Origin of the sequence: Metabacillus crassostreae (assembly GCF_016908395.1) — a bacterium.
In the GTDB taxonomy this organism is placed as follows: Bacteria; Bacillota; Bacilli; order Bacillales; family Bacillaceae; genus Metabacillus; species Metabacillus crassostreae.
The window spans coordinates 806,866-1,037,551 of record NZ_JAFBDU010000001.1; the positions used below are offsets into that span (position 1 = coordinate 806,866).

The window sequence follows — 230,686 nt, forward strand, 5'->3', positions numbered from 1 at the left end:
AGAAAATAAAATAAGTAATTTAGTAAAAGATATACAATTGTTATTAGATTAAGTATGTCCCTGCAGAAGAAAGACAAAATCAATTAAAACAAAAACCATGCGAGCTCTTCAATGCCAACCAAAAAATAATTTATTAAATAATAATAATAATTTATTGAATATCAATAAATAACGATTTATACTAAAGGTAAGATTACATTAGTGAGGTGCTTTTTTATGAAACTTCAAACAACAACTTTGATGAAAATAGTAATTTACACGATAGGGTTATCGATACTTTGCTTATGTTCATTTTGGTTGCCTTGGCAATCAAGAGTTTTGGCAGAAATGTATCCCGAATTTGCGCATTTACAGTATCCACTTTTAATTGGAATTTACTTAACAGCACTGCCTTTTTTCTTCGCCCTTTATAAAATATTAGAGCTATTAAGGTATATTGATAAAAACATCGCCTTCTCAGACTCTTCTGAAGTAGCTTTAAAGTACATAAAATACTGCGCTATAACAATCAGTTTGTTATACGTTATTGGCTTTATTATTTTAAATTATAATCAAGCTGGAAATCCCGGTATTTTATTACTTGGTATCATTATTACCTTTACTTCTTTTGTAATAGCTGTTTTTGCTGCTCTTCTGCAAATGTTATTAAAAAATGCCCTCAATGTTAAATCCGAGAATGATCTAACCATATAACTTACATGATGAAGAGCTGACAGTATTCAATGTCAGCTTTTTTGTTATGTCAAAATCAACATCTTTGCAGAATTAATTTTTTAACTATTCTATAAACTTAAGTTCTTAATATCCACATAAGATCATATGTTGAGAATGTAGTTTAGTGCAAACGCTTCCACCATAACGTGCAATCGTTTGTACAAAAAAAAGAAAAAGGGGGATCACAATGAAAAAGTATTTAACAATGTTTATGATCTTTATCCTCGTACTAGGCGCTCTTGCTGCCTGTGGACCGCAGGATGAAACAGAAGATGAAACGACTAAGAATGATAGTGATGAAACAGTAGCAACAACAGAGGATGAAAATAAGCCTGAAAAGCTTGTTGTTTGGGAAGATAAAGACAAGTCTCCTTGGTTAAAGGATGTTGCGAAAGCGTTTACTGAAGAACACGGTATTGAAATTGAGATTAAAGAGGTTTTAATGGCAAGCGATATGCGTGAGCAATTGCGTTTAGATGGACCTGCTGGAACAGGACCCGATGTATTGACACTACCTCATGATCAAATTGGAGAATTAGCTGTGCAAGGGCATCTAGCAGAAATAACTGTCGATTCAGCAGTTAAAGACCGTTTCTCTCAATCTTCAATCTCTGCTCAAACATATGATGGAAAACTTTACGGACTTCCAAAATCATCTGAAACACCTGTATTTATTTATAACAAATCATTGATGGAAGCTCCTCCAGAGACAATGGATGAAGTGTATAGCTTTTCTAAAGATTTCACAAAAGATGGTAAATTTGGATTTTTAGCAGTATGGGACGACTTTTATATGGCTCATGGTGTTATTGCTGGTAATGGTGGCTATGTATTTGGGAATGAAAACGATATTCCAAATCCACAGGATCTTGGTTTAAATAATGAAGGAGCCATTGAAGGTGTGTCATACATTAAACAATGGTATGACGAAGGTTTATTTCCTAAAGGACTTATCGGAGAAAATGGCGGCTCAACACGTGATGGTTTATTTGGCGAAGGTAAGGTAGCAGCGGTTATGAATGGACCATGGCAATTCCAGCCATATAAAGATGCAGGTGTTGATATTGGAATAGCTCCAATGCCTGAGCTTCCTAATGGAGAATATATGAAAACATTTATGGGTGTAAAAGGTTATCATGTATCAAGTCATTCAAAAAACCAAGAATGGGCAACAAAATTTGTTGAATTTATTACAAATGATGAAAACTCATTAATTCGTTTTGAGCAAACACAGGAAGTGCCTACTAATCTTGCATTAGCTGAAAATCCAGCTATAACAGAGAATGAAGGAGCAAAAGCTGTTGCATTACAATCACAAAATGCCATTCCTATGCCTAATATTCCTGAAATGGGAACAGTCTGGGAACCGATGGCGAATAACTTACAAACCATTGTAACAGGTAAGTCTGAACCAAAAAAAGCACTTGATGCTGCCGTAAAACAAATTAGTCAAAGTATTGAAGCAAGTCATTCTAACTAAATAAAGAAATAGCAGTATGTCCAATCGGAGGTACTGCTATAAATTTATTTAAAAATGGAAAGGAGGATGTAAAAGTGGCGCACAATAGGGTTGGTCAAACTAATCACCGAAAAACAGCTGTTGTTCTTTCGATTCTTCCTGGTCTAGGACAATTGTATAATAAGCAGTTTGTTAAGGGTGGTTTATTTTTACTATTAACAGCTGCATTTTTTGGTGTTTTTCGTGATTTACTTAATATGGGACTATGGGGAATTGTTACGCTTGGTGAAAAAACACCCAGAGATAACTCTATTTTTCTATTAGCTGAAGGGATTTTAGCTCTGATCATCGTTGGCTTCGGCTTGATATTTTTAATGTTTAATTTATTTGATGCATACAAAAATGGAGAGAAGAGGGACAAAGGTCAGCCACTTCATACACTATGGGAGCAATATAAAAACTTAATAGAATCTGGATTTCCTTATTTAATCATGACACCTGGATTTTTATTGATGGTCTTTGTTGTTGTTTTTCCAATTATTTTTGTTATACTACTAGGATTTACAAACTATGACTTATATCATTCACCACCAGCTAAACTTGTAGATTGGGTGTTTCTGCAAACATTTATAGATATCTTCAAAATAGATATTTGGCGTGAGACCTTTTTAGGTGTTTTATCTTGGACACTTGTTTGGACGTTTGTTGCAACCACTTTTCAAGTCGCACTTGGTATTATTCTCGCTGTTATTGTTAACCAGAAAGACTTAAAAGGTAAAGCAATGATAAGAACTGTCTTAATTCTACCTTGGGCAATTCCTGGATTTGTTTCCATATTAATTTTTGCCGGAATGTTTAATGAATCCTTTGGTGCCATAAATCAAGATATTTTAGCTCTTATTGGATTAGGTGATATTCCTTGGATGACAGAATCATTTTATACAAGAATGGCGTTAATATTTATTCAAACCTGGCTAGGTTTTCCGTTTGTTTTTGCGATGACAACAGGTGTACTTCAATCAATTCCTGATGAATTGTATGAAGCAGCAACAGTGGATGGAGCAAATAGCTTACAGAAGTTCAAAAACATTACTTTACCACTTGTGTTATTTGCAACAGCACCAATAATCATCACGCAATACACATTTAATTTTAATAATTTTAATGTGATTTATCTATTTAATGGCGGGGGTCCTGCTGTACCAGGACATAATGCTGGAGGCACAGATATCTTAATTTCATGGATTTATAGTTTAACAATGACATCAGCTGAATATTCGAAGGCAGCTGCTATCACATTATTATTATCAATTTTTGTTATCACGATTGCCATCTGGCAATTTAGAAAAACGAAATCATTCCAAGAAGAGGATATGATGTAATGAATATAAAATCTCACAAATTCGTTAGACTAGGTTTGTCGTATTTAATCATTGGGATTATGTTTTTAATTATCTTGTATCCAGTTGCATGGATTATTGGGTCTTCCTTTAATCCTGGACAAAGCTTATCAGGTTCTTCGATTATTCCAAAAAATGCGTCATTAATGCATTATCAACATTTATTCAATTTAGAAGAAACGTATTATTTAAAATGGTATCAAAATTCATTAATAGTCAGCTGCTTAACGATGATCTTCACGGTAATTTCTGTAAGTCTTATTGCTTATGCTTTTTCAAGATATCGTTTCTTTGGAAGAAAATATGGATTAATGACATTTTTGATTTTACAAATGATTCCGAATTTCGCGGCGTTAATTGCAATCTATGTTTTAGCATTTAGATTTCAATTACTAGATACATTAAGCGGATTAATTCTCATTTATATTGGGGGTCAAATTCCCCTTAACACATGGTTAATGAAGGGATATTTAGATACCATCCCTAGGGAGCTTGATGAATCAGCAAAAATTGATGGAGCAGGTCATTTTCGAATTTTCTTTCAAATTGTCATGCCTTTAGCTAAACCGATTCTTGCTGTTGTTGCATTATTCTCTTTTATCGCACCTTTTGCAGACTTTATTATCGCAAGTATCCTCCTTCGCTCTGAAGAAAAATACACTTTACCAGTTGGCTTATTCAATTTGATTGATGATCAGTTCGGTGCAGAATTTACAACCTTTGCAGCAGGCTCCGTATTAATTGCCATTCCAATTGCCATATTGTTTTTGTTTTTCCAAAAATATTTCGTCTCTGGCTTAACTGCAGGAGGAACAAAAGGATGATAGAAGAGGAAGGGACAAAATTATAATGAAGGTAATCCATAAAGACCAAAATTATCCTAAGCTGTTCAAAATAATGTTTTTTCTAGTAATCAGTTAAGCAGGTAAAACTAGTTTGTATTATAAGCAAAAAAGGCGTAAAGAAAATTACGCCTTTTTATCATTTTTTTTTAGTTTGTTTAAAAAAGGACACTTTGAAAGTGATTTATCATCATCACGGATAAAGTATTGTCGCCATTCGAAGTTATCGTCTTCTCCGTAGCCTTTTAAGTCGGGGTGGATATCAACAGAATCATAATTACCTAACCGTTTTCTAATTATTTCTTTCGTTTTATCAGCTCTTTTTGGTTTTGCATTAAATGTATCTAACACCCATCTAGGTGTTATGGCAAACATAAGAGTTGGAAAGCTGCGACTTTGACGATTTACATGCTTTGGTGTGGCACAATACATAAAATATTGTTCACCTTCAAAGCAGTATTCCCATAAATGATGTCCTGGATCAAAAGGGATATTTTCAGGCCATTCTGATTGATCAAGCTCACTAACATTAGTTAAGATATTCCAGTAGAGTTCTTCAAATTCCTCAACTGTGTTGTTCTCAATTATGTCTTCGGGTGTTTCAAATAATATGATTAAAGACGTGTAAGGTCCATAGCTTCGGGAATTTTCTCCATATTCTTTTAATAGCTCAGCCAATTCTGTAATAGCTTCTTTTTTTCTAGGATCAGACACAAAGCCGTATCGTAATTGGTTCGTACTAAATCCATGTGTTGCAGGTACACAAGGAAAAGGCGTGTCTTTATTAGAAAGCTTCTCAGAAAATGCATGATACGAAAGTCGACGCCAATCGTTAGCTGTAAAATTAGCTGAATCCAAATCGGTTTTTGAAAACAGAAGATTCATTACCTATTCCTCCTTCCAATGTTACAGTATTAATGGAAGAAGAAATAGGTGACTGCTCAATGTGCTATTATCAAACTAAATTGCAGCAAGGAAACTTTTTTAAGAACCTAAAACAAAACATGATAAGCTTGTAATCCAAAATAAACACCAAATCCTATCAAAGTTAAACCTGATATAACGGAGATAAAAGCGATTAAACCTGGTGTTAAAATTTTTCTAAATGTACTTGATATGATTGCCATCGTAAAATCCCATAATAAAAGACCAATCAATATTGCTCCACTATAAATGAAAAGCTGTAGGTTTTCGTATGTAGCAGCAGTTTTAGCTAGCACAGATCCGTAAATACCTAACCAAAATAAAATAGTGAGCGGATTTGATAAGGACATAAAGAAGCCTGTCATAAATGTTTTAAAATAAGATTCATACTCACTTCGATTATGTTTAATTTCTTTTCTTGCAGAAAAAATCGTTTCAATTCCCGTATAAATTAGCACAAAAAAACCAAACAACCATAGAAAGGTTTGCATGAAGGGACTATCAAGAAAATTAACAACACCCATATAGACCATAATCATATAGATTATATCTGCTGTTACTGACCCTAAGCCAATTACCCACGAATGATAAAACCCAAAACGAAATCCCCGGTCAATCTGCGCAGCATTTACTGGTCCAATTGGAGCTGCAAGTGATAATCCTAATAAAACATAACTAAGAAGAATACTCAAAAATGTCACGCCCTTTTAAATAGTACTTTTACAATCTATTCAAGAGTTGTAGCTTGTACGACATTTTTTAGTAATTTAATGAAATTTACCTTTTATAAAATTCTTCTTAATTAAGGCTATTTTCATAAAATACTATTTCTTAGTTAAGATAGTATTTTGACTTCGGTTATTAATATTAAGCTCACATAAAGAGAAAGTCGTTAAAAATTAGGGTTAAACATTCAATCAAACCTTACATAATTGACTAGAAAAATACACATATTAAAACCACAAATTGAAGTAGGAGTGTATAACATTGACCTCAAATAACAATCTATTATCGATCTTCGCTCTTGGTGGTTTAAATGAAGTTGGGAAAAATATGTATGCTATTCAATATAATAATGACATCATTGTTATTGATTGTGGAAACAAGTTTCCAGATGAAAGCTTATTAGGGATAGATCTCATTATTCCAGATGTTTCTTATTTAGAGGAAAACAAAGACAAAGTAAAGGCACTAATCGTTACACATGGACATGAAGACCATATTGGTGGCATTCCTTATTTTCTAAAAAAACTAAATGTACCTGTTTATGCGACTAGATTTACGTTAGGCTTAATTGAACTAAAATTAAGTGAACATAAAATTTTGCGTGAAACTGAGTTAAATGAAATTAATTCAAATTCTGAAATTACTTTAGGTGAAATGACAGCTAGTTTTTTTAGGGTAAATCATAGTATTCCAGATTGTCTCGGGATTGCTTTTGAAACTCCACAGGGAACAATCGTACATAGTGGTGATTTTAAATTTGATTTAACGCCTGTAAATAATGAACATTCTGATATCCATAAGATGGCTGAGATTGGTAAGAAAGGTGTGTTACTTCTTTTATCAGAAAGTACAAATGCAGAGCGTTCAGGATCTACACCGTCAGAGCTAATTGTTGGTCAGCACATCGAAGAGGCTTTTCGTAAGGCGAAAGGAAAGATTTTTCTATCAACCTTTGCATCAAACATTAATCGTGTACAGCAGGTGGTTGATGCTGCGATTAAAACAAACAGAAAAATCGCTTTGTTAGGTAGAAGTATGGTTAATGTTGTTGATGTAGCAATGAAACGTGGATATCTAAATGCCCCTGAGGGAATGATCATTGAACAAGATCAAATTGAAGAGCTTTCCCCAGAAAAAGTATGTATCCTATGTACTGGTAGCCAAGGAGAACCAATGGCTGCGCTTGCCCGCTTATCTACTGGGAATTTTCGGGGTACTGAGGTTCTGCGTGGAGATACCGTGATTTTAGCAGCAGGGCCAATACCAGGAAATGAAAAAAATGTTTCGCAAATTGTTGATAATTTGTACTCACTTGGTGCTAATGTTATTTACGGCTCAGGTAAAGGTATGCACGTATCAGGTCATGGTTACCAAGAAGATCTGAAGTTAATGCTAACTTTAATGAAGCCAAAATATTTCATCCCAATCCACGGTGAATACAGAATGCTTCATCATCACCGTTTACTAGCAGAAACAGTTGGTGTTGAAGAAGAAAACACATTTATTCTTAAAAATGGTGAGGTAGTTGATCTGGAGAACTCTATTGCCCGACAAACACGATCCATTCCAGCAGGAAACACATATGTTGATGGCATTGGATTAGATGATGTTGGTGATATCGTATTACGAGACCGCAAACAGCTTTCAGAGGATGGTATGCTTGTTATTGTTTTAACAATGAGCAAATCAGAAAGAAAGCTTATCACAAGACCTGACACAATATCTCGTGGATTCGTAGACAACAGAGACTCAAGTGACTTGTTAAACGACATAAATGGATTAATCAAAAAAACAGTTCATGACCTAAAAGAATCAGACAAAGCACAATGGAATGTTCTCAAACAAAAAATCAGAAAATCAGTAGGACAATACGTCTTCTCTCACACAAAGAAACGACCAATGATTTTACCGATCATCATTGAAGTTTAATTCGGTGCCTGTCACCACCCGACTTTTGTCGAGTGGTGACAGGCATCTTTATTCTTTTTATCAGTTCAGGCTCTTAACACCTAACTAGCATAAAGAAGATAAACATCTAATTTCAAACATTATTTCGTCATAGAGGTAGTCAATATATTCAAGGTAATAATTATTTTTATAGATTAGTAGATTATAGTAGAATACTTAATAACAACTCGAAAAAATAAAATAATGAAATCTAAGAAAATTTATAAAAAAGCAGGTGAGAAAATATGAAGCAAACTAAGCAATATGTTTGGTATGCAAGCTATGGTTCTAACATAAATAACGATCGTTTTTTATGTTATATAAAAGGTGGAAAACCTAATGGATCTAGTAAGATAGAAGAAGGTTGTCGAGATCGATCACTACCTATTAAAGAATCAATTCATATATTGAAGCATCCGTTATATTTTGCGAAGAACTCTGGAAGGTGGAATAATCAAGGTGTTGCCTTTATCGGCTTAAACCAAGAACCTACATGTGTTAGTTACAGCAAAAAATATTTAATCACTACTGAACAATTTATGGATATCGTAAAGCAAGAAAATGATGGAATTGAATTCGAGCTTAATCTTCAGAGTATACAAGAGAGAAATTCTTATGTTTTTAACGAACATTCTTGGTATGGAAATATTCTCTATCTTGGTAGTGACAACGATTATCCAATTTATACATTTACAGCACCATGGGATATAAATGAAGTTGAATGGAACAAGCCATCACATTCATATCTATCTACAATTATTAAAGGATTAAAGAAGGATTATTCAAATACAGATGTGTTTGATTATTTTTTAACTAAACCTGGAATTAAAGAAAACTATCAAGCAGATGAATTGTTTAAACTCATTGAAGAGGATTAATATTTATACTTACGGTGAGCATCCAGCAAAACTAGGATACCCACCGTTTACCCACATAGTAAGTTAGCTTATTTAATAGAAATTTCATCTTTGTTGATTTTTCTAATAATAGCTATGATGGAGCGACATAAAAGAAGTTTAATGACTAAACTAATAAACGAATGATACCAATCCCAACCCTTTTTCCATGTAATTAAGTCTGTTGTCTTTGCTGCAATAGTCTCAGTGATAACTTGTGGAATGACAAATGGGAAAAGTTTTAAAATAATGCCCAGTGGTTTACTATTTAATGTCCATTGATTGTAATAAAGTAAAGAAAGCGGGTAGTGAACAAAGTCAAAAGGCAAATGAATCGAAAACTTTTTAGGTAAAGGTCTGATCTTATATTTTAAATACCCGTTAGAAACAAGGTAACGATCTGCAAGAGAATTCCCCATAATACTAACTAAATATACAATTATCCAATCCTTAAACGGTCGTTTAACAATTGCAAAAGGCAATAAAAATAAACCAAATAATGTTGAAGAAGCCAAAAATATAACGGGAAAAGTTTTTTTCATAATAAACACCTCATGTTAGAGTTTGTCAATTGTTTGTTTCTTATACGGTGCCTGTCACCACCCGTTTTTTCTTGTTTCACAACTTTGTTCCACGAACAAGAATGTTTCGCTTATGACAAACGGTTAATTATTTTGCTATGATAGAGAAAAGTGGGATGAGGTGATGATTTTGGAATTAAGTGATATCCTCAATAAGGTACAATTACATACACCCTCTTTTCTTGGAAATGAGAGGTTTTCGAAATATGCTGTACTTTTACCATTAGTGAAAGTAGATAATGACATACATGTTCTTTTTGAGGTACGTTCTCAAGAGTTAAGAAGACAACCTGGGGAAATTTGTTTTCCTGGTGGTAGAATGGATGAGCAGGATCAATCATCTTTAGATACGGCTGTAAGGGAAACAACAGAGGAACTTGGGATCACAAAACAGCAAATTACAAATATTAACCCAATTGATTTTCTAGTTTCACCATATGGGATGATTGTTTATCCATTTATTGGGCTTATTGATGATTTTAACAAGATAATACCTAATAAATCCGAAGTGCAGGAAACTTTTACTGTTCCATTGTCATTTTTCTTAGATGTGAAACCAGACATATATCATGTACATACAAAGTTAGAGCCAGAAGATGATTTTCCTTTTGATTTAATACCTAATGGCAAAAACTATAATTGGCAAACTCGAAAAATGGAAGAACTTTTTTTTCAATATGAAAACAAAGTGATTTGGGGGTTAACCGCTAGGATCCTTTCTCATTTTATTGAAATCTTAAAAAAGTAAAGCGAATTATAATACCTCAGCTTCTTATATCATGCATAAGATTTTGAGGTTTTTTCTTTCACTTTTCTTAGCTAAAAATGACATACATGATTCATTGTATTTAAAAGAAACTAAATCATAACAAAACCTCTTTTCTGAAGGTTATTTCTACGGTTTATAGCCTTTTTTTATTAAAGGGCTCTGTTTCACAAAATACTGTATCCTTTCTAGTAAAAAGTTACCACGATCAACAATAAACAATTCACAGTAAGATAGATTAACAAATAATCGGAAATTATCTATCATGAGGGGTTTTAGAATGAAAGAAATTTTACAAAATCACTATTTAAAAGCGGTCGAACGAACTAAATCATTAGTTCTAGATGATATTTACAAATATTTAGAATCTCAAGAAGACTATGTTTCCTATGAGCAGTATTTACGAGAGCGTACACAATATATAGATCAGTTATGGTTAAATTCTTGGCTTAACACAGCAGCAAGTCATGCTTCAAATGCTGAGAAAAAGCAATATTTAGATGAACAAGGCTATGAGATAGAAGGGATGAGTAAAAAGCTCCTTAACCAAATGTTCAGAAATGACATAAGAGATATAGAAGTTTTTGATGTAGTAGGGTGGCTTGATTCTCTTTATGCTGGTAAAGCTTCTGACTGGGAGCAAAAGCATAAGGATGCAAGACAAGCATATGTAGATAGAATGAAATTACAGAATCAACGAGAATTAAGGAAAAAATTTATTGCAAAACTTGAGTATTATATTGATCAACTACTTGGTGCTAACTATGAAGAGCTTTATCTATACGTACGTTATTTAGTTGGTTCACAGCTTGCTATTGAAATTGAGAAAAAGGGTATTATTTTACCTTCTGAGCATGCTGTCTTTTCGGACTATTTATCAGATGAAGCAGAATCAGCTTATCGTAGATACAATTATGAAGAACATATTGCTGAGAAATATGAAGGAGTTATTTCAAGCTATTTAGTTGATTTGGGACCAAATTGGTTAATGGAGCATTTATCACCACATGTTTTTGATGATTATTATCAAACCTATCATGAAACATTACCAATTTCATTAATTAAGGAAATTGCTTTTCAGCCCTTCGATGATCTTAGTGAAGAATTTTTTGCTGACTTAATGGAAGAACATGTTTCTGATTTAATCAAGTTAATTGATATTCCTTTCGATCTAACTGTTCATCAAGAGATTTTTGATAAGAATCTAGCGGATAGAGAGAAAAGGGTTGTTGAAGAACTAGAGACACTGAAGCGTCGAAAAGAAGAAGAAACACGAATGATCGAGGATATATTTGGAAGAGAGTACTACCCACCTGCTGGAAGAAACGTACAATATATTCTTCATGTTGGTGAAACAAATACAGGGAAAACATATCAAGCGATACAAAAAATGAAGGAAGCAGCAAGTGGTATTTATTTAGCTCCACTGCGTTTACTGGCTTTTGAGATTTACGAACGGTTAAATGAAGAAGGAATACCTTGCTCACTTAAAACAGGTGAAGAGGAAAAGCTTGTACAAGACGCTAGGCATATTGCTTGTACTGTCGAAATGTTTCATGAAAAAGATCCTTACGAAGTAATCGTAATCGATGAATCACAAATGATTGCCGATAAAGACCGCGGATTTTCGTGGTATAAAGCCATTACGAAAGCTAATGCAAAAGAAGTGCATATCATATGCAGCTTTAACGCAAGACCTATGATTTTAGAGGTGCTGGGAAATTCTCATATTGAAATTCATGAGTACCATCGAGATATACCTTTAGAGGTTGAACCTAATTTATTTAAGCTAAACCAAACTCGTAAAGGAGATGCAATTGTTTGTTTTTCAAGAAAAAGAGTTTTAGAAACAGCATCTGAATTACAACGATCAGGACGTCAAGTTAGCATGATTTACGGCAGTATGCCTCCAGAAACGAGAAAAAAACAAATGCTAAGGTTCATAGATGGTGAAACAACGGTAATTGTTGCAACTGATGCCATTGGAATGGGCTTAAATTTACCGATTAGACGTATAATTTTTTTAGAAAATGATAAATTTGATGGAACGAGAAGAAGGTATTTAACTTCACAAGAAATAAAACAAATAGCGGGTAGAGCTGGGCGAAAGGGCATTTATAACGTCGGTAAAGTTGCTTTTACACATAATGTTCGCACAATGACTCGCCTTCTAGAACAAGAAGATACACCACTTCAAGGATTTGCTATTGCTCCAACCACATCTGTTTTAGAACGATTTCAAAAGTATTCACGGAAATTAGGGTTGTTTTTCTACCTATGGGATCAATTTAAAAGTCCTACGGGAACGAAAAAAGCATCTTTATCAGAAGAAAAATTATTATATGATATGGTTGAAGATACAATCATTGAAGCTAAGCTTTCTGTTGCTGACTTATATGGATTTTTACATTTGCCATTTTCATCAAACGAACCTTCATTAAGACTTCAGTGGAAGAATAAGCTTGAAGCCATTATAGATGGCCAAGATTTACCTGACCCACAAATAAAAGAATCCAGTCTTGAAGAGATGGAATTATCTTACAAATCAGTTGGTCTTCATTTATTATTTCTGTATAAGCTAGGCAAAAGTACAGAAGCTCATTATTGGGAACGAATTCGTGAAGAAATAAGTGATAACATTCATGAAAACCTAAAATCAGGCATACAAGTAACCAAAAAAGGCTGTAAAATTTGTGGCAAAAGTCTTCACCCACGATTTAAATTTTCCGTATGTAACGAATGCCATTTAGAACGGCATGATCGAAGAAAATAATAATACGAGACAGATCATATAACATTATTGGTCTGTCTCCTTAATTTTTCTTTAATCGTATTAGAGAAAGCAACCAGAAAAATATGAAATGAAATTCTTACTAATGTATGCTGAAAATTGGTTCTAAGGATCTTCATGTAGCATAATAAAGAATCAGACATCAACATAAACAAAATAACTTTTATCTTTTGTTTTATACCTGAGTTTTTTGAGTTTATAAAAACTACAAATGAAAGGTACAAACCATAAAGTGGCGCTAAGATAAAATGCTCTCTCCATGAATGGTAGAAACCAATTCCAAACCGAATTTTGCGCATTGAAGCAGGAATATACAATGTTGTTACACTAATAACGGAGAGTGCAAGATAATGAACTAACTTTTTAGCCCATTTTTTATTTCCTTCTAGTGCAGTTTTCATTCCATCACTTATAGAAAATGCAACTGGTAATAATAAAAAAGTATACCTTGGTCTCCACCAATTTACTTTATATACTTTTAGCTTGATAAAAAGATGCTCAATTAAATAGAAGTAGGTAGTAAAGACTAATTTCCAAAGCCAATTTGCACCTGTTGCTGTTAAGAATGTTGCTGTTATTGGAATAAATATTCCTTGAGACAATATCGCACCAAAAATATTATCAACAGCTTTTTTTTTGAAAATAGCAGGTTTATATTTATAACCACGAAAAATGTTTAACACAAAGTATTCTAAAACATAAGCAAAACCAATATTAGCTAGTAAAACAAACCAATTTATTTTCTCTTTCTTTTTAGCAAGTAAATACATAATCATTCCAAGATGAATGATTATCAGGATGAAAAACGGGATAGAGTTTCGATTTATTATTTTCTTTCTTAACATGAAGAACCTCCGAATAAAGGGATATATAACGGATAATAACTTTATACTTCTAATTAAATATGTTCCTCAATTTGATGTTATTTTATTCACAACAGTAGTTAACATAATATTATTATGTTAACTACTGTTTTTTTTCCTATAAGTGATAAATATCACCGATTTCATCTCTTTTACACGTTAAGATTAAGTCATAGGTAAAAGTTACCTATATTTGGATCTTAAAGGAGAGATGATCATGAATATGGTCTATGAAAAAATCCTTGTTGCAATTGACGGTTCCGAAGAGGCGGAATGGGCATTTAAGAAGGCAATAAATATTGCAAAGAGAAATTCAGCTCAACTTATTCTTTGTAACATCATTGATTCTCGTGAAGTAACTGTTTCAACTTACGGATTATATGCTGATTCAACATTTATTGAACATGCAGAAAAAGCAGCAAAAGAGCTATTAGAAACCTATCAGCAAACCGCTAAAGAACAAGGAATAGAACAGGTGAAAGCAATCATAAAATTCGGTTCACCTAAAACGAAGATATCGAAAGAAGTAGCTCCATATTGCCAAGCAGATTTAATCGTTTGTGGTGCAACAGGTATGAATGCCGTAGAACGTATTTTAGTTGGAAGTGTATCTGAAAACATATTAAGGTATGCTTCATGTGATGTCTTAGTTGTTAGAACTCCTAAAGAAGAATAACATTAACTTCAACGATATTTTTATACGGTCGAGTGCTGTATACAGAACTATTTATTTTGTTTTTTTTAGTCTCTATGTTTTAAGAAGACAGCTTTCAACAAACATCAGTATTGGAGGAACTCAAAATGAACTTGATTATTCACAGTAAAAATTTACAAATCACTGATGCGTTAAAAGTTTATGTTAATCAAAAAATTGGCCTTGCGGTCGAGCATTATTTTCCTGAAACTACTTTTCATGTTCATATAAACTTATCAGTATTTAAAAACAATCATTGTATTGAAGTAACTGTTCCAATTGGAGATATTACGATTAGAGCAGAGGAACAAACTGCAGATATGTATAAATCTATTGATCTTGTAGAGGAAAAATTAAAGCGTCAATTTAGAAAATACAAAACAAGATTAAATCGGAAAGCACGAAAAGAAAAAATGCTAGTATCTTCAAATCAACCTCAAAATTTTGACGACAAATCTGACGGGGATGAAGATAAGGTTGTTCGACTAAAGCAATTTCAATTAAAACCGATGAGTGCAGAAGAAGCAATTCTACAAATGAATTTACTAGATCATCAATTCTTTGTTTTTCAAAATGCTGAAAATGATTTGATGAGTGTTGTATACAAACGTAAAAATGGCCAGTATGGTTTAATAGCTTCTGATATTGTTGAAAATGGAAATAAAGCAATATAATCTTCTAAATCGAAAAAAGAATCATCATTTTATACGAAAAAATGATGATTCTTTTGTTTTTACTTTTAGCTTTCTTCAGCTTTACTATGATGTAAAGGTGGAGGAATAAGCCATCCTTTTTCTTTATTAAGTCTTAGTACCTTTCCACCCATTGTTGCTTTTTCCATATGAAATTGTCCAAACATCATCGCAACATCTTCTCTTATTGATTGACCAATTATTTGGCTGCATAATACTAATCCTGCTGCAATATCCATTGATAAACCAGCTGCAATTTCTTGATCAGTTAATCTAGCACCAACTGGAATTTCTTCAAGATTAGCTTTTGGTTTTTCAGGGGGTGAAGGTGGTAAACCAACACCATTATCTTTAAGAAGAGCATCAACTTGCTTTAATTCTTGTTGGCACTGATTGATGATATCTTCTAAAAGCTTATGTAAATCTTTATCTCCCACATGATTTAGAAATGCTTGTGACCCTGATATCATTCCTTTTGACGATTGTGAAAAAGACCAAAGTGAAAAAACTTCTCCATAATGCAGTGGTTCATTCTTTGGATTACCGCTTAAAATACCCATAAAAGCACTCCTTATTGTTGTTTTAATGTCCATTTTTATCTCCTTAACTTGAAAAATAGAGGAGGAGAATACCTCCATGAAAGTATTTGTTTAGAAATGGAAATTATACTTTAAAATTTATTAACAAACTGAAACACTAATAACTTTTAAAGATAAGGAGCTAGGAAAGGAAATCAACACTAAGTTTAAAAAAGCCTAGTTATAAAGATCAAAGATGATTCTAAATAATACCTTCATGCCTTAACCACTTCTGAAAAAGTTTTATTGCTTCATCATAATCAAGGTCTATACATTGAACTGAGAAGATTTTCATGCCTAGGTTATCAATATTCTTCTCTTGATTTATACAGTGGTTATGTAAGTTATAATAAGTGAAATCAAAAAAGATATCCCATACATCCTGATCCAGCACTTTATAAGCTATTGACTCAAAGTCATGATGGTCTTCATAATATCCGATATGTAAATGGTATCTTGGGTCGTATTTAACACTCATGATATCCCTCTTTTCTAAGAAGCTTCATTCTGATTATATTTCTTCGATTTAACTCATTATAATATTTAAATTTAATTTGACACCTACTTTAAACCATAAAAATTCCACTTTTAAAAATAAACATTCTAATTATTATAACAAGGTTTATTAGAAAAAAAGATCACTGTTTGCTCCAAATTTAATATTTTCATAGTTCTGGAAATAGCTTTATAGTATTATTGTCTATATATTCCAAGAAAAGGGTGTTTTCATGTTTAAAAATGTTATTTCCTCTAAAGAAGAATTTGAAGAATTTCGTAAAGAGATAGGTAGCCCAAGTGAAAGAGCAGTTAATAAAGTGATCTCAAAAATTGATGATCATTGTAGGAAGTTCATTTCGAAATCTCCATTTTTAACTTTATCTACATCAAATTCACAAGGACAATGTGATGTTTCACCACGTGGAGATTACCCTGGATTTGTCACAATTATTGATGATCAACATTTATTTATCCCAGAAAGACCAGGTAATAAACGGATGGATTCGCTTCATAATTTAATTTCAAATCCACATGTAGGGCTTTTGTTCTTTATTCCAACATTAGGTGAAACTTTAAGAATTAATGGAAAAGCTTATATCACGCGCGATCCTGTATTACTCGAAAAAAGTGTAGTAAATGGAAAGGTACCACTTTTCGGAATAGGGGTTAAAGTAGAAGAATGTTATGTTCATTGTGCAAAAGCCTTTATTCGCTCTGGTTTATGGAATCCTGAAACTTGGAATGAGAAAGAAACCTTGCCATCAATGCCAGAAATGCTTATTACCCATGCAAATATTCCAAATGTAACAGCTAGAGAAGTATCGGAGGATTTACAAGTGAGTTATAAGGAGAGACTTTATTAATTAAAGAGCTTTCTAAAAGCATAATGATCGACCAGTGTTTATAAATAGATCCATGCCCTGAGGAGAGTATAATTATAATTTAGAAGGACGTTCAATGATGATCATACTAAATAAACAAGATTACTCCGTAGTAAAGAAAAAAATAACTGTAAAAGAAAATAGTCCCCCAACTTTTGCGCTTTCTGTTTTAGATGAATATATTAACGGAACTGTTTATGCAGACTCAGTTAACCTACAAACGATCTTAATAGGAACAAATTCAGGTATTTATTATGTTTTTGGAAATGAAAGCAATGATCAATTTAATAAAGATTTTATTGAGTTCTATAGAAAAAGGAGTAATGACAATTTACGTTTTACGTTATTTTCAGCCAATACCAATTGGGATCAAGCACTAATAAAGCACTTAAAAAATGAATTAAAACAAATAAGGCGCCTTGCATTCACACATAAAAATAATGTCCGATTACATACCACTAATACATCATCCGAAAATTTCTCAATTAAGAAAATAGATGAAAAAACGATAACTAATAGTGTGGAATTTAATAATGATTACTATAAAGAATATTGGGGCAGCGTTACAAATTTTATTGAAAATGGTTTTGGTTTTTGTATATTACATCAAGGAAAAGTAGTGAGTGAATGCACCTCCATTTTCTCCTCTAAATCATTGATAGAAATCGATATTGCTACACAAAGTGATTTTCAAGGTTTTGGTTTAGCTACAAAAATCGGAAAAGAATTTATTAATTATAGTTCACAAAAAAATTTGATTCCTCGTTGGGATTGTGATGTTTCAAATAGATCTTCTATAAATTTAGCAGAGAAATTAGGATTTACAAATCCTAAAGAATACACAGTATTTGTAAACAATTTTCATGATGAATAAACTCAAAAAAAACACTAATTTTTGATAAATATAAAGGGAGCTCTATTGATGAATGAAGAAGATATTATCTCAATTATTAGAAAAGATGAATGGATGATGGAGGCATTAAGAGCTGCAAAGTCATTAGAGCTCCAAGATTGGTGGATTTGTGCAGGATTTATTCGTTCGAAAATCTGGGATACTTTGCATAACTTCAGTGTAAGAACAAAACTTCCTGATGTTGATTTGATTTATTTTAACCCTTCTAGGATTGATGAAGTAGAGGAGAAAGAATTAGAGAAGAGACTTAAAACTATAATGCCATTTATACCTTGGTCAGTAAAAAACCAAGCAAGAATGCACATCCAAAATAACTTTCCACCTTATTCCTCTACTATTGACGCAATATCAAAATTCCCAGAAACAGCAACAGCATTAGGCGTGAAATTGGATCATACGAACAATGTTATATTAACATATCCTTGTGGTCTAAATGATGTGGTTAATTTAGTCGTTAGACCGACCGCTTTCTTTACAAAATCAACAGAAAGAATGGAAATATATGAACAAAGGATTGCAACAAAGAACTGGCAATATACCTGGAATCATTTAAAGGTATACCATATTGATCATCTAATAAAGTAGAAAGATTTTTTAGTAGATTTTAAATTAATATAAAGTTAGGAGGTTATTCTCTTGCCACAAATTGAAACAGAACGCTTATTAATGATCACCTTCACCGCAGAGATGATGAAGGCTTTATTAAAAAGTAAAGAAGATCTTGAAGCTATTATTCCCTACAGTGTAGCAGCTGAATACCCACTAGATGTGTATAAACAATTTTTCACCTATAAGATTGAAAGATTTACTATGTATCCCCCAGAAAATGAATGGGAGGGATGTATCATTCATAAAGCTACTAATGTCATTATGGGGGATATGGGTTTTAAAGGAGGCCCAAATGAAGCTGGCGAAATTGACTTGGGTTATAGTATAGTGCCAAGCTATCAAGGAAAAGGCTTTGCAACGGAAATGGGGAAAGCAATGGTTAAATGGGGAATATCACAAAGAAATGTAAAATGCGTGAAAGCAACTTGTGATACTGATAACATTCCATCTAAACGAGTACTAGAGAAAATTGGTTTTCAAGCTACAAAAAAAGATGAAAATAAAATTTATTGGCATTATTAGTAATACATTTTTCTTAGTTATCAGCAACTTTATGATTGAAATGAAAGGTGAAATTAAATAGTTAAAACTGTTATAATTCACTTAGATATTTTGGATAGACATTCTATATTTAAATAAAGTATGTATCATTAGATTGAGGTGACTATATTGTCTGTTAAATTCATTACTCATCTAGCATCGGTTATTCTGTTACTTTTATTTTTTTCAATTGCTTCTTGGTATGAAGGTAGTGAACTATTAGATAATCCATGGGAATGGAAGTATACAGCTATTTTCTCACAGTTGGTAAATGATGAAGTACTAAATAAAAGTGAAATTTTACAATTAGACTTCTTTATTTATGCGATAAAATTTAAACCTTTATATCCAATGCTTATGATAATGGCTATTATCTATATGATTTTATTCTTAGGTTATTTTATATATAAAACAAAACCTAAGAAATTTGCTCAATTTTTAATTGCTCTTGGATTTTCCATTGCATTTATAGGTAATTTAATTTTTCATACACCAACAGTAGGAGGATCTATTTTTAAGGTTTCTTTAATTGTTACTGGATCTGTATGTTTATGTTTTGGGGTTTTTTATTATTTCCAACAATTTAAGCTACGAAATAAAAGGCTTAACTGAATTCTTAGCTCGTTTTCTCCCATATATATTTATCTGACAGACATATATAACCTTAGTTGGTTCGACACAGCTGCTTTTGTCACTATTTTTGTTTACTATTTACTTTAATATGAAGAATGTAATACAAAGTAGAAATAAATCTGTATATATTTAGGATATTCAACTATAATGAAATTGTAAGTTTTTAGTAGAGATGAGACTAGTATAGCTAGAAAAGGGGAGCTTAGAATGAGTGAAATTAAGTATTATGAGCAAATAGGTGTTGCAATGACGTGCAGATCTTATCAGGAATATAAAGATATGTTTATGCTTGATGAGCAGATTTTACAAAAAGGAAGTATTCTTGATGTTGCATCAGGAGCTTCTTCATTTATTACAGACGTTAATAAAAATGGAAATGTTGGAATAGCGATTGATCCACTTTATCAGTTATCAGCTTACGAGATGGAGAAGCTTGGTAAAAGAGAAATTCAACTTTCAAGTGATAAACTAGCGAATGTCCAGGATTCCTTTTTATGGGATTATTATACAAGTCTAGATCAACATATTGAGATAAGACAAAAATCTTTTAAGAAATTTATTGAAAGTTACACGCATGAAAAGGGAGAATCCTATATATCGGGTTCTTTGCCAATTCTTCCTTTTGCAGATGAAAGTTTTTCTTTGATACTTTGTAATCACTTTCTATTTTTATATCAAGACCAATTTGATTTCACATTTCATGTCAACGCATTAAATGAAATGATTAGAGTTCTTGAAAATGGTGGTGAAATAAGAATTTATCCGATAGTTGGCTTTAAGAATGAACTTTATCCGTATCTAGATGAATTGAAACTAGAAATAAAAAAGAATGAGGTAGAATTTGATCTTATTCCAACACACTTTAGCTTTTTACCCAACGCAACTCATTATTTACAGATAAAGAAATAACGCCAAACGTCAGATCAACCTATTGATCTGACTTATTTACTTTATAAACATGATGTCATTCAAACATCTTTATTTAGGAGGTCAAAGCTAGTGGAATGGTATATGATTTTAACTGGACTTTCGTTAGTGGCTACTGTACTTGCTTTAATTCAGATATTTCAATTATGGAGTCGATTTAAAATAATCAAAATTGGAGAAAAACTCTCACAAGACTGGGTAGATGAAAATAGCAATAAAATCAAAATTGCCATATCAATAATAGGTATTAGCTGTATTTTAGGTACAATTGGTATCTTAATTAGATCATATTGATCTCCGGTTTATTAAGAAACTTAGCTTGTGGAAAAAAGACAAGTCATTACAAAATGGAATTTATGTATAAGCATCTTAGTTCATTAAGTTGTTTAAATATACTATAATTAGTATCTGGTATAATAGCTAGATATATATAGACTTAAAATTTAGATAACTTAAAGAATTGAGGTTAAACAAATGTTTGATGTTAAGAACAATTTAATTGCACCAAAAAACTATAATATTACACATGAAATTGAGAAGCATGCTTCTGATAAACTAGCACTTATTCATCAGAACGAAGCTGGAGATATACATACTCTTTCGTATAATGAGCTAATCAAACAATCAAATAAACTGGCTAATGGTTTATATAAACTAGGATTACAAAAAGGTGATCGTGTTCTTATAGTGACAACTAGATTAATAGAATCTTATATGATCTATATGGCCTGTTTAAAAGCTGGCTTAGTGATTATTCCTTCTTCTGAATTACTTAGGGCTAAGGATATTGCATTTCGTTTAAATCATTCTGAAGCAAAAGCTGTTATCTCGTATTCAGAATTCACAAATGAAATTGAAGCCATCGAAGAAGAAACTCCATATCTACATCATAAAATCGTATTTGGAAATGAGAAAGAAGGGTGGGAAAATCTTTATCAGCTAATGCAAACAGCTCAAGAGGATTTTAACAATAACATAACAAAAAGTGATGATCTTGCTTTTCTTGCTTATACTTCAGGAACAACAGGAAATCCAAAGGGAGTTGCACACACACATAGCTGGGGATATGCTCATATCCGAATTGCAGCAAAACAGTGGCTTAATATAGAAAAACCTGATACTGTTTGGGCAACAGCAGCACCAGGCTGGCAAAAATGGGTTTGGACACCATTTCTATCTATTTTAGGCTCTGGAGCTACAGGCTTTGTTTATCAAGGTAAATTTTCTTCTGAAAAATACTTAGAGCTTTTACAAGAGCAAAAAATAAATGTTTTATGCTGCACACCGACTGAGTATCGAATGATGGTGAAAACAGAAGGTTTACATAAATTTGATCTTTCAAGCTTAAGAAGTGCAGTTTCCGCTGGAGAAGCACTGAATAGGGAAGTTATTGATGTGTTTAAACATACGTTTAATATACAAATTAGAGATGGGTATGGACAAACAGAAAGTACACTTCTAATTGGTACTTTACAAGGTGCTGAACATAAAATAGGATCAATGGGTAAACCGATTTTAGACGGTACTGTAGAAATTGTCGATGAAGAAGGTGTTCCTGTTAAAACAGGAGAAATTGGTATTATAGCAATAAGAAAAGAATTACCAGCTCTTTTCAACATGTATTATAAAGCACCAGAAAAAACAAATCGTTCATACAAAGGTGATTATTTTTTCACAGGTGATCGTGCTAGTAAAGATGAAGATGGATTTTACTGGTTCCAAGGTAGAAGTGATGATGTGATCATTAGCTCTGGTTACACAATTGGTCCCTTTGAAATTGAAGATGCCTTAATGAAACATCCAGCAGTAGTAGAATGTGCTGCGGTGGCAAGTCCAGATGAAGTCAGAGGAAATGTCGTAAAAGCTTTCATTGTTTTACAAAAAGGATTTGAAGAGTCAGATAATCTTGTAAAAGAGCTACAGACTTTTGTTAAACAAATAACAGCTCCCTATAAATATCCAAGAATAATTGAGTTCGTGAAAAGCTTACCAAAAACTGATTCTGGGAAAATCAGACGTGTTGAATTAAGAAATAATGAAACAGCTAATAGTATTTAATAACGGCTCTTTTCTGAGAAATTGTTGTTATGTAACCAAAATTTGCATTAGAAACAGTGTATTTTCTCATAAAGGCTACTATTTTATGAAGAAAAGATGCCTCTATACTTAATACAATGCTGATTTCTTCCGGTATTTATAAGTAACAAAGTTTGCGAAAAGAGCCTTAATTATAGAACTGCACCCATTCGCACAACAATCTGGGTGCAGTTTTTGATACTTCCAACAAAGAGTAAATGATAGTATCAATAATCTCTTCTTTAACAAAAGGAATGATTATTTGTCAGCATTTGAAACCATTCATTATATTCATGCTGTGGAAAAAATAATAGCTTTCTTATCTCTTGTGTTTGTAGTTATGAGAAAATAAGGATAGTCAGGTTTGGCTATCCTTTTAGAACGTATTATTTAAATTTTAATTGTAAGGATTGAATGAAAATGTCAAAAAAGAACGTTCGTATCTATATCTGCTCTTTTCTATTATTATTTATCACATTTACTTTTTATTCAGCTTATAGTATATGGTCGTTTAGCAAAGAAAATCAATTAGTAACAACAGATGCAGCGATTGTTCTCGGTGCTGCTGTATGGAATAACGAGCCGTCACCTGTCTTTAAAGAAAGAATCAACCACTCAATTTGGCTTTATGAAAATGAATATGTAGAGAAACTAATTTTTACTGGCGGAAGTGAAGATAGTAGTGATCCAGCAGAATCAGAAGTAGCAAGAGATTATGCAATAAAAAATAATTTTAAAAAAGAAGATATATTGATAGAAAATGAATCTAGAGTTACAGAAGAAAATCTAAAATATGCTTATAAAATTGCTTCAGAAAAAAATCTGAAAACCTTCACAATTGTAAGTGATCCACTCCATATGAAACGAGCTATTTTTTTAGCTAAAGAAAATGGGATGGAGGAGGTGTATTCATCTCCAACACCTAGTTCAGTCTATAAATCTTATAAAAGTAAGTTTCCTTTTTTCTTAAGAGAGCTGTGTTTATATGTAGCATATATTATTAGTTCTCCATTTAGATAATTGCGAAAAGAATCATGATCTAGAGAAAATTAGTCTGTTCAATCAATTTATTACAGGGAGACAAGACAGTGTTAGCACACAACTGGAAAATTCCCCCAGGAAAAGCCATGACAGTAACAGTCTCGACGATATGTAAGTCAGTAATTTCAAAAAACAGTTATAGTTCAAATTAATCAATTGTGATGTGAATTTCGTAAGTATTCGTCATATTACAGTACATTAAAACTAATTTAACATATTACTTTTTAACTGTTTTCGTAATTTCATTAATTAACTTAGTTTGTTGTATGGATAAACTAAGTTAATGTTGTTATAATCAAAATCAGTTAGGAATATCAAATACATACACAAAAATGTAAGCCCTTACTTATTATTCCTGATTAGACATGAAATAGTAGGCGAAGGAGGTAAGTCAGCATTTTTTCAGTTATGAGTTTCTTTAAGTGTCTTTCCAAAAATTAAAACAAAAAGGAGATTAGAACATGTTAAATGTATTACGAAAACCAATTATATCTGGATTAGCTTTGGCCTTAATGTTACCTGTAGGAATGAATACAGCATCTGCTGCTAATTCAAATAAACCAAATATAAGTGCATTAACAGCACCACAATTAGATCAAAGATATAAAAAGTCTTTCACAATTGGTGCAGCAGTAGAGCCTTATCAATTAGAAGGCAAAGACGCACAAATGTTAAAGCGTCATTATAATAGTATTGTTGCTGAAAATGTGATGAAGCCAGTTAATATTCAACCAGAAGAAGGTAAATTCAACTTTGAAGAAGCTGATAAAATTGTCAACTTTGCTAAAAAGAATAATATGGAAATACGCTTTCATGCACTAATTTGGCATAGCCAAATACCACAATGGTTCTTTCAAGATCAACAAGGTAATCCGATGATTAATGAAACAGACCCATTAAAACGTGAAGCAAATAAACAGCTTCTGCTAGAACGTATTAAAACTCATGTAAAAACAATAGTCGAACGTTACAAAGATGATGTAAAATCATGGGATGTTGTAAATGAAGTAATTGATGACGGCAATCCGCCAAACGGTAAAGGGTTACGTGAGTCAGAATGGTACAAACTATCTGGCACTGACTATATTAAGGTTGCTTTTGAAACGGCTAAAAAATATGGTGGAAAAGATGTTAAGCTCTATATCAATGATTACAATACAGAAGTAGAATCAAAAAGAGATAACCTATACAACTTGGTGAAAGAACTATTATATCAAGGTGTTCCAATTGATGGTGTTGGTCATCAATCACATATACAAATCGGGTGGCCTACTCTTCAACAAACAGAGGATTCTATTAATCTATTTGCAAGTCTTGGCTTAGATAACCAAATTACTGAACTTGATGTTAGTCTTTATGGCTGGCCACCAAAACCTGCATATAAGTCTTATGACGAAATTCCAGGAGAGGTTTTTAAAGACCAAGCTGATCGCTATGATGCATTATTCAAATTATATGAGAAATTAGATGACAAAATTAGCAATGTTACTTTCTGGGGAATTACAGATAATCATACTTGGTTAGATGATCGTGCAGAGGAATATAATGATGGAGTTGGAAAAGATGCACCATTTTTATTTGATCCCGATTATAAAGTTAAGCCTGCATACTGGGCAATCATTGATCATAAATAACTAATTAAAATGAACTTAGAAATATAGGTTATAAAATAAGTTTTCTATTCCCGAGGCTAAGGATAAACCCAAAATATTAGGAGATAATTTATTTAATCTTACACCTAATATTTCGGGTTTTTTTGTTGTGTTCAATTGATTTTGCAAACTATTAAAAACTAGATGGATGGAGAGGAAGGCACTATCCTACAAACTTCAAAAGAAAGAAATTATCATATTTGCAGGAAATTATTAACAAATGCAGAACTCCTATTAGACTAGTAAAAAAGCAAAATTAGGAGGTATACCTATTCTATGAAGTACCAAAACCAAGAAAAATTCGTTGAACGAATTGATGCTGTTTTCCTTCCTGTCAGAAATCTAGAGGAGTCAATAAAATGGTATCAGGAAATATTCAGTTTTGATTTACGCTGGAAAAATGAAAGAATGTGCGGTCTTTTTATAGCCACAAATTGTGGATTTCACCTAGTCGAGACACAGGATTTTAAACCAATTACTACATATACACCTTTTAATTATGTTGTAAAAGATGTGGAAAAAACACGAGAAAAGCTACTTGAAAAAGGAGTTGTGGTTTCACAATTAAGAACAGGAGAACCAAAACGTTTTGATATAACTGATCTGAATGGAAATATGATAAGTATTATACAACTATAAAATAAATTACAAATAACAGCATCAGATCATGAAATGAGGGAAAAATATGCAACACATTTTACTTGTTATCATTATAGGAGTAATTATTCTTAGTATTTTTAGAATGATTAGAAAAAAATCGTATATACCAAATAATAAGTATACTCCATTAGATGACATAAATAATGGATTAATGGAATCTAATAAATCTGATCCTCTAAGTATTGAATCTAAATCAGAAATAAAATATGAATAAGCAGAAAAATAAAATCATTTAATGTTAAATGGTGATTTATTATTATTGGAGAGCAAAAAGAATTACATATACCAACATTCAATTTCCTCTCCTTAATAGTAGATTCCTTATTTTGAAGTATCTCTTTCTAATAACTCTATAATTCTATCAAGCTTTTCTTCAATACTACTGTCACTAGATGGTTTTTTTGAAAGAAGAAAACGAACAAGTAAAAATACAACTGCAAAGATTCCTATCAAAAAAATAAACATTATAATCTGAAAAATCATGTCACCAATATTCATAGTAGCCCCTTATTTACATATTTTTGATAATTATATCATATTTCCCAAACCACATTATAAAGAAAATTGTTGAACTAAATTAAGGTGAGAAATCTCAAGAAGAAAATCAGTTCCATTAATGAGAAACAATCAATAGTGCGAAACTTTAGCTTTTGTTGTTCGTAATATTATGTAGACTCTTGGAGGTGTAAAAATGGACTTAAATCCACAATCAACACATACTGTTAACATCGTTACAAAGAAAAAATTCACTATAAGAAAAGTATTAAATTTATATGGTATTTTCACCTTTGTGGGATTAATAGTATCAATTTTTACTATTCCTTTGACATTTAATGTAGAAATGGGATTTTCCCGTTATGAAATGGAATTAAAAGATATAAAGAAATTTATAACATTCATTTTCGCAAGTGGGTTCATCTATTTCTTTTTAGTGAATGTCTACCATATAAAAAAAATTGGGAGAAGGATATTTTTTCTCACTTTAATCCTTGTCTTAAGTTTTAGTATATTCATGATTTTTTATCTATTGTCTCATCAAGCAGTACACTAAAGTCATATGTACATAAAATATGTTATTAGGTGCGTGAATTCTAGGATTTAAGCACTTTGGATTTATTCTTTCTTCTTATTAGCATTATAATCCATAAACCAACAGTATATCTTGTTGGTTTTTTCCTATTAAATAATTTATTGTAATATTAAGAGACTCTTCTTATAATGCCTTTTTCATAATAAGATATAAAGAATTCGATGATGTATTTAAGCTGTAGATAAACACGAATTATTAGGTGGTCGTTCAATTAATGTTTCGCCCAATAGTTTTGACCTTCATTTTTAGATTTTGCATCCTATTTTTAAGAATGGGTGATATGAAGCGAAAGGCACACAGCTCCTTCCGTAATAGAGGATGGCTGAGATCTTAGCAGTAGTAGCCAAAAAACTTATTGATCCAGCTTAATCGGAAATTTGAAAAAAGTATTCTGATGTCTTAGCCCTCAATGATTAAGTTAGGTGTATCTGACTTTAGAAAAAATAGAAAACAATATACGTAAATCCTTATTTCTACAAGCGAGAAAACAAAAAGGGGGATAAAAAATGAGATGTGGCTCAAAGTGCTTTTATGTTGAGTTGGAATTAAATGAAGAAAAAATGATTAAGTCTATCACTGCAAGAACACCAGCTGAAGCCAGAAAAACAATTCGGTTAGAATACGGAGCTGAAGCTACTATTTTATTTATTCAAGAAGAAAGGAAAGATAAAGGGATTTAGCGATGGTCTACTTGTATTGAGAAACTTATTTAAATACATAATGGTATAAACTGGAGGATTGAACTTGAAGGGTAGGCTAAGAAGAACAGTACTGCTGTTAATTCTATGTATTTTTTTTATATACTTGGTTGATATTTTTACAATCAATCCGAATGTTTATTCAGGAAACGGTAACTTAGGACTTTTGTTTTTGTTTCCAGCACTTATTATTTTTATATTTTTTGCACACAGCTTTTGGGTAACCCTTGGAAATTTACATTTATCATCAAAATCATGGAAGGTTATTTTTCTCGGATCATTATTTCTACTGCTGCTTTTTTGCTTTTTAGAATATACGTTTGTGCTACAGCTGATTGACACTTTAGGTGGCACACCGAAAATAGAAACCTCAAAAATCTATCGATATCCATGGGTAAATCAATATACAAATACTTTTTTTGTTAACTATTTTACTTTTATTATGATGATAACTGGAGTGACCCTTTTAAGATCAATTATGAGGATGAAATAAGTAGAGGGTGGGAATACCCTCTTTTTTTGATAAATAGGTTGTCAGGCTTTTAAAACACTCATAGCTAAAGCAAAACTTCATTTTTGATTACACAATTTCTGCCTAACTTCTTTGCTTCATATAGAGCTAGATCAGCCCGCTTAAGTAGCGAATCTATAGTATCTCCCTTACAATAACTAGCTACGCCCACACTAGCAGTAACACTGTTAACAGCGGTAAACCTATTCAATTCTATAGAGCTACGAATATTATCTGCATGATTAACTGTATCTTGTATGGAGAGAGATGTAATAACAATAAACTCTTCTCCACCCATCTCCCTAAAAACTCTTCTTTAGAAAGCTTTTGTGCGATAAGTGCAGCAAACTCTTTTAAAATAATATCTCCAACATCATGTCCAAAGTTGTCGTTTATCACTTTAAAGTGGTCAATATCGATAAATAATACAGAAAATGAAGTATTTTTCTTATTAGTTACTTCAATCATTTCATTAAAAACTGCTGTACTCTTCCTTCGATTTGGAATTTCTGTTAAATCATCATAATAAGCATTTTTTTTCAATGCTTGATACTCTGCATGGATTGAAACGATATATTGAAAAGAATAAATAACTAAAATATAAATTAAGTTTGCAATATAATAGCGGATAACAGAGTCTAGCTGTTGTCCTGTTAAATCTGTGAAATACGGTAGACCGATCAATAAATTAACGACTAAAACGAAAGAAGAAACTATTAATCCAAACTTCTTTCCTAGAACAAGAAACAAATAAATGATATATATCGGCATCCAGATAATAAAATCACCAAGAGACTGACTATTATTATTTAAAAAGTCTACAGATATATTCTCGAAAAATTCCTCAAACAAATAAATGCTAATAAAGACAAGATTCATTATTTCATGAAAGCGAACAAACACAGCATGCTTTAGTAAAAACAAACTAGCTATAAAGTAAATAATCAAGAAAATCGATAAAGTATCAGTTACTATTGAATTCTCTAGTAAAAATAAATTACCAATAATATAGATTAAAATGAAAATGCTTGAATAGAAGTAAATTGTTTTCTTTATATTGGCTAATGTATCAATATTAACTTTCATACTTATGTTCCTTCCACTAAGCTTAGTTTTAACAGAAGTATCAAACGACATTTTTCTACATTTTATCATTATATAGTCCTAATTAAAAACACTAAAACAACTACACCAGGAACTAATTTAAAACGGATAAAAAATATTTTTTTACCTTTGTAACAAAAGGAGAACCTTTTGCTTGAGTTATTATTTATTTGAAATAAAATAGATAATATACAGATTTATGTTGAAATGATAAATGGTCAAGAAGATTTCTTTTTATGTCACGGTATATCCAGTATTAGGTTTAAAAAAACTGCGTCCTTTAAGGAGAATGATAAATATGAAATACAGAAAACTAGGTAATAGCGGACTCAAGGTTAGTGAAATTGGTTTGGGAAGCTGGTTAACGTACGGTAAGGCAGTAAATGATCAGACAGCACATGATTGTATACATAAGGCATATGAACTAGGAATTAATTTTTTTGATACAGCAAATGCATATGAAGAGGGAAAAGCAGAGATCGTTTTAGGAGAAGCCTTGCAAAGATATGTAAGAAGCAGTTATGTTGTGGCAACTAAGTTATTTTTCCCAATGGGTCAAGATCCAAATGAGCGGGGTTTGTCCAGAAAGCATATTATCGAACAGTGTGATGCTAGCTTAAAACGGTTAGGATTAGATTATATTGATTTATATCAATGTCATCGTTTTGATCCAGAGGTCCCAATGGAAGAAACACTTTATGCATTAGATGATTTGGTTAGACAAGGAAAGATATTATATGCTGGAGTAAGTGAATGGAGTGCAGCTCAAATAGAAAAAGCAGTAGGCATAAGAAAAGATCACCGTTTAAGACCAATTATTTCAAATCAGCCTATATATAATATGCTAGAAAGATATATTGAGAAAGATGTATTACCAGTATCTAACGAAAATGGAATGGGACAAATTGTGTTTTCTCCATTAGCACAAGGTGTTCTAACAGGTAAGTATAAGCCAAATGCAGAGAAGCCTAGTGATAGTCGTGCTGCAAATGATTCTACTAATTTTGTTATAAATAGCTATCTTCGCAATGATGTATTGAAGTGTGTTGAAAAATTGAACACACTCGCACAAGAATTGGATTTATCTCTAAGTCAATTATCACTTTCATGGATCTTAAGTCATGAAGGAATTAGTTCAGCAATAATAGGAGCAAGCAGGCCACAGCAGATTGAGGAAAATGTAAAAGCTGTTGATGTTGAACTTACGAAAGACACTCTAGAAAGAATTGATAACATTCTTGAAGAAATAAAAGGATTTGCACCGCTAAGATAAATTAATTTTAGAGGCATTTTTATATAAGAATATTAGAAATGGTGTATTCCGTAATAGCTTAATAAAATAAAATGGTACATTCCTAAAAGAAAGGAATGTGCCATTTTGTGTATTAACCCATAATATCTATCATGTAATTAATTCATTTATGTTATTATTTATATATACATATTTTAACAGTGTCTAAAAGAACATTAAAAATATGATTAAATTCTACTGTCCAATCTCCTTATGACATGCTTCAGTAGTTTAATATATCCTAAATCAACCTCTCATCATATTTCAATTACACATTAATATATTATCTGTTATTTATATTCTGCAGCAAGGAAAATAAAGGAGGGTGAGGAACTTTGTCGAATCATTATTAATTTTCGTATTGTTTATCTCTATTATTCTCCCTTTTACAACTTTTGTGCATGAACTTGGTCATGCCATAGTAGCAGCTCATTTGTTAAAAGTGCCGGTTGAAATTAAACTAGGGACAAAATTTAATGGGAAGGGAATAACACTTGGAAAAATTCATATAAACATACAGCTTTTAAGTGGATGGGTAGGCTTTTTCAATTTTAAAGCTACGACAGAAAAGGTGAGTAAAAGTAAGTATATCTTGATCTTTCTTGCCGGTCCATTATTTTCCTTCTTATTAAGTACTGTTTGTTTCACTTTACTTACATATAGTAACGTACCAATGATCCTAAACGATTTAGTAAGATTTATAATGAATGCAGCACTAGTTCAATTTCTAATAACAATTATTCCATTTAAATATCCAGCTTTTTTGGGTTCATATAGCGGACTCTCTAGTGATGGTTATAATATAATAAAGGTAATGCGTCAAAGATAAACTTTCATTAACTTGTTACCCATTTACAAGGTTTTCTATCTCACATATAATATCATTAGGCATTTTTACAATTTATACACAAGTAGGTTCTTAATAATTTTTAAGAATAATAGGGAAGTTGGTGTAAATCCAACGCGGTCCCGCCACTGTAAACACTGAGCAAACAGATAATAATCCACTGTAAGTTTTCTTATGGGAAGGATATGTTATGCATGGAAGTGTAAGCCAGGAGACCTGCCTATTTGGGTGATCAAAAATCCTTCGCGGAAAGGAGATTTGAAAGAATAAGAGTATATATTTATCTAAAAAGCTCTTTCACTTTTGAATTTCCGTCTTTCCATATGGATAGGCGTTTTTTGTTGTTGTAGAATATTTTCATAATTTCTTTCTGAAAATTGATAAATATAGCGCCGTAACAGTCTAGTGGCATCGTTTCATCTAAAGGTAATACTTTTATACAAATCAAAACACTAATTTCAACATGCAATTTTCTCAAATAGCAAAAACTATCAGAAAGACCTAGTTGTAAAAAGAAATGGAGAGAGTCAATATGACCGAAAAACAAAAAGGGTTAACACTTGTTTATACAGGAGAGGGAAAAGGAAAAACAACAGCATCAATAGGATTAACAGTTCGCGCTGTAGGTCAGGGACTTTCAGTAAAGGTTTTACAATTTATTAAATCAAATAAACGTACATATGGTGAGAAGATTTCTTTAGAAAAATTAGGAGTTGAAATGATTCAGCTTGGAGAAGGTTTTACTTGGACGAAAACACCTGAAATTCACCGAACAGCCCTAAAATCAGCGTGGAAAATCGCGAAAGAAACAGTAATGTCTGGGGAATATGATGTGGTTGTTTTAGATGAACTAAATAATGCCTTGGCAATTGATTCGTTTCCAATCGATGATGTTTTACCATTAGAAGAAGTGAAAGAACTAATTCGCACAAAACCTAGTCATGTAAATTTAGTCATTACCGGAAGACATGCTAAAGATGAAATTAAAGACTTGGCAGATCTTGTGTCAGTTGTTAATGTGGAAAAGCATTATTATGATGAAGGAATCCCTGCAGTTAAGGGCATTGAATTTTAATAGAAAGTGAGATTATATAGATGACTTTTTCAAAAGCAGTTAAGGAGAACTTACAACGAATAGAAAAAATAAACGAAGAGTCAATGAATACTGCGAAAGCACATATTAATTCTTTAACGAAGCCCATCGGAAGCTTAGGGAAAATTGAAGAGCTTGCAATCCAACTAGCTGGTATTACAAATAATCCCTTTCCAGAAGTCTCGCCACCAGGAATTGCTGTGTTTGCAGCAGATCATGGTGTAACAGAGATGGGTGTTTCTGCTTATCCAAAGGATGTAACAGCACAAATGGTTTATAATTTTTTAAACGGTGGAGCGGCAATCAATGCTTTTGCAAAACAAATAGAGGCTGTGTTAAAAGTTGTTGATATAGGGGTTGAAGAAGAACTACAGCATGAACAACTAGAGGCGAAGAAAGTAAGGAACGGAACAAGAAATTTTGCCTTTGAAAATGCGATGAATAGTGATGAAGTTAATCAAGCATTACAAGTTGGAATGGAAACAGCAATGAAGCTTATAAATGAAGGAGCAAAAACGATTATTGTTGGTGAAATGGGTATTGGAAATACAACATCAGCAAGTGCGATCACTGCTCTCATTACTAATTGTTCAGTGGAAGATGCTGTTGGCTATGGAACTGGTATTTCTGAGAAGATCAAGAAAAACAAAATCAACATTATTACGAATGCACTACGTGATCGTAATCCTCAACAAAATGATCCCTTTGATATCTTATCAAAAATAGGCGGTCTAGAAATTGCTGGTATGACTGGTGCTATTCTAAAAGCTGCAGAACAAAAAGTACCTGTTATTATCGACGGTTTTATAAGTACAGCTTCTGCATTGTTAGCTGTACTAATGGAGGATAAAGTAAGAAATTACTTGATTGCTGGGCATCAATCACAGGAAAAAGGTCATGTCCATGCTTTGTCATTTTTACAAAAACAACCATTATTACAGTTGGATTTAAGATTAGGGGAAGGTACTGGAGCGGCTCTTGCGTTTCCACTTATTGAAGCTGCAACGAATATGATGAATGAGATGGCAACCTTCGAATCAGCAGGTGTATCAGAAAAAAGTTAAACTAGAAAATTAAAACTATTCTTTATTTACACACTATATAACTTCATTTATAATTGTCACTGTCACAAAAAACAAATATTTCGACAATAGGTCCTAATTCACGAAGCTTTTCTACTAGTGTTGTTACTTTAAACCGCAGTAAAACCATCTTTAAGCGCAAAAATGGTAGCATTCATTATACAAAGAAAAAAATTTCGTTAACCTTTAGGATAATAGGGAAGTTTGGTTTATAATCCAACGCGGTCCCGCCACTGTAATTGCTGAGTAATTTTCCAAATAACCACTGTACATTTCGTATGGGAAGGGGAAAATTTTATAATGACGCATGAGCCAGGAGACCTGCCTATTGTATAAGTAAGTATTCTTCGAGGAAAAGAATGGCTTTAAAATGCGGTGCTTTCATTAGAAGCTTTTGTAAACAAAAATGGTAGAAAGGGATTCCTTTTCCTTTTGATCTAACAAGGCCTAATAAAAATCACAATTTTCCTGCATTTATCGCCTTTTCCTATGGAATAGGCGTTTTTTGTTGCAAAAAAATAACAAGGAGTGATCACATTGACAACAAGTAGAAAAAAGTGGACATTACTTAGCTTATTCTTTGTACTTCTAATGATGTTCACAATCGGATGTGGATCTGATTCTGGCCAATCAGAAACAGATTCTACAACAGCAGAAGAAAATACTGAGGATCCTAACACATCAGAAAAGAGTGCTCCTTTTCCTATTACAGTAACAGATGGTACTGGTGAGGAAATAACGATTGAAACAGAACCGAAAACAATTGTATCGGTTATCCCAAGTAATACAGAAATTACATATGCAATTGGACAAGGTGATAAACTAGTTGCGGTTGATGATTATAGTAATTACCCGGAAGAAACTGCCGAGCTTGAAAAAATCGGTGATCAGCAGTTAAATGTTGAAAAAATACTAGCATTACAACCAGATTTGGCATTGGTTACAGAATATCAACATCAAAACAATCCAGATGTGTTAACACAATTTAAAGAAGCTGGAACAGACGTTGTTGTGATTAATAGTGCTGAATCATTTGATCAAGTTTATGAATCCATCACTTTGATTGGTGAAGTAACTGGTGCATCAGATGAGGCGGAACAGGTTGTTAGTGAAATGAAGGAAAGTCTTGAGGTAATTAAAGAAAAAGCGAAAGCAGTAACAGAAAAGAAAAAAGTATGGGTAGAGGTTTCGCCTTCCCCAGATATTTTTACAACAGGTAAAAACACGTTTATGCATGAAATGCTAGAGTCGATAAATGCTATTAATACAGCAGGCGATCAAACAGGCTGGGTGAAAATGACAGAAGAAGAAATCGTCACTTTAAATCCAGATGTTATTATTACTACGTATGGTTATTATGTAGATAATCCAACAGATGCTGTATTAAGCCGTTCTGGTTGGGATGAGGTTCCAGCAATAAAAAAGCAGCAGGTATTTGATGTGAACAATGATACTGTTACAAGACCTGGTCCTAGATTAATTGATGGAGTTGAGACTCTTGCGAAGCTCATATATCCAGATGTTTTTGAAAAATAAACTACTTTGGATGTACTTACTAACAGGAGTGTTTGTCATTTTGGCAGCACTCCTTGGTTTGTTTATTAGTAGTGTTCATTATCCAATAACTGTAATTTTGGACATACTATCAAACAAAATAATCGGTACATCATTATTTGGTGAACACATTCCAAAAGTGGCAGAACGCATTATTTGGGAAATTCGCTTTCCACGAGTATTATTAGCTTTCTTTGTTGGTGCAGCATTAGCATTAGCGGGAGCAGCTTTTCAAGGACTGTTACGTAATCCACTTGCAGATCCTTTCACAATTGGTGTATCATCTGGTGCCTCTTTAGGTGCAGTTATTGTTTTATATTTTCAACTATCAATTTCCTTTTTAGGTGTTTATACGTTACCAATCGTGTCTATAATATCAGGATTTATTGCTATGTTTATTGTATTTAGCGTTACCGCTTTAGCAAACAAAACACTATCGATTGAAACGATTATATTAGCAGGCATTATCGTGAGTTCATTTATAAGTGCAATTGTTTCTCTAATTATTTCGTTAAGTCCACAAGAAGATGCACGTTCAATTTTATATTGGTTAATGGGCAATATCGGAATGAGAGGATGGAGTCATGTAAAATTACTCGTCCCATTTTTTGTAATTGGAACATGCTTTTTACTTTTCCGTTCACGTGAGTTAAATGCCTTTGCATTAGGAGAAGAAGCAGCAGAGCATTTAGGTGTTAATGTGCAAAAAGGTAAGATCATCATAATTGTAGGCGCATCTTTATTAACTGGAGCTGCTGTATCAGTTTCTGGTTCTATTGGTTTTGTTGGCTTAGTTATTCCTCATTTTACAAGATTATTAATCGGACCTAATCATAAACATGTTCTTCCTTTATCATTGTTCATAGGAGGAGGATATCTCGTTCTTGCAGATTTGTTTGCTCGTACAATTATTGCACCTAGCGAGTTACCTATAGGTGTTATTACAGCTTTAATTGGTGCTCCAGTTTTTGCGTTATTACTTATTAGAGAGCGACTAGGAAGGGGGTAGAGAGTTATGATCACACTTCAAAATGTATCAGGTGGCTATTTGAATAAAAGCATTGTTAAAAATATCAGCTTTACAATTGAAAAAGGTCATTTTTATGCATTAATTGGTCCAAATGGAAGCGGAAAAACAACCTTAAGTAAATTAATTACCGGTGTTTTGCCTCTACAATCCGGCTCAATCTTGATTTTGGACAAATCCTTGAAACAGTACTCCTCTATACAAAGAGCAGAAATGATGGCTGTTTTATCTCAAGAAGCTTCTGTAGAATTTGATTTTTCTGTTGAAGAAATTGTCATGCTAGGTAGATATCCTCATCAAAAGGGATTTTTCAAAACCATTTCAAATCAAGATAAACAGATTGTCAAAGATGTTATGGAAAAAACGTATGTTTATCAGTATAGAAAAAAGCTATTTAAACAGTTAAGTGGTGGTGAAAAGCAACGAGTGTTGCTTGCAAAAGCATTAGCACAAGAGCCTAAGATTTTGATATTAGATGAACCGACTAATCATTTAGATATGCGACATACCCTTGAGATGCTTCAGCATTTAAAGGATTATCAAAAGCAACATGATTTAACGATCCTTGCGATTTTACATGATTTAAATATTGCTTCTCTTTTCTCAGACAAAATAGGTTTATTACATCATGGACATTTAGTTGAAACAGGTGATTTATCTTTATTACAAAAAGAAGAAAAATTACAAGAAGTATACGAAGTAGCCATTAAAACAAGCTTCCACCCTGTGATAGCAAAACCACAAATTTCTTTAATACCAAAGAAACAGAAGCCATTACATACAAGTCTTGACCACACAATGAACACAACAAAAAATTATATTCATATCTATTTTCCGAAGCCTTTACGCACTATCTCAAATGCTGTATTAGGTGAGGGGCTTTATTGGAGCAGAAATTTTTGTAATTTTCATGTTCCCTACAATTATAATTGTTCAAACCCCAAGCAAGATATCCAAAATTGGCTACAACAAGCAAATATTTCTAGCTATGATACTGTCGGAATGATGACAGCCGTTATTTTAAAGGATAAAAGTGTAATTAGAGAGAATATTGAAGGTGTTGAAATTTTATCAATTATTACTGCAGGTGTTGGAAATGCAGTTGATATTACACATGATCACAGAGATTCTAGCAATAAAATTGGAACTGTAAATATCATGGTATTTCTTGATGCACATTTAACAGATGGAGCCCTAGTTAATAGCATTCAATCTGTAACTGAAGCTAAAACAAAAGCATTCTATGATTTAAATATAAAGGATCACAACACACAGACAATTGCTACAGGGACATCAACAGATTCAACATTAATAGCATCAACACAACATGGTGAGTTAACACCATATGCCGGCTCAGGAACATCACTTGGAAAAGCGATTGGAAAAGTTGTCTACAATGGATTGATCGAGGCAATAAAAAACTATGAAAAACGGAAGAAAATATAATGATAGATTTATTTGATATTCATGTTTATCTGATTTTACTCGCTATTTTACTAGATTTCTTAATTGGTGATCCTAAATGGATTCCACATCCTGTTATTATCATAGGAAAAGGAATTAGCATTCTTGAAGGAGTGTGGAATAAGGGTACCAATCGTAAAATTAAGGGTTTGTTCTTACTGATTAGTATTGTTGGTGGAACCTATCTTTTTGTTTATTTCGTTTTAGAATTACTAGCACTAATTCATCCTATTCTATCACTATTATTTGAGATTTACTTTATTTCTTCAACAGTTGCGATAAAAGGCTTGCAGCAGGCAGCAACAGATGTTCTAAAGCCTTTAAAGAACAATGATTTAATAAAAGCTAGAAAAAAGCTCGGGTATATTGTTGGACGTGATACTCATGATTTACCACCACCCGAAATTGTCCGTGGAACTGTAGAAACTGTTGCTGAAAACACAGTTGATGGAGTCATTTCTCCATTATTTTGGGCCCTACTTGGCGGTGCACCTTTAGCGATGGCTTATCGTGCAATCAATACACTAGATTCTATGGTCGGTTACAGAAATGAAAAATTCATAGATTTCGGTTGGGCATCTGCTCGATGTGATGATCTAGCCAACTATGTACCAGCACGTTTTACTGCTTTATTTATGTGGATCTTTTCATTATTTGTCCCAAAATTAAAACGTTGGAATGCTCTAAAAGTTACATTTCGTGACGCGAAAAAACACCCTAGTCCAAACGGCGGCTGGCCTGAAGCAATGACAGCAGGCTTACTAGGTGTTGTTTTAGGCGGAGAAAACAAGTATGAAGGAATTGTTTCCTATCGAGCCGAGATGGGGCATTTTTATCGAAAGCTACATGTATGGGATATAAGGAGTACGGTTTTATTTATGCATGGAGCTTGGATTGTGTTTGTGCTCATTCTCGTTTGTCTTACCCTGATTTAAGTCAGGACTAATTTCACCATGTTTGCCTTAAACTAAATCTAGAAAGGCTTGATGTATATGAAGTGGCCAGCACACGGTGGTCAACCCTCTAAAATATATGAATTAACTGGTATAAATCAAAACGATAAAATCTATGATTTTAGTGCAAATCTTAATCCTTTAGGACCGCCAGAAAAAGTGAAACAGCATTATTTGCAATCACTTGAGCTAATCCAAAACTACCCTGATCCTGATTATCGTGAAGCAACAAAGCTAGTTTCTAAACATGAGAATATACCCAAAAATCATCTTCTTCTTACAAATGGAGGAGCCGAAGCTATCTTTCTTATTGCTCATCTTTTTTTAGGACAAAAGGCCTTAATAATCGAACCAACTTTTTCTGAATATAAACGAGCTTGTGAGGTTTATAACATTGATGTTTCAACACTTTCCCTTTCTGTTGACAATTCTTTCACATTACCACTTGAAACAATCGTAGCAAAGCTTCATGAAGTAGATGTTGTTTTTATATGTCGACCAAATAACCCAACTGGGACGATAGCATCAATAAATGAGATGAAAATAATCATCGAAAATGCTTCAAAGTGTGGAACAAAAATTATAGTTGATGAAGCTTTTATTCATTTTGCTCCAAGTGAGTATGAAGATTTAACTTCTTTACTATCAACCTACAGCAATTTAATATTGCTACGCTCTTTAACAAAAATCTTCTCAATACCTGGGTTAAGGCTTGGATACATTATCGCTGATGAACAGAAAATTACTAGTTTGCGATCAAAACAAATTCCTTGGAGTATTAATGGAGTTGTTACTAATTTATTGCCTAGTTTATTCGAGGATGAAATGTTTATCGAACAGACAAAAATCTGGCTTCAAAAACAATTAACTTTTTTGAAAGCAGAACTGACTAGCCTTGGATTCTATGTTTCTCCAACAGTTGTCAATTTCTATTTACTTCAAGATGATCATAACAACACGGAAGAATTATTTCGCTTTTTACTAGCTCACCACCTCATCCCTCGTCATACTCAAACATTTAAGAATCTAGAAGGTCGTTATTTAAGACTTGCTGTTCGAAATGAAGAGGAAAACAACTATTTACTTAAGGTGTTACGTTTGTGGAGGGAGCAACAATGATTACATTTATATCAGGTGGAGCAAGATCTGGTAAAAGCTCGTTTGCAGAAAAGCTTGCTACCGAAGCATATCAACAAAATAACGAGAACAAGCTAGGTAATAGCAAGCTATATTATGTGGCAACAGCTGAGCGTTCTGATGGAGAAATGAATGAACGTATTAACCGGCATATTAATGAACGGTCAGGCACTTGGTATACGCTTGAAGTACCAATAAACATATCATCTCAGCTAGAAAATCTACATAATCATGATGTACTATTAATCGATTGTTTAACAATTTGGTTAAATAATATGATGTACAAAAAACAAGCAGACTTACCTCAATTATTAGAAGAAGTGACGAATTGGATTGATATTAGCATACGTAAACAGCTGCAGCTTTTTATCGTATCAAATGATTTAAATGAAGGAATGCTTCACAAAGATTATTTTACACATCAATATATGTACGCATTAGAAAATGTACATCACTTTCTGATCAGTGAAAGTGATGCTGCTTATCAGGTTGTTGCAGGCATACCGATTCAGTGGAAGGGGGAAAGAGAGTGATTTCCTTTTTCAAAGGTTTTCTACTAGCTCTACAATTTTTAACGAGAATACCCATTCCGCTTGCTCTTCCTTGGGAGAAAAGTACAATTAGAGGGGCACTTACTTCATTTGCGCTTGTTGGGTTTGTCATTGGTGGATTACTAATTTCCTTTCTCTATTTTGCTTATCCGCTGTTACCTCTTTGGATGACTGCTTTTGCCTTATTATCATTATGGGTATTTTTAACAGGTGGTTTACATCTTGATGGATTAATGGATGTAGCTGATGCTTTAGGCTCAAATGGTTCTCTTGAGAAGCAACGGGTCATTATGAAAGATCCTCATGTTGGCAGCTTTTCAGTTCTTGTGGTTATCTTTCATTTAGGCTGGAAAACTTTGTTTATATATGGTTTGCTTACATCTGAAACACTAGAATTTTATCAGCTCTCTTTTATTTTATTATCAATTCCTGCATCTAGTCGTTTACTTGCGCTTTTCCTTTTATATGATGTACCAGTGATGAAAAGAGAAGGACTTGCATTTGAATGGAAGAAATACCTTACTGTTAAAGAGATAATTTTTGCTTGTTTACCAATCATTATCATATTGTTTTTTGCTCCGATCTTGGTGCTTCTTTTAACAGCTTATTTCTTCCTTTTTCTGATAGGACGAATATGGATAAAAAGGACCTTTCATGGAATTAATGGTGATTTAGTTGGTGCTTCTATAGAGGGAGGAGAGCTATGGGGACTAGCAATTGTTTGGATTTATATTTCATTCGTCATGGTGTAACACAGTACAATTTAGAAAAGAAATACTTAGGACATACGAATGAACCTTTATTACATAATCATGAAGATCAATTTACTGCCTTAAAAAAGGCATTAGCACCAATAAAATTCCACTATTGCTACACAAGTGACCTTAAACGTTGTGTTCAAACAACTCAACACCTAATAAAGAATCAACCTATTTGTGTAGATAATAGATTAAGAGAATTGAATTTTGGTGACTGGGAAGGTAAAACATATAACGAATTAAAAAATGATGATCATTACCGTGTATGGCTTGATGACATGCAAAGCATCACCCCTCCAAACGGCGAGAAGCTAACTCAATTACAAGCACGAGTTGATGTATTTTTCGAGGATCTTCTGTCCCTACATGACCTTGAAAACAAAAGCATGTTAATTGTCACACATGGAGGGACAATACGTGCTTGTTTATTAAAGTTTCATATTTCAAAAAGTCTATGGGACATGCCAGTACCTCACGGAAGTGGCTATAAGCTATCATTAAAAAGAAGTAAGGGGGAATGGATATGCAACTCGTGGTCGGTGGTGCCTATTCAGGAAAAAGAAAAACAGTGAAAAATAGTGGTGAAAACTTAATATGGCATAGTGCCTACAATGAAGATCCATTTGACACGTGGCAAAAGTCCTGCCAAACAAGTTCTATTGTCGTTATGGAAGGATGGGAGAAATGGGTTGAAGAACAATTAATCCTTGGAAAAACAATTGACGAAGTTAGAAGCTTTTTTATAGATGAAATTGAGAAGCTATGTGAAGCCGAAAAATCATCACAATTTTCCTTTTATTTTATTATGTTAGAAATGGGAAGAGGAATTGTCCCGATGCTAGAAAAAAATAGAAATATACGTGATGTATGTGGGTGGATCTTACAATATGCTGCAAATAAGGCAGAAGAAGTTTATTATTGCTGGCATGGACTATCTCAAAAAATCAAGTGAATAGATATTTTAATATAACATCATATCAATAGCGAAATTTTGCATGTAGAGATAATTTTCAGCAAATTCAATTAACTAATTGCTGTTATATTTACATCATCTACTCGATAGAAGTAAAAATGTTATTGAAAAACATCGAATATTCATATATTATAGCAAATAGACAATCATACATAATTAAATAGAAGCAATAAACTAAGATGCCTAACGGCTTAATAGGGAATCTGGTGAAACTCCAGAGCTGTTCCCGCAACTGTAAGTGTGGACGAAATAAGTAAACCACTGTTTAAAATCCTTTTCTAGTATAAAGGTTTTAGATGGGAAGGTCTTAAAGTAGAATGAAGCACAAGTCAGGAGACCTGTCTTAATTTATCAAGTTTCAGTTTCTTCGGGAGGTGAGAAGGTGAAACGATCGCAATACATATAACAAGAATGACTCTTGTTTCATGCTGCTATCGTTTTCATCCGCTCACAATCGTGTGCGGATTTTTTATGTTGATTTGTAATAAAACTAAAATCAGCAGAAACCAATATTAAACGAATAAAATGCAACTACATCTAAGATACATGTCAAAAAGAGAGCCAATATTCATGATGAAGAGAAAGTATAGTATGAAAAATCAATGCAAACACTTGAAGCTTTATAGACAAAGTCAACGTCTTACTTTTTTAGATGAAAAAAAGTTTTATTATCACATGGCATTTGGACATATTCTCTACTAAATTGTAATAACTATTAAACTAGTTAAATGAAAAAATCAAATTAGGTGCCATAGCATTTTTATGCATGGTTAAAAGGGAAGTACGGTGAAAAACCGTCACGGTACCCGCCACTGTTATGGGGAGCTTGCATGTTAATTGTCACTGATTTAATAAAATCGGGAAGACACTTGTAATCTATAATCCTAAGTCAGGAAACCTGCCTAATTTATTGTATACACATACCTACGGGAAAATAGGTAGATGTGTTATAAATATTGCATTTGTATTATTATGCGTATTTGTACACCTCTACCTAAGTAGAGGTTTTTTTAGTTGGTTTCTACTAATATCCAAAAATATAGATCAATTTTTTAAAAAAGGACGTGTCAAAGCATGACGACTTGGAATTTATCAGAAACAAAGCATCATGTACTTATTTGTAATGGCAGTAGCTGTATGAGAAAAAACGGAGAAGAAGTAACACAGGCTATTCGCGATGAAATTACAAAATTAGATTTAGAAGCAAAAATTCACACAACACGCACGCGTTGTAATGGAAGATGTAAGGATGCATGTGTTGCTATTGTTTATCCAGAAGGAACTTGGTACAAGGCCCTATCAGCAGATCTAGGTAGAAAAATTGTCCAAACACACTTGGCAGGTGGAAAAGTTTTAGAGGAAGCAGTGATCTATCATTATGAAAATGAATCATTTGTTGCACCTGAAACAAGTAAATCTATTAAAGGAATCACAAAACCGATTAAAGAAAGTGTGTAATTCTCATTTGGTAGTTTGTAGAGCTAGTAACCTATGAAAGGATGATCATATTTTGCGAGGAAAGTTACTTGTCATTGGCTTTGGTCCAGGAAGCTTTGAACATATGACAAATCGAGCAATGGATGCAATAAAAGAAAGTGACTATATTATTGGTTATAAAACATATGTAGATTTAATTAAAGATCTACTCACAAATCAAGAAATCATTAGTACAGGAATGTCTGAGGAAGTAAGTCGTGCCCAAGCAGCAGTTCGTTACGCAGAAGAAGGGAAAACAGTTGCAGTGATTTCTAGTGGTGATGCTGGAGTTTACGGGATGGCAGGTCTTGTTTATGAGGTACTCATTGAAAAGGGCTGGAAAGAAGCAACAGGTGTGTCAGTAGAGGTGATTCCAGGAATATCTGCGATCAATTCTTGCGCATCCTTACTTGGTGCACCAGTTATGCATGATGCCTGCACAATTAGTTTAAGTGATCATTTAACACCATGGGATTTAATTGAAAAACGACTAGAAGCTGCAGCACTAGCCGATTTTGTCGTCACTTTATATAATCCGAAAAGTGGTCGTCGCACAAGACAAATTCAAGAGGCACAAAGAATTTTACTGAAATATCGTTCACCACGTACACCTGTAGGACTTGTCAAAAGCGCTTACCGTGATCGACAGCATATTGAAATTACTGATCTTGAGCATATGCTAGATTTTGATATTGGCATGTTAACAACCGTTGTTATTGGAAATTCCTCAACCTTTTTATATGACAATAAAATTATCACACCAAGAGGATATCAACGAAAATATACGTTAAACACAACAGAGCAGAGATTGAGACCACATGAACGTTTACGCCATGAAAATGAGCCATGGGCCCTTCATCAAGGGAAAAATGATTCTGTAACAAATGTTGCAGTAAAAGAAAAAAAGGGACTAGCTACAGAATCAACAATTTCCTCCTTAGAATTAGCCATTGAAGCGCTTAGTAAAGTAGAAAGAAATCAGACTTTTGAGAGCACTCCTCCTGCAGCTGTTCATCATCCTGTAGAGTCTATCTTCGAATTTGCTGTTAGCCCTGGTATTGCTAACAAAAAATTCACACCATCACAGCTTATTACATTAGCAGAAGTTGTTGGTGAAGAAGGTTCAATGGAGTATACTCCACATCATCAAATTTATGTAAAAGTTCCTACAGCCGACCCAGAAAGGGTAACGCAAAAATTAGAGGATGTTGGGTTTATTTTAGAGCCAATTGGAGATGTTTTTCAAATAAAAGCGTGTGACTTTTGTGAGGGTGAGAAAAAAGATTCCATACCTCACGCAGAAGAAATCCATCAAAGATTAAGTGGTCTTGATTTACCAAAGGAATTAAAGCTAGGGTTTAATGGTTGTGGAATGGCATGCTTTGGTGCTGTTAACGAAGATATTGGTATTGTGTTTAGAAAAGGCAAATTTGATTTATTTTTAGGAGCCAAAACTGTTGGTAGAACCGCACATGCAGGACAGCCTGTTGCAGAGGGAATTGAGCCTGGTGAAATTGTCGGATTAATTGAAAAAATTGTTTTAGAGTACAAAGAAAAAGGCCATCCAAATGAGCGTTTTTTCAAATATTTCAAACGTGTGGGTAAAATTCAACACTATCAATATAAGGACATGACACCAAAGATTGAAATAGAACCAGCTCCATGTGGAGATTAAGAAAGTTTTACGAAAACATCCTTAAAAAGAGATCGGAGAGATGAATATGAAAGCAGTATTATTAGTTGGCCATGGTAGTCGTGATCCCCAGGGTAATGAGCAAGTTCGTCAAACAATTGAGGAATTAGTGCCTTATCTTGATAGTGACTTACTGATTGAAACATGCTTCTTAGAATTTGAAAGACCTACAATTAACCAAGGAATTCAGGCATGTGTAGAAAAAGGAGCAACAAGTATTTTTGTGATTCCTCTTATGCTTTTAGCAGCAGGACATTCCAAAATTCATATTCCAGCAGCGATTGATGAAGCAAAGGAAAAGTACCCTCATGTTAGCTTTACATATGGTAGACCATTCGGTATTCATGAAGAGACATTAGAAATTTGTAAAAGTCGATTAGAAGAAGTTGGCGAAGAAATTAATGAACATGATCCAGATACAGCGGTGATTTTATTAGGCCGTGGTGGTAGTGATCCTGATGCAAATAGTGATTTATATAAGATTACTAGATTATTATGGGAGAAGCTTTCTTATAAATTTGTAGAGCCTGCTTTTATGGGGGTAACTGATCCACTTATAAAAGAGGGTGTTGATCGCTGTGTAAAATTAGGCGCAAAGAAAATCGTCATACTACCTTATTTCTTGTTTACAGGTGTATTAATTAAACGACTAGAACTTTTAATCGAAGAATTTCAGCAAAGCTATCCAGAAGTTGAATTTAAGCTAGCAGGTTATTTCGGGTTTCATGAACGTCTAAAGAAGATTATTTCTGATCGAATTGAAGAAGCAATACAAGGCGAAGTCAAAATGAATTGTGATACATGTGTTTACCGAATTGATGCCATGCAGCATATTGATCACCATCACCACCATGACCATGACCATGACCATGACCATGACCATGATCATGACCACGACCATCATCACGAACACGATCACCATCATAACCATGATCACAAACATGAACATCATCATGAGGTTCAAAAAATATGATTTTGTTTTTGGCCGGAACTAGTGATGCAAGAGAGCTAGCACTTCAAATACAAGCGCTAGGATACAATATTGTCACAACAGTTGTAACTGAAAATGCAGGAAGTGAAATGGAAAAAGTAGGACTGAAAGTGATCGTTGGAAGACTTACAAGTGAAGATTTTACTAGAATTATTACTCAGCAAGAATTCACATTAGTTGTTGATGCATCCCATCCGTTTGCAGAGGAAGCAAGTATTCAAGCAAGAAAGGGTGCACAAGATGCGAATGTCCCGTATATTCGCTATGAAAGAGAATCACAGGATTTTCTTCATCCTTTAATTACACTTGTTGATAGCTATGCGGATGCAGCTGAAAAAGCAGCCGAAAAACAAGGTGTCATTATGTTAACAACTGGAAGTAAGACACTACAGGTTTTCACAGAAAAGCTACTTCCACTTTACAACACACGTGTGATTGCAAGAATGCTACCACGAAAAGATAATATGGAGAAATGCGCGGAATTAGGTTTCCCCCAAAAAGATATTGTGGCGATTCAAGGACCTTTTACTAAGGATTTTAACACCGCTCTTTATAAACAATATGGGGTAACAACAATGATTACAAAAGAAAGCGGAAAAGCAGGCTCTGTTGACGAGAAGCTTGATGCAGCAATTGAGTTAGGAATTGAAGTCATTATGATTAAACGACCAAAAGTAGATTATGGTCAATCTTTTTCAACGTTTTCAGATGTTTTACATAAAATCGATGAACTATTACCAAAACCAATATCTATTTAGGAGGAAAATAAAATGGATTTTTTAACAGATTTTAAACCTTTAACAGTCCAACCACAAGAGATTGAAGGAATTAGCTTTGAGATGATTGACTCTGAATTTGGAGAGCACTCATTTACAGAGGAACAATATAAAGTTGTTCAACGTGTTGTTCACGCATCAGCTGATTTTGAATTAGGTCATAGTATGATTATCCATGAAAAAGCCATTCAAGCTGGAATTGATGCAATACGTAACGGAGAACAAGTTTATGCTGATGTACAAATGATTTTAGCTGGAGTAAGCAAAGCTCGTATTGAAAAGCATGGCGGTAGTGTAAATGTGTATATTTCTGATCCTGATGTGATGAAGGAAGCTAAAAGCTTAAACACCACTCGAGCCATTATTTCGGTTAGAAAAGCCATTCAACAGTTTGATGGAGGAATTTTCGCGATTGGTAATGCTCCTACAGCTTTATTAGAGCTTATACGCCTTGTTAAAGCCGGAATAGCTAAACCTAGTCTTGTTATTGGACTTCCGGTGGGCTTTGTTTCAGCACCGGAATCTAAAGAGGAATTAGCAAAATTAGATATTCCTTTTATTACAAATGTAGGTAGAAAAGGTGGTAGTACCGTAACGGTTGCAGCGTTAAATGCAATCTCTCTTTTAGCTGAAAAGGAATAAAAAATGAAAGAAAAAACGAAAAAGAAAGATAAAAAAGAAATGCGTTCAGGCTATACCACAGGAGCCTGTGCGACAGCGACGACAAAAGCCGCTCTAATTGCCTTAATTACAGGTGAACCTCAATTTGAAGCAACGATTTATTTGCCTGTTGGAAAATTTGTCACATTTGAGATGGAAAGCTGTTTGGTTGAGCATACAGTTGCTGAAGCTGGCACAATAAAAGATGCTGGTGATGATCCTGATGCTACACACGGTGCCCTTATTAAGGCAGCTGTTTCTTGGCAAAATGAATCTGGTATCTCACTTGATGGTGGAATTGGTGTTGGTCGTGTCACAAAAGAGGGCTTACCAGTTCCTGTTGGTGAAGCTGCAATTAACCCAGTTCCACGAAAAATGATACTTGAAACAGCTGAAGGCGTTCTTTCTGAGTATGGTATTACAAAAGGAATTTCGATCGTTATTTCTGTACCAGACGGAGAAAAAATGGCTGAAAAGACGCTTAATAAACGACTTGGTATTATCGGTGGGATATCGATCTTAGGAACACGAGGGACTGTTATTCCTTTTTCTAGCTCTGCTTATATGGCGAGTATTGTACAAGCAATAAGTGTAGCAAGAGCTAGTAATTGTGAGCATGTGGTGATTACCACTGGTGGACGAAGTGAAAAATACGCCATGAAGCAATACCCTGAGCTCCCAGAGGAAGCATTTATTGAAATGGGAGATTTTGTAGGTTTTACATTAAAGCAATGCAAACGTCAAGGAATCAAAAGGGTTTCATTAGTCGGAATGATGGGGAAATTTTCAAAAGTTGCTCAAGGAGTTATGATGGTTCATTCAAAAAGTGCACCTGTTGACTTTGGCTTTTTAGCTGAAGTTGCCAAGGAAATTGGTGTGACTGATGAGCAACTCATTGAAAAGATAGAACAAGCCAATACAGCCTCTCAAGTTGGTGACATCCTTTATGAACATGGCTATTACTCTTTTTTCACACAATTATGTACATATTGCTGTGAATCAGGCTTAAAGGAAATAAAAGGTGGACTATCAATAGAAACAAATCTGTATACAATGAAAGGCTTGTTGCTTGGAAAGGCAGGAAAAGATGACAACTAACATTAAAGTAATTGGCATTGGTGATGATGGAAAACACAGTCTTCTACCAATCTATGAATCATGGATTTCTGATAGCGAAATCTTAGTTGGTGGGGAAAGGCAATTAGCATTTTTCCCGGACTATGATGGAGATAAAATTGTCATCAAAGGAGCTCTATCTACACTTGTCACATCACTTCAACAGCATCAAGAAAGTAACAAAGAAATTGTAGTTTTAGCTTCTGGTGATCCATTATTTTATGGCATTGGACGATATTTAGCCACAAAGCTCGATGTTGAAATTTATCCTTACATAAGCTCGATTCAGCAGGCCTTTGCAAAAATGAATGAAAGCTGGCAAGAGGCATATGTTGTTAGTGTTCATGGTCGCAGCATGAAGGGTCTTGCGCAAAAAATAAATGGCAAAAAAAAGATTGCTATTTTGACAGATGCAGAAAACACACCAGCTAAGATTGCTCGTTATTTACGCTCATTTCAGATAAATGAATATAGAGCATTTGTAGCAGAGAATCTCGGTGGGGAAAACGAAAGATGTCAATATTTTGAGTTAGAAGAATTGGAGAACGCTGAGTTTTCTCCGCTTAATGTTGTGATTTTAAAACAAACTTCACAGCCAATCACCTACTCATTTGGAATAGATGATGAAGAATTTCACCAAAGAAAGCCTGAAAAAGGTTTATTAACAAAAAAAGAAATTCGTACCCTTAGTCTTAGTGAATTAAAGCTAAAAGAAAATAGCATTGTGTGGGATATTGGCACATGTACGGGCTCTGTAGCGATTGAAGCTTGCTTAATTGCAAAGGAAGGTCAAGTATTTGCGATTGAAAAAAATGATCATGATCTTGAAAATTGTCACGCAAATATGGTGAAATTCAGAACCGATTTTACAGTTGTTCAAGGAAAAGCACCTGAACGATTAGATGAATTTCCAAATCCAGATGCAATATTTATTGGTGGGACGGCAGGTAGTATGGCAGATATCTTATCTGTTTGTTGTCATCGGTTAAATGAAAACGGACGAATAGTACTAAACGCTGTGACAATTGAAAATCTTGCACAAGCTGTTGAACTATTTAAAGAGAATGGTCTTGAAACGACTATTACTCTAGCTCAAGTTTCTAGAAGTAAGCCAATATTAAACTTAACAAGATTTGAGGCATTAAATCCGATTTATATCATTACAGCAAAGCATCCGAAAGGAGAAAGAACATGATTGGAACTTTATACGGATTAGGGGTTGGACCAGGAGATCCTGAACTTCTTACGGTGAAGGCTTTTCGTAAACTAAAGGAATCACCTGTTATTGCCTACCCAAAGAAAAGAAAAGGTAGTAAAAGCTATGCTCATCGAATTATTGATGTGTACATCACACCAGGTGAAAAGGAAATGCTTGGACTTGTTTTTCCAATGACAAAAGATCCTGATATTTTGGAACGAGAGTGGTCACAAACTGTTGAGCTTGTGTGGGAAAAATTAAAGCTTGGGAAAGATGTTGCGTTTGTAACAGAGGGAGATCCTCTTTTATATAGCACATTTATTCATATGATGAACTTAATGAAGGAACGTTATCCTGAAGTGACTATCCAAACTGTACCTGGGATTTCTTCAATAAATGGAGCTGCATCAAGACTAGGAATTGCTCTAGCTGAGGGTGATGATCATGTTGCGATTATTCCTGCACAAGATGATTATGAAGCTATGAAAAAAGCTTTAGTAGATCATGATTGTGTTATTTTTATCAAAGTAGCAAAGGTGATTGATTTAATGCTTCACGTTCTAAGAGATTTAGATTTACTTGATAAAGCATCGGTAGTAACAAAAGTGACTTCAGATGAAGAAATCATCTGGGATATTCATGAACTAGATCGTGTCGAATTAGAATATTTAACATTAATGGTGGTGAGAAAATAATGAAAATCACAATTATAGGTGCTGGTCCTGGAGATCCAGATTTAATCACAGTAAAAGGCTTAACTTTATTACAGCAAGCAGATGTTGTGTTATATGCAGATTCATTAGTAAGTGCTGAGTTAATTGCTAAAGCAAAGCCAGAAGCGGAAATCATTAAAACAGCTGGAATGCATTTAGAGGAAATGGTCGAGCTTATGGTTGATCGTGTTACATCTGGGAAAAAAGTTGTACGTGTTCATACTGGAGATCCAGCTGTTTACGGAGCGATAATGGAGCAAATCGCTATTTTGAATAAACAAGATGTAACTGTGGAAATTATTCCAGGTGTTAGCTCTGTTTTTGCTTCGGCCGCAGCTTTAGGTGCTGAACTTACGATTCCAGATTTAACACAAACCGTTATTTTAACACGTGCTGAAGGTCGTACACCTGTTCCTGATAAAGAAAAGCTAAGAGATCTTGCAAAGCATCATTGTACTGTTGCTCTATTTTTAAGTGCAACACTTACAAAAAAAATAGTAAAAGAATTTCTTGATGCTGGCTGGAGCAAGGATACTCCTGTAGGTGTTGTCTATAAAGCGACATGGCCAGATCAAAAAATTGTTCGTTCAACATTAGAAAATCTTGATGAAGATATGCGTGTAAATGGTATTCGTAAACAAGCAATGATTTTAGCTGGTTGGGCATTGGACAAGGATATTCATGAAAAAGATTTTCGCTCTAAGCTTTATGATAAAGAATTTACACATGGATTTCGTAAAGGAGTGAAATCATGACACTCCTTTTAGCTGAAGGGAAACAGCTCACTTTGCAACCGACTGGAAGCTACGCAGTTGTCGCGATTACAAAGCATGGTGTTGAGCTAGCTCGGGAATTGCATTCAACATTCCTTCAAACAGATTTATTTTATATGAGCAAATTTGAACGTGGAGATGAAACTGAACGCAATATTACTCTTTTTGAGGGGAATGTTAGGATGTTATTGCCTTCACTATTTTCATCTTATAAAGGTATTGTGATGATCATTTCACTTGGGGCTGTTGTTCGAATGATTGCTCCTTTGCTAAAAGATAAAAAAACAGACCCAGCAGTTGTTGTAATTGATGATAAAGGTAACCATGTGATTAGTGTTTTATCAGGACATCTAGGTGGAGCAAATGAATTAACAAAAGAGCTTGCTGATCATCTTGATGCAACACCTGTAATCACAACAGCTTCTGATGTTCAAAAAACAATACCTGTTGATTTATTCGGTCGCAAATTTGGTTGGGTGTGGGATAGTGCTGAAAAGTTAACACCTGTTAGCGCGTCTGTAGTCAACGAGGAACCTGTAGCGATTGTCCAAGAATCCGGCGAAAAAAACTGGTGGAATTATGACAAACCACTTCCTTCTCATTTAACAGTTTATGAAACGATGGAAGAAGCGATACATGCGAAACCAAAAGCGGCTCTCCTTGTAACACATCGTCTTTTATCAAATGAAGAACAACAGCTTTTACAAAACGGTGTCCTGTATCGTCCTAAAGTTATCGCTCTAGGAATCGGCTGTAATCGCGGAACTTCTTTAGATGAGATTGAACAAGTGATACAGCAAACCTTAGAGGAACTTAAATTCTCAATCAAAAGCGTTAAAGCCATTTGTTCAATTGATCTTAAAAAAGATGAGGAAGGCTTATTAGCTGTTGCAAAAAAATATCAATGGGACTTTACATATTACACACCTGAACAATTAAATTCAGTTAAAATCGATACTCCTTCAGACACCGTTTTCAAATATACTGGTGCATATGCTGTAAGTGAACCTGCAGCTCGCCTTTATAGTGGTGCTGATTCTTTAGTCATCACGAAGAAAAAATCAGGTAATGTGACATTGTCAGTCGCACTTATTTCTCATTAGAAAGGAGGAATTCATTTGTCTCATAAACGACTCGTTATTGCTGGTACAGGAAGTGGTGTTGGTAAAACAACACTAACAATCGGTTTAATGTCCGCTTTTATGAAAAAAGGCTTAACAGTTCAAGGATTTAAATGTGGTCCTGACTATATTGACCCTTCCTATCACACTGCTGTAACAAAGAGACCATCTCGTAATTTAGATAGCTGGATGCTGCCTAAAGAAACGGTACTTGATATTTTTTCTCATGGAAGTAAAGGAGCAGATCTTTCAATTATCGAGGGTGTAATGGGCTTTTTTGATGGGAAAAACCCTAAAAATAATGAAGGTAGTACAGCGGATATTAGTATGATCACACAAAGCCACGTATTACTTGTTGTAAACTGCGCAAGTATGGCGCGCAGTGCTGCAGCCATTGTCAAAGGATTTCAGATTTTAGCAGAAGGCCCAAATATTGTTGGTGTGATTGCTAACAGAGTAGGAAGTGAAGGTCATTATAAAATTGTCAAAACAGCAATTGAGCAGGAATGTGGTATTCCCGTTGTAGGCTATATGAAACGAGAGCTGGATATTGAAATACCTGAACGCCACCTAGGACTAATCCCTTCTATTGAAAGAGGAGAGCTTGATCACTTTTTTGACAAATTAGGAGAATTAGTACTAGACACGATTGATCTTGATAAGTTGTTAGCCTTAGCAGTTGCCCCTGATCTTCCAGAAGAAAGCAACCATTCTATCTTCCGTAAGAAAAAGGAATCTTCAGTAAAAATTGCCGTTGCAAAGGATGCCGCATTCAACTTTTATTATCCAGAAAATCTCGAAATCTTAGAATCTTATGGTGCTGAGCTTGTTTATTTTTCTCCATTAACAGATAAGCATCTACCCGAAGATATTGATGGACTTTATCTTGGTGGAGGATTTCCTGAGGAGTATGCGAAGGATCTTTCCGAAAACAAGACGATGCTTGACTCATTTCAACAAAAAATTAATGAAAACATGCCAACACTTGCGGAATGTGGTGGGTTTATGTATTTGACGGATTCTATCTCCACAACAGAAGATAATACTTATAAAATGGTTGGAATTATTCCTGGAATGGTGAAAATGCAATCAAAGCTTGCAGCATTAGGTTATCGAGAAATAACAGGAAATAAGGGAAATTTCCTACTTAGCGATCAACAACAAGCAAGAGGTCATGAATTTCACTATAGTACGTTTCACTCTGAAAATAATTTTGATTATGCTTATGAAACAAAGGGAATGCGCGGTATGAAACAAGAGGGGTATTTAAAGGATAACCTTGTGGCTGGTTATACTCACTTTCATTTTGCATCATGTGTCGAAATGGTTGAAAAGTGGATCACCACATGTCAGGAACGAAAAGCCCATGTCTAAAGCACTTCCAATTATGTTTCAAGGAACACACTCTGATGCTGGTAAAAGTGTGATTGTCACTGCTTTTTGTCGCATTTTTGTTCAAGATGGCTATAAAACAGCTCCATTTAAATCGCAAAACATGGCGCTGAATTCTTATATTACTTTTGATGGAAAAGAAATTGGCAGGGCGCAAGGTGTTCAAGCAGAGGCTGCGAATATACAAGCCACAACAAATATGAATCCGATTTTAATCAAACCCAATCGCTTGAATGAGTCCCAAATTGTTGTTCATGGTAAGCCTTATAGAAACATGGAAGCTGGTGCTTATCGAAGAGAATTCTTTCATACAGGGTTATCGTTAATTCAAGAATCACTTGCCGTTTTAAAGGAAACCTATGAACGAATTGTTATCGAGGGTGCTGGTAGCCCAGCAGAAGTGAACTTAAATGATCGTGAGTTAGTTAATATGCGGGTCGCAAAAATGGCAAATGCACCAGTAGTGTTAATAGGAGATATTGAAAAAGGCGGTGTATTTGCTAGTTTGGTAGGTACTCTCCAATTACTAGAAAAAGAAGATCGTGATCGTGTTGTTGGTGTGATCATCAATAAATTCAGGGGAGACATTCGTCTTTTGAAGCCTGGACTTGATTGGTTTGAGAACTATACAGGTAAAAAAGTGTTAGGAGTTATCCCATATCTTCAACATCTAAATATCGATGCTGAGGATTCAGTTATATTAAATTCATATACAGCTCTTTCTGATGAAGATAAAGAAATTGATATTGCTGTTATTCAATATCCTAAAATCTCTAATTTTACTGATGTTGATCCTTTTACAATTGAACCTGATTGTCATGTTCGCTTTATAACAAAAGTAGATCAATTAAAAAATCCGGATATCGTGATTTTACCAGGAAGTAAAAATACAATTGAAGATTTACAGTTTTTAAAAAACAGTGGAATTGCTCAGAAGCTAGCTCAACTTCAGCAAAAAGGGAAAACACTTTTCTTTGGCATTTGTGGTGGCTATCAAATGCTCGGCATACAGGTTAATGATCCCTTTGCCATTGAATCACCACATTATTCAACAGAAGGACTAGGCTTATTACCTTTACACACAACAATCACTCAAGAAAAAACCACCACATTATCTGAGGGCGTTTTAACGTATCAGAAGCAAAACTATCTCGTAAAAGGCTATGAAATTCATATGGGTGAAACTAAGCTAGAGAATTACAATGCTCCACTTATAAAGCTAGCTTCAAGCTTGGATGGATGCAAAGCTTTCGATGAAAAAGTAATTGGTACGTATTTTCATGGAATTTTCCATAATGATGCTTTTCGTGAAGCAATGCTAAACAATGTTCGTCAACAAAAAGGGTTACCTCCTATTATGAATAGAAGCTCATTTAACCAAATTCGAGAAGAAGCATATGACAATTTAGCTGATCATGTAAGGAAGCATGTTGATGTAGAGTACATCGAGAACAAAATGGCAGAATTTCAACAAAAATCAGTAACTACTTAAAAGAAAGAGAGGGATGGACATGACAAAAGGACAAGTTTATTTAGTTGGTGCAGGACCTGGAGATCCAAAATTAATCACTGTCTATGGATTAGAATGTATCCAAGAAGCAGATGTCATATTATATGATCGTTTAGTAAATGAACAATTATTAACACATGCAAAATCTGATGCCGAGCTAATTTTTTGTGGAAAACTTCCAGGTAAGCATGAATTAATTCAAGAACAAATTCACGAGCTATTAATCTGTAAAGCTATGGAAGGAAAAGTAGTCACACGGTTAAAAGGAGGAGATCCTTGTGTATTCGGTCGTGTAGGTGAAGAGGCTGAAGTACTTGCTGAAAGAAATATTCCTTTTGAAATTGTACCAGGTATTACATCAGGAATTGCAGCTCCCGCTTATGCAGGTATTACCGTTACACATCGAGATCATGCCTCATCATTTGCAATTGTAACAGGTCATGGTCGCGCAGATAAAAAACAAGATACATTAAATTGGTCTGCTCTTGCTCAAGGAATCGATACATTGGCCTTTTACATGGGTGTAGGTAATATTCATTATATATGTACAAAGCTAATCGAAAATGGCCGAAAATCTCAAACTCCAGTTGCTGTTATTCAATGGGGAACAACTACTAAACAACGAACAGTTACTGGAACACTTGAAACAATTGAACAAATCGTGATTGATGAAAAAATTGAGCATCCTTCAATAATCATTGTCGGAGAAGTTGTTTCATTACGCGAAAAAATAAAATGGTTTCAAGAGAGAAATGAACGTGAGGTGCAGGAAGTATGTCAATTATAAACGAGCTTAAAAGTCGTAGAGCTATTCGAGATTACCGTAAACAAGATGTAGAGGATGAAAAAATCAACATTTTACTTGATGCTGCAACATGGGCTCCAAATGATAAAATGAGAGAGCCTTGGAGTTTTTATGTATTAAAGGATGAAGCAAAACAGCGCTATGAAAAGCTTGCAGAAGAATATTTACTAGAGCGATTTCCAACAAAACCGCATTTAGTAGAAAGCTCACTAAAGGTTTTAACAACAACACCTGTACATATTATTGTTACTTCAGATATTGTACCTGATGATCCAGAAGCAACAAAAGACAATGAATACGCCGTTTGCTGTGCAATCCATTCGATGTGGCTAGCTGCTAAAGAGCAAGGACTTGGATTTGTTTGGCGAACAAGAGGTGTAGGTCTAGTACATGATGAAAGACTATTTCTATTCATCGGTTCACCAGAAAATAAACAGGTTGTTGGCAATCTATTTATTGGATATCCAGATGAAGAAAAACTAAGTAAAATGAAAGATCCTAAACGAACATCTTATGAAGAAAAAACAACGTGGTTATAGGTTGACCAGTAGAAATTGAGGGATAAGTGATGAAAGTTGGCTATGGAGATTGCAATGGGACATTTGGTGAATTAGTTCAAGGAATACTTGAAAACAAACCTTTTTTACTAACATTTCCAATATCCGAACTAAAAACAAAGGCAGTCTTTATCCCTCAATTTAGCGAAAATAAAATAATTGGACATGAACTGTTTTCAAAAGCGATATTAGCTTGTCAAAAGCTATTAACAAGGTTTAATTTACCAAGTGGTGGCTATTTACGATTGTATTCGTCAATACCAAGAGGAAAAGGGATGGCCAGTAGCTCTGCTGATATAGTTGCAAGCATTGTAGCAGTTGCGGATAGCTATTCTTTATCACTTTCAGAAGAATTGATTTCAGAAATTGCTAGTGATATTGAACCAACTGATGGTGTGATGTACAAAGATATTGTTGCGTATGATTATCTCAATGGAACACTTATTGAAAAGCTCGGTAAACTTCCACCTTACCACTTAATAGGCTTTGACCTAGGAGGAACAGTTGATACGGTATTATATAATCAGCAAAAAATTCACTACACATCTCAACAGCTTCAAGATCTAAAAAGTGCTTATGATCTCGTTAAAATTGGTATTAAACATCAATATTTACCTTCGATAATGAGCGCATCAACGATTAGTGCAAGAATAAATGAACAATACCTTCCAAAGCCTTTGTTCCATCAAATCGATTACCTTTCTTCATTATGTCAAGGTGGTATTGTTACTGCACATAGTGGAACAATTTTGGGAATTTTGTATGACCCGAAGGAAGTGGAAGGGACAAGCCTACAGCAGTTCTATGAAAAGCTAAATACCTTTGCTGTGAGAAATCAATTAATTCCTAGATTTTACTCAAATACATCTAGTAAGCTAAAAAATCTTTCAACACCTATTAGATAGGAGACATGATGAATGTTTAGCAAAGATGAAAAAGAAGCAGTTCATCGAGTAATTAAAACAAGAAGAGATATAAGAAGCTTTTTAAGAACCCCAGTACCTGAAAAAATCCTTTTTCAACTAATAGAGGCAGCACATCATGCACCTTCTGTTGGTTTTATGCAGCCTTGGAATTTTATTATTATTTCATCTGACAAGGTAAAAGAAAAGTTAGCATGGGCAGCTGATAAGGAACGAAGAGCACTTAGTATTCATTATGAAAATGATGGACGAGCAGAAAAATTCTTAGCATTAAAAATTGAGGGACTTAAAGAAGCACCATACACCATTTGTGTGACATGTGATCCTACAAGAGGTGGTTCACATGTTCTTGGACGGAACTCAATACCTGAAACAGATCTTATGTCTACAGCTTGTGCCATTCAAAATATGATGTTAGCTGCATGTGCTGAAGGTGTGGCTATGGGGTGGGTAAGCTTTTATAAAAAAGCAGATATACGAGATATTTTGGTCATTCCACCACATATTGATCCTGTAGCATTACTTTCTGTTGGATATACAGATAACTATCCAAAAGCTCCCATCTTAGAAACAGAAAATTGGGAAAAAAGACGCAACCTTTCTGAATTGATTTCATATGAAAAATGGGGAGAGATCGAACAGAATACGGAGGATTAAAATGAAAAAAAGAACATTTCAAACATCAACACTACTTTTGCTCTTAGGGTTAACAGGATATTTTTGGCTTAATTCATACGAAGAAGCTGCTGCAATGCATATTATGGAAGGCTTTTTACCAATAGGCTGGGCCATTTTTTGGTGGTGTTTAACTCTTCCGTTTATTCTTTTTGGTTTACGAAATATCAAAAAGAAGCTAAAAGAAAATCCTGAATTAAAAATTATGCTTGGATTATCAGCAGCTTTTGCTTTTGTGTTATCTGCATTAAAAATCCCTTCTGTTACAGGTAGCTCATCACATCCTACAGGAGTCGGGTTAGGAACCATTTTATTTGGTCCAACAGTAATGACTGTTATCGGAACGATCGTGCTGTTATTTCAATCCTTGCTATTAGCACACGGAGGTATTACAACCTTAGGTGCAAATGCATTTTCAATGGCTGTTATCGGTCCATTTATTGTATTTGGTGTATTTATCATAACTCGCAAGCTCGGTGTTTCTTTTTCTATTGCTGTCTTTCTCGCTGCAATGTTAGGCGATTTAGGAACCTATTTAGTAACATCAATCCAGTTAGCTTTAGCTTTTCCTGCTGAAGTAGGTGGATTTCTAGGATCATTTACGAAATTCTCTAGTATCTTTGCCTTAACACAAATTCCAATCGCTATTAGTGAAGGCTTATTAACTGTTATTGTCATGAATTTATTAACAAAATATAATTCACCTGAATTACATCAGCTCAAGATGATGAAAGGAGCTAGTTAACATGAAAAATTTGATTTTATTTTTATTTGTCATTCTCTTAGCAGTTTTTCCATTTTTCATTCAAAAGAACACTGAATTTGGTGGTGCAGATGGACAAGCAGAGGAAGCGATTACTGAACTTGCACCGAACTATAAACCATGGTTTGAACCTTTCTGGTCACCTCCAGGTGGCGAAACAGAAAGCTTACTTTTTTCTTTACAAGCTGCAATTGGGGCAATCATTATTGGCTATGTTATTGGCTTTGGACGTGCTAGAACAAAATATACGTCTAAGCAATGAGCAATTCTATACTAAGGATTGATCAGTACGCCAATACTAATGCTCTAAAAAATGTTCATCCTGCAGAAAAATGTTTATTAACAATTAGCTTCTTATGTTTCTCGATTTTAACTGAAAATCTTTTGATTACAATTTTTTCATTTTGTACAATGAGCTTGTTAATTATTTTTACTGCTAAAATACCATTTTGGCAATATATAAAGTTATTACTGATTCCAGCAATCTTTTTACTGACTAGTATTTTTACACTACTTATTTCAATTGCACCATCTACAGATTTACCAAATACCTTCATTTGGAGTATGAACATCTCCTCGTGGGTTGTTTATATAAGTCCCTATAGTCTAAGTCAAGCCTATCAACTGATAACAACCGTTTTATCCAGTGTTAGCTGCTTATATTTTTTAATAATAACAACCCCTTTACATCAACTAATTTGGGTATTAAGAAAACTGAGACTACCGGTACTTTTCATCGAATTAATAGGGCTTACTTATCAGTTTATTTTTGTATTATTAGCAAATCTCCAAGAAATCTATATCGCGCAATCAAGTCGGTTGGGCTATCATACCTACCGTTCGTCACTTTCTTCAATTAGTATGCTCGTAGTGACTTTATTAATAAAGTCACTTCGTTATGCAAGAGAAACTCAAATTGCTATTGATAGTCGAGGTGGAGATGAAGGGTTGTATGATGTTGATCACAACTTAGTTTACAGAAAAAAACATATCCTCTTTATTGTTTTTTGCTTAACATCACTTACTTCACTTGCGTTTTTCACAAGGTAACACATAATGGAGGGACAGATGAAAACACCAATTGTTTCAATGAAAAACGTAACTTATGAATACCCTGATAAAACACTCGTATTAAAGGGGTTAACATTGCATATTGATAGGGGAAAGAAGATCGCATTAATCGGAAATAATGGTGCAGGGAAGTCTACTTTATTTTTATTATTAAATGGGATTTTAAAACCATCTAGCGGAGATCTTTTTTTTAACGAATCAAAAATCTCATATTCACGAAAAGATTTAAAAAAACTTCGTCAGAAAGTTGGAATTGTTTTTCAACAGCCTGATACTCAGTTATTTTCATCAAGTGTTTATGAAGACATTAAATTCGGTCCGAAGAATCTTGGTTTAACTCAAGAAGAAATTCAGTTTGCTGTTAATGAAGCAATTATGCTAACTGAAACTGGAGATTTTAAGGACAAACCACCACATTTTCTTAGTTTAGGACAAAAGAAGCGGGTTGCGATTGCGGGAATTATCGCAATGAATCCTGAGCTTATGGTTTTAGATGAACCAACAGCAAGTCTTGATCCTTATTACGCAAAGAAAATCATGAAAATTCTAGAGGATATTCATCACGAAAATAGGACAATCTTGTTGTCCACTCATAATGTTGATTTAGCATATGAATGGGCTGATGAAATCATTATTTTGCATAATGGAGCTATTATGGCCCAAGGAACTCCTGTTGAAGTTTTCCAAAACAAAGAGTTATTGAATCAATGTCATTTAGAACAACCTATGACTCTTGAAATTTATCAGCAAGTTTTAGCTAAACATCATGCTTCAATAGCCACAGAATACCCGCTCTCTAAAAAACAGTTAATAGAAAAGCTAGCTTCTTTATTACCAATATAAAACCATTCCTAATATATAGACTAGGAATGGTTTTTTTAACTCAACATCCTAATTTCCTATCATTGTGATATTCATCACATCCAGCTTTCCTGAACTTGTTTTATCCTTAAAAGTAGATACTAATTAAAATTTGTGAAACTTCGTGTGAAACAAGAAAAATCGGGTGGTGACAGGCACCTGAAAGGATGATTGCGATGATTGGTGGTTTATTGAGCAATTTTAGTTTTTCGGCACAATGGAATGGGGGAGTGTTTTATTTTGTTTTGTTAACAATAGTTTGTTATTTATTTATTATTCCTACTCCGAAAAACCATCCCAGGTGGAAGTCTGTAGTGTTTGTTGTTGCTTTAATTTTATTAGCTTTTACATTAGGGGGACCTTTAAATATATTAGCAAGGATGATTTTCCGTGCTCATATGATACAAATGGTGATTTTATTTTTCATAGTGGCACCAATGCTTGTGTTAGGGACGAAGAGAGGGATACCATCGCCTAAACAAATACAACCATTTATACAAATTTGGAACTCTATTATTATAAAGTATCCTATTATTTTTATTATTCTATTTCACGGGTTACTTTTGATTTACCATATTCCAAGTGTGTTTGATGATATAAGAATGAGTAACACGCTTAATTATTTCTATTTATTAGGATTATTTATCACTGCACTCTTATTATATTCTTCTCTTTTTTCAATTAGTGATATTACTAAGTCATTTTCACATAGTAATAAATGGTTTTATGTAACATTAAACATAATGATTTTACTGGGCTTCTCAAGTTTTCTACTTATCACAAGAAATCAATTATATGGAATTTACATTGATCTAGAATTATTGCAAACAGCCCTAGAGGTATGTCTTCCTGTAGGAGAAACAATTGAGGATATTCCAGAAAAGTTTTATGCCAATCTGAATCCATTTCCACCTTTACAAGAACAGAAAATCGGGGGAGCAATTTTAGCAGGAAGCCAATTTTTCACATTGTTCCTCATCTATTCATTTAATATTTTAAAAGGTAAAAAAAGCTAACCTGAATTTTCTTTTGTTAAAAGGAATAGGTGAGCAAGAAATTAAATAAATTCCCTATTTTATTACACCAATAACAATGAATATTCAAGCACAATATGCTTTTGATAAACATCTAGAAATTCAATTAATTTGCTAAACAGAAATGCCTGTTCCTCTGAGTTCAAGTCATTCATCGCTAGCTTCTTCACTGGCTCAATTTCCTCCAAATATTCCTTCATGCTGGAAAAAAAAGCTGTAAAGTCCTTGTTAACAACTAAAGGAGCTAGTATAAAATGAAAATAGGATCGAAACAATTTAGGTTCTTCTGCTAATTCATCAAAAGCTTCAGGAAGCTCTTCTAATTGAAAATTCTTTTTTATTGTCGAAAGAATTTGGTGGATTGTCTTAACATTAGATTTTGATATTGGTAGATCTGTAATCTTAATAAACTCGTACTTATTAAAATAGCCAGGTAATGTTGCTTGTAATAAAGCTGAAATGACAACTAACGTTTTAACCTTTTCTTCAATACTATCTGCAAGAGCCACGTATAACCTTGAATCAAAATTTTGATCTGATTGCTTGAATTTAGAATGAATAGTATCATTTAATAATTTTAATATTTTTTCATAAAAGAGTAGAAATATTTCACTCTTAATCCATGTTTCATCCATACTTTTTGATACGGCAGCTAAAACAGCCTTTTTACTGCTTAATTTCTCAAAAAAGCTCGGCAGTTCATTTATCGCTAAAAGCTGAGTTATCTTTTGATAAATCTCAGCAATTTCTTCAACAGCTTCATCAGCAGCAACACTTTTGTCCATCTTTGACATTTTCTCGGTAACACCTAAACCAACCGTACCAGAATCTTCTATCTCAGTGATCTTTATTTCTCCAATATAAAATCTGTGAACACCTTCACTATCCTGAATCTCTTCACTGATTAATTGCCCTAATTGAAGTGATCCTTTAACCTTTTCAATTTGTATTCCATTTATATAATACTCATAAATAGTGGAGAAATCAGAATTACTGTTTAGATTTTGTATCTGTTTCTTTAAAAATTCAACTTCTTGTTGCAGATATTTTAAATGCTCATGTTCATTATAAGATTGATTGGAATGCATCAATAACACTCCTTAACTAAGGCTCTTCTCTAAAATATTGTGCTAAGTGACCTATTAGTGAAGAAAATAGATCACCATTAATATGTAAGCTTGTGCTTCCTTCAAGAAAGCTAAAATAAGAATTTTTCACATTTTTCATCAAATACGAATACTCTATATAATACTTATTCCATTGGAGGTACTAGTATGTATTACGATAAAAAACAAGTTCGAAATGAAATACAAAGAAAACCTCAAGGAAATCAGCGAAACAACAAACAAAAAGATGTTAGAACTCCCCGGGCTGACCTTTATGAGACAGATGACCACTATTATATTCGGCTTAGTCTTCCAGGTGTAAAAAAGGAAAATTTAAATATTGTTATTGATGAAAAAGGAATGCTGGAAATTAAGGGGAAAGTAATCACTAACATACCAGAACATACAAAAAATATTATTCAGCAGGAAATCTATCAAGGACCTTTTTACAGAAAAATAAAATTAAACAGCAGAGTTGACAAGCAGAGTATCAAGTTTAACTATAATAATGGCATTTTAGAAATTTATATTAAAAAATAAGAAGGATGTGTTTATATGGTTTTTGGAGATAATGAACCATTAGGAATAGTGTTTTTTGGCGGAGTTAAAATTAATCAAATGGAAACAAATGCTGCATTTGCCGTTGGAGAATCTCTTTTTCAATCATTAGAAAGTCAAGTAAAAAACAACCTAATAGAAGGTCAAACATTTGGTGATTTTGATTTCAACAATTTCCAGCCTGTTGCTTCTAATGTATTCGACCCAGACGGTGTTGATATGTTAATGCCTATTGCACAATCGTCACTCGGTTTAGAAGATTAAAAAGTACACCTCAAGACAATCTTGGGTGTCTTTTTTTATGAATCACAGATTTATATTCTAAAAATCGGATAAAAGGATTGTTGAGGATAAGAAATAGGATAATAAAACCAAGGATAATACCAGTATGAAGGCTGTGATTGCTGTACCGTATTTTTCGATGTATCTATAATGTCTGGATCATTCACAGAAGAATTCTGTGGACTCATATTGATATAGGAGCCATCTCCATAAGCACTTCCAACTCCATTTGTTGTTTTCGATTGACTTGATAATTGCTCATAACTACCTTTTCCAACGACTAATGAAGAAGTACTTGCAATACTATACACTTTAAAATTCCCGATATTAATTTCAATCTTCGGCATAGTATTCTCTCCTTTAAAAGTCTATTGGAATGTCTATTGTGTTTTTTGCTTTTTGGAATTTATATGTTAGAAGGCCATCTTCATAGCTTGATGAATAATCTGACGTATCAACAGCTTTACCAATAGAAATTTCTCTTTCATAAAATTGTTGAGGAAGCTCAGTTGATAGTAAAGTAACATCATTTTTTGGCATTAAAGAGTTCGTTTTAATTTTTAATTTACATTCGTAATCATTTTCAAAGAAAATTTGTGCATGCTGTAAATCTGGTAAACCAGGACTGACAACTAATAGGTATATATTTTCATCGTTTTCCCATATCTCGATAGGCAGCACTGGTTCATTTTTAGTTTTATGTTTTCTTAATCCATTAACTTCTCCCCAGAAATCATCATTCAATATGGTTTGATATTGTTTTACCATATCTTTTATTCCTTGAAGGCTTTCAGGATTTACGTGGGGTTGTGATAATGCATCCTGAAATGGGAAGCCGTTTTTTTTATGAAAAAATTCCATTGGATTCATAGAAAATTCAATCCTTTCCTTAACATGCTACTCTAGACTATTCTACACAGTGCCTAATTGTTCAAAAGAAATGATGTTTTATCTCACTAAGTGGTCAATATGGTGTATAACCAAATCAAATTAATGAAAACATATAGTAGAAATATGTATCATGTACTTTTTTCACAAACGATAAAATGATACCTCTTAATTTGAACAAAACAAAAAACTTTACGAAAGAAACTGATAAACAAACAGGATACCATTGACTATTGTTTTTATCATTGATACATTTACTTGATAGGAAGAAGGATGTGAAAATAAATGATTAAAATTGAATTACCAAAAGTAGATGTTTCCATTAGTGAAAGAAAACAACCACAAGACGATAATGCTCCAGAGATAAAGTCTATCGAAGGATTTATTGATCTACATGAAATTCCTAGAGATAAAGGCGGCATCATCCTTTTTTACAACAAAAAGGACGAGCTTCTTTTAGTAGGTAAAGCAAGAAAACTTAGACAAAGAGTTAAGAAACATCTTGAAGACACAGTATCTCCTCTGAAGGACCACCGTAATGAAGTGAATAGAATTGATGTTTGCTTTATAGAGGATCCAATGGAAAGAGAAATTTATGAAACATACCTCATTAATAAATTACAAGCAAAATACAATGTGGACAAAGTGTTTTATAAATAAACAAGATTACATAAAAGTGCTAAGGTGAGTTTTATTCATCTTAGCACTTTTTTCCGTCAAGAAACACGAATTCTGTGGTTCTAAATTTAACTTTATCTTCTTTTTCAACTCATTACGTCGAATTGGATTTACCCACAATCTGATCAATTCTAACTATTCTCCCTTTAATAAACTTACACAAATATCCAAATAAAAGATTTAATATTAGGCACTTACCCAAGAATTTCTCCAAACATAAGCATATCTTTATAGTGATTAAAGAGAGGAGGAATTTTTATGCATTCACATGTAACAGAGCCTATTCATGATATGAGAATAATCGGTAGACCATTGGGTTTTTATCGTCCAATAGGATTTGGTATTAGACCTTTTGGGGTTGCTCGACCTTATGGTGTATATCGCCCATTTTTTGGTGCACCATTTTTTAGTGGAGTTTTAGGAGGACTAGTCGGAAGTACATTAGTAAATCCCTATTTTTATCCTTATGGGGGATATGGCTATCCATATTTTCCGTATTAAGAAATGAGTATGATAAGATAGTTTTTCTAATGATAAACCCGAATAATTTGGTGATCGTTCAATTAAGAATTCGCCTAATCATTCGGGTCTTTATTTACTATCATCATAGTTTTTTGCTCTTGCATAAATCAGTTAAAGTGGAAAAATAAGTTCGGTTTCATTGCACTGCAGACACACGCTCTAAACTAGTTCTTATAAATACTTTATGGAGATTTCTTTAAGTAAGTCCAAGCTTCTACAATAAAGATTTTCATATGTTTGATAGTGAGTCTTTGTAGATGAAAAAACTGAATATCCTTTTTTCATTTGGATACGTTAACTATATAAAGTGAACATTATATAGTTCAATAAAAATGAGAAGGTGATATTTTTTGGGATTAAAAGAACTTATAAAGCTTGAACGTCCTCTGCAAATCCTTTTGTTTGGTGTTTTACTTTCTCATTTAGGTACTTACATTGTGACACCAATGCTGCCGATTATTTTAAAAACGGATGCAGGCTTAACGGTAGGACAAATCGGGATTATTTTAGCAAGCATCGCTATAGCTTTTCAGCTAGGTAGTATTGTTGGAGGCATATTAGCAGATCGAGTGGGAAGAGGATTTATTATTGGGTTAGGTGCACTGATAACTGCCTTTGGAATTGTCGGGTTTAGCTATTTTACTGAATTTATCTTTCTCTGCTTAACAGCTATTACAATGGGATTAGGAACAGGCTTAAATGCACCGTCCACGAAAGCTGCAATTGCCGCTTTAGCTTCTAGCGAAAATCAAACAACCGCATTTTCTATAAGAGGAATTGCTGCGAATATCGGTACTGGCTCAGCAGGTTTGGTTGTGTTTTTTCTATTAACAGGAACATCGAAAATGATTTTTTGGATAGCTGGAGGGATTTACGTCATTTTAGCAATCCAAAGCTGGATATTCCTACCTAAGGGGTGTGGAAATGCTCCTTGTCCAGGTCTTCCAGCTGGTGCTTATCGAGAGGCTTTTCGGAATAAACCTTTTATTGTATTTAGTGCAGTCAGTATTTTTATATGGTCATTGTATGCTCAGCTCTCAATTGCTTTACCAATAAGAGCAACTTTCATTTTGCCAGAGCCTAAAAATGTTGCCTTGATCTGGACATTTAACAGTTTAATTGTGATCACCTTACAAAGCGTCATCACGAAAAAAATCATTCGCAAAATTGAGCCACTTTCAGCACTAAGTATTGGCATCTTATTTATAACGGCTGGTATTGTTTCTTTATTTTTCACTCAATCTTTTCTACATTTAATTTTTAGTGGAGCTATATTTGTTATTGGAGAAATGTTGATTCTTCCAACAATTGATAGCACAATTTCTCAATTATCTAAAGCTGAATTAATAGGACTTTTCTTCGCCTTATCAAATGTTGTTTATGGATTAGGTGAGGCAGGGGGGAAATCAGCTGGTGGAAGAATTCTTGGTTTAGCACAAGAATCAGCGTTTCTACCAGTACTTATTTATGGTTCTCTAGGCTCGGTTCTATTCATTATCATTTTACTTCTAAAAAAATGGCAGCCCCTAAGAGATTCCTTACAAAGATCAGCCCAAAAAACGAACAAGCCTAAAAGTGCTCCAAAGTTAACAAGTGAACCTTCTCAACACCGAACACATCCGATTAATAGCTGGGAATCAGAGATCTTTTTTAGAAAAAAATAAAATTAAGATCGAAAATAGGTCAGACTCCTTAATGGGGTCTGACCCTATTTTATTAGCTTAATGCCTATTATCAATCGGCGTGTTGACAGGGATTTTAAAAATCAATAACAAAATAATTACAACAAATACAGAAAGAATATATGTTAATAAAGGACGTTTATAATGTAAGCGAATGAAAGTATACATAATGAAATAAAAAAAAGGCTCCATCCAAAATTCATATCCATGATGAAATGTAATTTTACCAAAATACACATATACCGATTCAATTAATAGTGACCACACAATCCATTTCAAAAAATACAACAATACCTTCTTATTTCCTTGTTTTTCTGGATAATGTGATAAAAAGATAAACGCAATGGCTGGGAGTAATATAACACTATTTCCTACTTCTGTTATTGTGTGATTAGAATAGATGTCCGGTTTATATTTCCATAAGTCATAGTTAGCACATAAGAAATTATATAAAAGATTTACTGCACAAATATACAGAAGAGTTGAATGATAAAGTCTCCATTTCTGTAAATTTGCATATTTATAAACAAAAAAGATACAAGCTAAGTGTGTTAATGTATGCATGATATACTGCCTCATTGTGTCCTAAGATTATAAATCATCTTTATTATGTGCGAAACAACCAAAATAATTACACCAAAACGCACATTGGAGTTCGTCAAATTTTAATTGTTAAGAAAGATGTTTTATGATGTAGATAGAATCTTAACAAAAGGAGCATGAAAATGGTAAATGAAATAAATATAGACGATACTATTCTTCCTGTAACGGATTTTAAACAAGATGAAAAAGCTGGAAAGCTACATGTCTCGGTCAAATTTAATGTATCAAGTGATCAGTATCACGATATGACAACAATGCTTTACAAAGATAACTTCAGTATTAAAGTACCGCAAAAAAATCTCTTATTTGAAGCAAAAATTACGCAATACGCTACATCAATCACTAATTTATATAAAAAAGAACAAGTTGGTGTTTTTAAAGTTACGTTTACAGAACGATAAGGAAGATGAAAGAAGGTGTTCAAAGTATGAAGTTAAGTATTCTCGATCAAGCACCTATATCCAGTAATCAATCCGCTAAAGATGCATTAAACAATTCAGTTAGATTAGCTCAAGCTGCCGAAAAACTTGGTTATGTGCGCTACTGGATTGCGGAGCATCATGATTTACCTGGACTCGCTTGTTCAGCTCCAGAGATAATGATTCCTTATATTTGCGCAAATACCTCTCAAATTAGAGTTGGCTCTGGAGCCGTATTATTACCTTTTTATAAACCTTATAAAGTTGCAGAAACCTATAATATGCTGGCAACATTGTTTCCTAATCGAATAGATATAGGAATTGGTCGAGCTCCTGGAGGATCTGCAGAAGCTACAAATGCTTTACATGAACGCTATCTCGAACAAGTATGGAAAATGCCTGAGCATATTAAAGAGGTACTTCAGTTTATAACACAGTCATTTCCTGCCGATCATGAGTATAGCAAGATCACCGCATCACCATTACCGGAGATTCCACCTAAACCATGGTTACTAGGAACAAGTAGTAAAAGTGCAAAGCTGGCAGCTGAAAATGGACTACCTTATGCATACGGGTACTTTATGAGTGAAAATGATGGTAAAGAAATCATACAAGCTTATCTAGATTCTTATTACCATGAACATCTTGCAGAGCAACCACAAGTGATTATAACTGTTTCAGCAGTTTGTGCTGATACAACCCAAAAAGCGGAAGATATCGCATTAAGCTCACTCATTTGGTCTATACAACGAGCTAAGGGAGAAGGTAATGAAGGAGTTCCATCTATAGAAGAGGCAAAAAAATATCAATTAACAAACGAAGAGGAGGGGCAACTAGAAAAATTAAAGAGGAAAATGATCATAGGTGATCCCTCAGTTGTCATTCCAGAACTTACAAAGATTCAACAAATCTACAAAGCAGATGAAATCATGATAAATACCATCACTCATTACCCAGAAGATCGTATAACATCTTATTCTTTAATAGCAGAAAATTCCAACTAACCTTTTACAGTATAATTTAAGGAGCATTTGAAAAACTATACTAAGACAAAGGGTGTTAAGAGCACATAGTTGGAGGTCTATTATGGAAGATATGAAGCACAATGTACGCTTAACTGGTCCAGAACTCTCTGCACTATGGACACAGTATTTGAATGACAGCATGGCTATTTGCGTTCTTACATATGCTTTAGAGTCATGTAAGGATAAGGATATATATGCAGTAATTGAATATGCTCTCTCATTATCAAAGTCTCATATACGGAAAATAACTGATGCACTAAAAGAAGAGAAATATCCACTTCCAAATGGCTTTACAATGGAAGATGTAAATCTAAATGCACCGCCATTATTTTCAGAAACCTTTTGGATGCAATATCTTTATGTTATGACTTTACATGGAATGAACGGATATTCTTTATCTGTTGGTTCAGCTGTTAGGAAAGATCAAAGAAAGTATTTTACTGAATGTGGCAAAGAGGCCATGGAATTATACGATAAATTAGTAGACGTCATGTTAGATAAGGGAATTTTTAGCCGTCCTCCGTTTATAAATGCTCCACATGATCAAGAGGTTATCGATAATCAAAGCTATTTAACAGGATGGTTTGGAAAAAGAAGACCTCTAAACGGGATCGAAATGGGGCATATTTATTATAATATGCAAAAGACGATCGTTAAGGTAGATCTAGAGATTGCGTTTGCTCAAGTTACACAATCTAAGGAACTTCGTGAATATTTTCTTAGAGGAGCTAAAATTTGTAAAAAACACATGAGAATTTTTACCTCGATCTTAACGGAAAGTGATTTGCCCTCTCCGAGAAATTGGACGTCAGAAGTATCCAATTCAACGGTATCGCCTTTTTCAAATAAGCTCATGTTATTTCACGTAGCTTCACTAATAGCAGTGAGTGTTGGGTATTACGGATCGGGATTATCGGTATCACAACGGAGAGACATTATTGCTCAGTATTTACGGCTAATGGGTGAGATCGGGATATATGCAGAAGACGGAATTAATATTTTAATTAAAAATAAATGGATGGAACAGCCACCTGGCGCAGATGATCGAGCTAATATAGCAAAGCAAAATTCATAATTCGAAAAAAGGTGAGCAGAAGCTGCTCACCTTTTTCATGTATCAATGCGATCATGGATAGTGAATAATCTAAACAGCTTATGCGAACGAAGGCACTTTTAATAGGACGCTTAAACGATAGATAATTCTACTTATTAAACGTGCTATACGATACCCCGTTAACATGTAAGTCGGAAATAAACTAAAAAGAATATTCAAATTTATCCCTCCACATTGAAATTGGCATTTGCTTAACGCCATTATTTAGTATTCTACAATATGAAATCATCTATTCCTTCACAAATGAAAAAAGGAGCTGATTCTATCGAGATATGTTACAATGTATAAATTGTTTAGATCAAATTTATCTTTTCTGTGGAGGAGTGGAACACATGTTGAACATGAAAATCAATCACAAAAAAATAAAAGAGATGTGTGGTGAAGTTTCCTTCAAAAGAGGAGATTCTTTTTATCGAGCAAATAAAGTCCATTTTAAAAATCTAACCACAGATCAATGTCAAGCAACAGTTAGCGGTGCAGAGGATTTTCATGTGCTAGTAAAAAAAGGATTACAGAATGAAATTCATACAAATTGCAGTTGTCCTAAATTAGCTTCTTTTACAAAGGACTGTCAGCATATTGCTGCTGTTTTATTAGCTTTGATGAATCATCAACAAAATACTCCGCAAGTTTCTACATCTCTAAATTCATCAGGTAATGAAATCAATGATGACTTACTCACATTATTTCAGCAACAGTCTAAACCATCTAGTGGACATCAACGACACTTTGAAACTAGAAAGGTTATTGATATTGAGTTTATATGTAAACCGATTTCTTTTACTGAAAATAATATATTACTTGCAATTGAAATTGAAATAGATGGAATAACAATTAAGAATATTCGACAATTCCTAAGTAGTGTACAAACAGGATCAAACTTCTGTCTTTCAGAATCGTTCACATATAATCAAAATCTACATTGTTTTGATAAAGAAACAAATGATGTGATCCAGCTACTCATTGGAATCAAACAAAACGAAACAATTTATTCGGGAACTCAACAACAAAAAAACAAACAATTTCTAGAGATTCCTCCTACATCATGGGAAGATGTCATAAGTTTATTAGTAAAGGCACCATTTGTTAAGCTAAAATACCACAACGTAGTTTTTCATGGTTTGAATGTTACTAAAACAAAGCTGCCTATACAATTTAATTTCCAACAATCTATAAACAATCATTTTCAACTAAATGTTAAAGGTATTCAACAACTGATTTTATTAAATTCCTATCACTCAGTTTTGTATAAGGGAGTTCTCTATCTGCTTGATCAAAAGGATAGTAAACGTCTTAATGATCTAAATAACATGCTCCTAAAATCAAATAGTACTAGTATTCCAATTCTCCAGGAACAGCTTGGTTTCTTTTTAGAAAAAGTGATACCAGGCTTAAAAAAGCTAGGTGACGTGACAATATCTGAAGAAGTAACTCAGCTCCTTGTAAGAACACCATTAAAGGCGAAGCTCTATTTGGATCGTGTAAAAAATCGTCTTCTTGCCGGACTTGAATTTCATTATGATCAAATCATGATTTCTCCTTTAGAAAATACAGAATCTCCTGCTGGTATGTACTTAGTAAGAGATGTTGGAAAAGAAGCGAAGATTTTAGATTTAATGGAGGAAATACCTTTTGCGAAAACAGACGGTGGCTATTTTCTCCACAACGAAGATTTAGAATATGAGTTTTTGACACATGTTTTACCTAAGCTACAGAAGCTTGTTCAAATTTATGCGACTACAGCCATTCGGAACAGAATCTTTAGGGGTAATACACAGCCTATGATAAAGGTAAAGGTTCATAAAGAGCGTACGAATTGGCTTGAATACAAATTTGACATTGATGGTATTCCAACTGACGAAATAAAAGACATTTTAATCTCCATTGAAGAAAAGCGAAAGTATTACCGCTTACGAAATGGCTCACTACTATCTCTTGAAACAAGTGAGATCGAGGAAATTCAACGATTTTTACAATCACCACAAATTGAAAAGAAAGATTTATTAAACGGATTAAGTCTTCCAATCGAGCAAAGTCTTCAGCTTTTGGACACTGTTGAAGGCAGTTCAGCTTTTATGCTCGAGTCTTCTTTTCAAGAATTTCTAAAGCAGCTTCGAAACCCTGGCAGTCTTCAATTTGAGATTCCAGATAGTATTGCACCCATTTTAAAAGATTATCAAATAGTAGGATTTCAATGGATGAAAACTCTAGCATTTTACGGGTTTGGTGGTATTTTAGCAGATGATATGGGTCTTGGGAAAACAATTCAAAGTATTAGCTTTATCTTGTCTGAGTTACCTGAGCTTCGGAAGCAGAAACAACCTGTTTTAATTATTTGTCCATCTTCTTTAACATATAATTGGCTTAGTGAAATGATGAAATTTGCTCCTGAAATTGAGGCTATTGTTGTTGACGGAACAAAGCAAGAGAGAGAAAAGCTTCAAAATGAATTGCGTAATATTGATGTTTTTATTACCTCCTATCCTTTAATCCGAAAAGATATAAATTGGTTTGAGCAACAAACATTTCACACAGTCATTTTTGATGAAGCACAAGCCTTTAAAAATCCAATAACTCAAACGGCAAGAGCGGTAAAAAGACTTAAGGCTGAACATCGTTTTGCCCTCACTGGAACACCAATAGAAAATTCTCGTGAAGAGATATGGTCCATCTATCATGTCATATTTCCACAACTTTTTCTCGGTCTTAAGGATTTTAGTAAATTATCGAAAAAAGCAGTTTCCAGAAGAATCCAACCATTTTTGCTAAGAAGAATGAAGGAGGATGTATTAACAGAGTTTCCTGAAAAAAGGGAGCTACTCGAATTATCTGAACTTCTTCCTGAACAAAAAAAGATATATGCAGCTTATTTAGCAAAACTGCGTCATGATACATTAAAGCATTTAGACAAAGATACCATTCACAAAAATCGCATAAAAATTTTAGCTGGCTTGACACGACTAAGGCAAATATGTTGCCATCCACAGCTATTTATTGACGGATATCAAGGTCGTTCAGCAAAATTTGATCAGCTTATGACAATAGTAAATGAAGCAAAGCATTCAGGAAGAAGAGTATTAATTTTCTCACAGTTCACAAAAATGCTTCAGTTAATCGGGAAAGAGCTTACATCCGAAAGCTTGTCCTATTTTTATCTTGATGGACAAACACCTTCAAATGAAAGACTAGAGTTATGTAATCGATACAACAAAGGTGAAAGGGATTTTTTCCTTATTTCGTTAAAAGCAGGCGGTACAGGTCTTAACTTAATGAGTGCAGATACGGTCATATTATATGATACGTGGTGGAATCCAGCTGTCGAGGAACAAGCTGCAGATCGTGCTCACCGGATAGGACAAAAAAATGATGTTCAGGTGATCAAACTTATTGCGCAAGGAACAATTGAAGAAAAAATCAATGAACTTCAAGATAAAAAGAAGCTATTAGTCGATGAAATCATCAATCCAGAGGAAAAACGGAGAAGTATGCTATCAAAAGAGGATCTCGAAGAGTTATTATCAATATAAAATACCGCACCAAAGCTCATTGGTGCGGTATTTGGTGTGGTGTGTAGAGAAAGTATTATCTTCGATTTTCTAGATTTGTCCTCGATTTTTGTAATTTATCCTCGATTCGACTAAAATCATCAGAATGGATATGGTGACAATCCTTATATTTTCTCCTTAAATCATCACGTATATTCCACATACCCTTGGTAAAAAATGAATAGAAGGAACTTTACTTCCATTATTTATTAAGAGGTGTTCAGTTTGTTTGGTTTTTTGCGGAGAAATGCTCATTTTCATCATCATGAACAGAAAAAGCGAACAAATCATGAGGAACAAAAAGAAGATTTTTCAGCACATTTGGTTTTAGATTTAGAGGGAAACATTAAGAACATTCAAAATATGATGCATTCCCCAAGTGATTTAGTCATAAGACGATTGATGATTGGAAATACCAAAATTGCACTTTTTTATTTTGATGGATTGATTGATAAAAATAGTGTGAATGAATTCGTTATAAAAAATATTCAATCAGAGATGGATCAGTTAGAGTCCGCTACCATAAATACTGAGGAATTACTTAAAAAACTTAAAAATGATATTCTATCAATTTCTGAGGTAGCTGTCGTTAATACGTTAGATGATTTGAGCATATCGATTCTTTCAGGAGATACCGCTCTTATGATTGATGGGGAAAAGCAGCTTTTAATAATAGGGACAAAGGGATGGACAAGTAGGAGTGTAGAGGAGCCTGTTACTGAATCTTTGGTACGAGGACCAAGAGATGGATTTACTGAAAATATTGGAACAAACCTTGTCCATTTAAGAAGAAGAATTCGAGATCCTAATTTGCGGTTTGAACAGTATAGAGTAGGAAGAAGATCTAAAAAGAGTTTGGTTTTATCTTATATTGACGGAATTACTCACCCAGAAATTGTTAAAGAGGTTAGAAGAAGAGTAAAGACCATTGATTTAGACGATGTTCCTGAAACAGGGTATGTTGAACAATGGATAGAGGATGATTTTTTATCACCATTTCCTCAACTTCAAAATACGGAAAGACCTGACAAAGTTTCTGCTGCGTTAATGCAAGGAAAGATCGCACTTTTCTTAGATGGAACACCTTTCGTTCTTTTAGCACCTTTAACATTTGCCGAAACTTTGCAATCTCCTGAAGATTATTATGAACGTTGGTATATTGGCTCTTTAATTAGAGCATTAAGATACTTATGTGCTTTTATTGCGTTATTCTTACCTAGTTTATATGTTGCTCTTGTATCCTTTCATCCAGGTATGATTCCCTCTAATCTTGCTTTTTCGATATCCTCAACAAGGGAGGGTGTACCGTTTCCATCATTTATTGAAGCGGTGTTTATGGAGATTACTATGGAAATTTTGCGAGAGGCAGGGATACGTTTACCTAAACCAATTGGGCAAACAGTTGGGATAGTTGGTGGATTGGTAATTGGAGAAGCAGCAGTAAGTGCTGGGATCGTGAGTCCGATTATGGTTATTGTTGTGGCAGTAACAGCTATTTCAACATTTGCTATCCCATTTTATTCATTTGCCATTACCATAAGAATGCTTCGGTTTATTTTCTTGATTGTGGCAAGTGTTTTTGGGTTTTACGGAATCATTCTAGCTTATATTATGATTAATATTCATATGGCAAATTTAAAATCAATGGGAGTACCTTATACAACACCTTTTGCACCATCCATATATAGTGATTGGAAAGACTTGGTTTTTAGGGCACCGTTAACCTTCTTCACAAAAAGACCAAAATATATGCAAACCCAAGATGACAAACGGATGGGGGAATAATTTATGAAAACATTCGATTACGCTGATCAAGAAATCGGCGGTAAAGAACTAACATATATTATTTCCTCAATGATGATTGGGGTAGGCGTGTTAACTCTACCTCGTTTAGTTGCAACACATACCAATATGTTTGATGGATGGGTATCAATATTAGTTAGCGGATTATTTTTTCTGTTTTTCGGATGGCTATTAGCAAAAATTGTTTCATCTTATCCTAAGAAGACATTTCTTGAATATACATCAGCACTTCTTACCAAACCAGTTGCATATGTTTTAACATTACTATTGGCAATTACCTTTTTGTTAACCTGTGCTTTAGAAACAAGAGTGATCACAAATATTTCAAAGCTTTATATGTTCGATCAAACACCAATTGAAGCAATTTCACTCATGTTTTTATTGGTTGTTATTTATGGTGTATCAGGATCAAGGATCGCTTTACTTCGACTTAATTTGATGTTTTTACCAATCGTATTAGCTGTTACCGTACTCGTACAATTTTTTAATATTCCCTTATTTGAATTAAGCAATCTGAGGCCAACATTTACTAGCTCATTTAATGGTTATTATCAGGCTGCGCAAGAAACTGTATTTTCTTTTATTGGATATGTTGTTGTTCTCGTATATATTTCCTTGATGAAATCACCAAAAGCGGCACCAAAAATGACCGTTATTGGAATAGGGATACCTATTATTCTTTACTTGATCATTTATACAGTGACAATCGGTGTATTTGGTAATTTAGCAACAGCTGAAATCATTTATCCAACCATTGAAATAGCAAAAGAAATTGAAGCTCCAGGAGGATTTGTAGAGAGATTTGAGTCGATTTTTTTCACAGTATGGATTATGACTGTATTTAATACAGCTTCCATGGCATTAGATATTACTATTCATTTATTCCAAACCATGTTTAATATACAAAGAAAAGCTTTGATTCTTTTGCTTTCACCTATTACTTACTTACTTGCAATGTCACCAGATACAGCATTTCAAATACAAAAAATAGGTAAAACAATTGCAATAATTGGATTCTTTTACGGTGTGATTTTTCCAATCATCCTTTTGACCATAATGTGGATAAAAAAGATTAAAGGAGCAAAGCATTATGCGTAACTGGAAATTGATTATATTAGTTTTCTGCTTAATGATTACGTCTGGATGCTGGGATTCAATTGAGTTAGAAGAACGTGGTTTTGTTATCGGTGTAGGTATTGATTTAAATGAAGAAAGTTCAGACGACGATGAGGGAGCACTCTCTTTATCACAACAATTTGTAATACCAACTGGATCAAGTCAAGGAGGAAGTGGTGGTGAAGGAGGTTCTGGTGATGCTTTTCAAAACATCGTGTCATCAGGAAATACAATATTTGAAACCGTAAGAAGAGTGGCTGCCAGAACTAACCGTTCACCTTTTTATGAACATATTAAGTTAATTGTTATTTCAGAAGAAATAGCAAAATCCACTCATTTTCCTGATGTACTCGATTATTTTCTTAGATATCCAGAAATGAGAAGAGGAACACAGGTTATGGTTACACCTGAAAAAGCTGGAGATATTCTTGGAATATCTCCGAAAAATGAAAAGCTACCTGCTATGTATATTAAATCTATCTCAAAAAATAACTACAAGAATGCACGTATGGTGCCACCTACAAGAATAGGGAAAATTCATGAAAATTTACTTGGTTATGAAAGTTATATGATTCAAATGATTGTAAAATTAAATTCTGAAGAAGTGAAAATTGCCGGTCAAGCTGTTTTTAATGGATACACTGATAAACTTGTTGGTTTCATTGAAGAAGATGCAACCGAAGGGGTTAACTTTATTACAGGTCAATTAAAAGGTGGATTACTAGAAGCAAAGGTGAAAGACGAAATTGTTGTTTATGAAATGGATAAGGTGAAAACAAATATCGAACCTATTTATGAAAAAGGCAAGATAAAATTTAAAGTTGATATTCAAACAACAGGAACAATCCCAGAATCTTATAAATCATTCGATCTTCTGGATGAAGAAGAAATTCATCAAACTGAAAAAGCAGTAAAAGAAAAAATTTATGAATTTACAGATCTTGCAATAAGTAGAGTTCGTGATGAGCTTAAAACAGATATCTTTGAATTTAGCAAAAAATTCAAAACCAAATACCCTAACGAATGGGAACAAATGAAAAATGATTGGGATATAGGCGAAAACTATTTTCGACAAAGTGAAATTGAAGTGAATGTGAACGCTGTTGTAGATAGAAGTGGAACAATTATCCGTTCAACTTTAGAAGAATAGTCTAAAGGTATAGATTTTACAGAAGTAAGATAAGGAGAATAAGCAGATGAGAGATTTCCTTGAAGTCCTTATTCCATCTTGGAGGCAAGTCCTATATAGCTTATTGGCATTTTTTATTCCTTTCTTCATGTTTAGTATAAGCCATATTTTATATGAAAAAGGAAATCCAAGCTGGAAAAAAGAAAGCTCACAAGAACAAGATGAATAAGTTTATAAAGCAATATTATAAAATACCCGCTTTTTATTTAAAAATTAACGTATAATAAACATATTCAGATTTTTTATATGATCTTTTTAAAGACTTTTTTCTGATAAATTGTTGCTAATTGAATTAACTTTACTTAAAAGCAATTTGTACAGAAGGATAACTCACAGCTAGCAACAAAATATATAAAAAAACGAACTTTTTAAAAGAAAAATCTTATTATAAATTCGAATAATCCAAATAAAAGAGGTTTATATATGATTGAACATAATTTTGAAGAATTCCAATTAAGTGATGAAATTAAAAGATCTTTAAAGGTGTTGAAATACGAAACTCCTACAGAAGTTCAACGTGAAGTTTTACCAAAAGCATTTAATAAACAAGATCTTGTTGTTAAATCACAAACTGGAAGCGGAAAGACAGCTTCCTTTGGAATTCCACTTTGTGAAATGATTCAGTGGGAAGAAAAAAATCCACAAGCACTAATTTTAACACCAACACGAGAGCTAGCAGCACAGGTTCGTGAAGATATAACAAATATCGGACGTTTTAAACGAATTAAAGCAATGGCTGTATATGGTAAGGAACCATTTAGTAAACAAAAAGAGGAATTGAAACAAAAAACTCATGTTGTTGTTGGTACACCTGGTCGTGTGATGGATCATATCGAAAGAGGAACTTTATCACTAGAAAAAATTGATTTTCTTGTGATTGATGAAGCAGATGAAATGCTTAATATGGGTTTTATTGATGAAGTTGAAGCCATTATTAAAGAGCTACCAACTGATCGAGTAACAATGGTGTTTTCTGCAACTTTACCTAATGATGTCGAAAATCTATGTCATAAGTATATGAAAAATCCAGCACATATTGAAATTGCAGCTAAAGAGAAAACAACAAGTACAATTGAACATAAATTAATTGAAGTGAAGGAACAGGCAAAAATTTCACTACTTAAAGATTTAACAGTTGTCGAAAACCCTGATAGCTGTATTATATTTTGTCGAACAAAAGAAAACGTTGATACAGTTTATTCTCAACTCGACAATGCCAACTATTCAGTAGAGAAACTTCATGGTGGTTTAGAGCAGGAAGATCGATTCGCGGTAATGGACGGCTTCAAAATTGGTAACTTTCGCTATCTCGTTGCAACTGATGTTGCTGCAAGAGGTATTGACATTGATAATGTAACACTTGTTATTAACTATGATGTTCCAATGGAGAAGGAAAGCTATGTTCACAGAACAGGTCGAACAGGTCGTGCAGGAAATAAAGGGAAAGCCATTACATTTGCCACACCGTATGAAGAAAAATTCATTCGAGCTATCGAAAGATACATCAACTTTGAAATTCCAACGTTTGAGGCTCCTACAAATGATGAAGTAACAAAAGGTAAAGTAGCTTTTGATGAAAAAATAAGCGGACGCAGAATTGTTAAAAATAACAAAACAGCTAGAATTAATAAAGATATTACAAAACTACATTTTAGCGGTGGAAAAAAGAAAAAGCTTAGAGCGGTTGATTTCGTTGGTACAATTTCAAATATCCCAGGTGTAACATCAGAGGACATCGGAATCATTACCATTCAAGATCAGTTAACATACGTTGATATTCTAAATGGAAAAGGATCAGTTGTTCTACAAGCAATGGAACATACAACGGTAAAAGGTAAGAAATTGAAGGTAAGCATTGCAATTAAATAATGTTTCTTTTATCTGAAATGGTGAAGCACTATTCTTTATAGAGTGGTGCTTTTTTAGTTATAAATCAAAAAAATATTATATTAATATAGTTTAAAATCACCATTATGGTAAAAATACCGACTTATGACTTCAAAATACTTATTTTAAAATATTAAATTTTAAGCTGCGTTTCAATTTTAGGATTTGCATATAAGAGATAACTATTTATTTCGGAAAGCTAATTACTTTCATATCCTTCATTAATTGTTTATAATAATTTGTCTATAAAAAATGTAGAGATAGGGAAGGGATCTAGGATGGTATCATCAAGCTATAATAAAACGACCATTGTCGTACTGCTTCTTGCAGGCTCATTTATTGCCATATTAAATCAAACATTAATGATAACGGCTATTCCGCCAATTATGAAAGAAATGGGTGTTACTGCAAATAGTGCACAGTGGTTAACAACTGTGTTTATGTGTGTGAATGGAATTATGATTCCAATTAGCGCATTTTTATTAGAGAAATTTACAACAAGGCAGCTTTTTATCACCGCAATGAGTATTTTTGCTTTTGGAACTTTAGTTGCTGCGATTGCTCCAAATTTTGAGGTTTTATTATTGGGTAGGGTGATTCAATCTAGTGGAGCTGGTGTTATGCTTCCTCTTATGACGACTGTATTTTTAATGATTTTCCCGATAAATAAACGTGGAGCTGCAATGGGGCTTATCGGACTTGTTATCTCCTTTGCACCGGCAATTGGTCCTGCTCTGTCAGGCTGGGTCACTTCACATTATTCATGGAGAGTCTTATTTTTAATCATATTACCAATTGCTATTATAGATATACTAATTGCCATATTTGCCTTAAAAAACGTAACAGAAATTACAAAGCCTAAATTAGATTTCTTATCAATTATTTTTTCAACCTTAGGCTTTGGTGGTCTGCTTTATGGATTTACATCTGCAGGAAATAACGGTTGGTTGAATCCCATTACCTTAGTAACTGTTAGTGTTGGTGTCATATCACTGATTTTGTTTATAACAAGACAGCTACGTTTAGAGCATCCAATGCTTGAATTTAGAGTGTTCAAATACTCGATTTTTCCTTTTGCTGTTATAATCGGGATGATTACTTTTATGGGATTAATTGGCGTTGAAACGATTATTCCATTGTTTATGCAGGATATGCGTGATTTTACAGCATTTGAAGCAGGTCTAGCTTTATTGCCTGGTGCCCTAGTCACTGGAATACTATCACCGATTATAGGTCGTGTATTTGATAAAATAGGGGCTCGCTGGTTAGTTATTTCTGGTTTAACGATTTTAACCATATCAACGTTTGCCTTCTCAAGTCTAGATACAGAAACAACCTTCACATACATTACTGTTATGTATGGTGTAAGAATGTTTGGTTTAGCTATGGTCTTAATGCCGGTTCAAACTGCAGCTTTAAACCAGCTTCCAAAGCGACTTATTCCACATGGAGCTGCAATGGATAACACGATGAGAATGATCGCAGCTTCAGTTGGTACAGCGATACTTGTAACTGTTATGACAACTACAGAAACACTTGCTGAACAAAAAGCCAATGTTTTGCACCCTGACATTTTTGGAGCCAACATTGCCTTTATTGTTGTCGCAGTGCTTTCATTAATTGGATTGATTTTTGCATTTTTTATTAAAAGCAATCAAGTTAGTGATAAAAAGCAGGAATCAAATTAAGAAAACACAGAAAAAGCAACAGAAAATGAGTCTGAAATGAAATATAGTAACTAACCAAAAGAGTCAATCTGCAATATAGGATTGACTCTTTTTTCTGTTATTTGTGGCATCTTTCAACTTTTCCTATTAATCGTTCAAATTTTAAAGTTAATCATTCAACTTTGCAGGATAATCGTTCAACTATGCCGTCAATTGATCATCTGTCAAAGAGAGGAAACAAACATTTGTTCGTACACCAAAACCCAATACCTTTATAATAAATTTACAAATAATAAGGCTTAATCCATTTTTTCTTTTTCCAATACGTCCAATCTATTTAACTACTTATATATATATTATAGTATCCTTACTTAAAGGAAAAAAGATATACAAGGAGTGGCAAGTTAAGTATGAGTGAAGAAACAAGAGGTGTTATGCACATTTTAAGTAAGCTTCATCCTGGTACACCTGTAGCAGATATTTATCTAATAGGAAAGAAAGTAACAGTTAATAGTTTTTCTAATGTTTGTTATGGATTAGCTTATTTTGTTGGACATAGCGGTGAAGTTTGCGCCTTTGATGTTGAAGATATTAATGGGATTTGCTTTGTTCCAACTGAGCCAGTATTAGGGGAATTGGAAGACGAAAAAGAAGTATAATGTTCTATTAAAAGAGTATATAGCTTCTAAACTATGTACTCTTTTTTCTAACAGATTACAAATGAGATATAAAACGAATTCCATCAATTTTACTGCAGTCAATATTTATTAACATATTATCTATACTAAATATGGCAAGATTCTCTTTACAATCTACTGAAATGAAGTGACTAACCGAAATGAAATCTCCATTTATATAAATAGTATTAACAGGATAATTTGCTGGTAGTTTTTCTAAAATACTACATAGAGGATGACTTTTCTCATCCATTTTCATAAGTTGAATTTCAATTTTTTCAATATGATTGCTTGTTTCATTCATATAACTATTAATACTCGTTTCAAAGTCTTTCAAATATTGAAGTTGTTGTAGAATAGAATGGATAGCATTATCGCGTTTTGTTGCTTCATCTTTAAGATTATCGCCTATATCGTCAAACTTCTGATTATTTAACATTTGCTGATTTTGTTGAATTACCTCCAAATTAGATATCGCAATAAGCACTTCTTCAATGATATCTTCATAATCACGATGTTTGGTTTCTAAATGTTGATGTTTACTTTCATGGTTATCAAACTTTTCCATTACTTCGTCTTTGATTTCTTCCACAATATGATCTATCTTTTGATTATTTAAGTGGGCAAGATTTTCCTGAGATTCTTTAAGTTCATCTAATGCAACAAAAACTGATTCGATTTTCTTATCATATTCGTGATGCTTATTTTCAATTTGTTGACGTTTAATATCAAAGGAATGAAATTGATTTGATAGATCTAAAATAGAAGAATTATATTGGTTCATTTCATTAATATGATTTTGAGAAATAATGGATAAATCTTTAACTACACGATGGATATCGAAATGAGTCTTTTCTTGTTCAGCCAATTTACTGGCGAGCCGTGTATCTAATTCCTCAAGCTCTTTGACAATATTTTCTTGATCTTTCTTTTGCTCACACGAGATTTTTGCTAATTTGTTCTCTAAATAAATAAAATTCCGACAAATTTTCTGAACAGTTTTATCCATACATTCATTAGCTTGTATCAAATGCTCAAGTAGCTGATTTTGTGTGTTTAATTGATCTAATTGACGATTATAATGATAAACATATTGATTTCCTTGTAAGTACTTATTCATTACACCATTTTGAGCGGAGGAGTTTTTTTCATTAGTATCAGAATTTGTATGCAAGATATAGTTCCCCCTTTATGTTAATTTCCTAATTCACTATATGATTGTGGGCTCGTAAGGTTTAATAATAATTGAAATAAGGTGATATTTACACCGTAAAGAATCCACCAGTAAACAAGTAGTTAAAATGGAGATGTGGTGCTTTATTTTGAGTTATGTTAAAAACAAGTTAAACTATTGCTGCATTTGGTTTATTTTTTATATGTATGGAAGAACTATAAAAAATGTATAAATAGACATTTCATCTTTAAATTTGAATAAAGATCTTTTAATCGTCCATTCTAAAGGGTAGTAATACAAAAGGAGACTATAGGAATGGACAATTTAGAAATAACACACATGACTATCGATGATGGCTTTAATGGAGAAGAATCTGTTACTACTGACTTTACTCATAACCACAAGGATTATAGCATTACTTTTAAGAAATCGGATCTAGAAGTAATTAACACATGGCTTTTTGAAGAAGAAACATCACTGCCTGCAAATTTATCAGAAAGTATGATTGAATATCTCAGAGAAGAGGTAAAGAAGAACATATAAAGTGAAGGGAGATGATGATATGGAAAAGGTATCTCTAAAAGTAAAAGGAATGTCGTGTGATCATTGTGTTAAGACCATTGAAGAAAACGTTGGAACATTAAATGGCGTTGACAGATTATTGGTTGATTTAGAGGAAGAAGATGTTGTAATTGAATACAATGCAGACACTATTTCACTAGATAAACTCAAAGAAGCAATTGAGGAACAAGGATATGAGATTGAAAGTTAAATTATTTTTATAAATTATTACAAAACCAAGAATTCTTTTGAATTCTTGGTTTTTTTATTCAGATCGTACGTGTTCCTATAGTTTACTGTATCATTAACCTACATAATGTATGAAAACTAAACTTATTGAGATAGTATTGTTATATTTTATGAAATTTGAAATAATTAGAAAAACAGGATGAAACAGGAGGGCATGATGAACAACACGACACAATTAATTATGTTGTTTCTTAGCATTATCTTTGTGCTAGTATTATATCGAAAATCAAAAGAGGAGGAACAACTCTTACTTCTAAAGTTATTTGGATTTACTTTTCTTGGAGCCTTTATGCTGGATATAAATGGACTCAAACTGCCATTGGGTTTTGCCATTTTCCTATTGTTTTTTCGAAGTCCTAGAGTGAATGCAAAAACGAAAAATTCCGCAGCCTATCTTGGATTAGTCATCTTTATGCTTGTTGTATTTATTCCCAAAATTGAGAATATGATCTATGAAAGAACACAGCATGTTGAATTACTAGACACAAATTTTTATAGTGGAAGCTTGGTAGAGGAAATGAAGCATCTTAAAAATCAATTGAACATGGATGATAATAGAATTGAAATACATGATCTGGATTTAACCATTAATCAAGATGGAACGTATGAGAATCTTAGACTTCAGCTTGAAGAGCAAAACTATGAAGATACTGTAAACTATAATATCGACCTTTCACATGATAGGAAAAATCTTGAAGTAAAAAGGTTCAAGGTTAAATCAGAGGAGTACGTTAATGACAATACCTTTACAGAGGCAGAGCTAGTGCTTGGTAACCTTGACCTTATTACTAATTCAATGCTTAATTTTGAAGGAGAAGCGTACACTCAGCTTAAAACAGACGGCCAGCGAGTTAGCTATGAAGTGAGAGAAAATCGGAATTTCCAAATAAGCACAGCAGGTAAAAATAAAGTTGAGAACAGTCAACTTCCTGTACGAACTATTTTTGTTGATGTTTGTCATAGTAATGAATTGGACGAGCTCCGTAATCCACTTAAGTGTGAATATAAAGAACGATTTTTACTTGATATGCTTCCAAACGAGTTAGAACTAACTGATTCCACGGTTCTAGATGTTGCTAGACAGGTATCTTCTGAAATTGATGAATGGTTAGTGAAGCATACTGGAGATTCGATTGCCTACGAGAAAAATGGAGAATTTGTTCTTATTGAGGATGGTAAGGAAGAGAAGGTGCAGGAGTCAGAATATATCATGGCACTAAAAGAGACACCTCGGACCACAATCACACATAACGAACAAAATAATATCTGGGATGTAACGATTGAAAATCCATATGGGAATGCACCTCACAAATGTGAGTTTATGTTAAACGGAGAAACAAGAGAAGTGCATGAATTAAAATTCAGGTAAATATCTAGTTTATAAGTATGACACAACAGTATTTTTAATTTGAATCTTTGTGTCATATTATTGTAATTTATCTCATTAAAATTAAATCAATAAATTTAGAAAGAAAGAGTAGAGTTTCAATTTAATTGTTTATCTTATTTTGAATTAAAAGCTAAGAAGGATTTATCAAAAAGAGATTATTACGTAAAATATAAATTTGACGTAATAATCTACACAAAAAGCACTTTTTAAGGTACAATAGAATTATCGAGGTGAAAATTATGGCAAATGAATCACAACAGCAACATTATAAAAAACTCCAAACACTACTTAAGGAATTACCGTGGTATGTTGAAGAATATATCGATCACAAGCGCCGTAAGCTTTCTGCTGCATCATTACTCAACTATTGCCATGATTATAAGATATTCTTTAACTGGATTATGGCTGAGCAGCTTTATGAAGGAAAAGCAACTGATATCCCATTAGAGCTTTTAGAAAAACTAACTGTTCAGCAAGTTGAAGGTTTCTTACATGCTCTACAATACCAATTACATAACAAAGAAATCACTGTTAATCGTAAATTATCTGCATTAAAGTCGTTATTTAATTACTTACAAAACATTGCTGAAACTCGCGATCTACAACCCTATCTTAACCGAAATGTGATGGCAAAAATTGAATTTAATGAACTTAAAGATAGCATGGAAACAATCGCAAATAAAATGGAAGGCAAAATTTTGCTTGGTGATGAATATGAGAATTTCAGAAGATTTATAGCCAATGACTATGGAGAATTTATAAAAGATAATAAAAAACTTGTAAACTTTTATACGTTAAATAAAGAGCGTGACACTTCAATCGTTTCCTTAATTTTAGGCTCTGGCTTACGTCTTTCAGAGGTTGTAAACCTTGATTTAGACGATATAGATTTCAAAAAGTTCTCTGCACGAGTTATACGTAAAGGTAACAAAGAACAATACGTCTACTTCAGTAATATTGCAATGGATGATTTACAGGAGTACTTAAAAATTCGCGAAAATCGCTACCAAGTAGAGAAAAATAATAAAGCATTATTTGTTGCTGCAACCATGGGTCCAAAAGGTAAATCGAGAAGGTTAACCGGTAGATCAATTGAGAAAATAATAGAAAAATATGCTACAGCATTCGGTAAACCTTCCCTTTCCGTACATAAATTACGACATTCTTTTGCAACAAGATATCACGCTGAAATTAACGATGTGCCTAAATTAAGAAGACAGTTAGGGCATTCATCCATTCAAACAACAATGATTTATACTCATATTAGAAATGATGATTTAAGAAGCGCTGTGGATAAAATGGATATGCCGAAAGAATAAATCAGAAATTCATTTTATCTCTTTTTCTTTTTAGGATCTTTTTCTGCTATCTGATTTTTAAGATGTTTATTTAGAGAAACAAGTACATGGAAATGATTTTCTTCAACTTCCTTAATACTTATTACCTTACCTTTACGCCCTTTAATTTTTATCGTCTCATCTATATTAGGTATATTAGTTAAAAGCTGAGTCAACACAATGGATCCTGCTTCAATAAAATGTACAACAGCCATAGTTTAAAGTCTCCTTTATTATAAAAATGAGCCATTTCTAAAAAAACACGGCTCTTTTTATAAACTATTGGAGAAAGATCAAATATAGACCAATAGAATTATTCGAATGAAGATGGTGATAAAGCAATGTGGAAATTAATCGATGGTAAATTAGTCCAAACAACAGATCAAAACAGAGTTAAATTTAGAACAAATATCAGTAAATCACTAATCGAACATTTAAGTAAAGTAGCTAATGAATATGATAGCCACCCGAATTATTTACTTGAAAACGGCTTACAAAACTTGTTATCACAAGGAACTATTACGTTTAATAAAGCTTTACGACCTAAAGATCGAGTCCAATACAAAACAACATATGATAAGGAGCTATTAGCTGCAGTCAAAGAGTTTGCAAATGCAAATAGCATCTTTATAAATGACGTTTTGGAATACAGTGTAGATTTTATTGACTATAAAAAAATCAAAAACAGTAGTTATAAATATCGGGTTGAATAGACCCGTTTTTGTTCATTTTCAATAACGCCCCGAACATAATATATATTCTAGGAAGTCAGTAAGAAAAACTCTCATCTCGTCTCAATAACCTAGATTACTTAAGTTAATGAGACGAGAAAAAATTTACTAGATGAGTACTTTCTATGTAAATAAATATTTATCAGATAAAATAAATTATATACGTCTTTTCTAGCTATTTATTTTAAACCTGTAACATATGAATAATAACTCTAAATTCAGCAGCTCTTATCTTCATAACCGCCTTCTTGTCACATAATAATATTTTTAATTATCTATCTGAGTTAATGACATTAACGAACCTAGATTTAATTCTTCACTTTCAATCACAATTGCAGTTAAACCCGAGTCTGACTTAGTTTCATGCCATTCTCCTTCTGTCCAAAACACAGCCTCCCCTGCATAAACTTCAACGTATTCTTCATTTTCACCTCTAACCTTCCCCTTCCCACTAACAATTATTAAGAGTTGAGGAACAACAGCTTGATGATAGCCTATCACTCCATTCTCTTCTAAATACATACAGCCAACATGAGCAGGCTTAAGTGTATGAATAACACGAGACATAATAAAATTAGAATTAAAATGGTTAATTCTTTTGCCAACATCTTTACTAAATGAATAGATCTCCATTTAATTCCTCCATGTTTTTATAAGATTAGATGGTATTACCGTTTTGTTGGTAAGCATTTTTAAAAATATAAATAATACTTTTACCGTATTGCTAGTTCAAAACAAGGTGTCAACTGACGAAATCTATAAAACTCTTAAAAGGTATTCTCCGATCCACAAAATATTATCTAACCAAGAATAGAAAAACTGATGCAATGATAAAAATTATTCCGATAATAAAAAACCAAAAAGAATAACTATGTTTCTTAGTTCTTTCCAATTTTGTTTCAGTTTCAAAATTCATCCGTTGTTGTTCAAAACTTGAACCAATACCACTAATAATTCCTGAAAATATTATAAACGTCACACCAATTAAAAAAGTATATCCTTCCAAAATACCACCCCTCTAAACCATTCTATTAGTTTATAAACTCACTATTCTCTTCTCACTTGCTTTTAGTTGAAAAATTAGAAATAGCCTGAATAAAGTACATAAATATTTACTATCTTTAAAATCGCTAATTGGCTTCCAATACAATTTGAATGATACCCCATTATAGATTACAAATGGTGCCTCGCCACTTTTATATTCTTCATATGTAGAAAATACTTCAGTACCTTTTGTTAGGCTTACTTGCATAAAGGTTCCCGAACCACAAAGTATTGATTGTTTGTTTCTTGATTTCTCCTATTTTTTCACCGTTGGAATAATCATTTTCTATATTAGAGTTTCTTGAATAAATTAAACCGTCGCACTTTATTATATCGGCATCACTATAATCATTAAGATTTCTTTTGCTGTTGGATTTTCCGTAGTAGCAGAACTACAACCAGTTATTAACAAAATAAACACAACATTAGAAAGAGATTTGATACCAAATAATACCCCTCTTTTTCTTCCACACGAAAACTTAAGTTAACCTGCTCCTTTTCTGTTATAAAAACAAAACGACCAGCCATTGAACTGATCGTAAATTCTAGTTGTGTATTCTCACCCCGTTAATACTATTAGTAAATTTTTCTATTAGCCACAAGTTCACTCTTCCTCCAGCTTTTTAAACAGCTCAACCCTTTCATGCTCTGTTAGCTCACGCCATTCCCCTATAGGTAAATCGTTTAACTCTATGTTCATAATTCGAATCCGTACTAGTTGCTCGACATAATACCCATGAGCTTTAGACATTCTTCGGATTTGTCGATTGAGCCCTTGTGATAAAACAATTCGAAACACACAATCACTTATTCGTTCTACCTTACATGGCTTTGTAATCGTATTTAAAATTTCAACGCCATCAGACATCCCTCGTATGAATAAATCTGTTATCTGCTTGTCTACCGTGACAATATATTCTTTTTCATGATTATGCTCTGAACGTAAAATCTTATTTACAATATCTCCATCATTGGTTAGTAATATTAATCCTTGTGAGTCTTTATCTAGCCGACCTATCGGAAAAATGTGCTCTGGATAATTTATAAATTCCATAATGTTGTTTTCCACATGTTTTGCTGCTGTACAAGTTATCCCTACCGGTTTATTCATAGCGATATATACTAAATCTGCTTTATCTTTAATAGATTCTCCATCTATAAGCACAAGGTCACCTTCATTTACTTGATCTGTATGCTTAGCAGGAATTCCATTTATCGTTACTCTATTTGCTTCAATAACTCGTGCGGCCTCACGTCTAGAACAAAAACCCCTATTACTAATATATTTATTGATTCTCATGATGGACCGCTCCCTTCTACCTAATATACGCACTCCGTTAGTTGAACAGGAACTCATTAATTTTACTCATAATCTACTTTCTTCATGCTAATATCCCATTTCTAAGTTCTATTCTGTTCAAACACTTATTGATACTTATTATCCTTTGATTCTTCTAATACTTTAATTAAAATATAATTGATTTGTTGTGTTATTTAGAGTCGCACCCGATGGCAGATATAGTGGAAATGCGGTAAATCTTTCTCTTTTAGCAAGTTAATAATTCTTCTTTTGAAACAATACGCCATTCATTTGCTACAAGTTTGTCTATATAGTCATTGATACTAATTTCCTCTAATTCCATTGCAAGTGGATGTAGAGATACATAGCATTCATTTGTCTCATAATTTATAGTAACTTTTACAACCTCATATCCATTATGAAATCTTGAGTCAAATCCGGGGTCATCAATAATATCTCCTTTAACAGGGCGAATCGTTGATTCAAATGTTTTCATTACCATTTCAATACTATTATTTTCTTTTTGTTCTTTTGAAGATGTTAGAAAAATGAGCATTTTGATTTTCATTACTTTGTCTCCTTTATATCCCTGAATTTGTTAGTTATAGCTTATCTTATTCTCGGTTATTATTTAATTTTCCTGCTCCGTTAGTCAAAAAGCGACTGTTCTTATTGAACACTCGCACCCCGTTACTTTAAGTACAACTTTTCACAAACTCTTTCAATCAAATCAAATTACCATAACTTTTGAAGTTCACCAATAAATAACAATAGGATGTAACCACCTACAAATATAAATCCAAAGGTTAACCAGATTAAAAGTAGCCAACACACGGCAAAAAAAATCTTTTCGAACCATTTACTGTTTATCCACTTCACGCCTTCTCCCCATTCCCAAAATTGATATGAAGAAATGTCCTTATTGTAAAGTTAAACGAATTAAGCCCCGTTAGCACAAGAAGTGATTGCCCTCATGGCGCAATCGCACCCTATAGTTGAAGAAGGACGATGGTCAATTTTATGGCTATCGTCCTTCTTTCCTGCTGTGCAGTATCGTACTATGCAACAAAAAGTCAGTTTCCTTAATGCCATTATTGCTGATAATTTCTTGGAACTTCTTCCTATTCGTCTGGTTCAAGGCATAGTCTATTAACTTTTCGTTATAACCCTTACTTCGTATTACTTTTATGATTTCATTAATTCTTGATTCTAAATTTCTGTTCATGTTTGTCTCAAGTTGAATCTCTAATGGGATGATAGGGAGTTCAATATCTTTGAATGGTATTAGTATTGTATGCTGCCAAATATGAGGGCCATTTTCCCAAAAACCTGAACCATTGATGTACTCCTCGTTATTAACAGGTTGAATATTTGCAATTTCCAGCTTAACACCATCTACAAATAACCGAGAAAAGGTCCATTCATTGCTGGCATAATCAACGAATTTCTTAACAGGCATAGCAGTCGTTGCTACCCAGGTTTCTATTCGTGTGTTTGGATCATTAGACTCCTCCATTAAATATTCACTTAAAATAAGTGCTATTTTATGAACTTGAATAGACTGGGGTACAAGTATGTCAATATCGCCTGGGGTAATATCGCATCCTTGTATTAATGAGCTTACAGAACCAGCGAAAACGAAAGGGATTCCCTCTTTGTCAATTTTCCTTGCAATTAACTCAACGACTTTCAAAACATCAACTGTTCTTTCAGCCATACGTGCCACCATCATTATTATCACAATCTGTATGAACGTAAACCCAAGTTTTAAATTCTGCATTTTGACTTTCTAAATTCCACCCTGTCTTATTAAAATAATCATTAAAACTTGAATCTACCGGACATAATGAAACCACTGGTAAATCATTTATCATCATTAACATCCTTTTTAACAGATCTTTACCACGAAAAGGTTTATCAATTGCAAATTGGTATAAAGAGATTTTGTTTTGCGTTTTCCTTCTATAAAAACGACAAGCTCCCACTACTTGACCTTCTAAAGTTGCCACTATCATTTGTTTTCGCATTATAGCTGCTTTGATACCAAGAGGACATAAAAATTCTTCAGAATAAATTGAACTACGGTTTCGGTCTAAATGATCATTAAAGAAAGTCACAACTTCAGCGATATGAGTTGGTTTAGCTAAAGCTATTTGCATTTTCTTCCCCCACTAAAATTAATTAATAATTTTCCCTATACATTAAAAGGTAATATTTGTTCCTTAACTTTTAAGGCTACTTCAAAAGAATTCACTGCTTCTTCTAGAGCTATCCTTGTAGGAATTCCTCGTTGACAGCATTCAATAACATGTTTGATCGTTTCTTCGTAACAGTTTTGATTTTTTATCTCAATTTGTTCTACTTTGTCACTAGTATATAGATTAAAAGAGGACTCCACACGATCCTTAAATCCATCTTCCTTATACTTAATCGTTCCATGTTCGAATATGGCATCATAACAAACTGTAAACGGATGACCAAAGGGCATCATAGACGAACCTTCAACACTTACAATTGTTTCAGGGTATTTTAATAGAGAATGTACATGTGACTGTCCTTTCTTTCCATTAACTCCTTGCGATACTATACCCTCCGGTATTCCCAATAGCCATGTAACAAAATCAAAATCATGAATCATTAAATCGGTACTTATTTTATGTAGACTTAAATCTCCCCATAACGGTGGTGTATTTCTTTTAATATGTAATGCTTTCAATTTACCTAACTCTTCTTTTTCAACGACATCATTCAAATATTCGTAAGGTTGCTCAAATTTGATAAATTGATTAATATAAACCCTTTTTCCATATTTCTGTTCGGCTAATTTTATATCAATTGCATCCTCAATAGATAACGCGACAGGCGTTTCACAAAAAACTTGCTTACCATTCTTTAATGCCTCAATAACATGTTGCTTATGTACGGAACTAGGTAGACAAACATCGATCAAATCAATTTTAGGATCTTCAATGATCTCTCTAATATCGTTTGTTACATCAATTTGAAGTTCTTCTTGAAGACGCGATAATTTATTCGTATCCCTACCAAAAATCTTTATATTTTTTATTTCACCCATTTTTTTATATAACTTAGCATGTTCGATACCGAAACCTGTTCCTAATATCCCTACATTCATTTTCATTCTCCCTTTCATCATGTAATATCAAAAGTATACCAACCTATTTATGACAACTGGTTGTCATAAATATCTTTATTTAGAAGTGAGGGGTCCATTTTGAAGATTCATCGATTAATTTCGATTCTCTTGTTAGTAGAGTCGAGAGGATCAATTAAAGCAAATGAATTAGCAGAAAAACTAGAAGTCTCCGAGAGAACAATTTACCGAGATATAGATACATTATGCGAAGCAGGGATTCCATTAACAACCACTACAGGACCTAAAGGTGGCGTCCAACTGATGGATGGATATTCAACTGGAATCAGTAATCTTAATGATGAAGATTATATAAACTTATATCTTAGTGGTATAGGGGTACAACCTGTTAAAGAGAGTAATATGTCTATTAAATTGAGTAACACTTTGATGAAGTTGCAAAATAATATGCCTACAAAACTCAGTAATAATCTAGAGACTTTAAAGAATAGATTTCATTTTGATGAAAGCCCTTGGTGGGGGAAAGAGAATAAACTCCTGAATATTGACATGCTTTTGTTATCAGTATTCAAATCAAGAGTCATCGCTATTACCTATAGAAAGTTTAACGGAGAATCCTCAAAAAGACTTGTACATCCTTACGGGATTGTAGTCAAGCAATTAGATTGGTATTTAATCGGATATTGTGTGCAGGGGAAAAAGGTTAAAACGTTTAAATGCGAACGTATAGTTAAGGCGGATATTACTGTTGAAGAATTTGAAATTTTAAATGACTTTTCACTGCAGGATTACTGGACTATCAGTCAGCAATCATTTGTTCAAACATGTGTAGAAACTGAATATTATCCAGTTCAATTGAAGATTCCAAAAATACATACAGAACTACTTTCAGAATTTGAAATTATATGCATAGACGAAAAAGAAGACGAATTACTTGCTACCATTAATATGTACGGATTTGATCATGCTCTAGAAAATATTTCTTACATTGAAATTATAGAACCTTTGGAACTAAGATCTTCTATTAACCATTCACTTCTTCAAATACTAAAAAAGTACAACAGACCATAATGTCTGTCAGTAATTAAAACAAAAACTCTTCTTACAGAGTTTTTGTTTTTTAAAAGAAACGCTCGCCTTCTCCTTGCACAACTTCCCTTTTATTTGCAGCATAACACCTGATAATATAAAATAACTAACTTATGGTTACTCAACCATAGCCCCCGTTACTTTAAGTATATTCTTTCACAAAGTTAGGAAGAAGAGACATTGTTTGAATGCACAGTATACTTGTACTATGTATCAAATGACCGAGTTAAGAATTAACTGCTAGTTGAACTATAGCCCCCGTTTGTTGTTTAAGATTCTTCCCTACTTTTAGGTAAACATCCATTAGTGTAAGTACATTCCTTGACAAGCCTATTCATAGTAAACAATCTCTTCTGATGTATAAACCTCAATAATACAGCCATTTCAAGCATTGCTAAATCTTCATTTGTTTGGAAAGTGTAGCAGTTTAGCACATAAATCTATATCCTATTCATCTGCTTCTATAGAAGATTCATCTATTGCATATATTGCTGCCCGATTCTTAATAGTTTTTTTAGGTTTTCCATTAGGTAGCATAACTTGTTTTACGTTAACAAATGGTTTGACTCGGCCAACATAATTGTTATTGAATTCCCTACCAATCTGTGCTTTTATTGCACTAGGTTTTCCGGAATATACCATATCTATCTCCCTATATGTTCTTGATGCTTTGTTTAAATCAAATTCTTCTCTTTGAGCTTTTACGAATTCCGATACTTCTTCAAAAATAACTTTTCTTAACTCTGAATTTGACAAGGATGTAGCTGGAATTAATCCATAATGCTTGTTTAACACATCATTAACTAAGATACTAACGCTCACACCTAGCTGTTCAGCTTCGTTAGTAAGTGTTTCTTCTAATTCCTGGTTTGGATAGAATTGTATTCTAATTTTAAATACCTCCTTAATATATATGAGTATTAGCTACTGCACTCAGTATACATGGTATGAGTGGTGAGGTCAACACTCACATTTAATTTAAGATTATTAAAAGAAGTAAAGAGATATTGACTCATTTACCTATTGCTATATCAAATTTTGCTACATTATTTTCTTTATATTTCAACATAAAAGGATGAGAAATAAGTTCTTATCCTTCAAATCTGTTTTCTGCTTTGAATCTACATTTATACGTGAAAGGTTACTGCACAATATGCTAAGAGCTGATAGATCCTTCTTCAACTAACCTGCAACATTACTTCAACAAGAAAAAGCCAATCTCCTTCTTGAAGATTAGCACCCCTTTAGCTTAATAAGAATTCTTACTTCTTCACTAGATTTTCTGCCATAAAATTTTTTGCCATAAAATAAGCATTTGCAGTAAATAGCTGTGTATTAATTTTATTTGTAATTATTTGATTTCCTAAATTATCAAAATCAAATAACTTAACATTTATCTCTTCTGTATCATCTAAGTCTTGCTCATACGCCTTGAATGCTTCCAGTATTAGAAATGTCTTTACTTTATTGTTTTGTGTTGCTGGATTTATCATAAATTCACCCAAGAAAATAGGACTTCTCAAAGAAGTGTAACCTGTCTCTTCCTTTACTTCTCTAATTAACCCTTCTTCGTCTGTTTCATTTCCTTCCTTTTTTCCAGCAGGGACTTCTAAGAAAAAATCTTCCCCTGCATAACGATATTGTTCAACCAGTACAATCTGGTTTTCTTTTGTTATTACAACCGAATTTACCCAATCAGAATATTCATTGACATAATAATCATCAATCACTATACCATTCGGAAGTTGACAACTATCTTTTCTAATATTCCCGAAAGGGCTTTTATGCAAATACTCTGATTTTAGCCATTTCCATTTTTCCATAGTGAGCCTCCAAAATTTTTTACACTTTTTAATAATCTTATCATTTGTTATTAAACAATCCTGACATTTTGTTTTACATTAATTTCCTATTTGTTGGCATAGAAAAAAGCACCCCTTGAAGAAGGAATGCTCCGTTAGTGAAAAAGCGACTGATGTTCTTATTTAACACTCGCACCCGTTTGTTGAAGAACAAAGAATTACTCCTTGAAAATATCAGCTACCATGTTACCAAACTCTCTCAAGTAATGAAGGTAATTGTCACCTCCATAGTTGTACATTTTGTTATACATTTTTGCTACTACAAGATTATATGAAGGAATCACTAAAATAGTTGGTCCTGTAATACCTAAGATTTGGTATGAACCTTTGGGAACTCTTTCCCCAATTTCACTTTTTAACGAAGGTTTATCTTGAACATACCAAAACAATCCATTTATCGGTAATTCATTATCTTTATAATTTGGACTTTGAATTGTAGTGGCTAATTGTATAACTTCTTTGGGAACAATTTGTTTCCCATTTATGAATCCATTATTTAAATGAAGATTCCCCCAAAAGGCAAACTCACGAGTAGAGGTATGTAGATTTGGTTCAGTTCCATCAGTAGAATTTCCAAGTTTAAACGATGCAATGACTTCAGGATTTTCAATTACTTCAACTAATTTTTCATTGGGTGTTTTGTGCCAACACGTTTCCTTGAATCCAAGTGGTAAAAATACCCTTTCTTTAAGTAATTCAGGAAAACTTTTCCCATAAAGTTTGTTTATAAGCTGTGACATCATTAAAACGTTAATCCCTCTGTATGCCCAACTCTCACCTGGATTAAATTCTCGGTAAATAGTTCCGTCCTCTCTCTGGTTTAACCCGTGAGAATGTGTAACCAAATGCCTTATCGTCGTTCCTTCTAGAAGTTGATTATCGAACTCCTCAAAATAGTCTACTGCCAAGTCATCAATACTTTTAATTTTACCTTCATATAAGGCATAAGCTACCGCTAAACCTAAGTAACTTTTTCGTGCAGACGCAATATTAAATTGTGAGATTTGAGTAATTGGAGTTGAACCTAATGAATTAGAGTGATAACCGTTATAGTGTTCTAAAACAATGTTGTTGTCCTTTAGTATTACCATGGAAGAAGCACTACTGTTATTCAGGTCTTTTATATTCTCAACATACGAAATTAATTTTAGATAATTATTTTGCACTCTTTCTACTCCCTTTAGCTAAATGTACCTCTTTTAATTCTATTACTATTCGAACTAACCCTTCTTCAATTATCCTGCACCGATAGTGAAAAAGCGACTGTTCTTATTGAACACTCGCACTCCGTTAGCTTAAAAGAGGATTTATAAATATTATGCAATTAAACTATAAACAAAGGGAATTAAAAGAGCTAACCCAGACAAATAATAGCTACTATTTTTGACTGTTTAGCGATTCGTTTATCACCATTATGTAAGTTTTCTATAAAATTTAGGGTATATGAAAAACAAATAACTATTAGCAAAACTGGAATAATACCTACCCAACTTAAATTCACATTATCGCCTCATTTACTATTAAATTATCCTGCACCTATAGTTGAATAAGTTCCACAAAAATAGCGTCAATCCCTTCTAAGATCAACGCACCAGTTAGTTATACATAAAGATTTACACAATAATTGTACATTGTATAAATAATACGAAAATAAGTAATTATTTTTTATTTTTTAGCTCTAAGATTATTGGAGTTATATTTAATAAAATCGATATCATCGTCAAAATCCAAAAAGCTGTTTCCATCGTAGGCACTACATCTAATAAAGCACCCCAATCTTCCACCTTTACCCAATTAGACACCATACTGTATTGCGCAACAAGTGTTAGTGCTGTAAATGATAAACCCATTGCCATTGCCAATTTATAATCTTTGCCTGTTCCATACATATAAAAATTTATACAAGTTGCTAATATAGCAATTAGTCCTAAGATTAACCACATAACTATACCTCCATTATATTTTTTATTTAAGTTGAACATTTATCTACAAATATATATTAAAAAGTCCAGTTATCTTATTTCGAAATCTGACCCGTTTGTTGAACATCAAGTTAATCATAGCTCTTGCACTATAGAAACCCCATAATTCCGGAAACGTCCACATAATTCCCCCTATTGTTAATATTTATTATTGAACTCTACTGCACCTATAGTAGTTCAATAACAAAAAGCTGCCTCATTGACAGCTCGTTCTTAAACTCTCGCACCCTTTAGTTGAATAACAGTTACCTACTTCCTGCCATCGGATAAAGGGGATATTCCCATTTGTGTGTACATTCTTCCAACATATAATATCCACGTTCTTCATTTGGCACAATACGAGAGCATTGTTGTCTTGGAATTGCACCCTTGTCATTTTCATTTCCTATTTCAATCCAACTTTGACCAGATGATTCATCATAGCGTGTCGAAAATGAATTTCCATTTATTGTGATTACTTCTCCATCTTCTTTATTTGTGACCTTCTTTATAAACTTTTCAATGGACTTTTCAATATTTTCAAAATCCCCCTTAGAATCATCCGAATCAATTAATGGGTGTGATGAATTCAAATACACATCTTTCATCCCTTGCCAAGTGATAAAGCGAACGGCATTTGCAGTAATCCATTTTTCCATACCCAAGCCCAATACATCCTCAGCCCCTAATCCACTCGGATGTTCTGTGCCAGGTATCATTATTTCGATTGATTGTTCATTAAGGTACTTACCAATTAGCCCAAACTTTGTTTTGTAAAAGTTGTAAAAATATGTTGTTTCCCCCAATGAAGCATGTCGGTATTCGATTACTAAAGATTGCTGATTATGAGGGGAATTAATTTTGATATAATCATTGTCCAAAATCAAAACTGTAAGGCCATTGAACAAAATAACAGGAATGCTAACGAAAATTCCTATAATTATCCATATTTTCGGGAAACTTGAGCAAAATCCAATTACGGATAAAACAATAATATTAATTCCCAAAGGAACCAGATAACCTGTTGGTTTCAAGAATAGAATGAAATAGTCTGTAAGATGGAAGATAATAAGTACCAAGTCCATTACACCTAACAGAATTAGTACCCATTTGGTTTTTGTCATCGTAGACACCCCATATTAATTACATCAAATATTTCAAATAGTAAATACAGAATTTTTTGTTGAAAAGTTAAACAATTCTTTACCCGTATTTTACTACAAATATAATTTATCTTTTTTTACTAACCTGAGCCTATAGTTGAATAAGTTCCACAAAAATAGCTTCAATCCCTTCTAAGATCAAAGCCCCTTTGATTAATAAGGACAGGTAAAAATCTAATAAATCAGTACATACTCCTATTGATTTATCTCTCCCAAATTTCTTTCCCTACATTTCTTCAGGAGCCTTAATTCCTATTAAACGTAACCCCTCTTTTAAGACAATAGTTACTGAATGAACCAAAGACAACCTTGAGTGCTTATTATACTCGTCATCTAATATTCTTACTGCGGAATAATATTTGTTAAAGGATTTAGAAAGTTCAATAAGATATTTCGCAATCTGTGAAGGATCGTAGCCCTCCATTGATCTTTCAATAACTTCTGGGAATTCCATAAGTTGAGTAATAACTTCCCAAGTATAGCTATCCTGATCCTCAATTCGAACTGAATCAATATCCTCCTCATATCGCCCTTTCCTTAATAAGGAGGATGCACGAGCATGAGTATATTGCACATAAGGACCTGTTTCTCCTTCAAATCTCAGCATATCTTGTAATGAAAATTCAATATCATTCTGACGATAGTGTTTTAAATCATGAAATATAACAGCCCCAGTTCCAACTGCACTAGCTACCTCTTTTTTTGATTCTAAATTTGGGTTTTTTTCTAATATATTTTGTTCAGCTAGCCCGATTGCTTCACTTAAAACCTCTTCTAATAAAACAACTTTACCTTTTCGGGTGGACATTTTCTTGCCATCCTTTAATATCATTCCAAACGGAATATGGAATAAGCCATTATGCCATTGATATTCCATCTTTTCTAAAACTGCAAACACTTGTTTAAAATGGAGAGATTGTTCATTTCCAACAATATATAAGGATTTTGAAAAATTATATGTTTTTTGACGGTATAATGCTGCAGCTAAATCACGCGTTGCATAGAGAGTAGTTCCATCGCTTTTTTTAATCAAACAAGGTGGTAAACCTTTCTCGCTCAGTGTAACCACTTCCGCACCATCTGAAGTTTCTAATAGACTCTTTTCTTTTAGTATTTCAACTACATACTCCATCTTGTCATTATAGAATGCTTCTCCATTAAAGGAATCAAATCTAATACCTAGTAAATCATAAATCTTTGAAAATTCTTTTAACGACTCTCCTCTGAACCATTCCCATAAAGAAATGGCTTCTTCGTCTGATTGTTCAAGCTTCTTGAACCACGCACGCCCTTTTTCATTAAGTTGAGGATCAAATTCAGCCTCTTCATGAAACTTTACATATAATTTTAATAGTTCTCTAATGGGATTCTCTCTTACTGTATTCTCATCTCCCCATAGTTTATAAGCAACTATTAACTTTCCGAATTGAGTACCCCAGTCACCTAGATAATTTATACAAACAGCTTTATAACCACATTTGTCTAAGATTAATGCAATTGCATTTCCTATAACAGTAGATCTTAAATGTCCCATAGAGAATGGCTTAGCAATATTTGGAGATGAAAAATCGATTGTTACAACATCACCATTACCCAAATTGTTTGTTCCATAATGGCTTCTTTGAGTTACAACCGAACGTGCAACTAAATTTGAAACTACTTTTTTATTTAAGAATACATTTAGATAGCCTCCTATTGCTTCTACCTTTTCAAAGAGTGGTGATTCAATCTTCTTAGCTAATTCGATTGCAATAGTTTGAGGAGGCTTACGATATTGTTTAGACAACTCAAAACAAGGAAATGCAAGGTCACCTAAATGTGAATATTTTGGTTTCTCAATTAGTTTTAGCAGCTTACTTTTCTCTAGCTCTCCATCTAAGGCTAGGGATAGCAATTCACAAAAATCATTTTTATAGTTCATGTGATTTCCTCCTTAAAATAAAAAAACTCCCGTCTTTTCTTTACTAATAAATAAAGAAGAGACGAGAGTTAAGTTTCCCGTGGTACCACTCTTATTGTTCTACCATTGGTAAAACCACTTAATTTGTTAACGAGGCTATCCCCGACACTCCCTACTAAATTCAGGAGAATATCTCAAAAGTGCGGTTCATTATATGCTCAATTCTAGGCTCCCACCGTCCCTAGATCGCTTTGATCTAACACATAACTACTCTCTTTATCATCGACTTAAATATTCCTTACCATTATATCCCTTTTCAGAAAGAATTCAATACTTTCGACAAAAATTATTTCTACCATTTTAGAGGAGCTTATTGCACTAAACTGCTCCGTTAGTTTAAGTGAATAACTTCACAATATCGCAAATCTTCATACTAAAATCATACCAGAACATAACGGCTAATTGTTCATATTTTCCACATTTATCTAAATCGTTATTGCATAAAATCAGTCTACTACGTAACAAATAATTCCCTATGCGTTTTGATCTTTTTGGCTTAAAAAGGACAGAATCTTGTATTTCACTCCCCATGACGACGTGTTAATAACACTTATAGTCCGTTCAAAAAAACGCCTCAACTCCAGTACTATCAAGGAATTTAGGCGTTTTACATATACTTAATTTTAGTTGTGTTAATAGATATTTTACACGAAGTTAAGACTTTAAGAATAATAGGGAGTTTCCTCCCTATCTACATTGACTAGCGACACAAAACTCCTTATTCTTTGTTACTCAGTAAATCAAGCAACATGGCGAGAATTATTTAAGTATTCTTTGTTAATTACTTCTAAGTCTTTTAGGATTTTTGTGTCAATTTACAAGGTGTTAAGTACTTTTGTGTCTTTATTAATGATCAGCATTTCCTCAATTAATTAAAGTATATTTCTAAGTATCATTTAGTAATATTTAATTCCAAATATTCATCAGCTTCTTTGAATCCAAACTTCTTATACACAGGTCTTCCCATTTCTGATGCAGCGAGCCATATTTTTGATATACCAGATAATTTTACATCTTCAACCAATTTAGAAAGTAGATTCTTTGCTATTCCTTGACCTCGATAATTTTCGTTAGTGTACATATTTGCAATATATGCCTTTTTTCCATTCTTATTGGTATAGCTAGGTGGGAAATCATAAAAAATTACTGCACCACAAGCTATAGTTTCTTCATTATCTTCTACTAGCCATTGGATAAGCCTACCCTCACTTAGTTTATCTCTAAAGAAAATTGATAGTTCCTTATCAATATCAATATTTGGTTCTAACCCCTCATCAATTAATTGTTTTTTTCTTAGTTCAACTAATTTATCAATATCGTTCAGGTTAGCTCTACGATATTTTAACATCTAATCACTCCTAAAAAATACAACCGTATCTACTGGCATTTTAATCTATTTTGTTCCATAGTATTAGTGTTAAAAAGAGTTGCTTTCGTAACTCTCTAGACTTGTATTCTTCATTCTTAATTAGTAATCCTTTTTCCATAAAAATTGCCCTGTTAGGTTCACAACAAATCTTTTGATTTTTCAATCCATCCCTTAATGGCTTCTTCGTTATATAGATAGGTTTTGGGTGAATCTAAAATATCAATTCCACTAATTATCTGTAACATTTCCCAAACATTTTTGTCATCAACCTTTGGTTCGTCAGCCATAACATATGATTCAGCCCATTCTGATATTTCTTCTCTCTTTAAATCACCAGAAAGCACCTTTTCCAACATCTCAATTACTTTTTTCATATTTTCATATTAGGTTCATTCATAAACATAGCACCTCACCTTGTTCGAAATAAGCTGTCCGTTACCTAAAGTGAATCAATGAATCACAAATTAAACATTATAGTATCCTACTAAATGTCTTTGGATAATCAATAACTAACCCATTTGAATCAACAGAAATGATGGTCTCATAATCATAACAACGGTATTTGAAATATCTTAATTCACCTTCCTTACGAATGTAATGATAAGATTGTGGTACTTTTTTTGTTTCTAAAGAAGGAACTGATATATAGACCATTTGAAAATGTTCTATTTGATTAATACTCCAATTAATTCTGTTAATAGGTAAAGAGTTGGAAAAAGGAGTTGCAGAAATATCTATGTCAATCGCACCTTCAAGGCTGTCAATTAATTCTCCATCACTATTAAACCAGTTTCCCTCTCCATCAGTATGTAATTCTATACTATCAATGTTATCAACAATAATATTAAACTTCTTAGTTAGCCAATGTTCATCTAATTCGACGGTATAATTCAAATTATAAGCAGTAGTCTTTTTTTCATCTACATAAATTACTGTACTTTGAACAACGAGGTTTTCGGTTGTACTCTCTAATTTAAGGTGCTCGCAACCATATAGTTCTTCGTTATTCCACACTACTTTTACAACCATATACACTCCCCCAATTATTTCTGAATAATCTTATTATCACAACTCGGTTATTGAAGTAAGCAGGTTTAGTTTAAGTGAAAAGATTCACAATATCACACATCTTCTAACTAAATCATAACAGAAGATAACGAATTGTTGTTTATACTTCCCGAAATTTTTGCAATAGTTGCTGCACAGTATTTGTCTACTATTAAATATACACGTTACTAAAAAATTTGACCTGTTTCGGAAGAAGAGTAAAGGACTGACCATGGAGGTTTCTTCGGACCAGACGTGTTAATAGATGCAGTTTCCTCCCTCACTTTACGTAGAAAATATGACAATTATTGTTATGTATGATAATATCCATTTTGTAATACATAAATTGGAGGTCATTTTTATGAATAAAACTGAACTAATTAATGAAGTAGCTAGCAGGTCTGAGTTGTCTAAAAAAGATGTAACAAAAGCAGTAGATTCTGTGTTAGATGTACTTCTTAATACTCTTAAAGAGGGAGATAAAGTTCAATTAATAGGCTTCGGTAACTTTGAAGTCAAAGAACGTGCTGCTCGTAAAGGACGTAACCCTCAGACTGGTGAAGAAATAGAAATTGCAGCGTCTAAAGTACCCTCTTTCAGTCCAGGTAAGTCATTAAAAGATGCTGTTAATAATAGATAATTTATATGGTAAAGGAGAATCCATAAAGATAAATGGATTCTCCTTTTTATGATAGGACGAAATTTTCGAAACTAGCACTTCTCATTAATCCGTTTTTTGATAAACACTGGTATTTAACTTTGAATTTAACTAAAGATTCAAGATTATATATTCATGATTTTGGATTTGAACTAGCTGTTTCGATATATGATAAAATGCCTTTCTTTCAGCAGGAGGTACATCCAAGACGTGTTAATAACACTTTTCGTTAGTTCCTGTAATAAAACAAACGCCTCAATCCATTGTTACCAATGGTTTAAGACGTTTTCATCTAATCAGATTTAGTTGTGTTAATTATTATTTAACGCGAAGTTAATGTAAGCTATTAGGGAGTTTCCTCCCTTTCTTTAAAACTGGTCGCTATCATATCCAACTGATAAGCGTCTATTTAGTTAAGAATATTGTGTGATAAGATATTCCACTCTCGTGCTTCGGATTGTTGAATAGCATTTTTCAATTGCATATTATCCTGGTACAGTGCAACAATGGTATCCGTTTATTACAGCTTTCTACTTCAACATAAGCACCCGTTAATGAACACGGTATTATTTTAATAATCAACCAATTCTACAGAAAGAGTATTAATTTGAGATGGATAAGATTCTTTAACGGTGCCATCAAACCCAACTTTCACCTTGTCTCCAACTTGGAATGTCTCATCACTATTCACGGTAAGGTCAACAAACACATCACCTTCAGGATTACCATTTAACATTTTAGCAGAAACAATTGAACTTTTACCGTTAATCTCCTTAATTGTTCCTATAAAACTGGAATTTTCCGTTTTGATTTTATTGTCATTTTCTTCACTTCTGTCTGTTGAATTAGAGCACCCAACAATGGTGAATAAAACAATGATTGCTAATACATTAAATATCCTTGTCATCTCACATATCCCTCCGTTAATATATTTTAAAAGGATACCATAGCTTACGAATAGAAAACCTGCATTTTTCCACTATCCTGCTCCTTTAGTCAAAAAGTGACTGCTTAAATAGAGTAATCGTACATGTTACTCGACCAAGAAATAGCTATTATTAAATTCTTCTTGATAAACAAAATATATTTTATTTAGTATGATTTTTTTCCTTTAAAATATAAAGTTCTCTGATAAAAGCACCTACACCAGCTGAACAACCAATAACAGCAAGAAGAGACATACCTCTAACAAAGGTGAATGGTGAGAACACAACTTGTAGACTCCCTAATATAATAAAAAATCCAAAGAAAAAACACCCTGTAATTAACTGTTTATTCACCTTGTTTTCTCCCCCTTTATTAAACAAACCTGCACCTATAGCTTAAGAAGAAAAAGGTTATCAGCTACATTCAAAATGCTATATTCTTACTCCTCTATTGTAAAAGATAGTTACAATTAACTTGCCTGTATGTTGTATAAATATCTTCAGAAAAAAATCACCATATATATAGGAGAAATTATTAAAAAAAATGTTATATCAATAACTGTTCCAATTAAATTTCCCTTTAACCAACTTTTCTTGTTTGTAATAAATACACTTGATATAAAAGCAATTATAATAACAATAAATCCAAATGAAATTATGTTAATAAGAAAATTCGAGGCACCATTTCTGCTACCCAAGTTCAACAAATTCAATGGAGTATTTCCAAAGACAATTGGGAAGAAGAAAAATATTAGAACATAAATTATTATCGAAGAAATACATCCCCGCCACCAAAATAAATTCATACTTTCACCCTTAATATATATTTATCTTATTTTCACATTTCACATAGTATAAAGACTAAATTAATTTGCAGCTTTAGTTTAACATTAATTTCCTATTTTTGTTAACATAGAAAATAGCACCCCTTGTTGAAGGATGCACCCGTTAATGAACAAGGAAATTTCTTATTTTATACTTTGTTCTATTTTTAAACCAAATACTTCTTCTAATATTTATTTACCTCTTTCACAATAGTTCGTTCCACTAATATTTGATAATAATAAATAACGATTGCCATTACAACTGACATTATGAAAAAATGTTTAGGTCGCATTTTCTTGTATTCAAATACTCCTACTTTAGTGAAAAATTTTACAACAGGGAATGCAAGAAGGTAATCCAATACAATATTTAATGATAAATACTTTATAAAGCTACCGTATGTTAATTTAAATACCCAAATAGTTGTTATGAAAAATAAGCCTAAAAGGTAAGAGAAATCTAATCGGTAATTTGGAAATAGAGCATTTTTTACTTTCCACCACTTACGTCTATCAGCCATTTCACTTAAAATACTAAAGACATAACCAATAAAAGTTGCGACAGGAAGAAACCGAACAAAGGATTTTTTTCCTAGCAATGGAGTAGTTAACCAAGGGATGACTTATGTACAAAATGATAAAACTTCTCTTTTAGTAATCATAAGAACCCTCACAAGTCATTATTTTACATTAGTGTCCATTAAACATATATTTTTTATTCCAAGATACTTAATTTAAAATTCTTACTTGAACTAAAGAGGGCACCGTTTAAGTGAATAACTTCACAATGACGCAAATCTTTATACCAAAATCATACCAGAAGATATCGCATTATTGTTCATATTTTCCACATTTATGTAAATCGTTATTGCACAGTATATGTCTACTAGGCATTAAATGGGTTATGCTAAATCCTGAGTTTGTTGCCGAAAAATAGATATAGAATCTGGTGTTCCTCCCCCAAGACGTGTTAATAACACTTAACTTTTAGTTCATCTAATAAAAAAACGTCTCAACTCCAGTACTATCAAGGAATTAAGACGTATTAACTACTCGTGTTAAAAGATATTTTACACGAAGTTAATTTTCAAAAAATAAAAGAAATTTCCTTCCTCTATCTGTTTTCCTCTTTTAATACATATTTACTCTAACTTCTACTTTAAAAGGCTATATTTAAATTATTAATCAAGTTTAATATGCACATAGGCTTTGAACAAAAATCCATGCTTATGGCATATCACTCGAATTTACTTTTTATATAACTATAAACTCATATCCTTAACCATTAAAAAGTATTACCAATTCAATGATACCTTGAAGCACCTCTACTTGGTATCCCTATAAAGGTTAGTTACTGTATATAGTATCTATATTGATTCTTTCCACTCTTTTTTGCCATATACAAAGCTTTATCAGCGTTTTTCAGTAAGAGCTCTAAGTTATCGCCCTCAGTATATGGCATAATGCCTATACTTGCCGACAAATCTTTAAATTCTTTAGCATTGCTATTTCCCCAGGAGGATAAAAGAGAAAGTAAATAATCAGCTTGCTTACTAGTGTCATCAATGGAAATATTACTAAGACTAACAACAAATTCATCGCCGCCTAATCTTACAGCAATACCATTTTTCTTATCTACATATTTCCCAAGTTTTAAACCAACCTCTTTTAGAACTTGATCACCCATGTCATGACCTAGAGCATCATTTATTTTTTTGAAACCATCCAAATCAATAAAAAATAATACCCCACTATTTCTCGAATGCTCATTAAAGTACTTAAATAAAAATTGACGATTATATAGCCCAGTAAGGAAATCCCTATAAGCATTCCGTTCCAATTCTATGTAAAACGAGAACATCTTAGCAATCCTTTGAAGCATTTTTATACTACGTTCATTAAAGTTTCTGGTCTCTTTATGAACTGCACACAGTGTACCAAATACTTCACCATTCCCAAGGATAACAGGGATGCCTAAATATGAATTAATGTTGATTTCTTTTAGACTTTCTCTCAAATCATCTAGGCAAGTTTCTTTACTCATATCTTCAAAGATCAAAGGTTTGGAATCATCAAAATTTATTCTATTACATATTGTCCCATTTAAATTGAATGCCATTCCTTCTTTAAGATGAATATCAGTTCTAGCTTCAGACACCTTTACTATAAATTGTTGTTCCTCAGTAAAAGAGGATAGAAAAATTAATCTATCAGGTAAATATTCCTTTGCCATATCAAGTATATCGAAAGCCAATTCATCAAAATCTTTATAAAGTTGAAGTTCATCTATCGGTATTCTCATATTAACACTCCATATAGTTCAATTAGTATGCAAGAACAAATTGATATTACTTACGATTCCATTTTATTAGTATATGTGAACTCTAATATAAACGTAAAGATTATTCGTATCTAATGAATTCTGAAACATAAATCTCTTAAATAGTCTTCTTTCAAAGATGGTGCAATATCCCCGATAATGGCATAAATCAAGGGGGGAATCGTAGCAACCGACAAACCTGCCAAAATACGACTAATGATTAACCAGATAAAAGAGGTGAAAAAGCAGTTAAGATATTAGAGAAGGAAAATAACAATAACCCAAACGTAATAAAAACTCTTCCATTTTTATCGGAAGCCCAACCAAAGAAAGGTGCAGCGACTAACTTTGTTTTGCTAATTGTTCTTCTTCAGAATAAGCCCTCGAAGTACAAACTTACAAACAACCTATCTTCTGCATTTTATTATCGAATGACTTAGAATTATTATACCTTGTACATTAAATAAATTTGATTTGCAATATAGTCCGAACTAAAATGCATTCCCTTCTTTATCCACCACATGATGATACCTACTATAGAGGCTGTTTTAATATCAATCGCAACATAATCAGCAGGTAATTCCTTCTTGATATTCTTCCTTCTTGTTTCTACTAATTGTTTTATAAATAAAAACAATTGCTCCTCAAACTGATTTATATTAAATAAGGTAAATAAATAATTCCGCTGGGTATATATATAATCAAGCAATTGTGTTAGTTGTTGTTTTTCAGATAAATCTATTGCATGAGTTAAAGCCATAATTTCATCTGAAAGTCCGTTTAAAATCTCATCGTTAATTTGCGTTAGTAAATCTTGAATGTCATGATAATGCAAGTAAAAAGTTGTCCGATTTAATCCTGCTTCGGCTGCAACTTTTTGAACCGTTATATTTGAAATAGTCGATCCCTCACTTAAAAGAGAAAAGACAGCATTTTTAAACATATCTCTTGAACGAATTGTACGAGGATCTCCTTTTTTTTGTATAGACATTTTAAACTCCTTTATCGTTTTTTATTTGACTTTATCAACATCATATATTTTATATGTCGATTAGTGAACATTTTCAATAAAACTGTTCATGGTCAGGAACACATATTTTTTGTTAGTATGAATTTTATCGACACAGTGTTGATATTGCAAATCTAAAATATAAGGATTTCTTTTATTCTTTAATGAGAAGAAATTTTTAAAAAGGAGTTTTTATGGAAAACGAGAGAGAAGAAATAAAAAAAGGGATACTATTACTTGTACTCATATCAGGTTGCTTTTTATCGGTATTGAACCAAACACTATTAAATGTTGCATTAAGTAATTTAATGGGTGTATTTGATGTGACAGCCGCAACCATTCAATGGCTTTCAACAGGCTTTCTGCTTGTAAACGGCGTATTAGTTCCAACAACAGCATTTTTAATGAAACGTTTTACGACTAGACAATTATTTATCAGCTCGATGCTATTTTTATTATTGGGTACAATTATTTGTGCAATGGCTCCAAACTTTGCGATTTTATTAATCGGAAGAATGATTCAAGCGGTTGGAGCAGGGATTATTATACCTCTTATGATGAGTGTTATTATGTTTATTTTCCCTGCTGAAAAAAGAGGCAGCGCAATGGGCTTTATTGGGTTTGCTATGATATTTGCACCTGCCATTGCCCCTACTCTAGCTGGTTTTATTATTGATTATGTCTCATGGCGATGGTTATTTATTGGTTTGGTCCCTCTTATACTCATTGTTATTTTACTAGCTTTTAAATTTTTAGTGAATGTATCCGAAACTATAAAATCAAAACTCGATTTTGTCAGTGTGATTTTATCAACCATTGGTTTTGGCTTTATATTATATGGTTTTAGTAGTGCCGGTAATCAAAGTTGGAGTTCCTCGGTTGTTATCTTTTCACTAATCATTGGAATATTGTTTACGGTTTTCTTCTGTATTCGCCAAATAAAATCAAAGGATCCAGTATTAAATTTATCAGTTTTCAAGAATAAGGTATTTACTTTAACATCATTACTTAATGTGTTAGTAACAATGATCATGTATGCAGATTTGATCTTATTACCAATCTACCTTCAAACGGGTAGAGGTTTTACTGCATTAGAAGCAGGTCTTTTATTATTACCCGGGGCTGTCATCAATGCTATATTGTCTCCTGCAACTGGAAAGTTATATGACAAAGTTGGTGCAAAGCCATTATTTATTATAGGTCTTTTGTTTATGATCCCATCAATGTGGGCGGTAACGGATCTAACAGCTACAACTTCTTTTATTTATTTAATGACACGAACCATCATTTTACGTATTGGTTTAAGTTTCATTACTATGCCACTCAATACATCTGCATTGAACGCATTACCTAAACAGTTAGCATCACATGGCTCTGCAGTTGTAAATACTGTACGTCAACTTGCAGGAGCAATTGGAACAGCTGTAGTAGTAACCATTTATACAGCACAAGTTACGTATCATACATCAGAAATCATGATTGAGAATCCAATGGGTTCAACTGAGCGCATTGAAAGCCTTTCTTCTATACTAGGTTCAGGTGATGCTTATTTCTTTATGATGATTTTAACAATTGTTGCACTTCTTTTAACGTTTTTTATGCCAAAGAAAAATGTTGATAAAGAGGAGTCTGCAGCATCTAAATCAACATAGGATAAACTTAGTTTTAGTAAATTTAATGTAAACCTGTTTTGAAATTATGAGAATACTCTTTAAGATATTTTACAAATAAAACAAGCCTTACAACTTAATTAATGAGGCTTGTTTTGTCGTTCAGAGAAAAATTCATTTAAATACACACTCACCAAAACCACCAAACAATGAAGGTATTTGCTGCGCAGTAATCGTCTACTACGAAACTATGCGTTACTCCCCTATCTAGGTCTTTGCTGAAGAAAGAGATATGTTTAGATTAGGTTTTATCCCCAAGATGTGTTAATAGCACTTATCTTTTAGTTCCTGATCTAATAAAAAAACGTCTCAACTCCAATACTATCTTGGAATTAAGACGTTTTAACTACTCAAATTTAGTTATGTTAATAGATATTTTACACGAAGTTAAGACTTTAAGAATAATAGAGAGTTTCCTCCCTACCTTTAAAAACTGTTCATTATTTTATCCAACTGGAGAAACATTTAATATGTTTATTAGTTAAAATGAAAAATTAAATCTACATCACTTGGGTCCGATTGTGGAAAATACTTATTCAATTAAAGCATCCGTTAACTCAATAACTCGATATCATTCTTGTTAACCGTTAATAAGTCTAATGTTTGTCCTTGTTCATCAACAAATTCAATTTCATAGTCGTCTTCGTTATGTTTAAGTACGATTGTTCCTAATGTTCCAAATTCAACAAATGGCGATAGCCTTCTTCTAGCTCTAATTACATCGAGTTCTTTAAACATCTTTATTCTCCTCTAGCATCCGTTATTTGAATAATTTATGTTAGTCTTTAACACTTACTTCAAATGTCTTACCATCAAGTTCTAACTCCACATGGTTCCAGCTCAAAAACTCTTCACAGGAAATTGATAGTTTATTGTTAGACCACTTATGAAACTTAATCATATCCATTTTCATAGGACTATCCACATGTTTCCTTTCAGTTAAAGTTGATTTTATAATTTTAATCTCATAATAATCAGCTATTATGAAATCCCCCGAAGGGCTTACTGTTAAACTTTGATATTGGGGCTGGGACTCATATCCAGTTAATTCTCCACTGATACAATCAAGTTTAAACAGATAATCCGAAGTAAGGACAAGAACACAGCTATGCTTTTTTGATACTGCAACTTCTCGTGGAAAGCCTCGAAAATTTCCGCACCATTCAGTTAAATCATTATTTGAGAATTTTATCCAAGTCCAATCTTGAGAGGTCCATGGATTCGGAATATCATAAATCTTTTCTTTGAACTCTCCTGAATATGGCTGGGTTATTATCTCTGCTTTGATTATCATTCGTTTATCCTCCATAAAATACCTTCTTGTACTCTACTGCACCGATAGTTGAACAATCACTTTATAATTTTAACATTAATTCCCTTTTTTGTTTGGGGATTTTGTATCCTTTTGAATAAAAGCGTCAATAATTCGTGTATAAAGACTTGGTACAGGAGGGATCACATCCTCTTATCACAAGCATACAAAAACTATGAATCTGATAAACGAATCGAAGGTTTCTTTTCACAGACGTTAAAAGCATACAAATTACAATCAGGTCTTCTCATCCGCTATTTTAACGATGTCTCCATCGAGTCATTATCTACTAATCAACTAAAGGAATATTTAGCCGAATCAAGCGAACACTTAAAACCGTCTAGCCTCTCTCACCGTATTCGTTTTATGCGATCCTTGTTTCGATGGTCACATGAAGAGGGACATATTCCATCAAATCCAGCCTATAAAATTAAGGAGCCAAAGGTCGGGAAACGAATCCCAAAGTTCCTCACAGAAGGTTGCCGTATAGGTGAAATTGTCTCTCTGGATAAGAATTGTATTAACTGGTCGAATCGTTCTGCCATTGTCAGAGGGAAAGGAGATAAGGAACGCGAGGTTTACTTTAACATTCGTTGTGACATCTGGTTAAAACGGTATATCCACAATCGGAAAGATACTGACCCTGCTATTTTTGTCACAGATCGATCCCCTCACCGAATGAGCATTGCCCAGATGAGATACATCATCAAACGTATTTCAAGCCGTGCAGGTATTTATTAATAAGACCATTCACCCCCATCAACTGAGACACAGTTACGCCACTCATTTATTAAATAATGGCGCCCCTATTGATGTCATACAGAGTTTACTCGGTCATGAAAAAACGGAGACAACACGCATCTATGCCCAGCTGAGTGGACGACTTAGACAAGAGTTATATAGGAAATACTTTTAAATATAAGAAAAGAGCAGCACTTGGAAAGTGCTGCTCTTTTGAATACTCGCCTTATTTTAACACAAGAAGCGACTGCGCTATTCAGCAATCGCACCCTTTAGTTCAATAAGCATACGTTATATTTCTACCTAGATATAAAATACACTTGCAATCGCACACTAAAGAATATGGAAAAAATCTTAATCCAAAGATAGTTTTTCTTTGATAAGACTGTCGAAGACCTTTCCATATAACCAACAACAACAAGCAAACCGATAGCACCTATATATGGCTTGAAATAATTTAATTTCTCATTATTCAAACTTGTATCAATAAAACTATAAAAGAACAGAAGCAAAAAAGTATAAGTTCCAATTACGAATATAGTCTCTTTAAACTTTTCGAGATTCACCTTAATACCTACTTTTCTTGTTTTTTATTAAAATTATAACTATAAATATGCTCTTGAAGAAGACTGCTCCGTTCGTACAATAAGCAATCTTTAACTATAAATATTTAACCAGAAGATTTTTTATTTTTTATTACACGAACAAAAATCGATAATAAACCAAATGTTATGAAGACGTACCCCATAACTTTAGATGCCCCTAAATCTCCTGTAGGAATATTAAAATGGTTGAATATTCCTCTAAACACTTCTGAGTAACCTAATCCCCAAAAGGCTAATCCTGCTAAAATATAAATAATACCTTGAAGATACAATTAGATTAACCTCCACATTCTATGTATAAATCCTAATTCAATAAACCTCTCCGTTAACACAAAGACTGCCTATCTTAAGCAATAGCACCCGTTAGTTGATTATAGCCGTAAATTACGTTGTTCTGTTGTTATATCTTTTTATTACAGTTGCTAAAATGGAAATTAAAAAAACAATAACACTATTTATTAGTAAATAGTATCCTACTTGCAAGCCGTAAAATATTGCAAAAGCATCACGAATAACCAAAAGTGCTAATACACCACCGATTGCCCCAAATAAAACTGCTGATAATAATATTGTAAAAGCCGAAAAGTATAGGTTTTTCTTTCTCTTGTAGGAAATAAATCCAATAACATTTGCAACAACAATAAAAAAGCCAATAAGGATTATGAAAAAATCACTCATTTTACTCCCCCTTTTATAAATATATTTTACCATTCAAACTAAACACCTTGTTGAACTATTCTGCACCGTTAGTTTAAGTGAAAAGCTTCACATAATCACTTATCTTCTAATTATAATCTTATCAGAGAATATTAAATTATTATTTATTTTTTCCACAATTTTATAAATTCTACTATACAGTATGTGTCTACTAGGCATTAAATTAGTTATGCTAAATCCTGATTTTGTTGCCGAAAAATAGATATAGATTCTGATGTTTCTCCCCCAAGACGTGTTAATAACACTTATCGTTAGAGTAACTAAGATACAGATTTTGTTAAATAACATATTTCTCATCCCTATTAGTCATTAGCGTTTTCAAGCTATCTTGGAAATAAAACACAAGTTCAACTCCTCACTATAATTAACCTCATCTAAACAAAAATTTTCATAAACACAATTTCGTTTAGTGGTGACTACTTGATATAACTAAATAAAGTTATGTGTCTTAATACAACACATAACTCCTTCACGTCCATATTATTATAGAACTGAAACAATACATCTATTAAATGAAGTACTTAGCTTACTTCTATAACGTTAGTAGCTTTGTAGAACAATACTCAATTATCTCCCGTCTCCTAATAATTCCTATAAAAATATTCTGATCATCTACTACGGGTACAAAATTTTGCTCCATTGATTTAGAAATGATGTGCTCCATCTCGGCATCTATATGAATAGGGTCATTTTGAATATGAAGTGGTACGTCCTTTATCCAAACTTTGTTCGTATTTTCGAAGGTTAAATGATGAGTGTTCTTTATTTTCCATAAAAGATCTCCCTCAGTTAATGTTCCTACATACTGCCCATCACCATTTATTAACGGAACAGAGGAATATCGGTGATACTCCATCTTTTCTAATGCCTGTCTCATAGTCGATTCGTATTTAACAAAAGCAACATCTCTCTTTGGGATTAAAAAAAAGGCAATATTCAATGATATCCTCCTACTCTATCTGCCATCTGCAACTATTTGAATATCAATATTAGAAGTTTCTCTCATAATCATATTCACAATAGATCCTCTCCTAATTTCTTCCCACCTTGTTCTAGCCGATTGCCCCAGTAAAATTTGGGTGACGTGATATTGCTTGGCAATATCGATAATAACCTTCGCGGGTTTACGATTTCCCTTTTCTTCAAAAATCAGCTTTGCATGAAATTGAGTAGCTAAGGCACTCCATTCTTTTATCTTTTGGGCTTTTGCTGGCTCGGTTGATGGGCTATTATCAGAGATGACATTTAAGATATATAAATCAGCTTTTAGTCGGTGAGCCATACGCCAACCTCTTCGAATTAGCTTTTCTGCTGTTGGTCCATAGTGTACGCAAACAAGAATTTTCTCATGAACACCTATTGGGCCATTTGAGAAGGTTTCAAGACTCTGCTCAATACGTTCATCCACATCATTGGCTACTTCTCTTAAAGCTAACTCACGTAAAGATGATAGATTTGTTATTGAAAAGAAGTTTGAAAGACTTTGCTCAATTTTTTCTGTTGCATAAATCTTCCCATCTGTTAATCGTTTACGAAGTGTTTCAGGGGTGATGTCGATTAATTGTATTTCATTGGCTTTTTGGACGAAAAGATCAGGAACTCTTTCACGAACCTTTACTCCTGTTATATGTTGAACAATATCATTTACACTTTCCAAATGCTGAATATTCACCGCAGAAAGGACATTTATTCCAGTTTCTAGGATTTCTTCTACATCTTGATAGCGTTTATGATGATAAGATCCTGGTATATTGGTATGGGCAAGTTCATCTACGATCACGACTTCTGGATTTCGTCTCACAATTTCTTCCACATTCAACTCGAAAAACTCTTTTTCTTTATAAAGTAGTTTTTTCAGTGGAATTTGCTCAAGATCTCTTATTTGGTCAATCGTTTCTTTTCTTCCATGTGTTTCAACTAGGCCTATGACGACGTCATGTCCTTCACTTCTTAAATCAAGAGCATCTTGAAGCATTTTATAGGTCTTGCCAACTCCTGGAGCAGCTCCTATATATAGTTTTAGTTTCCCGCGGGTAGATTGGTTAATTTCTTCTAATATCTCCTCTGGTTTTTTCCTTTTAAAATATGGGTGATCTTTTTCCACTATACTTTCACCTCATATTGTATTTTAATGTGATCGGAAATTCCTCTTCAAATTTCTCGACATTTTCAAGAGCTACCCTAGCTCTTACAAGATAATGTAAGTATATAGGTAGATCTTTTGGTATCTTTAAACAAAAAGGTATTGTGCTTTGTTCACTACGTTTACAAAATAATGTAGAATAAACAACGCGTTCGTTATAGATCTGCTCTTTTCCAGTATCTAAATCTCTTGCTATCAATTCAATATCATATCTTTTTACTTTTGTTTTGGTGAAGAAACTACCTACAATATGAAAGCTTCCTTCTAACATCTCACCTTGAAAAAGAGTTGTTTTCTCCAGTACTATTTTTACTTTTGGAGTGCCAATATTTATTCTTGAAACATATTCACTGATCATAAATGTTCATCCTTTTTAAGAGTGTAATGTTTAATAAAGAAAGATGAGGCTGGGAAAAAAGTATTTTAACAAGGGCTGTTTTCGTATACTTTGTTGCTTTTTAATACTTGATGGAAACAGCACTAAAGTCTAGTGGCATCTTTTCTGCTAGAAAAGTACCATTTATGTTATGCCGATATATTGTTACGACGCTCCTAAAATTTACTCCGCTATGCTAAATATTTGTTCGGAATTTTTGCTAATCATTTAAAGTTATGTCCCAGCCTCTATTCTATTCTCTTAATATAGTAATTTTTTTAAATCTAGATTAAGCTGTAATACATTCACACGCGCTTCACCAAATATGCCCATTTCCTTGCCTTGTGTATTGTTTTCAATAAGTTTTTTTAGTTCCTCTTTTTCAATTCCTGTTGTATTAGAGATTCTGTTCACTTGTGCAAGTGCCCCCTCCGGACTAATATGCGGGTCAAGTCCAGAGCCAGAGTCTGTTACTAAATCGATTGGAACTTCACTAATTGGTGTTTCAGGGTTTGCACTTTTCCATACTTCTAGTGTTTCTTTTGTTCGCTCATGAAGATCCTCATTTGAAGATGCATAGTTGTTAGAACCTGAACCAGAAGCATCAAATTCAATGGCTGAAACACGTCCATGGAAAAACTCAGGATTCGTAAACTGTTGACCTATTAACTCTGAACCGATTACCTCATCCTTATCATTATAAATAAGACTTCCATCAGCTTTTTCAGGCATAATTACCTGTGCTACTCCTGTTGCTGCTAATGGGTAGATAAAACCACCTAATAACATAATCAAAAAGCTTGTTCTAATAATCGTTCCTGCTAGTTTTTGCTCTGTTTTCATCACGGTTATACCTTCTTTCTACTTATATATATACATCTAGATAAAGAGTGAAATCGCAACATCAATCAGCTTAATTCCTATGAAAGGAACGATCACTCCGCCTAAGCCATAAATGGTTAGATTTCGTTTTAGCAAAGAATTTGAGCTCATTGGCTTGTAAGCAACACCTTTCATCGCAAGTGGAATGAGCAATGGAATAATCACCGCATTAAAAATTAACGCAGATAAAATTGCTGATAAGGGTGTTGATAGGCCCATAATATTAAGTGCTTCCATCTCAGGTATGGCTAACATAAACATAGCTGGAATGATCGCAAAGTACTTCGCAACATCATTTGCAATACTTAAGGTTGTTAGTGCGCCTCGTGTCATCAATAGTTGTTTCCCAATTGAAACCACTTCAATAATCTTTGTTGGGTTTGAATCCAAGTCCACCATGTTTGCTGCTTCTTTTGCAGCAGTTGTACCACTGTTCATCGCAAGACCAACATCTGCTTGTGCAAGCGCTGGTGCATCATTTGTACCATCACCTGTCATAGCAACTAGCTTTCCTTGTGATTGTTCATACTTGATAACTTCGATTTTATCTTCAGGTTTACACTCTGCAATAAATTCATCAACACCAGCTTCTTTTGCAATTGTTGCAGCAGTTAACGGGTTATCCCCGGTACACATCACGGTTTTAATCCCCATTTTTCGTAACTGATCAAAACGCTCTTTCATTCCTGGTTTAACTGTATCCTTTAAATAGATCAACCCTAGAATCTGCCCCTCTACGGCAACAGCAAGGGGTGTACCACCTTCTCTAGAAATCTCCTTTGCTTCTTCATCTAAATTCGTTGGGATTTTTCCTCCTTGTGCCTTTACCCATGCCTTTATCGCATCAACAGCACCTTTTCGAATTTGACGTCCATCTTTCAAATCCATTCCACTCATTCTTGTTTCAGCTTTAAATTCGGTAAATTGTGCTCCTTCTGCTAAAGAATATTCATTATTAACTCCTCGATTTTTTAATAATTCAAGAACTGAACGTCCTTCAGGGGTTTCATCTTTTAACGAACTTACTCCCACCCAATAAGATAAATCCTGTAATGATGCATCTCCAACTGGAATGAAATTGCTTGCCATACGATTTCCGAATGTAATTGTTCCTGTTTTATCAAGAATGATTGTATTAATATCTCCAGCTGCTTCTACTGCTTTACCAGACATTGCAAGCACATTAAATTGTGTAACACGGTCCATTCCGGCAATACCAATTGCAGATAAAAGTCCCCCAATTGTTGTTGGAATCAAACATACTAAAAGGGCAATTAACACTGGAATTTCAATTTGAAAATTTAAATAGTTTGTGAAAAAAGGTAGAGTCACAACAACAATCATAAAGATTAAAGTTAAGCTTGTTAAAACTGTATTAAGCGCGATCTCATTTGGTGTTTTTTGTCGATTCGCTCCTTCTACTAACGAAATCATTCGATCAAGAAAAGACTCACCAGGATTACTTGTCATTTTAACTTTAATTGAATCACTTACAACCCTAGTACCACCGGTTACAGAGTTAAAGTCGCCACCAGCTTCTTTTATAACAGGTGCAGATTCTCCCGTAATGGCTGATTCATCAACTGATGCTATACCAGAAATAACCTCACCATCTCCAGGAATCATTTCACCTTGAGATACAACAACAATATCTCCTTTTTTCAATTGGCTTGAAGTAACTTTCTCGATTTCCCCATTGTTTTTTACTAGATTTGCCGTAATGTCTTGTTTTGATTTTTTCAAGGAATCAGCTTGAGCTTTCCCACGTCCTTCTGCTAATGCCTCAGCAAAATTAGCAAATAATACCGTAAACAAAAGGAGAAGTGTGACGGTTATATTAAACCATGGCTCTACACTACTTGCTCCAAATAGATTCGGAGCAAGTGACATCAAAAGTGTGATAAAAAATCCAATTTCTACTACAAACATAATTGGGTTTTTTACCATTTTTCTTGGATCTAGCTTTGTAAAAGATTCCTTCAATGCTTGTGCGATCATTGCTTTATCCATCATTTTTTTGTTTCCGTCCTTATTATTATTTGATTGATAGTTGTTATTGCTTTGTTGTGAAATGGCTTCCTGTTCTACTTCAGGAAGTATTGTCACATGATGATTTTCTTTAACTGCTTGATTTCCCATGTCTACTTCCTCCTATCTTAATGTTAAATATTCTGCAACAGGACCCAGTACTAATGTCGGGAAGAATGTTAATGCCCCAACGATGAATATCGTACCAACAAGAATGACACCAAATAGAGATGAATCTGTACGGAATGTTCCAACCGTTTCAGGAACTATTTTCTTACTCGCAAGTGATCCAGCGACAGCTAACATCGTAATTAGTCCAAAGAATCGACCGATGTACATGACAATTCCTGTTGAGATATTCCAGAATGGTGTGGCATCACCAAGTCCTTCAAACCCTGAACCATTGTTTGCAGCAGATGATGTGTACTCATATACAACCTGAGAAATTCCATGGAAACCACTATTTGAAATGCCTGCTACACCAAGTGGAGAGAATAAAGCAATCGCTGAAGCTCCTAAGATTAATAACGGATGCATTAACATCGTAATCGCAATTAATTTCATTTCTCTTCCTTCTATTTTCTTTCCTAAAAACTCTGGAGTTCGACCTACCATTAATCCTGAAAGGAAAACAGCAATCATGGCGTACATCATGACGTTGATAAAACCTGCCCCTACTCCACCAAATACAGTATTAAGTAACATATTCGATAAGGTCAGCATTCCACTAATTGGTGTTAACGTATCATGCATCGTATTAACAGCACCTGTCTCAGACGCAGTTGTGACAATAGCATAAAAAATCGACTGACTTGTTCCAAATCGAACTTCTTTTCCTTCCATACTTCCTTGGTCATGCTGAATGCCTAGTTCGTTTAGCTTTGGATTACCTTGAAATTCTGAAATAAATGCTGTTGATAAAAATATCATAAAGATCATTAACATCGATACAAATAGAACTCGACCTTGCTTCAAATTCCCGACCATTTTTCCATACGTAAATGGAAGAGCTGTTGGAAGTAACATCATCAACAAAATTTGCATAAAGTTACTTATTGCATTTGGATTCTCAAATGGATGGGCAGAGTTCACTCCAAAAAATCCACCACCGTTATTACCTAGTTCTTTTATAGATAGAAAAGCTCCAACAGGACCACGAGCAATTTCCTGTGTTGTTCCTTCAATTGTATTAGCCGTTACTGTGGGTTCTAACGTTTGAGGAACACCTAAAGCAACAAAGATAAGTCCTGTTATAAAGGCGATTGGCAGGAGTACACGTGTGATCGCTCTAATTAAATCAACAAAGAAATTTCCAATCTCTCTCCCACTTAATCCTCTAACAAATGCAATTGCAACTGCTAAGGCAGTACCTGGTGCTGCAAACATCATAAAGAGAATTCCTATCATTTGTCCTAAATAAGATAAACCTGATTCCCCACTATAATGCTGAAGATTTGTATTTGTCATAAAGCTAATCGCTGTATTAAACGCTAATGTCGGATCCATACTCGGATTTCCACTAGGGTTTAATGGAAGAAATCCTTGCATTCGAAAAACGAAATATACAAGAACAATCATAAAAGCATTTGCTAACACAAGAGATAAAGCGTATTGCTTCCATGTTTGATGAACCTTTTGAATATCACCTATCTTAAATAACACCCTTTCCAATGGGTTGAATAGTTTATCTACACCTGTTTGGTTATAGTCAAAAGCCTTTGCCAAATAGATTCCAAAAGGCTTAGCTAGTAAAACAACCGCTATTAGCGTAATGATGATGGATAGAATTGTCGTTATCACCGAATTTACCTCCAAGTAGTTAAAATTTTTCTGGATTTAATAAAACATAAAATAAGTACCCTGTTACAATCACCACAACTCCAAATAATGCAATCATTACTTTTTCTCACTTCCTTGCTCTACAACTCTTTGGGACCAATTCGTTAATCCGACCATTAAGATTGGCAATACAATAAAAAGTGCGACCATGATGATATCTAGCATTCTAGTAACCTCCTAAAAATTTCATTAAATGAAATTTGAAATGTTTTTACTTCTCGAATAGATGACGAGCTTCGCACCCATTGAGTAGTATAGTCTCATTGGATATGCATGAGTTGCTGTTACAACTATTATTGGTGCAATCGTACTATTTCTTAGCACCATTAAACTGTCAAAGGTGTCGGCAATATGTTTACTTTCAATTAAAACAACTTTCTCAAATTGGGCAGGTAAAGGGATGTAAGTGTCATTGCTAGAAAATGAAAAAATGTTCTTAAATCCTTGATTCTTTAGCAAATCTGCAACCTGTGTATTGGGTGTTACAACAATGGAATGTGTTGGATTTAAGTATCCTTCAAGCCCTAGTAACATATTTTGATCAGGCACACATACCAATACTGACTCCTTTTCCATCTGACCATTAAACACCATGTAAGCCTCCTTGACTCCTTTTTTTAGTTAAACAACAATACCTAAAATAATCTCAGCTGTAATAGAGGTTTGGCATACTTTCATACATTCCGAAAGAGTTCCGTTCTTATTTCGATTATGTAGCTTCCCCCATTTAGAAGAAGATATCTAAGCGAAAAAAAATAGACCAATGTTTACTCTTTCCCCAAATGAACGTCAAGCACATGGACAACAATCAACTCTAGTTTGAGTAAATTGTTCCTCATGATTTGCTTGTTTCATATCTTGGAAAAAAAGTACACATTGGTCTACTTAATGCCTAGCTAGCTCTTAGCTCTCTACGCATTCTGTCTTCCATGTATTCTTTTTTAAAATAGGCATATTAAAAAGACCTACTTATCTGCCAGATTACTATTTTTACTGTTTTTCACAACAAAAAAAGCCCCCTGATTCAAGGCGGTCTTATGACCTCCTCCGCTTTAGCCGACGAAGTTAGCTGACGGGTAGGATGGCGAAAGAGTATATCTCATCCCTTCTATACACATAGAATTAACCCCAAAAAAATTGGTTCCTCCGCTCTCATTTCTGAGACTAGGCCGATCTATTTAAGTTGTTGCTTTCTGTTTACGAGATTATCATACTCCGGTTATTAAATATTGTAAATGGTTATTTTCTTTAGAATACTGTTATTTTCAATCATTTTTCCATCACATTTAGTCATTTCCTCCCAATTTCTAACTTATACTCTTAAATACTTAAAATACTAATTGGAATTTTTATTATAAAACATTGTCGCCTTGATCACTTGTCTTTTGAAAAATTAATTCATTAGAAAGTCTTTATTTCTTATAGATAACTCAATTTTCCATCACAAAAAAAATCATTGACAATAAATCTAGTTTGTTATTAAGATAGTTTTTGATATTATAAATCGATTATGGGAGGAAATGCCATGGGTTCTCCAAAAAGGAGATTAGAGGCAGAATTAAGTGAAGCATTTATTAAGCTTCAACGTGAATTAATTGGAAGAGGTCCTCAAGAAACGAAAACATATATTGTAGAAGATATGGTTATTGCTCGCTTTAAAGGTGTCTTAACAGTTGAAGAGAAGCATTTAGTAGGACACGAAGATGGTCGCAAAGTTGTCAAACAAATGAGACAAGTTTTACGTGAAATGTACAGTAAAGACTTCGAAGAAATTGTCGAAAAACATACTAGCTTTAAAGTACTTTCAAGCCATAGTGATATCAGCACAAAAGTTGGCGAAAGAATTGAAGTATTTATCGTGGATAAGAACTTAGAGAAATGCTTAGATCATTCAGCCTAGAATTTTCATTTGTTTACTCCCAAATAATATCAAGTAAACCATAACACTAATCCGCTGAATCTGTAGAACGGGGGAACCATTTTTGAACATTCTTGGGGTGAATACAGTAATGGTAGGGAGACTCTTTCCTCCCGAATCCGGCAGCTAACCTCGTAAGCGTTGACAAAGAGAGTGGTCTTGCTATAAGGAAAAGCAAAAAAATGACTATCAAATGAAAAGATAATTTGATAGTCATTTTCCTGAAGATATTTTAATCTTTTTACTACAAAAGGAAATTATTTACTAGAAACCAAATTGTTAACTGCACTAAAAAGAGCTTTTACTGATGAGTTCATAATATCAGTGTCAATACCACATCCCCAATAAATAGTACCATGACGTGCAGTAATTCCTACATAAGAAACAGCGTTTGATCTTGAACCTACTTCTAAAGCATGCTGTTTGTAGACCAAATCTGTATAGGTGATATCTAATTGAGTTTGAAGAGCGTTACTAATCGCATCAAGTCTACCATTTCCCACACCAGTAAATTCATGATCTTCATTATTCATCCTGATTGATATAATTGTTTCATAATCATCATTTTTAGTATATTTGTAATTTATCAATTCGATAGGGGTATTTATATTCACATAGTTGTTGATGAAAATGTCATGAATTTCACTTGGCATAAGTTCCTTGTGTTCATGATCTGAAACATTTTTCACACTATATCCAAAGCTCTCACGCATTTCAACAGGTAGATCAATTCCATACGCTTGCTGAAGGATATAACCAATTCCTCCCTTACCTGATTGACTGTTAATTCGGATAATATCTCCTTCATATTCTCGTCCAATATCCATCGGATCAATTAATAAATAAGGTACAGTCCATTGCTCACGTTCTTCTTCCTCGCGCCATTTCATTCCTTTAGCAATTGCATCTTGATGTGAACCTGAAAATGCTGTAAAGACAAGTTCACCGCCATATGGATGTCTTTCGTGAACCTTCATTCTTGTTAATTTCTCATATTTAGAAATAATAGTGGGGATATTGTCTAAATTCAGCTTAGGATCTACCCCATGTGAAAACATATTTAGTGCTAGTGTTACGATATCGACGTTCCCTGTTCTTTCTCCATTTCCAAACAAAGTCCCTTCAACTCTTTGCGCTCCGGCAAGCATTCCTAGCTCGGCATCTGCTACGCCAGTTCCTCTGTCATTGTGTGGATGAAGTGATACGATTACATGGTCTCGATAGCTCAGATTGTCACTCATATATTCAATTTGACTTGCGTAAACGTGAGGCATTGACATTGATACAGTTGCTGGTAGGTTGATAATCACCTTATTGTCTGCTGTGGGATGCCAAATATCAAGAACCTTGTTGCAAATTACAAGTCCAAACTCAACTTCTGTACCAGTGAAGCTTTCTGGAGAATACTGAAATTGAAAATTCCCTTTTGTTTTAGCAGCATATGTCTTAAGCAGTTTTGCTCCATTAACAGCAATATCAATAATTTCCTCTTTAGATTTTCTAAATACTTGCTCACGTTGTGCTACAGATGTGGAATTATACAAGTGAACAACTGCTTTATTCACACCTTGTAATGCTTCAAATGTCTTTTTTATAATATGTTCTCTTGATTGTGTTAAAACTTGAATTGTCACGTCTTCCGGAATTAAGTTTTCTTCAATCAAAGTACGTAAAAAAGCAAATTCAGTTTCCGAAGCAGCTGGAAATCCAACTTCGATCTCCTTGAACCCTACACGTAATAGCAACTGAAAGTATTCTAGTTTTTCCTCTAAACTCATCGGGACGACCAAAGCCTGATTTCCGTCTCGAAGATCGACACTACACCATGTAGGAGCTTCTTTAATATATTCCTTCTCTGTCCATTTCAAGCTTTGCATTGGAGGCATAAAGTAACCCCTAGAATATTTATCGATATTTTTCATTCTGTCTCCCACCTATTCATTTATAATTTGTTATTTAAGGCTGTTTTCTCAAACTTTGTTGCTTTTAAATACCTAAAGCAATCAGCACTTTATTAAGTCTAGTGACATCTCTTCTTCATAAAATGGTACCCTTATAGTAAAAAAACACTGTTTATATTCCAAATTTTATTACATAGCAACAATCGTTCAGAAAAGAGCCTTATTAAAAAAATAAAAAAAGCCTCATCTCTATAAAAAATAGAGACGAGACTTTATATCTCGCGGTACCACTCTAATTGATTAATTAAAATAACATTAACCCACTCATTTTCAGTGGCCAACACCACCTATCTTCATAACGGAAGATCACCGACATTCCCTACTGATTGTGTTCAGGAAGTAGCTCTTGGATGAGTTCAAAGGCTATAACTACCGATTCTCACCATCCATCGGCTCTCTGACAAGTTTATAAATCCTTTTACTAGTTCCAATCTTTGCTTATAAATTATTTATTTAATTAAATAGAATGATATATCGATAAACCCTAGTTGTCAATACTGAATATTCTAAAAATAAAGCTTATTATGAATTTATATACCTTTTTAATTCCTGTTTATTTGTCAATTCAATATTATTCTTCACTTTCATCATTCTGCACCTGTTTGTTTATAATTGATATTTTTTTAATTGTTGTCCCTGGATAATAATGTTCAATGATTTCTTTATAATTGTAACCTCTATCGCCCATTATACTTGCACCCCATTGACTCATCCCTACACCGTGACCAAACCCTCTACCTCTTATAACATAATAACGATCGTGTTCCTCGAATGTATCAATAAAGTAGCTTCTAAAGGTTGATCCACCTATTAAAGGTCTTATTTGATCAATTTCAACCCCGTTGAGCTCAAATACTTCATATAAAATTGTACCTTCTATCAAACATCTTAAAAATTCTATTTTAATTGAACCTTTTTTTGAACGATTTGATTCAAGAAGATCTGGTGATATATCTAGATTCGAAATCGATAAGATTTTTATATCCCCTTCAAATCCTTGTTTGTTTAGCCTTTTTTTCATGGGTTCTATTATAGACTGTTCTTTTTCTTCCAACTTATTCCACCAGTTCATTCTAGTAGCATCTATCCTTGCTAATAATAGCTGCTCTTTATGTAAAAGTAGTGTCCATGGTTGAATGGGATCGAAAGGATCAATCTTAATTGGAAAATAAGATTTTGCTTTTTCATTCCATACATTTTCGTTGTTTTCAGTCACTCCACCGTTACTTGCCGAATAATAAGCATTAATTGGCTTATTTTCAAATGTAATAATTTCACCTTTTGTTTCGTCAACTGCTCTAGAAGCTTGTTCGAACCATTCATATCCCCCATAAACTTGAAATTGGATAGTGTCATCCATTTCTTTATCCATATGAGTCACGGTGTAGGTCCTAGCAGCAAGCGACTGCGCCTTTAACGTTTCTATCTTCCATGATGGAAATACCTCAAAAGGAACAACACCTTTTAAATAATCTTCCAAAAAAATATGATTAAAGGGCCTAATGTATTTATCGTCTTCTATGATAAATTCCATTGCACCAAGGTATTTTTTATCATTAATTGTGATAACATGCTCTTTATTATAATGATCAGGTATTAAGATTAACGATTCACTTAGTACCATTTTGTCATCTTGATTAGTTAATAACATAGATCCTTTTTTAACGGATAAAATGTATTGAACTCCTTCTCTTATTTCCTCAATTCCATTCAAAGTTGTATATCTACCTTTGACCTCTAAAGTGAGCTCTTCTGTATCTCCTATGTAATTTTTTAACTTGACCTTTAATATGTCATTAGCATATACAGTTTCTTGACTAGTAAATATAGATACAAATAGTAAAAATAAAATTAGACGTTTCATAGGTATTAGTATTCTTAAATTTACTTAATCGTATTCTTTTCTCCATTTTCATTACCAATAAAAGTATATATTAATGATTTTAAATGAATTTCCTCTCTGGTTTTATCGACTAGAGATTAGAGATCTCACTAACGTTAAAAAGTCATGACCTCAATGGTGATCATGACTTTTTACTTTTAACGAATCTTTTGTTATGTAATTTTGTAACTTTTTAAAATAGTTTTCTCCGTTATTTACTGTTTTTAAGCATTATATCTCAAACTGATTCCTTTCATTGAAAAATGTTTTATACCCATAATGAGTAAAAATCATAATTGTCAGTGCTACACTGCCAGTTATCCCTAATAAAATGGCAATTTGGTATTCTATTGCAATTAGTGGACTTATTCCGGCAAGAATTTGACCTGTCATCATACCTGGTAAAAACACGATCCCCATCCCAACCATATTATTAATAGTAGGTAAAATGGCTGAATCAAATGCTGAATTCACAACAGATTTTGTCGCAACCTCTGGTGTAGCTCCTAGCATTAGCGCTCCTTCTATTAAATGTCTTTCTCTATGAATACCGTCAAGTAAATTCTTTACACCAAGTGTAATTCCAGTCATAGAATTTCCAATAATCATACCTGCAATTGGAATTAAATATTGTGGTTCATACCAAGGCTGAAAATGGATGACGACAATGTTGAAATAAACTAACGTAATAAGTGATCCTGCTACCATTGATAAAGCAATAATTTTTTTAAGTTTTTTCGTTAAAGGCTTTGCAACCTGTTTGAATGTATTGAAAATAGCAAAGGTTAGCATAAATAATACAATTAAGCTTATAAGATATGGATTTGGTTCCTCAAAGATATAGGTAAGTATATAACCAACTAACACTAATTGAATCGTCATTCGAGCGGTGGATATGATGATCCGATTCTCTCTCTTTAGCCCTCTCCATTTTACAAAAGCAATTAATAGTAAAATAAAAACGTAACCCGCACAAAGTCTCCAAAATTCGATATCTCTTACGATATTTGTCACTTACTTCCCCCTCCCTTTTTATATAGAGTAATCTTATTTTCTCCGTATTTTGCTGCAAGCTTTTGGGAATGAGTAATAAGAACAGCAGTTTGATTGTTTTCTTTTATTTTATTAATAAAGCTTTCCATTACCTTATCCTCGGTATCATCATCAAGTGCAGCTGTAGGCTCATCAAGTAAAAAGACTTCCGGATTCATTATATAGGCCCTCGCAAGTGCAAGTCGTTGCTTTTCTCCACCAGAAAGTGTTTCAGCATCCTCATCTAGACTTTTAGCTAAATGAACAAGTTTCAATGCATTCAGAAGCTTAGAATCATCTTGTACATCATTTCCTGCAAATTTCAAGCCAATATTTATGTTTTCACGAATTGTTCCATCAAAAATCGTTGGCTGCTGTGGTAACATCACAACTAATCTTCTATGCTTAATTGGATCTTCTTTAAGTAGGTTTTTTCCTTTATAATAAATCTCCCCTTGATCTGGAGAAAGCATAATATTTAACATTTTCAATAAAGTGGACTTTCCTGCCCCACTTTCACCAACGATACAAGTAATTCTATTTTCAGGAATATCCATAGTTTCAATGTCCAAAATATCTTTAAATTGCAAATTTTTAATAGTAAACATTATAAATCTCCCTATATTTTCTAAAGACAATCATCCTCTATGAACCCTCCATTGTAAATCTAAATTATTTTTCAAAATAAAATAACCACTTTCTAAAGGTTTAAACCTCAAATAAGTGGATAATCATTAGCCCCTATACTCCAATATCATATATAAAACCACTAAGATCAAAGAAATAACCCTTTTTATCAAAATAAAGCAAATGACTAATTATAAAAACTAAAAGTATTACAAATCCTACATAATGACGTTTAATGAAAGGTGGTGTAAATTATGAAAAAAGATATTCAAAATTCAAGCATTGAACAAATCAAAAATGATCATGAAACTGAAACAGCTTTCCAAGTAGACAATCCGAATAAAAAAAACAAAGGTAAGGATAACAATAAGTAGTAGAAATTAATAAAAAATACAATAATATCTAGTTAAAGAAAAGAAAAAAATCATTAAAAACTCAGCTAAAAGGGAGTTCTTGTATTAACTCCCTTTTAACAATGAGATAGACTAAAATTCTGTTTTGATGGTAACAAACTTTAATTCCGTCATTTCTTCTACAGCATATTTGATTCCTTCACGTCCATAACCACTTTCTTTTACTCCACCATACGGCATATGATCCAGTCTAAAAGTAGGTATATCATTAATAATAACTCCGCCTGACTCCAGTTTTCTAGAAGCATTTAGAGCATTATTAATATTTTGAGTATATAGAGCAACGTTTAATCCATATACGGAATCATTGACCATTTCAATCGCCTCGTCTAAATGTTGATATGGAACAATCGAAACAACTGGTGCAAACGTTTCTTCACAAGAAACAGCCATATCTTGTTTCACATCTAATAAAACAGTTGGTGTAAAGATAGATCCATCTCTTTTACCACCTAAACCAATTTTAGCACCTTGATCTACTGCAGCTTTTACCCATGAGTCAATCCGCTTCGCCTCATCTTCATCGATCATCGCACTAATATCTGTTTTGTCATCTAATGGATCTCCGATTTTCAATTTTTTTGTTTGTTCAATAAATTTTTCGGTGAATGTTTGATAAATTGACTCATGAACATAAATCCGTTGAAGAGAAATACAAACTTGTCCTGCAAAGGCAAATGCACCCTCAACACATCTTGGGATAATTTTGTCCATAGGAATATCTGGTTCTACGATTAAGCCTGAGTTCGAACCAAGTTCTAATGTTACTTTCCGTAAACCAGCTTTTTGCTTAATGATCTTTCCAACAGCAGCACTGCCTGTAAATGTTACTTTTTTGACTCTCTTATCTGTGATTAACGCATCGCTAAGTTCTTTTCCGCTACCAGTTATCACCTGTAGAGCACCCTCAGGAAGACCTGCTTGTTGAAATATCTCAGCAATTAAAAACGCACTTAATGGTGTTTTTTCAGCAGGCTTTAACACAACTGTATTTCCAGCTGCAAACGCAGGACCTAACTTATGTGCAACAAGATTAAAAGGGAAATTAAAAGGACTTATCGCTGTGACAACACCCAGTGGCTCTCTCCATGTCATCCCAATACGATTCTCTCCACCAGGTGCAGCATCCATAGGAATGGTTTCTCCATAAATCCGTTTTGCTTCCTCTGCTGCAAATTCATACGTAACGATTGTACGACTTATTTCAGCTCTAGCTGCTTTAATTGGTTTACCGGCCTCATTTGCTATTACTGTAGCCAACTGATCACTTCGTTCACGAATAATTTTAGAAACGTTAAACAATATTTCAGCTCGCTTATATGCAGGCATGTCCTTCATTGATTTAAATGCTTCATGTGCTCCACTGATCGCTTCTTTTACATCTTCTTCATCAGCCATGCTGATCTTAGCTAGCAACCTACCGTCGTAAGGAGCATACAAAGGATAAGTTCTTTCTTTCATAACATATTTTCCATTTATCATTAATCCTTGAATATTCATTTATGATCTCCTCTCAAATAAAAAACTTACTGTTTAAATTTTCTATTCGGTTCATTTTGAGTTTATCACTAACAATATAAATTTATCAATTTCATCAATAACTATTAACTTCCCGAAATAATAGAAATGAAAACACTTACGTATACAATATTATTAAAAAATAATTTGTTGCGACAAAAAAACACTTTTCAAATAGCTTAAAAAAGAATATGATATGTCTATTATATGGCAAAGGGGTGATATCATTGAAACAACTTTTGCTGATTAAATCAATCATCATGTTTCTGATTGTCCTTTCCGGCTCTCACATTGTTTCGATGTCACATAATAATCATCCTCATTCCGATCATAACAATATGATTGCTGTTGAAGCTGAATCATCTCTTGTATTTCTACAAATAGATGAGGACAAAAAGAAGCATATTGATTTATTTAATAGCTTCATAGGTATGAGCTTTCTAGTGTTACTTGCAGCCATGATTTTATGTCTGTTTAGTATGCTTACAGCAGGAAGAGAAAAAGTGAAACATTTCCTTTGTTCTGTTCATTATCAATCTTCTTATCTCTCAAAAAGTCATTTATTAAACACTCAGGTAATTAAAATTAATTGGAGGTTTTATAAATGATGTTTTTTATTCGATTAATACCGGTAGTTCTGTTTTCGTTAACAGCTTTAAGCTTATTAACATACCAAGGAATTGAATTAACACACGCAATTACTGAATTATATAAAAATAAATCACAATAATAACCAAAAGGGCTGATCAGCAATTTTAGAATGCTGATCAGCCCTTTTTTTATTTATTTTGTTCTTCTGATGGTGATATCCATACCTCAATAATAGCTCCTGCTTCTTGTTCATCAATGACAAATGATCCATTGCTATATCGATCAACTGCACGTAATGCTGAAACATTTATACATTCAACAGTGCCACCTGACGATTCAATATAGAAATCTTCCTTTTCCTGAACAATAGCTCCTCCTACAATTCGATGAGGATTGCTTTTAAGCTCTCGTAGCATGACTAATCCACGCTTTGCACGAGAGGATTTTTCAAAATCATTTAATGACATCTTCTTGACTGCACCTCTTTGGGTAGCAATAACTAAATAAGCCTTTTTATTGGGTTTAACAATATTACCACTAACCACATAATCATCTGGCTTAAGGTTAATTCCTTTTACACCAGCAGCTCTTGGTCCAACAACGTTCACTTCTTCTTCTGCAAACCATAAGCCATAACCTGAACTCGTGACTAAGAATAAGTCTTCTGTTCCCGATGTTATATGAACATCTACTACTTTATCATCACCTTTTAAATTTACAGCAACTAAAGGCTTGGAGTATCTTTGGGCTTTATATTGACTTAACTCTGACTTCTTCACCATACCAGACTTTGTTATAAAAGTTAGGAATAAGTTTTCATCAAAGCTTTTTACCGGAATTGCTTTTAATATTTCTTCATCACGTTCTATAGGAATGATATTTGCAATATGCTGACCTAAATCCTTCCAACGAATATCTGGCAGTTCATGAACAGGACAATACAAATAATTCCCTTTATTTGTAAATAACAACACAACTTCAGTTGTATTTATCTCAAATTGACTGAGAAGCCTGTCAGTTTCCTTCATACCAAAATCTTGGCCATTCGATGCTGCATAGGATCGCTGACTTGTTCTTTTCACATAACCATCTTTAGTAACGGTTACGATAACATCCTCTGAAGCGATCATTACTTCAAGATTAATCTTAATTTCTTCAATTTCGGCTTGTATCACAGAGCGTCTTTCATCCGCATACGTTTTTTTAACTTTTTTCAAATCCGTTTTAATAACTTTAATTAAAACCTTCTCGTCATTTAGGATATTTGTAAGCTCTTCAACTTTTTTTGCTAGCTCTTCAGCTTCATTTGTTAAAGCTGTTATATCTGTATTTGTTAAACGATAAAGCTGTAAAGAAACAATTGCTTCAGCTTGTGCTTCAGTAAATTGATATTTTTGAATTAAGTTATCCTTTGCATCACGCTTATCCTTGGAAGCTCTAATCGTAGTAATTACTTCATCTAAAATTGATAAAGCCTTAATGAGTCCTTCTACAATATGCTGACGCTCACGAGCTTTACGTAATTCATATTTTGAACGGTTTGTTACAACTTCCTTTTGATGGTTTATGTAAGCATCTAAAATAGATGGTAAACTCATTAGCATTGGTCTTCGGTTGTGAATTGCTACCATGTTGAAGTTATATGTAATTTGCAGGTCACTGTTTTTATATAAATAATGCAGGACACCTTCTGCATTTGCATCTTTTTTCAATTCTATGACAATTCGTAAACCTGTCCGATCTGTTTCGTCACGAACCTCTGAGATTCCTTCTACTTTTCGTTCAATTCTAAATTCATCGATTCGTTTCACAAGATTTGCTTTGTTTATTTCATAAGGAATCTCTGTAATAACTATTTGTTGCTTACTGCCACGAATATCTTCAATACTTGCTTTACCACGAAGAATTATTTTGCCCTTACCTGTTTCGTAAGCTTTTTTAATTCCTTCAACACCTTGAATAATACCACCAGTTGGAAAATCAGGTCCTTTTATTACCGTCATTAATTCATCAACTGTTGAAAATGGATTATCCATTCGTTTTATAACAGCATCAATAACTTCACCTAGATGATGTGGTGGAATATCTGTTGCATATCCTGCAGAAATCCCAGTCGAACCATTTACTAATAAATTCGGAAACATTGCAGGTAAAACTAATGGTTCTTTACTTGTATCATCGAAGTTCGGAACAAATTCGACTGTTTCTTTATCAATATCACGTAATAATTCAGAAGCAATAGCTGATAGCCTTGCTTCTGTATAACGCATTGCTGCTGGTGGATCACCATCAATGCTACCGTTGTTACCATGCATTTGAATTAGTAGGTTACGTACCTTCCAATCCTGACTCATACGCACCATCGCATCATAAACAGAAGTATCCCCATGTGGATGGTAGTTACCAATAACATTCCCTACTGTTTTTGCTGATTTTCGATAGTGCTTATCATTTGTGTTACCTTCTACATGCATCGCGTATAAAATTCTTCGTTGCACAGGCTTTAAGCCGTCACGTGCATCTGGAAGAGCACGATCTTGAATGATGTACTTACTATAACGTCCAAAACGATCACCTAGTACATCTTCAAGAGGTAAATCTCGAAATATTTCTACTGAATCTGCCAAAACCTATACCTCCTCTGCTACCGATAAGTGTTCGTTTTCTAATATATTTGTTTCCTCATCAAGTCCAAACGCTACATTACTTTCAATCCATTTACGTCGTGGTTCAACTTTATCACCCATAAGTGTTGTTACACGGCGTTCAGCACGGGCAGCATCGTCAATTTTCACTCGAATAAGTGTTCTTGATTCTGGATTCATTGTTGTTTCCCAAAGCTGATCAGCATTCATCTCACCTAAACCTTTATAACGCTGAATCATGTAGCCTTTACCTATTTTAGAGATGGCACCACTTAATTCATCATCAGACCATGCATATTCCACAACTTCTTTTTTCCCAGAACCTTTACTTACCTTGTATAAAGGTGGTAAAGCAATAAAGACTTTACCGTTTTCAATCAGAGGTTTCATGTAACGATAAAAGAAGGTTAAAAGCAGAACCTGTATATGTGCTCCATCTGTATCAGCATCCGTCATGATAATGACTTTATCATAATTGACATCTTCAATTAAAAATTCAGCACCAACCCCAGCACCTATGGCATGGATGATCGTATTGATTTCTTCGTTTTTAAATATGTCTGCAAGCTTAGCTTTTTCGGTATTTATAACTTTCCCTCTTAACGGAAGTACCGCTTGAAAGCGACGATCTCTGCCTTGCTTAGCTGATCCACCTGCTGAATCACCCTCAACTAAATAAATTTCATTTTTTAACGGATTTCGAGATTGAGCAGGTGTTAATTTCCCACTTAGCGTCGTTTCTGAACGTTTTCGTTTCTTACCACTTCTGGCTTCTTCTCGTGCTTTACGTGCAGCTTCTCGTGCTTGAAACGCTTTAATAGCCTTTTTAACGAGTAATGTTCCTTCATCAGGATTTTCTTCTAGAAAATAAGATAAATTCTCAGATACAATTGCATCAACAGCCGACCTAGCTTCACTTGTACCTAATTTCCCTTTTGTTTGGCCTTCAAATTGAAGAAGCTCTTCTGGAATACGAACAGAAATAATTGCCGCTAGACCTTCTCGTATATCTGATCCTTCTAAATTCTTATCCTTTTCCTTTAACACACCTGTTTTACGAGCATATTCATTAAAAGCTCTGGTCATAGCTGTCTTTGATCCAGCTTCATGTGTTCCACCGTCTTTTGTACGAACATTATTAACAAAAGATAAGATATTTTCTGAGTACCCATCATTAAATTGAAAGGCAAAATCTACTTCAATTCCGTTTTGAATACCTTCAAAAGAAACAACGGGATGAAGGGCATCCTTCTCTTCATTTAAGTAAGTAACAAATGCTTCAATACCTGTTTCATAATGATAAACTTCACTTTGGTCCTGTCGCTCATCAATTAACTCTATCTTAAAGCCTTTTAACAAGAACGCCGACTCTCTTAAGCGTTCACTCAACGTTTCAAAGTTATAAGTTGTTGTACTAAAAATAGTTGGATCTGGCTTAAAATGAATTTTTGTACCTGATCTATTTGTTTTACCTTTTTTTTCTAATGTTGTTGCTGGTTTACCACCATTTTCGAATCTTTGTTCATACACAAAGCCATCTCGTTGAATCGTTACAACAAGCCATTCAGACAAAGCGTTTACAACTGATGCACCTACTCCATGTAGACCCCCACTTGTTTTATAACCACCTTGACCAAATTTACCACCTGCATGAAGGATTGTTAAAATGACCTCAGGTGTTGGCTTACCTAACTTATGCATTCCAGTAGGCATACCACGACCTTTATCTTGAACAGAAATACTGTTATCTTTATGTATTTTTACAATTATATGATCTCCGTGACCAGCCAAAGCTTCATCAACAGAGTTATCGACTATCTCGTATACGAGATGATGCAAGCCACGGCTATCTGTACTTCCAATATACATACCTGGTCGTTTTCTGACAGCTTCCAGTCCTTCTAAGACTTGTATGGCATCATCATTATAATCAAATTGTTGCTTATTACTCAAACGACTAAACCCCTTTCAGTAGACACACAATCAAAAATGAGTATTTGAATTAGAACGCATGTTTTAGTATTTTATACAATAATTTGCGTATCGACAACCCGCTTCTTTAAAAGAAAGGCGAAATAATCTTATATTATTTGTACGTCATTATCATGCAAATTAAACATTATCCTTGCTTTATTGTATATGGTAAATCGAGATTAGCAAACAATATTCGTGTAATAAAATAAAAAATCCTTGTTTTTTACAAGGATTTTTAAAAATAGTAAGCTATATATTCACTTTGTCATAGCATGCTCAACCTTAATACATCGGTTCATAACGACTGTTTTGTTTGCATTTTTTAACAGATTATATGCTTCTTCATTTTCAAGACCTAATTGGGCCCAATAAATATCAGCATCAATGTCTAAAAGCTCTTCTGCTACAGAAAGCAAATGCTCAGAACGTCGAAATACGTTGACAATATCAACATGTGTTTTTATATCTCTTAAAGAAGACACGGCTTTCTGACCAAGAACTTCATCAACAGTTGGATTAACAGGTATAATCTCATAACCTGCATCCTGCATCGCTTTACTAACCATGTAAGATGTACGATCAGGATTATCGGACAAGCCAACAACTGCAATTGTTTTACTTTGTTTTAATATTTCACCAATTTCCTGTCTAGTCGGGTTTTCAATCGTCATGTTTAACCTGCTCCTTTTTCTCCATATTATCAACTACAATTCTAATTTTCAATGAATTAGCTTAAGCATAACCAGTTTGGTTCTATTCCTTGTTTTTTACACCGCATGAGTTCTTGCTCAAACTCCCATACTAAATCTAGAATTTATTATTAACTTGGGAGATTTTCGATTTTTTTATTCTCTAATAGAGTTTTTCTATTTTCTCGTGATAGAATATAAGAAGAATACGTAAAGGAGCACTATTATGATTGAAGCATTTATTTTTATTTTAGCGTATCTCCTAGGATCGATTCCATTTGGACTTATTGTTGGTAAAATCGGTTATGGAGTAGATATTCGTGAGCATGGAAGCGGAAACTTGGGAGGAACCAATACATTTCGTACTCTTGGAGTAAAGGCTGGCCTGATTGTAACTATTTCAGATATTTTAAAAGGGACATTAGCTGCATCATTACCATTACTTTTTAACAGTGATTTAAATCCACTTTTAGTTGGTGTTTTTGCAGTAATTGGTCATACATACCCTATCTTCGCAAAATTCAAAGGTGGTAAAGCAGTAGCAACCTCTGCTGGACTTTTATTATTTGTCCAACCACTAATGGTTATTACGATGATTGCTTTCTTTTTTCTCGTTTTGTATCTTACTAAATATGTTTCATTATCTTCAATGCTAGCTGGTCTTTATGGCATTATCTATAGCATATTTATTGGAGATATCGGTTTAATCATAGTCATTTCTTTATTAACTGCCTTTGTTATTTATCGACACCGCGCAAATATTAAAAGAATTATCGACAAAACAGAGCCTAAAGTAAAGTGGTTATAAGACCATACGTTTTTAGTTTGATTGGAAAACTGTTTAAAACATTAAAACAGTTGACTTTCGAGGCAAGAAGCCTTGTGAAAAGCAGTTTTCCTATTTGAGAATGAAAACAACAGCAAGGTGAGTAACACTGAAAGCAAGCGTTTGGGGCACTGTCTAAAACCACTAATACATTGGTTTTTTCACATAATTTTAACACGCTTGATAAATTGAATTTATAGAGTTACCCACTTTTCTGAACTATAATATGAATAAATGTTGTTTTTTCTAATCTAATTAGGGAAAAGTTTACTAAGTAAACACCCTGTCATTTAAATAATAAGGAGAGTGTAATTGATGAAAATGATCGTCGAAGATAACGCAGCAAGCTGGTACATAAATGAATTACAACTTGAAAAAGGAGATATGGTTCAATTTTTTGTAAGATATGGTGGCTGCAGCAATGTACAAAAAGGATTTTCTTTAGGAGTTGTAAAACAAACTCCCGAAGATATTGGAGCAAGCTTTGATAGTAAAGGCATTACTTTTTTTGTCGAAAAACGTGATATCTGGTATTTTGATAATCATAATTTGCGTGTAGAGCTTGATAAGAGTGAAGATGAACCAATCTTTCAGTATGAAAATTAACGTAAAAAGGTCAAAAGCTTTTAAGCATTTTGACCTTTATTTACTAAATTTTTAATTTGAATTTTTTGATATGATCTTCTAAACCATAATGCTTTAAGATAACAAACTGTTTTTCGCCTAACAAATCAAAGTGTGGATATAAGTCATAATGATGAATCCATTCTTTTTTCAACCCAAATTGAGATCCCCATTTAGCTAACTTCTCAACATTAGCACAGCCTACTTTTGTTACACAACGTGAATTTGGAAAACGATCATCTAGCCAATAATGTGTTAGAAAAGCAATTTCTCCTTGCATAACATCTTTCTTCCAATTAGTTAATTCCTGGCGCGTTATACCAAAAGCCATACTTATTTCTTGGCCTTTTCATATGCTTCATGCCAATCTGGAAAAAGCTTCTTAAACTTTACCGGTCTAAAAGAATCTTTTTGAACACAAACATGACTCGAAGTTGCTGTTACTGCTAAGTCACCTGTTGAATTAAAAATTTCATATCCATAAATACTTTTAAGACCATTATAAGCTTCAATCCAAGTATGTACTGTAGCGATTTCACCATAACGAAGAGGCTTCTTATAAGAAATATCTAAGTCAATTACTGGCGAAATAATCCCCTGTTCTTCCATTCCTGCATAGGAAAAACCTAAATCCTGAATTAGCTTTGTTCTGCCTAACTCCATCCAAACTAAATAATTAGCGTGATAAACAACACCCATCTGATCTGTTTCAGCATACCTTACTTCAATTTCTTTCTTAGAAACATGCATCTATTTCTCTCCTTGTTGCACAATAATCATTGTTTTTTATAAATTCTTCAAACAAGCATAACATAAATAGAAAATTTAATGAAAGAAAAATACACAAAAATAAACCAGGCTAATGCCTGGTTTTAATGGTTATTATTCATCATTTCGGAAGCCGTTTTCACGAGCTTGTGCTTCATCTTTTATTTCATTTCTCATCGCATTGATGCTTTCTTCACGACGGTGATTTTTCGCTTCAATTCGCTCTCGTTCCTCAGGATTAGCAAATTGTAGAGAGTCCTGTGCTTCTTCAATGTTTTCGATTGTATTTTGAACCATACTTTGTAACTTTTCTACATTGTCAGAACGATCATCTGGATTTGGCTTTGTATGTTTTGGCATGTTTTTTTCTTCCTTCCATTGTTTAATAAATGATGAAGTCATGTAAATCTAAGTTTGCAAAAGCAATTTAGACAATTATAGTCTGCTTAAACATACTATTTTTTACTCAACATTTGATTAATTGAAAGAAAGAGTTATTCACCCTTTGTTTGAATAACTTGTGCATGTTTACCAGATGTATCTTGCATTTTTTTTCCTTTGTTATTACCAAAGCCTCTTGGCTTCATTCCAACATGTGATGGATTATAATGAGTTTGAGTATCATTTTGGTTAGACAATCTTATCGCCTCCTCACACATAGAATGCCCACAAGAAGCAATTCAATAATTAGCAATCACTGTTAATCTAATTTTTTTAACATTCTTTGTTCCCATCTTTCTTCTAATCGATCTAATGCTTCCTGATCTCTTAAAAGTTGTTGTTTATTTTCAAGAACTAATTCCTCAAACGTTTTTTTCTTGTTTTTTCTCATCATAGTTGAACGTACACCTCCGAGTTATTTAGTAGAAGGATACCCAATTTTCAGAAATCTTAAAACATTTTTATTAAATAATCTTTTTTCGACAAAAAAAGAAAGAGTCTGTAACCACATTGGTTAGAATAATAAGGTATAAGACTGAAGAAATCATAAAACTTATCAGTCCAATAAATATTAAAAAAACTAAAAACTGTTAGGATATGAAGCACTCTTAGCAATAAAATTTATTTTTTCACCCCTTCTCAGAGTTCAAATAGCTATATGTTAAAACTTGATGCAGAGAAAATAAAAAAACCAAATCAAATGCGATTTGGTATGCAAAACGGTATGAAAACAAAGCATATTCATACTTAAGTATCTATTCTACATCGCATTAAGCAATAAACTAATTATCTCTCTTCATTACATATCATCAATTAATTTCTTCATTTGATCATATGATAAAGCACCTACAAATTTCGTTTTAATGATACCTTCTTCATCAATGAAATAAGAAGTCGGATATGATAATACCTCATACTCATTATTCACTTTTCCTTTTTCGTCTAGTAAGATAGGAAATGTTAAGCTAAGTTCATTAACAAAGGACTCGACTGTATCTATACTGCTTTCAGAGCTCGTAAGATTAACAGCAGCAATAACTACGTCATCATCATACTCATCATAAATCTGTTGCATATCAGGCATCTCTGAACGGCATGGAGGACACCATGTTGCCCAGAAATTCACCAGAACCTTTTTTCCTTTTAAATCAGAAAGACTCATTTTTTCTCCATCAAGTGTTGTTAACTCAAAATCAGGAGCTGCATTTCCTTCTGTCACACCTACCTTAGCATTTGAAGGCATAACAGTGTTGTATATTGCATAACCAATTAAAAAAACAAGAATTGAAATGGCTAAAATTTTCTTCATCTTAAAACGATAACCTCCTACAAAATCGACAAAACAAAAATTTTAATAATTTGAAATAAGATCGTATAACAAATGATTACTAATCCACATATATAAATAACCGTTTTTATAGAGGCTCTTTTTCTCCATACTTGCCAAAGTAAGAAAATAATGGCTAGTAAAACACCTAAATATATCCCTTTCTCTCCACCAGTCAAAAAGATCCAACTAGAAGACAGTAATAGCTCTGGCCTCAAAATTACAATACTAAATTTATAACTTAAAAATAAAATGAACACAATTGTCCAGTAATGCTTGTTAAGTAATTGTTTGACTTCTGAATCTTTTAAAAATGAATCAAGAATAAAGTATGTAAGCCAAAATGTTAGAACGGCAATCAGTAAAAAATATTGAATCGTAAATGGTCCTATTTGTAGAGCATCATACATGAGGCAATCTCCTAACGGACTTCTTTTCTATTTAACCATGTTATAAGCTTACTAACAATGAATATTATATGACAAACAAGAAGACGAGTATAGAAAAAGGTTTAAACAACATAAAAAAGGAACGGATTAGTCCGTTCCCTTTTTTGTATTTATTAAGCTTTTAGTTTATCACGTAATACCATTTGAAGAATTCCGCCATGACGGTAGTAATCAATTTCAACTTCACTGTCAAAACGTACTAGTACTTCAAATTCTTTCTTGTTTCCAGCTTCATCAGTTGCTGTAACTTTAACAAAGTCACGTGGTTTTACTGATTCACCAATTTCAACTTCAATTGTTTCTTTTCCAGTTAAGCCTAATACTTCAGCATTTTCTCCATCTTTAAATTGTAGAGGAAGAACACCCATTAACACTAGGTTACTACGGTGAATACGCTCAAAGCTTTCAGCAATTACAGTTTTAATTCCTAAAAGATTCGTTCCTTTAGCTGCCCAGTCACGAGAACTTCCCATACCGTAATCTTTACCAGCTAAAACAACAAGTCCTGTACCATCTTGTTTATAATCCATACATGCATCATAAATAGATTTTACTTCACCAGTTGGCCAGTAAGTTGTGTATCCACCTTCTGTACCTGGTGCAATTTGGTTTTTGATACGGATATTTGCAAATGTACCTCTCATCATTACTTCATGGTTACCACGACGAGAACCGTAAGAGTTAAATTCTCTAGGTGTTACACCATTTTCTTGTAAGTAACGACCTGCAGGAGTATCTTTACCAATTGAACCTGCAGGAGAAATATGGTCAGTAGTAACAGAATCACCGAATTTTGCTACAATACGAAGATCTTTAAGAGTTTCCACAGTTCCAGCTTCAGCTTCTAAACCTTCAAAGAAAGGAGGGTTTTGAATATATGTTGAAGAATCATCCCAAACATATAATGCTTCATCAGTTGTTTCAATTGCGTTCCAACGTTCGTTGTCATCAAATACTTGCTCATATTCTTTTCTGAATAGCTCTGGTGTAACTGTTTTGTTAACAACTTCATTAATTTCATCAGTTTCAGGCCAGATATCTTTGAAGAATACGTCATTGCCATCTTTATCTTTACCTAAAGAATCTTTTTGTAAATCAACATCAACAGTACCAGCAAGTGCATATGCCACAACAAGTGGTGGTGAAGCTAAGTAGTTACCTTTTACTAGTGGATGAATACGACCTTCAAAGTTACGGTTACCAGATAACACAGATGTTACTAATAAATCGTTAGCTGCAACAGCTTCTTCGATTTCATCTAAAAGTGGACCAGAGTTACCAATACAAGTTGTACAGCCATAACCAACTAGGTTAAATCCTAGCTTCTCTAAATGTGGTAAAAGACCAGAGTTTTCCAAATATCCAGTTACAACCTTTGAACCAGGAGCTAAAGAAGTTTTTACGTATTTTGGAACTTCTAGACCAAGTTCAGTAGCCTTTTTCGCAACAAGTCCAGCAGCTACTAGTACATATGGATTTGATGTATTTGTACAACTAGTAATCGCAGCAATCGCAATCGCACCAGTTTTCATATTTGTTTCATCACCATTTTTGAACTTAACAGTGATTTCTTTATTGATCTCAGTTGGCTCTAAACCGAAACCTTGGTTTCCAGCAGGCGCAACTAAATGATCATGGAATGTATCCTTCATCATTGATAGAGGAATTAAATCTTGTGGACGTTTAGGACCAGAAAGATTTGCTTCAATCTCAGAAAGATCAATTTCAACAACCTTTGTGAAAATTGGATCTTCATTATCAGGTGTAAAGAATAATCCATTTGCTTTACAGTAGTCACCAACGATTTGGATCTGTTCTTCTTCACGACCAGTTAAACGCATGTAGTTTAATGCTTCTTCATCAACTGGGAAGAATCCACATGTAGCACCATATTCAGGAGCCATGTTTGCAATTGTCGCACGATCTGCAAGTGGAAGCTGTGCTACACCAGGACCAAAGAACTCAACGAATTTACCTACAACACCTTGTTGACGTAAAACTTGAGTTACTTTTAATGCTAAATCAGTAGCAGTTGTTCCATTTGGAAGTTCTCCTGTTAATTTAACACCAATTACTTCAGGAACTGGGAAATAAGATGGTTGTCCTAACATTCCAGCTTCTGCTTCGATACCCCCAACACCCCATCCAAGAACACCAATACCATTGATCATTGTTGTATGAGAATCTGTACCAACTAGAGAATCTGGGAATGCTTCAAATTCACCATTTTCATTTTCTACAGCGTGAACTACATTTGCTAAATACTCTAAGTTAACTTGGTGAACGATACCAGTTGCAGGTGGCACTGCACGATAGTTATCAAGAGATTTTCTCGCCCAGCTTAGGAATTTATAACGTTCTGCATTACGTTCAAATTCAAGGTCCATATTGAATTGAAGTGAATCAGCAGTTCCTGCTTTGTCAACCTGTACAGAGTGGTCAATTACTAGGTCAACTGGAATTTCTGGATTGATTTTATCAGGATCTCCACCCATGTCAGCCATAGCTTTTCTTAATGATGCTAAGTCAACAACAGCTGGAACTCCTGTGAAATCTTGAAGGATAACACGTGATGGTTTAAAAGGAACATCGATTTCCTTTTGTTCACTAGTACCCCATTTTGCTAAATTTTCAACATGTTCTTTTGTAATTACTCTTCCATCTACTTGACGTAGAACAGATTCTAAAAGAACCTTAACTGAATATGGTAAACGTGAAACATTACCAATTCCTGCATCTTCTAATGCTTGTAAAGAGTAGTAGTTGTACGTTTTTCCATTGATTGTAAAGCTTTTACGTGCTTGGAAAGCGTCTTTGTTCGTAGTCACTTGATTAGTCATTAAATTTTTCCCCCTTAATAAGATCAAGAAATCGACTCTTGTCGAAGGGTGGTACCCCATTTTTGAATGTTCTCTCAATTTAATAGTAATACAACTAGTAACATAAGTAAATAACAATGATGTTATTGATATGTATAAGTTATTCTTATGAAAGCGTACTAGTTTTTACTTTCTTACTATACCAAATTTTAAACTATTTAGCATTGTTTTTTTCTGTTAAACTTCAGGCTTAACGTAATGATCACCTCTTTAATACTATTCCGAATGTATAAACTTGTTCTTGGTAACGATTTAAAAAGAAAAAGAGAAATCTTAAGAAATTTAGAATTTCTTCTTGATGTTTCTGCATTCAATTCGAAATTTTAGACAAACTATTTACATGGGGGTGAATTGTTATTATGGCAAAACGTAAAGCAAATCACGTAAGAATGGGTATGAATGATGCAAGTGCTCAAGGAGTTGGCACTGGTTATAATGAAGAACTACAAAACGAGCCGTTAAGTGCTGCACAGAGACAAAATAATAAAAAGCGTAAGAAAAACCAATAATGTGATAAAATTCGCACAAAAAAACGACGGAACTCCCGTCGTTTTATTTATTCTGTAGATCCATTTACATCCTGGACAATTTGTTGAAGATCACGTTGGTATTGTTCCAGGCGATCTCTTTGTGTTTCTGTGGCTGTTTCTAATGCATTGTTAATCTGTTGATAAGCCTCATTTACCTCATTTGTTAAATGCTTTAATTGGTGTCCATAATCAGCACTGTCCTTCACTATTGCTTCATATGAATCAAATGCTTCTGTTGCTCCTTGTTGAGCAGCTTGAAATGCTTGTTGTTTATTTTTATTGTACGGCATAAGTGCTTCACAATCCTCTCAAGAAAATTATCAAACTATATGATAGGATGTGTAAAATAAAATATAATATTCATCAAACTGTTGACAAAGACTCCCTTGCAGCAGTCCTCATTTACCAAACTAGGTTGCTCCACTACTCACAAGACCTTGCGCCTCTAAAAGTCATTGTTAACAAAATCAGTCTCAGGGTCCTAAGTACACTTTTTATACAAACTGTAATATTCATTTTTTTCTAGCATGATTTTAAGAATTTGACTCATGATATACATATAGAGGAGGGATATTAAATGACAGAAAAAAACACCGGAAAAGACATACGAAAAAATGCTCCTAAAGGAAACAATCCTGGGCAACCAGAGCCACTTAGCGGCTCAAAAAAAGTAAAAAATGCTAACCACACTCGTCAAAAGCATAATCAAGGTCATGACATGTAAATGATAAACCCGAATTATTAGGTATTTTTTCAAAGCCTAATAGTTCGGGTTTTTTATTTCACATGCTATTTTAACAAGCTAATTGATGGTTTTAAAATGATTTTCAACTTGTTTTCCCCTTGCTTCTTAATATCTTCAGTACCTTTTCCACTATTAGTCAATAAACAAATTCACTAATTTCACTATATATGGACAACACCCGTTCACAAATACAATCCGGTTGAATATTTTAACAGATAAGGGAGGTTTTTTTACTATTTGTAATCACCAGATGGAGGTCATCAAAAATGAATATAAGAAAATGTTCGAATCCGATGAATATAAAAGGAATCGAAGAATGGATGACTCAATTTTTCGTTGATCCATTCACAAATTTATTGGATGAAGAAACATTTCGAGTAGATTTGTTCGAGACAAGTGAGGAATTTATTATAGAAGCGGAGCTAGGAGATAAAATAAAAAAAGAAAATATCTCTGTAACCGTTAACAAAGAAGTAATCACAATATCCATACTAGCTTTACAACAAAATGATGAAGTGACAAGAAATATCATTCTACCTATTAATATAGAAGATAAAAAAATAACAGCTATATTCAATAATGGGATTCTTGAAACAAATATCTCAAAAAACCTTACCTCAAATCATAAAAATAAAGCCATTACTATTTATGATTAAATTTTAACACTACCTACCTTTCCTCATCCATAATTCGGATCTTCTCTCGATCATTATCTTCTCAAAAACAAAATGACAGCCATGAGTGCTGTCATTTTCAATCTTCCACATAATATTTTGCTTTTTGATCTTGAACAGTAATCCAAATATGCTTAAGCTCTATATGACCACATTGTTTACACGGCGAACTTTCGTCAGATATTAGCATACATTTAGAGCAATAATATTTATCCATGTTATAACCCCTTTTCTAAACATTATATGCTTAGAAATAGGGATTGTTTCAGGATTCTACAAGATGATCAAAACTATTATGATAAATTTTATCTAAAGTATCAATTTGGTAAATAAAAAATTCATGATCAGAATATTCATCTAACCGGTTTTTCTCCTTATATTCATCACGCGCACGTTTAGCAAGCTCAAGCGAAGTGAAAATGCCAAGAACATTTGAGCTCTCACCACAATCGGAACATCCTAGATCTAATACAACATAATACAAAATAACACCCTCTAACTTAATCATTATTTAAAAATAACTATACCATTGATAAATAATGCTTTTCTAGTTAGATGCATTCGGTAAGAATATCGTTACGGTTGTTCCTATACCAACAGTTGAATCGATTTCTAACTTTCCATTATGATTTTCAACAGTTTTATAGCTTGTTAATAAACCAAAGCCTGTTCCCTTTTCAGTTGTAGAATAAAAAGGCTCTGCGATTCGTTGTAATCGCTCCTTGGGAATACCGCGACCATTATCAATAAAATCTATTCTTATTGATTGATCAGAAGATGTTATTTTTATAATAACAAAGCCTCTTTCATCGATTGCATCTAAGCCATTTTGAATAATATTAAAAAATACTTGCTTCAATGCATTTGGATCACCATACATAACTGGGATATCTTCTTCTATCTTGCACTTAATTTCTTTATTTATGAGTAGCGCTTGTGCTTGAAGTAATTGAACAACTTGTTTCATCAAGTCATCAACCTTTATTGGTTCCTTTTTTTCTTGATGTGGGCGAGCAAGAGTAAGAAATTCTGAGATAATTTCTTCAACCCGATTAATTTCACTAAAAGCTACGTTTATTAGTTCTTCATTACATTCCTTTGTAGAATAAAATAGTTGCATAAATCCTTTAATAGATGTTAAAGGATTACGAATTTCATGGGCAACTGCAGCTGCTAATTGACCTACAACGGCAAGCTTTTCTGACTTTCGCAATAAAATATCTTGTTCAACTCTACTCCGGATATCCCTTGTAATTGAAATGAAACCTGTTACAAGACCAGTTTTATCATCAAAAACAGATTTTACACTTGACTCTAAAGGAATATAAGTACCATTCTTGTTCCTAGCACGATATGAAATCAACAATGGACCTTGGTGATTGATAAGATATGTATGCTTTTCCTTTATAAGTGAAAGATCATCAGGATGTATATAATTACTTGGTTTGTCACCTAGTAATTCAGCAGCCTCATAACCTAGAATTTGCTTAATCGAAGGTGAATTATAAATAAACTGACCATCCTTTAAATGGAGATTAATGATGTCAGAAGAATTTTCAGCTAATAAACGATATTTCTGCTCATTTTTGGTAAGTACCTGCTCAAGATTTTTCTCCTCAGTAATATCTAGCACTTGCGCTAAAAAGTATTTCTTTTCAGAATAAGAATCTTCAATTAATGTAACATTTAAAGAGCCCCAGATAATCTCTCCATTTTTATGAAAATAACGCTTTTCCAGCTGATAAGAATCACGCAAACCTGTTAACATATCTCTGAATAGCTGCAAATCTAATTCATAATCCTCTGGATGAGAGATTTCTTGAACAGAAATTTTTCTCCATTCTTCTTCTGTGTAACCAATAAATTGAAAAAATGCATTATTTGCAAGATTATTATTAAAATCCTGCTGAAAAATCATTTGTGGTATTCGTGACTGTAAAAAAACTTTTTCTAATATTGATGATTCAAGTATCAAATTGCATCCGACCTTTATTTACAGATAAAGTATAATCACTACTATAACAACTTCCGACACGAATAACCATATCTTTCATAAATTTATACCCAAATGTCACCGTTTTTAGTTGGCATTCATAGACTTACTACTCATTACCCCATCGTTTCACAGTCGAAGTATGTAGATCTGTGTCGATTAATTTTTTAATTTAGCTCTGTTAAACTTTATTGTTGATTTCCGTTACAGACATTCGCTTTCCCGGGAAAAAAGCACCTTTTTTCCTAGGTCCGGGAGCCTCCTCGTAAGCTGCGCGCCTGTGGGGTCTCCCTTTGACACGCTTCTCTAAGCAGGAGTCTCATATATTCACCTCCAATCAACAACGTGTTAAAAATCAACATTAACCTTTAACATAGCCTATTTAAAAGTTGAATAATTTTATTACTGATGTTAAACGTTTCTAAGAATGAAGTGTGTGATGTCAATCAATATAAAAACTATTTTTTAGTGATTACAAAAAGTATCCACTAACATTTCTAATAATCCTTTTTTCACAACAAAAAAAGCAGGTAACTAAAGTCACCTACTTTTTCATTAATTATTTAGAATTTAGCTTGGTAGTTATCTAGTTCCCAAGAGTGAACAGCTGTACGATAGCTATCCCACTCAGCTTTTTTAGCCGCTACGTATTCATTAAATACATGGTCACCTAAAGTTTTACGGCCAATTTCTCCGTTTTGTAGCTCAGCTACTGCTGCTTCAAGGCTTCCAGGAAGATTTTCAATTCCTAATTCTTCACGACGTTCTTCTGTCATATGGAAGATATCTTCGTTAATAGATGCTGATACTGGTAATTCTTTTTCAATACCATCAAGACCCGCAGATGCGATTACCGCAAATGTTAAATAAGGGTTTGCTGATGGATCTGGACAACGAAGTTCAACACGAGTTGCCATTCCTTTTTTAGCTGGAATTCGAATTAGTGCAGATCGGTTAGATGCAGACCAAGCAATATAACAAGGTGCTTCATATCCAGGTACTAAGCGTTTATAAGAGTTTACTAGTGGATTTGTAATCGCAGCAAAACTTTTCACGTTTTCTACTAATCCAGCAATAAATTGATATGCTTCTGTTGATAATTGTAGTTCATCTGATTCATCATAAAATGCATTTTCGCCATCTTTGAAGAATGACATATTTACATGCATACCAGATCCGTTAATACCGAATACAGGTTTTGGCATAAATGTCGCATGCAACCCAAATTTTTGTGCTATCGTTTTAACAACCCATTTGTACGTTGTAGACATATCTGCAGCACCTAGGGCATCTGCATATTTGAAGTTAATTTCGTGTTGTCCTTCAGCAACCTCATGATGAGATGCTTCAATTGTAAAGCCCATTGCTTTTAATGCTCTATATATTTCCAGACGTACACGCTCTCCTAAATCCTTTGGTGATGGCTCGAAATATCCACCATTATCACTTAACTCAGAAGTTGGATTACCGTTTTCGTCTGCTTTAAATAAGAAGAATTCTAGTTCAGGTCCTACAGAGATTGTATATCCTTGATCTGCAGCACGCTTAACAGTCTTTTTTAAGACGTTACGTGTATCTCCTTCAAAAAGTGTTCCATCTGGATTTGCTGCAGAGCATAAGAAACGCGCTTCAGAATATCCTTCTTCAACTGTCCAAGGTAAAACTGCAAATGTTGAATAATCTGGAATTAAGTATAAATCTGATTTGTTAATTGGTGAGAAACCTTTAACTGATGATCCGTCAAACATTTGTTTGCCTGCTGCTACATCATCAAATTGATCTACAGTTACCGTAACACTTTTTAAAATGCCTTCTATGTCTACGAATTGTAGATGTATAAGCTCAACATTTTTCGAGCTAATGATTTCTTTAATTTGTGCAAGAGTTTCTGTATCATTTTTTCCTTTTGAAATAACCGCTTCAGCCATGTTAGATAACCTCTCATTTCAATGTCGTTTTTTATAACATGAGTTTATTATATTTAAAGATTGTAAATTTGACAAGTCTTTTTCTATTAAATTTTCTGTATTTTTATAATATTTTATTAGAAAGCGTTTACATACAACTTCAAGCATTTATAAGGGAATAAATGGGTTGAAACTTCTCTTTGATGACATATTAATTAATAGTATTGTATTTTTATGCAATTCATCCTCTAAGTGTATTCTCTTGACCACAATGACTAGTAAAAGATATATTTTACTTACAAAAAGTAAGTATTAAAATAAGGAGTGATAATATTGCTATTTCACGGTACACACACAACAAATGTTAACCATATCCACCTAAAGGTTAGTACGTTATCAAGATCGATTTCATTTTATAAAGAAAATCTAGGGTTTTCTGTACTTAAACAAACAAAACATATAGCACAGCTTTCAACTAATGGTAAAGACATACTCATCACACTAGAAGAAGTTGAAAGCACTATTCCACTTTCACATAATAAAACAGGCCTGTATCATATAGCACTATTATTTCCAACTCGAAAAGAGCTTGCAAATTGTCTATCTCATCTATTATTAACGAAGTATCCTCTTCAAGGTGCTTCAGATCACCTAGTAAGTGAAGCCATCTACTTAGCAGATCCAGACGGCAATGGAATTGAGCTTTATGTTGATCGACCAACAGAAACATGGACCAAAAATAATAACACGATTGAAATGGCGACAAATCATCTAGATGTTCAGGATTTATTAGCTCAAAAAAGTGATACCCCTTTTATTAAATTATCACCAGTAACAATTATTGGGCATATTCATCTTCAAGTAGCAAATATTGCTGATTCAGAAAGATTTTATCAACTTCTTGGTTTTAATATTGTCAATCGATATGGTGACCAAGCTTTGTTTATGTCCACAGGAGGTTATCACCATCATATAGGATTAAACACTTGGCACTCAAAAGATGCTTTACCCTCAAATGCAGATGAAATTGGATTAAAATCTTTTACAATAATGTATCCTAATGAAGAAACTAGAAAAGCTGTAATTGATCAGCTTAAGAAGCACAATATTAACATACAAAATCAAGATGATAATTATACTGTTAAGGATCCTTCTGACAATTTAATTCTTTTATCGATCTAGGCAGAATTTTTGACTATGAATTAAACCATAGTATTATAGAAATCAGATCTTACATATTGAAAGGAGCCAACTAAAAATGGCACAATCATTAGAAGGTAAAGTAGCTCTTGTTACAGGAGCTGGAAAAGGTATTGGGCGTGCAATTGCTCTTGCATTAGCAAAAGAAGGAGTTTCTGTAGGATTATTAGCTCGTACAGAAAAGGATCTAATTGATGTAACAAAGGAAATTGAGGCATTAGGAGCAAAATCAGCTTATGCTACTGCAGATGTCTCATCAATGGATGCAGTGAATGCTGCTGTTGAAAAAATGACGAAGTCCCTTGGGCCAACTGACATTTTAATTAATAATGCTGGTATTGGAAAGTTTGGTAAATTTTTAGAGCTTGATCCACAAGAATGGAAAAATATTATTGATGTTAATTTAATGGGTGTTTATTATGTAACGCGAGCAGTGCTACCTCAATTAATTGAAAAAAATGGTGGAGATATTATTAACATTTCTTCAACTGCTGGTCAAAAAGGTGCTCCAGTTACTAGTGCTTATAGTGCTTCGAAATTTGGAGTACTAGGATTAACAGAATCATTAGCACTTGAAGTTCGTAAACATAATATTCGAGTAACAGCTCTTACTCCAAGTACAGTAGCAACTGAATTAGCATATAAAGAAAATTTAACAGATGGAAATCCTGATAAAGTTATGCAACCAGAGGATTTAGCTGAAATTATGATTTCACAATTAAAATTACATCCTCGTATTTTCATTAAATCAGCCGGAATGTGGTCAACGAATCCATAAAAATAAAATGCCGATGCACATAGTATCGGCATTTTGTTTTTTTGTCGATAAATCTCTCTAAAATCCTCCTGCTTACCCTTCCTCCTACTTTTTCCCTATTTTAACAAAACAGTGTAGACAATGTAAGAAATTTACCATATAATACAATTAACAATTAACATCTTGTTAATTAAATAACATATAGGAGCTTGAGCATATGTCAAATAAAGAAGCATTAGATCTATATGATTCAAAGCAATTCCGGACTCCAGATGGCTACACTTCTGACATTGCTGTTTTTACCATTATTTCATCAAAGGTTGGTGAGTTTAAACCACCACTAATGAAATTAATGCTCATGTTAATTAAGAGATCTGAAGTTAATGCTGAAGGAAACCCAAATATTGAAGCTGGTAAATGGGCTTTACCAGGTGGTTTTGTTCAGCCAGATGAAACAGCTCTAGAAGCAGCTAAACGAGAATTAGAAGAAGAAACTGGTGTAGCAAGTATTCATATTAAACATTTTGGTGTATATGACAAACCTGGCAGAGACCCTCGGGGCTGGATCCTCTCCAATGCGCACTATGCCATTGTCCCTGAACATACGCTATCAAAAAGGAAAGCAAATGATGATGCAGAAGATGTAAGATTATTTTCAGTTGATGATGTACTACAGCTTGATTTAGCCTTTGATCACGCAGAAATTATTAGTGATGCTATTTCAATTATTAAGCATGATCTTCTACAAACACCTATTGCAAAGAACTTTTTACAAAATCATTTTACCTATTCAGAGCTACAGGCTGTTTTAAAGACTGTTACAAACGATCCAGCGATATCTAGTGATCAAGCATTTTCAAGAAAAATTAAAAGTCTTCCTTTTATAGAGGAAGTAACCGGCCAAAAAACACAAAGAACTTCTAAAACACCCACTCAGCTTTATCGTTTTGTTGAAGATATAAATGTCGCAAGACCAATTTATACGGCAAGATACTAATTTAGCTAAGCATACATGTTTACAAATAGCATTTTTTATTTTTATTATTAGGAGGTACAAAAATGAAAAAAGCGTTAATAAATATTGATTATACGAATGATTTTGTTGCAGATAATGGTGCATTAACATGTGGGAAGCCCGGTCAAGAGATTGAATTAGAAATCGTTAATTTAACAAAAAAATTTGTTTCACAAAATGATTTTGTCGTTTTTGCCATTGATATGCACGAACAAGATGATGAGTACCATCCTGAAACAGCCCTTTACCCTCCACATAATATACGTGGCACTGAAGGTAGAAACCTTTATGGTGGTCTTCAAGCCACTTATGATGATTATAAAGAGAAAAACAATGTCTACTGGATGGATAAAACCCGCTACAGTGCATTTGCAGGAACAAATTTAGATGTAAAATTAAAAGAACGTGATATAACTGAACTCCATTTAGTTGGTGTTTGTACAGATATTTGTGTTTTACACACTGCAGTCGATGCTTATAACAAGGGCTATAAAATTGTTATTCATGAAAAAGCAGTTGCTAGTTTTAATCAACAAGGACATGATTGGGCATTACAGCATTTTAAAGGCTCTTTAAATGCTACTGTTGTTTAAGATATAAATTAATAGTTTTTATAAGTAGCTTGAAATAATTTGTCTTGATAAAATATCCCCCCTCTTTCACGATCATTTATGTGAAAAATTGAACTTACTGTGGAGGAATAGGAAATATGAAAATACAATATAAAGATGATAGTTTAGCATTACACACAGATCTTTATCAAATAAATATGGCTGAATCATACTGGGAGGACGGCATTCACAATCGAAAAGCGATTTTTGAAGTATATTTTCGGAAGCTTCCCTTTGGAAATGGTTATGGTATTTTTGCTGGGCTTGAAAGGATTATTGAATATCTTGAAAACTTCACATTTACTGAATCAGATATCGATTATTTACGAAATCAGCTAGGTTATCAAGATGACTTTTTACATTATTTACAACAAATACGTTTTACAGGAAATGTTTACTCTGTCCAAGAAGGAGAAATGGTATTCGGTAATGAACCAATTATCCGAGTTGAAGCTCCATTGGTTGAAGCTCAGCTTATCGAAACTGCTCTTTTAAATATTGTTAATTATCAAACCCTTATTGCGACAAAGGCTGCCCGAATAAAGCAAGTTGTAGGAAATGATGTTGTTATGGAATTCGGTACAAGACGTGCCCACGAGCTTGATGCCGCTATTTGGGGAACAAGAGCAGCATATATTGGTGGTTTTAATGCCACATCTAATGTTCGAGCTGGAAAAATGTTTGGTATTCCTGTTTCGGGAACACACGCTCACTCTTTTGTGCAAGCTTATAAGGATGAATATATTGCTTTTCATAAATATGCACGTAGACATAAAGAATGTGTATTCCTAGTAGACACCTATAACACATTAAAATCTGGTGTACCAAATGCGATAAAGGTAGCAAAAGAATTGGGTGATCAGATTCACTTTAAAGGTATTCGTCTAGATAGCGGTGATTTAGCTTACCTATCAAAAGAAGCAAGAAAAATGCTTGATCAAGCTGGTTTCCATGATACAAAAATTATTGCGTCAAACGATCTTGATGAAGCAACAATTATAAACTTAAAGTCACAGGGAGCTAAAATTGATATTTGGGGAATTGGTACAAAACTTATCACTGCTTTTGATCAGCCTGCTTTAGGTGCTGTTTATAAGCTTGCTTCTATTGAGGATGAAAATGGTCAAATGGTTGACACAATTAAAATTAGTGGTAATCCTGAAAAGGTTTCTACACCAGGCTTAAAAAAGGTTTATCGAATTATCAATAAATTGAATGGTAAATCAGAAGGTGACTATATCACACTTTATAACGAAGAACCAGAAAACGAGGAAAAATTAAAAATGTTTCACCCTATTCACACGTTTGTAAGTAAATTTGTCACAAATTTTGAAGCGAAAAATCTGCATCACCAAATTTTTGATTCAGGAAAGCTTGTGTATGATACGCCTTCAATAGACAGCATGCAAAAATATACAGCAGAAAATCTCGACCTGCTATGGGATGAATATAAACGTGCTCTTCATCCTGAGGAATATCCGGTTGATTTAAGTCAAGCTTGTTGGGAAAATAAAATGAACAATATAAATGAAGTGAAGTCTAAAGTTGCTGACATGGTTAGTACTAGAACTGAATAATAAAATCTAGATTTTGTGGAGGGTGTGTTTATGGGTAAAATCGGGATTTATGGTTCATCCTTTGATCCAGTTACTAATGTTCATCTTTGGACAGCAAATACGATCCTACATCGATGCAAACTAGATAAAATCATCTTCCTACCCTGCTCAAATAAGCGAAGAGATAAGAAAATGCAAACAGAAGATCAGCATCGCTGGAATATGCTCGAGCTAGCGATTAATGATAATAATCAATTTGAAGCCGATGCTTATGAAATGAATCAAAATGCATGGAAAATCACAACCTACGAAACATTAAAGCATTTCAAAAATAAATTTAAAGATGATATTATTTATTTCATTATGGGTGCTGATCTGTTAATTGATATTGGTGAGGGAAAATGGGGAAATGGCGATCTTTTAGTTAAAGAAAACCAATTTATTGTTATGGCTAGAAATGATATTAATATGCTTCGGGCAATAAGTAGCTCAGCTATTTTACGAAATAATGATGATGGAAAAACCTTTCATTTACTAGACAAGGGTTTAGCCATGGAGATCAGTTCTTCATATATAAGAGATGAATTTTCCTTAGGTGGCGATCCACGCTACCTTCTTCCTGAAGCTTGTTATAAGTATATTAAAAAGCATGGACTATATCAGTAGGAGGAATTATGATGAATCTACAAAAACAAATTATGAACGACTTACATGTAAAAGAAACAATAAATCCTAAGGAAGAAATAGCAGCACGTATTGATTTCTTAAAGAATTATGTTAAAAAAACTGGTGCAAAAGGGTTCGTTTTAGGCATTAGTGGTGGTCAAGACTCTACTTTAGCTGGTCGTCTAGCACAATTGGCTGTTGAGCAATTACGAGCTGAAGGTCATTCAGCGACATTCACAGCTGTTAGACTTCCCTATGGTATTCAAAAGGATGAAGATGATGCTCAGCTAGCTCTCTCTTTTATCAAGCCAGATGATAGTATTGCCTTTGATATTTCAAATACTGTTGATACTTTTGCAACTAGTTATAATCAAACGACTAATGAAGCTCTTACTGATTTTAATAAAGGTAATGTGAAAGCTCGAGTAAGAATGATCACACAGTATGCAATCGGAGGACAAAACGGTTTATTAGTCATTGGGACTGATCATGCTGCAGAAGCTGTCACTGGTTTTTTTACAAAATATGGTGATGGAGGAGCAGATCTCCTTCCACTTACTGGACTAACAAAACGTCAAGGAAAAAGCTTACTTCAAGAGCTTGAAGCACCAGAACGTTTATACCTAAAAACACCAACTGCTGATTTACTTGATAACACACCACTTCAAGCTGACGAAACTGAGCTTGGCATTACTTATGATGAATTAGATGATTACTTAGAAGGAAAAGAAGTAACAAAGAACATCGCTGAAAAAATTGAAAAGCGATATATCATGAGTCAGCATAAACGTGAAGTTCCTGCTTCTATGCATGATAATTGGTGGAAATGAGTTAAGTGATTTTATAAGCGCTAGAGCTAGGTATTAAAACTAAGTACAGTCTCTTACCATCATACTACCAAAGGAAACGATAGAAGTTAGATTTATTTCTCCAAAAAAAGACGCACCTCTTATTAAACGAGTGCGTCTTTTTTCTTCATATTATGGTTTTGCTAACTTATCTTATTTAAATGCATCTATAACGAGTTCACACCACGTACTATTTTACTGAACAGAAGCAATGATCTGTTTTGAATAGAAAAACCGCACGATGAAAAAATAAACAACTTGTATAATGAAGAAAACGCCAAGCACAACAACGGATTCCTTAAATAAATTAAAGGAGAAAAAGTTTGATAAAGCTGTTAAAGCAACAGCACCATGAATAAGTGCTACAATAATTGGTGCGAAAAATAGAATAGCCGTTTGCTTTGTTAGCACTTTTTTTAGCTCTTTTTCGCTTAATCCCATTTTGGAAATAGATTTGAATTTTTGTTTATCCTCATCTAAATCCATGTATAGACGGAAATACAGAAAACTACCAGCTGAGATAAAAAAGACAATTCCAATAAATAATCCCACAAACAAAATGGGTGCATATGATTTATTTAATTGATAAACATCATAATCAACAGATGTAAATTCATAAGGTTCCAGGTTTTGCTGTAATTTTTCTGAAGCTTCGATAACATTTTCTTTTCCTGATGTCACTTGCCAGGCATGAAAATATACTTCATCAGCAGGCTCTGTTGAAATTTGTTCGAAATCTCCATCTGAAACAACATAATAAGGATCTACTGAAGGTAATGCTCTAGAATAGATCACTTCTGTTGATTTTAAAATATCACCAGAATTCAGATTCACTGGCTCATTTCTTTCTATATTCATTTGTCCAAAGGAAAACCCTTCAAATTCAACAGTGATCATCTGTCCCTCTTGAAGGTTAATGATTTCTTCGTCAATTAACTTGGCAAAATGGTTATAATCAGATTGCTTTGCAATGACAATCTTTTCTCCTTCTACATCAAAATAGCTTAACATCATTTGTTCTTCTGTAGCGACAATATTGTGCTTTTGTAACGTTTTGTTAATAAATGCTACATCTTCATCGGCATTTTGACCTCTATAGGTAATAGAGTTAGGATTTGTAATTTTTGTTCCTGAGGTAGACCACGCTTGAAAACCGAATAAAGTTCCAATAGCACAAAATGCAATCGTTGAAACGATTGAAACCATAAAGAACGTTCGTGCATTATCTTTCATTCGAAAAGCAAGATCTGAAAACAAAAGCATGTTTGTTTTATACCAGAAAAATGATTCTTTCTTTTTTAACCTACCAATGACAAACACACTTAATTGAGTAAACATAAGATATGTTCCAGCAATGACTAACAGTATTACCGGTACCATAACCGTGATTACTACAACTCCTTTTGCCATTAAAGCAACAGCATAGCCTATGCCTAATAATGAAACAGCAATTATCGTTAAAAAGAGATTTGCTTTTGGTTCTCCCTTTGACTTCTTGTTCCCTTTAATTAAATCAATTAATTTTTTACTTCTTAAAACATAAGAAACAAAAAGAGAGATACAGAAAAATAATAAAATAAAAGAAACAAATGATAGTAAGATAGCCTGAATTGGAAGATAAAAATGTAGGCGCTCATCGATAATTAGCACATTTTCTGCTAAAAGTAGAATGCCTTTTGCAAAAACTAACCCTAACAATATTCCACCAAGAGTAGCAAAAAATCCAATTAGCATATTTTCCAGAAATACCATTAAACGAATTTGCTTGGATGTCATTCCTTGCAGCATCAATAAGCCAAATTCTTTTTTACGTGACTGTAAAAAAGAGCTCATTGAATATAAAATAAAGAAGAAAGAAAAAACATAAATAATCCAAGCAGAAATATTCATACCGCTTGTTACATTACCATTCATCTCATCTCCACTTAAAACCGGATGAAAGGCAAAAATTGCAAACGTAAAAAAGACCATAACGGTAAACATACTACTAAGAAAATAAGCTGCATAAAGTCTTTTATTTCGTGTGACATTATTAAACGCGAATTGACGAAAGGTCATGTGCATCCCCTCCCAATAAAGAAAGTGTATCAATAATCTTTTGGAAAAAGGCTTGACGATTGTTCCCACGGTGAATTTCCGAATAAAACTTCCCATCGCGAATAAAAACAACTCGATTACAATAGCTAGCTGCTTGTGGATCATGTGTAACAAGCATCATTGTTGTTCGTTCCTTATTATTAATATATTCTAGCATCTCCATGACATCCTTAGAAGATTTCGAATCAAGATTACCTGTTGGTTCATCGGCTAGTATCAGCTTTGGATTATGAATCATTGCTCTAGCCACGGCTGCTCTTTGTGCTTGACCACCAGATATTTCATATGTGCGCTTATTCATAATTTCTGAAATACCAAGCTTCTCAGCAATGTCACGAGCTTTTCGTTTCATTTCTTCTACCTTTTTTCCTTCTAGTGTTAAAGGAAGTACAATATTTTCTTCAACTGTTAATGTATGAAGCAGATTAAAATCTTGAAAAACAAAACCCAATTCCCTGCGGCGAAATTTGGCCAATTCATCCCTTTTTAACTGATGGGGATTTTTTTCATTAATAAGAATTTTACCTGTTGTAGGTTCATCAATAGTTGCAATCAAATTAAGAAGGGTTGTTTTCCCACTTCCAGAAGGTCCCATAATACCAACAAACTCTCCTGTCTCAATTGTCAAGTCAATATCTGTCAATGCACGGTATGTGATTTTACCTTCATAAATTTTACTAACCTGGTTTACATTTAACATCACAAGATCTCCTCGATTCCTCATTTTCGTTTAACCTGTGATTAGTATAGCTTTACAAATGAATGGTAAACTATCGATTCATCTTTCACTATTCTTACAACGATGTAAGGTTTTGAGTTTGTGAAAAAACCAATCTAAATGTCGTACCTTCTCCAATTTCAGAATCAAATTCAATCACATGTCCAAGATGTTCAACAGCTTCCTTTACTAAATAAAGTCCCACTCCTGTAGATTCTCTAAATGCACGACCATTCTCCCCAGTAAAAAATGGTGAAAAAACACGCCTTTTATCCGTATCAGGAATACCTACACCAAAGTCAGTCACTTCTAGCACCGCTTCGCCAGCTTGTTCAAATATAGAAATCACAATACTGCTGCTTTGACCAGATGAATACTTAACAGCATTGTTTATCAGTTGAGAAAGGATAAAAAATAACCATTTTTCATCAGATTCAACAGTAATCTCTACTTTTTCTACCTCAAGCTTAGGATATACTTGATTTCTAATAAAAAAACGTTTATTTTCACCATTCACTTCATTGACAATCTTAGATAATACAACGGGTTTTATAGAAAAGTCCTGTTCAATCGATCGAAGTCGCGCCATATATAGTACAGTATTTAACCCGTTTTTCATTTTTTCTGTTTCTTCTCGAATATTTGATGAATCAGGTTCATCAAGTGTTTGTGCAGTAAGTTCAATAACTGAAAGTGGTGTTTTCATTTGATGAACCCATTGATTCATAAACTTATTGTGCTCCAACTGCTGATTCTCTAAGCTTTTGATTTGATGTTGATACAGCTTGTATTGATCTTTCAGCAACGAATCAAGTGCCACTGATATAGGAGTTTGTTCTGTTTTTTGGAAGGAATCATCAAGTTCTTCTAGTGGCTTACTTAAACGTTTATAGAAATTACGGCGACTGTAAAAATAATAAAAAAGATAACAAGCAAGTAAGAAAATTCCGAGAAAAACTGAATAAAGACCAGGTCGAATAGATCGATACCCATCAAGCCAATAAATAGAGAACATGACAGAAAATTGGATAAGTTGTACAACAATTAATAGAAAATGCTCTTTCATAAATAATTTCATGATCTCTCTGCCTTTGCCCATGAAGGGTTAAGTCTGTATCCTACACCTCTAACTGTTTCAACACCATCTTTAACCCCAAGCTCAAGAAACTTTTTTCGAACTCTTGTTATATTTACATTAAGTGTATTTTCATCTACATATGTTTGTTCATCCCATAACTTAACAAGCAAATCCTCTCGGCCAGCAACACGAGGATAGCGATCCATCAAACTTTCTATTATATCTGCCTCCTTCTTTGAAAGTGTAACAGCTTGATTGTTTAACATTAGTTCTAATCTTTCAATGAATAGCTTTAGCCCTTCTTTTTCTAACACCCTCTCTTCCGCTACCACAGCATACTCTCCATAAGCACGTCGAAGCTGACTTCGTATTTTTGCCATAACCACTTCAATATAAAAGGGCTTTGTTATAAAATCATCACCACCGTTTTCCAAAGCCATCACTTGATCCATTTCTCCCACTCTTGCTGAAAGAAAGATGACAGGACAAATTGATTCCTTACGAATTTGTCTACACCAATAATAGCCATCAAAACTTGGAAGATTAATATCTAATAAAACTAAGTCAGGTTTATTTTTATGAAATTCATCCATGACAGCATTAAAATCCTTCACTAGTGTTACATTAAAACCGTATTTATGTAGATAAGCTTGTAAATGCTCAGCAATTTTAGGATCATCTTCAACAATCATAATCTTTTGCATGTTCTCACTCCTTTTTCCATGAACATTATGTCACAAAAACTAGTGAATTTACACAAAAATATAAAAATCTGTCAGGTTATATGATGTCATTTAAATAGGAGGTTAATAGGAGGTTAATAGGATAAAACCTCTATCCTTTTTTGGAATAGAGGTTTATAAACTAAATAAGACTCTTTGTATTGATAGAATTCCCTAAAGAGTAAATGAACTCTTCAAGTTTTACCTCACGAGACTCTTTTTCTCCATACTTCCTTACATGAACAGAACGATTTTTACATTCATGATCTCCCACTACAAGAATATAAGGAATTTTCCTCATTTTAGCTTCTCTCATTTTATAGCCTAGCTTCTCTTCTCTTAAATCGCTATCAGCACGAATTTCCTCTTGTTTTAAACGATAAACTATTTCATTCACATACTCTTTATGAACATCATTAGAAACAGGTATTACCTTCACCTGGTTAGGTGCTAACCATACCGGAAATGCACCAGCAAAATGTTCAATCAAAATTCCTAAAAAACGATCGATTGAACCAAAAACAGCCCGATGAATGACAACTGGACGTACTTTTTGACTATGTTCATCAATATAAGATAAATCAAACTTTTCAGGCATTTGAAAATCAAGTTGAACTGTTGCACACTGATGACTTCTTTTCAATGCATCTTTTATATGAATGTCAATTTTGGGACCATAAAATGCACCATCACCTTCATTAAGCTGGAACTTATAACCAAGTTGATTTAGGACATTTATGAGAGCTGTTTCAGCTTTATCCCATAAAGCTTCATCCCCCATGAAATTCTCAGGTCTAGTAGATAGTTCAACTTCATAATTAAAACCAAATGTACTGTAAACTTCATCTATTAATTTTAAAGCTAATCCTATCTCATCTTCAATTTGATTTGGTGTCACAAAAATATGTGCATCATCTTGACAAAATGTCCGGACCCGAAGTAATCCATTTAATGCTCCACTAAATTCATGTCTGTGAACTTGACCAAACTCTGACATACGAATTGGTAGGTCACGATAGGAATGAAGTTTATCTTTATAAATAAGCATATGACCTGGACAGTTCATTGGCTTTAAAGCAAAGTGCTGATCATCCACTTCTGAAAAATACATATTCTCTTTGTAGTGATCCCAGTGTCCAGATTGTTCCCATAAACGCATATTCATCATCATAGGTGTACGAACTTCTTGATAATCATAAAGATATTGTAGCTTTCTTAAAAATACTTCAAGCTCATTTCGAATAATCTGACCACTTGCTAGATAAAAAGGCATACCAGGTGCTTCATCAGAAAACATAAATAAATCTAATTCATTTCCTAATTTACGATGATTGCGTTTTTTAGCTTCATCAACAAAAAGAAAATAGTTATCTAATTCATCTTGAGATGAGAAGGCTACACCATATACTCGCTGTAATACTTTACTATTACTATCACCACGCCAATAGGCACCTGAAACATGAGTTAGTTTAAACGCTTTAATATATTTAGTAGAAGGTAAATGTGGACCACGACATAAATCAACATATTCTCCTTGAGAATAGACAGTAATCACATCTTCTTTTGGAATATCGGCTACAAGCTCTAATTTTAAGACATCATTCTCAAACAGCTCCTCTGCGTTATCTCTTGATATTTCTACTCGTTTAATCTCAAGATTCTCAGATATGATTTTATACATTTCTCTCTCAATTTTCGCTAGATCATTAACAGTTAGACTTTTTTCAATATCAAGATCATAATAAAATCCATTTTCAATAACAGGACCAACACCAAAGCTTACATCACCATAAAGACGTTTTACTGCTTGAGCTAAAACATGTGCTGTTGAATGCCTTAAAACCTCTATTCCTTCAGGAGATTTCAGATCATATAGCTCGATTTGCGCATCATCATTAATACTCCGCTTCAAATCATACTTTTCTCCATTTACCATTCCAGCAACTGATTTCTTTTTTAAGCTTGAGCTTATTGAATGAGCAATTTCCTCTAATGATATACCTTGTGGATACACCTTTTCATTTCCATTAGGAAACTTAATAACAATCTCATTTTGATTCATAATAAATCACTCCTTTAGTTTTTTAAAATAAGAGCTTTGTTAAACTTTGCTATTGATTTCCTTTACAAGCATGCGCTTTCCCAAGAAAAAATGCAGTTCGTCTTTCCCTAGGTCCGGCATTCTCCTTCGTAAGTTCCGCGCCTGTTTGGTCCCCTATGGCACGCTTATCCCGCAGAAGTTCCATATATTCAACGCCATTCAACAAAAGTGCAGAAAACAACATTAAGCTAACATAGCCAAAATAAAAAAACACACCCATCCCTATAAAAGGGACGAGTGTGTTTTTACCCGTGGTTCCACCCAAATTTCCATCAAAAAAATATATTGATGGCTTGTTTAAGCTTTATCGCAGCTTACACGGTATTAACTACTATCATTTCATCAATACTGCTCTAAGGTGGTAAGAAATTCTTTCGTATTAGGAAGATCACAGCCTTGTCTTCCCTCTCTGTAAATCGTAAAGAAAATCTCTTGTCCTTTTCATCGCTTTTGCTATTAAATTGATTTGCAAATTCTGGTTCTAGCGTGTTTTTTTATTTCTTTTAGTCGACATGCTTATGTAAACAACACAAAAAAACACACTTATCCCTATCAAAGGGACGAGTGTGTTTTGATCTCGTGGTTCCACCCAACTTCCCATCATAAAATAAAATGATGGCTCGGTTTGCTGTATCGTAGCAGTTACGGTATCAATTACTACTATTTCATCAATACTGCTCTAAGGTGGTAAATATCTCTTTCGTATTAGGAAGTTTCCAGCCATTGCCTTCCCTCTCTGTAAATCGTAAAGAAATAATCGTGTCCTTGTCATTGCGTCATTATAATTTTAATTTAATATATAAGATTTTCTTTTCTAAGTCAATAAATATTTCCATTTTTTTCTTTACCCATTTTTGATATTTCCTGATTTACTCTCTAACCTTTGTTTCTTCAAAGAATAACTTACGATAACTTCTTAAATTCAGCAGGTGAGTAATTTGTGTATTTTTTGAAGCAAATACTAAAGTATTGTGGATTACTATATCCTACCTTTTCGGCAACTTCGTAGGTTTTTAAATTTTCTTTTCGAATAAGCTCCATTGCTTTTTCCATTCTTATTTCTAACAAAAACTCTCCAAAGTTCTTCCCTTTTTCAACCTTAAACAAGTTACTTAAATATGCAGGACTGACATGAACTTTAGAAGATATTTTTTGCAACGACAATTTTTCTTGATGATAATTCTCTTCAAGAAATGAAATAGCCATATCAACAACAGATACCTTTCTTTTCGAATTTTCAGCTTGTAAATGATGAGTTAAACTTACAGATAGATCTTCTAGTTTCTCTATAATATCTTGAATTGTATGCAAACGATAAATTTCTTGATATAAACTTGTTAAATCAAAATTTGTATCTTCAATCCAGTCTATAGCATCATGACTAGCTTTATTATTTAGTGCAATTAATAGTTTTAAAGCAATAAAATGAACATCTTGTAGTGAATGATAATGATGAAGAAGTAAACTTTGTAGATTCTCATAAAAAGCCTCTACTTCACAAACTAACCCAAGACTTATTTTTTGGAGAAGTTCTAATTCTTCCCCTTCCAGGATCACATCTAGCTTTTTATCAGAAAGATTTATATCAGATACAGAAATAATTCTTTGTTTGCCAAAAACATGACTGAAATCCATTGCCATTCTTGCTTCTTTGAAAGAAGTACTAAGATGATGTATTCCTTTATACAAATTTCCTAACGAGATTGTTAAATCAACATCAATATGATGTTTCAGCAGATTTTTAAGCTCTTCAGCGAACTTCTTTAAGAAACTATTATCTACTAATGAAAAACATGAGAAGATCATTACTAATTCATGTTGATTTTTAATGAATTCAATTCCTTGTATTTCATCTTTTCTTGTTACTATTATATCTGATAATTTCTTTATTTCTCCTGTATAAAAGGAATCTTTCTCTTCTCTATTACTAGCGATTATTGTCGCGTAAAAAGGTCCCTTTAAGTTAAGCTTTAACTCCTCGAAAAAACTCTGCTGAATATCACTTTCTGGTATTTTTCCATATATTAAATTTCTCAAAAATTCTTGTTGTAGAAGGGGTAACGCATCATTTAGCTTGGAATTCACTTCTACTTCTTTATCTAGTTCAATTGCTGCTTCTTTTACCTTCCTTACTAAATCTAGACTGTCAACTGGTTTTAATAGATAATCAAATGCTCTTATTTTGATCGCCTCTTGAGCATATTTAAAATCGTCATAACCTGTAAGTAAAATTATTTTCATAGTCGGAAATTCGCATCTAATTTTCTGTGCCATTTCTAAACCATTCATAAAAGGCATCTTAATATCAGAAACAACAATTTGTGGGTTTTTTGAACGTATTAATTCTAAGCCCTTCTCACCGTCACCCGCTTCCCCAACTACTTTTATACCGTTTTCCTCCCACGGAATGGTTTGTATCAAACCTCTACGAATAATTCGATCATCATCAACGATCACTACTTTATGCATAACGTTTCACCTACTCTCTTACTTTTGGAATAGTAACGGTTACATTTGTTCCTTCACCAAGCTTGCTACTAAGAGTGAGACCATATTGATCCCCAAAATGGATTTTCATTCGTTCATGGACACTTCTTAAACCAATGCCTATATTACTTGATGAGTGATGTTTATTTCTTATTTCCGCTCTAATTTTATTTAGATTTTGTTCATTCATACCGTGACCATTATCAATAACACGAAAGATAATCTCATTTTCTTTTTCATAGCCAATAATTTGAATTTCTCCCAATCCTCGAGATTGCTTTACTCCATGATAAATGGCATTCTCAATTAATGGCTGTAATGTGAGTTTAACTGTTTGATAGCTTAATATTCTATGATCAATATCAAAAGTATAATTGAAGTCGTCACCATAACGCATTTCTTGGATATATAAATAATTCTGAATATGCTCGATTTCATCTTCTATTTTAATGATTTCTTTTCCTTTACTAATACTAATTCTAAAAAAGGTTGATAACGCACTGATCATTTCACTTGCTTCTTTATTCATTCCCATATCACATAGTCCTTTTATTGAATATAGGGTGTTATATAAAAAATGAGGATTTATTTGTGCATGTATGACCGAAAATTCGAGTTGTCGTTTTTCTTCTTGATCTAATTTGACTTGATTTAATAAACTATTAATCTTCGTCATTAAATTCTTTATACCATTATTTAAAATCACCATTTCTTTTGGAGCATTTTGAAAATCTGGAAGATCTACATGGACATTTGTCTCATTAACACTTTCTATATTTTTGACTAATGAGCTTATCGGCTCTGTAATGAACTTCGCTATAACATTAGCAATCATAACAGCGATGACAATTAAGATCATAATTACAAATATAGTCAGATATTTAATGTAATTTGCTTTCTTCAATATATCTTCTTCAGGGAAAACAGCCGCAACCCTCCACTTGTTCACACCTAACGTATCAAAAATAACGATCATTTTCTTTCCATTTGGTTTTTGATATTCAAACTGACCTTGTTTTTCCGTTCGTGTATGAAGATAGTTGAGGACAGTTTCATCTAATTGGTATTCTTCTTCTACTGTTTTAGATTTCATATACCCTTCTTTGCTAACTAATGTTAAATACCCATTATCACCAATCAAAGATTTATTGAAAACCCTTTCAAAAAAATCTGTGCGAATATTAAACAATAAAGCACCATTGACCTGAGAATGTTCATTGCCAATTAACTTAAAAACACTTATTACTTCATTTGGACTATTTTCATTTAAAAACACATCATCTTTATGAAGATTTCGCCAATAAAAGCCTTCCTTACTTCCTTTATAGTTCTTCATATATTTATCATAATCAAATTGAATTTGCTCTGCTTGTTGATCATGTTTACTTAATGTGAAATGACCGCGATGTAGATCAACTAATACCGATTCAATCATGGAATTATGATTTAAATATATTCTGTTTATATATTCATCCATCGCAATATAATCTTCTGGAGTGATTTCTGAAGGATCTTTCGTAATGACAGATAGAGTTTTGGGATCATTTGATAGTGATACTAACTGTTCAAACACATCTGTAAGTCTGTTTTCCAGGTGATGTTTTGTCTGAAAGACCGTATCATTAATGTTTTGATAGGCATTTTCTTGAATTTGACTTGCAGCAAGCAAATAAGAAATCCAAGAGATAAGCAAAATAAAGAATATAATGACAGGTAAATACAAACTAATAATCGTCGTTTTAAACGATCTTTTTGAATAAAGCTGAATTAACTTTTTTAGCATCTCACATTACCCCACATGCTCTGCTCGAAAATCAATTAGAGTTATTAGTGCTAGAATACTGTATATCTATTAATTGGTAAAGGGGAATTTGAAGGATTTTCCAATAATGAGTGAAAGGGTGCAGATCCTATTCACTCATTATTTATTATATTAGTGTAGCTTTCCTGCACCAGCCATACTCTTTACATGTGCAGGTACACTTTGAGTTGGATGAATTTTGTTGAATAAAAAAGGCTTCCAATTGACGCTTTCGTTTAGCTTTACAACATTTGACTTGTTATGCACATCTAGCAAATCAACTTTATGGTGTTTACTTTTCCCATTAACATATGATCCACTTTCGTATATAGATGATCCCTTCCAATTTTTAATTATGGTAGCAGGATCGACTTCATAATCAAATTTAAAATAATTATTTTCTGCGTAAATCTTTGATTCAACACCTACTCCAAATGCATAATCAAATTGATAATCTGAGTGCTTTGTAAATTCATAGAAATTATTATAAACATGAACCTCTCCATAACGCACCCTTGGTAAACGTTGTGTTAAGTTTTTATAATGATTATGGTGTAAGGTAACTTTTAAATGGTCACGATCTGATGTTTTACTATCACTTGAACCAATAATGGAAACTTTATCATGATCTTTAAAGACATTGTAGGAAACTGTTACATAATTCGCTCCATTAGTTATATCTAATAACCCATCATGCTGTTGATATAAACGTCCAAAATAGGTGCCAGATTTTTGATCATGGTTTTCTCCATCACTAAATGTGTTATGATCGATCCATACATGATGTGTTCCATTTGTTATCGAAACATTATCATATTCAGAATTCCACTCTCCTACATCACCATCAGTTGGATCCCACTGTGGGAAATAATCAAGAGGTGCTTCAAATTCAATATTACGAATAATAATATTTTCAACACCACTCATCATTAAGCTACCACCGATAATTTTCGCATCATCATCTAATCCAATAATAGATGTGTTTGAACCAATATTAATAACAATCTCTTTTTTCTGATTTTGTTGTGAACGCTCTCGTGCATCCTCTAAGCTACCAGAAACTTCACGTTCATACCCCCATACATCTGGAGCATATGTAGCCAAATATTCATCAAAATCATAGTTAGGATCTTCATAATATTTTGGACCAATTGGGTTATTATTTTCATCAACATTTAACTCAATTGTATCTTCCACGTAAATTATTTTATCTATATCATTCAGTCCATTTTCACTATTATCTCCACCTAAAGCATCAATTAGTTCATCCTTAGTTGAAACTCGGTAAATATGCTTAGAATCTGCTTTAGAGCCTCCTGTTGTTCCTTCACCATATGCCGCCCATCCATCTTTTTTCCCAAGTACCTCTTTACCTAACTCTTTTGGACTCGCATCAACAGATGAAAATGTGACAAAAACCAATGCACCAACAAGACCTATCTTAAAAATATTCTTCAAATCGGTCACCCCTTAGATTGATAAGGCTATTTTCGCAAACTTTGTCGCTTACAATTCCGGAAGAAATCAGCAATGTATTAAGTATAGTGGCATCTTTTCTTCATAAAATAGTAGTTTTTATGCGGAAAATACACTGTTTCTACTGCATATTAGGTTTCATAGCAACAAGCTTGCAGAAAAGAGCCATTGATAATAAACCTCCAAACCGACTCACTAGATAAACACAAAACAGATTCTTAGACAACATCTATTTATTTAATTTATCTAATGCCATACTCGCTAGAACAAATGCTCCAACTCCATGTAGATCATTTTTTGATGTTGGTCTATTAACATAGTAATCATAATCTCCTGCAGAAGTACCGATACAAATACCTTTTAAACTCCACTTTCCATCAGTTGTTTCAGTCATATTCTCTATTAAGCCTTGATATGCTTTGTTGATATTTAAAAGATATTCCTCTTCAACGTATTTTTTTTCAATAGCACGGCAAATAGTATAAATAAACAAACTAGAGCATGAGGATTCTAGCCAATTATCATGAAGATTCCCTTTGTTCACAATTTGATACCATAAGCCTGTTTGTTTATCTTGAAAGCTAACTAACGACTTTATCAACTGCTGCAGCTCTGTTATTAATTCGTTTCTTGTGGGATGAGTTACCGGAAGTAAATCTAATATATCGATAAGGGCTGTTCCATACCAACCTACAGATCTTCCCCAAAATTCTGGAGAACAACCTGTTTCTTTATTTGCCCATGACATGGTTTTTGTCTCATCCCATGCATGATAAAATAGTCCAGTGTCTTCATTCTTCATATTTTTTCTCATAAGCTTTTCCTGATATAAAACCTGTTCAATGAGCTCAGATTCTTGAAAATGCTTTTCATACATTAATGCAAAAGGTCCAGCCATAAATAGACCATCTAGCCACATCTGATAAGGATACTTATCTTTATGCCAAAACCCTCCTTCCCTCGTTTTATTTATCGAAAAAAACAAATGTCTAAGCTTTTTTGCTGCGATTAAGTAGCGACGATCCTGAGTTTCTTGATAAAGTGGAAAAAGAAGAATACCCGCCTGTATTGAATCAAGCTCATCTCTAGCAAATAAGAAATTACCATTTTTATCTATTAGTAGATCAAAATAACTCTTGATATATTGGAAGTATTCCTGATTTTTTGTCACTTCCCAGACTTTTAGCATGCCGTATAAAAACACACCTTGGTGATAATGCCAAACATTAGCAGGTGGCAATTCTTCCGGTTTATAGGTACTCATTATGGTTTTACACGCTACTTCTGCAGAACTCAAGTGATTTACTTCATAAACTTGGACTCGGTATTGTTTCTTTTCCATCAGGACATCCTTTCTTTATTAAAATCAAGCTTTGAAATATCTGTTTTCTTCTTTATCACGAGTACTTAAAAGGGCAGTAATCTTAAATAATGTCCTTATAGATTATAAAAAATCCTCCCTTTGTGGAGTGAAGATATCTAGAATAATAGAGTTTTGCTCTAACGCTTTTACTCCATGTGGTGCATTTGATGGGATAAAAATACTATCTCCTTTTTGTACAACCTTCTTTTCACCATCTAAATTAAATTCAAAGCTCCCTTGGACGATATAGCTAATTTGTTCATGTATATGGTAATGAATATCACCAATTGCATCCTTTTCAAACGTTACCTCGGTCATCATAAGTCCACCACCTCTTGAAAGCAGCTTCCTACTCACCCCATTTGCTGCTTCAACAGACTCAACAACTTCTCCCTTTACAAACATATTTTCTCCTCCTAACATTCTTCTTCGAGATTTATAAGATAAAGATTACACACACCGTCACGATCACTTGTATATAAAATATTTTTATTATCCCAGCTAAAGGTTGGATGACAATGAGTATTTTGGGTTTTCCAGCTTGTGTGATGAGTACATAACGTTTCAATCTCAGCTTTATCGCCTTCAATATTTATTAATACTAAATCTTCAACCTCATCTCCAACCAATAAGGTATTTTGTTCATTGCTGTGATAATGATTACAATAATATGGTAAATCAAGCTTTCTTTTTATATATCCTTTTTTATCAACTAAACCGATATATGGAACTTGATTTGTATGCTCATCCTGAATCGTTGCTTGTGTCTTATTTACTGTAATTGTCCCATCATGACCTTTCCGTCGATTATCAAAAAAAACAAGTCCGTCTCGTGTCCAAAACTCATGTCCAACACAATCATCCTCACCTTGTCTAAAGCAGGCTTTGACAGTTCGACTAATCAAATCCAAAATCCATATGCGTTGATGCACTAGATTCCAAGGACCTTCATGACAAAACATTGCTACTGTATCATCATCTGGTGAAAATTGAAAATGACCTAACCAATGTGTATCCTCGTATACATCAATAGCTTCATGTCCATCTAATGAAATAAGTGTGATCCACCCTCGTTTTGTCGCATACATTGTTTCTTTAAAGCCTTTATAATTTGCACCACGTTCAATTTCAGCTTCTTCATTTCTTGCAATTCCTACATATCGTTTATTTGGTGAAATATGAGGGTGCCCTAAATGAACTCTACCTTTTTCTTCATAAATGATCTGATTTTCAAGTGTAGCTACATTCAGCTTTCTGATTTTATTATCTGTAACATACACAACAAGATCACTTTCAGGTGTTTTCGTAATATAACCTGGAGTAATTCCGACCTTTTCATCTGTTAATTGAGTCATTTCTCCTGTATGAAGGTCCATTTTAAAAAGATTAAAGATATTTGCTGCCATAGAGGCACGATCTGATAAAAAAAGAATTTCGCTGTTTCCATAGGTGAAGGAGTTATCTGTAAAGTAAAAATGAAAATTATTTGAACCATTTGTTGTTAGTTGTGTAACGAGTCTCCCCGTTTTTGCATCTTGGTAGCTTTTAAATTCAGAAGAATATACTTTGCCAATCAATGAAGTCACCTCACTATTTTTCTTAAAGGAAAGTCTATAGAAGCTAGGAATCACCACAGACTTTCCAGTTAGTTAAGAAGGATAGAATTTGTCCTTAATGCGCCTTTCGCTTCCCTTATTCTAGTTCACATGTTCTTCATATTTTTTCTGTGAATCTTCAATTGCTTTTGCCCATTCATCTAAAAATTCTTGAACAGTGGTTTTTCCACTCATAACAGATTGTGTACCAGGATCAACAACATTATCTAAAATTGATCTGTAATCAGGTAAATAAAACGCAGGCTTATACAGCACTAGGTTTGGATCTTCATATACTTTAAATGCTGTTTCAATATGCTGAGAATTTTGAACCCACTCTTCATTTAAGACATCAGAGTTCGTTGGAATTTGACCAACTTGTTCATTCCAGTAGCTTTGACTTTCTGCAGAATTTAAGAAACTAACTAGCTCCCATGCTGCATCAGGATTTTCAGTAGTTTTGAAAACACTAATACCAATTGTATTACCGCCTTCAGCAACATATTTTCCATCTTCAGATTTTGGAAGTGGTAAAGCTGCATATTGACCTTCTTCAAGTGATTCACTATGCTCACCATATGAACCAATATTATGGTGAACCATTGCTACAGCACCTGTATCAAAGCCCGCAATCATTTCTTTATAGCCATTTGTAATATCACTTTTCGGTGTATATTCTTTATAAAGGCTTAAGTATTCTTCTAAAAATTTAACATGCTTTGGATCATTAATTGTACTCTTGCCATCCTCTGTAATATAATCCTCAATACCAGAGTATGCATAAAGCATTCTTTGCAGCTGGAAAGATCCACCCGCTCCACCACGGATTGTAAAACCATAACGGTTATTATCTTTATCTGTCATTGATTTGATGGCTGTAAAAAATTCATCCCACGATTCTGGAGGAGATATACTAGCTTCTTTAAACCAATCTGCACGATACCATAATATATCTAAATTTTGTGTGTAGGGAATTCCATATAATTTATTATCTAAAACAATGTCTATATTAAATTCGACAGCACTTTTATTAATCTTGTCTTTTTCATTCCACTGACTAAAATAATCATCTAATGGAAGTAATGCTTCTCTTAATGAAAATTCAGGCAGCCAGCTTGTTTGTAGGCTCGCAACATCTGGCATATCATCGGCTGCAATGGCTGCGTCCAACTTCTGCTTTGCGGAATCCTTTGGCAAGCCCACATATTCAACATCAATATTTGGATTCTTCGCTTCAAATCTACTAATTAACTCCTCCCATATTGGAGTACGTTGTGGACCTGCATTTTCATCCCAAAATGTAAGAGTTACTTTTTGATCTGAGCTATCTGATTTCCCACCACTATCTTTTACTTCTGTCGTTTCTTTACTACTACAACCACTTAATACCAATGAAACCGCTAAAGCAGAAGTCATTAAAGTTCCCCATATTTTTTGATACCTCATAAATAAAACCCCCTTTGTTATTAAAAAGAAAAATTGCCTAGAAGATTGTTTTATACCTTATCGACAATTTCACAAATTACCCAGTGTTTAGCTAAAAAACATCACAATTTTCCAGTTCATCCCTAGTAAATATAAGCCATTCTCAATCTCTTAAACTAGTACATATATGATCAAACATTCTATTTAACCTTTTACAGCTCCGCCTAAGCCATTTACAAGATGCTTTTGTGCAAATGAGAATAAGATAATAGCAGGAACTAAAGCAATTACACTTCCAGCTGCTAATGCACCATAATTCACATTAAACTCACCCATCATATAACTTAAACCAACTGGCAATGTGAACATATGCTGTTGATTTGTCAGCATTAAGGCTAGTAAAAATTCATTCCAAGTATAAATGAATGTAAAAACACCTGTAGCAACAATACCAGGGACCAGTAATGGAAAAATAACATATCTTATTGCTTGTAAGCGATTACAACCATCGATCATAGCAGCCTCTTCTAGTTGTTTAGGAACATTAGAAATAAATCCATTCATTAAAACTGTTGTAAATGGAAGCTCAACAGCTGTGTACGTAATTATTAACGACAGAGGACTACTAATTAAACCTAAATTTTTGAAGATAATAAACAAAGGAATAATAAGCATCGATCTTGGAATAAATTGAGTGCAAAGTAGCATCAAAAGAAAAGCTCTTTTTCCTTTAAATTTATATCGACTTAAAGCATAACCAGATAATGTCGATAAAATAATAACAATTACAACTGTACATAAACCGATAAGTAAACTATTTTTAAAGTAGGTTGAAAAGCCAACATTACTCCATGCTATAACAAAATTTTCGATTGTTGGTGAAGATGGAATATATTCTAATGGTCTTTTAATAATGTCTCCATCATACTTAAATGCCGTGTTAATCGTCCAATAGAATGGAAACATTGTAAAAGCAATCATGATTGCTAGTGGTAAACGAAATGTGATCAATCGATCAAGCTTAGTTTGCGAATTATTCATGCTTATCCCTCCTCTCTTTCAAAACGTGTAATTTTAAGATAAAACATCGCAAACAGTAAGAGGATTCCAAATGATATGACAGTTAATGCTGAACCGTAGCCAAAATTACTTCCGTGAACAGCTTGTTCTGCAATATACATTGTTAATGTTGTTGTATCATGTGCAGGTCCTCCGCCAGTTAAATTGAATATTAAATCAACGTTATTAAACTCCCAGATTGTTCGTAGTAAAGTTGTTAAGATAATCGTATTTTTCAACTGTGGTAATGTAATGTGAAGAAAGGATTTCCATCTTCCTGCACCATCTACTTTTGCAGCTTCATAAAGCTCTTCTGGAATACTTTGCAAAGCAGCTAATAAAGTAATAGCGAAAAATGGGATTCCTCTCCAAAGCTCTGCTATAATAACAGCTCCAAATGCCGTTGTTGTATCAGCTAACCATGCCTTGCTTTCATTAATAATGCCTACTCGCATTAATAAATCATTGATCACACCCATATGCTCGTTATACATAAGTGACCACATAACAGCAGCCAAAACACCTGATATCGCCCAAGGAATAAAAGCAGCAGCTCTAAAGAATCCTCGAAACTTAAATTTTTGGTTCAATAGTAGTGCAACAATGATTCCAAAAACAAGCTGTAAACCAACCTGTGAGACAACCCATTTTAATGTATTTACTAAGCTAGGAATAAACAGCTTATCTTCTGTAAAGATTTTTGCGAAATTTTCCAAACCAATAAAACCATTATAATATGGAGCAGATAAATCATAGTTTTGTAGACTATAATAAAATACAGTTCCAATTGGATAAAATAGAAAAGCAATGATGATAAATGTTGTAGGTGCAATAAAAAGGTACGGCACCATTCTTGATAAGTTCAATTTCTTTTTTTGCTTGTTTCCACGATTAGGATATGTGGAGAGATCTACTTTACTTTGTGCACTCATGTTATATCACCTTCCCCCTTTCTAAAATAATTGTATATGAAAACGCTAACATTAATAATTAAAAATCTTTCGATGTTTGTTTGATATCTTTAGAATATTATAATTTTTCCAAAATATTTTAGTTTACATAATATTATTATTTGTTTTATCTTATTTTCAAAACCACAAATAAAGAAGGCAATAAAACTGCCTTCTTAGTTCATAATGTCACACCGGTTTTGAAAATAGCCATTTCACGAAAATTATTTTTCTCATTATTCACCAATTCTCCACTCGCAACCTTAATAATATAGTCGAGGAAACCTTTTAATAAAGTCTCAGGCTCTTGATCTACAATAATTGTTCCGGCATTAAAATCAATCCAATGTGGCTTTGTCTCGTAGATTTCTGTATTTGTTGATATCTTCATCGTAGGAACAAATGACCCGAAAGGTGTTCCTCTACCTGTTGTAAATAAAACCATTTGACAGCCTGAAGCTGCTAAAGCTGTTGAAGCTACTAAATCATTTCCAGGTGCACTTAACAGGTTTAACCCTCTTGACTTGATTCGTTCACCATACTTTAACACATCCACCACTGGAGCAGATCCTGCTTTTTGTGTACATCCAAGCGATTTATCCTCAAGAGTTGTTATACCTCCAGCTTTATTGCCAGGAGACGGATTTTCATAAACAGGTTGATTATAGCTTTGGAAATAGTGTTTAAAATCATTAATTAAAGATACTATTTTTCTATATACTTCTTCATTAACAGCACGTTCCATAAGTAACTTTTCCGCCCCAAACATTTCAGGAACTTCTGTTAAGACAGTTGTTGCGTTCTGGGCAATTAAATAGTCTGATAGTTTACCTAATAAAGGATTTGCAGTAATTCCCGAAAACCCATCAGATCCACCACATTTTAGTCCTACCTTCAGTTCAGATATTGGAATATCTTCTCGTTTATCCTTTTTAGCACTTTCATAAATTGAAAGTAAAAGCTTAACTCCTTCATCAATTTCATTTACTACCTCTTGTGAACGTAAAAACTTTATTCGATTCTCATTAATAACTCCTAAAGAATCTTTAAATTCGTCTATATCATTATTTTCGCAACCAAGACCTAATACCAAAATTCCTCCAGCATTAGGATGTTTTACTGCATTTCCTAAAATTGTTCGTGTATTTACATGATCATCACCAAGCTGTGAGCATCCATAATTATGTTTTAAAACTTGAATAGAATCAAAAGGCATAGAATTCCCTACCTGATATTTGAATTCTTGGATGATTTGATCAGCAATACCATTCACACAACCTACTGTTGGCACAATCCAGAGCTCATTTCGAATTCCTACTTGACCATTCTCTCTTCTGTATCCTTTAAAAGTTAATCCTTCTTGTTTATAGCTTAATGGTTGTTGTTTTTGTTTGTACTCATATTCTTCTACACCAGACAAATTTGTTTTCATATTATGTGAATGTACCCAGAATCCTTTTTTAACCTTTTCTGTAGCATGACCAATTGGGGAACCATATTTTACTATGTTCTCATTAGCATTTATCTCATGTAAAGAAAACTTATGTCCCTTTGGAATATCTTCCATTAAAGTAAGTGAAAGATCTTCATTTTCAATAATTTCTCCTTTGGTTAAGTTACGGATAGAGATGGCAACGTTATCATTTTTGTGGATTTTAATGAATGATTTCATTTTCTTCACCCTTTGTAGTAGAAAGTTGTTGTAAAGCCTTAACCATCCCATATTTATTGATTTCTATTAAATGCGTTATAACGGAATTTGTCATATTCTTAATTTCAGTCAAGTCGTAACCCCAAATGGATTCTTCTGACAAAATGTTTTTCACCAAATTTCGTATGCTATCATCACTTTCATTACAGTTACTCCATAGCTTTTGAAATAAAGTGATAGTATCTTGATCATCTATAAGATTTATTTTTTCTTCTCCTCGATATCCACGGTAAAAATAAATTAATGCACTTAGTGAAAAAACAATCCCTTTTGGTAGCTTGTTAAATTTCTTTTCATAATCCATTAAAGTTGGTAAAAGCCTCGTTTGAAATTTTGAAATAGAGTTTAACGAGATGCTTAGTAAATAATGATGGATAAACGGATTTTTAAATCGATCACTTACATCTTTTGCATATTGCCTCATTTCTTCTTGAGGAAAATTCATGCTTGGTATTATTTCTTCATTGATTACTGTCTGTATATAATCTTTTACAACATCTGCTGTTACAGCTTCTCTAACAGTGTTCAAGCCTGATAAATAGGCTACAGGTGTCATTAATGTATGTGCTCCGTTTAAAATTCTTACCTTCTTAATGCGGTAAGAATGTAGATCATTGACTATATGAACATTCAAGCCAATCTTATGAGCAGGAAATTCTTCCTTTAACCACTCTGGACCTTCTATAACAAACAGATGGTATTTTTCACCTACAACAATGAGGTTATCTCTATATCCCAAATCTTCCGTTTTTTGTTTTACACTATCCTTTGGAAAGCCTGGGACAATTCGATCAACTAATGTATTACAGAAGGTATTTGCATTATTTAGCCATTCACTAAATTCCTTAGGTAAGCTCCAATTTTTAGTATGCCTTTGAATGATTGTTTTTAACTTCTCACCATTATCTTCGATTAATTCACAAGGAAGGATGATAAAACCTTTTGAAACATCTCCATTATAATATTGATATCTTTCGTATAAAAAAGCAGTCAATTTTGCTGGAAAGCTTTTCTGAGGAATATCTGTTAATGTTTCATTTTGAACATAAGATATTCCCGCTTCAGTTGTATTCGATATAATAAATCGCAAATCTGGATTTTTAGCCATGTTTAAATATTCTTCATATTCATTAAAAAGATTAATTCCTCTACTTATTGACTGAATAACCTCATGCTCATTAATAGAAGTATTATTCATCATTCCTTGTAAATATAAAGTATACAACCCTTCCTGTTCATTGATTAAATCCACTGCCCCATTTTCGGTAGATTGTACGACAACAACACTCCCCTTAAATAGTCCATGCTTATTCATCTCATGAATCTGCCAATCACAAAATGCTCGTAAAAAATTACCAGTTCCAAATTGAAGAACTTTTTCAGGAAACCCATGCTCAACACTCAATAAGGACTTTGATAGTCGTTCCATTACATTTCCCCCTTTTTTATGCACACGTTAACATTTTAAATTTGGGGTCAGACCCCAAATTTAAATTTTCACCACATCAACTGTTTGTCGATTAACTAATTCTGTTTTTAATAATAGTAGCTCTGAACGTTGAACAGCATCACCTTCTATTAATCTCAATAATCGTTTTGCTCCAAATGTACTTATTTGTTCAATTGGCCTTTTTACAGTTGTCAGTGCTGGTGTTGTATATTTAGAAAAACCGATATCATCAAAGCCGATAATTGAAAAATCATCAGGTACAGATAATCCTACTTCAGTTATAGCCTTTATGGCTCCTATAGCCATATCATCATTTGAACAAAAAACCGCAGTTGGTTTTACCTTTAATGAGATTAATTCATTCATTGCTATATATCCACTTTCCATATCATAATTTCCTTGAATCATATATTGTTGTGAAATCGTCAGCTTGTGCTCAATCATACTATCCAAATATCCTTGTTTACGTTCTATTGTTGAGCGGAAATGTGGAGTGCCTTCAATAATTGCAATTCTTTTATGATTGTGTTGTATAAGAAGATTTACTGCCTCATACGCACCTTCACGATCATTTGATAAAATGTTTACGATCGATTGATCTTCAACAAGACGATTTAAAATAACAAGTGGAATTTCTTGTTTTATTACATGATAAATAAATGAATTATCTACATCACTCTGACTCATAACGATTATTCCATCAAATCTTTTCCGGCTGATCGAACTAAAATCTTCTAATTCTTCAATTCCTTTAATAATTAAGCTGTAATGATCATCAATTTGATTGGTAACACCTTTAATCGTTTCAGCAAGAAAACTTGACGAAGTTCCCTCTGTTAAACTAGTTAAAAACAATCCGATTGTATATGACTTTTGCAAAACTAAACTTCTCGCATTTACATCAGGAGCATAGTTTAACTGTTGTGCAATTTCTTTAATTTTCCGTTTTGTATCTTCTTTTAATAGCGGACTATTGTTTAGTGCTCTTGAAACAGTAGTATGTGAAACATTAGCTAGCTTTGCAATATCCTTTATCGTAACTCCCACTCAAACAACCTACCTTCAACACCTATTTAAGCTAGAATATCATAGCTTATTCTTAGGTTACAATGCAGAATCAAAGAGAAAGTAATCTCTTGCATTATAATAAGAAATCCCTTGGACAATCTTTCCTAACATATCTATATCATTAGGCACTTCTCCATTTTCGACCCATTCACCAATCAACTGACAAACCAATCTTCTAAAATACTCGTGTCTTGTATACGAAAGAAAACTTCTCGAGTCTGTTAACATGCCAATAAATTGACTAAATAAACCAATACTAGCTAATGTTTTCATTTGATTCAGCATACCTTCCTTTTGGTCATTAAACCACCATGCTGTTCCAAATTGCATTTTGCCGCGAACTCCACCACCCTGATAACTGCCAATTATACTTGCAAGGGGTTCATTGTCTTTAGGATTTAGTGAATAAAGAATTGTTTTCGGCAGTTTATTTTCTTTTTCTAAAGCATCAAGTAATTGACAAAGTGGTTTTGCAATCTGTTCATCGTTCATACAATCAAAGCCAGTATCAGGCCCAAGAAATTCTAGCATTCTCGTATTATTATTTCTCAATGCATTAATATGTAGCTGCATTGCCCAACCTAATTCAGCATATTTTTCACCTAGGAATACTAATGTAAAAGTTTTATACTTAGCTTCATCTTCTATAGATACCTTCTCACCCAGTAATGCTTTTTTGAAAATATTATTCACCTCAATTTGAGTAGCTTCAGCAAATAACATGGTATCTATTGCATGATCCGAAACTCTACCACCTAATGCATGAAAAAATTCAATTCTAGATTCTAGTGCATGTAGCAGATCCAAATAATTTTCAATCTTTGTTTTTGTGATAAGAGATAGTTTTTCAATCCAATCCGTAAATGTATCTTTATTAAGTTCTAATGCTTTATCAGGACGAAAACTTGGTAATACTCTTACATGAAAGTCATTTTCTTCAGCTAATTTTTGATGATATTCCAATGAATCAACAGGATCATCTGTTGTACAAATAACTTCAACCTTAGACTTTTTTATTAATTCTCTTACAGCATTATCCTTTTGTGACAACACCGTATTTACTTTCTCCCATATTTTTGGTGCTGTTTGCTCATTCAAAATCTCAGATATACCAAAATAACGCTGCAGCTCTAAATGCGTCCAATTATAAAGAGGATTTCCTATCGTCATAGGTACTGTTTTTGCCCAAGCGATAAATTTTTCATAATCACTTGCATCACCTGTAATATATTTTTCTTCAATACCATTTGCTCTCATAGCTCGCCACTTATAATGATCTCCATATAACCATGCTTCTGTTATATTCTTAAATTGTTTATTTTCATAAATCTCCTTAGGACTAAGATGGCAGTGATAATCAATAATAGGCATTTTTTTAGCATAGTTGTGAAAAAGCGTTTCTGCTACCTTATTTGATAATAAGAAGTTTTCTCCCATAAAAGTATTCAAGCTCTTCTCCCCTTTGAATGTTTTATGCACACGTGAACATTACAATTTAATGATAAGTCATAATTTCTGAATAATCAATGTATTACTTTGAATTAACTTTACATTATTTAGTAACATAGTATTAACTTGACGCGAAACATTTTAAACAATTCTTCATCTCATTAGCTGTCATTCTATATAATTTCTGATGTTCCGGTACATTGTGTCCTAATCATGACAAAAGAAGACACATCCATTAAGAAATGTGCCTTTTACATAATATAATATTAGGCTCTACGCTTTAGTAATTCCTCTACTAAAACACCGTTTATTTTCAAACCACTAATATCACAATCTTCAATCTCCACATTCGATAAATTACATTTTCTAAGTTGACCATTTGTCAAATCACAATTTTCAAACTTGATCGGTTTATATTGACCATCTGCCTGATAATTTGCTTCACCTTCGATAGGAAGAACAATATTACGAAATTCAGTTCCATATAAATGAACAGAGTTAATAGAAGCATGTGTAAAATTTGCATGCTGAATTTCTGCTCCCGATAAATTCACATCATTGAATACCATGTCTTTCATATTGACATTATTAATTTTTGTTTTAGCCAAACTAACATTTTCTATGTCTAGAGACTCAGCGTTTACTTCATTCCACATAGATCCCGAAATATCCATCGATTGCAAATCTAATTTTTGGATTTTTAAAGCCAATTGTAAAATCCTCCTTTATATTATATTAAGTTAAAATACAATATAAAATATTCTGCAAGATCTAGTTTTCTCCTTCTATTTTTTTGTAAATTAATGTTAATTTAATCACGATAGAATTCAATTTCTTCTAAAGCTTTTTTAATGTGTATCAATATTTCCCTCTAAAATCCTACTTTTATTTGAATCATTATCAACATCAGAGCTTCCTAAATTTGTTATTAAAATATTAATAACGATAAACAAAATAAATAGTAACCACACCCACCATTTTGATAGAGCCTTCCTCATATTCAAATTTCTCCCCCTTCCTATTTACTTGTAGAGTAATAAATAATTTCACTAACAAGATTTGATGGTGATCTATATGTTCTATCTATTTCTCTGTCTTAAAACTAGTATATCCTTCCTCTCTGCTATTTCCACCTTAAGAAATTTGTTTGACACACATATTAGCTATTGGTAATATGATATCAATATATATATATATTAGTAATTACTAATATAACGGAGGTAAGTATGGAAAATATAGATGTTGATATGAAAGTTAAATTTCTACGTGGATTTGCAGATAAAACACGTATACAAATACTTGAAGCTATAAAATCTGAAGAAAAAACAGTATCTCAAATCGTAAAGGAATTAAACGGGAATCAATCTAATATTTCTCAACATTTAACCTGCTTAAAAGGCTGTGGTTTGATTGTTGGAAGACAAGAAGGAAAATATGTTTTTTATAGCCTGGCTAGTGAACAAATCCGAGAATTACTAACGATGTTCGATGTAGTACTTGGAGATGTTCAACATCAAGTAGCCTGTTGTGAGCGACATCTTGATTAGGAGTTGGTGATGAGTATGTCAGATAAATGTTGTAATACAAATAAGTCATTGGAAAATGATCGAGCCTGTTGTACTACCACTGTGAAAGAGGTTACAAAAGCTGTTACATCTAACACAAATTGTTGTAGTAATGACCATGCAAATAAAATTCAAGAAAAAAAGGAAGTAAAGCAAACTTGCTGTAATGTCACAAAAGAAGCATATAATCAATCTAAGGTTGATATTAATAGCACAGTTTTCAGTAATGACAAAGAATCATTAGATAAATTCGAATACCTTATACATGGTATGGATTGCCCCTCTTGTGCCCTAACCATAGAAAAAGGGCTAAAGGGATTAAAAGCTGTTCGAGAAGTAAAAGTGAATTATAATACGGCCAAACTCCATGTACTTGGTCATAGAAACTCCGCTTTTGAAATAGAAAGTCAAGTAAAAAAACTAGGATTTACAATAGAAGCACTGACAAAAAATAAAAACCTACAAACCTATAATATTGAAGGCATGGACTGTGGGAGCTGTGCTAAAAGCATTGAAAATCATCTTCATACCATTTCATCTGTAAAAAGTGTTTCAGTTAACTTTTCTACTGGCAAAATGAAGCTCGAGCATGAAAATAGTGTCGAGGAAATCATCTCAGAAGTAGCAAAAATAGGGTTTAAGGCGACATTACAGAAGAAAGGGAACACAAGTCAAACTCCCCAAAAAAATAATGAATTTGGATCAATTATTGTTTCAGGAGTATTAATAGCACTTGGATTTATTGGTTCGTATACAGATATTTCTCCTATGATGTCAACTTTCTTATATGCTTTCGCAATGGTTTTAAGTGGCTATAAGCCTGTAAAAAGTGCTTTTTATTCGATAAGAAGTCGTTCATTAGATATGAATGTTCTAATGTCTGTTGCAGCAATTGGAGCTGCTCTGATTGGTGAATGGCTAGAAGGTGCAACAGTGGTATGGTTATTTGCTCTAGGTACAACACTTCAAAACAAATCAATAGAGCATACAAGGAATTCAATTCGTAACTTAATGGATCTAGCTCCAGCAGAAGCTTGGGTTAGAGTTGGAGAGACTTTAACAAAAAAGCCTGTTGAAGACATTTCAATCGATGAGATCATTATTGTAAAACCTGGCGATAAAATACCGTTAGATGGCGAAATTATCGTTGGCGAATCAAGTGTTAATCAAGCACCCATAACCGGAGAATCTATTCCAGTTGATAAAAATATTGGTGATTCCGTTTATGCAGGATCAATAAATGAAAATGGTTCAATTGAAATAAAAGTAACTAAATTAGTTGAAGATACAACAATAGCTAAAATTATTCACCTAGTTGAAGAAGCGCAAGAACAAAAAGCTCCAACACAAGCTTTTGTAGATAAATTTGCACGTATTTATACTCCGGTTGTGTTTATTTTAGCACTACTAGTAATGATAATACCCCCTCTTCTCACTCTTGGTTCCTGGGGTGAATGGTTTTATAAGGGTTTGGAATTATTAGTTGTTGCATGTCCCTGTGCTTTAGTTATTTCTACTCCAGTCGCTATCGTATCTGCAATCGGCAATGCGGCAAGAAACGGTGTGTTAATTAAAGGTGGAACATTCTTGGAAACAGCAGGATCAATTAATGCAATAGCTTTTGATAAAACCGGGACATTAACAGAAGGAAAACCAGCTGTAACTGAAATTAAACCATATAACATGACAGAAAATGAACTTTTATCAATTGCTTTAACATTAGAAGAGCACTCTTCACATCCAATCGCCAAAACAATTGTAAATTATGTAAAAGAAAAAGGTATTTCTTCTAAAAAAGGTGATTTGTATAAAAGTATTGTTGGTAAAGGTGTTCAAGCTACCGTTGAAGGAAATGTATATTATGCTGGTAATCTAAAACTATTTGAAGATATGAATATAGCTTTAGATCATGTTAAGAAAGATGTTGAAACTATTCAAAACCTCGGTCGCACAGTAGTCATTATCGGTACAAAACATGATATAAAAGGATTGATATCTGTTTCAGATACAATTCGGAAAACCACTGTACACGCTTTGAACTCGTTAAAGCAAATAGGTGTGAAGCAAGTTGTTATGTTAACAGGTGATAATGATGGCACTGCTAGATTAATTTCAAAAGAAGCAAATATTAATCGTTATTTTTCTGAGCTATTGCCTGAGGATAAAGTAAGTGTTATTAAACAATTACAAAATGAAGGTCTTAAGGTTGCAATGGTTGGAGACGGAATTAATGATGCTCCTGCACTTGCTACAGCAGATTTAGGAATTGCTATGGGTGGAGCTGGTACAGATACTGCGATGGAAACTGCTGATATTGTACTTATGGCAGATAACCTTGAAAAACTTCCTCATACAATGAAGCTAAGTAGAAAAGCATTAACCATTATCAAACAAAATATCTGGTTTTCATTGATCATTAAATTTATTGCATTGGCCCTCATATTCCCAGGTTGGCTAACACTGTGGTTAGCTGTTTTAAGTGATACCGGTGCAGCTATAATTGTAATCTTGAATGCATTACGTCTCTTAAAAGTTAAACAATAAATAATCGAAAATGCTCTAAAATGCCGTTATTCTATTTATTAAGGCTCTTTTTTGAAAGAGCCTTAATAAATTACAAGCAACCATCACTCCACTTTTAAAAACAAAAAAGAGAAACATCTGGATGCTTCCCTATCACAATTTATCATATCTTATCTAACAGCTTTTCTTCTCATCCATTGTGTTGCAGCCCATTTATCACCAATTAAAACTGGTGCACCACCATGTAAAGTAAGTTCATTTAACGTTTGATCATTATAGAAATACTCAAAATAAACTGCCATCCCTTTTTTAGCTGAAACAGAAAAGTTAAGCTTAGGAAAATATGTTTCTCCTCCTAATTCTACATCATTCAAATACATAACTAATGTACTAATTCTAGGATTACTAACAGCATTGCTTGTTGACGAAAAAAAATCAAAATGAGCTTTATATTCCTGACCAATTTTGTAATTTAAAATTTGAAGTCCTTCAGCATGGTCAAAGGGCATACTCATAATCTGTGATAACCTCTTTTCAATTCTCGTGACAACTTCACTTTCTCCATCCTGAAAAAACATGCTACTGCTTGTTCTCAATTCTTCTGTACTTCGTGAATTACCTATTTTTGACCGTTGAATTCTATCTTTCGACAAGCTAATAAGATCATCACACTCTTCATCACTCAATACATTACCTAACACAACGATTAACGGCTCTTCTATTTTAGCTATAATTGATATTTCTCTGTCTTCTGTTTGGATTACATTACCATCATGATTGAATATTGTTTGTTCTTTAATTGGTAATTCTTTATCATCCATTGTCAACTTTCATCAACCTCTTTAAATTTTAATAGTTAATTGTAGATTAAGCCAATCGCTTTTGATCAAGTTGATCATATTTTCTTTTTCTACTAATTATAGGCATTTTTATCATTTTACACCCAGCATTTGATTGTGACTACTATTATTTTTTATGATAAAACCTAAATGTCAATTTTAGCATTTTCTTCACGAGCTTATATAAAGTAGCTCCTCCAGGTTATTATGACAAAACCTATTTAAAAGGTTATATTTCTGATGAGTAGCTCAACATATATACTTTTGTCCAGTTCAAATTTATTGATTAATCATATACTATCATACACCTCAGCAGTAACAATTATATCTTCCTCATTTTATAGGACATTCTCAGGAGTGTCCTTTACTTTTTCAAACTGTGTTGATTTGTTGTTCAAAACGTCCAATCAATCTATTAATTATCATCATATTATAAATTAACCTCATCGTAAGGGAGGTGTAAAATATGAGTGTAGGTGGATACGCAGGAGCTGGATTTGCTTTAATCGTAGTTCTATTTATCCTATTAATCATCGTTGGTGCTGGCGGATATGTCGGTGGTGGATACGGTGGTTATTAAATAAGCTTGGCAGACTACTTTATTACTATAAAGTAGTCTGCTTCTGATCTTTTAACAGGTCATTTTATATGTAGGCTCTGTTAAACTTTGTTGTTGATTTCCGTTACAGGCATTCGCTTTCCCGGGAAAAAAGTACCTTTTTTCCTAGGTCCGGGAGCCTCCTCGTAAGCTGCGCGCCTGCGGGGTCTCCCTATGACACGCTTCTCTCGCAGGAGTCTCATGCCTTCCACTCCAATCAACAATATGCTAAAAATCAACATTAACCTTTAACATAGCCTATATGTATACAAAAGATTTATTAGAAAAACAAAAAAGTGTATAAATCCCATATGGAACTTATACACCAATATTACTTGACTTTATATACGCTTTTTTACTGTATTTGGTCTTTTTTTAAAATCTTACATCCTAGCCATAACTTACGAAAAAACTCGATTAAAAAAACCTTTTTCTCCAAAATATAATGGCAGTAACACTGGATAATAGAAATGAAATAGTAATAGCAATTAAGAATGAATAATTATATTCTTGAAACGGGATAGATACATTCATTCCATAGAAGCTTGCTACCATTGTTGGTAGGGATAAAATAATAGTAAATGATGTTAAAAATTTCATAACAATATTCACATTATTGGAAATAATAGATGCAAATGCATCCATCATACCACTTAAGATGGAGGTATGTGTTTCAGCCATTTCAATTGCCTGCTGGTTTTCGATTATAACATCCTCTAATAATTCCTGATCATCTTCATACATTTTTAAATAATTGCTTTTTAACATTTTTTGCATAACAATATTATTTGATTTTAAAGAGGTTGTGAAATAAACTAAGCTTTTTTGTAAATTTAAAAGTGAAAAAAGTTCTTTGTTTCTCATCGATTGATGAAGCTCATTTTCAATTTTATCGATCTTTTTACTGATTTGTTTTAAATATCTTAAATATGAAGTTGACATTAAATATAGAATTTGAAAAGCAAATCTTGTTCGTTTATATGTGTGAAAGTTTTTTATTTTACCTTCTGAAAAAGCATGAAAAATTGGATTATCCTTTAAACAAACCGTAACAAAACAATTTTTAGCAATAATTATTCCAAGTGGAATTGTATCATAAATAGATTGATCATTTTCATCCACAGATAATAAAGGGATATTTACGATAATTAATATATTCTCTCCATCTTTTTCAATTCTAGAACGCTCTTCTTCATCTAAAGGATCTCTTAAAAACTCAGGAACTATATCTAATTCTGATGCAACTTTCTGTATTTCTTGCTCATTAGGTGAAATTAAATTCACCCAGCATCCAGAAGAAATTTGATTATCTTCTCTTAATTGTCCTTCTTCATTTGACACTAAAATTTTCAACATAATTAAACCTCCTCTATTTGTGAGAAAGTCAAAAAAAACGCCATAAAAAAAGTGAATTTTTACTTGTATCCATACTCTTAAGAAATGACTCCTTATTGACTATCCTATTTGATGAATCTGGTTCTGGTTCGTTCGAGTAATAACTACTCATAAAAATTCAACTCCTTTATTTAACTAATCATTTTATTATCCTATTGTACTTTAAGTTTTCTATTTTGTAACTAAACGAAACAAACCGTTTCTTATTTAAAATTGAAACCAAGTAAAAACAAGACACATCTCATTTTATGAAATATGCCTTGGACTAAAAAAAATATAAGATTTTGATTCTATTAAATTAAAGAATGAGCGTCAAGTCTCTCAAAGAGCTCTTCACTTGAAGAGAAATGGGATGAGATAAAAGCAACTCTATTTAATCACTTTCGAAACAGTCATACCATCACCTATAGGTATAAGAACTGATTCCAATTGTGGATGATTAGCAACCTTTTCATTGAATTTTTTCATTATTTCAGTGTATGGCTTTGGTTGTACATCATCATCTGCAACACTGCCACGGACAAGCACGTTATCAGTAACGATTAACGCACCTAATTCTGCGAGTTTAATACAGTATTCTAGATAGTTATCATAATTAATTTTATCAGCATCTATAAAGAAAAAATCAAACCTTTGTTTTTCTATTACTAGCTTTTCTAAGCTATGTAGTGCTTCACCTGTAATATATGATACTTGATCACCAAAACCTGCTTTAGATAAATTAGTATGTGCTAACTTTGCGTACTTTTCTTCTAATTCAAGTGAAGTTATTCTCCCTTCACTTGTAAATCCTCTTGCAAGACAAATTCCACTATAGCCTCCAAGAGCCCCAATTTCCAACACATTTTTAGCTCCTGAAATTGATATCAGCATAGATAAAAGTTTTCCAGATGACGGAGAAACCGATATAGCAGGCATTTCATTCTCTTCTATTGATAAAATAACTTCTTCCAAAATAGTGTCTTGTTTTGTAAATATTGAATCTATATACCGATTAATTTTCTTCATTGAAATCAAGACCTTTCTGGTTAGATTCTAATAGCTTCTCACCCTTACTTTTTTCAGAAGAATATCCTTTGCCCTTTTTGAATGATTCTAGTGACTCACCTTCTTGAATTTCAAATAATTGTGTAAACTCGTTGATGACCATATCAATCGCTTTTAATTCACCTACTATAACTTGATGAATAGATTGAAATTCTGGTTGATCTAATTGTTGCTTTATTGTTGATCTTTTAACATTCATCATTTCTAAAAAAGCTAGTGCTCTTCCTCTTCGAAACGTTTTAGGTCCTCGGTGATGTGAAGGATGTTCTTTTCCTTTAAACCGATCTCCCCTAAGATGTTCTTTGTTTTTATGATTTTCCAAATCTTCCTTCATGAAAATCACTCCTTATGTATACATTTGGATACAAGTTAATTGTATACAAATGTATACAATTGGTCAACAAACTTTTAATTGTAGTGATTTATTCTATTTACACTAAATAGACGCTGAACATATATAAAGAAATCACCCATAAAGTCGAATAAATCAAATATAATTCTAAACTAATAAATAGATAATAATGCTTACTCAAAATCAGTAAATCTGGAAAAGTTAGTCCGTTCCATTATGCAAAAGACGATTACTTTCAACTAGTTCTTAAAAATAGTATTAAAATAAAGAATCTATTGAAAAAAGCAAATAAACCCGAACTATTAGGCAAAAGATTAAGTGAACTAATTCCTAATAATTCGAGTTTTTATTAGCTTAAATACTTATGATTTTATTACTTTTAGTTAACTTATAGTAATCCATTTTAGATTGTTCAACAAAACCACAAGATTTGTAGAGATTTAAGGCATTTTTGTTCTTAACAGCCACTTGAAGCATGATTTCCTTAACCTGCTTTTCCTTCAATTTATTTACTGCCTTTAATATTATCTCCTTTCCAAAACCTCTTCTTCGATATTGCGGCAAAACTCCTAATCCATAAATACCACCAATACCATCATCAACACCTATTTGTACTTTTCCTACTACTTTTTCACCTAGCTCTACAATATAAATATCAACACCTCGCTTTGCTTCTTCTTCAGGAGAAATAATGTCAGTATTATCTAAAATCATTTCGAAATAAATTGAGTTTTGTCTTGCAATTTCCATAGCATCTTTATTAGTTGCTTTTCTAAATGTTAATACATCTGATTCGAATTCATTTTTTATTAACTCATTTTTTAAAAACATTTCATATTCAGAGTTATCATACTGTGCGCTAGTTTGCTTGATAAAAACTATACCTGAAAAAGAGTTATGATCACTTAATAAAAGCATATCCTGTGTTTTTCTTCTGTGCCATTCATCTTTTACTAAAGAAAATAAGCGACTGAACACACCCATTTTTCTATACTGAGGATGAACCAAACCATTTACTTCCAAGGCTTCACCACTAAATTGACAAATACCAATATAGCCAATTAGAGTTTTATTATCATAAAACATAAATTCATTAATTCTTTCTATGTTATCCGATTTTTCAGAAGATTTCATTTTATAATCAAGTTCAAGCTTCAATGCTATATTTTCTTCTTCCAAACAATACTTGATAAGACCTTTTATGTCTTCATAATCTTCTTGGGTTAAATGATTTTTTAATTTTATACTCGGTTGTTGGATCTTCATTTATTAATCTTTCTCCTTATCAATTAGGAAATGACTTAATAATTTCTATGGATTCTTATGTATTCATTTTTCAGGTATAAGAAAATCAACTAGTTTACACTCAAAATGATCTTCCCAATATTTTTATTTCCTTCCATGTATTCATGAGCTTCCTTAATCTTTTCTATTGGCAGGACTTTGTCAATAATAGGTTTAATTTGTTCTGGTATAAAAAGTGGCACAACTTTTTGTTCAAATTCTTCTGTAAGTTGTTTTTTATATTCGTCACTTCTCGGAGTAAGAAGTGTTGCCTTTAATTGAATTCTTTTCAATAATAAATTCATTAAATTTACTTTTTCAACTACCGGACCACCTAAGATTCCGATTAAAATCCAGCGACCATCTGTGTTCATACTCTTTAAATTTTTTTCCCAATATGAGGCACCTACAAAATCTAATATGACATCAACACCCTTTCCATTTGTTTCCTTTAATACCTCTTCCTCAAAAGCTTTTTCTTTATAATTGATACATATATCAGCACCAAGTGAACAACAAAAATTAACTTTTTCGGTTGAGCCTGCTGTGGCTATTATTTTTGCTTTCGTCATTTTTTTAGCTAGTTGAATAGCAGCTGTTCCTACACCACTTGCACCAGCATGTATAAGTACTGTTTCATCATCCTTTAATTCCCCTAACCAAAATAATGTTTGATAAGCAGTTAAAAAGACTTCTGGAATTGCCGCTGCTTGTTCAAACGATAGGTGATCTGGAACAATCATTATCCGGTTAGCAGGCATTGTGACATACTCAGCATAACCTCCACCATTTACAAGTCCCATAACCCTAGTTCCTATCTTAATTTTTGCTTCTTCTGTTGTTTCAACTACTTCTCCAGCAACCTCAATACCTAATATAGGATTTTCCAAATACCCTGCTTTCCCTTCTCTTGCTATAATATCTGAACGATTTATTGCAGATGCTTTTACTTTTATTACAACTTCACCGTTTTTTGGTGTAGGCATTGGATAATCCGCTACTATTAATTGATCAGCACCACCAGGTTGTTTTACTATTACTGCTTTCATATTTCTTTCTCCTTTCAAGGCATAAAAACCTCTTCGTAAAGTTAGTTTAAAGTATCCAAAGCCAGACATCTAAGCTTTCACTAACATGATAAGTCTTTTATTATTCATACATTCCTTTTCAAGAAAACCTATTCCCTTTCCTCTATTTCACTCCAATATTTATATTTCGCTATGTACTTGTTAGAAACCAATAATCCCAATTTTTCTTCATAGAAAACTACTAAATATGATATCATCTCTATGATATGTTCATTAGGAGGATTTTGTTTGAATTGGTTAGTTAAAAAGTATAAAGAAATATCAAATAAACATAAAGGGTTTTACTTTTTTATTGGACTTTGTTTTATTTTCTCCATGGTTTTTGTACATAATAATTACTTATTTTATGAACATACCATTGCAAAAGTCAAAGAAGCAAAACTACAAGAAACAGTTGATGTGACAGATATTCATGGTAATGAGGATAAGCTATTCACGCAAAATATTATAGCTGAATTAAAAAATGGAGAAAATAGGGGAGAACTGATCTCCTTAACGAATGAGTATTCATTATCAGGTGCGTATGACCAAGAGTACCATGTTGGAAATGAGTTGTTCGTATCAATAGATTCCACGGAAGATAGTACTACTTTAACTGGATCGATTAGAGATGTAAAACGTGATAAATACATTCTTTTTATCTCCTGGATTTTTATATTTGTTTTACTTATTGTCGGTAAAAAGCAAGGACTTTTTTCAATAATAAGTTTAATTGTCAATGCTGCACTATTATCTTTTGCATTAGATATTTATTTGAATACTTCAGAAATTAGTTTGTTATTTCTCTGCAGTATAAGTGCGATATTATTTACGATTATTTCTTTATTACTTGTTAATGGTTTAAATGGGAAAACATATGCAGCAATAATTGCTACCCTACTTGGAACATCTAGTTCACTTATTATAACTATTTTAGTTATGTTTCTAACGTCAGAGAAGGGATTACGTTATGAAGAAATGCAGTTTCTTACTCAACCGCCTCAAATTGTATTCATGGCAGGGGTTTTAGTAGGATCTCTAGGAGCGGTAATGGATGTCGCAATAACAATGTCATCTTCCATTTTTGGGTTATTTGAAGAGAATAATAAAATATCAATTAAAGCTCTTAAAAAATCCGGTTTGGAAATTGGAAAGGATATAATGGGTACGATGACAAATATCTTGTTTTTCGCTTATGTTAGTGGTTCCATTCCAATGCTCGTTTTATTTTTAAAAAATGCTTCGCCCTTGGGCTTTACTTTATCCATGAATCTCTCTTTAGAATTAACTCGGGCCTTAGCAGGTGGTATAGGAATTGTTTTAACGATTCCATTAGGCTTATACACATCTCTTTTTTTCATTAATAGAATGAGGGCAAAAATATGAATGTACTAATAGTTTTAGGCACAATCTTATTTATTTTAATGGTAGCTATTGGTGGAAAAAAGGGAGCTCGTTCCTTCATTGGCTTATTTCTAAACTTTATTGTGCTTTTTCTAACCACTCTATTTATGACAGATCCCAATGCTGATCCAATTATTTTAACGATAATAGCTAGTGCATTTATTAGTTGTATCAATTTATTCTATATTAATGGAGTAAACGATAAAACAAAAACTGCATTTCTATCTACCATACTTACCCTATCAATTTTACTGTTACTTATTACTTTGGTAACAAAATACACAATGACTCAGGGATTTGGTGAAGAAGAAACAGGAGAATTTGGAGCATTTTCGCTTTACATAGGCGTGGACTTTGTAAAGATAGGTGCTTCAATGATCATAATGAGTACAATCGGGGCAATTATTGATGTTGCCATTTCAATTTCCTCTCCAATGCGTGAAATGTTAATTCATAATCCTTTGATGGATAGAAGAGCTTTATTTAAATCTGGTATTACGATCGGAAGAGATATATTAGGTACAAATACAAACACTTTATTTTTTGCCTTCTTCGGAAGTTATTTAGGGTTACTTATATGGTTTAAAGATTTATCATATTCCTTTGGAGAAGTTATCAATTCAAAAGTATTTAGCGCAGAATTGATTACGATCCTTTGTGCTGGGATTGGCGTTGCACTTGTTATTCCAATAGCATCTTGGATAACTGCCTATTTTTTTGTAAAGGCCAGGGATAAAAATAAAATGATATAACTAAAAAAGTTATGTTAATACAATTTAAAGGTTGCTTTCCTTGAATTGAACTGCCAGAATTAAGAGGATATAGTTTTTTTACGAAAGGTAAATGGTGACCACATGATTGAAGTCAAAAATTCAACACTTAGTACAGGAGAATTTACTCGAGGCGTATTTGCAACAAGAGATATTGCAAAAGGTGAGCTATTACATGAAGCTCCTGTTATAGCATATCCAAATGAACAACATGAGTTGATCGAGCAAACTTTGTTAGCTGATTATGCATTTGAGTATGGTATAAATCATACATGTATACTTTTAGGTTATGGGATGATGTTTAATCATTCTTATGAACCAAATGCAACATATGATATTAATTTCCCAAATCATACTTTTGATTTTTTCGCTTATAAAGATATAAAAGCCGGAGAAGAGATTTTAATAAACTATAATGGTGAAGTTGATAATGATGATCCGCTCTGGTTTAACGAAGATTATGAAGAAGCTGTTGCTAAAATAGAAGCTGAAGAAGCTGAAAAGAAATAAAACAATGAGCGTATCAACAATTAGAATATCAATTTGTTGGTACGCTCATTTTTTCAGGAAATTTGAACTTCATTTTCCACATATTCTTTCAAATTATTGTATTGCTCTTCATAAATAAACTTAGTAAACCTTCCAAATATCTTTGTCATTAATTTATAATATATATTACTTGGTATTAAACTTGCTTCGACAACCAATCTAGTACCACTATATTCTCGTGTTAGTAAGTATTTTGAAATACTTACTCCTTCCTTCGTTGTTGAATGCATAATAATTTTATAGGGTGCTTCATATTCAACAATGTGTGTATCAACTGTGATCGTTTTTTTATCTAATTTTTGAACACTTTTAAAGGAGATACCTTTTTTATACATATGCTGATCTTTAGCAGACTCGTAGATATTTTCAATAAACATAGTGTTCCACTGTTTAATTTTATCATCATCATTCACATACGAAAATACGATATCTATTGGTGCATCTATATACTCATCGTAGCGATAAACTACTATTTCTTCCATTTACGATCCTCATTTCTAGAAAAATCTACTAAACTTATAATATAATGTTTTCTATTATTAAACAACATAGATTTTACTGTTTCCTTCTTCCTCCAGTCTCTTTTCGTAAGTTTAAAATGTCATAGCGTTTACCATACTTTAACAAAGTAGCTTAATATTTATATTTTTTAATTAAACTCTTTAAATCTTCAGCCATTGCAGAAAGAGATTTTGCAGAAGTCGAGATGTCTTCCATTGAAGCTAGTTGCTTTTCAGTTGATGCTGCTACTTCCTCTGCTGTTGCTGCATTGCCTTTTGCTGCATCTCCAATTTCATTTGTTGTTGCCCCTACCTCTTGGGTTCCAGCTGACATTTGTTGCGCTGTTGCAGATATTGATTCAAATTTGTGGGGAAATCTCCCTTATGCTATTAAGGATTTCTCCGAATTTTTGAATAGCTTCTTCAGATATTGAAAGTCCACTCTCACATCTTTTGTGCTGCTTCAATTGCCGCGTTTTATGCCAGTGCTCTATCGTTTTGCTGACAGATTCTCCACCCTCTTCAGCTTTAGCAGTAGTGGCTTTAGTTAAATCAGTAATAGCTAATGAATTATCGGCGATAATTGAAGATCCATGCGCTATTTCATTTAATGCAAGTACATTTTTATCAATATTATTTGTTTGTGTTTCAGCACTCCCAACCACTTCAACAATTGCAGTTGTAACTTGTTCAGTTGCTTGACTGGTTTGTTCTGAACTTACAGTTAACTGTTCAGCTGATGCAGCAAGCTGTGTTGAATTATCTTCAAGTGTTTTTAATAAATCACGTAAACTAGCTTGCATCTCAGAAAATGAAACAGCTAACAAACCAATCTCATCTTTTGACTGAATATTGATTGTTTCTGTTAAATCACCTTGATTTATCTTTTTCGCTTAGTCCTGTAAATCTTTTAATTTTCGTGTATTAGAAAATACGATAAATATGACAACAGCTGTTCCGAGAACAACAGAAATACCTATAGCAAGAACTGTTGTATTTAATATAGGTTGAGAAGCATCGCTTATTTCTTTAGCGAAATATGTTCCAGCACCCTTTCATCCTGTTAATTCATTTGTTAAAAAATACATTTCTTTATCATCTTGATTTAATTTATAGCTAAAATGACCAGAATCGTTCTGGTATAGATTATCATAAAATGCATTTTCTGCAGGATCACCAGTTTTAGCAACAGGACTCATGATAAAATTCTGTTTTGTATCAAGTAAAATAGCAGATCCTTTTTTACCGATACGTAATTCTTCAACCGTATCCTTTAATTGGTTCATTCTGTAATCGATTCCAATCACATCTGTACCATCTTCTAATGTTTTTGTAATGGTCACAACCATATCACCTGAACAGCATCTTCATATGGACTAGTAATGACTACTTCTCCCTTTTTTTAATCTGCTTCTTGGTACATGGTCGTCCTCTTGAATCATAATCATCTGGTAATTCCAATTTTGGTGAAGTAATCATACGGCCATCTGTAGTAACAACATAAATTGCTTGTACTTCAGGCTGTAAACCAATATATTGATTGAGCTTTTGACCAATTTCTGAACTTTCACTACCATCACCAAAAAGAGCAGAAGTAAGCCTTCCCGGAGAAAATAATTTCGTTCGTAAACTTATGTTCATCTCTGATGTATCCTTTGAATGTATTTACCTGATAATGAGGAATTAAGTTTATATTGATACTAATCACAAAAAGTTTATAGTTTACTATTATAATTCAGACTTTTTATTATCTTTAGTATGAAAAAATGCCATCTTTATGTCTACAATGTAAGAAAATGAAACAAAGAAATTGACGTTCTGTTTAAAAAAGAGAATAATATAACAATGAATTAACCCACTTGCATTAGATTAGTCAGGAGAGAATGTTATGGATAAAAGAGATGAAAAGAAATGTAAAGAATCACTTGTTATAAAAACAAGTCGGGTATTTCCGCTTGATACTAATAATCATAATACATTATTTGGTGGTAAGCTTATGAGTTATATTGATGATGTTGCATCAATTTCTGCAGCAAAGCATTCGCGTTGTGACGTTGTTACTGCCTCAACAGATTCTGTGGATTTTTTAATCCCGATTCGTACTAGTGAATCAGTTAGTCTTGAATCTTATGTGTCATCTGTTGGGCGATCATCAATTGAGGTATTTGTAAAAGTAATTACTGAGGATTTAATTACGGGTAGACGTCAATTAGCAGCAACTTCATTTTTAACATTTGTTGCTTTAGATAACAAACGTAAACCTGTTGTTGTACCGAAGGTTGTTCCTGAATCTGACGAAGAAGTGATGCTTTTCAATACGGCACCACAACGGATTAAAGTTCGAAAAGAACGCCGTGAACATAGTGAAGCCTTTGCTAATGTAGTAAAGCTGTAATAAACATAAAAATTTCCGCTCGAGATCATTTCTTGAAATTCGTTTTGCTTTTATATTTAGATTATGTAAATAGATCAGTCATCTCTCTTTATTTGAGAAGTATAATAATTTACTATTTAAAGTGTGAATTTATATGCTGTTTAATATGCATATTAACTATTACTTGGAATAGTGATTCTCTTGATAATAATCATCCCTTATAGTTTTATTGATTCTTTCTTTAAAGTTCATCTCTCTTTTTGGTGAGAATGAAATTAGTAAATTTGTTTGCACTCCAGTATAAAATACATCGAAATCACTTGGATCAGGAACGGTATCAGCTGAACATACCTCACTTGATAACACCATAGGACGGATAACATTAATATGTGTTTGGCTTCCTCATTGAATAGGTTTACTTTTGAATAATATGTACATCATTTGTTACTTCAATAAACTATGAGCACCCGCTGCTTTAGCATGTACAACACGCTAAAAGCCTCTTTCTAAGAAGTGAAAGTTTACTAATTTTTCTAGTTAATGAACGCATTTTAAAAATTGTAGTCCACAGTTTCTCATAAATGTTGTGTTCTGATTGTTCTAAACTTCTAGGTAGTTAGTTGTTAGCCAACTTTTTATTAACTCACATTTATTTTTCAAATAAAGTAAAATCTATTAATTAGTAACAATCTTACAGAAAAGAGCCTTATATTATTAGTTATAATTCAAACTTTAATCAAATACAAATAAAAAAGAGTCCAGCTTTCATTATGCTAGGCTCTTATATGAACAATAAATTAATTCACTATAAATCTTTATCCTTTAGCATTATTATTCTAATTGTTTATTAAAACTATTGTACTAAAACTTAATTTCGTTTTAAACAACATCCTCCTTTAATGACTCTTTTCTTATTGGGAGATATTTTTGTTCTTTTCTTCCTATTAATAATTGTTGGGCTGTTCTTTATCTCTTTTGAACTTCTACAAGGGACCATAATTTAATCTCTCCTTTGATTTTATAGATTATTATAAGCACACCATACTAATTTGATTGGACTAATTTATTATTGTTTAACTAAAAATAATATTTCTTTAAATTGTTGATTGTGTATTTTAAAACACTTAACAACTGGGGTTATTTTTTTATATGAGATAATGATCATTTTGACATTGGGATCAGGGTGATTAATAATATCGGAAGTTGAAGGAATTGGTGATGTTGCTGGGTGTGAATGATAAATACCTAACACTTCATGGCCCCTTTGTTCAATTAATTTCAGTGTACACTTTACAACACCTTTTCCCACATAGAACCTTCTATCTGAATTTAGTTCATTTTTTAATTTCCAAACCGATTGTATACAATTATTGGTTCCTGAAAGAATTCCACAAACCTCATTAGGAAGATATTTTACCCCATGATTAATGATCTCTTTCAAGCAATATTCTGTAAAAAACAGTTTCTCATTTATCTCCATTTTTACCTCGTTGTAGAAACGAAAAAAATGAAGGTTTTTCATTCTCATCCAATACCTTTTTAGTATCATGAATAGTTCTTTCTGAATTTTTAATCTTTCTGTCATGTAAAGGGTCTATATTTTCTTCTAAGACAATAAGTTTTTCTTGAACAGATTGCTCAAGTGAATGTATTAATTTCTGATTTTCATGATCTTCTTCTTTTTTTTCTTCATTTAATTCTACATTGATTTCATCCGTATCATGATTATAAGAAGTCTCATAAACTGGTGTATTCTTTTCATCGTGGTACTGATCTTTAGATTCAGGATTTTCTTGTTGAATAAACCCATCGTCTGAAGGGTTTGAAACATATGATTCATCTGTATTTTTATTTAATTTTTCATTTTCATTAGGTCCCAATCTATGTGGATTCTGTCCACGTTGTCTTATAGGTTTCTCAGCTTTTACCTTCGGATCTCTCATGGAGGTAAATTGTTGATGTCGTTGTACCAAATTTTTATTTTCTTGTAAGGAAGAATTAATCATCTTCTTAAGCTGCTGAAAGCTAGTAGGTTGTTTATTATAAATTGGTTTATAAAAAGAATTTTTCTCGGAATCTTTTTCAAGTAGCACTTTCTTTAATTCCTTCAGTTCATCTTTTAATAGGACTATTTCATTTTTTTCGACCAAAGCAACTTCATTTGGTACTGTATTTTTTTTCATTCTTTCAACTAATTCCACTTTAAAATCATTTGATTTTATATAATCGATCTTATCAGAAAGATGATTTAATCTTAGAGCCATATTCTCCATTGATTCTTGTGCATTCATCATTTGTTCTGTAAGAAGATTAACTTTTTGTTGTATCTTGACTAGGTGATCATCTGTATTTTTTTTTATTAAATTCATTTCATTTTCTATATATGAAACTTGATCAACTAATTTAACTCCTTCATTCTTCATTAATAGGTAATCTTCCATTACCTTTCCTGCTTTTATTGTTTCTAATGTTTGCTTATAAAGCTTAAGCTTATTTGTTAATTCATCTATATTATCTAAGTTGTTTAATTTCTGTTGATCCATTTTGCTCCATCCTCCTTCTGAATAATATTAAACTAGTTTATTACCCTACGAGACATTTACACAATTTAACATTTCGCACATAAACTATGAACCCTTTCTACTAGTATACATATGCTACAAATGAAAGAAATTATACTAATTCGGAGGTGTTTGCTACATGCAAGCAAAAAATTTATCAGGAGGCCAGGAACTCCTATGTATTAACACAACAAAAGTATATGATTGGATTCTTAATGAGGCATCGTTTGATTTAACTTTTGTTGACGAAGACCTACCAGTAATTGGTGAAGAACAAATTACATGTGATGACATTACTGGACCTGTAACATGTGAAGTCACAGCAAGTGATGTTGATATTCTTAATCGTGAAGATAGAGAATTTGTCATTGATGGCGCACTAGTTACACTTCAATTAGTTACTATCCGTAAAAATTTCACTGTTACCTTTTTCTTCCCAACTTTACTGGGTATTGGAGAAACTTCATTCGATTTCTCACGTTGTGAGCAAGTTGTTCTTTGTGCTCCAGAAGGAACAATGGTTGAAGTATCTTATCCAGAATTAGACTGTTTTATCTGTACTTTTGAGTGTGATGATTTAGCTGATGAATTCGATGCAACAGTTACAGTACGTTTATGCCAAAGTATTCAATCAACATTCCCTGTAACACTTGAAGTTGTAGCGGATTTTTGTCAACCGAGAGATATTTTACCAACTCCAGCATGCCCAGCTCCTACAATGCCACCTCAATGTCCTGTATTATTCCCTGATAATGGTGATGATGCAGAATAATTGTGCATAAGGATAGAGAGAGGAATTCACTCCTCTCTCTTATTTTAATAAAGGAGTACTATATATTATGAAGGATAAAAATTTGATAAGATTTTATAAGAAAATTGAACAATTTGAGTTTGAAACAACTTCCTATATTCAAGAAATAAAAAAGCTAGTTTCTGAAGCTCAGCATAATAATAACGTAAAGATAATTAGTTATTTTACATACAGTACAAATATATCTCATTGTAAAGATAAGGAAAATTTACTAATTGGTACATTTCATCTTCAAAATATAGGAAATACAGTATGCACTAAACCTTACATTTGCATAAAACTAAAGTCAGATGTTCCTTTCCATTTTTCAGGAAAATATATAAGCAAAAAAAGCAATACAGCTTTGCAACCAAAAGAAACTTGGGAACGGATTAATAACCAGACAGACCCAACAGAATTTTGGCTTATGCCTGTTGGCAAAGAAATAATTGCACCATCTGAAAAAATATCCTTTCCAAATTTTCAAGTGAAATGGACTCCTGAAAAAACGTATTCTGGAGGTGTTATGGGCTATAGTTATGCTGAGGAATTTAAAGACGGTATTCCAGCCATTAACCAAATCCATATTAACGGTCAAATGAAAGATTGAGAGGTAAAACATTATGAATTCAAATGAAAAGCAAGAACATGAATTTCTATTAAAAGAATTAAGTCGTACCTTTGTTAAAAATCAATTAGAACAATTAAAAAATAAAAACAAGGATAACAATAGCTTCATCTATTTAGAAGGTAACACACTAAATATGCTCATTGTCTATTTATTAATGGAAAATGAAAGAAACAATCAGCAAACTTCTGAGAATGTCCAAAGTTCAATTCCTGAGGAATTAATTAATGCATTAGACTTATTAATGAGTAAAAACAAGACTGAGTTTGAAGATATTCTTTCAATTTTAAAAGAAAAACTGTAATATCAACAACAAAAAAAATTATTACAAAGGAGGGTGCTTCTATATGAAACGGGAAGATACTAATAACCCTATTCAACTTCAACAAAGAATTATTTATTATAAATCAGAACTTGAAAAATATAAATCTCAAGTTGAAGATTATGAAAATAATTATCACTACTCCTATTTACGAAAGCTAAAAGAGCAAAACAAACAATTATTAGAAGAAAATGCTACTCTATCTTTGCAAATAGATGACTCTTATCAGGAACATAAGAAAATGTTAGAGTTAATAGAAAAAAGCACAAAAGAAAAAAGTGATCAAGCTAAAGAAATAATGGATTTAAAAGAACAAAATGAGGAAAACCAAGTAAAAATCAAAAAGCAAAATGAAGAAAATCGTTCCTTAAATCATTTTTTAACAGAGAAGCAAGCTGAGTTAGAGCAAATTCTCAATAAAAATACAAACTTCGCAGAAAGAAATTTCGAACAACAAGAAGTTATAAATAAATATGAAACTAATCATAATAAATTAACTAATACTATTGATAAGTTAACTAAAGAAAACCTAGAAATTAAAAATAAAATATCATTATTAGAATTAGAACTAAATGAACAAAAAAGTAAAAATAATGAATTAGAAACTGATAGGAAAAAAGCTTACCTTTTATGCCATGAAAAGGATAATGAAATTATATTGTTACAAACAAACTTAGATAATTCCTTAGATAAGATCGACCAAATTAGTGAGAACAAGGAAAAGCTAATTAAGGAAAATACAAACATAAATTTAAAACTACAACAAGTTGGAAATATTCAATCTAAAAACCTCGAATTAATGAATCAAACGGAGGAATACTCTAGAACAATTAAAATGCTTTATGAAGAAAATGATTTACTTAAGAAAACTAACTCGGAATTACAAAAAGAAATTAATATATTAGATTCTAAGACATCTAAAAAAAATGTTGAGTTAAGTAAGATTCATATTGAAAATCAAAAATTAAAGGAGGAACTTCATAAATCCTCTTTAGAATTTGAAAAGAATAGCTTTATTTTTAATTCTAATAATAGAATTAATCAAGAATTCGAAATATTCAAGAAAAAGCAAAGTGATTTGATTAAAAAAATAGATAATATGCAAAAAGATACCGATTCAATTGTTGGTGTATTTAATTTATTATCAAATAAAGATCATGAACTGTCTACCTTAAAAAAAATAGATTTAGAATTCAAGAATCTGTTGAAGAATTCTTTATTTTACGAAGAAAAACTAGATTCAACTATTATCCAGCTTTCTGAACTAGAATGTCAATTAAATGAGTTATCAAATAAAATTGTTAAAAACTCAAACTAAGCAACCTGCTTTGTTAATAAGGTAATAAAGGGAGAAAAACTCAATAAAACTACTCTACAAAATAAGAACAGTCTAATAATCCATTATCTTTTCCCCCTTTTTTACAATTTGAACACACTTCATGTAATCTCTCCGTTCACTTCATTAAAAAAACAAAACTTATTGTTTTTAAATTTCTCCAAGTTATATCAACTAGTTAAATTTCGTTTTCAACATAAAAATTGATTTGATCTGACCCATATAATTCACTCTATCAATTCGAATAAATTTACCTCCTTCTAAGAATTCAACTCTATTATTAAATATTACTCTACTAAATTATATGAAACTTAGTAGAAAAGGTTCTTTCATTAGCCTATTGTTATCTGATTTGTACGCTACCCTTTGTTTTACTTAATAATTTTCCACTTATTATTCTTACATCATTCTAATTTTAATCTTTTTTGCAAGATACTAGTCTAGTAATTAAATATTTTCTAAAAACAATTAGACAAAATGACTATTAAAAGTAATAGAGTTGCCCATAGCATAAATCATATAATTGCATAAATTATAAGTAAGGCTGAAATTGAATTTGAATCGGTCTATTAATATAAAATAATAGTGACAAAGGAGCATCGATCATGAAGGTAATGACAATATTAGGAACACGACCAGAGATTATTCGCTTAAGCCTAATTATAAAAAAACTAGATAATTTTGCTGAAAAACATGTATTAATCAATACTGGGCAAAATTTCACTTCGTCATTAAGTGATATCTTTTTTCAGGATTTAAACATTAGAAAGCCTGATTATGTCCTATCTACTCAACAACATTCTCTAGGAGAACAGTTATCTTTAATGTATAAGAATTTAGAAACTATTTTGTTAAAAGAGCAGCCAGACAAAGTATTAGTCTTAGGAGACACGAATAGTGGCTTAAGTGCAATATTAGTTGAACGTATGGGAATTCCAGTTATCCATATGGAAGCTGGAAATAGATGTTTTGACTTAGAAGTTCCTGAAGAGAAAAATCGACGGTTAATTGATTCGATTTCTAGCTTTAATCTACCATACACTCCACAGAGTAAAGAGAATTTAGTTAATGAAGGGTTCCCTCGAAATCGAATTTTCATCTCTGGAAATCCTATTAATGAGGTATTAGACCATTATAAAACTGAAATTAATAAGAGTACAATTTTAGAAAAGTTACTTCTAGAAAAGAAAGATTATTTCTTAGTAACTGTACATCGAGCAGAGAATGTGGACCATGAAGATCGACTGCTTGAAATTTTCAAGGGTATAAACAATGTAGCAAACATATACAAAAAACGCGTTGTTTGTAGTATCCATCCACGTACAAAATCTCGATTAGAAAATCTAAATATTGAAATAGATTCTTTAGTAGAATTTTATGAACCTTTTGGATTTTTTGATTTTGTTAAATTGGAAAAGAGTGCTTTCTGTGTGTTGACAGATAGTGGAACCGTTCAAGAAGAATGTTGTTTATTTCATGTTCCTACGATTACCGTTCGAAAAACAACAGAACGTCCTGAAACGATTACATGTGGGAGCAATATCATTTCTGGAATTAGTGCATTACAAATTGTTAGCTCAGTCAATGTAATGGTAAATCAACCAAAAAATTGGCTTTTCCCTGAAGGATATGATCAAACGAATGTGTCGGATAAAATAGTTAAACTAATATTAGGAGGCATGAAAAGTGTTTAATAATCAAACAGTTTTAGTGACAGGTGGTACTGGTTCATGGGGCCATGAATTGGTTAGACAGCTTTTAACTTACGACCCAAAAGAAATTCGTATATTTTCAAGAAATGAATCTGCTCAATTTTCTATGAAACAGGAATTTGATAATAATCCTAAACTTCACTTTATTATTGGTGATATTAAAGAAAAAGATGCATTAATCGAAGCTGCAAAAGACGTTGATTATTTATTTCACCTAGCAGCATTAAAGCATGTTCCGGTTTGTGAAGATCAACCTACCGAAGCATTAAAAACCAATGTGATCGGTACACAAAATGTAATAGAAGCTGCTATAGCTTGTAATGTAAAAAGAGCAGTTTACATCTCTACTGATAAAGCCTCAAACCCTTCAAATTTTTATGGTTTATCAAAAGCAATGGGTGAGCGATTGATCATTCACGCTAATACACTCACAACAAATACAAAATTTGTTTGTATAAGAGGTGGAAATGTTTTAGGTACAAATGGTAGTGTCATCCATGTATTTAAAAAACAAATTAATGAAAAGCAAAAGGTTGGTATTACAGATTTAAATATGACACGTTTTTTCTTAACTGTGCAAGATGCAATCAAACTAGTATTTAAAGCTACTTTCGAGAGTATTGGTGGAGAGATTTTCGTGATGAAAATGCCTGCATTTAAGATTTTAGACTTAGCTAATGTTCTAATAGAGGCTTCTCAAAAAGAAAATGTCAAAATTGAAACACTAGGTGTACGCCCAGGAGAAAAAATTCATGAATTACTTTTATCAAAATATGAAAGTAAGACAACTATCACTTATGATGATGAGTATTATGTCATACTCCCTTCTATACACATCCAAGGTTTAAGAAAGCATTACGAAAAATATAAACCTGTCAATTTAGAAAGTTACCATTCCGGCACTGGATTAATTAGTCCAGAAGAAATTAAGGAAATGTTATTGAAGGGCGGGTTTATTTAAATGAAGGTATTAATCCTTGGTGGAAAAGGAATGGCTGGTCATATAATGACAGCATATTTCAAACAAAGTAAAATTTATGATGTATTCTATACATCAAGGGATAAAGAAGACAAAGAAAGTCTCTTTTTTGATGTTATAGATGTTAAACGTTTAGAAGAATTAATAGAGATAATTAAACCAGATTTTGTTATCAATTGTATAGGAATCTTAAATGAACATGCAAGTAATAACCCCCTACTGGCATTACAAGCAAACAGTTTACTCCCTCATCAAATAGCTAAGTTGGCTGAGCGACATGGAGGAAAATTAATCCACATTAGTACTGATTGTGTTTTTTCAGGTTCTAAGGGTGACTATACAGAAAATGATATTCCTGATGGGACATCTGTATATGCCCAATCTAAAAGATTAGGTGAAATAAATAATGACAAACATTTAACAATACGCACCTCAATAATTGGACCTGAATTAAAGGATAATGGAATAGGCTTATTCTTATGGTTTATGAAACAATCGGGTGAAATTAAAGGATATGAAAAAGTATTATGGAATGGTGTAACAACACTTGAACTAGCAAAAGCAACAGAAGAGATGATTAAAAGTCAACTTACTGGTTTGTATCATCTAGGTTCAAAAAGAAATATATCTAAGTATACTTTGTTAAATTTATTTCAAGAGGTTTTTGGAAAGTATGATGTTCGAATCATTGCTGATGATTCTATAACTCTTAATCGAACGATTAAAAGTACCCGGACTGATTTTCAATATCACATTCCTTCTTATAAAGATATGTTAGTAGAATTAAGAGAATGGATGCAAAATCATTGAAACGAGATTCCAAGATATTAATTACAGGTGCCAGTGGTTTTACAGGACAACATGCATGTAACTATTTCACAGAATTAGGTTATGATGTCATTGGAGTTACAATGAATACTCCCCTTGTAAATAAGAAGGTTCATACTGAATTTTGTGATCTCACTAATAAAAATAATGTCTCTTTACTAATTAAAAAAGTTAAACCAAAATACCTTCTTCATTTGGCAGGACAAAATCATGTGGGAGAGTCCTGGAATGAGCCAATTAAATCACTCGAAGCAAACACGATGGTTACAGCACATTTACTCGAAGCTGTTCGCCAAGAAAACCCTACTTGTAAAATTGTTATAGTAGGATCAGCGCTTCAAGTAGATCCAGCAAATTTGTCCACTCTACCCCACCCTTATAGTTTAAGTAAAACACTTCAAATTGTTATCGCTCAAGCATGGGCAAAATTATATAATATGCATATTGTTATTGCAAAACCATGCAACCTTATAGGTCCGGGTTATTCAAATGGCGTCTGTTCTCTTTTCGCACAAAAAATCGTAAAAATGGAAAAAAAAATGAGTAATAAAATACTTGAAGTAAATAATCTGCTTGCTCAAAGGGATTTCCTTGATGTTAGAGATGCCGTTAGAGCTTATGAAATTCTTTTAAGAAGGGGTAGATCAGGTGAAATATATTCATTCGCATCAGGAAAGAGTCGATCCTTAGAAGAGATTATCGATGTATTCAAAAAAATGACGACAATTGATTTTGAGGTAATTACAAAAGTGAGTCCAGTTTATGAAAAACCTATTGAAATTAATTCTTCAAGAATAACTAGATTAGGATGGAATCAAGTAATTCCATTTGAATCATCAATAAAAGATATTATTAGCTTTTATAGGAAAATTCTTCTTTAAAAGAAAAGCCTTTGAATCATAGACACGATCCTTAATCTACTTTCTTGAAAGGAATAATCAACAAGTAAGACTGACAAATTGGATAAAACAAAAAAAGGAGAAGAAAATGTCTAAAAACAGTAACATTGTTCAATTAGCACCCTTTTTAATGTCATCAGTACCAAAAAGTGGTACACATTTATTACATCAAGTCCTTAATGGTATGCCAAATTTAACAAATGATATCAACAACATGGAAAAAAAATTCTTTATAGATCATCATGTTAAGGATATTAATATTTTTAAGGATCATTTCTATCGTCTAGCTCAATTACAACCAAATGAATTTGGAGTTGGGCATATGTTTCATTCTGATGTGTATGCCTCTATGTTAAGTAAATTAAATTTAAAACATGTTTTCATCTTTCGTGACCCAAGAGATGTCTTAGTTTCTTTATCTTATTTTATCCCAAACAAATGGAACGAACATCCATTATATAATGAATTTAATCACAATTTAACAGTACCAAAAGAACGTATGATCACCTTAATTCAAGGAATTAAAGATTGTTGGCCAAACTTCGATGATTGGAATCGACCTTTTTATAATTGGATAACTGATTCAAATACTCTAGCTATTTCATTCGAGGATTTAATGCTATCTAATGAATCACGCTATAAAACTATAACGAAAGTTGTTCAATATCTATGGGGTGATACAACACCAATTATTCCTTTCGAAAAAATGGTCCCTATTATGGTAGCTAATATTAACCCAAGTGAATCTAATACTTTTAGAAAAGGAAAAATTGGCTCGTGGAGAGAAGAATTTGATAATGAAATTAAAGAAAAATTTAAGGAAGTAGCTGGTAATTTACTAATTGATGCAGGTTATGAAACAGATAACAATTGGTGAAAAATATTTAATAATAACCCCTCACAAAGATGTGAGGGGTTATTATTAAATATTGCTTGATTTATTTAACCAACAGGTGAAATAGAAGTACCTGATAAGCTTATAGGACCTACAGCTGACGCTTGATTTAGCAATGGATTTAATACTTGTGCTGTTACCCTGTAAGAATGGTATCCTAATGGTGGATTTTTATCTATAATTTGAAAACTAGCATTTCTAAGTTCATTAACTGCCAGAGTATTAACTTGAATTGTACCTATAATACCTGTATTTCGAAAAACAGTTAATAGGACCTGTGGAACTCCTAATAACGACTGAATTCCAATCTCACCTAATAATAAAACATCGGAATTTGTTTTGTTAACAGCTAGACCAAATGCTGCAAGAGTTATACTAGATGGTGAACTAGGAATTTCTCTATCTAGACTTTGGCTAAAGTTAGAAGGGACACTAGAATTAAAATCTTCAATTACTTTCATTATATCATCCTCCTTGAATAATATTTGCTTTACAATTTATTATATGAGAATCTATCGAATCTGATTGGACAGAAAACTAAAACTTTAAAAGATTAATAGCTCGAAATCTTCTTTCCGACATAATGTTAAGAATCTTCTGTTAACCCTTCAAATAGTTCTAGGTTATACTCTGTCTAAAGTTTCTATTTTGAGATACAATTTCCCAAATAACACTTTTTAGATCGTTAAGACATATAACCAGCACACACGAATCAATTAACAACTAAACATTCATTCTATATTCTAATTAATGGCTCAGTTAGCATAAGTTAACCTTTACATTTTCTCGAACCTATTTTTCAATAATTTCTAACAGATTTTTCACTTCTTTATTCAACATTTCATATTATATATAGTGAGTATCTAGTTTGATAATTATGTAGTTTAAGTATGTTCATCTATTTAATCCGTTTGGAGGTGCTTCGTATTAATAAAGTATCTATTATAATACCTTTTTATAATTGTTCTTACGTGGATCAAGCAATACAGAGTGCTTTAAATCAATCATATCCAAATATAGAGGTAATAGTCGTTAGCGATGGCTCAACTAAATTCATCGAGAAAATCACCCCTTTCCTTGGGAGCGTTCGATTTATAGAAAAGGAAAACGGCGGAACAGCAAGTGCACTTAACTTAGGAATTCAAAATGCCACGGGAGATTATTTTTCTTGGTTAAGTTCTGATGACCTCTATTACGAAGGGAAAATTTCAAAACAATTAAACTTCATGAAAAAAACAAATGGATTTTTCAGCTATACGAACTATTCTTTAATTGATAATAACAGTCAAATTATTCATAAAGAAGCAGGTGTATTCTTTAAGAAAAAAATTGAATTTTTACAAAATTTCATAATTGGTAATAACATTAATGGGTGTACCGTAATGATGAAAAAGGAATTGTTTTCTACCTTAGGATTATTTAATGAAAAGCTAAAATTCACCCAGGATTATGATTTTTGGTTAAGAGCCATACAACATTATGAATTTTTGTATTTAGATGAGCCGTTAGTTAAGTATAGAGTCCATGATGATATGGGTACAAAAAATAACACTGAAGAAATAAACAATGAAATAAAGTCTCTTAATCAAAAATATGAACAAAGCTTAATAAAACTAATTAATTTAGAAAGGAAAAAATTATGAAGTTTACTTTTCCAGTTTTTACACTTAGCAAAGGCGGAGCCCAACGAATGTTAGCTGAGATTACTAATGGTCTCGTGGATAGAGGACATGATGTTACAATCTTAATGGCATCACAAGGTAAGGTTGATTATCCAACTAAAGCTAGATTGGTACGAACTAAAAATAATATAATAGGAGAAAGTGATTTCCCTAAAAGTGATGTTATTATTTCAAACTTTTATACCATGGTGCCCTATACACATGCAGCGAGTCAAGATGGAAAAGGTATGCATGTTCGCTTAAGTTTATGTTATGAGCCACCATTTATCGAAAATAACCATGAGTCCTTCCCCTCCTATTATCTAACACCCAATTTAATTGTTTTATCAAAGTCTCAACAACAAATTATCTTCTTAGAACACGGCATTAAAGGACATATTGTTCCAGTGGGAATCAGTACCATATTTAAAAATTTTAAAATTAGAAATGCGAAAACACCTATACAAATTTCAGCTATTGTGCGTAAACCAGAAGGTGGACTTTCTTGGCACCGTGAACAAGATTACCTCATTAGCCAATTAAAAATGGTTCATTCAAGATATCCCAATACTATAATCAATTTAATTTCTCCACCGGATGAATTTTACTCTTCTCCAATCCTAAAAAAATTAAAGAACACTAATAATTTTAAGTGGTTCACACCAGCTGATGATAAAGAACTTTGTTATCACTATAATCATACAGATATATTTGTGAATTCTTCCATCTATGATTCTGCCTCCATACCAGGTCTTGAAGCAATGAGGTGTGGAGCTGCGTTTGTTACCACCTATAACGGAGGAAACCTTGAATATTGCCGTCACGAAGAAAATGCACTCATTTCCTACCGTTATCAAAATCAACTAGGGAATGATATTATTAGATTAATCGAGGATCCTTCTCTTCGTTCCAGGATAGCACTTGCAGGTGAAAAAGAAGCTGAAAAATGGACTTGGGAAAGAAGTGTGGCATCATTCGAGGAAGCGATACAAAAAATGATCATAACTAATCAATAACAGATTTTTTGTCATTACCACTATGATAAAGGAGCTATTTGGCTTCTTTATTTTTTTGAACTTAAATTTATGACTCTAACCATATAATTAGTACAAGCTAAAGTCCAATTCCCCCCCTCCTGACTTTTACCAAAACTCAGACTTCTGGAGTTAAATCTTAAGTACTTCTTTTACATTTCATATATTTCTTAAACAATAAAAAATGCCGCTTAAACGGCATTTTTTATCTTCACCACAAGTTAAATGCAACTTATTTTTATCTTACATGTCTAATTTTTTTCACCTATATCACTAATCATATTTAAAAAATTTTCTGCATACTTTTCTGGGGAAAAATTAACTTCAATATGCCTAAAACCATTTTGTCTAATTGTTTCTCTTAGCTTAATATTTTCCATAAGTTCTGTAGCTTCTTCAACTCCTTGGGGGATATTTCCTATTTCGAAAAATTTCCCTGTCAAATTATGTTCAATAAAACTTCTTACTCCATCAGAATCAGTTGATAGAACTGGACAGCGACAGACCATTGCTTCAAGAACAGCATAACCAAATCCTTCTACCTTAGACGTAGAACATAGCAATCCACCAGAATCACCTATAATTGAAAAAAATTCAGCCATTTTTCTATGAGGTTGGTTGGCGTAAATCGTTAGATTTTGTCTTATATTTAGATCATCAACCATTTTCTCAAATGCATCCCTCTCATTCTTTTCTGCTAGTGTACTATCCTCAAACATCCATAATTTAATGGAAGAGTTATTTTGAATTAACTGTGCTCCAATTGTTAGAAAATCTCTCCAATTTTTATTCTGTTCCAGCCTTCCTACCCATCCTATTATAGGATTATCTTCTTTAGGGTATAAGTGATATTTAAATTCTGCTGTATTGAAGCAATTATGAAAACAGTATCTTTTTTTAAACGGAAAATTCTTTTGCAAAGACTTAAAGAGATGTGGTGTTTCTGGAAATAAAAGTGCATCACAATAATCATTTATAATGTCTGCGTTATTTTTCAAAAAATGATTTGCAAATTTTATATTAATTCCTAACCCTTGAATTTCATAGATTAGTTTCCCTTTATATCCAAAGTTACATATTTTCTTTAATAAGTTTAGATCTGAACAAACAACAATAGCATCATAGTTACCATTATTAATAATATCCTTTATTTCATCATCATCATTAGTTATAAAAGTAGCAGTTTCCATCTTATTCTGTAACCCTACTCCTTCCTTAGAATAGAGGAAGTGACAATTAACTCCATGAGAACTGAGAGCAAAAAAACGTTGCCGATTTAAGGTTTCGACCCCTCCACTTGGTATATAATATGTGAATAGAATATTTTTTCTATCATTTGTTCGTTCCTGTGATTCATTCCATATTGCCCCATTTATTATTCCATGATTCTGATTTTTAGTAGAATCGTGCACAATATTTCCATTTCCTTCATTCATTTTCCAGTAACCAAAAAGACCCTGTTCATTACCTGAAAGATCATTATTCATATTTTGGATGATCTCTCCCTTTGTTCTTGCAGTATTCCAAATTCTTATTTCCTTAACAAACCCTATATAGCTTCCAAATGGAGGAGTACCACCGAAAACTCCTGAAGGAACAACAGTATTTCTTATACTAGTCTCCCCTTTCATGATTTTTTTTCCATCTAAAAATAAGAAAGGTGTTTTATCTCTATATACAATTGCAATATGAGTCCAATTTTTTATATCTACTTTTGCTACTAGTGTAGCGGGTAAATAATTCTGTGAATGTTCAAACACCGCTACCCCATTTGTACCAACTGATACCCCTACACCTGCACGAGAAGAATCTTCATTAGCAACCGAACCAAACATTGGGAAAATAATAAAGTTTTGTCCCTCAACTCTCGAAACTTCTTTCTTTTTTTGTGTCTCAATAACAATAGAAGCCAACGGCTTTGCCCAAAATTCTATTGTAAAGTTATTTATTACATTACCAAATAAAAGTTCCTGAGTTTCTACAAAGCTATTATTATCAAAAGAGAGAAAAACATTGTTTAACATAATAAACCTCCTTACCAATTACGTTCTGTGTCACATAGTAGCTTATAATTAAAATAAAGCATTAATTAAAATCTATCCAAAAGAGAAGTGAACATTTGAAATTTGCAGCAATTATATGATTAAGACATAAAATCTGTCATATATTTAAATAAGTAAAAGTAAAAATGAATAAAAATGAAAACAATAATTTATTTATATATATGGAGGTTGAGATGGAAAAAGTATCTATAATTATTCCTTTTTACAATTGTCAATATATTGATAAAGCTATTGAAAGTGCCCTTAGTCAAACTTATCAAAATAAAGAAATTATTGTCATCGATGATGGTTCATCTAAATATATAGATAAAATTAATCCCTATTTAAAATCAATAAAATTCATTCAAAAAAGGAATGGAGGTACAGCTAGCGCTTTAAATACTGGGATTCAGCATGCAACTGGGGAATATTTTACTTGGTTAAGCTCTGATGATTTATATAAACCCGAAAAAATTTCTAGACAAATTCAATTTATGAGAGATATTGGAGCAAATGTTTCTTACTCCCCATATATTTTAGTGAATTCACAAGGAGAACAGTTGCAGCAGATCGATAAATATTATCAGAATAAAATTAAATTACTAAAAGCTGCTTTAAGATTTTGTCCTGTTAATGGCTGTACTGTCATGATAAAGATGAATGTATTTTGTCAAATTGGTTTATTTGACGAGACACTCCGCTATGCCAATGATTATGATATGTGGTGCAGAATACTCCTGAATTATGACATTTATTATTTGGATGAGGCTCTTGTTTTTTATCGTAAACATGAAGAAATGGGAACAATAAAACATAAAAAAGAGATAATTTCAGAAACTAAACAGGTAAAAAATAGATATAATAAACAACTACGAAAATACATTTCGAAACTAAAAAAACAGAGTCATTAACTCACTAACATACCTCTATTGGCTATTTAATGACCGTCATCGATTTGTTTAAAATTATGTTTAAATTTCTCTAGTAAAAAATTCGCAAATTTAATAGGTGTAGAATGAGTAGCTTCCCACTCTTTTAACAGATTGGCTTTTCGGAATGTGACCCTTAAATCCCTCCCATTGCATTCTATAAACATCGGTACCCCTTCATTTGTTATTCCAATATCTAGTCCGAGATCTGCTATATTTGATACTTCACCTTCAATCTGTTGAGCTACACTTAAAGATAATAATTCAATATCTTTATATACTTGCAAAATATCTAAATGGGGTAATTCTCTAAGAATTTCTTCTAATGGAAAACAACTACCGCCTTGAGCAACATTGGTAATAAATTTACCTTTTTTAGCTACTTTACAAACAATTCCCGTAACTTGCCATTCTCCAGAACCATTTTTTTGCACCGAAACCCTTAAATCAAAAGGACTGCCTTTATAAAGTGATAGTTCAATTCTTTTTTGAATAATATTTTGATGAGCAGTCAATGCATCCTCTAACATTACAGGCCATTTATTAGAAAAATGTTCCTTTATTAATAGGTTTCTATTGTGATATTTTAATTCCCAATTTTCATTCTTTATCCTTTTAAGTTTTAGTATATTTACACCTAGACTACTACTGTTTGGCTTTATAATTAATTCGTTATATTTTTTCATCATATACCTCAAATTTCCTTTTGAAGCTTTAACCGTTTCAGGTACAAATGGAAGTAAGTCTGGATTTTTTATCAGTATTTTATGAATAGCTAATTTTGTGTAACGATTATCTTCATTAAAAATAAGAATTCCTTCATTCTGTAATAGCTTAATTTTATTTTTTTCTTCAATATTGTTAGTAAATATTCTATTGTGGATGATCTGTGGTTTGGGGATTGTTGTTAGTTTATAAGAATTATCACTTTGTTTTAAATAAGCTTTAATATTTTGCATACCTGGATTTATATCTTTTAACTGAAAATAACAAGGTACAATATTTAATGATTTTCCTATCTTTTCATAAAATATTAGATTTTCATAGTATGTCTTTCCTAGTTTAATTCCTTTATAAACTGATGGTCCTACAATTATACCAACATACCTATAAGTCACATTAACCCCCTCCATTAACCTTCTCATTCACAATACTTATTTATTCCTGTTAGAAGCCTAACTATGCTTTTTCATATTCAAATTGTGTTGTAATAAGGAGTTTCAAGCAAATTCTCATTCCACATTTTACTATTAAAACCATAATCCTTATTAACATGTATATCTGAATCTACAATTACATCTACAGCATCATCATCAAAAGTACCGAACTTTTTATCTATCTGTTCACATTACTTCATTACAGTGTTTAAATATCTTTTCTTCCAGCTCTTTATTTTTTTCTATATTAAAATTAAATATTTTTGGATAGCCTTGCAACCATTTAATAATTTTTCAACGTATTTAAGATTTGTAGCAATTGCACCTTTTTTAGTTAGCCTCCCACTCATACCCTGACAGACCAACTTCTTTAATCCATTTTTTTGAACATGGACTCGAAAATCAAGGTTCTGATTTGTATTGAACGGTATAATTGTCTTTTGGATAATATATTCTTTCTCCATTCTTTCATTAAAGTTTTAAACTTAGTTTTCCTGTTAATTACCGTCACAATTTTTTTAGGGTCTATTAGATTTATTCTTTTTTGATTATCAATTGTTACTCTATATATTCCTTTTCCCACATATCCATTAGACGGTTTTATATAAACTGATCTATATTGATTTATCATATTTCTTATTTGTTTCTCACTTACTAATATTTCTGTATGAGGGAATTAGCTGTTAAATTTTTCATCCTTTTGAGTTTCTTTTACAATAACTGCTTTTAAGTAGTAGAACATTAATTGCCCTATGTTTACTATTTTTAATAAATATTGTTTTCGAATTTGCTCAATTGGAACCGATCTAAATACTGAATTAGGATAACGAAAATCACCAATTTTCCAACGGTTTAACGGGCTCTTATTATTTGGATCATAATAATAGCCTTCTATTTTACAAGCGTAAAGTTTAATGCTTTCTTCTGCACAAACGAACAGTAAACCATTAAATTTTCGTAATGTCCAAACCTTAGCTTTAACCTCTCTAATTTTTCAAGTGTCATTAACAGCTTGCTTCTATATGCAACTATTGCTATTATGGGACCGAATGTATTAAGGATGCTCTGATACACAATATTTATTTTCTTCACCTCCTTCTTTGATTATAGTTTTGAACCTGATGTTTTATAGTTATTCCATATCAAATAGATCAAGGATAGACTACTATCTTTAAAGCAGTAATTTCGTTAAATTTTAAATTTCATTTTTCGTCAACATAATTCTTATAGTCTTCGGAAAAGGCTACCCTTTTTGACGTTTTAAACAAATAGTCGTCTGTTGGCTGCCAAGTATGATTCTTTTCATCTTCTCTTAAGATCGCATAATTATAACGACTAGTAGAACAGATTTTATATCCTTGTTTTTTACAATTTTGAAGAAACTCTAAACATTCACCTAAATTTTTATCTGGAAATTGTATTTTTTGCAACAAACTCTTCGTTGTGAAAATTGTAGCTCCTTGAAGTATATTTACCTTGCGCATTTCATTACCTACAAATCGAACTCTTATCTCTTTATTATTTGTTAAATACATAAAGCATGTTCTTTTACCAACTACTGCAGCATTCAACTTCTTCATTACTGTTATTGATTCAGTCAAATATTTAGTTCCATAATAGTCATCATCATCAAACTTAGCAATATACTTGTATTTTGCTTTTCCCACCCCGTAATTTAAACATTTTCCTAGAGTCATATCTTCAGAAAGCTTAAAAACTGTTACTTGATGATATCTCTCCGCTTCTAATTCCCATTCTTTCAAATCCATTAAATCATTGTTTAAAATGATAATTAGCTCCTTTATAGACCAATCTTGCCTTAAATAATTATCAAAAATATTCACCAAACAATTTATTCTATTTGTTGCGATTATGACTGATATGCCTTCTTGATGTGTATCAACGTCTTCATTACTCACTTTTACTCACCTCACCTTAATTTCCGTACCATATTTTAATAATTATCAACATACTATATTCAAGAAAACTTGTTTTCGTTTCAATTCATCATCTTCTTGATAACAAAACATTAAAAATGTTTTATAGCACAGTACAAATACCCCACAAACCTCTTATTCTGAAATATAAAATTAACTTAACTATTCAATTAATTAATAAAGGAGAAACATAATGAATGAATATAAAATAAACAATAAACTTCATAAATATCAATTAATGAAAAAAGATCCAGAGTTGGCAAGATTATTACCGGATACAAGACAATTCACTAAAGACAATTTTTTTTATTTTATAGAAAAATACAAACAAATCATTATTAAACCTACTCTAGGGTCACATGGTAAAGGAATCATTATAGTTTCAAATGTAGGTTGTAAAGAATATGAATTACTTATTTTAAATAAAAAGAAATATATTCGTGGAGAAAATAATCTTTATTGTTTTATTAACAAAAGTAGGAGCAAAAATATGATCTATCTTATCCAAAACTTTATATCTTTAGCTAAGATCCAAGGGAGATCTCTAGATCTCAGATATATATCACAAAAACACAAATGTAATTGGTTAATCACAGGAAAGTATGCGAAAGTAGCAAAAGAAGGATATGGAGTGACAAATTTTGAACATGGATCTACTATCTTAACAGTAGGTGACGCATTGCAAAAAGCAGAATTACCCAATCTTAATATCGAAAAATTACTTGGAACACTAGAATTATTAACTATATCTCTTTCAAAATGCTTAAGTAATTACTTTAGAAAACATTTAATATGGGGCAGTGATATTGGAATTGATGTAAATGGAGATGTATGGATAATAGAGGTGAACTCTGCTCCACAAACAAATGGATTTTGTGAGTTAGACTCCTTAAAGCCAATGTATAAAACAATCGAAAGTCTTAAAAAAGGGAGAAGTAATACTTGTCATCTAACAAAAAAGATTACCCCCAATAAATCAAATGAGTAATCTTTTCTAGTTTAACTTATTAACTTTTTCAAGAATATCTAAGTGGATTAAAAGCAGTCATATTAGTAGGTGCTTGCCCTTTTGGATAATACTTATTTATTAACTCAGAACTTGATTTAAACTGTGATTTCGATGATTGCTTTACTTTTCTTTTTTTACTGCTTTTCTTTACTAATTTATCTGGTGGTGTAACTCGTTGAATTGTATCATGAAAGGTAGTTCCATTTTGTTGAATAAACTGGTTTTTATTTGCAAACTCTATATTTCTTCTTTTCTTCTCATTTCCCTTTGATTTAACATCATCTTTAGCTGATATTTCAACGTCTTCTTTTCCTCTTTCTAATTCTTTAATTTCATTTCGATATCCAATTATTTCATCATAGTATATTTTAAGTTCATTTTCTAATTGTAAAATTTTACTTGTATTATCCTCCTCTTTCTCAAAATGAGTTTGAATTCTCTCATAGATATCTGTTATTTGTTTTTTACTCATAAAACCTTTTTCCTCTGTTCGAAGTATATTGTTATTCATATTGTCAATCAAATTTTCATACTTGTTTAATCTTTGCTGTAAATCCTTTATCATACCTTCTAATATTTTTATATTTTCGATATAATCTGTATGGATTACATTTCCATTATCATTTTTCCAAATATTGAAAGCCATTGGTATCACTCCTTTTATAAGTCCCTATGAATACCTATTCTCGACAAAACATATACTGATTAACATGAGATCAACTTATTTTCCACTTTCCTCCCTTTTCACTTCTCTATTTTCAAATATATGTATGGATTATAAAAAAGTGATGATTATATAAGTTACATATCTTTCTCATACAAAGTACAAAAATTGTGTGTTGGTTATTTAACAAAGAATTGGCTGACAAATGTTGATGCAACATAATTATTAGGGCATATTTTACTTTTCTAACTGCTATCCCAGCAGCTTTTTCATTTATTATCGTCTAATATTGACTAAAAAACTTTTCATATATAATCATTTTCTAATTTGATTTACTCAAAAATATGTTATGATTTCCGTATTAATTATTAGAAAGGAATTTTTAAGATGCTTCTACAAGCTTTACTCATTTTTATTTTGCAATTAATTTATGTCCCAGTTTTAACGATTCGAACGATCCTTCTTGTTAAAAATCAAACAAAATCAGCAGCAGGTGTTGGTCTCTTTGAGGGAATCATTTATATTGTGAGTCTAATTTTTGTTTTTCAGGACCTCTCAAATATGTATAATATCGTTTCTTATATCGTAGGTTTTAGCGTTGGTTTACTACTCGGAGGAGCCCTTGAACGAAAATTAGCCATTGGATACATCACGTATCAAGCAAATATCCTTGAGAAAAATATGGATTTAGTAAATGCTTTACGCACGGCAGGGTTTGGTGTAACTGTATTCGTAGGAGAAGGAATTAATACTCCTCGATATCGTCTTGATATTGTTGCAAAACGTTCTAGAGAAGATGAACTTTTAGAAATCATTGATAGATACGAGGAAAAAGCATTCTTAATGTCATATGAAATACGTTCATTTAAAGGTGGCTTTTTAACTAAATCAATGAAAAAAAGAGCACTATTATTCAAAAAAAAAAAAAATGAATCCCACCAATAATAAAATTTAGGATTGCCTTTAATTTACGACAATGTATACAAATTAATTTGGCAAAAAGATTATGTTTTTGATCATTCTAAGAGAGCAAAACCTATTTGCTCTCTCTTATATTTACCAAAACTAAAATCCAGCTAGGCTTTAAGCATATTACACAAAGGAATAATCACATCTTTTTGGTCAAATTTTTTTCCATTATCTCCGCTTCATAGTCACATTGAAATCTTTATCAACCACTATATCAAAAGCAAGATCACTTAAATGATTTCCTATAGAATCAATCTATTTGGCTACTTCTATGCAAATATTGATCATTTTAACCAGAAGTTTAAACACTTTTTGGCTATTCAACCCATAATACTTTGCAAAGGCAAATTGACTCGGAACAACTTCTTTTCTATTAGTGATTACTATTAATCCCTTTTTTTCGCCATTATACCTGGTGAAACCCACTCTTTTTCCTTATTTTTCAGTAAGTATATACGAAAATCAATATATATTCTACATGAATATTAAAGCCTGTTTTTCAACTCGAAATGTAAAAGAATGTGCGAAAATCCAGTATGTTTTTAGTTAAATCTAGCTAAGGTAAGACCCTAGCTAGATTTAAGACTTAGTAAATCGTCCCCTAGTAGTCGATTGAATGAATGAATAAATGAACATACTTTTTTTATAAAGCTATTTAATAAAAATTAGCTTCATAACAAGACTACACAAACTACCCAATATTCCACCTCTAACAGCATCTAATGGATAATGTACACCTACCCAAACACGTGATAGCCCCATAAACATCGATAAAATAAACAGGTATTTGCCTAATACTTTATTAATCATATAAATCAATGTTGAAATAGAAAATGCAAATAACGTATGTTTGCTCAAGTATGAAGAATCAAGCTTCGAAGAGAGTAAAACGTTTGCCTGCCGAGTAATAAATGGCCTTGGTCGATACTTTATTTTCTTCACAAGGAAAATCACACAATAATTCAACAGCATAATAAATGCAGATGTAAAAAGAAAATTTCGTCTTGTCCTCTTTGGCTGATAAATTAAAATGAAAATGAAGGCTATAGGATAAATGTATCTCATTTCATTTGATGCGTAGATCATTAATTTATCTAAAAGTTCACTTTTCCCTGCCATTTTGTTAATAAATACAAATAACTTTTTGTCCATAATTTCTCTCCTAGTTAAAGATTCTAGATTTAGTATGAGCAATAAGTTAGTTTGTAATGTTGTTAAAAAATGGTAAGGTGACTATTGCTATAGTAAATTAAATTACCAATCTCGACATTCTCATACACCAACAATGAAAATAAAATATTTTTTTTATAATTGTGCACAATATCTATGAGAAAAATGAAGGGAGGAAAATCCACCAATGACGAATAAAAACGATAATAGAGAACGTAAAAACAAATATCCAAATAATAAAAAGAAGGATGCGGAAATTTCTAAAGAGATTAATATAAGAAGCGAAATAACAAAAAAAGACTTAGGTAAATAAAATTAATACCCCAAAGAGTACCAATCAACAAAAAACAACCTAGTAAGACGTGATTATATTTGTTCATCACATCTTATTAAGTCATTGTGTTGGTACTTTAATTTGGGGCTATCTTTTTAACTGGAATTATCTACCTCTTCTATTATCTCTACCCGATGAAGTTCGACCGTTTCGATTTTGATTACCTTCTGTTTGTTTATTTCTTGAAGATGTGTTTCTTCCTTCTTTATTTCTTCTATTGCTACTTCTACTACCATTACTTCTTCCAGCAGGATTAGGACGTCTGGATTTTTTTATTTCGGTTTTTCGTTCTTGAGCATAATCCTCACGATCAGGTACACTAACTCCTTTGATTACCTGCTTTTCTAATGATTGATTTATGCCTTTTTCAATCATTTGAAGAAATTCAACATCTTTAGGAGCGACTAATGTATACGCAACACCCTCTCCACCTGCACGGCCTGTTCGTCCAATTCGATGAACATAGCTTTCCACATCATGAGGGATATCATAGTTAAATACATGTGTTACTCCTTCAACATCTAAACCTCTAGCAGCTACATCTGTCGCAACTAAAAATTGAATTTTTGCGTCACGAAATCGTTTCATTGCTTTCTCTCTTTTTGCTTGTGTTAAGTCACCGTGTAATTCATCTGACTCAAATCCATTTGCAATGAGTGCCTCTTGAAGCTTTTTAGCTCTAATTTTAGTTCTACAAAAAATAATCCCTAGAAATGGTCGTTGCTCTTTTAATAGATGAATCAACGTATCTTGCTTTCTTCTATCTGTTGTTTCAATGACAATTTGGTTAATTTCTTCAACAGTTACTTTCTTTGCTTGTATTTGAATTGTTTCTGGATTGTTCATATATTTCTTAGCTAATGCACGTATTTCACTTTGCATCGTAGCTGAAAATAACATAGTTTGTCTTGATGAAAGTGTTTCATAAATAATATTCTCGACTTCAGGTAAAAAGCCCATATGTAACATTTGATCTGCTTCATCTAACACAAACATTCTTACAGTTGAAAGATCAATCGTTCCACGTCTAATATGATCGAGTAATCTCCCAGGTGTTGCAACAACTATGTGCTGTGAGCCTTTTAGTTTTTTTAGCTGTTGCTCGACATCTTGCCCACCATATACAGCGAGTACATTCACACCTTCAAGGTTTTCAATCATTTTCTTCGTTTCTTTCGATATCTGTTGTGCCAATTCACGTGTAGGGGTTAAGATTAACGCTTGAACCTCTGAGCTCTCTACATCAATTCTCTCTAGTATTGGAAGAACAAATGCAAGTGTCTTACCAGTTCCAGTTTGTGCTTGAGCAATTACATCTCTTCCCTCAAGCACAAGAGGAATTGTCTTTTCTTGAATAGGTGTAGGATTTATAAGTCCTAAAGACTTTAATGTATGATTAATTTTTTTTTGAATTCCCAATTGTAAAAAATCTGGCAAGCTGATCACATCTCTTTTCTATTTTAATTCTTATTTTGACAAAGGCTTATTAACTATAGCACATTAGATAGTATTTTACAGATTGAATATATTTATCATATATCATTTTTATAATACTATTTAATAATTCTCCTCTGGTAATCTTGTCTTATCTTATTTGTATCAGAAATCCCCATTTTTTTAACAACTTCATTTTCCAATACATAATTACAAAGTTGTCCTACATAGTCTTAAAGGTGGTTTAGTTTAAAAGGAGGTTTAGTTTAAAAGGAGGTTTTTTAAATGTCGAATAGTAAGGAAGAAAGAAATACTGGATTAATTAAAGGTGTTGCAAAAGAAGCTAATGATTTTGTTCATAACACTGTAGATACTTCAGGAAAAATTGTGAAATCAGTTTCTGGTGAAGGTGGTCTCGTAGGAAAAACTGTTGACTCTTCAGGAAGAATTGTTAAAAAAATTTCTGACACAGGTAATAATGTGATAGGTCAAACCGTTGATAGTTCTTCAAGAGTATTTAAAAATGTAACTGATAAAGCATTTAAAAAGAAGAAATAAAATACATTGAATAATACTTAAAATGGCTCTGTTAAACTTTGTTGTTGATTTCCGTTACAGCATTCGCTTTCCCGGAGCCTCCCGGCACAAGCACGCAACACGCTTCTCTATGCAGGAGTCTCATATATTCACCTACAATCAACTAAGTGCTAAAAAATCAACATTAAGCTTTAACATAGCCTTTTAAAATATGGAGCCTTCTATTGTTAATGAAGGCTCTTAATTAATTTCTTCAGAATAAGAAAAATACTGTTGTTTTCTCTAAGTAAATTAGACCTTCAGGGCGCATTTATAAAATTTAAAGTTTTTTAATTTCTTCATGCTGTAAATGCTCACGTAACAAAAACTTCTGTATCTTACCACTTGCATTTCGCGGTAATTCTTCTACAAAGATATATCGTCTTGGTCTTTTATAAGGAGCAAGTTTCTCAGAATTTTCACAAAACAGTTCAAGCTCCTCAGCAGTTACATTTTGTTGCTTTTTCACCACAATTGCAATTACACGCTCACCCCAAAGTTCATCAGGCTCTCCAAGAACAGCCACATCTAAGACTCCATCATGCTCATAGAGGAAATCCTCTACTTCACGTGGATAGATATTTTCTCCACCACTTATAACCATATCATCAACACGATCTGCGACATATAAATATCCATCATGATCTACATAACCTAAATCACCAGAATGATACCAGCCTTTATATAATGCTTTTTCAGTTGCTTCTTTTCTATTAAAATACCCAATCATCATGCAAGGACCTTTTACTATAATTTCTCCAACTTCACCTGCTGGTAGCATATCCTCTGGCTCTGATGGTCCATTATCATTCGGTTTAACAATTCGAATTTCGTGATTAAAACAAGCTCTTCCAGCTGATCCAGCTTTTGTAAGCTGCTCTTCTTTGCCTAAAAACGTTATTGCCGGTCCCATCTCTGTCATACCGTATGCTTGTACAAGGTCTATTCCTAACCTCTCTTTACATGCATTAACCAAAATTGGCGCCATTGGGGCAGCTCCGTATAAACCTATCTTTAATGAAGATATATCATAATCATCAAGCTTTTCTTCAAGTAGCATATTCCACATAGTAGGTGCAGCAAATAACATTGTTATCCGTTCCTCTTTTATTTCTTCAAGAACTTTGTTCGGATCAAAATGATGGATAATTACATTTGTAGCACCAGCATGAACACGCGGTAAAAAACTACAATGAAGTTCAGCACAATGAAACATAGGCGCAGTTACTAGTCCTATAACTTCAGTTTTAATACCTATTGAACTTATACAAATTAAACTTTGTTCAACCATATCACGATGTCGATGCATCACGCCTTTAGGACGACCCGTTGTTCCACTAGTATACATAATAGCATAGGTTTCATTTTCAGACAGATCTAAAGAGGTAGGATTAGTAGGTAAAGCAAGCCGGGTAATTTCATGATAGCTAGATGCATAGGAAGGGATTGGTTCATCAATTGACCAAAAAGTCATATTTGGAAATTGTGCATGAATTTTTGTTATCTCGTCTTCAAGAGCCTTCTCGAACATAATAATCTTAGGTGCAGCATCTTTTAAAATATAAGCTATTTCTTCAGCTTTTAAACGAAAATTAATTGGATTAAGAATTGCCCCAATTTTTGCAGTCGCAAAATACACTGTAGCTAGTTCATACGTATTAAATAACAATGTTGATACCCTATCACCTTTCCTAACTCCTGCAGAAGATAAAGCATTGGCAAGTTTATTTACCTGCTCATTCCACTGATTATAAGTCCAACGAACATTTCTAGTACGATCTACTAGAGCTAATTTGTTACCGAATTTCAACACTGTTTGTTCAAATAATTCACCGATTGTTAAGTACATACTCATTCCTCCCTTACCAAGAAAGCGGTTACATAATATTTTAACTTAAGCTCTATATATGTTTATTTCTAGCCCAGAAATGAAATTCCTTGTTTTTTTTAAAATGTTCCGTTATCTTATTTATTTCTACAAAGACATTTAACTTTGTGAAGGAATCAACAGTGAAACTATAAAAAATTCAAAAAAAACCTGAGTTGAATCCTATAGGATTCAACTCAGGCTCAGCTTAACTACCCATTTTTCTTCGAGTATTAGAAGGCTTTTTCGATTGTTGGCTTTTCATTTTTTGATTAGCACCTAGCCCTTTATTCTTTGATTGATTACCATTTTCTTGAGCTGACTTCTTATTAGCGAGCTGTTGCTTCATAAGCTCTTGCAAACTTACCTTCTTTTTTTCTGATGTATTTTGATCATTTTTTTCCATGATTAATCTCCTTTTATATCAAATCTCTTTATTCATTATAATATATATTAAAGATTTTAACACCTATCTAAAATTATAAACATTATGATTATAGATTATTTAATGATCTTACCTTTAAATAATAATATTTGGTTATCAATATTAATAAATTTAATAGAACAAATATAATTTTTGATAATACGAATGATTTTAACTTCTCTTATATAAATTAACTTTGGTTGATTGAATTATATATTGGAATCACTGCAATTTTTTCAATTATTTTTTTTAAAAATTTTTCCGAAAAATTTTTTCTTGAAATTTAGTTAAGCGTATATTGGGATAAATATATTCGTTCCTTTCACTATAACTCAGCTGTTTCCTTTAAGATACACTAAGTTATTCTACAAATTATACTTAGTTCAAAAAATCACTTCTTTCTCATGAGCTCAAGTTAAATGTGACAATAGTTTCAAATCATCTACATTGACATTTTCCAATAAATTCTTTATCATTATATTGTAAACGCTTACAAATAAGAGGTGATGATATGTATAATGTTTCAAATTTAATTAATACATCAAAAGTAAAGATCATCGATGCTCTTTTACTTAATAATATTTATAAAATGCCTGATGGAAGACAATTTTATGAAGCATCAGAGGAAGAGCTAGCAGACGTTCTATATATTCACAAGCAGGAACACTAAATATCCACTAAGGGTTAGAGTCAAAATATGAATCTAACCCCTATATAAATTAAGCAGGTTTTCCTTTTCTATACCGCCTCTCGAAATAACTTTTTAATTATTAGGCTCTGTTAAACTTTGTTGTTGATTTCCGTTACAGGCATCCGCTTTCCGCGGGAAAAAAGTACCTTTTTCCCTAGGTCTGGGAGCCTCCTTGGCGCAAGCACCTGTGGGGTCTACCATTGACACGCTCCTCTATGCAGGAGTCTCATGTATTCACCTCCAATCAACAAAGTGCTAAAAATCAGGATTAACCTTTAACATAGCCAATTATTAAATAATGATTTTGATTAATAAATCTTTTCATTATGAGAAAAACTAAACGTAGTTATTAAGAAAGAAGGGTTTTTGAGATGAAAAAGGAAGAAAACTGCATAGAAGAAGAAGATTACATAAGTCATATGCTAAATGAACAAATTACAAGAATTTGTGTGACAGAAGAAGTTGAACGAATGAGAGAAGAAAGTGATCATAATGAAAAAGACAATGAGATTTAATAATCCCATTGTCTTTTTCATTACACATTGTCCATTTTACTATAGATTTACGGCATTTTTTGTCCACGAGCTGATGTAAATAATGAATACCATTCCTCACGAGTCATTTTTTCAGATTGATATACTGCTTCAGCACAATTGGATATACGTTCAGGATTTGTCGTCCCGATAACAGGCTGAATGAATACAGGATGTCGCATTAACCAACCAAGAACTATTGCTTCTTTCGTCGTATTTTTCTCATTAGCCATCTTCTCTACTAATTCAATCGTCTTTAGATCAGCTTCTGATAGGTTATCCAGCTTGCGCCCAGTATACATACCATTTGCTAAAGGCGACCATGCCTGAAGCTGAACATTCTCCATACGACTGAGCTCCATTATTCCATCTGCAAAGTTTACACTGTTACCAGCTTTTTGATTCACTAATATCCCTTGCTTCACAAAATCATTTCTTTTTAAACTCATTTCAAGTTGATTCACAACCATTTGCTCAGAGGTGTATGACTCAATTAACTTTATTTGTGCAGCATTCATATTGGAGACTCCAAAGCGACGAACTTTTCCTGAAGTTTTCAATTCTTCAAATGCTTCTGCTACTATCTCTGGCTCAATTAGTGGATCTGGTCGATGTAAAAGCAATATATCTATATACTCTGTATGTAATCGACTTAAAATAGCGTCAACAGATGATAATATATGATTTTTTGAAAAATCATATCGCTGTGGTCCTATTTCATCTTGTAAGCGGATACCACATTTTGATTGGATAATTATATTTTCGCGTAATGTTGGTGAAAGCTTTAGTATATCACCGAAAACCTTTTCTGCTTTTCCCATTGTATAGATATCTGCATGATCAAACATAGTAATCCCAATAGCTTGAGCTGCATCAATTGCTTTTTCTGCTTTAAGAATATCTTCACTTGTAATGGGATCTGAATTCCACCCACCACCAAAGCCCATACATCCTAAAATAAGACGACTACTTGTAATTTCACGTTTTTGTAACGGCATAATTGATTTCATTACAATCCTCCTCAGGTATTTAGTTTAACTTGTTTAGACTATACTAATTATTCTTCCAAGAAAATAGTTGTATGATATGATCCTAAAATAGAAAAGACCCTTTACTTATTAGCGTGTACCTCTGCTATCACATTGATTAAACTTTGATCTCCAGGAGCATCATGACCAATTTCCCATATCATCATCCCACCTAAGCCATTGTCACTAGCTAATTTGGTTTTTCTTTGTATCGTTTTTATACCATTATAATGATAAATAACTTGATTAATAATCGCCCGATCTCGTTCTGAATTTTTAATGTTATGTTGAATGATTTCGTTGTAAGCTAATTGAGCCTCATTTTCTTCCTCTGGCTGTGCATAAAAAGGAACACCTAAAACAAGCTTATTTCTTGGAATATCAAGAGAATCAAACATACTTGTCCAATAATTTACAATATCCTGCGTGAAGGAGAAAGGTGATAAAAAAGCTGCATCATATTGATCATCCCATTGCCCATCATACGCCATAATATTTACATGATCTACATATTTAAACATCTCTGTATCATATACAATACTTTTAACTTCTTCACCTGTTACACTATTTACTTTTGAATAGACCGCAATTGAAAGCTCCTTTGAATCTTTATGAAGTTGCTTGCTTAACTCCTGAATAAACGCTAGCAATACCTCTGAATCATTTTGTGTCCGTGGATGCTCAAAATCGATATCAATGCCGTCAAGATCCTGCTGCTTTGTTATCCTCATTATTTCACTGATCAGGTTTTTGCGAGAGAATTCCCGTGATATCGCCTCTTTAAAATATTCATAAGACGTACCTCCCTGAATATGATACCAGCCCCCTATTGCTAGAAATACCTTAGTGTTATCTTGATCTACCTTTTCTTTAATAATTTGCAAATTTGACATTGCTGCTTCTCCATTCATCAGAAGCTTTCCATCTTTGGTAGGATGTGCGAATGAAAAGATAACATGAGTAAGCCCTTTTAAATTGATTACTGATGGATCACGAAAATCCTGTACATATCCAATAATCTTTGTTCCACCAATTTCAGGTTCTTCTTTCGTCATAATATAATTTCTTGGATTTTGTTCATTTTCTAATTTTTCAGGAACTTTTGTGAAATAGATCCCAAGAAAAAATCCTCCAACAAAAACAATAAAAATAATAGAAAATAACAAGTATTTATTTTGCAATCACATCCCACCCCCTTTACAACATATTCTTCCCAACATCAAAACCCTTTTTTCTTCGCAAGAGGCTCTACAATTTTATCCATTATAAATTTAACGATCTTCCACGACAACTTCTTGCTTAAAGATAAATGCTTTTGATAAAAATAAGTGTATTCATTTTCTTGAACAGATCCACGTTTTCTTTTGAATTCACCAGCACCAGCACTACGATGTCCTATATAATGGTGATCCATAATTTCTTGAGTAATAAGAAACGAAAGTACCCTATATAAGCCATCGCTTTTCTCTCTTGTTGATTCGTATCCTAAAATAGGTGTTGTTAATACATTATCTCTGATTAACATGCCAACAATTCCTAAAACAATGTCATTTTTACAGATAAGCTTAAAACTAAATAATTGATTTAAATAGATATTTCGATAAAAGTCCAATGTAAACTGAGGATTATTAGCAGAGTATTTTTGTATATATAAGGAATTATAAAGCTCTTGAATTCTTTCAATATC

At 32.9% G+C, this 230,686-nt stretch carries 235 protein-coding genes, 3 pseudogenes, 6 riboswitches and 4 other annotated features (2 of these 248 running past the window's edge); of the genes and pseudogenes, 125 read left to right on the forward strand and 113 right to left on the reverse strand.

The genetic code is table 11. The features are described from left to right. The 5 genes from JOC75_RS04390 to JOC75_RS04410 form a co-directional block, all read left to right on the forward strand. On the forward strand, nt 1-52 hold the 3' end of the coding sequence (locus JOC75_RS04390; RefSeq protein ID WP_204952869.1) for a hypothetical protein. It extends 479 nt beyond the left edge of the window; only the last 52 of its 531 coding nucleotides appear in the window; the start codon falls outside the window, past its left edge; its stop codon occupies nt 50-52. Nucleotides 53-216: 164 nt separating this feature from the next. Beyond that, nucleotides 217-693, forward strand: coding sequence for a DUF2975 domain-containing protein (locus tag JOC75_RS04395; RefSeq protein WP_204952870.1), 477 nt, complete (start codon nt 217-219; stop codon nt 691-693). A 208-nt stretch (nt 694-901) separates the two neighbouring features. Beyond that, nucleotides 902-2,194 (forward strand): sugar ABC transporter substrate-binding protein, encoded by a 1,293-nt coding sequence (locus JOC75_RS04400; RefSeq protein ID WP_204952871.1) that lies wholly within the window; start codon nt 902-904, stop codon nt 2,192-2,194. 74 nt (nt 2,195-2,268) lie between these two features. Beyond that, nucleotides 2,269-3,555, forward strand: a complete 1,287-nt coding sequence (locus JOC75_RS04405) for a carbohydrate ABC transporter permease (protein ID WP_338036547.1) — start codon at nt 2,269-2,271, stop codon at nt 3,553-3,555. Beyond that, the gene (locus tag JOC75_RS04410; RefSeq protein WP_204952872.1) at nt 3,555-4,397 is read left to right on the forward strand and encodes a sugar ABC transporter permease; all 843 of its coding nucleotides are present in this window, start codon (nt 3,555-3,557) and stop codon (nt 4,395-4,397) included. The genes JOC75_RS04405 and JOC75_RS04410 overlap by 1 nt, the downstream gene beginning before the upstream one ends. Before the next feature lie 144 nt (nt 4,398-4,541). Here JOC75_RS04410 and JOC75_RS04415 read toward each other — a convergent pair whose 3' ends face one another. Then, nucleotides 4,542-5,300 (reverse strand): YqcI/YcgG family protein, encoded by a 759-nt coding sequence (locus tag JOC75_RS04415; RefSeq protein ID WP_204952873.1) that lies wholly within the window; start codon nt 5,298-5,300, stop codon nt 4,542-4,544. Between the two features lie 107 nt (nt 5,301-5,407). Next, nucleotides 5,408-6,031, reverse strand: coding sequence for a LysE family transporter (locus JOC75_RS04420; protein ID WP_204952874.1), 624 nt, complete (start codon nt 6,029-6,031; stop codon nt 5,408-5,410). A gap of 361 nt (nt 6,032-6,392) precedes the next feature. Between JOC75_RS04420 and JOC75_RS04425 the strand changes: the two genes are divergently transcribed. Next, nucleotides 6,393-7,994: a ribonuclease J gene (locus JOC75_RS04425; protein ID WP_420828011.1), complete on the forward strand. Its 1,602-nt coding sequence runs from the start codon at nt 6,393-6,395 to the stop codon at nt 7,992-7,994. 263 nt (nt 7,995-8,257) lie between these two features. Beyond that, nucleotides 8,258-8,890 (forward strand): hypothetical protein, encoded by a 633-nt coding sequence (locus JOC75_RS04430; protein WP_204952876.1) that lies wholly within the window; start codon nt 8,258-8,260, stop codon nt 8,888-8,890. 68 nt (nt 8,891-8,958) lie between these two features. On the opposite strand, the gene JOC75_RS04435 is transcribed toward JOC75_RS04430, so the two are convergent. Continuing rightward, a complete protein-coding gene (locus JOC75_RS04435) occupies nt 8,959-9,450 on the reverse strand; it encodes a CBO0543 family protein (RefSeq protein ID WP_204952877.1) in 492 nt (163 codons plus the stop codon). A gap of 169 nt (nt 9,451-9,619) precedes the next feature. Here JOC75_RS04435 and JOC75_RS04440 point away from each other — a divergent pair, with 169 nt between their 5' ends. Next, complete coding sequence (locus JOC75_RS04440) at nt 9,620-10,237, forward strand: NUDIX hydrolase (protein WP_204953507.1); 618 nt, start codon at nt 9,620-9,622, stop codon at nt 10,235-10,237. 298 nt (nt 10,238-10,535) lie between these two features. Continuing rightward, on the forward strand, nt 10,536-13,028 hold the full coding sequence (locus tag JOC75_RS04445; RefSeq protein ID WP_204952878.1) for a DEAD/DEAH box helicase: 2,493 nt from the start codon (nt 10,536-10,538) through the stop codon (nt 13,026-13,028). A gap of 14 nt (nt 13,029-13,042) precedes the next feature. On the opposite strand, the gene JOC75_RS04450 is transcribed toward JOC75_RS04445, so the two are convergent. Continuing rightward, nucleotides 13,043-13,891, reverse strand: a complete 849-nt coding sequence (locus JOC75_RS04450; protein ID WP_204952879.1) for a hypothetical protein — start codon at nt 13,889-13,891, stop codon at nt 13,043-13,045. Nucleotides 13,892-14,126: 235 nt separating this feature from the next. On the opposite strand from JOC75_RS04450, the gene JOC75_RS04455 reads away from it, so the two are divergent. Then, complete coding sequence (locus JOC75_RS04455) at nt 14,127-14,585, forward strand: universal stress protein (protein WP_204952880.1); 459 nt, start codon at nt 14,127-14,129, stop codon at nt 14,583-14,585. A gap of 125 nt (nt 14,586-14,710) precedes the next feature. Next, on the forward strand, nt 14,711-15,277 hold the full coding sequence (gene hpf / locus JOC75_RS04460; protein ID WP_204952881.1) for a ribosome hibernation-promoting factor, HPF/YfiA family: 567 nt from the start codon (nt 14,711-14,713) through the stop codon (nt 15,275-15,277). A gap of 65 nt (nt 15,278-15,342) precedes the next feature. On the opposite strand, the gene JOC75_RS04465 is transcribed toward hpf, so the two are convergent. Continuing rightward, nucleotides 15,343-15,855 (reverse strand): DUF3231 family protein, encoded by a 513-nt coding sequence (locus JOC75_RS04465; protein WP_204953508.1) that lies wholly within the window; start codon nt 15,853-15,855, stop codon nt 15,343-15,345. Between the two features lie 220 nt (nt 15,856-16,075). Beyond that, on the reverse strand, nt 16,076-16,351 hold the full coding sequence (locus tag JOC75_RS04470; protein ID WP_204952882.1) for a DUF3986 family protein: 276 nt from the start codon (nt 16,349-16,351) through the stop codon (nt 16,076-16,078). A gap of 250 nt (nt 16,352-16,601) precedes the next feature. Here JOC75_RS04470 and JOC75_RS04475 point away from each other — a divergent pair, with 250 nt between their 5' ends. The 12 genes from JOC75_RS04475 to JOC75_RS04530 all read left to right on the forward strand — a co-directional run bounded on the left by JOC75_RS04475 (nt 16,602) and on the right by JOC75_RS04530 (nt 26,517). Beyond that, nucleotides 16,602-17,234 (forward strand): pyridoxamine 5'-phosphate oxidase family protein, encoded by a 633-nt coding sequence (locus JOC75_RS04475; RefSeq protein ID WP_204952883.1) that lies wholly within the window; start codon nt 16,602-16,604, stop codon nt 17,232-17,234. Between the two features lie 94 nt (nt 17,235-17,328). After that, nucleotides 17,329-18,126: a GNAT family N-acetyltransferase gene (locus tag JOC75_RS04480; RefSeq protein ID WP_204952884.1), complete on the forward strand. Its 798-nt coding sequence runs from the start codon at nt 17,329-17,331 to the stop codon at nt 18,124-18,126. Between the two features lie 48 nt (nt 18,127-18,174). Further along, entirely contained in the window at nt 18,175-18,750 is a 576-nt protein-coding gene (locus JOC75_RS04485; RefSeq protein ID WP_204952885.1) for a nucleotidyltransferase family protein, read from the forward strand. Nucleotides 18,751-18,801: 51 nt separating this feature from the next. Further along, entirely contained in the window at nt 18,802-19,296 is a 495-nt protein-coding gene (locus JOC75_RS04490; RefSeq protein WP_204952886.1) for a GNAT family N-acetyltransferase, read from the forward strand. Nucleotides 19,297-19,443: 147 nt separating this feature from the next. Then, a complete protein-coding gene (locus JOC75_RS04495; RefSeq protein WP_204952887.1) occupies nt 19,444-19,926 on the forward strand; it encodes a DUF4306 domain-containing protein in 483 nt (160 codons plus the stop codon). Between the two features lie 228 nt (nt 19,927-20,154). Beyond that, nucleotides 20,155-20,856 carry a methyltransferase domain-containing protein gene (locus JOC75_RS04500; protein WP_204952888.1) on the forward strand — a complete coding sequence of 234 codons (702 nt, stop codon included), beginning with the start codon at nt 20,155-20,157 and terminating at the stop codon, nt 20,854-20,856. A 90-nt stretch (nt 20,857-20,946) separates the two neighbouring features. After that, nucleotides 20,947-21,168 carry a hypothetical protein gene (locus tag JOC75_RS04505; RefSeq protein WP_204952889.1) on the forward strand — a complete coding sequence of 74 codons (222 nt, stop codon included), beginning with the start codon at nt 20,947-20,949 and terminating at the stop codon, nt 21,166-21,168. A gap of 180 nt (nt 21,169-21,348) precedes the next feature. Then, nucleotides 21,349-22,932, forward strand: a complete 1,584-nt coding sequence (mbcS, locus tag JOC75_RS04510) for an acyl-CoA synthetase MbcS (RefSeq protein ID WP_204952890.1) — start codon at nt 21,349-21,351, stop codon at nt 22,930-22,932. A 432-nt stretch (nt 22,933-23,364) separates the two neighbouring features. Continuing rightward, a complete protein-coding gene (locus tag JOC75_RS04515; RefSeq protein ID WP_204952891.1) occupies nt 23,365-23,970 on the forward strand; it encodes a YdcF family protein in 606 nt (201 codons plus the stop codon). Nucleotides 23,971-24,452: 482 nt separating this feature from the next. Continuing rightward, the gene (locus JOC75_RS04520; protein ID WP_204952892.1) at nt 24,453-25,625 is read left to right on the forward strand and encodes an endo-1,4-beta-xylanase; all 1,173 of its coding nucleotides are present in this window, start codon (nt 24,453-24,455) and stop codon (nt 25,623-25,625) included. 294 nt (nt 25,626-25,919) lie between these two features. Next, nucleotides 25,920-26,282: a VOC family protein gene (locus JOC75_RS04525; RefSeq protein WP_204952893.1), complete on the forward strand. Its 363-nt coding sequence runs from the start codon at nt 25,920-25,922 to the stop codon at nt 26,280-26,282. Between the two features lie 46 nt (nt 26,283-26,328). After that, nucleotides 26,329-26,517 (forward strand): hypothetical protein, encoded by a 189-nt coding sequence (locus JOC75_RS04530; protein ID WP_204952894.1) that lies wholly within the window; start codon nt 26,329-26,331, stop codon nt 26,515-26,517. Nucleotides 26,518-26,624: 107 nt separating this feature from the next. Here JOC75_RS04530 and JOC75_RS04535 read toward each other — a convergent pair whose 3' ends face one another. Next, nucleotides 26,625-26,801, reverse strand: a complete 177-nt coding sequence (locus JOC75_RS04535; protein ID WP_204952895.1) for a DUF4083 family protein — start codon at nt 26,799-26,801, stop codon at nt 26,625-26,627. A 1,098-nt stretch (nt 26,802-27,899) separates the two neighbouring features. On the opposite strand from JOC75_RS04535, the gene JOC75_RS04540 reads away from it, so the two are divergent. Further along, nucleotides 27,900-28,073, forward strand: coding sequence for a hypothetical protein (locus JOC75_RS04540; protein ID WP_204952896.1), 174 nt, complete (start codon nt 27,900-27,902; stop codon nt 28,071-28,073). A 64-nt stretch (nt 28,074-28,137) separates the two neighbouring features. After that, nucleotides 28,138-28,584: a hypothetical protein gene (locus JOC75_RS04545; RefSeq protein ID WP_204952897.1), complete on the forward strand. Its 447-nt coding sequence runs from the start codon at nt 28,138-28,140 to the stop codon at nt 28,582-28,584. A gap of 129 nt (nt 28,585-28,713) precedes the next feature. On the opposite strand, the pseudogene JOC75_RS04555 reads toward JOC75_RS04545, so the two are convergent. After that, a pseudogene (locus tag JOC75_RS04555) lies at nt 28,714-29,757 on the reverse strand (GGDEF domain-containing protein); the annotation flags it as partial. Between the two features lie 247 nt (nt 29,758-30,004). Between JOC75_RS04555 and JOC75_RS04560 the strand changes: the two are divergent. The 34 genes from JOC75_RS04560 to JOC75_RS04725 all read left to right on the forward strand — a co-directional run bounded on the left by JOC75_RS04560 (nt 30,005) and on the right by JOC75_RS04725 (nt 62,526). Then, on the forward strand, nt 30,005-30,979 hold the full coding sequence (locus JOC75_RS04560) for an aldo/keto reductase family protein (protein WP_204952900.1): 975 nt from the start codon (nt 30,005-30,007) through the stop codon (nt 30,977-30,979). A 343-nt stretch (nt 30,980-31,322) separates the two neighbouring features. After that, a complete protein-coding gene (locus tag JOC75_RS04565; RefSeq protein ID WP_204952901.1) occupies nt 31,323-31,826 on the forward strand; it encodes a site-2 protease family protein in 504 nt (167 codons plus the stop codon). Nucleotides 31,827-31,893: 67 nt separating this feature from the next. Further along, nucleotides 31,894-32,082, forward strand: a riboswitch (cobalamin riboswitch). Nucleotides 32,083-32,376: 294 nt separating this feature from the next. After that, entirely contained in the window at nt 32,377-32,919 is a 543-nt protein-coding gene (locus JOC75_RS04570) for a cob(I)yrinic acid a,c-diamide adenosyltransferase (protein WP_204952902.1), read from the forward strand. 20 nt (nt 32,920-32,939) lie between these two features. Continuing rightward, complete coding sequence (gene cobT / locus JOC75_RS04575; RefSeq protein WP_204952903.1) at nt 32,940-34,001, forward strand: nicotinate-nucleotide--dimethylbenzimidazole phosphoribosyltransferase; 1,062 nt, start codon at nt 32,940-32,942, stop codon at nt 33,999-34,001. Nucleotides 34,002-34,178: 177 nt separating this feature from the next. Beyond that, nucleotides 34,179-34,362, forward strand: a riboswitch (cobalamin riboswitch). Nucleotides 34,363-34,610: 248 nt separating this feature from the next. Next, the gene (locus JOC75_RS04580; RefSeq protein WP_204953509.1) at nt 34,611-35,555 is read left to right on the forward strand and encodes an ABC transporter substrate-binding protein; all 945 of its coding nucleotides are present in this window, start codon (nt 34,611-34,613) and stop codon (nt 35,553-35,555) included. Further along, the gene (locus JOC75_RS04585) at nt 35,518-36,582 is read left to right on the forward strand and encodes a FecCD family ABC transporter permease (RefSeq protein ID WP_239589281.1); all 1,065 of its coding nucleotides are present in this window, start codon (nt 35,518-35,520) and stop codon (nt 36,580-36,582) included. The genes JOC75_RS04580 and JOC75_RS04585 overlap by 38 nt, the downstream gene beginning before the upstream one ends. Before the next feature lie 6 nt (nt 36,583-36,588). Continuing rightward, nucleotides 36,589-38,046: an adenosylcobinamide amidohydrolase gene (locus JOC75_RS04590; RefSeq protein ID WP_204952905.1), complete on the forward strand. Its 1,458-nt coding sequence runs from the start codon at nt 36,589-36,591 to the stop codon at nt 38,044-38,046. Next, a complete protein-coding gene (gene cbiB / locus JOC75_RS04595; RefSeq protein ID WP_204952906.1) occupies nt 38,046-38,999 on the forward strand; it encodes an adenosylcobinamide-phosphate synthase CbiB in 954 nt (317 codons plus the stop codon). Before JOC75_RS04590 ends, cbiB begins: the two co-directional genes overlap by 1 nt. Nucleotides 39,000-39,056: 57 nt before the next feature. Then, nucleotides 39,057-40,136 carry a threonine-phosphate decarboxylase CobD gene (cobD, locus tag JOC75_RS04600; protein ID WP_204952907.1) on the forward strand — a complete coding sequence of 360 codons (1,080 nt, stop codon included), beginning with the start codon at nt 39,057-39,059 and terminating at the stop codon, nt 40,134-40,136. After that, a complete protein-coding gene (locus tag JOC75_RS04605; RefSeq protein WP_204952908.1) occupies nt 40,133-40,687 on the forward strand; it encodes a bifunctional adenosylcobinamide kinase/adenosylcobinamide-phosphate guanylyltransferase in 555 nt (184 codons plus the stop codon). The genes cobD and JOC75_RS04605 overlap by 4 nt, the downstream gene beginning before the upstream one ends. Next, complete coding sequence (gene cobS / locus JOC75_RS04610; protein ID WP_204952909.1) at nt 40,684-41,457, forward strand: adenosylcobinamide-GDP ribazoletransferase; 774 nt, start codon at nt 40,684-40,686, stop codon at nt 41,455-41,457. The genes JOC75_RS04605 and cobS overlap by 4 nt, the downstream gene beginning before the upstream one ends. Beyond that, nucleotides 41,409-42,035, forward strand: coding sequence for a histidine phosphatase family protein (locus JOC75_RS04615; protein WP_204952910.1), 627 nt, complete (start codon nt 41,409-41,411; stop codon nt 42,033-42,035). The genes cobS and JOC75_RS04615 overlap by 49 nt, the downstream gene beginning before the upstream one ends. After that, the gene (locus JOC75_RS04620) at nt 41,987-42,415 is read left to right on the forward strand and encodes a bifunctional adenosylcobinamide kinase/adenosylcobinamide-phosphate guanylyltransferase (RefSeq protein ID WP_204952911.1); all 429 of its coding nucleotides are present in this window, start codon (nt 41,987-41,989) and stop codon (nt 42,413-42,415) included. The genes JOC75_RS04615 and JOC75_RS04620 overlap by 49 nt, the downstream gene beginning before the upstream one ends. A gap of 181 nt (nt 42,416-42,596) precedes the next feature. Continuing rightward, nucleotides 42,597-42,796, forward strand: a riboswitch (cobalamin riboswitch). Between the two features lie 367 nt (nt 42,797-43,163). Further along, nucleotides 43,164-43,356, forward strand: a riboswitch (cobalamin riboswitch). A 154-nt stretch (nt 43,357-43,510) separates the two neighbouring features. Then, nucleotides 43,511-43,894 (forward strand): (2Fe-2S) ferredoxin domain-containing protein, encoded by a 384-nt coding sequence (locus JOC75_RS04625; protein ID WP_204952912.1) that lies wholly within the window; start codon nt 43,511-43,513, stop codon nt 43,892-43,894. A 52-nt stretch (nt 43,895-43,946) separates the two neighbouring features. Then, nucleotides 43,947-45,587, forward strand: coding sequence for a precorrin-3B C(17)-methyltransferase (gene cobJ, locus JOC75_RS04630; protein WP_204952913.1), 1,641 nt, complete (start codon nt 43,947-43,949; stop codon nt 45,585-45,587). A 46-nt stretch (nt 45,588-45,633) separates the two neighbouring features. Then, complete coding sequence (locus JOC75_RS04635) at nt 45,634-46,578, forward strand: sirohydrochlorin chelatase (protein WP_204952914.1); 945 nt, start codon at nt 45,634-45,636, stop codon at nt 46,576-46,578. Beyond that, on the forward strand, nt 46,575-47,354 hold the full coding sequence (gene cobK, locus JOC75_RS04640) for a precorrin-6A reductase (protein ID WP_204952915.1): 780 nt from the start codon (nt 46,575-46,577) through the stop codon (nt 47,352-47,354). Before JOC75_RS04635 ends, cobK begins: the two co-directional genes overlap by 4 nt. Nucleotides 47,355-47,366: 12 nt before the next feature. Further along, complete coding sequence (locus tag JOC75_RS04645; protein ID WP_204952916.1) at nt 47,367-48,014, forward strand: precorrin-8X methylmutase; 648 nt, start codon at nt 47,367-47,369, stop codon at nt 48,012-48,014. A 3-nt stretch (nt 48,015-48,017) separates the two neighbouring features. Beyond that, complete coding sequence (locus JOC75_RS04650; protein ID WP_204952917.1) at nt 48,018-49,130, forward strand: cobalt-precorrin-5B (C(1))-methyltransferase; 1,113 nt, start codon at nt 48,018-48,020, stop codon at nt 49,128-49,130. Then, a complete protein-coding gene (gene cbiE, locus JOC75_RS04655; protein WP_204952918.1) occupies nt 49,120-50,343 on the forward strand; it encodes a precorrin-6y C5,15-methyltransferase (decarboxylating) subunit CbiE in 1,224 nt (407 codons plus the stop codon). Before JOC75_RS04650 ends, cbiE begins: the two co-directional genes overlap by 11 nt. Beyond that, nucleotides 50,340-51,041 carry a precorrin-2 C(20)-methyltransferase gene (gene cobI / locus JOC75_RS04660; RefSeq protein WP_204952919.1) on the forward strand — a complete coding sequence of 234 codons (702 nt, stop codon included), beginning with the start codon at nt 50,340-50,342 and terminating at the stop codon, nt 51,039-51,041. Before cbiE ends, cobI begins: the two co-directional genes overlap by 4 nt. Then, the gene (gene cobM / locus JOC75_RS04665) at nt 51,041-51,814 is read left to right on the forward strand and encodes a precorrin-4 C(11)-methyltransferase (protein WP_204952920.1); all 774 of its coding nucleotides are present in this window, start codon (nt 51,041-51,043) and stop codon (nt 51,812-51,814) included. The genes cobI and cobM overlap by 1 nt, the downstream gene beginning before the upstream one ends. Further along, on the forward strand, nt 51,811-52,935 hold the full coding sequence (locus JOC75_RS04670) for a cobalt-precorrin 5A hydrolase (protein WP_204952921.1): 1,125 nt from the start codon (nt 51,811-51,813) through the stop codon (nt 52,933-52,935). The genes cobM and JOC75_RS04670 overlap by 4 nt, the downstream gene beginning before the upstream one ends. A gap of 15 nt (nt 52,936-52,950) precedes the next feature. Beyond that, complete coding sequence (locus JOC75_RS04675; RefSeq protein WP_204952922.1) at nt 52,951-54,327, forward strand: cobyrinic acid a,c-diamide synthase CobB; 1,377 nt, start codon at nt 52,951-52,953, stop codon at nt 54,325-54,327. Further along, on the forward strand, nt 54,320-55,837 hold the full coding sequence (locus JOC75_RS04680) for a cobyric acid synthase (RefSeq protein ID WP_204952923.1): 1,518 nt from the start codon (nt 54,320-54,322) through the stop codon (nt 55,835-55,837). The genes JOC75_RS04675 and JOC75_RS04680 overlap by 8 nt, the downstream gene beginning before the upstream one ends. A gap of 19 nt (nt 55,838-55,856) precedes the next feature. Beyond that, nucleotides 55,857-56,642 carry a uroporphyrinogen-III C-methyltransferase gene (gene cobA / locus JOC75_RS04685; protein WP_204952924.1) on the forward strand — a complete coding sequence of 262 codons (786 nt, stop codon included), beginning with the start codon at nt 55,857-55,859 and terminating at the stop codon, nt 56,640-56,642. After that, a complete protein-coding gene (locus JOC75_RS04690) occupies nt 56,630-57,199 on the forward strand; it encodes a nitroreductase family protein (protein ID WP_204952925.1) in 570 nt (189 codons plus the stop codon). Before cobA ends, JOC75_RS04690 begins: the two co-directional genes overlap by 13 nt. A 29-nt stretch (nt 57,200-57,228) precedes the next feature. Beyond that, complete coding sequence (locus JOC75_RS04695) at nt 57,229-58,122, forward strand: GHMP family kinase ATP-binding protein (RefSeq protein ID WP_204952926.1); 894 nt, start codon at nt 57,229-57,231, stop codon at nt 58,120-58,122. 12 nt (nt 58,123-58,134) lie between these two features. Further along, complete coding sequence (bluB, locus tag JOC75_RS04700; RefSeq protein WP_204952927.1) at nt 58,135-58,797, forward strand: 5,6-dimethylbenzimidazole synthase; 663 nt, start codon at nt 58,135-58,137, stop codon at nt 58,795-58,797. A gap of 1 nt (nt 58,798) precedes the next feature. Beyond that, the gene (locus tag JOC75_RS04705) at nt 58,799-59,560 is read left to right on the forward strand and encodes an energy-coupling factor ABC transporter permease (protein WP_204952928.1); all 762 of its coding nucleotides are present in this window, start codon (nt 58,799-58,801) and stop codon (nt 59,558-59,560) included. 1 nt (nt 59,561) lies between these two features. Then, nucleotides 59,562-59,840, forward strand: a complete 279-nt coding sequence (locus JOC75_RS04710; RefSeq protein WP_204952929.1) for an energy-coupling factor ABC transporter substrate-binding protein — start codon at nt 59,562-59,564, stop codon at nt 59,838-59,840. Continuing rightward, nucleotides 59,837-60,628 carry a cobalt ECF transporter T component CbiQ gene (cbiQ, locus tag JOC75_RS24460; protein ID WP_204952930.1) on the forward strand — a complete coding sequence of 264 codons (792 nt, stop codon included), beginning with the start codon at nt 59,837-59,839 and terminating at the stop codon, nt 60,626-60,628. The genes JOC75_RS04710 and cbiQ overlap by 4 nt, the downstream gene beginning before the upstream one ends. Nucleotides 60,629-60,646: 18 nt before the next feature. After that, on the forward strand, nt 60,647-61,492 hold the full coding sequence (locus JOC75_RS04720) for an energy-coupling factor ABC transporter ATP-binding protein (protein WP_204952931.1): 846 nt from the start codon (nt 60,647-60,649) through the stop codon (nt 61,490-61,492). 194 nt (nt 61,493-61,686) lie between these two features. Next, entirely contained in the window at nt 61,687-62,526 is an 840-nt protein-coding gene (locus tag JOC75_RS04725; RefSeq protein WP_204952932.1) for a cytochrome c oxidase assembly protein, read from the forward strand. A gap of 62 nt (nt 62,527-62,588) precedes the next feature. Here JOC75_RS04725 and JOC75_RS04730 read toward each other — a convergent pair whose 3' ends face one another. Continuing rightward, complete coding sequence (locus tag JOC75_RS04730) at nt 62,589-63,632, reverse strand: hypothetical protein (RefSeq protein WP_204952933.1); 1,044 nt, start codon at nt 63,630-63,632, stop codon at nt 62,589-62,591. 186 nt (nt 63,633-63,818) lie between these two features. Here JOC75_RS04730 and JOC75_RS04735 point away from each other — a divergent pair, with 186 nt between their 5' ends. Both JOC75_RS04735 and JOC75_RS04740 read left to right on the forward strand, forming a co-directional pair. After that, nucleotides 63,819-64,190 (forward strand): Hsp20/alpha crystallin family protein, encoded by a 372-nt coding sequence (locus JOC75_RS04735; protein WP_204952934.1) that lies wholly within the window; start codon nt 63,819-63,821, stop codon nt 64,188-64,190. Nucleotides 64,191-64,205: 15 nt separating this feature from the next. After that, a complete protein-coding gene (locus tag JOC75_RS04740; RefSeq protein ID WP_204952935.1) occupies nt 64,206-64,472 on the forward strand; it encodes a spore germination protein in 267 nt (88 codons plus the stop codon). A 50-nt stretch (nt 64,473-64,522) separates the two neighbouring features. Here the strand turns inward: JOC75_RS04740 and JOC75_RS04745 are convergent, their stop codons facing one another. Beyond that, the gene (locus JOC75_RS04745; protein ID WP_204952936.1) at nt 64,523-64,837 is read right to left on the reverse strand and encodes a spore germination protein; all 315 of its coding nucleotides are present in this window, start codon (nt 64,835-64,837) and stop codon (nt 64,523-64,525) included. Between the two features lie 13 nt (nt 64,838-64,850). Then, on the reverse strand, nt 64,851-65,360 hold the full coding sequence (locus JOC75_RS04750; RefSeq protein ID WP_204952937.1) for an Hsp20 family protein: 510 nt from the start codon (nt 65,358-65,360) through the stop codon (nt 64,851-64,853). A gap of 303 nt (nt 65,361-65,663) precedes the next feature. On the opposite strand from JOC75_RS04750, the gene JOC75_RS04755 reads away from it, so the two are divergent. The 3 genes from JOC75_RS04755 to JOC75_RS04765 all read left to right on the forward strand — a co-directional run bounded on the left by JOC75_RS04755 (nt 65,664) and on the right by JOC75_RS04765 (nt 68,242). Beyond that, the gene (locus JOC75_RS04755) at nt 65,664-66,038 is read left to right on the forward strand and encodes a nucleotide excision repair endonuclease (protein ID WP_204952938.1); all 375 of its coding nucleotides are present in this window, start codon (nt 65,664-65,666) and stop codon (nt 66,036-66,038) included. A 276-nt stretch (nt 66,039-66,314) separates the two neighbouring features. Continuing rightward, a complete protein-coding gene (locus JOC75_RS04760) occupies nt 66,315-66,557 on the forward strand; it encodes a hypothetical protein (protein ID WP_204952939.1) in 243 nt (80 codons plus the stop codon). A gap of 371 nt (nt 66,558-66,928) precedes the next feature. Beyond that, nucleotides 66,929-68,242 carry an MFS transporter gene (locus tag JOC75_RS04765; RefSeq protein ID WP_204952940.1) on the forward strand — a complete coding sequence of 438 codons (1,314 nt, stop codon included), beginning with the start codon at nt 66,929-66,931 and terminating at the stop codon, nt 68,240-68,242. Nucleotides 68,243-68,299: 57 nt separating this feature from the next. Here JOC75_RS04765 and JOC75_RS04770 read toward each other — a convergent pair whose 3' ends face one another. Next, complete coding sequence (locus JOC75_RS04770) at nt 68,300-68,824, reverse strand: CBO0543 family protein (RefSeq protein WP_204952941.1); 525 nt, start codon at nt 68,822-68,824, stop codon at nt 68,300-68,302. Nucleotides 68,825-68,985: 161 nt separating this feature from the next. Here JOC75_RS04770 and JOC75_RS04775 point away from each other — a divergent pair, with 161 nt between their 5' ends. From JOC75_RS04775 to JOC75_RS04825, 11 genes are all read left to right on the forward strand, one after another. Beyond that, a complete protein-coding gene (locus JOC75_RS04775; RefSeq protein ID WP_204952942.1) occupies nt 68,986-69,264 on the forward strand; it encodes a DUF3219 family protein in 279 nt (92 codons plus the stop codon). Nucleotides 69,265-69,290: 26 nt separating this feature from the next. Continuing rightward, the gene (locus JOC75_RS04780; RefSeq protein ID WP_204952943.1) at nt 69,291-70,286 is read left to right on the forward strand and encodes an LLM class flavin-dependent oxidoreductase; all 996 of its coding nucleotides are present in this window, start codon (nt 69,291-69,293) and stop codon (nt 70,284-70,286) included. Nucleotides 70,287-70,368: 82 nt separating this feature from the next. Next, nucleotides 70,369-71,382, forward strand: coding sequence for a DUF3231 family protein (locus JOC75_RS04785; protein ID WP_204952944.1), 1,014 nt, complete (start codon nt 70,369-70,371; stop codon nt 71,380-71,382). A 374-nt stretch (nt 71,383-71,756) separates the two neighbouring features. Further along, a complete protein-coding gene (locus JOC75_RS04790) occupies nt 71,757-74,948 on the forward strand; it encodes a DEAD/DEAH box helicase (protein WP_204953510.1) in 3,192 nt (1,063 codons plus the stop codon). Nucleotides 74,949-75,191: 243 nt separating this feature from the next. Beyond that, nucleotides 75,192-76,751: a spore germination protein gene (locus JOC75_RS04795; protein ID WP_275580246.1), complete on the forward strand. Its 1,560-nt coding sequence runs from the start codon at nt 75,192-75,194 to the stop codon at nt 76,749-76,751. A gap of 3 nt (nt 76,752-76,754) precedes the next feature. Continuing rightward, complete coding sequence (locus JOC75_RS04800) at nt 76,755-77,867, forward strand: GerAB/ArcD/ProY family transporter (protein ID WP_204952945.1); 1,113 nt, start codon at nt 76,755-76,757, stop codon at nt 77,865-77,867. Beyond that, nucleotides 77,860-79,035, forward strand: coding sequence for a Ger(x)C family spore germination protein (locus JOC75_RS04805; protein ID WP_204952946.1), 1,176 nt, complete (start codon nt 77,860-77,862; stop codon nt 79,033-79,035). Before JOC75_RS04800 ends, JOC75_RS04805 begins: the two co-directional genes overlap by 8 nt. Nucleotides 79,036-79,081: 46 nt before the next feature. Continuing rightward, complete coding sequence (locus tag JOC75_RS04810; RefSeq protein WP_204952947.1) at nt 79,082-79,243, forward strand: hypothetical protein; 162 nt, start codon at nt 79,082-79,084, stop codon at nt 79,241-79,243. 254 nt (nt 79,244-79,497) lie between these two features. Continuing rightward, complete coding sequence (locus tag JOC75_RS04815) at nt 79,498-80,943, forward strand: DEAD/DEAH box helicase (protein WP_204952948.1); 1,446 nt, start codon at nt 79,498-79,500, stop codon at nt 80,941-80,943. Between the two features lie 296 nt (nt 80,944-81,239). Beyond that, nucleotides 81,240-82,649: an MDR family MFS transporter gene (locus JOC75_RS04820; protein ID WP_204952949.1), complete on the forward strand. Its 1,410-nt coding sequence runs from the start codon at nt 81,240-81,242 to the stop codon at nt 82,647-82,649. A 389-nt stretch (nt 82,650-83,038) separates the two neighbouring features. After that, on the forward strand, nt 83,039-83,287 hold the full coding sequence (locus tag JOC75_RS04825; protein ID WP_204952950.1) for a hypothetical protein: 249 nt from the start codon (nt 83,039-83,041) through the stop codon (nt 83,285-83,287). 55 nt (nt 83,288-83,342) lie between these two features. On the opposite strand, the gene JOC75_RS04830 is transcribed toward JOC75_RS04825, so the two are convergent. After that, nucleotides 83,343-84,479, reverse strand: coding sequence for a hypothetical protein (locus tag JOC75_RS04830; RefSeq protein WP_204952951.1), 1,137 nt, complete (start codon nt 84,477-84,479; stop codon nt 83,343-83,345). Between the two features lie 315 nt (nt 84,480-84,794). Here JOC75_RS04830 and JOC75_RS04835 point away from each other — a divergent pair, with 315 nt between their 5' ends. The 4 genes from JOC75_RS04835 to xerS all read left to right on the forward strand — a co-directional run bounded on the left by JOC75_RS04835 (nt 84,795) and on the right by xerS (nt 87,998). Next, nucleotides 84,795-85,022, forward strand: coding sequence for a hypothetical protein (locus JOC75_RS04835; RefSeq protein ID WP_204952952.1), 228 nt, complete (start codon nt 84,795-84,797; stop codon nt 85,020-85,022). A gap of 19 nt (nt 85,023-85,041) precedes the next feature. Next, entirely contained in the window at nt 85,042-85,251 is a 210-nt protein-coding gene (gene copZ, locus JOC75_RS04840) for a copper chaperone CopZ (RefSeq protein ID WP_204952953.1), read from the forward strand. Between the two features lie 195 nt (nt 85,252-85,446). Continuing rightward, nucleotides 85,447-86,658, forward strand: a complete 1,212-nt coding sequence (locus JOC75_RS04845) for a hypothetical protein (RefSeq protein WP_204952954.1) — start codon at nt 85,447-85,449, stop codon at nt 86,656-86,658. Between the two features lie 260 nt (nt 86,659-86,918). Further along, nucleotides 86,919-87,998, forward strand: coding sequence for a tyrosine recombinase XerS (gene xerS, locus JOC75_RS04850; RefSeq protein ID WP_204952955.1), 1,080 nt, complete (start codon nt 86,919-86,921; stop codon nt 87,996-87,998). Between the two features lie 14 nt (nt 87,999-88,012). Here xerS and JOC75_RS04855 read toward each other — a convergent pair whose 3' ends face one another. Next, entirely contained in the window at nt 88,013-88,231 is a 219-nt protein-coding gene (locus JOC75_RS04855; protein ID WP_204952956.1) for a hypothetical protein, read from the reverse strand. Nucleotides 88,232-88,357: 126 nt separating this feature from the next. Between JOC75_RS04855 and JOC75_RS04860 the strand changes: the two genes are divergently transcribed. Beyond that, entirely contained in the window at nt 88,358-88,729 is a 372-nt protein-coding gene (locus tag JOC75_RS04860; RefSeq protein WP_204952957.1) for an rRNA methyltransferase, read from the forward strand. 285 nt (nt 88,730-89,014) lie between these two features. Here the strand turns inward: JOC75_RS04860 and JOC75_RS04865 are convergent, their stop codons facing one another. The 7 genes from JOC75_RS04865 to JOC75_RS04895 all read right to left on the reverse strand — a co-directional run bounded on the left by JOC75_RS04865 (nt 89,015) and on the right by JOC75_RS04895 (nt 94,227). Next, nucleotides 89,015-89,380, reverse strand: a complete 366-nt coding sequence (locus JOC75_RS04865) for a cupin domain-containing protein (RefSeq protein ID WP_204952958.1) — start codon at nt 89,378-89,380, stop codon at nt 89,015-89,017. A gap of 163 nt (nt 89,381-89,543) precedes the next feature. Further along, entirely contained in the window at nt 89,544-89,753 is a 210-nt protein-coding gene (locus JOC75_RS04870) for a DUF5316 family protein (RefSeq protein ID WP_204952959.1), read from the reverse strand. A 642-nt stretch (nt 89,754-90,395) separates the two neighbouring features. Continuing rightward, a complete protein-coding gene (gene rluF / locus JOC75_RS04875) occupies nt 90,396-91,091 on the reverse strand; it encodes a 23S rRNA pseudouridine(2604) synthase RluF (RefSeq protein ID WP_204952960.1) in 696 nt (231 codons plus the stop codon). A gap of 247 nt (nt 91,092-91,338) precedes the next feature. Next, a complete protein-coding gene (locus JOC75_RS04880; RefSeq protein WP_204952961.1) occupies nt 91,339-91,659 on the reverse strand; it encodes a hypothetical protein in 321 nt (106 codons plus the stop codon). Between the two features lie 456 nt (nt 91,660-92,115). Next, a complete protein-coding gene (locus JOC75_RS04885) occupies nt 92,116-92,808 on the reverse strand; it encodes a hypothetical protein (protein ID WP_204952962.1) in 693 nt (230 codons plus the stop codon). After that, a complete protein-coding gene (locus tag JOC75_RS04890) occupies nt 92,801-93,250 on the reverse strand; it encodes a GNAT family N-acetyltransferase (RefSeq protein ID WP_204952963.1) in 450 nt (149 codons plus the stop codon). Before JOC75_RS04890 ends, JOC75_RS04885 begins: the two co-directional genes overlap by 8 nt. A 35-nt stretch (nt 93,251-93,285) precedes the next feature. Then, on the reverse strand, nt 93,286-94,227 hold the full coding sequence (locus tag JOC75_RS04895) for a Gfo/Idh/MocA family protein (protein ID WP_204952964.1): 942 nt from the start codon (nt 94,225-94,227) through the stop codon (nt 93,286-93,288). A gap of 99 nt (nt 94,228-94,326) precedes the next feature. Between JOC75_RS04895 and JOC75_RS04900 the strand changes: the two genes are divergently transcribed. Next, a complete protein-coding gene (locus JOC75_RS04900) occupies nt 94,327-95,277 on the forward strand; it encodes a helix-turn-helix transcriptional regulator (protein ID WP_204952965.1) in 951 nt (316 codons plus the stop codon). Between the two features lie 465 nt (nt 95,278-95,742). On the opposite strand, the gene JOC75_RS04905 is transcribed toward JOC75_RS04900, so the two are convergent. From JOC75_RS04905 to JOC75_RS04945, 9 genes are all read right to left on the reverse strand, one after another. Then, a complete protein-coding gene (locus JOC75_RS04905; RefSeq protein ID WP_204952966.1) occupies nt 95,743-96,117 on the reverse strand; it encodes a hypothetical protein in 375 nt (124 codons plus the stop codon). A 440-nt stretch (nt 96,118-96,557) separates the two neighbouring features. Further along, on the reverse strand, nt 96,558-97,118 hold the full coding sequence (locus tag JOC75_RS04910) for an NUDIX hydrolase (RefSeq protein WP_204952967.1): 561 nt from the start codon (nt 97,116-97,118) through the stop codon (nt 96,558-96,560). A 197-nt stretch (nt 97,119-97,315) separates the two neighbouring features. Continuing rightward, a complete protein-coding gene (locus JOC75_RS04915; protein ID WP_338036548.1) occupies nt 97,316-98,323 on the reverse strand; it encodes a serine hydrolase domain-containing protein in 1,008 nt (335 codons plus the stop codon). 492 nt (nt 98,324-98,815) lie between these two features. Continuing rightward, nucleotides 98,816-99,100, reverse strand: coding sequence for a hypothetical protein (locus JOC75_RS04920; RefSeq protein WP_204952968.1), 285 nt, complete (start codon nt 99,098-99,100; stop codon nt 98,816-98,818). Between the two features lie 284 nt (nt 99,101-99,384). Next, the gene (locus JOC75_RS04925; protein ID WP_204952969.1) at nt 99,385-100,242 is read right to left on the reverse strand and encodes a hypothetical protein; all 858 of its coding nucleotides are present in this window, start codon (nt 100,240-100,242) and stop codon (nt 99,385-99,387) included. A gap of 265 nt (nt 100,243-100,507) precedes the next feature. Further along, on the reverse strand, nt 100,508-102,202 hold the full coding sequence (gene argS / locus JOC75_RS04930; protein WP_204952970.1) for an arginine--tRNA ligase: 1,695 nt from the start codon (nt 102,200-102,202) through the stop codon (nt 100,508-100,510). A 54-nt stretch (nt 102,203-102,256) separates the two neighbouring features. Continuing rightward, nucleotides 102,257-102,473 (reverse strand) — a binding site (T-box leader). 660 nt (nt 102,474-103,133) lie between these two features. After that, nucleotides 103,134-103,589 (reverse strand): GNAT family N-acetyltransferase, encoded by a 456-nt coding sequence (locus tag JOC75_RS04935; RefSeq protein ID WP_204952971.1) that lies wholly within the window; start codon nt 103,587-103,589, stop codon nt 103,134-103,136. A gap of 158 nt (nt 103,590-103,747) precedes the next feature. Beyond that, complete coding sequence (locus JOC75_RS04940; protein WP_239589284.1) at nt 103,748-103,966, reverse strand: DNA-binding protein; 219 nt, start codon at nt 103,964-103,966, stop codon at nt 103,748-103,750. A gap of 115 nt (nt 103,967-104,081) precedes the next feature. Beyond that, nucleotides 104,082-104,639, reverse strand: coding sequence for a putative glycolipid-binding domain-containing protein (locus JOC75_RS04945; protein ID WP_204952973.1), 558 nt, complete (start codon nt 104,637-104,639; stop codon nt 104,082-104,084). Nucleotides 104,640-105,018: 379 nt separating this feature from the next. On the opposite strand from JOC75_RS04945, the gene JOC75_RS04950 reads away from it, so the two are divergent. Further along, the gene (locus tag JOC75_RS04950) at nt 105,019-105,297 is read left to right on the forward strand and encodes an HU family DNA-binding protein (protein ID WP_204952974.1); all 279 of its coding nucleotides are present in this window, start codon (nt 105,019-105,021) and stop codon (nt 105,295-105,297) included. A 589-nt stretch (nt 105,298-105,886) separates the two neighbouring features. Here JOC75_RS04950 and JOC75_RS04955 read toward each other — a convergent pair. The 5 genes from JOC75_RS04955 to JOC75_RS04975 all read right to left on the reverse strand — a co-directional run bounded on the left by JOC75_RS04955 (nt 105,887) and on the right by JOC75_RS04975 (nt 110,376). Next, a complete protein-coding gene (locus JOC75_RS04955) occupies nt 105,887-106,222 on the reverse strand; it encodes a DUF3221 domain-containing protein (RefSeq protein ID WP_204952975.1) in 336 nt (111 codons plus the stop codon). Nucleotides 106,223-106,403: 181 nt separating this feature from the next. Continuing rightward, complete coding sequence (locus tag JOC75_RS04960) at nt 106,404-106,595, reverse strand: hypothetical protein (protein WP_204952976.1); 192 nt, start codon at nt 106,593-106,595, stop codon at nt 106,404-106,406. A gap of 655 nt (nt 106,596-107,250) precedes the next feature. Continuing rightward, a complete protein-coding gene (locus JOC75_RS04965) occupies nt 107,251-107,664 on the reverse strand; it encodes a hypothetical protein (protein ID WP_239589285.1) in 414 nt (137 codons plus the stop codon). 752 nt (nt 107,665-108,416) lie between these two features. Next, nucleotides 108,417-109,367 carry a sensor domain-containing diguanylate cyclase gene (locus JOC75_RS04970; RefSeq protein WP_204952977.1) on the reverse strand — a complete coding sequence of 317 codons (951 nt, stop codon included), beginning with the start codon at nt 109,365-109,367 and terminating at the stop codon, nt 108,417-108,419. A 463-nt stretch (nt 109,368-109,830) separates the two neighbouring features. Further along, a complete protein-coding gene (locus tag JOC75_RS04975) occupies nt 109,831-110,376 on the reverse strand; it encodes a TetR/AcrR family transcriptional regulator (protein ID WP_204952978.1) in 546 nt (181 codons plus the stop codon). 212 nt (nt 110,377-110,588) lie between these two features. Here JOC75_RS04975 and JOC75_RS04980 point away from each other — a divergent pair, with 212 nt between their 5' ends. Next, the gene (locus tag JOC75_RS04980; RefSeq protein WP_204952979.1) at nt 110,589-112,046 is read left to right on the forward strand and encodes a DHA2 family efflux MFS transporter permease subunit; all 1,458 of its coding nucleotides are present in this window, start codon (nt 110,589-110,591) and stop codon (nt 112,044-112,046) included. Nucleotides 112,047-112,616: 570 nt separating this feature from the next. Here JOC75_RS04980 and JOC75_RS04985 read toward each other — a convergent pair. Both JOC75_RS04985 and JOC75_RS04990 read right to left on the reverse strand, forming a co-directional pair. Further along, a complete protein-coding gene (locus tag JOC75_RS04985) occupies nt 112,617-112,802 on the reverse strand; it encodes a DUF4926 domain-containing protein (protein ID WP_204952980.1) in 186 nt (61 codons plus the stop codon). A 40-nt stretch (nt 112,803-112,842) separates the two neighbouring features. Further along, on the reverse strand, nt 112,843-113,358 hold the full coding sequence (locus JOC75_RS04990; protein WP_204952981.1) for a hypothetical protein: 516 nt from the start codon (nt 113,356-113,358) through the stop codon (nt 112,843-112,845). A gap of 165 nt (nt 113,359-113,523) precedes the next feature. Between JOC75_RS04990 and JOC75_RS04995 the strand changes: the two are divergent. Continuing rightward, nucleotides 113,524-114,292 (forward strand): annotated as a pseudogene (locus tag JOC75_RS04995) (tyrosine-type recombinase/integrase). A 495-nt stretch (nt 114,293-114,787) separates the two neighbouring features. Here JOC75_RS04995 and JOC75_RS05000 read toward each other — a convergent pair. From JOC75_RS05000 to JOC75_RS05045, 10 genes are all read right to left on the reverse strand, one after another. Beyond that, nucleotides 114,788-114,994: a hypothetical protein gene (locus JOC75_RS05000; RefSeq protein ID WP_204952982.1), complete on the reverse strand. Its 207-nt coding sequence runs from the start codon at nt 114,992-114,994 to the stop codon at nt 114,788-114,790. Nucleotides 114,995-115,106: 112 nt separating this feature from the next. After that, nucleotides 115,107-115,400, reverse strand: a complete 294-nt coding sequence (locus tag JOC75_RS05005) for a 3-isopropylmalate dehydrogenase (RefSeq protein WP_204952983.1) — start codon at nt 115,398-115,400, stop codon at nt 115,107-115,109. Between the two features lie 571 nt (nt 115,401-115,971). Next, a complete protein-coding gene (locus JOC75_RS05010; protein WP_204952984.1) occupies nt 115,972-116,379 on the reverse strand; it encodes a CBS domain-containing protein in 408 nt (135 codons plus the stop codon). 15 nt (nt 116,380-116,394) lie between these two features. Then, the gene (gene kdpDN, locus JOC75_RS05015; protein ID WP_338036549.1) at nt 116,395-117,543 is read right to left on the reverse strand and encodes a KdpD-like non-kinase potassium sensor; all 1,149 of its coding nucleotides are present in this window, start codon (nt 117,541-117,543) and stop codon (nt 116,395-116,397) included. 7 nt (nt 117,544-117,550) lie between these two features. Beyond that, a complete protein-coding gene (locus JOC75_RS05020; RefSeq protein ID WP_204952985.1) occupies nt 117,551-117,940 on the reverse strand; it encodes a sporulation protein in 390 nt (129 codons plus the stop codon). Between the two features lie 279 nt (nt 117,941-118,219). Next, the gene (gene kdpC, locus JOC75_RS05025) at nt 118,220-118,801 is read right to left on the reverse strand and encodes a potassium-transporting ATPase subunit KdpC (RefSeq protein ID WP_204952986.1); all 582 of its coding nucleotides are present in this window, start codon (nt 118,799-118,801) and stop codon (nt 118,220-118,222) included. Between the two features lie 36 nt (nt 118,802-118,837). Then, the gene (gene kdpB / locus JOC75_RS05030) at nt 118,838-120,940 is read right to left on the reverse strand and encodes a potassium-transporting ATPase subunit KdpB (RefSeq protein WP_420828012.1); all 2,103 of its coding nucleotides are present in this window, start codon (nt 120,938-120,940) and stop codon (nt 118,838-118,840) included. Between the two features lie 51 nt (nt 120,941-120,991). Then, nucleotides 120,992-122,656 (reverse strand): potassium-transporting ATPase subunit KdpA, encoded by a 1,665-nt coding sequence (gene kdpA, locus JOC75_RS05035; protein ID WP_420828013.1) that lies wholly within the window; start codon nt 122,654-122,656, stop codon nt 120,992-120,994. A 31-nt stretch (nt 122,657-122,687) separates the two neighbouring features. Next, nucleotides 122,688-122,765: a potassium-transporting ATPase subunit F gene (locus JOC75_RS24465; RefSeq protein ID WP_204953515.1), complete on the reverse strand. Its 78-nt coding sequence runs from the start codon at nt 122,763-122,765 to the stop codon at nt 122,688-122,690. A 131-nt stretch (nt 122,766-122,896) separates the two neighbouring features. Then, nucleotides 122,897-123,298: a hypothetical protein gene (locus tag JOC75_RS05045; RefSeq protein WP_204953556.1), complete on the reverse strand. Its 402-nt coding sequence runs from the start codon at nt 123,296-123,298 to the stop codon at nt 122,897-122,899. Between the two features lie 449 nt (nt 123,299-123,747). Next, nucleotides 123,748-123,888, reverse strand: a riboswitch (cyclic di-AMP (ydaO/yuaA leader). Between the two features lie 344 nt (nt 123,889-124,232). On the opposite strand from JOC75_RS05045, the gene JOC75_RS05050 reads away from it, so the two are divergent. Next, entirely contained in the window at nt 124,233-124,607 is a 375-nt protein-coding gene (locus JOC75_RS05050) for a Na-translocating system protein MpsC family protein (protein ID WP_204952989.1), read from the forward strand. A 42-nt stretch (nt 124,608-124,649) separates the two neighbouring features. Continuing rightward, a riboswitch (cyclic di-AMP (ydaO/yuaA leader) is annotated at nt 124,650-124,781 on the forward strand. Between the two features lie 101 nt (nt 124,782-124,882). Here the strand turns inward: JOC75_RS05050 and JOC75_RS05055 are convergent. The 4 genes from JOC75_RS05055 to JOC75_RS05070 all read right to left on the reverse strand — a co-directional run bounded on the left by JOC75_RS05055 (nt 124,883) and on the right by JOC75_RS05070 (nt 130,138). Then, nucleotides 124,883-126,547 carry a 2-isopropylmalate synthase gene (locus JOC75_RS05055; RefSeq protein WP_204952990.1) on the reverse strand — a complete coding sequence of 555 codons (1,665 nt, stop codon included), beginning with the start codon at nt 126,545-126,547 and terminating at the stop codon, nt 124,883-124,885. A 236-nt stretch (nt 126,548-126,783) separates the two neighbouring features. After that, nucleotides 126,784-127,030, reverse strand: a binding site (T-box leader). Nucleotides 127,031-127,157: 127 nt separating this feature from the next. Continuing rightward, nucleotides 127,158-128,450 carry a SpoIID/LytB domain-containing protein gene (locus JOC75_RS05060; protein WP_204952991.1) on the reverse strand — a complete coding sequence of 431 codons (1,293 nt, stop codon included), beginning with the start codon at nt 128,448-128,450 and terminating at the stop codon, nt 127,158-127,160. Between the two features lie 249 nt (nt 128,451-128,699). After that, complete coding sequence (locus JOC75_RS05065; protein ID WP_204952992.1) at nt 128,700-129,482, reverse strand: ABC transporter permease; 783 nt, start codon at nt 129,480-129,482, stop codon at nt 128,700-128,702. Next, complete coding sequence (locus JOC75_RS05070; protein ID WP_275580247.1) at nt 129,479-130,138, reverse strand: ABC transporter ATP-binding protein; 660 nt, start codon at nt 130,136-130,138, stop codon at nt 129,479-129,481. Before JOC75_RS05070 ends, JOC75_RS05065 begins: the two co-directional genes overlap by 4 nt. 240 nt (nt 130,139-130,378) lie before the next feature. Here JOC75_RS05070 and JOC75_RS05075 point away from each other — a divergent pair, with 240 nt between their 5' ends. After that, on the forward strand, nt 130,379-130,501 hold the full coding sequence (locus JOC75_RS05075) for a biofilm-forming protein (RefSeq protein ID WP_204953516.1): 123 nt from the start codon (nt 130,379-130,381) through the stop codon (nt 130,499-130,501). Nucleotides 130,502-130,612: 111 nt separating this feature from the next. Here JOC75_RS05075 and JOC75_RS05080 read toward each other — a convergent pair whose 3' ends face one another. After that, complete coding sequence (locus JOC75_RS05080) at nt 130,613-132,040, reverse strand: aldehyde dehydrogenase family protein (protein ID WP_204952994.1); 1,428 nt, start codon at nt 132,038-132,040, stop codon at nt 130,613-130,615. Between the two features lie 245 nt (nt 132,041-132,285). Between JOC75_RS05080 and JOC75_RS05085 the strand changes: the two genes are divergently transcribed. Then, nucleotides 132,286-132,666: a hypothetical protein gene (locus tag JOC75_RS05085; RefSeq protein ID WP_204952995.1), complete on the forward strand. Its 381-nt coding sequence runs from the start codon at nt 132,286-132,288 to the stop codon at nt 132,664-132,666. Next, nucleotides 132,663-132,788: a hypothetical protein gene (locus JOC75_RS24180; RefSeq protein ID WP_275580249.1), complete on the forward strand. Its 126-nt coding sequence runs from the start codon at nt 132,663-132,665 to the stop codon at nt 132,786-132,788. Before JOC75_RS05085 ends, JOC75_RS24180 begins: the two co-directional genes overlap by 4 nt. Nucleotides 132,789-132,837: 49 nt before the next feature. On the opposite strand, the gene parC is transcribed toward JOC75_RS24180, so the two are convergent. From parC to JOC75_RS05100, 3 genes are all read right to left on the reverse strand, one after another. Further along, complete coding sequence (parC, locus tag JOC75_RS05090) at nt 132,838-135,276, reverse strand: DNA topoisomerase IV subunit A (RefSeq protein WP_204952996.1); 2,439 nt, start codon at nt 135,274-135,276, stop codon at nt 132,838-132,840. 3 nt (nt 135,277-135,279) lie between these two features. After that, nucleotides 135,280-137,247: a DNA topoisomerase IV subunit B gene (parE, locus tag JOC75_RS05095; protein ID WP_204952997.1), complete on the reverse strand. Its 1,968-nt coding sequence runs from the start codon at nt 137,245-137,247 to the stop codon at nt 135,280-135,282. Between the two features lie 278 nt (nt 137,248-137,525). Next, a complete protein-coding gene (locus tag JOC75_RS05100) occupies nt 137,526-137,939 on the reverse strand; it encodes a CoA-binding protein (RefSeq protein WP_204952998.1) in 414 nt (137 codons plus the stop codon). A gap of 244 nt (nt 137,940-138,183) precedes the next feature. On the opposite strand from JOC75_RS05100, the gene plsY reads away from it, so the two are divergent. Together plsY and JOC75_RS05110 are read left to right on the forward strand one after the other, a co-directional pair. Next, nucleotides 138,184-138,765, forward strand: a complete 582-nt coding sequence (gene plsY / locus JOC75_RS05105; RefSeq protein ID WP_204952999.1) for a glycerol-3-phosphate 1-O-acyltransferase PlsY — start codon at nt 138,184-138,186, stop codon at nt 138,763-138,765. 333 nt (nt 138,766-139,098) lie between these two features. Next, nucleotides 139,099-139,389, forward strand: a complete 291-nt coding sequence (locus JOC75_RS05110) for a HesB/YadR/YfhF family protein (protein WP_204953000.1) — start codon at nt 139,099-139,101, stop codon at nt 139,387-139,389. 43 nt (nt 139,390-139,432) lie between these two features. On the opposite strand, the gene JOC75_RS05115 is transcribed toward JOC75_RS05110, so the two are convergent. The 8 genes from JOC75_RS05115 to acnA all read right to left on the reverse strand — a co-directional run bounded on the left by JOC75_RS05115 (nt 139,433) and on the right by acnA (nt 145,232). Then, nucleotides 139,433-139,738 carry a hypothetical protein gene (locus JOC75_RS05115; RefSeq protein WP_204953001.1) on the reverse strand — a complete coding sequence of 102 codons (306 nt, stop codon included), beginning with the start codon at nt 139,736-139,738 and terminating at the stop codon, nt 139,433-139,435. Between the two features lie 2 nt (nt 139,739-139,740). Next, entirely contained in the window at nt 139,741-140,157 is a 417-nt protein-coding gene (locus JOC75_RS05120; RefSeq protein ID WP_204953002.1) for an acyl-CoA thioesterase, read from the reverse strand. Between the two features lie 132 nt (nt 140,158-140,289). Then, nucleotides 140,290-140,535 (reverse strand): small acid-soluble spore protein Tlp, encoded by a 246-nt coding sequence (gene tlp, locus JOC75_RS05125; RefSeq protein WP_204953003.1) that lies wholly within the window; start codon nt 140,533-140,535, stop codon nt 140,290-140,292. 134 nt (nt 140,536-140,669) lie between these two features. Further along, nucleotides 140,670-140,813 carry an acid-soluble spore protein N gene (locus JOC75_RS05130; RefSeq protein WP_239589287.1) on the reverse strand — a complete coding sequence of 48 codons (144 nt, stop codon included), beginning with the start codon at nt 140,811-140,813 and terminating at the stop codon, nt 140,670-140,672. A gap of 62 nt (nt 140,814-140,875) precedes the next feature. After that, entirely contained in the window at nt 140,876-141,007 is a 132-nt protein-coding gene (locus JOC75_RS05135; protein ID WP_204953517.1) for an FbpB family small basic protein, read from the reverse strand. A 408-nt stretch (nt 141,008-141,415) separates the two neighbouring features. Next, nucleotides 141,416-141,925, reverse strand: a complete 510-nt coding sequence (locus tag JOC75_RS05140) for a TlpA family protein disulfide reductase (RefSeq protein ID WP_204953004.1) — start codon at nt 141,923-141,925, stop codon at nt 141,416-141,418. A gap of 17 nt (nt 141,926-141,942) precedes the next feature. After that, the gene (locus JOC75_RS05145) at nt 141,943-142,353 is read right to left on the reverse strand and encodes a hypothetical protein (protein WP_204953005.1); all 411 of its coding nucleotides are present in this window, start codon (nt 142,351-142,353) and stop codon (nt 141,943-141,945) included. 152 nt (nt 142,354-142,505) lie between these two features. Next, entirely contained in the window at nt 142,506-145,232 is a 2,727-nt protein-coding gene (acnA, locus tag JOC75_RS05150) for an aconitate hydratase AcnA (protein WP_204953006.1), read from the reverse strand. A 398-nt stretch (nt 145,233-145,630) separates the two neighbouring features. On the opposite strand from acnA, the gene sspO reads away from it, so the two are divergent. Then, nucleotides 145,631-145,780, forward strand: a complete 150-nt coding sequence (sspO, locus tag JOC75_RS05155; protein WP_204953007.1) for a small acid-soluble spore protein O — start codon at nt 145,631-145,633, stop codon at nt 145,778-145,780. 47 nt (nt 145,781-145,827) lie between these two features. Here the strand turns inward: sspO and JOC75_RS05160 are convergent, their stop codons facing one another. Further along, nucleotides 145,828-146,091, reverse strand: a complete 264-nt coding sequence (locus JOC75_RS05160; protein WP_204953008.1) for a hypothetical protein — start codon at nt 146,089-146,091, stop codon at nt 145,828-145,830. A 287-nt stretch (nt 146,092-146,378) separates the two neighbouring features. Between JOC75_RS05160 and JOC75_RS05165 the strand changes: the two genes are divergently transcribed. Both JOC75_RS05165 and JOC75_RS05170 read left to right on the forward strand, forming a co-directional pair. Then, complete coding sequence (locus tag JOC75_RS05165) at nt 146,379-146,525, forward strand: small acid-soluble spore protein P (protein WP_146946502.1); 147 nt, start codon at nt 146,379-146,381, stop codon at nt 146,523-146,525. Nucleotides 146,526-146,812: 287 nt separating this feature from the next. Continuing rightward, nucleotides 146,813-147,202: an Hsp20/alpha crystallin family protein gene (locus tag JOC75_RS05170; protein ID WP_204953009.1), complete on the forward strand. Its 390-nt coding sequence runs from the start codon at nt 146,813-146,815 to the stop codon at nt 147,200-147,202. A gap of 283 nt (nt 147,203-147,485) precedes the next feature. On the opposite strand, the gene JOC75_RS05175 is transcribed toward JOC75_RS05170, so the two are convergent. The 3 genes from JOC75_RS05175 to glnA form a co-directional block, all read right to left on the reverse strand. Further along, nucleotides 147,486-147,704, reverse strand: coding sequence for a hypothetical protein (locus tag JOC75_RS05175; protein ID WP_204953010.1), 219 nt, complete (start codon nt 147,702-147,704; stop codon nt 147,486-147,488). Between the two features lie 63 nt (nt 147,705-147,767). Beyond that, on the reverse strand, nt 147,768-149,195 hold the full coding sequence (locus JOC75_RS05180; RefSeq protein WP_204953011.1) for a PAS domain S-box protein: 1,428 nt from the start codon (nt 149,193-149,195) through the stop codon (nt 147,768-147,770). A 581-nt stretch (nt 149,196-149,776) separates the two neighbouring features. Continuing rightward, entirely contained in the window at nt 149,777-151,141 is a 1,365-nt protein-coding gene (glnA, locus tag JOC75_RS05185) for a type I glutamate--ammonia ligase (RefSeq protein WP_204953012.1), read from the reverse strand. A 303-nt stretch (nt 151,142-151,444) separates the two neighbouring features. Between glnA and JOC75_RS05190 the strand changes: the two genes are divergently transcribed. From JOC75_RS05190 to nadE, 7 genes are all read left to right on the forward strand, one after another. Further along, the gene (locus JOC75_RS05190; RefSeq protein WP_420828001.1) at nt 151,445-152,302 is read left to right on the forward strand and encodes a VOC family protein; all 858 of its coding nucleotides are present in this window, start codon (nt 151,445-151,447) and stop codon (nt 152,300-152,302) included. Nucleotides 152,303-152,378: 76 nt separating this feature from the next. Further along, complete coding sequence (locus JOC75_RS05195; RefSeq protein ID WP_204953014.1) at nt 152,379-153,098, forward strand: 3-ketoacyl-ACP reductase; 720 nt, start codon at nt 152,379-152,381, stop codon at nt 153,096-153,098. A gap of 196 nt (nt 153,099-153,294) precedes the next feature. Beyond that, nucleotides 153,295-154,074 (forward strand): NUDIX hydrolase, encoded by a 780-nt coding sequence (locus tag JOC75_RS05200; protein ID WP_204953015.1) that lies wholly within the window; start codon nt 153,295-153,297, stop codon nt 154,072-154,074. 62 nt (nt 154,075-154,136) lie between these two features. Further along, complete coding sequence (locus JOC75_RS05205) at nt 154,137-154,685, forward strand: cysteine hydrolase family protein (RefSeq protein WP_204953016.1); 549 nt, start codon at nt 154,137-154,139, stop codon at nt 154,683-154,685. Between the two features lie 116 nt (nt 154,686-154,801). Beyond that, entirely contained in the window at nt 154,802-156,280 is a 1,479-nt protein-coding gene (locus JOC75_RS05210) for a nicotinate phosphoribosyltransferase (protein ID WP_204953017.1), read from the forward strand. A 30-nt stretch (nt 156,281-156,310) separates the two neighbouring features. Next, nucleotides 156,311-156,925 (forward strand): nicotinate (nicotinamide) nucleotide adenylyltransferase, encoded by a 615-nt coding sequence (nadD, locus tag JOC75_RS05215; RefSeq protein WP_204953018.1) that lies wholly within the window; start codon nt 156,311-156,313, stop codon nt 156,923-156,925. Nucleotides 156,926-156,936: 11 nt separating this feature from the next. Beyond that, a complete protein-coding gene (nadE, locus tag JOC75_RS05220) occupies nt 156,937-157,755 on the forward strand; it encodes an ammonia-dependent NAD(+) synthetase (protein WP_204953019.1) in 819 nt (272 codons plus the stop codon). A 213-nt stretch (nt 157,756-157,968) separates the two neighbouring features. Here the strand turns inward: nadE and JOC75_RS05225 are convergent, their stop codons facing one another. From JOC75_RS05225 to JOC75_RS05320, 20 genes are all read right to left on the reverse strand, one after another. Next, nucleotides 157,969-159,831 carry an ABC transporter permease gene (locus JOC75_RS05225; protein WP_204953020.1) on the reverse strand — a complete coding sequence of 621 codons (1,863 nt, stop codon included), beginning with the start codon at nt 159,829-159,831 and terminating at the stop codon, nt 157,969-157,971. After that, nucleotides 159,806-160,570, reverse strand: a complete 765-nt coding sequence (locus JOC75_RS05230; protein WP_204953021.1) for an ABC transporter ATP-binding protein — start codon at nt 160,568-160,570, stop codon at nt 159,806-159,808. The genes JOC75_RS05225 and JOC75_RS05230 overlap by 26 nt, the downstream gene beginning before the upstream one ends. 94 nt (nt 160,571-160,664) lie before the next feature. Next, nucleotides 160,665-161,666 (reverse strand): sensor histidine kinase, encoded by a 1,002-nt coding sequence (locus JOC75_RS05235; protein WP_204953022.1) that lies wholly within the window; start codon nt 161,664-161,666, stop codon nt 160,665-160,667. Further along, nucleotides 161,663-162,370: a response regulator transcription factor gene (locus JOC75_RS05240; RefSeq protein ID WP_204953023.1), complete on the reverse strand. Its 708-nt coding sequence runs from the start codon at nt 162,368-162,370 to the stop codon at nt 161,663-161,665. The genes JOC75_RS05235 and JOC75_RS05240 overlap by 4 nt, the downstream gene beginning before the upstream one ends. 160 nt (nt 162,371-162,530) lie before the next feature. Continuing rightward, nucleotides 162,531-164,450, reverse strand: a complete 1,920-nt coding sequence (thrS, locus tag JOC75_RS05245) for a threonine--tRNA ligase (protein WP_204953024.1) — start codon at nt 164,448-164,450, stop codon at nt 162,531-162,533. Nucleotides 164,451-164,715: 265 nt separating this feature from the next. Continuing rightward, nucleotides 164,716-164,943: a binding site (T-box leader), on the reverse strand. A gap of 99 nt (nt 164,944-165,042) precedes the next feature. Then, nucleotides 165,043-165,270 (reverse strand) — a binding site (T-box leader). 122 nt (nt 165,271-165,392) lie between these two features. Further along, the gene (locus JOC75_RS05250) at nt 165,393-166,958 is read right to left on the reverse strand and encodes a response regulator (protein ID WP_204953025.1); all 1,566 of its coding nucleotides are present in this window, start codon (nt 166,956-166,958) and stop codon (nt 165,393-165,395) included. 10 nt (nt 166,959-166,968) lie between these two features. Then, nucleotides 166,969-168,759: a sensor histidine kinase gene (locus JOC75_RS05255; protein ID WP_204953026.1), complete on the reverse strand. Its 1,791-nt coding sequence runs from the start codon at nt 168,757-168,759 to the stop codon at nt 166,969-166,971. A 150-nt stretch (nt 168,760-168,909) separates the two neighbouring features. After that, nucleotides 168,910-170,235, reverse strand: coding sequence for a pectate lyase family protein (locus JOC75_RS05260; protein WP_204953027.1), 1,326 nt, complete (start codon nt 170,233-170,235; stop codon nt 168,910-168,912). A gap of 247 nt (nt 170,236-170,482) precedes the next feature. Then, on the reverse strand, nt 170,483-171,595 hold the full coding sequence (locus JOC75_RS05265) for a glycoside hydrolase family 88/105 protein (protein ID WP_204953028.1): 1,113 nt from the start codon (nt 171,593-171,595) through the stop codon (nt 170,483-170,485). Between the two features lie 102 nt (nt 171,596-171,697). Further along, nucleotides 171,698-172,021: a cupin domain-containing protein gene (locus tag JOC75_RS05270; RefSeq protein ID WP_146946534.1), complete on the reverse strand. Its 324-nt coding sequence runs from the start codon at nt 172,019-172,021 to the stop codon at nt 171,698-171,700. Nucleotides 172,022-172,032: 11 nt separating this feature from the next. Next, nucleotides 172,033-173,193, reverse strand: a complete 1,161-nt coding sequence (locus JOC75_RS05275) for an oligogalacturonate lyase family protein (RefSeq protein WP_204953029.1) — start codon at nt 173,191-173,193, stop codon at nt 172,033-172,035. Nucleotides 173,194-173,313: 120 nt separating this feature from the next. Beyond that, the gene (locus JOC75_RS05280) at nt 173,314-174,657 is read right to left on the reverse strand and encodes an ABC transporter substrate-binding protein (protein WP_239589288.1); all 1,344 of its coding nucleotides are present in this window, start codon (nt 174,655-174,657) and stop codon (nt 173,314-173,316) included. 183 nt (nt 174,658-174,840) lie between these two features. Next, nucleotides 174,841-175,677, reverse strand: coding sequence for a carbohydrate ABC transporter permease (locus JOC75_RS05285; protein WP_204953030.1), 837 nt, complete (start codon nt 175,675-175,677; stop codon nt 174,841-174,843). Nucleotides 175,678-175,679: 2 nt separating this feature from the next. Continuing rightward, entirely contained in the window at nt 175,680-176,627 is a 948-nt protein-coding gene (locus JOC75_RS05290; RefSeq protein ID WP_204953031.1) for a carbohydrate ABC transporter permease, read from the reverse strand. A gap of 199 nt (nt 176,628-176,826) precedes the next feature. Then, nucleotides 176,827-178,317, reverse strand: a complete 1,491-nt coding sequence (locus JOC75_RS05295; protein WP_204953032.1) for a UxaA family hydrolase — start codon at nt 178,315-178,317, stop codon at nt 176,827-176,829. Beyond that, nucleotides 178,301-179,785, reverse strand: coding sequence for a tagaturonate reductase (locus JOC75_RS05300; RefSeq protein ID WP_204953033.1), 1,485 nt, complete (start codon nt 179,783-179,785; stop codon nt 178,301-178,303). Before JOC75_RS05300 ends, JOC75_RS05295 begins: the two co-directional genes overlap by 17 nt. 60 nt (nt 179,786-179,845) lie before the next feature. After that, the gene (locus JOC75_RS05305; RefSeq protein ID WP_204953034.1) at nt 179,846-180,853 is read right to left on the reverse strand and encodes a substrate-binding domain-containing protein; all 1,008 of its coding nucleotides are present in this window, start codon (nt 180,851-180,853) and stop codon (nt 179,846-179,848) included. Nucleotides 180,854-180,910: 57 nt separating this feature from the next. Then, nucleotides 180,911-182,311 (reverse strand): glucuronate isomerase, encoded by a 1,401-nt coding sequence (gene uxaC / locus JOC75_RS05310; protein WP_204953519.1) that lies wholly within the window; start codon nt 182,309-182,311, stop codon nt 180,911-180,913. A gap of 278 nt (nt 182,312-182,589) precedes the next feature. Then, a complete protein-coding gene (locus JOC75_RS05315) occupies nt 182,590-183,033 on the reverse strand; it encodes a pentapeptide repeat-containing protein (protein ID WP_204953035.1) in 444 nt (147 codons plus the stop codon). Nucleotides 183,034-183,171: 138 nt separating this feature from the next. After that, complete coding sequence (locus JOC75_RS05320) at nt 183,172-183,327, reverse strand: hypothetical protein (RefSeq protein ID WP_204953036.1); 156 nt, start codon at nt 183,325-183,327, stop codon at nt 183,172-183,174. Between the two features lie 222 nt (nt 183,328-183,549). On the opposite strand from JOC75_RS05320, the gene JOC75_RS05325 reads away from it, so the two are divergent. Together JOC75_RS05325 and JOC75_RS05330 are read left to right on the forward strand one after the other, a co-directional pair. Then, nucleotides 183,550-183,870, forward strand: a complete 321-nt coding sequence (locus JOC75_RS05325; protein ID WP_204953037.1) for an ArsR/SmtB family transcription factor — start codon at nt 183,550-183,552, stop codon at nt 183,868-183,870. 15 nt (nt 183,871-183,885) lie between these two features. Then, nucleotides 183,886-186,432, forward strand: a complete 2,547-nt coding sequence (locus tag JOC75_RS05330) for a heavy metal translocating P-type ATPase (RefSeq protein ID WP_204953520.1) — start codon at nt 183,886-183,888, stop codon at nt 186,430-186,432. A 149-nt stretch (nt 186,433-186,581) separates the two neighbouring features. Here the strand turns inward: JOC75_RS05330 and JOC75_RS05335 are convergent, their stop codons facing one another. After that, nucleotides 186,582-187,232, reverse strand: a complete 651-nt coding sequence (locus JOC75_RS05335) for a 2OG-Fe(II) oxygenase (protein ID WP_146946555.1) — start codon at nt 187,230-187,232, stop codon at nt 186,582-186,584. 484 nt (nt 187,233-187,716) lie between these two features. Here JOC75_RS05335 and JOC75_RS05340 point away from each other — a divergent pair, with 484 nt between their 5' ends. Continuing rightward, on the forward strand, nt 187,717-187,830 hold the full coding sequence (locus JOC75_RS05340) for a YjcZ family sporulation protein (protein WP_146946557.1): 114 nt from the start codon (nt 187,717-187,719) through the stop codon (nt 187,828-187,830). Between the two features lie 435 nt (nt 187,831-188,265). Here the strand turns inward: JOC75_RS05340 and JOC75_RS05345 are convergent, their stop codons facing one another. The 5 genes from JOC75_RS05345 to JOC75_RS05365 form a co-directional block, all read right to left on the reverse strand. Then, a complete protein-coding gene (locus JOC75_RS05345) occupies nt 188,266-189,204 on the reverse strand; it encodes a magnesium transporter CorA family protein (RefSeq protein ID WP_204953038.1) in 939 nt (312 codons plus the stop codon). Between the two features lie 408 nt (nt 189,205-189,612). Then, nucleotides 189,613-190,251: an O-methyltransferase gene (locus tag JOC75_RS05350; protein WP_204953039.1), complete on the reverse strand. Its 639-nt coding sequence runs from the start codon at nt 190,249-190,251 to the stop codon at nt 189,613-189,615. Then, the gene (locus tag JOC75_RS05355; RefSeq protein ID WP_204953040.1) at nt 190,238-190,624 is read right to left on the reverse strand and encodes a hypothetical protein; all 387 of its coding nucleotides are present in this window, start codon (nt 190,622-190,624) and stop codon (nt 190,238-190,240) included. Before JOC75_RS05355 ends, JOC75_RS05350 begins: the two co-directional genes overlap by 14 nt. Before the next feature lie 372 nt (nt 190,625-190,996). Beyond that, nucleotides 190,997-191,908, reverse strand: coding sequence for a GNAT family N-acetyltransferase (locus tag JOC75_RS05360; protein WP_204953041.1), 912 nt, complete (start codon nt 191,906-191,908; stop codon nt 190,997-190,999). Between the two features lie 89 nt (nt 191,909-191,997). Beyond that, entirely contained in the window at nt 191,998-192,975 is a 978-nt protein-coding gene (locus JOC75_RS05365; RefSeq protein ID WP_204953042.1) for an NAD(P)H-quinone oxidoreductase, read from the reverse strand. 240 nt (nt 192,976-193,215) lie between these two features. On the opposite strand from JOC75_RS05365, the gene JOC75_RS05370 reads away from it, so the two are divergent. The 3 genes from JOC75_RS05370 to JOC75_RS05380 all read left to right on the forward strand — a co-directional run bounded on the left by JOC75_RS05370 (nt 193,216) and on the right by JOC75_RS05380 (nt 195,677). After that, nucleotides 193,216-194,379, forward strand: a complete 1,164-nt coding sequence (locus tag JOC75_RS05370; protein ID WP_204953043.1) for a YibE/F family protein — start codon at nt 193,216-193,218, stop codon at nt 194,377-194,379. Beyond that, a complete protein-coding gene (locus JOC75_RS05375) occupies nt 194,376-195,149 on the forward strand; it encodes a YibE/F family protein (RefSeq protein WP_204953044.1) in 774 nt (257 codons plus the stop codon). The genes JOC75_RS05370 and JOC75_RS05375 overlap by 4 nt, the downstream gene beginning before the upstream one ends. 102 nt (nt 195,150-195,251) lie before the next feature. Then, the gene (locus JOC75_RS05380; protein WP_204953045.1) at nt 195,252-195,677 is read left to right on the forward strand and encodes an SET domain-containing protein; all 426 of its coding nucleotides are present in this window, start codon (nt 195,252-195,254) and stop codon (nt 195,675-195,677) included. A gap of 53 nt (nt 195,678-195,730) precedes the next feature. Here JOC75_RS05380 and JOC75_RS05385 read toward each other — a convergent pair whose 3' ends face one another. The 5 genes from JOC75_RS05385 to JOC75_RS05405 all read right to left on the reverse strand — a co-directional run bounded on the left by JOC75_RS05385 (nt 195,731) and on the right by JOC75_RS05405 (nt 197,857). Next, nucleotides 195,731-196,198 (reverse strand): SRPBCC family protein, encoded by a 468-nt coding sequence (locus JOC75_RS05385; protein WP_204953046.1) that lies wholly within the window; start codon nt 196,196-196,198, stop codon nt 195,731-195,733. A 151-nt stretch (nt 196,199-196,349) separates the two neighbouring features. After that, on the reverse strand, nt 196,350-196,550 hold the full coding sequence (locus JOC75_RS05390) for a hypothetical protein (RefSeq protein WP_204953047.1): 201 nt from the start codon (nt 196,548-196,550) through the stop codon (nt 196,350-196,352). A 25-nt stretch (nt 196,551-196,575) separates the two neighbouring features. Beyond that, the gene (locus JOC75_RS05395) at nt 196,576-197,100 is read right to left on the reverse strand and encodes a HAMP domain-containing protein (RefSeq protein WP_204953521.1); all 525 of its coding nucleotides are present in this window, start codon (nt 197,098-197,100) and stop codon (nt 196,576-196,578) included. Nucleotides 197,101-197,271: 171 nt separating this feature from the next. Then, a complete protein-coding gene (locus JOC75_RS05400; protein WP_204953048.1) occupies nt 197,272-197,559 on the reverse strand; it encodes a Cache 3/Cache 2 fusion domain-containing protein in 288 nt (95 codons plus the stop codon). Between the two features lie 43 nt (nt 197,560-197,602). Next, the gene (locus tag JOC75_RS05405; protein ID WP_204953049.1) at nt 197,603-197,857 is read right to left on the reverse strand and encodes a hypothetical protein; all 255 of its coding nucleotides are present in this window, start codon (nt 197,855-197,857) and stop codon (nt 197,603-197,605) included. A gap of 247 nt (nt 197,858-198,104) precedes the next feature. Between JOC75_RS05405 and JOC75_RS05410 the strand changes: the two genes are divergently transcribed. Beyond that, entirely contained in the window at nt 198,105-198,611 is a 507-nt protein-coding gene (locus tag JOC75_RS05410; RefSeq protein ID WP_204953050.1) for an acyl-CoA thioesterase, read from the forward strand. Between the two features lie 1,045 nt (nt 198,612-199,656). On the opposite strand, the gene JOC75_RS05415 is transcribed toward JOC75_RS05410, so the two are convergent. Further along, a complete protein-coding gene (locus JOC75_RS05415; RefSeq protein ID WP_204953051.1) occupies nt 199,657-200,070 on the reverse strand; it encodes a M67 family metallopeptidase in 414 nt (137 codons plus the stop codon). After that, nucleotides 200,057-201,133, reverse strand: a complete 1,077-nt coding sequence (locus JOC75_RS05420) for a hypothetical protein (protein WP_204953052.1) — start codon at nt 201,131-201,133, stop codon at nt 200,057-200,059. The genes JOC75_RS05415 and JOC75_RS05420 overlap by 14 nt, the downstream gene beginning before the upstream one ends. A gap of 157 nt (nt 201,134-201,290) precedes the next feature. On the opposite strand from JOC75_RS05420, the gene JOC75_RS05425 reads away from it, so the two are divergent. From JOC75_RS05425 to JOC75_RS05465, 9 genes are all read left to right on the forward strand, one after another. Continuing rightward, on the forward strand, nt 201,291-201,923 hold the full coding sequence (locus JOC75_RS05425; protein ID WP_204953053.1) for a BMQ_0737 family morphogenetic spore coat protein: 633 nt from the start codon (nt 201,291-201,293) through the stop codon (nt 201,921-201,923). 67 nt (nt 201,924-201,990) lie between these two features. Further along, nucleotides 201,991-202,551, forward strand: coding sequence for a hypothetical protein (locus JOC75_RS05430; protein ID WP_204953054.1), 561 nt, complete (start codon nt 201,991-201,993; stop codon nt 202,549-202,551). A 13-nt stretch (nt 202,552-202,564) separates the two neighbouring features. Next, complete coding sequence (locus tag JOC75_RS05435) at nt 202,565-202,873, forward strand: hypothetical protein (protein WP_204953055.1); 309 nt, start codon at nt 202,565-202,567, stop codon at nt 202,871-202,873. A gap of 43 nt (nt 202,874-202,916) precedes the next feature. Beyond that, nucleotides 202,917-204,209, forward strand: coding sequence for a coiled-coil domain-containing protein (locus JOC75_RS05440; protein WP_204953056.1), 1,293 nt, complete (start codon nt 202,917-202,919; stop codon nt 204,207-204,209). 623 nt (nt 204,210-204,832) lie between these two features. Beyond that, nucleotides 204,833-205,921: a non-hydrolyzing UDP-N-acetylglucosamine 2-epimerase gene (gene wecB / locus JOC75_RS05445; RefSeq protein WP_204953057.1), complete on the forward strand. Its 1,089-nt coding sequence runs from the start codon at nt 204,833-204,835 to the stop codon at nt 205,919-205,921. Beyond that, on the forward strand, nt 205,914-206,900 hold the full coding sequence (locus JOC75_RS05450; protein ID WP_204953058.1) for a polysaccharide biosynthesis protein: 987 nt from the start codon (nt 205,914-205,916) through the stop codon (nt 206,898-206,900). The genes wecB and JOC75_RS05450 overlap by 8 nt, the downstream gene beginning before the upstream one ends. Next, nucleotides 206,901-207,728 (forward strand): dTDP-4-dehydrorhamnose reductase family protein, encoded by an 828-nt coding sequence (locus tag JOC75_RS05455; protein ID WP_204953059.1) that lies wholly within the window; start codon nt 206,901-206,903, stop codon nt 207,726-207,728. It begins immediately after the preceding gene. After that, a complete protein-coding gene (locus JOC75_RS05460; protein ID WP_239589291.1) occupies nt 207,725-208,627 on the forward strand; it encodes an NAD-dependent epimerase/dehydratase family protein in 903 nt (300 codons plus the stop codon). Before JOC75_RS05455 ends, JOC75_RS05460 begins: the two co-directional genes overlap by 4 nt. 106 nt (nt 208,628-208,733) lie before the next feature. Further along, complete coding sequence (locus tag JOC75_RS05465) at nt 208,734-209,522, forward strand: sulfotransferase domain-containing protein (protein ID WP_204953061.1); 789 nt, start codon at nt 208,734-208,736, stop codon at nt 209,520-209,522. Between the two features lie 65 nt (nt 209,523-209,587). Here JOC75_RS05465 and JOC75_RS05470 read toward each other — a convergent pair whose 3' ends face one another. Beyond that, nucleotides 209,588-210,001, reverse strand: coding sequence for a hypothetical protein (locus JOC75_RS05470; RefSeq protein WP_204953062.1), 414 nt, complete (start codon nt 209,999-210,001; stop codon nt 209,588-209,590). A gap of 429 nt (nt 210,002-210,430) precedes the next feature. On the opposite strand from JOC75_RS05470, the gene JOC75_RS05475 reads away from it, so the two are divergent. Both JOC75_RS05475 and JOC75_RS05480 read left to right on the forward strand, forming a co-directional pair. Further along, complete coding sequence (locus tag JOC75_RS05475) at nt 210,431-211,183, forward strand: glycosyltransferase (protein WP_239589292.1); 753 nt, start codon at nt 210,431-210,433, stop codon at nt 211,181-211,183. Next, nucleotides 211,180-212,217, forward strand: a complete 1,038-nt coding sequence (locus JOC75_RS05480) for a glycosyltransferase family 4 protein (protein WP_204953063.1) — start codon at nt 211,180-211,182, stop codon at nt 212,215-212,217. Before JOC75_RS05475 ends, JOC75_RS05480 begins: the two co-directional genes overlap by 4 nt. Nucleotides 212,218-212,486: 269 nt before the next feature. Here JOC75_RS05480 and JOC75_RS05485 read toward each other — a convergent pair whose 3' ends face one another. Then, on the reverse strand, nt 212,487-214,259 hold the full coding sequence (locus JOC75_RS05485; protein WP_204953064.1) for a glycosyltransferase: 1,773 nt from the start codon (nt 214,257-214,259) through the stop codon (nt 212,487-212,489). Between the two features lie 212 nt (nt 214,260-214,471). Between JOC75_RS05485 and JOC75_RS05490 the strand changes: the two genes are divergently transcribed. Next, a complete protein-coding gene (locus JOC75_RS05490) occupies nt 214,472-215,188 on the forward strand; it encodes a glycosyltransferase (RefSeq protein ID WP_204953065.1) in 717 nt (238 codons plus the stop codon). 26 nt (nt 215,189-215,214) lie between these two features. Here JOC75_RS05490 and JOC75_RS05495 read toward each other — a convergent pair whose 3' ends face one another. From JOC75_RS05495 to JOC75_RS05500, 3 genes and pseudogenes are all read right to left on the reverse strand, one after another. Further along, nucleotides 215,215-216,324, reverse strand: coding sequence for a YheC/YheD family protein (locus JOC75_RS05495; protein WP_204953066.1), 1,110 nt, complete (start codon nt 216,322-216,324; stop codon nt 215,215-215,217). Nucleotides 216,325-216,605: 281 nt separating this feature from the next. Next, nucleotides 216,606-217,024: pseudogene (locus tag JOC75_RS24470) on the reverse strand (YheC/YheD family protein). Nucleotides 217,025-217,565: 541 nt separating this feature from the next. Continuing rightward, entirely contained in the window at nt 217,566-218,282 is a 717-nt protein-coding gene (locus JOC75_RS05500) for a glycosyltransferase (RefSeq protein ID WP_204953067.1), read from the reverse strand. A 211-nt stretch (nt 218,283-218,493) separates the two neighbouring features. Between JOC75_RS05500 and JOC75_RS05505 the strand changes: the two genes are divergently transcribed. Next, nucleotides 218,494-219,288, forward strand: coding sequence for a YheC/YheD family protein (locus JOC75_RS05505; RefSeq protein ID WP_204953068.1), 795 nt, complete (start codon nt 218,494-218,496; stop codon nt 219,286-219,288). Between the two features lie 28 nt (nt 219,289-219,316). Here the strand turns inward: JOC75_RS05505 and JOC75_RS05510 are convergent, their stop codons facing one another. Further along, entirely contained in the window at nt 219,317-219,955 is a 639-nt protein-coding gene (locus JOC75_RS05510) for a hypothetical protein (protein WP_204953069.1), read from the reverse strand. A gap of 405 nt (nt 219,956-220,360) precedes the next feature. Here JOC75_RS05510 and JOC75_RS05515 point away from each other — a divergent pair, with 405 nt between their 5' ends. Continuing rightward, nucleotides 220,361-220,918 (forward strand): DUF2179 domain-containing protein, encoded by a 558-nt coding sequence (locus tag JOC75_RS05515; RefSeq protein WP_204953070.1) that lies wholly within the window; start codon nt 220,361-220,363, stop codon nt 220,916-220,918. A 675-nt stretch (nt 220,919-221,593) separates the two neighbouring features. Here JOC75_RS05515 and JOC75_RS05520 read toward each other — a convergent pair. Further along, nucleotides 221,594-222,094, reverse strand: coding sequence for a phosphatase PAP2 family protein (locus JOC75_RS05520; protein ID WP_204953071.1), 501 nt, complete (start codon nt 222,092-222,094; stop codon nt 221,594-221,596). A 205-nt stretch (nt 222,095-222,299) separates the two neighbouring features. On the opposite strand from JOC75_RS05520, the gene JOC75_RS24185 reads away from it, so the two are divergent. Then, nucleotides 222,300-222,425 (forward strand): hypothetical protein, encoded by a 126-nt coding sequence (locus tag JOC75_RS24185; protein WP_275580252.1) that lies wholly within the window; start codon nt 222,300-222,302, stop codon nt 222,423-222,425. Nucleotides 222,426-222,551: 126 nt separating this feature from the next. Here JOC75_RS24185 and JOC75_RS05525 read toward each other — a convergent pair whose 3' ends face one another. Continuing rightward, entirely contained in the window at nt 222,552-223,883 is a 1,332-nt protein-coding gene (locus tag JOC75_RS05525) for a DEAD/DEAH box helicase (protein WP_204953072.1), read from the reverse strand. A gap of 282 nt (nt 223,884-224,165) precedes the next feature. On the opposite strand from JOC75_RS05525, the gene JOC75_RS05530 reads away from it, so the two are divergent. Beyond that, a complete protein-coding gene (locus JOC75_RS05530) occupies nt 224,166-224,438 on the forward strand; it encodes a hypothetical protein (protein WP_204953073.1) in 273 nt (90 codons plus the stop codon). A gap of 298 nt (nt 224,439-224,736) precedes the next feature. Here the strand turns inward: JOC75_RS05530 and JOC75_RS05535 are convergent, their stop codons facing one another. Together JOC75_RS05535 and JOC75_RS05540 are read right to left on the reverse strand one after the other, a co-directional pair. Further along, nucleotides 224,737-226,305 carry a fatty acid--CoA ligase gene (locus tag JOC75_RS05535; protein WP_204953074.1) on the reverse strand — a complete coding sequence of 523 codons (1,569 nt, stop codon included), beginning with the start codon at nt 226,303-226,305 and terminating at the stop codon, nt 224,737-224,739. 226 nt (nt 226,306-226,531) lie between these two features. Next, nucleotides 226,532-226,729 carry a hypothetical protein gene (locus JOC75_RS05540; RefSeq protein WP_146946574.1) on the reverse strand — a complete coding sequence of 66 codons (198 nt, stop codon included), beginning with the start codon at nt 226,727-226,729 and terminating at the stop codon, nt 226,532-226,534. Nucleotides 226,730-227,258: 529 nt separating this feature from the next. On the opposite strand from JOC75_RS05540, the gene JOC75_RS05545 reads away from it, so the two are divergent. Both JOC75_RS05545 and JOC75_RS05550 read left to right on the forward strand, forming a co-directional pair. Continuing rightward, nucleotides 227,259-227,417: a Fur-regulated basic protein FbpA gene (locus JOC75_RS05545; protein WP_204953075.1), complete on the forward strand. Its 159-nt coding sequence runs from the start codon at nt 227,259-227,261 to the stop codon at nt 227,415-227,417. Between the two features lie 392 nt (nt 227,418-227,809). Then, a complete protein-coding gene (locus JOC75_RS05550) occupies nt 227,810-227,953 on the forward strand; it encodes a hypothetical protein (RefSeq protein ID WP_204953076.1) in 144 nt (47 codons plus the stop codon). A 47-nt stretch (nt 227,954-228,000) separates the two neighbouring features. Here JOC75_RS05550 and JOC75_RS05555 read toward each other — a convergent pair whose 3' ends face one another. The 3 genes from JOC75_RS05555 to JOC75_RS05565 all read right to left on the reverse strand — a co-directional run. Further along, the gene (locus JOC75_RS05555) at nt 228,001-228,981 is read right to left on the reverse strand and encodes an aldo/keto reductase (protein WP_204953077.1); all 981 of its coding nucleotides are present in this window, start codon (nt 228,979-228,981) and stop codon (nt 228,001-228,003) included. Nucleotides 228,982-229,082: 101 nt separating this feature from the next. Continuing rightward, nucleotides 229,083-230,180: a glycoside hydrolase family 18 protein gene (locus JOC75_RS05560; protein ID WP_204953078.1), complete on the reverse strand. Its 1,098-nt coding sequence runs from the start codon at nt 230,178-230,180 to the stop codon at nt 229,083-229,085. Between the two features lie 38 nt (nt 230,181-230,218). Next, nucleotides 230,219-230,686 carry the end of a hypothetical protein gene (locus tag JOC75_RS05565; protein WP_204953079.1) on the reverse strand. Its footprint extends 672 nt past the window's final position, so the window shows 468 of its 1,140 coding nt (coding positions 673-1,140); the start codon falls outside the window, past its right edge — the gene reads right to left on this strand; the stop codon is at nt 230,219-230,221.

Bases quoted from the DNA above. Each gene is read 5' to 3' on its own strand.
- JOC75_RS04415 (WP_204952873.1), bottom strand. From the start codon at position 5,300: ATGAATCTTCTGTTTTCAAAAACCGATTTGGATTCAGCTAATTTTACA.
- sspO (WP_204953007.1), top strand. From the start codon at position 145,631: ATGGCAAAACGTAAAGCAAATCACGTAAGAATGGGTATGAATGATGCA.
- JOC75_RS05350 (WP_204953039.1), bottom strand. From the start codon at position 190,251: ATGAAGAAAATTAATCGGTATATAGATTCAATATTTACAAAACAAGAC.
- JOC75_RS05115 (WP_204953001.1), bottom strand. From the start codon at position 139,738: ATGGCTTTTGGTATAACGCGCCAGGAATTAACTAATTGGAAGAAAGAT.
- JOC75_RS04740 (WP_204952935.1), top strand. From the start codon at position 64,206: ATGGTTTTTGGAGATAATGAACCATTAGGAATAGTGTTTTTTGGCGGA.
- JOC75_RS05340 (WP_146946557.1), top strand. From the start codon at position 187,717: ATGAGTGTAGGTGGATACGCAGGAGCTGGATTTGCTTTAATCGTAGTT.
- JOC75_RS05290 (WP_204953031.1), bottom strand. From the start codon at position 176,627: ATGAGTGCACAAAGTAAAGTAGATCTCTCCACATATCCTAATCGTGGA.
- JOC75_RS05420 (WP_204953052.1), bottom strand. From the start codon at position 201,133: ATGGATCAACAGAAATTAAACAACTTAGATAATATAGATGAATTAACA.
- JOC75_RS05300 (WP_204953033.1), bottom strand. From the start codon at position 179,785: ATGGAACGACTATCAAAGTCCTTATTGAGTGTTGAGCATGGGTTTCCT.
- JOC75_RS05120 (WP_204953002.1), bottom strand. From the start codon at position 140,157: ATGCATGTTTCTAAGAAAGAAATTGAAGTAAGGTATGCTGAAACAGAT.
- cobK (WP_204952915.1), top strand. From the start codon at position 46,575: ATGATTTTGTTTTTGGCCGGAACTAGTGATGCAAGAGAGCTAGCACTT.
- JOC75_RS04805 (WP_204952946.1), top strand. From the start codon at position 77,860: ATGCGTAACTGGAAATTGATTATATTAGTTTTCTGCTTAATGATTACG.
- JOC75_RS04975 (WP_204952978.1), bottom strand. From the start codon at position 110,376: ATGTCTATACAAAAAAAAGGAGATCCTCGTACAATTCGTTCAAGAGAT.
- JOC75_RS04525 (WP_204952893.1), top strand. From the start codon at position 25,920: ATGAAGTACCAAAACCAAGAAAAATTCGTTGAACGAATTGATGCTGTT.
- JOC75_RS05385 (WP_204953046.1), bottom strand. From the start codon at position 196,198: ATGGAAGAAATAGTAGTTTATCGCTACGATGAGTATATAGATGCACCA.
- JOC75_RS04570 (WP_204952902.1), top strand. From the start codon at position 32,377: ATGACCGAAAAACAAAAAGGGTTAACACTTGTTTATACAGGAGAGGGA.
- JOC75_RS04695 (WP_204952926.1), top strand. From the start codon at position 57,229: ATGAAAGTTGGCTATGGAGATTGCAATGGGACATTTGGTGAATTAGTT.
- JOC75_RS05060 (WP_204952991.1), bottom strand. From the start codon at position 128,450: ATGAAACGTCTAATTTTATTTTTACTATTTGTATCTATATTTACTAGT.
- JOC75_RS04435 (WP_204952877.1), bottom strand. From the start codon at position 9,450: ATGAAAAAAACTTTTCCCGTTATATTTTTGGCTTCTTCAACATTATTT.
- xerS (WP_204952955.1), top strand. From the start codon at position 86,919: ATGGCAAATGAATCACAACAGCAACATTATAAAAAACTCCAAACACTA.
- JOC75_RS24185 (WP_275580252.1), top strand. From the start codon at position 222,300: ATGACGAATAAAAACGATAATAGAGAACGTAAAAACAAATATCCAAAT.
- cobM (WP_204952920.1), top strand. From the start codon at position 51,041: ATGAAAATCACAATTATAGGTGCTGGTCCTGGAGATCCAGATTTAATC.
- tlp (WP_204953003.1), bottom strand. From the start codon at position 140,535: ATGCCAAAACATACAAAGCCAAATCCAGATGATCGTTCTGACAATGTA.
- JOC75_RS05535 (WP_204953074.1), bottom strand. From the start codon at position 226,305: ATGTACTTAACAATCGGTGAATTATTTGAACAAACAGTGTTGAAATTC.
- JOC75_RS04450 (WP_204952879.1), bottom strand. From the start codon at position 13,891: ATGTTAAGAAAGAAAATAATAAATCGAAACTCTATCCCGTTTTTCATC.
- JOC75_RS05405 (WP_204953049.1), bottom strand. From the start codon at position 197,857: ATGAACATAAGTTTACGAACGAAATTATTTTCTCCGGGAAGGCTTACT.
- cbiQ (WP_204952930.1), top strand. From the start codon at position 59,837: ATGAGCAATTCTATACTAAGGATTGATCAGTACGCCAATACTAATGCT.
- JOC75_RS04590 (WP_204952905.1), top strand. From the start codon at position 36,589: ATGATCACACTTCAAAATGTATCAGGTGGCTATTTGAATAAAAGCATT.
- JOC75_RS05410 (WP_204953050.1), top strand. From the start codon at position 198,105: ATGGATAAAAGAGATGAAAAGAAATGTAAAGAATCACTTGTTATAAAA.
- JOC75_RS04500 (WP_204952888.1), top strand. From the start codon at position 20,155: ATGAGTGAAATTAAGTATTATGAGCAAATAGGTGTTGCAATGACGTGC.
- JOC75_RS05530 (WP_204953073.1), top strand. From the start codon at position 224,166: ATGTCGAATAGTAAGGAAGAAAGAAATACTGGATTAATTAAAGGTGTT.
- JOC75_RS05485 (WP_204953064.1), bottom strand. From the start codon at position 214,259: ATGTTAAACAATGTTTTTCTCTCTTTTGATAATAATAGCTTTGTAGAA.
- nadE (WP_204953019.1), top strand. From the start codon at position 156,937: ATGAATCTACAAAAACAAATTATGAACGACTTACATGTAAAAGAAACA.
- JOC75_RS04530 (WP_204952894.1), top strand. From the start codon at position 26,329: ATGCAACACATTTTACTTGTTATCATTATAGGAGTAATTATTCTTAGT.
- JOC75_RS04735 (WP_204952934.1), top strand. From the start codon at position 63,819: ATGTATTACGATAAAAAACAAGTTCGAAATGAAATACAAAGAAAACCT.
- JOC75_RS04925 (WP_204952969.1), bottom strand. From the start codon at position 100,242: ATGACAAAAACCAAATGGGTACTAATTCTGTTAGGTGTAATGGACTTG.
- JOC75_RS04445 (WP_204952878.1), top strand. From the start codon at position 10,536: ATGAAAGAAATTTTACAAAATCACTATTTAAAAGCGGTCGAACGAACT.
- JOC75_RS04845 (WP_204952954.1), top strand. From the start codon at position 85,447: ATGAACAACACGACACAATTAATTATGTTGTTTCTTAGCATTATCTTT.
- cobD (WP_204952907.1), top strand. From the start codon at position 39,057: ATGAAGTGGCCAGCACACGGTGGTCAACCCTCTAAAATATATGAATTA.
- hpf (WP_204952881.1), top strand. From the start codon at position 14,711: ATGAACTTGATTATTCACAGTAAAAATTTACAAATCACTGATGCGTTA.
- JOC75_RS05110 (WP_204953000.1), top strand. From the start codon at position 139,099: ATGAAAATGATCGTCGAAGATAACGCAGCAAGCTGGTACATAAATGAA.
- JOC75_RS05390 (WP_204953047.1), bottom strand. From the start codon at position 196,550: ATGTCAGCTGGAACCCAAGAGGTAGGGGCAACAACAAATGAAATTGGA.
- JOC75_RS04835 (WP_204952952.1), top strand. From the start codon at position 84,795: ATGGACAATTTAGAAATAACACACATGACTATCGATGATGGCTTTAAT.
- JOC75_RS04540 (WP_204952896.1), top strand. From the start codon at position 27,900: ATGAGATGTGGCTCAAAGTGCTTTTATGTTGAGTTGGAATTAAATGAA.
- JOC75_RS05550 (WP_204953076.1), top strand. From the start codon at position 227,810: ATGAAAAAGGAAGAAAACTGCATAGAAGAAGAAGATTACATAAGTCAT.
- cobA (WP_204952924.1), top strand. From the start codon at position 55,857: ATGACAAAAGGACAAGTTTATTTAGTTGGTGCAGGACCTGGAGATCCA.
- bluB (WP_204952927.1), top strand. From the start codon at position 58,135: ATGTTTAGCAAAGATGAAAAAGAAGCAGTTCATCGAGTAATTAAAACA.
- JOC75_RS04395 (WP_204952870.1), top strand. From the start codon at position 217: ATGAAACTTCAAACAACAACTTTGATGAAAATAGTAATTTACACGATA.
- JOC75_RS05145 (WP_204953005.1), bottom strand. From the start codon at position 142,353: ATGTATGATGCTCTACAAATAGGACCATTTACGATTCAATATTTTTTA.
- JOC75_RS04480 (WP_204952884.1), top strand. From the start codon at position 17,329: ATGATGATCATACTAAATAAACAAGATTACTCCGTAGTAAAGAAAAAA.
- JOC75_RS04465 (WP_204953508.1), bottom strand. From the start codon at position 15,855: ATGGGTATTTTAAGCGGTAATCCAAAGAATGAACCACTGCATTATGGA.
- JOC75_RS05375 (WP_204953044.1), top strand. From the start codon at position 194,376: ATGAATGTACTAATAGTTTTAGGCACAATCTTATTTATTTTAATGGTA.
- JOC75_RS04475 (WP_204952883.1), top strand. From the start codon at position 16,602: ATGTTTAAAAATGTTATTTCCTCTAAAGAAGAATTTGAAGAATTTCGT.
- uxaC (WP_204953519.1), bottom strand. From the start codon at position 182,311: ATGGGAGAAAACTTCTTATTATCAAATAAGGTAGCAGAAACGCTTTTT.
- JOC75_RS05080 (WP_204952994.1), bottom strand. From the start codon at position 132,040: ATGAATATTCAAGGATTAATGATAAATGGAAAATATGTTATGAAAGAA.
- JOC75_RS04690 (WP_204952925.1), top strand. From the start codon at position 56,630: ATGTCAATTATAAACGAGCTTAAAAGTCGTAGAGCTATTCGAGATTAC.
- JOC75_RS05235 (WP_204953022.1), bottom strand. From the start codon at position 161,666: ATGAAATTATTTATGAAAGAGCATTTTCTATTAATTGTTGTACAACTT.
- wecB (WP_204953057.1), top strand. From the start codon at position 204,833: ATGAAGGTAATGACAATATTAGGAACACGACCAGAGATTATTCGCTTA.
- JOC75_RS05205 (WP_204953016.1), top strand. From the start codon at position 154,137: ATGAAAAAAGCGTTAATAAATATTGATTATACGAATGATTTTGTTGCA.
- JOC75_RS05100 (WP_204952998.1), bottom strand. From the start codon at position 137,939: ATGACGATTGAAAACCCGACTAGACAGGAAATTGGTGAAATATTAAAA.
- JOC75_RS04605 (WP_204952908.1), top strand. From the start codon at position 40,133: ATGATTACATTTATATCAGGTGGAGCAAGATCTGGTAAAAGCTCGTTT.
- JOC75_RS04940 (WP_239589284.1), bottom strand. From the start codon at position 103,966: ATGTTGGAAAAGGTGCTTTCTGGTGATTTAAAGAGAGAAGAAATATCA.
- JOC75_RS05255 (WP_204953026.1), bottom strand. From the start codon at position 168,759: ATGCTAAAAAAGTTAATTCAGCTTTATTCAAAAAGATCGTTTAAAACG.
- acnA (WP_204953006.1), bottom strand. From the start codon at position 145,232: ATGACTAATCAAGTGACTACGAACAAAGACGCTTTCCAAGCACGTAAA.
- JOC75_RS05325 (WP_204953037.1), top strand. From the start codon at position 183,550: ATGGAAAATATAGATGTTGATATGAAAGTTAAATTTCTACGTGGATTT.
- JOC75_RS24465 (WP_204953515.1), bottom strand. From the start codon at position 122,765: ATGATTGCATTATTTGGAGTTGTGGTGATTGTAACAGGGTACTTATTT.
- JOC75_RS04810 (WP_204952947.1), top strand. From the start codon at position 79,082: ATGAGAGATTTCCTTGAAGTCCTTATTCCATCTTGGAGGCAAGTCCTA.
- JOC75_RS04985 (WP_204952980.1), bottom strand. From the start codon at position 112,802: ATGTTTAAAGAACTCGATGTAATTAGAGCTAGAAGAAGGCTATCGCCA.
- JOC75_RS05335 (WP_146946555.1), bottom strand. From the start codon at position 187,232: ATGGATGATAAAGAATTACCAATTAAAGAACAAACAATATTCAATCAT.
- JOC75_RS05165 (WP_146946502.1), top strand. From the start codon at position 146,379: ATGACAGAAAAAAACACCGGAAAAGACATACGAAAAAATGCTCCTAAA.
- JOC75_RS05020 (WP_204952985.1), bottom strand. From the start codon at position 117,940: ATGATCAGTGAATATGTTTCAAGAATAAATATTGGCACTCCAAAAGTA.
- JOC75_RS04430 (WP_204952876.1), top strand. From the start codon at position 8,258: ATGAAGCAAACTAAGCAATATGTTTGGTATGCAAGCTATGGTTCTAAC.
- JOC75_RS04580 (WP_204953509.1), top strand. From the start codon at position 34,611: ATGATGTTCACAATCGGATGTGGATCTGATTCTGGCCAATCAGAAACA.
- JOC75_RS05505 (WP_204953068.1), top strand. From the start codon at position 218,494: ATGAATGAATATAAAATAAACAATAAACTTCATAAATATCAATTAATG.
- JOC75_RS04820 (WP_204952949.1), top strand. From the start codon at position 81,240: ATGGTATCATCAAGCTATAATAAAACGACCATTGTCGTACTGCTTCTT.
- JOC75_RS04860 (WP_204952957.1), top strand. From the start codon at position 88,358: ATGTGGAAATTAATCGATGGTAAATTAGTCCAAACAACAGATCAAAAC.
- nadD (WP_204953018.1), top strand. From the start codon at position 156,311: ATGGGTAAAATCGGGATTTATGGTTCATCCTTTGATCCAGTTACTAAT.
- JOC75_RS05250 (WP_204953025.1), bottom strand. From the start codon at position 166,958: ATGCATAAAGTAGTGATCGTTGATGATGATCGAATTATTCGTAGAGGT.
- JOC75_RS05195 (WP_204953014.1), top strand. From the start codon at position 152,379: ATGGCACAATCATTAGAAGGTAAAGTAGCTCTTGTTACAGGAGCTGGA.
- JOC75_RS04880 (WP_204952961.1), bottom strand. From the start codon at position 91,659: ATGAAAATCAAAATGCTCATTTTTCTAACATCTTCAAAAGAACAAAAA.
- JOC75_RS04625 (WP_204952912.1), top strand. From the start codon at position 43,511: ATGACGACTTGGAATTTATCAGAAACAAAGCATCATGTACTTATTTGT.
- copZ (WP_204952953.1), top strand. From the start codon at position 85,042: ATGGAAAAGGTATCTCTAAAAGTAAAAGGAATGTCGTGTGATCATTGT.
- JOC75_RS05430 (WP_204953054.1), top strand. From the start codon at position 201,991: ATGAAGGATAAAAATTTGATAAGATTTTATAAGAAAATTGAACAATTT.
- JOC75_RS04485 (WP_204952885.1), top strand. From the start codon at position 18,175: ATGAATGAAGAAGATATTATCTCAATTATTAGAAAAGATGAATGGATG.
- JOC75_RS05455 (WP_204953059.1), top strand. From the start codon at position 206,901: ATGAAGGTATTAATCCTTGGTGGAAAAGGAATGGCTGGTCATATAATG.
- cbiB (WP_204952906.1), top strand. From the start codon at position 38,046: ATGATAGATTTATTTGATATTCATGTTTATCTGATTTTACTCGCTATT.
- JOC75_RS04895 (WP_204952964.1), bottom strand. From the start codon at position 94,227: ATGAATGTAGGGATATTAGGAACAGGTTTCGGTATCGAACATGCTAAG.
- JOC75_RS05555 (WP_204953077.1), bottom strand. From the start codon at position 228,981: ATGAAATCAATTATGCCGTTACAAAAACGTGAAATTACAAGTAGTCGT.
- JOC75_RS04920 (WP_204952968.1), bottom strand. From the start codon at position 99,100: ATGTGGTTAATCTTAGGACTAATTGCTATATTAGCAACTTGTATAAAT.
- JOC75_RS05490 (WP_204953065.1), top strand. From the start codon at position 214,472: ATGGAAAAAGTATCTATAATTATTCCTTTTTACAATTGTCAATATATT.
- JOC75_RS05210 (WP_204953017.1), top strand. From the start codon at position 154,802: ATGAAAATACAATATAAAGATGATAGTTTAGCATTACACACAGATCTT.
- mbcS (WP_204952890.1), top strand. From the start codon at position 21,349: ATGTTTGATGTTAAGAACAATTTAATTGCACCAAAAAACTATAATATT.
- JOC75_RS04520 (WP_204952892.1), top strand. From the start codon at position 24,453: ATGTTAAATGTATTACGAAAACCAATTATATCTGGATTAGCTTTGGCC.
- JOC75_RS05055 (WP_204952990.1), bottom strand. From the start codon at position 126,547: ATGAAAAATATCGATAAATATTCTAGGGGTTACTTTATGCCTCCAATG.
- JOC75_RS04770 (WP_204952941.1), bottom strand. From the start codon at position 68,824: ATGCATACATTAACACACTTAGCTTGTATCTTTTTTGTTTATAAATAT.
- JOC75_RS05540 (WP_146946574.1), bottom strand. From the start codon at position 226,729: ATGGAAAAAAATGATCAAAATACATCAGAAAAAAAGAAGGTAAGTTTG.
- JOC75_RS05380 (WP_204953045.1), top strand. From the start codon at position 195,252: ATGATTGAAGTCAAAAATTCAACACTTAGTACAGGAGAATTTACTCGA.
- JOC75_RS04725 (WP_204952932.1), top strand. From the start codon at position 61,687: ATGATTGGTGGTTTATTGAGCAATTTTAGTTTTTCGGCACAATGGAAT.
- JOC75_RS05435 (WP_204953055.1), top strand. From the start codon at position 202,565: ATGAATTCAAATGAAAAGCAAGAACATGAATTTCTATTAAAAGAATTA.
- JOC75_RS04645 (WP_204952916.1), top strand. From the start codon at position 47,367: ATGGATTTTTTAACAGATTTTAAACCTTTAACAGTCCAACCACAAGAG.
- JOC75_RS24180 (WP_275580249.1), top strand. From the start codon at position 132,663: ATGATGTTTTTTATTCGATTAATACCGGTAGTTCTGTTTTCGTTAACA.
- cobI (WP_204952919.1), top strand. From the start codon at position 50,340: ATGATTGGAACTTTATACGGATTAGGGGTTGGACCAGGAGATCCTGAA.
- JOC75_RS04890 (WP_204952963.1), bottom strand. From the start codon at position 93,250: ATGCAAATAGCTTTAGCTAAACCAACTCATATCGCTGAAGTTGTGACT.
- JOC75_RS04755 (WP_204952938.1), top strand. From the start codon at position 65,664: ATGATTAAAATTGAATTACCAAAAGTAGATGTTTCCATTAGTGAAAGA.
- JOC75_RS04885 (WP_204952962.1), bottom strand. From the start codon at position 92,808: ATGGCTGAAAGAACAGTTGATGTTTTGAAAGTCGTTGAGTTAATTGCA.
- JOC75_RS04760 (WP_204952939.1), top strand. From the start codon at position 66,315: ATGCATTCACATGTAACAGAGCCTATTCATGATATGAGAATAATCGGT.
- JOC75_RS04800 (WP_204952945.1), top strand. From the start codon at position 76,755: ATGAAAACATTCGATTACGCTGATCAAGAAATCGGCGGTAAAGAACTA.
- JOC75_RS05330 (WP_204953520.1), top strand. From the start codon at position 183,886: ATGTCAGATAAATGTTGTAATACAAATAAGTCATTGGAAAATGATCGA.
- JOC75_RS04745 (WP_204952936.1), bottom strand. From the start codon at position 64,837: ATGCCGAAGATTGAAATTAATATCGGGAATTTTAAAGTGTATAGTATT.
- JOC75_RS04970 (WP_204952977.1), bottom strand. From the start codon at position 109,367: ATGAGAATACCGATAGATGAACTTCAACTTTATAAAGATTTTGATGAA.
- plsY (WP_204952999.1), top strand. From the start codon at position 138,184: ATGATTGAAGCATTTATTTTTATTTTAGCGTATCTCCTAGGATCGATT.
- JOC75_RS05510 (WP_204953069.1), bottom strand. From the start codon at position 219,955: ATGGCTTTCAATATTTGGAAAAATGATAATGGAAATGTAATCCATACA.
- JOC75_RS04825 (WP_204952950.1), top strand. From the start codon at position 83,039: ATGAGTGAAGAAACAAGAGGTGTTATGCACATTTTAAGTAAGCTTCAT.
- JOC75_RS04560 (WP_204952900.1), top strand. From the start codon at position 30,005: ATGAAATACAGAAAACTAGGTAATAGCGGACTCAAGGTTAGTGAAATT.
- JOC75_RS05520 (WP_204953071.1), bottom strand. From the start codon at position 222,094: ATGGACAAAAAGTTATTTGTATTTATTAACAAAATGGCAGGGAAAAGT.
- JOC75_RS04855 (WP_204952956.1), bottom strand. From the start codon at position 88,231: ATGGCTGTTGTACATTTTATTGAAGCAGGATCCATTGTGTTGACTCAG.
- JOC75_RS05360 (WP_204953041.1), bottom strand. From the start codon at position 191,908: ATGAAGATCCAACAACCGAGTATAAAATTAAAAAATCATTTAACCCAA.
- JOC75_RS04785 (WP_204952944.1), top strand. From the start codon at position 70,369: ATGGAAGATATGAAGCACAATGTACGCTTAACTGGTCCAGAACTCTCT.
- JOC75_RS05225 (WP_204953020.1), bottom strand. From the start codon at position 159,831: ATGACCTTTCGTCAATTCGCGTTTAATAATGTCACACGAAATAAAAGA.
- JOC75_RS04780 (WP_204952943.1), top strand. From the start codon at position 69,291: ATGAAGTTAAGTATTCTCGATCAAGCACCTATATCCAGTAATCAATCC.
- thrS (WP_204953024.1), bottom strand. From the start codon at position 164,450: ATGAATCAAAATGAGATTGTTATTAAGTTTCCTAATGGAAATGAAAAG.
- JOC75_RS05160 (WP_204953008.1), bottom strand. From the start codon at position 146,091: ATGCCGTACAATAAAAATAAACAACAAGCATTTCAAGCTGCTCAACAA.
- JOC75_RS05545 (WP_204953075.1), top strand. From the start codon at position 227,259: ATGTATAATGTTTCAAATTTAATTAATACATCAAAAGTAAAGATCATC.
- JOC75_RS04470 (WP_204952882.1), bottom strand. From the start codon at position 16,351: ATGAGTGTTAAATACGACCCAAGATACCATTTACATATCGGATATTAT.
- JOC75_RS04815 (WP_204952948.1), top strand. From the start codon at position 79,498: ATGATTGAACATAATTTTGAAGAATTCCAATTAAGTGATGAAATTAAA.
- JOC75_RS05480 (WP_204953063.1), top strand. From the start codon at position 211,180: ATGAAGTTTACTTTTCCAGTTTTTACACTTAGCAAAGGCGGAGCCCAA.
- JOC75_RS04775 (WP_204952942.1), top strand. From the start codon at position 68,986: ATGGTAAATGAAATAAATATAGACGATACTATTCTTCCTGTAACGGAT.
- cobT (WP_204952903.1), top strand. From the start codon at position 32,940: ATGACTTTTTCAAAAGCAGTTAAGGAGAACTTACAACGAATAGAAAAA.
- JOC75_RS05465 (WP_204953061.1), top strand. From the start codon at position 208,734: ATGTCTAAAAACAGTAACATTGTTCAATTAGCACCCTTTTTAATGTCA.
- JOC75_RS05265 (WP_204953028.1), bottom strand. From the start codon at position 171,595: ATGGAAAAGAAACAATACCGAGTCCAAGTTTATGAAGTAAATCACTTG.
- JOC75_RS05425 (WP_204953053.1), top strand. From the start codon at position 201,291: ATGCAAGCAAAAAATTTATCAGGAGGCCAGGAACTCCTATGTATTAAC.
- JOC75_RS04955 (WP_204952975.1), bottom strand. From the start codon at position 106,222: ATGACAAGGATATTTAATGTATTAGCAATCATTGTTTTATTCACCATT.
- JOC75_RS05050 (WP_204952989.1), top strand. From the start codon at position 124,233: ATGGGTTCTCCAAAAAGGAGATTAGAGGCAGAATTAAGTGAAGCATTT.
- JOC75_RS05515 (WP_204953070.1), top strand. From the start codon at position 220,361: ATGCTTCTACAAGCTTTACTCATTTTTATTTTGCAATTAATTTATGTC.
- JOC75_RS05295 (WP_204953032.1), bottom strand. From the start codon at position 178,317: ATGAAATCATTCATTAAAATCCACAAAAATGATAACGTTGCCATCTCT.
- cbiE (WP_204952918.1), top strand. From the start codon at position 49,120: ATGACAACTAACATTAAAGTAATTGGCATTGGTGATGATGGAAAACAC.
- JOC75_RS04750 (WP_204952937.1), bottom strand. From the start codon at position 65,360: ATGAATCCAATGGAATTTTTTCATAAAAAAAACGGCTTCCCATTTCAG.
- JOC75_RS05170 (WP_204953009.1), top strand. From the start codon at position 146,813: ATGAATATAAGAAAATGTTCGAATCCGATGAATATAAAAGGAATCGAA.
- JOC75_RS05140 (WP_204953004.1), bottom strand. From the start codon at position 141,925: ATGAAGAAAATTTTAGCCATTTCAATTCTTGTTTTTTTAATTGGTTAT.
- JOC75_RS05135 (WP_204953517.1), bottom strand. From the start codon at position 141,007: ATGAGAAAAAACAAGAAAAAAACGTTTGAGGAATTAGTTCTTGAAAAT.
- JOC75_RS04990 (WP_204952981.1), bottom strand. From the start codon at position 113,358: ATGATAATCAAAGCAGAGATAATAACCCAGCCATATTCAGGAGAGTTC.
- JOC75_RS05230 (WP_204953021.1), bottom strand. From the start codon at position 160,570: ATGTTAAATGTAAACCAGGTTAGTAAAATTTATGAAGGTAAAATCACA.
- JOC75_RS04980 (WP_204952979.1), top strand. From the start codon at position 110,589: ATGGAAAACGAGAGAGAAGAAATAAAAAAAGGGATACTATTACTTGTA.
- JOC75_RS05200 (WP_204953015.1), top strand. From the start codon at position 153,295: ATGTCAAATAAAGAAGCATTAGATCTATATGATTCAAAGCAATTCCGG.
- JOC75_RS05475 (WP_239589292.1), top strand. From the start codon at position 210,431: ATGTTCATCTATTTAATCCGTTTGGAGGTGCTTCGTATTAATAAAGTA.
- JOC75_RS04950 (WP_204952974.1), top strand. From the start codon at position 105,019: ATGAATAAAACTGAACTAATTAATGAAGTAGCTAGCAGGTCTGAGTTG.
- JOC75_RS05370 (WP_204953043.1), top strand. From the start codon at position 193,216: ATGATATGTTCATTAGGAGGATTTTGTTTGAATTGGTTAGTTAAAAAG.
- JOC75_RS04865 (WP_204952958.1), bottom strand. From the start codon at position 89,380: ATGGAGATCTATTCATTTAGTAAAGATGTTGGCAAAAGAATTAACCAT.
- JOC75_RS04910 (WP_204952967.1), bottom strand. From the start codon at position 97,118: ATGGAAAAATGGAAATGGCTAAAATCAGAGTATTTGCATAAAAGCCCT.
- JOC75_RS04535 (WP_204952895.1), bottom strand. From the start codon at position 26,801: ATGAATATTGGTGACATGATTTTTCAGATTATAATGTTTATTTTTTTG.
- JOC75_RS04730 (WP_204952933.1), bottom strand. From the start codon at position 63,632: ATGCATTCCAATCAATCTTATAATGAACATGAGCATTTAAAATATCTG.
- argS (WP_204952970.1), bottom strand. From the start codon at position 102,202: ATGAACTATAAAAATGATTTTTGTGAATTGCTATCCCTAGCCTTAGAT.
- JOC75_RS04720 (WP_204952931.1), top strand. From the start codon at position 60,647: ATGAAAACACCAATTGTTTCAATGAAAAACGTAACTTATGAATACCCT.
- JOC75_RS04635 (WP_204952914.1), top strand. From the start codon at position 45,634: ATGAAAGCAGTATTATTAGTTGGCCATGGTAGTCGTGATCCCCAGGGT.
- JOC75_RS04680 (WP_204952923.1), top strand. From the start codon at position 54,320: ATGTCTAAAGCACTTCCAATTATGTTTCAAGGAACACACTCTGATGCT.
- glnA (WP_204953012.1), bottom strand. From the start codon at position 151,141: ATGGCTGAAGCGGTTATTTCAAAAGGAAAAAATGATACAGAAACTCTT.
- JOC75_RS05270 (WP_146946534.1), bottom strand. From the start codon at position 172,021: ATGTTTGTAAAGGGAGAAGTTGTTGAGTCTGTTGAAGCAGCAAATGGG.
- JOC75_RS05440 (WP_204953056.1), top strand. From the start codon at position 202,917: ATGAAACGGGAAGATACTAATAACCCTATTCAACTTCAACAAAGAATT.
- JOC75_RS04425 (WP_420828011.1), top strand. From the start codon at position 6,393: ATGTATGCTATTCAATATAATAATGACATCATTGTTATTGATTGTGGA.
- JOC75_RS05345 (WP_204953038.1), bottom strand. From the start codon at position 189,204: ATGTTGAAAATTTTAGTGTCAAATGAAGAAGGACAATTAAGAGAAGAT.
- rluF (WP_204952960.1), bottom strand. From the start codon at position 91,091: ATGAGAATCAATAAATATATTAGTAATAGGGGTTTTTGTTCTAGACGT.
- JOC75_RS04400 (WP_204952871.1), top strand. From the start codon at position 902: ATGAAAAAGTATTTAACAATGTTTATGATCTTTATCCTCGTACTAGGC.
- JOC75_RS04935 (WP_204952971.1), bottom strand. From the start codon at position 103,589: ATGTTAAAATATCGTAGAGCTAACCTGAACGATATTGATAAATTAGTT.
- JOC75_RS04455 (WP_204952880.1), top strand. From the start codon at position 14,127: ATGAATATGGTCTATGAAAAAATCCTTGTTGCAATTGACGGTTCCGAA.
- kdpC (WP_204952986.1), bottom strand. From the start codon at position 118,801: ATGAAAACAGAGCAAAAACTAGCAGGAACGATTATTAGAACAAGCTTT.
- JOC75_RS04710 (WP_204952929.1), top strand. From the start codon at position 59,562: ATGAAAAATTTGATTTTATTTTTATTTGTCATTCTCTTAGCAGTTTTT.
- JOC75_RS05470 (WP_204953062.1), bottom strand. From the start codon at position 210,001: ATGAAAGTAATTGAAGATTTTAATTCTAGTGTCCCTTCTAACTTTAGC.
- JOC75_RS05240 (WP_204953023.1), bottom strand. From the start codon at position 162,370: ATGCAAAAGATTATGATTGTTGAAGATGATCCTAAAATTGCTGAGCAT.
- JOC75_RS05355 (WP_204953040.1), bottom strand. From the start codon at position 190,624: ATGAAGGAAGATTTGGAAAATCATAAAAACAAAGAACATCTTAGGGGA.
- JOC75_RS04650 (WP_204952917.1), top strand. From the start codon at position 48,018: ATGAAAGAAAAAACGAAAAAGAAAGATAAAAAAGAAATGCGTTCAGGC.
- JOC75_RS04705 (WP_204952928.1), top strand. From the start codon at position 58,799: ATGAAAAAAAGAACATTTCAAACATCAACACTACTTTTGCTCTTAGGG.
- JOC75_RS04410 (WP_204952872.1), top strand. From the start codon at position 3,555: ATGAATATAAAATCTCACAAATTCGTTAGACTAGGTTTGTCGTATTTA.
- JOC75_RS05280 (WP_239589288.1), bottom strand. From the start codon at position 174,657: ATGAGGTATCAAAAAATATGGGGAACTTTAATGACTTCTGCTTTAGCG.
- JOC75_RS05365 (WP_204953042.1), bottom strand. From the start codon at position 192,975: ATGAAAGCAGTAATAGTAAAACAACCTGGTGGTGCTGATCAATTAATA.
- JOC75_RS04615 (WP_204952910.1), top strand. From the start codon at position 41,409: ATGGGGACTAGCAATTGTTTGGATTTATATTTCATTCGTCATGGTGTA.
- JOC75_RS04620 (WP_204952911.1), top strand. From the start codon at position 41,987: ATGCAACTCGTGGTCGGTGGTGCCTATTCAGGAAAAAGAAAAACAGTG.
- JOC75_RS04515 (WP_204952891.1), top strand. From the start codon at position 23,365: ATGAAAATGTCAAAAAAGAACGTTCGTATCTATATCTGCTCTTTTCTA.
- JOC75_RS04945 (WP_204952973.1), bottom strand. From the start codon at position 104,639: ATGGTTGTAAAAGTAGTGTGGAATAACGAAGAACTATATGGTTGCGAG.
- JOC75_RS05415 (WP_204953051.1), bottom strand. From the start codon at position 200,070: ATGGAGATAAATGAGAAACTGTTTTTTACAGAATATTGCTTGAAAGAG.
- JOC75_RS04670 (WP_204952921.1), top strand. From the start codon at position 51,811: ATGACACTCCTTTTAGCTGAAGGGAAACAGCTCACTTTGCAACCGACT.
- JOC75_RS05285 (WP_204953030.1), bottom strand. From the start codon at position 175,677: ATGAATAATTCGCAAACTAAGCTTGATCGATTGATCACATTTCGTTTA.
- JOC75_RS05005 (WP_204952983.1), bottom strand. From the start codon at position 115,400: ATGAGTGATTTTTTCATAATCCTTATTGGCTTTTTTATTGTTGTTGCA.